Source organism: Thermosipho atlanticus DSM 15807, assembly GCF_900129985.1.
Taxonomy (GTDB): Bacteria; Thermotogota; Thermotogae; order Thermotogales; family Fervidobacteriaceae; genus Thermosipho_A; species Thermosipho_A atlanticus.
In genome coordinates this window covers 115344-346029 of the sequence record NZ_FQXN01000001.1, presented here as the reverse complement: position 1 = coordinate 346029, position 230686 = coordinate 115344, and the positions used below count along the sequence as shown (strand labels likewise).

240 protein-coding genes, 6 tRNA genes and 1 other RNA gene (2 of these 247 only partly in view) are annotated in these 230686 nt (G+C 30.8%); 92 read left to right on the top strand and 155 right to left on the bottom strand.

Annotated elements, in window-relative coordinates; genetic code table 11:
• From aglB to rsxC, 10 genes are all read right to left on the bottom strand, one after another.
• Positions 1–1434, bottom strand: the 5' portion of a protein-coding gene (gene aglB, locus BUB65_RS01840) for a cyclomaltodextrinase (protein ID WP_073071521.1). 3 nt of this gene lie to the left of the window's left edge; 1434 of the gene's 1437 nt are visible here — the first part of the coding sequence; the start codon lies at positions 1432–1434; its stop codon lies beyond the left edge, outside the window.
• A 14-nt stretch (positions 1435–1448) separates the two neighbouring features.
• Positions 1449–2900 carry an IMP dehydrogenase gene (guaB, locus tag BUB65_RS01835; RefSeq protein ID WP_073071518.1) on the bottom strand — a complete coding sequence of 484 codons (1452 nt, stop codon included), beginning with the start codon at positions 2898–2900 and terminating at the stop codon, positions 1449–1451.
• 12 nt (positions 2901–2912) lie between these two features.
• Complete coding sequence (locus tag BUB65_RS01830; RefSeq protein WP_084727994.1) at positions 2913–3860, bottom strand: calcium/sodium antiporter; 948 nt, start codon at positions 3858–3860, stop codon at positions 2913–2915.
• Positions 3861–3915: 55 nt separating this feature from the next.
• A complete protein-coding gene (locus BUB65_RS01825; RefSeq protein WP_073071516.1) occupies positions 3916–5184 on the bottom strand; it encodes an ArsB/NhaD family transporter in 1269 nt (422 codons plus the stop codon).
• Between the two features lie 43 nt (positions 5185–5227).
• Positions 5228–5303, bottom strand: a tRNA-Gly gene (locus tag BUB65_RS01820).
• Between the two features lie 55 nt (positions 5304–5358).
• Positions 5359–5934 (bottom strand): electron transport complex subunit RsxA, encoded by a 576-nt coding sequence (gene rsxA / locus BUB65_RS01815; RefSeq protein WP_073071513.1) that lies wholly within the window; start codon positions 5932–5934, stop codon positions 5359–5361.
• Positions 5931–6545 carry an electron transport complex subunit RsxE gene (gene rsxE, locus BUB65_RS01810; RefSeq protein ID WP_073071511.1) on the bottom strand — a complete coding sequence of 205 codons (615 nt, stop codon included), beginning with the start codon at positions 6543–6545 and terminating at the stop codon, positions 5931–5933. The genes rsxA and rsxE overlap by 4 nt, the downstream gene beginning before the upstream one ends.
• Complete coding sequence (locus tag BUB65_RS01805) at positions 6535–7215, bottom strand: RnfABCDGE type electron transport complex subunit G (protein ID WP_073071509.1); 681 nt, start codon at positions 7213–7215, stop codon at positions 6535–6537. Before BUB65_RS01805 ends, rsxE begins: the two co-directional genes overlap by 11 nt.
• Positions 7212–8177: an RnfABCDGE type electron transport complex subunit D gene (locus BUB65_RS01800; RefSeq protein WP_073071506.1), complete on the bottom strand. Its 966-nt coding sequence runs from the start codon at positions 8175–8177 to the stop codon at positions 7212–7214. Before BUB65_RS01800 ends, BUB65_RS01805 begins: the two co-directional genes overlap by 4 nt.
• On the bottom strand, positions 8177–9493 hold the full coding sequence (gene rsxC, locus BUB65_RS01795; protein WP_073071503.1) for an electron transport complex subunit RsxC: 1317 nt from the start codon (positions 9491–9493) through the stop codon (positions 8177–8179). Before rsxC ends, BUB65_RS01800 begins: the two co-directional genes overlap by 1 nt.
• 202 nt (positions 9494–9695) lie before the next feature.
• Between rsxC and BUB65_RS01790 the strand changes: the two genes are divergently transcribed.
• The 15 genes from BUB65_RS01790 to BUB65_RS01720 all read left to right on the top strand — a co-directional run bounded on the left by BUB65_RS01790 (position 9696) and on the right by BUB65_RS01720 (position 23500).
• Positions 9696–12290 (top strand): valine--tRNA ligase, encoded by a 2595-nt coding sequence (locus BUB65_RS01790; RefSeq protein ID WP_073071501.1) that lies wholly within the window; start codon positions 9696–9698, stop codon positions 12288–12290.
• A gap of 11 nt (positions 12291–12301) precedes the next feature.
• Positions 12302–13606, top strand: a complete 1305-nt coding sequence (locus BUB65_RS01785) for a bifunctional folylpolyglutamate synthase/dihydrofolate synthase (RefSeq protein ID WP_073071499.1) — start codon at positions 12302–12304, stop codon at positions 13604–13606.
• Positions 13607–13612: 6 nt separating this feature from the next.
• Complete coding sequence (rsfS, locus tag BUB65_RS01780; RefSeq protein ID WP_073071496.1) at positions 13613–13948, top strand: ribosome silencing factor; 336 nt, start codon at positions 13613–13615, stop codon at positions 13946–13948.
• On the top strand, positions 13948–15183 hold the full coding sequence (locus BUB65_RS01775; protein WP_073071494.1) for an amidohydrolase: 1236 nt from the start codon (positions 13948–13950) through the stop codon (positions 15181–15183). Before rsfS ends, BUB65_RS01775 begins: the two co-directional genes overlap by 1 nt.
• The gene (locus BUB65_RS01770; RefSeq protein ID WP_073071492.1) at positions 15141–16091 is read left to right on the top strand and encodes a tRNA modification radical SAM protein MnmL/YtqA; all 951 of its coding nucleotides are present in this window, start codon (positions 15141–15143) and stop codon (positions 16089–16091) included. Before BUB65_RS01775 ends, BUB65_RS01770 begins: the two co-directional genes overlap by 43 nt.
• A gap of 7 nt (positions 16092–16098) precedes the next feature.
• Positions 16099–16812 carry a DUF72 domain-containing protein gene (locus tag BUB65_RS01765; protein ID WP_073071489.1) on the top strand — a complete coding sequence of 238 codons (714 nt, stop codon included), beginning with the start codon at positions 16099–16101 and terminating at the stop codon, positions 16810–16812.
• A 661-nt stretch (positions 16813–17473) separates the two neighbouring features.
• Positions 17474–17779 (top strand): DUF3795 domain-containing protein, encoded by a 306-nt coding sequence (locus BUB65_RS01760; protein ID WP_200773523.1) that lies wholly within the window; start codon positions 17474–17476, stop codon positions 17777–17779.
• Between the two features lie 37 nt (positions 17780–17816).
• Positions 17817–18416, top strand: coding sequence for a PHP-associated domain-containing protein (locus BUB65_RS01755; RefSeq protein ID WP_073071487.1), 600 nt, complete (start codon positions 17817–17819; stop codon positions 18414–18416).
• Positions 18417–18463: 47 nt separating this feature from the next.
• On the top strand, positions 18464–18901 hold the full coding sequence (locus BUB65_RS01750; RefSeq protein ID WP_073071485.1) for a hypothetical protein: 438 nt from the start codon (positions 18464–18466) through the stop codon (positions 18899–18901).
• A 31-nt stretch (positions 18902–18932) separates the two neighbouring features.
• Positions 18933–19685: an NUDIX domain-containing protein gene (locus BUB65_RS01745; protein ID WP_073071483.1), complete on the top strand. Its 753-nt coding sequence runs from the start codon at positions 18933–18935 to the stop codon at positions 19683–19685.
• Between the two features lie 111 nt (positions 19686–19796).
• Entirely contained in the window at positions 19797–20549 is a 753-nt protein-coding gene (locus BUB65_RS01740) for an alpha/beta fold hydrolase (protein ID WP_073071481.1), read from the top strand.
• Positions 20550–20615: 66 nt separating this feature from the next.
• Positions 20616–21554: an amidohydrolase family protein gene (locus tag BUB65_RS01735; RefSeq protein ID WP_073071479.1), complete on the top strand. Its 939-nt coding sequence runs from the start codon at positions 20616–20618 to the stop codon at positions 21552–21554.
• 216 nt (positions 21555–21770) lie between these two features.
• A complete protein-coding gene (locus BUB65_RS01730) occupies positions 21771–22634 on the top strand; it encodes a DUF2268 domain-containing putative Zn-dependent protease (RefSeq protein WP_073071476.1) in 864 nt (287 codons plus the stop codon).
• A gap of 10 nt (positions 22635–22644) precedes the next feature.
• Positions 22645–23184 carry an HD domain-containing protein gene (locus tag BUB65_RS01725; RefSeq protein WP_200773522.1) on the top strand — a complete coding sequence of 180 codons (540 nt, stop codon included), beginning with the start codon at positions 22645–22647 and terminating at the stop codon, positions 23182–23184.
• A gap of 22 nt (positions 23185–23206) precedes the next feature.
• Positions 23207–23500, top strand: coding sequence for a YciI family protein (locus tag BUB65_RS01720; RefSeq protein WP_073071474.1), 294 nt, complete (start codon positions 23207–23209; stop codon positions 23498–23500).
• Between the two features lie 8 nt (positions 23501–23508).
• Here BUB65_RS01720 and BUB65_RS01715 read toward each other — a convergent pair whose 3' ends face one another.
• The 3 genes from BUB65_RS01715 to BUB65_RS01705 all read right to left on the bottom strand — a co-directional run bounded on the left by BUB65_RS01715 (position 23509) and on the right by BUB65_RS01705 (position 26904).
• Positions 23509–24894: a S41 family peptidase gene (locus tag BUB65_RS01715; RefSeq protein WP_073071472.1), complete on the bottom strand. Its 1386-nt coding sequence runs from the start codon at positions 24892–24894 to the stop codon at positions 23509–23511.
• A gap of 305 nt (positions 24895–25199) precedes the next feature.
• On the bottom strand, positions 25200–25796 hold the full coding sequence (locus tag BUB65_RS01710; protein WP_073071470.1) for a DUF996 domain-containing protein: 597 nt from the start codon (positions 25794–25796) through the stop codon (positions 25200–25202).
• Positions 25797–26259: 463 nt separating this feature from the next.
• Entirely contained in the window at positions 26260–26904 is a 645-nt protein-coding gene (locus tag BUB65_RS01705; RefSeq protein WP_073071467.1) for a metallophosphoesterase family protein, read from the bottom strand.
• A gap of 640 nt (positions 26905–27544) precedes the next feature.
• Between BUB65_RS01705 and nfi the strand changes: the two genes are divergently transcribed.
• Positions 27545–28219 carry an endonuclease V gene (gene nfi / locus BUB65_RS01700; RefSeq protein ID WP_073071465.1) on the top strand — a complete coding sequence of 225 codons (675 nt, stop codon included), beginning with the start codon at positions 27545–27547 and terminating at the stop codon, positions 28217–28219.
• Here the strand turns inward: nfi and BUB65_RS01695 are convergent.
• From BUB65_RS01695 to ruvB, 22 genes are all read right to left on the bottom strand, one after another.
• Positions 28208–29236 carry an LCP family protein gene (locus tag BUB65_RS01695; RefSeq protein WP_234946704.1) on the bottom strand — a complete coding sequence of 343 codons (1029 nt, stop codon included), beginning with the start codon at positions 29234–29236 and terminating at the stop codon, positions 28208–28210. The two genes, nfi and BUB65_RS01695, sit on opposite strands and share 12 nt — an antisense overlap.
• A 128-nt stretch (positions 29237–29364) precedes the next feature.
• Positions 29365–29877, bottom strand: a complete 513-nt coding sequence (gene hpt, locus BUB65_RS01690; protein WP_073071460.1) for a hypoxanthine phosphoribosyltransferase — start codon at positions 29875–29877, stop codon at positions 29365–29367.
• Positions 29867–30919: a tRNA 2-thiouridine(34) synthase MnmA gene (gene mnmA / locus BUB65_RS01685; RefSeq protein ID WP_327192009.1), complete on the bottom strand. Its 1053-nt coding sequence runs from the start codon at positions 30917–30919 to the stop codon at positions 29867–29869. The genes hpt and mnmA overlap by 11 nt, the downstream gene beginning before the upstream one ends.
• 8 nt (positions 30920–30927) lie before the next feature.
• Positions 30928–31371, bottom strand: coding sequence for an RrF2 family transcriptional regulator (locus tag BUB65_RS01680; RefSeq protein ID WP_073071456.1), 444 nt, complete (start codon positions 31369–31371; stop codon positions 30928–30930).
• Between the two features lie 2 nt (positions 31372–31373).
• Entirely contained in the window at positions 31374–32978 is a 1605-nt protein-coding gene (locus BUB65_RS01675; protein WP_234946702.1) for a 3D domain-containing protein, read from the bottom strand.
• Between the two features lies 1 nt (position 32979).
• Entirely contained in the window at positions 32980–33867 is an 888-nt protein-coding gene (gene ftsY / locus BUB65_RS01670) for a signal recognition particle-docking protein FtsY (RefSeq protein ID WP_073071453.1), read from the bottom strand.
• A gap of 14 nt (positions 33868–33881) precedes the next feature.
• Complete coding sequence (locus BUB65_RS01665) at positions 33882–34655, bottom strand: class I SAM-dependent methyltransferase (RefSeq protein WP_073071451.1); 774 nt, start codon at positions 34653–34655, stop codon at positions 33882–33884.
• Positions 34655–34888 (bottom strand): hypothetical protein, encoded by a 234-nt coding sequence (locus tag BUB65_RS01660; protein WP_073071448.1) that lies wholly within the window; start codon positions 34886–34888, stop codon positions 34655–34657. Before BUB65_RS01660 ends, BUB65_RS01665 begins: the two co-directional genes overlap by 1 nt.
• A 4-nt stretch (positions 34889–34892) precedes the next feature.
• Positions 34893–35609 carry a hypothetical protein gene (locus BUB65_RS01655; protein WP_073071446.1) on the bottom strand — a complete coding sequence of 239 codons (717 nt, stop codon included), beginning with the start codon at positions 35607–35609 and terminating at the stop codon, positions 34893–34895.
• On the bottom strand, positions 35555–35824 hold the full coding sequence (locus BUB65_RS01650) for a trigger factor (RefSeq protein ID WP_073071443.1): 270 nt from the start codon (positions 35822–35824) through the stop codon (positions 35555–35557). The genes BUB65_RS01655 and BUB65_RS01650 overlap by 55 nt, the downstream gene beginning before the upstream one ends.
• 5 nt (positions 35825–35829) lie before the next feature.
• On the bottom strand, positions 35830–36636 hold the full coding sequence (gene minD, locus BUB65_RS01645; RefSeq protein WP_073071441.1) for a septum site-determining protein MinD: 807 nt from the start codon (positions 36634–36636) through the stop codon (positions 35830–35832).
• Positions 36637–36647: 11 nt separating this feature from the next.
• Positions 36648–37757 carry a peptide chain release factor 2 gene (gene prfB / locus BUB65_RS01640; protein WP_073071438.1) on the bottom strand — a complete coding sequence of 370 codons (1110 nt, stop codon included), beginning with the start codon at positions 37755–37757 and terminating at the stop codon, positions 36648–36650.
• 16 nt (positions 37758–37773) lie between these two features.
• The gene (locus BUB65_RS01635) at positions 37774–38679 is read right to left on the bottom strand and encodes a PEGA domain-containing protein (protein WP_073071436.1); all 906 of its coding nucleotides are present in this window, start codon (positions 38677–38679) and stop codon (positions 37774–37776) included.
• A 15-nt stretch (positions 38680–38694) separates the two neighbouring features.
• Positions 38695–39303: an IMP cyclohydrolase gene (locus BUB65_RS01630; protein ID WP_073071433.1), complete on the bottom strand. Its 609-nt coding sequence runs from the start codon at positions 39301–39303 to the stop codon at positions 38695–38697.
• A 25-nt stretch (positions 39304–39328) separates the two neighbouring features.
• Positions 39329–40147: a VIT1/CCC1 transporter family protein gene (locus BUB65_RS01625; protein WP_073071431.1), complete on the bottom strand. Its 819-nt coding sequence runs from the start codon at positions 40145–40147 to the stop codon at positions 39329–39331.
• Position 40148: 1 nt separating this feature from the next.
• Positions 40149–41480 carry a 23S rRNA (uracil(1939)-C(5))-methyltransferase RlmD gene (gene rlmD / locus BUB65_RS01620; protein ID WP_073071429.1) on the bottom strand — a complete coding sequence of 444 codons (1332 nt, stop codon included), beginning with the start codon at positions 41478–41480 and terminating at the stop codon, positions 40149–40151.
• Between the two features lie 94 nt (positions 41481–41574).
• Positions 41575–44925: an LptF/LptG family permease gene (locus tag BUB65_RS01615; protein WP_073071426.1), complete on the bottom strand. Its 3351-nt coding sequence runs from the start codon at positions 44923–44925 to the stop codon at positions 41575–41577.
• Complete coding sequence (locus BUB65_RS01610; protein ID WP_073071423.1) at positions 44922–45626, bottom strand: phosphate signaling complex PhoU family protein; 705 nt, start codon at positions 45624–45626, stop codon at positions 44922–44924. Before BUB65_RS01610 ends, BUB65_RS01615 begins: the two co-directional genes overlap by 4 nt.
• Positions 45627–45635: 9 nt before the next feature.
• Positions 45636–46406 carry an NAD(+) kinase gene (locus BUB65_RS01605; RefSeq protein ID WP_073071421.1) on the bottom strand — a complete coding sequence of 257 codons (771 nt, stop codon included), beginning with the start codon at positions 46404–46406 and terminating at the stop codon, positions 45636–45638.
• Positions 46403–46693 carry a YggT family protein gene (locus tag BUB65_RS01600; protein WP_073071419.1) on the bottom strand — a complete coding sequence of 97 codons (291 nt, stop codon included), beginning with the start codon at positions 46691–46693 and terminating at the stop codon, positions 46403–46405. The genes BUB65_RS01605 and BUB65_RS01600 overlap by 4 nt, the downstream gene beginning before the upstream one ends.
• A gap of 10 nt (positions 46694–46703) precedes the next feature.
• Entirely contained in the window at positions 46704–47393 is a 690-nt protein-coding gene (locus BUB65_RS01595; RefSeq protein ID WP_073071416.1) for a YggS family pyridoxal phosphate-dependent enzyme, read from the bottom strand.
• Positions 47386–48378, bottom strand: a complete 993-nt coding sequence (gene ruvB / locus BUB65_RS01590; RefSeq protein WP_268807468.1) for a Holliday junction branch migration DNA helicase RuvB — start codon at positions 48376–48378, stop codon at positions 47386–47388. Before ruvB ends, BUB65_RS01595 begins: the two co-directional genes overlap by 8 nt.
• A 195-nt stretch (positions 48379–48573) precedes the next feature.
• On the opposite strand from ruvB, the gene BUB65_RS01585 reads away from it, so the two are divergent.
• A complete protein-coding gene (locus BUB65_RS01585; RefSeq protein WP_073071412.1) occupies positions 48574–48831 on the top strand; it encodes an acyl carrier protein in 258 nt (85 codons plus the stop codon).
• A gap of 1 nt (position 48832) precedes the next feature.
• A complete protein-coding gene (locus BUB65_RS01580; protein ID WP_073071410.1) occupies positions 48833–49714 on the top strand; it encodes a damage-control phosphatase ARMT1 family protein in 882 nt (293 codons plus the stop codon).
• On the opposite strand, the gene BUB65_RS01575 is transcribed toward BUB65_RS01580, so the two are convergent.
• The 8 genes from BUB65_RS01575 to BUB65_RS01540 are packed head-to-tail and all read right to left on the bottom strand — an operon-like array spanning position 49683 to position 60303.
• Positions 49683–50468 carry a type I phosphomannose isomerase catalytic subunit gene (locus tag BUB65_RS01575; RefSeq protein ID WP_073071408.1) on the bottom strand — a complete coding sequence of 262 codons (786 nt, stop codon included), beginning with the start codon at positions 50466–50468 and terminating at the stop codon, positions 49683–49685. The genes BUB65_RS01580 and BUB65_RS01575 overlap by 32 nt on opposite strands.
• Positions 50469–50480: 12 nt before the next feature.
• Positions 50481–51788, bottom strand: coding sequence for an S-layer homology domain-containing protein (locus BUB65_RS01570; RefSeq protein WP_073071406.1), 1308 nt, complete (start codon positions 51786–51788; stop codon positions 50481–50483).
• 18 nt (positions 51789–51806) lie between these two features.
• Positions 51807–52235 carry a MarR family winged helix-turn-helix transcriptional regulator gene (locus BUB65_RS01565; RefSeq protein ID WP_073071403.1) on the bottom strand — a complete coding sequence of 143 codons (429 nt, stop codon included), beginning with the start codon at positions 52233–52235 and terminating at the stop codon, positions 51807–51809.
• A 4-nt stretch (positions 52236–52239) separates the two neighbouring features.
• Entirely contained in the window at positions 52240–53577 is a 1338-nt protein-coding gene (locus tag BUB65_RS01560) for an aminopeptidase (protein WP_073071400.1), read from the bottom strand.
• A gap of 12 nt (positions 53578–53589) precedes the next feature.
• Positions 53590–54480, bottom strand: a complete 891-nt coding sequence (gene murB / locus BUB65_RS01555) for a UDP-N-acetylmuramate dehydrogenase (RefSeq protein WP_073071398.1) — start codon at positions 54478–54480, stop codon at positions 53590–53592.
• The gene (locus tag BUB65_RS01550; RefSeq protein ID WP_073071395.1) at positions 54464–58507 is read right to left on the bottom strand and encodes a diguanylate cyclase; all 4044 of its coding nucleotides are present in this window, start codon (positions 58505–58507) and stop codon (positions 54464–54466) included. Before BUB65_RS01550 ends, murB begins: the two co-directional genes overlap by 17 nt.
• A 12-nt stretch (positions 58508–58519) precedes the next feature.
• Complete coding sequence (locus tag BUB65_RS01545; RefSeq protein WP_073071393.1) at positions 58520–59503, bottom strand: DHH family phosphoesterase; 984 nt, start codon at positions 59501–59503, stop codon at positions 58520–58522.
• Positions 59503–60303, bottom strand: coding sequence for a purine-nucleoside phosphorylase (locus BUB65_RS01540; protein ID WP_073071391.1), 801 nt, complete (start codon positions 60301–60303; stop codon positions 59503–59505). Before BUB65_RS01540 ends, BUB65_RS01545 begins: the two co-directional genes overlap by 1 nt.
• Positions 60304–60378: 75 nt before the next feature.
• On the opposite strand from BUB65_RS01540, the gene rpe reads away from it, so the two are divergent.
• From rpe to BUB65_RS01520, 4 genes are read left to right on the top strand one after another with little or no spacing between them, the layout of a single operon-like run.
• A complete protein-coding gene (rpe, locus tag BUB65_RS01535) occupies positions 60379–61020 on the top strand; it encodes a ribulose-phosphate 3-epimerase (RefSeq protein ID WP_073071389.1) in 642 nt (213 codons plus the stop codon).
• Entirely contained in the window at positions 61017–63485 is a 2469-nt protein-coding gene (locus BUB65_RS01530; protein ID WP_073071387.1) for a helix-hairpin-helix domain-containing protein, read from the top strand. Before rpe ends, BUB65_RS01530 begins: the two co-directional genes overlap by 4 nt.
• Entirely contained in the window at positions 63486–63926 is a 441-nt protein-coding gene (locus BUB65_RS01525) for a hypothetical protein (protein ID WP_073071385.1), read from the top strand. It abuts the gene before it with no gap.
• 11 nt (positions 63927–63937) lie between these two features.
• The gene (locus tag BUB65_RS01520) at positions 63938–65968 is read left to right on the top strand and encodes an efflux RND transporter permease subunit (protein WP_073071383.1); all 2031 of its coding nucleotides are present in this window, start codon (positions 63938–63940) and stop codon (positions 65966–65968) included.
• Between the two features lie 275 nt (positions 65969–66243).
• Here the strand turns inward: BUB65_RS01520 and BUB65_RS01515 are convergent, their stop codons facing one another.
• The gene (locus tag BUB65_RS01515) at positions 66244–66750 is read right to left on the bottom strand and encodes an NUDIX domain-containing protein (RefSeq protein WP_073071381.1); all 507 of its coding nucleotides are present in this window, start codon (positions 66748–66750) and stop codon (positions 66244–66246) included.
• A gap of 13 nt (positions 66751–66763) precedes the next feature.
• The gene (locus BUB65_RS01510) at positions 66764–67939 is read right to left on the bottom strand and encodes a hypothetical protein (protein ID WP_073071378.1); all 1176 of its coding nucleotides are present in this window, start codon (positions 67937–67939) and stop codon (positions 66764–66766) included.
• Positions 67940–68036: 97 nt separating this feature from the next.
• On the opposite strand from BUB65_RS01510, the gene BUB65_RS01505 reads away from it, so the two are divergent.
• From BUB65_RS01505 to rnr, 8 genes are read left to right on the top strand one after another with little or no spacing between them, the layout of a single operon-like run.
• Positions 68037–69278: a hypothetical protein gene (locus tag BUB65_RS01505; RefSeq protein ID WP_084727992.1), complete on the top strand. Its 1242-nt coding sequence runs from the start codon at positions 68037–68039 to the stop codon at positions 69276–69278.
• 16 nt (positions 69279–69294) lie between these two features.
• The gene (locus tag BUB65_RS01500; protein ID WP_073071373.1) at positions 69295–70269 is read left to right on the top strand and encodes an AI-2E family transporter; all 975 of its coding nucleotides are present in this window, start codon (positions 69295–69297) and stop codon (positions 70267–70269) included.
• Complete coding sequence (mazG, locus tag BUB65_RS01495; protein WP_073071371.1) at positions 70256–71008, top strand: nucleoside triphosphate pyrophosphohydrolase; 753 nt, start codon at positions 70256–70258, stop codon at positions 71006–71008. Before BUB65_RS01500 ends, mazG begins: the two co-directional genes overlap by 14 nt.
• Positions 71005–71721, top strand: coding sequence for a 23S rRNA (guanosine(2251)-2'-O)-methyltransferase RlmB (rlmB, locus tag BUB65_RS01490; RefSeq protein WP_073071368.1), 717 nt, complete (start codon positions 71005–71007; stop codon positions 71719–71721). Before mazG ends, rlmB begins: the two co-directional genes overlap by 4 nt.
• Positions 71702–72361: a response regulator transcription factor gene (locus tag BUB65_RS01485; RefSeq protein ID WP_073071366.1), complete on the top strand. Its 660-nt coding sequence runs from the start codon at positions 71702–71704 to the stop codon at positions 72359–72361. The genes rlmB and BUB65_RS01485 overlap by 20 nt, the downstream gene beginning before the upstream one ends.
• A gap of 17 nt (positions 72362–72378) precedes the next feature.
• A complete protein-coding gene (locus tag BUB65_RS01480) occupies positions 72379–73071 on the top strand; it encodes a zinc metallopeptidase (RefSeq protein ID WP_073071363.1) in 693 nt (230 codons plus the stop codon).
• Positions 73068–74318 carry a 16S rRNA (cytosine(967)-C(5))-methyltransferase gene (locus tag BUB65_RS01475; RefSeq protein WP_073071361.1) on the top strand — a complete coding sequence of 417 codons (1251 nt, stop codon included), beginning with the start codon at positions 73068–73070 and terminating at the stop codon, positions 74316–74318. Before BUB65_RS01480 ends, BUB65_RS01475 begins: the two co-directional genes overlap by 4 nt.
• On the top strand, positions 74318–76462 hold the full coding sequence (gene rnr / locus BUB65_RS01470) for a ribonuclease R (RefSeq protein ID WP_073071751.1): 2145 nt from the start codon (positions 74318–74320) through the stop codon (positions 76460–76462). The genes BUB65_RS01475 and rnr overlap by 1 nt, the downstream gene beginning before the upstream one ends.
• Here rnr and BUB65_RS01465 read toward each other — a convergent pair.
• Positions 76459–76677, bottom strand: coding sequence for a hypothetical protein (locus tag BUB65_RS01465; protein WP_073071358.1), 219 nt, complete (start codon positions 76675–76677; stop codon positions 76459–76461). The genes rnr and BUB65_RS01465 overlap by 4 nt on opposite strands.
• 94 nt (positions 76678–76771) lie before the next feature.
• Here BUB65_RS01465 and ligA point away from each other — a divergent pair, with 94 nt between their 5' ends.
• Positions 76772–78766 (top strand): NAD-dependent DNA ligase LigA, encoded by a 1995-nt coding sequence (gene ligA / locus BUB65_RS01460; RefSeq protein WP_073071356.1) that lies wholly within the window; start codon positions 76772–76774, stop codon positions 78764–78766.
• Here the strand turns inward: ligA and BUB65_RS01455 are convergent.
• The 8 genes from BUB65_RS01455 to rlmN are packed head-to-tail and all read right to left on the bottom strand — an operon-like array spanning position 78763 to position 87044.
• A complete protein-coding gene (locus tag BUB65_RS01455; protein ID WP_073071354.1) occupies positions 78763–79734 on the bottom strand; it encodes a phospholipase C/P1 nuclease family protein in 972 nt (323 codons plus the stop codon). The two genes, ligA and BUB65_RS01455, sit on opposite strands and share 4 nt — an antisense overlap.
• A gap of 14 nt (positions 79735–79748) precedes the next feature.
• Complete coding sequence (locus BUB65_RS01450; protein WP_073071352.1) at positions 79749–81278, bottom strand: AAA family ATPase; 1530 nt, start codon at positions 81276–81278, stop codon at positions 79749–79751.
• Positions 81275–81676 carry a cytidine deaminase gene (locus BUB65_RS01445; RefSeq protein ID WP_073071350.1) on the bottom strand — a complete coding sequence of 134 codons (402 nt, stop codon included), beginning with the start codon at positions 81674–81676 and terminating at the stop codon, positions 81275–81277. The genes BUB65_RS01450 and BUB65_RS01445 overlap by 4 nt, the downstream gene beginning before the upstream one ends.
• Positions 81645–82961, bottom strand: coding sequence for a hemolysin family protein (locus tag BUB65_RS01440; RefSeq protein WP_073071348.1), 1317 nt, complete (start codon positions 82959–82961; stop codon positions 81645–81647). Before BUB65_RS01440 ends, BUB65_RS01445 begins: the two co-directional genes overlap by 32 nt.
• Before the next feature lie 35 nt (positions 82962–82996).
• Positions 82997–84670, bottom strand: a complete 1674-nt coding sequence (locus BUB65_RS01435) for a YgiQ family radical SAM protein (RefSeq protein ID WP_073071346.1) — start codon at positions 84668–84670, stop codon at positions 82997–82999.
• Positions 84671–85537 carry a ribosome small subunit-dependent GTPase A gene (gene rsgA, locus BUB65_RS01430; RefSeq protein WP_073071344.1) on the bottom strand — a complete coding sequence of 289 codons (867 nt, stop codon included), beginning with the start codon at positions 85535–85537 and terminating at the stop codon, positions 84671–84673.
• Positions 85534–85962, bottom strand: a complete 429-nt coding sequence (locus tag BUB65_RS01425) for a PASTA domain-containing protein (protein WP_159429129.1) — start codon at positions 85960–85962, stop codon at positions 85534–85536. The genes rsgA and BUB65_RS01425 overlap by 4 nt, the downstream gene beginning before the upstream one ends.
• 53 nt (positions 85963–86015) lie before the next feature.
• Positions 86016–87044 (bottom strand): dual-specificity RNA methyltransferase RlmN, encoded by a 1029-nt coding sequence (gene rlmN, locus BUB65_RS01420; protein ID WP_073071749.1) that lies wholly within the window; start codon positions 87042–87044, stop codon positions 86016–86018.
• Positions 87045–88158: 1114 nt separating this feature from the next.
• Between rlmN and BUB65_RS01415 the strand changes: the two genes are divergently transcribed.
• Together BUB65_RS01415 and BUB65_RS01410 are read left to right on the top strand one after the other, a co-directional pair.
• Positions 88159–89133 carry a M42 family metallopeptidase gene (locus BUB65_RS01415; RefSeq protein ID WP_073071340.1) on the top strand — a complete coding sequence of 325 codons (975 nt, stop codon included), beginning with the start codon at positions 88159–88161 and terminating at the stop codon, positions 89131–89133.
• Entirely contained in the window at positions 89133–89873 is a 741-nt protein-coding gene (locus BUB65_RS01410) for a sulfite exporter TauE/SafE family protein (protein WP_073071338.1), read from the top strand. Before BUB65_RS01415 ends, BUB65_RS01410 begins: the two co-directional genes overlap by 1 nt.
• A 2-nt stretch (positions 89874–89875) precedes the next feature.
• Here the strand turns inward: BUB65_RS01410 and rbfA are convergent, their stop codons facing one another.
• From rbfA to BUB65_RS01375, 7 genes are read right to left on the bottom strand one after another with little or no spacing between them, the layout of a single operon-like run.
• Complete coding sequence (gene rbfA / locus BUB65_RS01405; RefSeq protein ID WP_073071336.1) at positions 89876–90259, bottom strand: 30S ribosome-binding factor RbfA; 384 nt, start codon at positions 90257–90259, stop codon at positions 89876–89878.
• Positions 90260–90284: 25 nt separating this feature from the next.
• The gene (argS, locus tag BUB65_RS01400) at positions 90285–91916 is read right to left on the bottom strand and encodes an arginine--tRNA ligase (RefSeq protein ID WP_073071333.1); all 1632 of its coding nucleotides are present in this window, start codon (positions 91914–91916) and stop codon (positions 90285–90287) included.
• Positions 91917–92501, bottom strand: a complete 585-nt coding sequence (yihA, locus tag BUB65_RS01395; protein ID WP_073071331.1) for a ribosome biogenesis GTP-binding protein YihA/YsxC — start codon at positions 92499–92501, stop codon at positions 91917–91919.
• Complete coding sequence (gene lon, locus BUB65_RS01390) at positions 92488–94866, bottom strand: endopeptidase La (protein WP_073071328.1); 2379 nt, start codon at positions 94864–94866, stop codon at positions 92488–92490. Before lon ends, yihA begins: the two co-directional genes overlap by 14 nt.
• A complete protein-coding gene (gene tsaE, locus BUB65_RS01385; RefSeq protein WP_073071326.1) occupies positions 94838–95332 on the bottom strand; it encodes a tRNA (adenosine(37)-N6)-threonylcarbamoyltransferase complex ATPase subunit type 1 TsaE in 495 nt (164 codons plus the stop codon). Before tsaE ends, lon begins: the two co-directional genes overlap by 29 nt.
• 3 nt (positions 95333–95335) lie before the next feature.
• On the bottom strand, positions 95336–95476 hold the full coding sequence (locus tag BUB65_RS01380; RefSeq protein ID WP_234946701.1) for a DUF2905 domain-containing protein: 141 nt from the start codon (positions 95474–95476) through the stop codon (positions 95336–95338).
• A complete protein-coding gene (locus BUB65_RS01375; protein WP_073071322.1) occupies positions 95463–96347 on the bottom strand; it encodes a PSP1 domain-containing protein in 885 nt (294 codons plus the stop codon). The genes BUB65_RS01380 and BUB65_RS01375 overlap by 14 nt, the downstream gene beginning before the upstream one ends.
• A 375-nt stretch (positions 96348–96722) precedes the next feature.
• Here BUB65_RS01375 and BUB65_RS01370 point away from each other — a divergent pair, with 375 nt between their 5' ends.
• On the top strand, positions 96723–97799 hold the full coding sequence (locus BUB65_RS01370) for a hypothetical protein (protein WP_073071320.1): 1077 nt from the start codon (positions 96723–96725) through the stop codon (positions 97797–97799).
• A gap of 100 nt (positions 97800–97899) precedes the next feature.
• Here BUB65_RS01370 and BUB65_RS01365 read toward each other — a convergent pair.
• The 3 genes from BUB65_RS01365 to BUB65_RS01355 form a co-directional block, all read right to left on the bottom strand.
• A tRNA-Phe gene (locus BUB65_RS01365) sits at positions 97900–97975 on the bottom strand.
• Positions 97976–97988: 13 nt separating this feature from the next.
• Positions 97989–98063 (bottom strand) — tRNA-Val (locus BUB65_RS01360).
• Between the two features lie 9 nt (positions 98064–98072).
• A tRNA-Glu gene (locus BUB65_RS01355) sits at positions 98073–98148 on the bottom strand.
• A gap of 177 nt (positions 98149–98325) precedes the next feature.
• Here BUB65_RS01355 and BUB65_RS01350 point away from each other — a divergent pair.
• Positions 98326–99249, top strand: a complete 924-nt coding sequence (locus BUB65_RS01350; RefSeq protein ID WP_073071318.1) for a hypothetical protein — start codon at positions 98326–98328, stop codon at positions 99247–99249.
• 4 nt (positions 99250–99253) lie between these two features.
• Here BUB65_RS01350 and BUB65_RS01345 read toward each other — a convergent pair whose 3' ends face one another.
• The 14 genes from BUB65_RS01345 to BUB65_RS01280 are packed head-to-tail and all read right to left on the bottom strand — an operon-like array spanning position 99254 to position 112007.
• Positions 99254–100453 carry a TolB family protein gene (locus tag BUB65_RS01345; protein ID WP_073071316.1) on the bottom strand — a complete coding sequence of 400 codons (1200 nt, stop codon included), beginning with the start codon at positions 100451–100453 and terminating at the stop codon, positions 99254–99256.
• On the bottom strand, positions 100453–103044 hold the full coding sequence (locus BUB65_RS01340) for a CBS domain-containing protein (protein WP_073071313.1): 2592 nt from the start codon (positions 103042–103044) through the stop codon (positions 100453–100455). Before BUB65_RS01340 ends, BUB65_RS01345 begins: the two co-directional genes overlap by 1 nt.
• Positions 103041–104222 (bottom strand): UDP-2,3-diacylglucosamine diphosphatase, encoded by a 1182-nt coding sequence (locus tag BUB65_RS01335; protein ID WP_084727989.1) that lies wholly within the window; start codon positions 104220–104222, stop codon positions 103041–103043. Before BUB65_RS01335 ends, BUB65_RS01340 begins: the two co-directional genes overlap by 4 nt.
• 8 nt (positions 104223–104230) lie before the next feature.
• The gene (locus tag BUB65_RS01330; RefSeq protein ID WP_073071311.1) at positions 104231–105073 is read right to left on the bottom strand and encodes an MBL fold metallo-hydrolase; all 843 of its coding nucleotides are present in this window, start codon (positions 105071–105073) and stop codon (positions 104231–104233) included.
• The gene (gene rplI / locus BUB65_RS01325) at positions 105070–105525 is read right to left on the bottom strand and encodes a 50S ribosomal protein L9 (protein ID WP_073071308.1); all 456 of its coding nucleotides are present in this window, start codon (positions 105523–105525) and stop codon (positions 105070–105072) included. Before rplI ends, BUB65_RS01330 begins: the two co-directional genes overlap by 4 nt.
• Before the next feature lie 4 nt (positions 105526–105529).
• Positions 105530–106315, bottom strand: a complete 786-nt coding sequence (locus tag BUB65_RS01320) for a HemK/PrmC family methyltransferase (protein WP_073071306.1) — start codon at positions 106313–106315, stop codon at positions 105530–105532.
• Positions 106312–106617, bottom strand: coding sequence for a metal-sulfur cluster assembly factor (locus tag BUB65_RS01315; RefSeq protein ID WP_073071303.1), 306 nt, complete (start codon positions 106615–106617; stop codon positions 106312–106314). The genes BUB65_RS01320 and BUB65_RS01315 overlap by 4 nt, the downstream gene beginning before the upstream one ends.
• A 13-nt stretch (positions 106618–106630) precedes the next feature.
• Positions 106631–107911, bottom strand: coding sequence for a phosphoglucosamine mutase (gene glmM, locus BUB65_RS01310; RefSeq protein ID WP_073071301.1), 1281 nt, complete (start codon positions 107909–107911; stop codon positions 106631–106633).
• A gap of 3 nt (positions 107912–107914) precedes the next feature.
• The gene (gene pyrR / locus BUB65_RS01305; RefSeq protein WP_073071298.1) at positions 107915–108448 is read right to left on the bottom strand and encodes a bifunctional pyr operon transcriptional regulator/uracil phosphoribosyltransferase PyrR; all 534 of its coding nucleotides are present in this window, start codon (positions 108446–108448) and stop codon (positions 107915–107917) included.
• On the bottom strand, positions 108445–109236 hold the full coding sequence (locus BUB65_RS01300) for a hypothetical protein (protein WP_073071296.1): 792 nt from the start codon (positions 109234–109236) through the stop codon (positions 108445–108447). Before BUB65_RS01300 ends, pyrR begins: the two co-directional genes overlap by 4 nt.
• Positions 109229–110332, bottom strand: a complete 1104-nt coding sequence (tgt, locus tag BUB65_RS01295) for a tRNA guanosine(34) transglycosylase Tgt (RefSeq protein ID WP_073071294.1) — start codon at positions 110330–110332, stop codon at positions 109229–109231. Before tgt ends, BUB65_RS01300 begins: the two co-directional genes overlap by 8 nt.
• Positions 110316–110939 (bottom strand): cyclodeaminase/cyclohydrolase family protein, encoded by a 624-nt coding sequence (locus tag BUB65_RS01290; protein ID WP_073071291.1) that lies wholly within the window; start codon positions 110937–110939, stop codon positions 110316–110318. Before BUB65_RS01290 ends, tgt begins: the two co-directional genes overlap by 17 nt.
• A gap of 13 nt (positions 110940–110952) precedes the next feature.
• Positions 110953–111222, bottom strand: a complete 270-nt coding sequence (locus BUB65_RS01285) for a cupin domain-containing protein (protein ID WP_073071289.1) — start codon at positions 111220–111222, stop codon at positions 110953–110955.
• A 20-nt stretch (positions 111223–111242) separates the two neighbouring features.
• Positions 111243–112007 (bottom strand): DUF368 domain-containing protein, encoded by a 765-nt coding sequence (locus tag BUB65_RS01280; protein WP_234946700.1) that lies wholly within the window; start codon positions 112005–112007, stop codon positions 111243–111245.
• A 123-nt stretch (positions 112008–112130) separates the two neighbouring features.
• On the opposite strand from BUB65_RS01280, the gene BUB65_RS01275 reads away from it, so the two are divergent.
• The 4 genes from BUB65_RS01275 to BUB65_RS01260 all read left to right on the top strand — a co-directional run bounded on the left by BUB65_RS01275 (position 112131) and on the right by BUB65_RS01260 (position 114236).
• Positions 112131–112221 (top strand) — tRNA-Ser (locus tag BUB65_RS01275).
• A 52-nt stretch (positions 112222–112273) separates the two neighbouring features.
• On the top strand, positions 112274–112726 hold the full coding sequence (locus BUB65_RS01270; protein ID WP_073071285.1) for a ribosome maturation factor RimP: 453 nt from the start codon (positions 112274–112276) through the stop codon (positions 112724–112726).
• 11 nt (positions 112727–112737) lie between these two features.
• Positions 112738–113772, top strand: a complete 1035-nt coding sequence (gene nusA, locus BUB65_RS01265; protein ID WP_073071282.1) for a transcription termination factor NusA — start codon at positions 112738–112740, stop codon at positions 113770–113772.
• Positions 113773–113783: 11 nt separating this feature from the next.
• Entirely contained in the window at positions 113784–114236 is a 453-nt protein-coding gene (locus BUB65_RS01260; RefSeq protein WP_073071280.1) for a Fur family transcriptional regulator, read from the top strand.
• Here the strand turns inward: BUB65_RS01260 and BUB65_RS01255 are convergent.
• The 5 genes from BUB65_RS01255 to BUB65_RS01235 are packed head-to-tail and all read right to left on the bottom strand — an operon-like array spanning position 114140 to position 118728.
• Positions 114140–115384: a ComEC/Rec2 family competence protein gene (locus BUB65_RS01255; protein ID WP_073071277.1), complete on the bottom strand. Its 1245-nt coding sequence runs from the start codon at positions 115382–115384 to the stop codon at positions 114140–114142. The two genes, BUB65_RS01260 and BUB65_RS01255, sit on opposite strands and share 97 nt — an antisense overlap.
• Positions 115384–116592, bottom strand: coding sequence for a 2,3-bisphosphoglycerate-independent phosphoglycerate mutase (locus tag BUB65_RS01250; protein WP_073071275.1), 1209 nt, complete (start codon positions 116590–116592; stop codon positions 115384–115386). The genes BUB65_RS01255 and BUB65_RS01250 overlap by 1 nt, the downstream gene beginning before the upstream one ends.
• A gap of 2 nt (positions 116593–116594) precedes the next feature.
• Entirely contained in the window at positions 116595–117467 is an 873-nt protein-coding gene (gene lgt, locus BUB65_RS01245) for a prolipoprotein diacylglyceryl transferase (RefSeq protein ID WP_073071273.1), read from the bottom strand.
• A gap of 17 nt (positions 117468–117484) precedes the next feature.
• Positions 117485–118114 (bottom strand): MnhB domain-containing protein, encoded by a 630-nt coding sequence (locus BUB65_RS01240; protein ID WP_073071270.1) that lies wholly within the window; start codon positions 118112–118114, stop codon positions 117485–117487.
• On the bottom strand, positions 118102–118728 hold the full coding sequence (locus BUB65_RS01235) for a winged helix-turn-helix transcriptional regulator (protein WP_073071268.1): 627 nt from the start codon (positions 118726–118728) through the stop codon (positions 118102–118104). The genes BUB65_RS01240 and BUB65_RS01235 overlap by 13 nt, the downstream gene beginning before the upstream one ends.
• A 70-nt stretch (positions 118729–118798) precedes the next feature.
• Here BUB65_RS01235 and BUB65_RS01230 point away from each other — a divergent pair, with 70 nt between their 5' ends.
• The 15 genes from BUB65_RS01230 (at position 118799) to BUB65_RS01160 (ending at position 132185) form a co-directional block, all read left to right on the top strand.
• The gene (locus BUB65_RS01230) at positions 118799–120526 is read left to right on the top strand and encodes an NAD+ synthase (protein ID WP_073071266.1); all 1728 of its coding nucleotides are present in this window, start codon (positions 118799–118801) and stop codon (positions 120524–120526) included.
• Positions 120527–120545: 19 nt separating this feature from the next.
• On the top strand, positions 120546–121394 hold the full coding sequence (locus BUB65_RS01225; RefSeq protein WP_073071263.1) for a deoxyribonuclease IV: 849 nt from the start codon (positions 120546–120548) through the stop codon (positions 121392–121394).
• On the top strand, positions 121394–122191 hold the full coding sequence (locus tag BUB65_RS01220) for a patatin-like phospholipase family protein (RefSeq protein WP_073071261.1): 798 nt from the start codon (positions 121394–121396) through the stop codon (positions 122189–122191). Before BUB65_RS01225 ends, BUB65_RS01220 begins: the two co-directional genes overlap by 1 nt.
• A complete protein-coding gene (locus tag BUB65_RS01215; RefSeq protein WP_073071259.1) occupies positions 122169–122903 on the top strand; it encodes a patatin-like phospholipase domain-containing protein in 735 nt (244 codons plus the stop codon). Before BUB65_RS01220 ends, BUB65_RS01215 begins: the two co-directional genes overlap by 23 nt.
• Positions 122900–123523, top strand: coding sequence for a hypothetical protein (locus BUB65_RS01210; protein ID WP_073071257.1), 624 nt, complete (start codon positions 122900–122902; stop codon positions 123521–123523). The genes BUB65_RS01215 and BUB65_RS01210 overlap by 4 nt, the downstream gene beginning before the upstream one ends.
• 1 nt (position 123524) lies before the next feature.
• Positions 123525–124457 carry a tRNA (adenosine(37)-N6)-dimethylallyltransferase MiaA gene (gene miaA / locus BUB65_RS01205; protein WP_073071255.1) on the top strand — a complete coding sequence of 311 codons (933 nt, stop codon included), beginning with the start codon at positions 123525–123527 and terminating at the stop codon, positions 124455–124457.
• On the top strand, positions 124441–125907 hold the full coding sequence (gene dnaX / locus BUB65_RS01200; RefSeq protein WP_073071252.1) for a DNA polymerase III subunit gamma/tau: 1467 nt from the start codon (positions 124441–124443) through the stop codon (positions 125905–125907). Before miaA ends, dnaX begins: the two co-directional genes overlap by 17 nt.
• Complete coding sequence (locus BUB65_RS01195) at positions 125907–126968, top strand: type IV pilus twitching motility protein PilT (protein ID WP_073071250.1); 1062 nt, start codon at positions 125907–125909, stop codon at positions 126966–126968. The genes dnaX and BUB65_RS01195 overlap by 1 nt, the downstream gene beginning before the upstream one ends.
• Positions 126956–128041: a peptide chain release factor 1 gene (gene prfA / locus BUB65_RS01190; protein ID WP_073071247.1), complete on the top strand. Its 1086-nt coding sequence runs from the start codon at positions 126956–126958 to the stop codon at positions 128039–128041. The genes BUB65_RS01195 and prfA overlap by 13 nt, the downstream gene beginning before the upstream one ends.
• On the top strand, positions 128022–128648 hold the full coding sequence (gene upp / locus BUB65_RS01185; RefSeq protein WP_073071245.1) for a uracil phosphoribosyltransferase: 627 nt from the start codon (positions 128022–128024) through the stop codon (positions 128646–128648). The genes prfA and upp overlap by 20 nt, the downstream gene beginning before the upstream one ends.
• A 12-nt stretch (positions 128649–128660) precedes the next feature.
• The gene (gene rho / locus BUB65_RS01180; protein ID WP_268807467.1) at positions 128661–129932 is read left to right on the top strand and encodes a transcription termination factor Rho; all 1272 of its coding nucleotides are present in this window, start codon (positions 128661–128663) and stop codon (positions 129930–129932) included.
• A gap of 112 nt (positions 129933–130044) precedes the next feature.
• Complete coding sequence (locus tag BUB65_RS08490) at positions 130045–130179, top strand: hypothetical protein (protein ID WP_268807466.1); 135 nt, start codon at positions 130045–130047, stop codon at positions 130177–130179.
• An 829-nt stretch (positions 130180–131008) separates the two neighbouring features.
• On the top strand, positions 131009–131608 hold the full coding sequence (locus BUB65_RS01170) for a hypothetical protein (RefSeq protein WP_234946699.1): 600 nt from the start codon (positions 131009–131011) through the stop codon (positions 131606–131608).
• Between the two features lie 13 nt (positions 131609–131621).
• On the top strand, positions 131622–132086 hold the full coding sequence (locus BUB65_RS01165; protein ID WP_073071240.1) for a YqeG family HAD IIIA-type phosphatase: 465 nt from the start codon (positions 131622–131624) through the stop codon (positions 132084–132086).
• Positions 132087–132094: 8 nt separating this feature from the next.
• Positions 132095–132185 (top strand) — tRNA-Ser (locus BUB65_RS01160).
• 103 nt (positions 132186–132288) lie between these two features.
• Here BUB65_RS01160 and BUB65_RS01155 read toward each other — a convergent pair.
• From BUB65_RS01155 to BUB65_RS01130, 6 genes are all read right to left on the bottom strand, one after another.
• A complete protein-coding gene (locus BUB65_RS01155; protein ID WP_073071237.1) occupies positions 132289–133923 on the bottom strand; it encodes an ABC transporter permease in 1635 nt (544 codons plus the stop codon).
• A gap of 13 nt (positions 133924–133936) precedes the next feature.
• Positions 133937–134902: an ABC transporter permease gene (locus tag BUB65_RS01150; protein WP_073071235.1), complete on the bottom strand. Its 966-nt coding sequence runs from the start codon at positions 134900–134902 to the stop codon at positions 133937–133939.
• Positions 134903–134976: 74 nt separating this feature from the next.
• Positions 134977–136716: an ABC transporter substrate-binding protein gene (locus BUB65_RS01145; RefSeq protein ID WP_073071233.1), complete on the bottom strand. Its 1740-nt coding sequence runs from the start codon at positions 136714–136716 to the stop codon at positions 134977–134979.
• A 4-nt stretch (positions 136717–136720) separates the two neighbouring features.
• Entirely contained in the window at positions 136721–137713 is a 993-nt protein-coding gene (locus tag BUB65_RS01140) for an ABC transporter ATP-binding protein (protein ID WP_073071231.1), read from the bottom strand.
• Entirely contained in the window at positions 137706–138716 is a 1011-nt protein-coding gene (locus BUB65_RS01135) for an ABC transporter ATP-binding protein (protein WP_073071228.1), read from the bottom strand. Before BUB65_RS01135 ends, BUB65_RS01140 begins: the two co-directional genes overlap by 8 nt.
• Before the next feature lie 15 nt (positions 138717–138731).
• Positions 138732–139331: a hypothetical protein gene (locus BUB65_RS01130; protein WP_073071226.1), complete on the bottom strand. Its 600-nt coding sequence runs from the start codon at positions 139329–139331 to the stop codon at positions 138732–138734.
• A 90-nt stretch (positions 139332–139421) separates the two neighbouring features.
• Here BUB65_RS01130 and ffs point away from each other — a divergent pair.
• An RNA gene (gene ffs, locus BUB65_RS01125) (signal recognition particle sRNA large type) lies at positions 139422–139684 on the top strand.
• Between the two features lie 7 nt (positions 139685–139691).
• Here the strand turns inward: ffs and BUB65_RS01120 are convergent.
• The 23 genes from BUB65_RS01120 to BUB65_RS01010 form a co-directional block, all read right to left on the bottom strand.
• Positions 139692–141428 carry an ABC transporter ATP-binding protein gene (locus BUB65_RS01120; RefSeq protein ID WP_073071224.1) on the bottom strand — a complete coding sequence of 579 codons (1737 nt, stop codon included), beginning with the start codon at positions 141426–141428 and terminating at the stop codon, positions 139692–139694.
• Positions 141425–142840 carry a GGDEF domain-containing protein gene (locus BUB65_RS01115; RefSeq protein WP_073071222.1) on the bottom strand — a complete coding sequence of 472 codons (1416 nt, stop codon included), beginning with the start codon at positions 142838–142840 and terminating at the stop codon, positions 141425–141427. The genes BUB65_RS01120 and BUB65_RS01115 overlap by 4 nt, the downstream gene beginning before the upstream one ends.
• On the bottom strand, positions 142813–143757 hold the full coding sequence (locus BUB65_RS01110; protein ID WP_073071219.1) for a GAF domain-containing protein: 945 nt from the start codon (positions 143755–143757) through the stop codon (positions 142813–142815). Before BUB65_RS01110 ends, BUB65_RS01115 begins: the two co-directional genes overlap by 28 nt.
• The gene (locus BUB65_RS01105) at positions 143741–143992 is read right to left on the bottom strand and encodes a S4 domain-containing protein (RefSeq protein WP_073071216.1); all 252 of its coding nucleotides are present in this window, start codon (positions 143990–143992) and stop codon (positions 143741–143743) included. Before BUB65_RS01105 ends, BUB65_RS01110 begins: the two co-directional genes overlap by 17 nt.
• A 97-nt stretch (positions 143993–144089) precedes the next feature.
• Positions 144090–145727 (bottom strand): peptidyl-prolyl cis-trans isomerase, encoded by a 1638-nt coding sequence (locus tag BUB65_RS01100; RefSeq protein WP_073071214.1) that lies wholly within the window; start codon positions 145725–145727, stop codon positions 144090–144092.
• Entirely contained in the window at positions 145724–147235 is a 1512-nt protein-coding gene (gene lysS, locus BUB65_RS01095; protein WP_073071212.1) for a lysine--tRNA ligase, read from the bottom strand. The genes BUB65_RS01100 and lysS overlap by 4 nt, the downstream gene beginning before the upstream one ends.
• A gap of 14 nt (positions 147236–147249) precedes the next feature.
• Complete coding sequence (gene greA / locus BUB65_RS01090; protein ID WP_073071210.1) at positions 147250–147720, bottom strand: transcription elongation factor GreA; 471 nt, start codon at positions 147718–147720, stop codon at positions 147250–147252.
• A gap of 20 nt (positions 147721–147740) precedes the next feature.
• Positions 147741–148196 (bottom strand): transcriptional regulator NrdR, encoded by a 456-nt coding sequence (gene nrdR / locus BUB65_RS01085; protein ID WP_073071208.1) that lies wholly within the window; start codon positions 148194–148196, stop codon positions 147741–147743.
• The gene (gene whiA, locus BUB65_RS01080) at positions 148193–149116 is read right to left on the bottom strand and encodes a DNA-binding protein WhiA (protein WP_073071206.1); all 924 of its coding nucleotides are present in this window, start codon (positions 149114–149116) and stop codon (positions 148193–148195) included. Before whiA ends, nrdR begins: the two co-directional genes overlap by 4 nt.
• Positions 149117–149120: 4 nt before the next feature.
• The gene (locus BUB65_RS01075; protein ID WP_073071204.1) at positions 149121–150062 is read right to left on the bottom strand and encodes a gluconeogenesis factor YvcK family protein; all 942 of its coding nucleotides are present in this window, start codon (positions 150060–150062) and stop codon (positions 149121–149123) included.
• A 1-nt stretch (position 150063) separates the two neighbouring features.
• The gene (rapZ, locus tag BUB65_RS01070; RefSeq protein WP_073071202.1) at positions 150064–150903 is read right to left on the bottom strand and encodes an RNase adapter RapZ; all 840 of its coding nucleotides are present in this window, start codon (positions 150901–150903) and stop codon (positions 150064–150066) included.
• The gene (gene murI, locus BUB65_RS01065; RefSeq protein ID WP_073071200.1) at positions 150860–151657 is read right to left on the bottom strand and encodes a glutamate racemase; all 798 of its coding nucleotides are present in this window, start codon (positions 151655–151657) and stop codon (positions 150860–150862) included. Before murI ends, rapZ begins: the two co-directional genes overlap by 44 nt.
• Entirely contained in the window at positions 151638–151904 is a 267-nt protein-coding gene (locus tag BUB65_RS01060) for a cell division protein ZapA (RefSeq protein WP_073071197.1), read from the bottom strand. The genes murI and BUB65_RS01060 overlap by 20 nt, the downstream gene beginning before the upstream one ends.
• Positions 151885–152139 (bottom strand): MreC domain-containing protein, encoded by a 255-nt coding sequence (locus BUB65_RS01055; RefSeq protein WP_073071195.1) that lies wholly within the window; start codon positions 152137–152139, stop codon positions 151885–151887. Before BUB65_RS01055 ends, BUB65_RS01060 begins: the two co-directional genes overlap by 20 nt.
• A 1-nt stretch (position 152140) precedes the next feature.
• Positions 152141–152764 carry a site-2 protease family protein gene (locus BUB65_RS01050; protein WP_327192007.1) on the bottom strand — a complete coding sequence of 208 codons (624 nt, stop codon included), beginning with the start codon at positions 152762–152764 and terminating at the stop codon, positions 152141–152143.
• Positions 152727–154097 (bottom strand): B12-binding domain-containing radical SAM protein, encoded by a 1371-nt coding sequence (locus tag BUB65_RS01045; RefSeq protein ID WP_073071193.1) that lies wholly within the window; start codon positions 154095–154097, stop codon positions 152727–152729. Before BUB65_RS01045 ends, BUB65_RS01050 begins: the two co-directional genes overlap by 38 nt.
• Entirely contained in the window at positions 154078–154830 is a 753-nt protein-coding gene (locus BUB65_RS01040; RefSeq protein ID WP_073071191.1) for a type III pantothenate kinase, read from the bottom strand. Before BUB65_RS01040 ends, BUB65_RS01045 begins: the two co-directional genes overlap by 20 nt.
• A 1-nt stretch (position 154831) precedes the next feature.
• Positions 154832–156340, bottom strand: coding sequence for an HD domain-containing protein (locus tag BUB65_RS01035; RefSeq protein WP_073071189.1), 1509 nt, complete (start codon positions 156338–156340; stop codon positions 154832–154834).
• 20 nt (positions 156341–156360) lie between these two features.
• Positions 156361–156975, bottom strand: coding sequence for a uridine kinase (gene udk, locus BUB65_RS01030; protein WP_073071184.1), 615 nt, complete (start codon positions 156973–156975; stop codon positions 156361–156363).
• A complete protein-coding gene (locus BUB65_RS01025) occupies positions 156917–157540 on the bottom strand; it encodes a metal-dependent hydrolase (RefSeq protein WP_073071179.1) in 624 nt (207 codons plus the stop codon). The genes udk and BUB65_RS01025 overlap by 59 nt, the downstream gene beginning before the upstream one ends.
• Before the next feature lies 1 nt (position 157541).
• Complete coding sequence (locus BUB65_RS01020; protein WP_073071177.1) at positions 157542–158573, bottom strand: polyprenyl synthetase family protein; 1032 nt, start codon at positions 158571–158573, stop codon at positions 157542–157544.
• Between the two features lie 4 nt (positions 158574–158577).
• Positions 158578–159189, bottom strand: a complete 612-nt coding sequence (locus BUB65_RS01015) for a HEAT repeat domain-containing protein (protein ID WP_073071175.1) — start codon at positions 159187–159189, stop codon at positions 158578–158580.
• A gap of 356 nt (positions 159190–159545) precedes the next feature.
• On the bottom strand, positions 159546–161393 hold the full coding sequence (locus tag BUB65_RS01010) for an LVIVD repeat-containing protein (protein ID WP_159429128.1): 1848 nt from the start codon (positions 161391–161393) through the stop codon (positions 159546–159548).
• Between the two features lie 259 nt (positions 161394–161652).
• On the opposite strand from BUB65_RS01010, the gene hydF reads away from it, so the two are divergent.
• The 4 genes from hydF to BUB65_RS00990 are packed head-to-tail and all read left to right on the top strand — an operon-like array spanning position 161653 to position 165206.
• On the top strand, positions 161653–162861 hold the full coding sequence (gene hydF, locus BUB65_RS01005) for a [FeFe] hydrogenase H-cluster maturation GTPase HydF (RefSeq protein WP_073071170.1): 1209 nt from the start codon (positions 161653–161655) through the stop codon (positions 162859–162861).
• Positions 162858–164222 carry an aspartate ammonia-lyase gene (locus BUB65_RS01000; RefSeq protein WP_073071167.1) on the top strand — a complete coding sequence of 455 codons (1365 nt, stop codon included), beginning with the start codon at positions 162858–162860 and terminating at the stop codon, positions 164220–164222. The genes hydF and BUB65_RS01000 overlap by 4 nt, the downstream gene beginning before the upstream one ends.
• A gap of 10 nt (positions 164223–164232) precedes the next feature.
• Entirely contained in the window at positions 164233–164520 is a 288-nt protein-coding gene (locus BUB65_RS00995) for a hypothetical protein (RefSeq protein ID WP_073071165.1), read from the top strand.
• Complete coding sequence (locus BUB65_RS00990; RefSeq protein ID WP_073071163.1) at positions 164520–165206, top strand: HesA/MoeB/ThiF family protein; 687 nt, start codon at positions 164520–164522, stop codon at positions 165204–165206. The genes BUB65_RS00995 and BUB65_RS00990 overlap by 1 nt, the downstream gene beginning before the upstream one ends.
• Here the strand turns inward: BUB65_RS00990 and BUB65_RS00985 are convergent.
• Positions 165197–166039, bottom strand: a complete 843-nt coding sequence (locus BUB65_RS00985) for a DUF4438 domain-containing protein (RefSeq protein ID WP_073071161.1) — start codon at positions 166037–166039, stop codon at positions 165197–165199. The two genes, BUB65_RS00990 and BUB65_RS00985, sit on opposite strands and share 10 nt — an antisense overlap.
• A 288-nt stretch (positions 166040–166327) precedes the next feature.
• Here BUB65_RS00985 and BUB65_RS00980 point away from each other — a divergent pair, with 288 nt between their 5' ends.
• From BUB65_RS00980 to BUB65_RS00960, 5 genes are all read left to right on the top strand, one after another.
• Positions 166328–166870: a lysophospholipid acyltransferase family protein gene (locus tag BUB65_RS00980; protein WP_234946697.1), complete on the top strand. Its 543-nt coding sequence runs from the start codon at positions 166328–166330 to the stop codon at positions 166868–166870.
• Positions 166871–167092: 222 nt separating this feature from the next.
• Positions 167093–167392 carry a hypothetical protein gene (locus BUB65_RS08415; RefSeq protein WP_234946696.1) on the top strand — a complete coding sequence of 100 codons (300 nt, stop codon included), beginning with the start codon at positions 167093–167095 and terminating at the stop codon, positions 167390–167392.
• On the top strand, positions 167373–168713 hold the full coding sequence (locus BUB65_RS00970) for a sodium/glutamate symporter family protein (protein WP_073071159.1): 1341 nt from the start codon (positions 167373–167375) through the stop codon (positions 168711–168713). Before BUB65_RS08415 ends, BUB65_RS00970 begins: the two co-directional genes overlap by 20 nt.
• A gap of 145 nt (positions 168714–168858) precedes the next feature.
• Positions 168859–169890: an L-threonine 3-dehydrogenase gene (gene tdh, locus BUB65_RS00965; RefSeq protein WP_073071157.1), complete on the top strand. Its 1032-nt coding sequence runs from the start codon at positions 168859–168861 to the stop codon at positions 169888–169890.
• 11 nt (positions 169891–169901) lie between these two features.
• Positions 169902–171083 (top strand): glycine C-acetyltransferase, encoded by a 1182-nt coding sequence (locus tag BUB65_RS00960; RefSeq protein ID WP_073071155.1) that lies wholly within the window; start codon positions 169902–169904, stop codon positions 171081–171083.
• A gap of 46 nt (positions 171084–171129) precedes the next feature.
• Here the strand turns inward: BUB65_RS00960 and BUB65_RS00955 are convergent, their stop codons facing one another.
• The 3 genes from BUB65_RS00955 to BUB65_RS00945 are packed head-to-tail and all read right to left on the bottom strand — an operon-like array spanning position 171130 to position 173843.
• Entirely contained in the window at positions 171130–171972 is an 843-nt protein-coding gene (locus BUB65_RS00955; RefSeq protein ID WP_234946695.1) for a glycerophosphodiester phosphodiesterase family protein, read from the bottom strand.
• 43 nt (positions 171973–172015) lie between these two features.
• A complete protein-coding gene (locus tag BUB65_RS00950; protein ID WP_073071152.1) occupies positions 172016–173014 on the bottom strand; it encodes an alpha/beta fold hydrolase in 999 nt (332 codons plus the stop codon).
• Positions 173001–173843: an alpha/beta hydrolase gene (locus tag BUB65_RS00945; protein ID WP_234946711.1), complete on the bottom strand. Its 843-nt coding sequence runs from the start codon at positions 173841–173843 to the stop codon at positions 173001–173003. Before BUB65_RS00945 ends, BUB65_RS00950 begins: the two co-directional genes overlap by 14 nt.
• A gap of 174 nt (positions 173844–174017) precedes the next feature.
• On the opposite strand from BUB65_RS00945, the gene BUB65_RS00940 reads away from it, so the two are divergent.
• A complete protein-coding gene (locus BUB65_RS00940; RefSeq protein WP_073071147.1) occupies positions 174018–174449 on the top strand; it encodes a methylated-DNA--[protein]-cysteine S-methyltransferase in 432 nt (143 codons plus the stop codon).
• A complete protein-coding gene (locus BUB65_RS00935; RefSeq protein WP_073071144.1) occupies positions 174410–175012 on the top strand; it encodes a nucleotidyltransferase family protein in 603 nt (200 codons plus the stop codon). Before BUB65_RS00940 ends, BUB65_RS00935 begins: the two co-directional genes overlap by 40 nt.
• Here the strand turns inward: BUB65_RS00935 and BUB65_RS00930 are convergent.
• The 3 genes from BUB65_RS00930 to BUB65_RS00920 all read right to left on the bottom strand — a co-directional run bounded on the left by BUB65_RS00930 (position 175000) and on the right by BUB65_RS00920 (position 178421).
• The gene (locus tag BUB65_RS00930; protein ID WP_073071142.1) at positions 175000–176154 is read right to left on the bottom strand and encodes an MFS transporter; all 1155 of its coding nucleotides are present in this window, start codon (positions 176152–176154) and stop codon (positions 175000–175002) included. The genes BUB65_RS00935 and BUB65_RS00930 overlap by 13 nt on opposite strands.
• Before the next feature lie 116 nt (positions 176155–176270).
• Positions 176271–176582 (bottom strand): ferritin family protein, encoded by a 312-nt coding sequence (locus BUB65_RS00925; RefSeq protein WP_073071139.1) that lies wholly within the window; start codon positions 176580–176582, stop codon positions 176271–176273.
• 12 nt (positions 176583–176594) lie between these two features.
• A complete protein-coding gene (locus BUB65_RS00920; protein WP_084727988.1) occupies positions 176595–178421 on the bottom strand; it encodes a beta-N-acetylhexosaminidase in 1827 nt (608 codons plus the stop codon).
• A gap of 107 nt (positions 178422–178528) precedes the next feature.
• Between BUB65_RS00920 and BUB65_RS00915 the strand changes: the two genes are divergently transcribed.
• The 8 genes from BUB65_RS00915 (at position 178529) to BUB65_RS08410 (ending at position 182619) form a co-directional block, all read left to right on the top strand.
• The gene (locus tag BUB65_RS00915) at positions 178529–179146 is read left to right on the top strand and encodes a glycerol-3-phosphate acyltransferase (RefSeq protein WP_073071136.1); all 618 of its coding nucleotides are present in this window, start codon (positions 178529–178531) and stop codon (positions 179144–179146) included.
• 63 nt (positions 179147–179209) lie between these two features.
• Positions 179210–179554 carry a PadR family transcriptional regulator gene (locus BUB65_RS00910; protein ID WP_073071134.1) on the top strand — a complete coding sequence of 115 codons (345 nt, stop codon included), beginning with the start codon at positions 179210–179212 and terminating at the stop codon, positions 179552–179554.
• A 159-nt stretch (positions 179555–179713) separates the two neighbouring features.
• Positions 179714–180562, top strand: a complete 849-nt coding sequence (locus BUB65_RS00905) for an ATP-binding protein (RefSeq protein ID WP_073071132.1) — start codon at positions 179714–179716, stop codon at positions 180560–180562.
• Positions 180559–181440, top strand: coding sequence for an ATP-binding protein (locus BUB65_RS00900; RefSeq protein ID WP_073071130.1), 882 nt, complete (start codon positions 180559–180561; stop codon positions 181438–181440). The genes BUB65_RS00905 and BUB65_RS00900 overlap by 4 nt, the downstream gene beginning before the upstream one ends.
• A complete protein-coding gene (locus tag BUB65_RS00895; protein ID WP_073071127.1) occupies positions 181437–181781 on the top strand; it encodes a NifB/NifX family molybdenum-iron cluster-binding protein in 345 nt (114 codons plus the stop codon). Before BUB65_RS00900 ends, BUB65_RS00895 begins: the two co-directional genes overlap by 4 nt.
• Before the next feature lie 9 nt (positions 181782–181790).
• Positions 181791–182114: a NifB/NifX family molybdenum-iron cluster-binding protein gene (locus tag BUB65_RS00890; protein WP_084727987.1), complete on the top strand. Its 324-nt coding sequence runs from the start codon at positions 181791–181793 to the stop codon at positions 182112–182114.
• Between the two features lie 4 nt (positions 182115–182118).
• Positions 182119–182385, top strand: coding sequence for a 4Fe-4S binding protein (locus BUB65_RS00885; RefSeq protein ID WP_073071122.1), 267 nt, complete (start codon positions 182119–182121; stop codon positions 182383–182385).
• Between the two features lie 63 nt (positions 182386–182448).
• On the top strand, positions 182449–182619 hold the full coding sequence (locus BUB65_RS08410; RefSeq protein WP_234946694.1) for an NTP transferase domain-containing protein: 171 nt from the start codon (positions 182449–182451) through the stop codon (positions 182617–182619).
• 326 nt (positions 182620–182945) lie between these two features.
• On the opposite strand, the gene BUB65_RS00875 is transcribed toward BUB65_RS08410, so the two are convergent.
• The 15 genes from BUB65_RS00875 to BUB65_RS00805 form a co-directional block, all read right to left on the bottom strand.
• Positions 182946–183257, bottom strand: coding sequence for a ferritin family protein (locus tag BUB65_RS00875; protein WP_073071120.1), 312 nt, complete (start codon positions 183255–183257; stop codon positions 182946–182948).
• Positions 183258–183351: 94 nt separating this feature from the next.
• On the bottom strand, positions 183352–183855 hold the full coding sequence (locus BUB65_RS00870; RefSeq protein WP_073071118.1) for a ferritin family protein: 504 nt from the start codon (positions 183853–183855) through the stop codon (positions 183352–183354).
• Entirely contained in the window at positions 183855–185705 is a 1851-nt protein-coding gene (locus BUB65_RS00865) for an FAD-dependent oxidoreductase (protein ID WP_073071115.1), read from the bottom strand. The genes BUB65_RS00870 and BUB65_RS00865 overlap by 1 nt, the downstream gene beginning before the upstream one ends.
• Before the next feature lie 16 nt (positions 185706–185721).
• Positions 185722–186825 carry an NADH-quinone oxidoreductase subunit D gene (locus BUB65_RS00860; protein ID WP_073071113.1) on the bottom strand — a complete coding sequence of 368 codons (1104 nt, stop codon included), beginning with the start codon at positions 186823–186825 and terminating at the stop codon, positions 185722–185724.
• Positions 186818–187348, bottom strand: coding sequence for an NADH-quinone oxidoreductase subunit C (locus BUB65_RS00855; RefSeq protein ID WP_073071110.1), 531 nt, complete (start codon positions 187346–187348; stop codon positions 186818–186820). Before BUB65_RS00855 ends, BUB65_RS00860 begins: the two co-directional genes overlap by 8 nt.
• The gene (locus tag BUB65_RS00850) at positions 187329–187871 is read right to left on the bottom strand and encodes a NuoB/complex I 20 kDa subunit family protein (protein WP_200773521.1); all 543 of its coding nucleotides are present in this window, start codon (positions 187869–187871) and stop codon (positions 187329–187331) included. The genes BUB65_RS00855 and BUB65_RS00850 overlap by 20 nt, the downstream gene beginning before the upstream one ends.
• 12 nt (positions 187872–187883) lie before the next feature.
• Positions 187884–188765: a respiratory chain complex I subunit 1 family protein gene (locus tag BUB65_RS00845; protein ID WP_073071107.1), complete on the bottom strand. Its 882-nt coding sequence runs from the start codon at positions 188763–188765 to the stop codon at positions 187884–187886.
• A 3-nt stretch (positions 188766–188768) separates the two neighbouring features.
• On the bottom strand, positions 188769–190610 hold the full coding sequence (locus BUB65_RS00840; protein ID WP_084727986.1) for a proton-conducting transporter transmembrane domain-containing protein: 1842 nt from the start codon (positions 190608–190610) through the stop codon (positions 188769–188771).
• Positions 190611–191960, bottom strand: a complete 1350-nt coding sequence (locus BUB65_RS00835) for a complex I subunit 5 family protein (RefSeq protein ID WP_073071105.1) — start codon at positions 191958–191960, stop codon at positions 190611–190613. It abuts the gene before it with no gap.
• On the bottom strand, positions 191957–192298 hold the full coding sequence (locus BUB65_RS00830; RefSeq protein WP_084727985.1) for a sodium:proton antiporter: 342 nt from the start codon (positions 192296–192298) through the stop codon (positions 191957–191959). Before BUB65_RS00830 ends, BUB65_RS00835 begins: the two co-directional genes overlap by 4 nt.
• Before the next feature lie 2 nt (positions 192299–192300).
• Positions 192301–193020, bottom strand: a complete 720-nt coding sequence (locus BUB65_RS00825; RefSeq protein ID WP_073071100.1) for a Na(+)/H(+) antiporter subunit B — start codon at positions 193018–193020, stop codon at positions 192301–192303.
• Positions 193017–193256: a Na(+)/H(+) antiporter subunit B gene (locus tag BUB65_RS00820; protein ID WP_073071097.1), complete on the bottom strand. Its 240-nt coding sequence runs from the start codon at positions 193254–193256 to the stop codon at positions 193017–193019. Before BUB65_RS00820 ends, BUB65_RS00825 begins: the two co-directional genes overlap by 4 nt.
• Positions 193253–193573, bottom strand: coding sequence for a monovalent cation/H(+) antiporter subunit G (mnhG, locus tag BUB65_RS00815; RefSeq protein ID WP_073071095.1), 321 nt, complete (start codon positions 193571–193573; stop codon positions 193253–193255). The genes BUB65_RS00820 and mnhG overlap by 4 nt, the downstream gene beginning before the upstream one ends.
• Positions 193570–193827, bottom strand: coding sequence for a cation:proton antiporter (locus BUB65_RS00810; protein WP_073071092.1), 258 nt, complete (start codon positions 193825–193827; stop codon positions 193570–193572). The genes mnhG and BUB65_RS00810 overlap by 4 nt, the downstream gene beginning before the upstream one ends.
• Positions 193824–194306 (bottom strand): Na+/H+ antiporter subunit E, encoded by a 483-nt coding sequence (locus BUB65_RS00805; RefSeq protein WP_084727984.1) that lies wholly within the window; start codon positions 194304–194306, stop codon positions 193824–193826. The genes BUB65_RS00810 and BUB65_RS00805 overlap by 4 nt, the downstream gene beginning before the upstream one ends.
• A 333-nt stretch (positions 194307–194639) precedes the next feature.
• On the opposite strand from BUB65_RS00805, the gene BUB65_RS00800 reads away from it, so the two are divergent.
• Positions 194640–195278, top strand: coding sequence for a redox-sensing transcriptional repressor Rex (locus BUB65_RS00800; RefSeq protein ID WP_073071087.1), 639 nt, complete (start codon positions 194640–194642; stop codon positions 195276–195278).
• Complete coding sequence (locus BUB65_RS00795) at positions 195274–195924, top strand: lactate utilization protein (RefSeq protein WP_073071728.1); 651 nt, start codon at positions 195274–195276, stop codon at positions 195922–195924. Before BUB65_RS00800 ends, BUB65_RS00795 begins: the two co-directional genes overlap by 5 nt.
• A gap of 50 nt (positions 195925–195974) precedes the next feature.
• Here BUB65_RS00795 and BUB65_RS00790 read toward each other — a convergent pair whose 3' ends face one another.
• The 21 genes from BUB65_RS00790 to BUB65_RS00690 all read right to left on the bottom strand — a co-directional run bounded on the left by BUB65_RS00790 (position 195975) and on the right by BUB65_RS00690 (position 215007).
• On the bottom strand, positions 195975–197783 hold the full coding sequence (locus tag BUB65_RS00790; protein WP_073071085.1) for a 5'-nucleotidase C-terminal domain-containing protein: 1809 nt from the start codon (positions 197781–197783) through the stop codon (positions 195975–195977).
• A 12-nt stretch (positions 197784–197795) separates the two neighbouring features.
• Positions 197796–198347 carry a thymidine kinase gene (locus tag BUB65_RS00785; RefSeq protein ID WP_073071082.1) on the bottom strand — a complete coding sequence of 184 codons (552 nt, stop codon included), beginning with the start codon at positions 198345–198347 and terminating at the stop codon, positions 197796–197798.
• Between the two features lie 25 nt (positions 198348–198372).
• On the bottom strand, positions 198373–198741 hold the full coding sequence (locus BUB65_RS00780) for a PadR family transcriptional regulator (RefSeq protein WP_073071079.1): 369 nt from the start codon (positions 198739–198741) through the stop codon (positions 198373–198375).
• A 141-nt stretch (positions 198742–198882) separates the two neighbouring features.
• A complete protein-coding gene (locus BUB65_RS00775) occupies positions 198883–199485 on the bottom strand; it encodes a class I SAM-dependent methyltransferase (RefSeq protein WP_073071077.1) in 603 nt (200 codons plus the stop codon).
• Between the two features lie 263 nt (positions 199486–199748).
• A complete protein-coding gene (locus BUB65_RS00770) occupies positions 199749–199949 on the bottom strand; it encodes an SHOCT domain-containing protein (RefSeq protein WP_073071074.1) in 201 nt (66 codons plus the stop codon).
• Between the two features lie 15 nt (positions 199950–199964).
• Positions 199965–200225, bottom strand: coding sequence for an SHOCT domain-containing protein (locus tag BUB65_RS00765; RefSeq protein ID WP_143606615.1), 261 nt, complete (start codon positions 200223–200225; stop codon positions 199965–199967).
• Between the two features lie 19 nt (positions 200226–200244).
• Positions 200245–200628 (bottom strand): DUF302 domain-containing protein, encoded by a 384-nt coding sequence (locus tag BUB65_RS00760; protein WP_073071072.1) that lies wholly within the window; start codon positions 200626–200628, stop codon positions 200245–200247.
• Between the two features lie 81 nt (positions 200629–200709).
• Entirely contained in the window at positions 200710–200940 is a 231-nt protein-coding gene (locus BUB65_RS00755; protein ID WP_073071070.1) for a hypothetical protein, read from the bottom strand.
• 285 nt (positions 200941–201225) lie between these two features.
• A complete protein-coding gene (locus BUB65_RS00750) occupies positions 201226–201519 on the bottom strand; it encodes a heavy-metal-associated domain-containing protein (RefSeq protein WP_073071067.1) in 294 nt (97 codons plus the stop codon).
• Positions 201520–201535: 16 nt separating this feature from the next.
• Entirely contained in the window at positions 201536–203995 is a 2460-nt protein-coding gene (locus BUB65_RS00745) for a heavy metal translocating P-type ATPase (protein WP_073071064.1), read from the bottom strand.
• Between the two features lie 221 nt (positions 203996–204216).
• Positions 204217–204600 (bottom strand): desulfoferrodoxin, encoded by a 384-nt coding sequence (locus tag BUB65_RS00740; RefSeq protein ID WP_073071061.1) that lies wholly within the window; start codon positions 204598–204600, stop codon positions 204217–204219.
• A 452-nt stretch (positions 204601–205052) separates the two neighbouring features.
• Positions 205053–205691, bottom strand: a complete 639-nt coding sequence (locus tag BUB65_RS00735) for a peroxiredoxin (protein ID WP_073071058.1) — start codon at positions 205689–205691, stop codon at positions 205053–205055.
• Between the two features lies 1 nt (position 205692).
• Complete coding sequence (locus BUB65_RS00730; protein ID WP_073071056.1) at positions 205693–206100, bottom strand: Fur family transcriptional regulator; 408 nt, start codon at positions 206098–206100, stop codon at positions 205693–205695.
• 88 nt (positions 206101–206188) lie between these two features.
• Entirely contained in the window at positions 206189–207172 is a 984-nt protein-coding gene (locus BUB65_RS00725) for an ABC transporter ATP-binding protein (RefSeq protein WP_073071054.1), read from the bottom strand.
• On the bottom strand, positions 207166–208128 hold the full coding sequence (locus BUB65_RS00720; RefSeq protein ID WP_073071051.1) for an ABC transporter ATP-binding protein: 963 nt from the start codon (positions 208126–208128) through the stop codon (positions 207166–207168). Before BUB65_RS00720 ends, BUB65_RS00725 begins: the two co-directional genes overlap by 7 nt.
• A 4-nt stretch (positions 208129–208132) precedes the next feature.
• Entirely contained in the window at positions 208133–209005 is an 873-nt protein-coding gene (locus BUB65_RS00715; protein ID WP_073071049.1) for an ABC transporter permease, read from the bottom strand.
• An 11-nt stretch (positions 209006–209016) separates the two neighbouring features.
• Positions 209017–210024 carry an ABC transporter permease gene (locus BUB65_RS00710; RefSeq protein ID WP_073071047.1) on the bottom strand — a complete coding sequence of 336 codons (1008 nt, stop codon included), beginning with the start codon at positions 210022–210024 and terminating at the stop codon, positions 209017–209019.
• A 57-nt stretch (positions 210025–210081) separates the two neighbouring features.
• Positions 210082–211584, bottom strand: coding sequence for an ABC transporter substrate-binding protein (locus BUB65_RS00705; RefSeq protein ID WP_073071044.1), 1503 nt, complete (start codon positions 211582–211584; stop codon positions 210082–210084).
• Positions 211585–211742: 158 nt separating this feature from the next.
• Positions 211743–212795: a galactokinase gene (locus BUB65_RS00700; protein WP_234946693.1), complete on the bottom strand. Its 1053-nt coding sequence runs from the start codon at positions 212793–212795 to the stop codon at positions 211743–211745.
• Entirely contained in the window at positions 212792–213748 is a 957-nt protein-coding gene (gene galT / locus BUB65_RS00695; protein WP_073071040.1) for a galactose-1-phosphate uridylyltransferase, read from the bottom strand. Before galT ends, BUB65_RS00700 begins: the two co-directional genes overlap by 4 nt.
• The gene (locus tag BUB65_RS00690; protein ID WP_073071037.1) at positions 213745–215007 is read right to left on the bottom strand and encodes a hypothetical protein; all 1263 of its coding nucleotides are present in this window, start codon (positions 215005–215007) and stop codon (positions 213745–213747) included. Before BUB65_RS00690 ends, galT begins: the two co-directional genes overlap by 4 nt.
• Positions 215008–215289: 282 nt before the next feature.
• On the opposite strand from BUB65_RS00690, the gene metG reads away from it, so the two are divergent.
• The 16 genes from metG to nuoF form a co-directional block, all read left to right on the top strand.
• A complete protein-coding gene (gene metG, locus BUB65_RS00685) occupies positions 215290–217206 on the top strand; it encodes a methionine--tRNA ligase (protein ID WP_073071034.1) in 1917 nt (638 codons plus the stop codon).
• Positions 217207–217221: 15 nt separating this feature from the next.
• Positions 217222–219636: a DNA gyrase subunit A gene (gene gyrA, locus BUB65_RS00680; protein WP_073071032.1), complete on the top strand. Its 2415-nt coding sequence runs from the start codon at positions 217222–217224 to the stop codon at positions 219634–219636.
• Complete coding sequence (locus tag BUB65_RS00675; RefSeq protein WP_073071030.1) at positions 219636–220016, top strand: archease; 381 nt, start codon at positions 219636–219638, stop codon at positions 220014–220016. Before gyrA ends, BUB65_RS00675 begins: the two co-directional genes overlap by 1 nt.
• Positions 220013–220615 (top strand): transcriptional repressor LexA, encoded by a 603-nt coding sequence (gene lexA, locus BUB65_RS00670; RefSeq protein ID WP_073071028.1) that lies wholly within the window; start codon positions 220013–220015, stop codon positions 220613–220615. Before BUB65_RS00675 ends, lexA begins: the two co-directional genes overlap by 4 nt.
• A 22-nt stretch (positions 220616–220637) precedes the next feature.
• Positions 220638–221081, top strand: coding sequence for a ribose 5-phosphate isomerase B (rpiB, locus tag BUB65_RS00665; RefSeq protein WP_073071026.1), 444 nt, complete (start codon positions 220638–220640; stop codon positions 221079–221081).
• On the top strand, positions 221078–222052 hold the full coding sequence (locus BUB65_RS00660; RefSeq protein ID WP_073071024.1) for a histone deacetylase family protein: 975 nt from the start codon (positions 221078–221080) through the stop codon (positions 222050–222052). Before rpiB ends, BUB65_RS00660 begins: the two co-directional genes overlap by 4 nt.
• Positions 222045–222482 carry a GatB/YqeY domain-containing protein gene (locus BUB65_RS00655; protein ID WP_073071022.1) on the top strand — a complete coding sequence of 146 codons (438 nt, stop codon included), beginning with the start codon at positions 222045–222047 and terminating at the stop codon, positions 222480–222482. The genes BUB65_RS00660 and BUB65_RS00655 overlap by 8 nt, the downstream gene beginning before the upstream one ends.
• A complete protein-coding gene (locus BUB65_RS00650; protein ID WP_073071020.1) occupies positions 222479–223459 on the top strand; it encodes a radical SAM protein in 981 nt (326 codons plus the stop codon). Before BUB65_RS00655 ends, BUB65_RS00650 begins: the two co-directional genes overlap by 4 nt.
• On the top strand, positions 223434–224111 hold the full coding sequence (locus BUB65_RS08295; protein ID WP_234946692.1) for an IF-2B domain-containing protein: 678 nt from the start codon (positions 223434–223436) through the stop codon (positions 224109–224111). The genes BUB65_RS00650 and BUB65_RS08295 overlap by 26 nt, the downstream gene beginning before the upstream one ends.
• A gap of 21 nt (positions 224112–224132) precedes the next feature.
• Positions 224133–225527, top strand: a complete 1395-nt coding sequence (gene gltX, locus BUB65_RS00640; protein WP_073071017.1) for a glutamate--tRNA ligase — start codon at positions 224133–224135, stop codon at positions 225525–225527.
• The gene (locus BUB65_RS00635) at positions 225517–227133 is read left to right on the top strand and encodes a penicillin-binding transpeptidase domain-containing protein (protein ID WP_073071015.1); all 1617 of its coding nucleotides are present in this window, start codon (positions 225517–225519) and stop codon (positions 227131–227133) included. The genes gltX and BUB65_RS00635 overlap by 11 nt, the downstream gene beginning before the upstream one ends.
• A complete protein-coding gene (locus BUB65_RS00630) occupies positions 227126–227890 on the top strand; it encodes an inositol monophosphatase family protein (RefSeq protein ID WP_073071013.1) in 765 nt (254 codons plus the stop codon). Before BUB65_RS00635 ends, BUB65_RS00630 begins: the two co-directional genes overlap by 8 nt.
• Positions 227887–228792, top strand: a complete 906-nt coding sequence (ftcD, locus tag BUB65_RS00625; protein WP_073071010.1) for a glutamate formimidoyltransferase — start codon at positions 227887–227889, stop codon at positions 228790–228792. The genes BUB65_RS00630 and ftcD overlap by 4 nt, the downstream gene beginning before the upstream one ends.
• Before the next feature lie 217 nt (positions 228793–229009).
• Positions 229010–229498, top strand: a complete 489-nt coding sequence (locus BUB65_RS00620; protein ID WP_073071008.1) for an NADH-quinone oxidoreductase subunit NuoE family protein — start codon at positions 229010–229012, stop codon at positions 229496–229498.
• The gene (locus BUB65_RS00615) at positions 229498–229875 is read left to right on the top strand and encodes a (2Fe-2S) ferredoxin domain-containing protein (protein ID WP_073071006.1); all 378 of its coding nucleotides are present in this window, start codon (positions 229498–229500) and stop codon (positions 229873–229875) included. Before BUB65_RS00620 ends, BUB65_RS00615 begins: the two co-directional genes overlap by 1 nt.
• Before the next feature lie 15 nt (positions 229876–229890).
• On the top strand, positions 229891–230686 hold the 5' portion of the coding sequence (gene nuoF / locus BUB65_RS00610; protein WP_073071004.1) for an NADH-quinone oxidoreductase subunit NuoF. The gene runs 1013 nt beyond the window's last position; 796 of the gene's 1809 nt are visible here — the first part of the coding sequence; the start codon lies at positions 229891–229893; its stop codon lies off the right edge, out of view.

The window sequence follows — 230686 nt, the reverse complement described above, 5'->3', positions numbered from 1 at the left end:
ACTTATTCTTTTATATTGATCATATCCCCTAACAACCTTATTCTCTACCTTGAAAATTCCAAAAGAATTTTCTGGAAGTTTTAACCTTAACGTACCACCTCGTATATATGCTTCATTGTTAGATAATAAATCGACAAATCTAGTGCCACTTAAAAGTCTATTATCAGGTACCGTAACTGAGATTTCTGTTTCTTGTCCCTTGTTGACAAAAACAATAACCTGATCCAAGACCATTGGTGATTTTCGTAAAAATACTAATGGCTCGTTAGAAAGAAGTTCAAAAGCACCGTACCTCAAGGCAGGTTCTGTTTTTCTCAACTTTATCATCATCTTATAAAAATCGCGTAACTCTTCATCCCATTTTTTCTTATCCCATTCCATTGTTTTTCTACATTCTGGATCTGAACCTCCATCAATCCCTATCTCGGTGCCATAATAGACCACTGGAACTCCCGGATAAGTAAATTGTAGAAGGATAGCTGCTTTACGTAAAAACTTATCTTTTATTACACTTGCAAGTCGCTCGGTATCATGACTATCAAGCATGTTCCAACAACCAAAAATATTTGAAGTTTCTTTAAATGCTTTCTCAAGATAGTATCCTGCGTTTGGGTTTTTACCCAAAAGATAGTCTATTACAGTTGTACCAAAGTGATAATTCATAATTCCATCAACCATATCCCAACCTGCAGGGTATGTCCATAATTCACTTACAAGATATTTTTCAGCAGAAAATTCCTTAACCTTTGCAGTCAAAAACCGGTTCATTTCGGGACCTAAATCTTGCCCACAATCAAGGCGCCAACCATCAATCCCTAAATTTAAATATTTTTTTATAACTTCAACTATATATTCTTTAACTTTGATTTCTTCCAAATGAAGTTCTGGTAAAGAGGAAGTCCCCCACCAGCCTCTGTAATGATTTTCGTAAAATATGAACATATTCTTGTATTTTTTATTCCCTTTCATAGCCCTTTTAAATAATACATGTTCTTTCCCAACATGGTTGAATACACCATCGAGAATAATTTTAATTCCGTTTTCATGAGCCACTTTTATTAATCTTTTCAAAGCAGGTAATCCGCCAAACTGAGGATCAACTCTAAAATAGTCAATTGTATCGTATTTATGATTTGATGAGGCTAAAAAAATAGGAGTTAAATAAATAGCATTCACTCCTAAATCTTTTAAATAATCGATCTTTTCGACAATTCCCCATAAATCTCCTCCATAAAAAACATTAACATGATCATGGTTCTCTGTTCTTTTTGGAGGAACATTCCATTCTTCTATTCTTCCACCACGCTTTTCATACAAATTTCTTTTATCTTTCACCGTCTTTCCACGACCAATATAAAATCTATCAGGGAAAATTTCATAAATAACAGTATCATAAACCCAACTGGGAAGCGGAAAGTTACTCACCTTGTTCATATTTACCTCCTTTGTCATACTTCATTTGACCAATAATTAGGCGGCTCTTTCGTAATAATAATATCATGTGGATGGCTTTCTTTTATTGATGCTGATGTAACTTTCACAAATTGAGCTTTTTCCCTCAATTCCTTTAAATTGGAAGCTCCCAAATATCCCATTCCAGATTTTAATCCTCCAACTAATTGGTACACAACATCTTTTACATTCCCTTTAAATGGAACCATGCCCTCCACACCTTCTGGTATAAACTTTTGCTTTTTATTCTGAAAATACCTATCTGAACTACCTTTGTTCATGGCACCAAGAGAACCCATCCCTCTATATGACTTATATTTTCTCCCCTGATATAATATCGCTTCACCTGGTGCTTCTTCTGTACCTGCGAATATACTTCCTATCATTACGCTTTCAGCCCCAGCAGCTAACGCTTTTACAATGTCTCCTGAAAATCTAATACCACCATCAGCAATGATCGGAACATTATATTTTTTTGCAACTTCTGCACAATCAAAAATCGCAGTTAATTGTGGCACACCAACACCAGCCACAATTCTTGTTGTACAAATTGAGCCTGGCCCTATCCCTACCTTAACTGCATCTGCTCCTGCTTTAATTAATGTTTCCGTCGCTTCAGCAGTAGCCACATTACCAGCTATTATAGGAATATTGGGAAATATGTTCTTTATTTTTTTCACTATTTCTATTACTTTTCTTGAATGCCCATGTGCCGTGTCAACAGCTATCACATCAACACCTGCTTTAATTAGAAAGTCAACCCTTTCAAGAGTATCATCACCTGTTCCAACAGCGGCTCCAACAAGCAATCGCCCTTTTTCATCTCTTGAAGCATATGGATGTTCAATTACACTCCTAATATCTTTAATTGTAATTAATCCACTTAAAGTTCCATCACTTTTTATAATCGGTAATTTTTCAATTTTGTTTTTATGCAGAATATCTCGTGCTTCTTCTAAAGAAATTCCTTCTTTCGCAACTATCAATTTTTTAAATGGCGTCATCAATTCCTTTATAGGTTTCTTCAAATCCCTCTCAAAACGAATATCCCTGTTTGTAATCAAGCCAAGCAATTTTCCATCTTTGTCAACAACTGGCAACCCTCCTATTTTGTATTCAGCCATTAATTCTTCTGCTTTTTCAACTGTAACATCTGGAAAAATTGTTATAGGATCATCTATTACGCCATTTTCAGTTCTTTTTACAATTTTCACTTGGTGAGCTTGCTCCTCAATAGACATATTTTTGTGTATTATACCAATTCCTCCCTCTCTTGCAATAGCTTTCGCAAGCTCGGCTTCTGTAACCGTGTCCATCGCAGCACTAATTAATGGAATTTTTAATTTTATTTGTTTTGTTAAACGTGTACTTACATCAACTTCCGTTGGCAACACCTCACTATATTTAGGAACTAACAACACATCATCAAATGTCAATGCTTCTTTCATTTTCACACCTCACTAACCTCTGAAGGCAATAAATAAAATATAAAGAATATATATTGAAAGGAAAATGAATCCATCAATCCTCGTAAGTTTTTTCTTTAAAATTGAAATTAATAATAACAAAATAGAAACTAAGTTAACAACCATTAAATCAATAAAATAATTAGAAACATCAACTGTCAAATTACCAATTAATGAACTTATACCTATAATCAGTAAAATATTAAAAATATTGCTTCCAACGATATTACCTACTAAAATATCCCCTTCGCCCTTGATTACTGAAGTAATACTGACTACAAGTTCAGGAAGAGAAGTACCAATTGCTACAATTGTTAAACCAACTAAAGTCTCACTTAAATTGAACATTCTTGCAAGTTCAACTACATTTCTGATTGTAAGCTCGCCTCCTATTGAAATTCCAGCGATACCAATTATAACTAATAAAATTGAAATTGAAGTTTTATGAATACCTTTTACTTCAGCTGTTAATTCTTCTTCGATAACATCTCTCGCATTAGAAACTAAATAATAAATAAAAATTATCATAAATGAAAGAAAAACTATTCCATCATTCCATTTTAAAATATATGAATTGTCCCTTAATAGTAATGAAGAAAAGACTAGTGTAGAAAGGAGCATAAAAGGCATCTCAACTGTTACTGTTTTTTTCTTAATATTTATAGTTGAGATTAATGCTGCAAGAGCAAGACATAAAGCAATATTTGCCATATTACTCCCAACAACATTTGAAATTGATACACTAGAATGACCTTTTATAACAGAAATTACAGATGCAACTAGTTCAGGAACGGATGTTCCGAACGCTACAATGGAAAGACCTACAATTAACTTCGAAATTCCCATGTTTAAAGCAATTGAAACTGCGCCATCAACTAACCAGTCAGCACCTTTTATCAATAAAGACATCCCAATAACTAAACCAAATAATATCCAAAACACGCTCTCACTCCACTATTTTCCCTTTTTGTTACTTACATTTTCCATAATGTTTTTTTTATAAATACCTATATTCAATATATAGGATAGCTACAGCAAGTGAAATAAGCGAAGGAACTAGTGAAAATTTCATAAAATCTTTAAAAGATACCTTCGTATTGGAATATTTCAACAGCATAGTTAAAGCAACTATATTTGCTGATGCACCTATAGGGGTCAAATTACCTCCGTAACAAACACCTAAAGATAACGCCCACCAAAAAGGTGTTAAATTACTAAAAGCAACGTTAATACCAGGAAGCATTTTTATTATAGGAATCATTGTCGCAGTAAATGGAATGTTATCAAAAAATCCACTAATTATAAACGACATAACTATCAACAGCATACCAAACAATTTTGGTGATTCTCCAAACTTTTCACTGAAAAATATTGCAATTTGTTTTAAAATTCCTGTATCTTCTAATGCACCAGTAATAATGAAAAGTCCTATAAAAAAGAATATTGTCCCCCATTCAATTTCAGTAAATTGTTTCTCTATATTTTTTGGATTCATCACAAGTACGGAAACAAAACCCATACCAAATGCAATCACTGAATTGTTAATGCCAAGTTGCTCTTGAAACACAAAAAGTATTAATACTGTAATCAATAAAACTAAAGATTTTATAAGGTTAATTTTCGAAATTGAAACGGATTCCAAATTAAAGTCAAGTTTTCTCGTAAAAGTTTTTTTATGAGTAAAAAATAAAAACGCTAAAATCAGAAACAATGAAAGAAAAGAAGGAAATGCAGTATTTAATATAAAATCATTAAAATTCAAACCGGCAGCGTTACCAATCAAAATATTAGGAGGATCACCGATAAGTGTAGCAGTTCCACCAATGTTTGAACTTAAAACTTCTGAAAAAACCAAAGGAATAGGTGAAATTTCAGCTGCGTCAGCTATTGCAAGCGTAATTGGAATAAAAATCATAATTGTAGTTACATTGTCAACAAAAGCAGATAAAAAAGCCACAAAAATATTCATCATTAAAAAAATTCTAACTAACGAGTTTTTTGACAATTTAATTATTTTGAAAGCAACAAACTCAAAAAAACCAACATCTTTAATAGTTGACACTAAAAGCATCATACCAATCAAAAGAAAAATAGTATCAAAATCTACATAGTTTTTAAATAAATAATCAGGATCTTCAAAAATACCAAAAAATGTTAAAGTAAAAGCTCCCAAAACCACAGCAATCGATCTGTGAACTTTTTCAGAAATGATTAAATAATAAACTACTACAAAAACTATCAATGCAATAATCGCATCAACTGTCAAATAAATTCCCCCTATTAAAAAAAATGGGCTTATAGCCCTCACCTGGAGCGGGCGACGGGACTCGAACCCGCGGCCCTCAGCTTGGGAAGCTGATGCTCTACCAACTGAGCTACGCCCGCTTAAAGTCATTTAAAACCAATATTATTATATCAAATACAGAAACATTATTCAAGATTATAACTTAATCATTCCTTGAAATCCCATAAATGCTAATGATAATAGAGATGCTGTTATAAGTGCTATTGGTAAACCTTCGAATGGTTTTGGAAGATCGTATAATTCCATTTTTTCGCGTATAGCACTAAATATAACAAGAGCGAGTAAGAATCCTAAACCTGCTCCTAAAGCATTGAAGATGGATTCTAAAAGAGTGTAAGTAGTCATACTGTTAATTATCGCTACACCCAAAATAATACAGTTTGTTGTGATTAACGGTAAAAAAATCCCAAGTGATTCATAAAGATTTGGATTATTTTTCTTCAGAAACATTTCAACAAATTGGACAAAAGAAGCTATTACAAGAATAAAAGCAATTGTTCTTAAAAACTCAAGCCCTAAAGAAATTAACAACTGATCTATTAACCATGAAATTGTGGAGGACATAACAAGTACAAAAGTAACTGCCAAACCCATTCCAACCGCTGTATCTGTTTTCTTGGAAACACCCAAAAATGGACATATTCCAAGAAATCTATTAAAAACATAGTTATTAACAAGCATTGCAGAAAGTAAAATTAAAAATATCTTCATCTACTGCTCCTCCTTTCTTTTTTCTTCATACCTATAAAAGTAAAAAGAGCAGCTAAAAGTCCCAAAGTTAAATATGCTCCAGGTGGAAGAATCATTATAAATACATTAAATGCTTTTCCCCAAATAGTAATATCAAATAAAGTGCCACTCCCTAATAATTCCCTTATCGCCCCTAATAACGTCAAACTCGCTGTAAAACCTAATCCCATTCCTAGACCATCCAAAGTCGAATACCATAAATTATTCTTGGATGCAAACGCCTCAGCACGTCCCATAATAAGACAATTGACAACAATTAATGGTATAAACAATCCCAATGTTTTCCATAAATCATATGCAAAAGCATGCATTACAAGATCTACTATTGTAACAAAAGAAGCAATAACAGTGATGAAAATTGGAATTCTTATTTTTTCAGGTACAGCTTTTCTCAAAAGAGAAATGACCATATTTGACATAACAAGAACTACCATCGTTGCAAGTCCCATTCCTAAACCATTCTTAGCACTAGTCGTAGTCGCAAGTGTTGGACACATTCCCAACGCTTGAACAAAAGTCGGATTTTCAGCTATAAACCCCTTAGAAAATTCTTTCCAGGATCTATTGGGCATTATTTTTCACCTCCGTTTTCAAATATTCAAACATTGCTTGGATAGAATTTGCAACCGCTCTTGGAGTAATTGTTGCTCCTGTCATAACGTCACTAATCTTTACTACTCCTATTTTCTTTGCTTCTTCTGGTTTCAAATTTGTTTTTCCCGCATCTTTATCTACCTTAACTCCATTCTTTAAACCCTCATATGGGATGGGATAAAATCTTTCCTGAGCTTCTTCTTCAGCAATTTTCGCCCCCAAGCCCGGTGTTTCTTGAGAATATTCAATAACTTTAATTGCGTGAAGATCTATTCTACAATTGTTAACAATAAAGGAGGCAATTGTAATTACTTTACCACCATAGCCAATTCCATAGGCCTTTAAAACATATATTAAACCTTTTTCAGTATTAAATTTTAATACAGGAGTTAAAACCGTAGCTTTATCGGTTTTATACACTTCTTTTACTTTTTCTTTTAATGTTTTATTTATTCTTTCTTCTATTAAGTCCTTGCTAACCATCAACTTTCCATTCTCAGAAAGCACAAACTTCACAGCTTTAAGTGTATTCTGAAGTTCTGCATTGTCTATAGATCCTTTTGTCACCTGATAGATTAACCCTAAAGCTAAACCAGCAATTAAAGTAAAAACCATTAGTGTAAATCCCGTCTTTAAAATCTCTTTCATGATTTCACCTCACCAAATATTTGAGGTTGTGTATAACGATCAATTAGTGGTACAAAAGCGTTCATTAATAAAATTGAAAGTGATACCCCTTCTGGATATCCCGCAAAGTATCGAATGAGTAGTGTCATTAATCCACATCCAAAACCAAATATTGCTTGACCTTTTGGAGTCATTGGACTTGTTACCATATCAGTCGCCATGAAAAGTGCACCTAGCATTAAACCACCACTGAGAATGTGAAAAAGCGGCGTTCCAAACTTCTCAGGATTTGCAATGTAAAAGATACTAGACAAAAGAAAAACTGTTCCTACATATGAAATTGGAATCACCAACTTTATTCTTTTTCTTATCACTAGATAAGCAAAACCTATTAATAAAAGCAAAACACTTGTTTCACCTATTGAACCTGCCCTGTTACCAAAAAATAGATCTAAATAGCTCACATTTATAGATGAAAAACCTTTCTCTTTTAAAATCGCAAGGGGACTCGCTGTAGTTTGAACATCAATCCATTTGGAAAAATTTAATACCGGTTTATACCAAGTTGTCATATAAACTGGAAAAGAAATCAATAAAAATGCTCTTCCTGCAAGTGCCGGATTAAAAATATTCATACCAAGACCACCAAAAGCATGTTTAGCAACACCTAGTGCAAAAATCAATCCAATTAGCATCACCCACCATGGAGTAGCCGGACTTACATTCATTGCTAACAAAATTCCTGTTACTGCTGCACTTCCATTAGGAACAAAGTTTTTATCTTTTCTCAAAACTTTCATTATAAAATATTCGAATCCTTCACCAATTATAGCTCCCAATATTGCTAAGAAAAATGCATAAAACCCAAAGAAATACCATGCGCCAATTAATGCAGGAATTAAAGCAATAATAACATCTATCATTATTTTTGAAGTTGTGTCTTTATTTCTTAAGTGTGGAGCATTTCCTGTGATCAATTTCATTATCTTTTCCCCCCTCTCAGGGCTTTATAAACCTTCTTAGCCAATTTTATAGTTTTTACATGTTCAATTTTCGCAGGACAAATATAGGAACATGAACCACACTCAATACAATCTAACAAACCAATTTGAACAGCATCATCATATCTCCTTTTTTTACCAAGTAAATCTAATAGATAAGGTTGAAGACCCATTGGACATACACTTACACAATATGAACATCTTATACAAAAAGTTCCATTTTGTTTTTCAGGAATCAAAGAAGTTATCCCATTGTTTCCCTTAACTATAGGTGTTTCAATATTATTGATAGGAATTCCCATCATTGGTCCACCCATGAGAACTTTAATTTCCTCTAACCCTTCTTTAAATCCCCCACCTAAGTTGTTTATAATCCAAGAAATAGGTGTTCCTATTCTGACCCACCAATTTCCAGGTTTATTCACTGCCTCACCAGTAATTGTTAGCCCTCTTTCTACTAAAGGTTTTCCATCTACTACAGCTTCTTTGATAGCATACATAGTACTAACATTCTGTACTACCACTCCTACATCCATTGGTAAGCCACCTCTTGGAACTTTTCGTTTTGTAATAGCATAAATTAATTGTTTTTCCGCACCTTGAGGATATTTGGTTTCAAGTGGTACTACAATCACTTGCCCTCTCCAAGCATTCTTAAGATGCTCAATTGCATCTTTTTTATTTTCTTCAATACCTATATAAACATTTTTTACTCCCAATATTTTTTTAACAATTTTTATCCCTATTAAAATTTCCTCACTTTTTTCAAGCATCATTCTATGATCAATGGTTAAATATGGTTCACATTCAGCACCATTGATAATTAAAGTATCAATTTTTTTATCTTTTGGTGGATTGAGCTTTACATGTGTTGGGAACATTGCGCCTCCAAGTCCTACTATTCCAGCCTTTTTTACAATTTCTAACAATTCCTCTCTACTAAATTTGTTATAATCTCCGTGTGGTAACAATTCCCATTCGTCTTCCGAATCCCTTTCAATTGTTATAGCTTCAACTGCTACTCCAAAAATCACATTTGAAACTTTTTTTATTTCTGTTATCGTACCAGTTACTGGAGAATGTATATATGAAGATATAAAACCTCCAGGTTCAGCAATTATCTGACCAGTTTTAACTTTTTCTCCAATTTTAACAATTGGTTTCGCAGGTGCTCCAGCATGTTGTTGCATAAAAACTACGACTTTGTCAGGCAAAGGAGCTTTTTGAATAGCAATATCTTGAGATAGCTCTTTTCTATAAGGGGGATGAACTCCTCCCTTAAAAGTAGCAAGTCTCAACTACCACACCTCCTTATTTATTTTTAAAACCACAAAAAATCTCCGCTAAGATTATATCATAAATTTATTGTTCCCTTTAAACTCTTTTTAGCCCTTTATTTTTATGATATAATTTTTATAAATCCAAAAAGTAACTGAAATGAAAAATTTTAAAAGAATATAAAAAAATAGATAATATAAACAATTCAGGAGGTGCTAATTAATGAACAATGAAATTGGTACAAGATATGACCCACAAAATATAGAAACAAAATGGTACAAATATTGGCTCGAAAATGATTATTTTACTCCAAGAAATGATGGTCCTAAATATTCAATTGTAATTCCACCACCAAATATTACAGGTAAAATTCACATGGGACACGCATTAAATATTACATTACAAGATATCTTAGTAAGATTTAAAAGAATGCAAGGATATAAAACGCTTTGGATACCTGGAGAAGATCATGCAGGTATAGCTACGCAAACAGCAGTTGAGAAATTTTTAGAAACTAAGGGAAAAAAAAGAGAAGAATTAGGAAGAGAAAAATTTTTAGAGATAGTTTGGGATTGGGCCAATACATACAGAAACACAATAAAAAAACAAATAATGGCAATTGGTGCTTCCGTTGATTGGTCAAGAGAAAGGTTTACTTTAGACGACGGTCTTTCAAAAGCTGTAAGGAAGGTCTTTGTTTCTTTATATAAAAAAGGGTTAATATACAAGGGAAAATATATAGTCAATTGGTGTCCAAGATGTAAAACAGTATTATCTGATGAAGAAGTTGAATACCATGAACATGATGGAAAACTCTATTTTATAAAATATCCATTTGTTGATGGTAATGGAGAAATAATTATAGCAACTACAAGACCTGAAACTATGTTAGGCGACACTGCTGTAGCAGTACATCCTTCAGATGAAAGGTATAAACATTTAATTGGTAAAGAAGTAATATTGCCCTTAGTTGGAAGAAAAATAAAAATAATTGGCGATGTCCACGCAGATCCAAAATTTGGAACAGGAGCGCTTAAAGTAACTCCTGCACATGATCCAAATGACTACCAAATAGGAAGAAGACATAACCTAGAATTCATCAATATCTTTACAGAGGATATGATAGTAAATGAAAATGGTGGAAAATACCAAGGTTTAGATAGATATGAAGCAAGAAAAGCTGTTGTAGAAGATCTTGAAAAAGAAGGATATCTTATGAAAATCGAAGATATTAAACATTCAGTTGGTCATTGTTATAGATGTGACACTGTTATTGAACCAATGTTGATGGATCAATGGTTCGTAAGCATGAAACCTCTTGCCAAAAGAGCCATAAAAGCTGTTGAAGAAGGAGAAGTAAAGTTTTATCCAACAAGATGGAAAAAAGTATATTTAAATTGGATGTATGAAATAAGAGATTGGTGTATAAGTAGACAATTATGGTGGGGACACAGAATACCGATTTGGTATTGTCAAGATTGTGGACATATAAACGTTTCAGAAACTGAAATCGAAAAATGTGAAAAATGTGGAAGTAAGCATCTCAAACAAGACGAAGATGTATTAGACACATGGTTCTCTTCTGCTCTTTGGCCTTTCAGCACTCTAGGGTGGCCTGAGAAAACTGAAGATTTAAAAATTTTCTATCCAACTGATGTTTTGGTAACAGGATTTGATATTATTTTCTTCTGGGTTGCTAGAATGATTATGATGGGATACGAATTCATGGATGAAAAACCATTTAAAGATGTATATATTCATCAACTAGTAAGAGACAAATATGGAAGGAAAATGAGTAAATCACTTGGAAATGGTATTGATCCAATTGAAATTATAGACAAATATGGAGCCGATCCAATGAGATTCACACTTGCTCTGATGGCAGCCCAGGGAAGAGACATTAATCTCGATATAAACTATATTGATAATAATAAAAAATTTGCGAACAAAATTTGGAACGCTACAAGATTTGTAATTTTAAACCTCGATGATTATAAAGAAGTTCCACTAGACAATTTAAAACTGGCCGACAGGTGGATCCTCTCTAGAACGCAAAAAACAATTAAAAACGTCACAAAGGCCATTGAAAATTATGAATTTAATATAGCAGCAAAAGCAATTTACAATTTCTTTTGGGATGAACTTTGTGATTGGTATATCGAATCTGTAAAACCTAGACTTAAAACTGAAGAAAGACACCTTGTTCAAAATGTACTCGTAAAAGTACTAGATACTAGTTTAAAACTTCTTCATCCATTTATGCCATTTATTACAGAAGAACTATGGCAGAAACTTCCAGTAGCAAGTGAATCAATTACCATTTCTAAATGGCCTGAGTATGAAGAAACTTTAATCGATAACAACGCTGAAAATCATTTCAATCTACTAATAGCAATTATTAGGGGAATAAGAAATGTAAAAGCAGAAATTAATATTCCTCAAAGTAAAAAGGTTAATATTACAATCAACAATGAAATTTCAGATGAAGATAAACTCTATATCAAATTTTTAGCTAACGTAGATAACATTAGTATTTCAGACTCAAAACCAGAAAAAAGTGCAAACGCATACATTGATAGTGATATAGAAGTTTACGTTGAATTGGGAGACTTAATTGACATCAACTCTGAAATTGAAAGGTTAACAAAGAAAATCGAAAAACTTGAACGAGATGCAGAAAAGTTTAGAAAAAAACTATCCAACAAAAAGTTTTTAGAAGGTGCCCCTGAAGAAATAGTAAATGAAACAAAAGAAAAACTAAAAAACATTGAAGAAAAAATCAACAAAATCAAACTTTTAGTTGATTCTCTTAAATAAGAGGGGTAAAAATGGATTTTATTGAAGCATTAAAATATTTATATTTTCAAAGACCATATGGAAAAATAAAATTAGGTTTGTATAGAATTAAAGAATTACTAAACAGGCTTGGTAATCCCGAAAAAACTTTTAAAAGCATACACATAACCGGTTCTAACGGAAAAGGTAGTGTCACTACTTTTTCCCATTATTTGATGGTAGAACATGGTTACAAAACTGGTGGTTATATTTCTCCACATCTATCCACAATACTGGAAAGATTTCCTATTAATGGAAAATTCACTACAAAAGAAAGATTCTTAGAAAGCTTTAAAAAAGTCAAATTAGAAGCGGAAAAAATGGATTTAAAAGGTCAAGATTATTCGCCAAGTTTTTTTGAATTTGCTACTGCTCTTGCTTTTCAAATAGACAAAGACGAAAAAGTTGATTCTGCTTCAGTAGAAGTTGGACTCGGCGGAAGATACGATGCTACAAATGTTATAAACCCTGAAGTATCTTCTATAGTTACTGTATCCCTTGAACATACAAAGATATTGGGAGATACAATAGAGAAAATAGCATTTGAAAAAGCAGGAATAATAAAAGAAAATACTCCACTTGTAATTGGAAATGTTCCTAAAAAAGCAAAAGAAGTTATTTATCAAGTTGCAAAAGAAAAAAACGCTAAGGTATATGAATTATATCGTGATTTTGATTTTGAAGTTGTAAGTTATAACTTTAACCGAAACATTATAAACTATTATGGAGAAAATACTTTTAAAAATATCGAAATCACCCTTAACGGTACTCATCAACCGGTTAACGCTGCTATAGCTATTAAGATCTTTGAATTGTTTCATAAAAATTTAGAAGAAAGTAAAGTAAAACTCGCCTTCAAAAATGCTTTTATACCTGGTAGGTTTGAGCTATTTAAAGGATTTCTACTAGATGGTTCACATAATCCTCAAGCAACTGAAAAATTTATTGAAAATATAAATCTTTACTTTAAAGACAGAAATAAAATTGGAATCGTAGGTTTATTAGACGATAAAGATAAAGAACAAATTTTATCAAAGATTTGTCCACTTTTTGAAAAAATCATTATTACAACTCCTCCTTCACACAGAGCGACAAATTCGTTTGAAACATATGAGATAGCTAAAAAATACTCGAAAGAGGTTTCTTTCATTAGCGATCCAATTGAAGCTTTAGAAAATGTTAAAAGTATTGATGCCGACCTAAAAATTGTAGTTGGTTCATTTTACCTTGTTGGATATGTGAGAAATTATCTGGAAAAAGGAAAAATAAGTGAAGAATGGGATATCATGCGGAGGTGAAAAAGATTGGACATTATTGAAAAAATTTGGGAAAAGTTACTAGAAAAAGAAGCTGTTGAACCAGTTATATTAGATATGTCCTCAACAAACGTTCCAACTGATTATTTCGTTATCTTAACTGCCAATAGTACTCCACATATGAAAAGTTTAAGAGAAACTTTTTTGGAACTGTTAAACGAAATAGGAAAACAAATTATTTATTATGATAAAGGTGACAATTACGATTGGTTAATTATCGATGCTGGAGATATTGTTATCCACATTTTTACAAAAGAGGGAAGAGAATTTTATGATCTTGAAGGATTATGGATCGATGCTAAAAAAATTAAGGAGTCAAAATAATGATTTTAAAAAATGCTTTAGTGTTAAAAGATTATTCAGCCAAACCTGAAAGACTGGATATCAAAATTTCCAATGGAAAAATTAAAGAAATTGGAGTAAATATATTTGATGATATTGAAATTGTCGATTTAACTGATAAATTGGTCATTCCAGGACTTATTAATACACACACACATGTAGCAATGTCAATTTTCAGAGGAATCGCAGAAGATTTACCATTTAATGATTGGTTATTTAAAACAATTGAGCCTCTTGAAAAGAAATTAAATGATGAAATTGTTTATTGGGCTACACTTATTTCTTTGATGGAAATGGCATCACATGGCATAACTGCATTCTGTGATATGTACATGTTTGAAAATTCAGTTGCAAAAGCTGTAGCAGATTTTGGAATAAAAGCTGTCTTAACTAGAGGTCTTGTTGACATTAATGGTGAAGATAATGGCAGACTTTTTGAAAATTTAAAATTATATGAAAAATGGAATAACTTTGACAGTAGAATTTTTGTAGGGCTTGGTCCTCATGCTCCATATAGCTGCTCAACAAAATATTTAAAAGAAATCGCTAAGATTTCAAAAGATAATAATTTGCTTGTTACTATGCATTTGTTTGAAAATTCCTGGGAAAAAGAAAAATTTAATTTAAAAGAAATTCTCGATACAGGAATAGCTGACAATCATCTATTAGCTGTCCATTGTGTTTACGTTGATGATAAGGACATTGAGTTATTGAAGTCACATAATGTTTATATTTCTCACAACCCATCAAGCAATTTAAAACTTGGAAACGGTATTGCTCCAATCACGAAAATGCTGAAAAATAACCTAAACATTTCTTTTGGAACTGATGGAGCGGCAAGTAATAACTCTTTGGATGTATTATTTGAAGCACGTTTATCAACTTTACTTCAAAAAAAGAACAATCCCGAAAACATGAAAGTCGATGAAGTAATTAAAATGCTTACTTTAAATGGATATAAAGCATTAAAACTAGAAGGTGGAGAAATAAAAGAAGGAGCATATGCAGATTTAACCATTTTTGATTTAGATAATCCTTCTTTTATGCCCATTGAAAATATTAAAAACCATATTATACATTCTTCACCAAAAATATATGCAACTATGGTAAATGGAAAATTTATCTATTTTGATGGAAAATTTCCTACAATTGACAAAAAGGAGGTTTACAAGAAATTTTTGATTTCCTACAAAAAGGTTATAGGTATAGAAAATTAAGCGTTGAATTAAAGAAAAAATATGGAGTTAAGGTATATAGATTACCTATAAATGCAGGGTTTACTTGTCCCAATCGTGAAAACGGAAAACCTGGATGCCTGTTTTGTGATGAAACAGGAAGTGGGTTTACTACTATAAGTGATATGGATATAAAATCTCAAATAAAAGAAATGAAAAAAAGATACGTAAATAAAGGAGCAAAAAAATTTATAGCTTACTTTCAAAATTTTTCTAACACCTATGGGCCAGTAGAAAAATTGAAAGAACTCTACTTTCAGGCTATAGACGATGATATAGTCCAAATTTCTATTTCAACAAGACCAGATTGTATTTCAGATGAAATACTTGATATTTTGGAAGAACTCAGAAACACAATTGATGTATCAATAGAGATGGGTTTACAAACAGCAAATTATCATACTTTAACAAAGATGAATAGAGGACATACACTTGCTGAATATATAAATGCAGCAATTAAGATCAAAAATAGAGGTTTTGAACTTGTATCTCATGTAATTTTAAACTTTCCACAAGATAACATGTTGGATGTTATTGAAACAGCAAAAATATTATCAGTACTTGGAGTTGATGGAGTAAAAATTCACTCCCTTTATATAGTAGATAACACACTTTTAGGTAAGATGTACAAAAAAGGAGAAGTATTTATAGGGACACTTGAAAATTATATAGAAAGAGTTATAAGATTTCTTGAATATTTATCCCCCAAAATTGTTATTCACAGATTAGTTGCAGATCCGCCAAAAGATGGAACAATATTTGGGAATTGGAATATACCAAAAATACAGATTATAAACATGATTGAAAAAAGGCTCATTGAAAAAGATACCTACCAAGGAGAAAAGTTTTTAAGTTGGTATACTCCAAAAACTGAAAAATTTAAAAAGTAGTGATAAAATGTTTTACATAGGAACTTCCGGATGGAGTTATGATCATTGGCAAAAAATTTTTTATCCAGAAGGCCTTGAAAGAAGTAAATGGTTGAATTTTTACAGTGTACAATTCAACACAGTTGAAATCAATTCAACTTTTTACAGATTGCCTTTTGAAAGCATCGTTAAAAGCTGGTACAAAAAAACTCCTGAGAATTTCGTCTTTTCCTTAAAAGGCCCAAGAATTATTACACATAAACAAAGATTAAAAGATGTCAATGAATATTTTAGAAAATTCATAGATAGAATAAAACTATTAAATGAAAAATTAAAAGTTATTCTTTGGCAATTGCCTCCTTCTTTGAAAGAAGATAAAGTACTTCTATCAGAATTTATCGACATTCTTCCGAAAAATATAAAACATACACTTGAATTGAGACATCCATCCTGGTTTAATGATAACATTTTCAGCTTATTACAGAAGAATAATATAGCATTTTGTATCAGTGATTCTTCAAGATACAAAAGTATGTGGTTAAAAACTGCCAATTTTGTTTATATTAGATTCCACGGCCCTAAAAAATTGTACGCGTCAGAATATGGTGAAAAACTTTTAAAAAACTTTGTGACAAAAATTTTGGAATTTAATTGTGAAACTTACGTTTATTTTAATAACGATTTTAATGGTTTTGCTTTGAAAGATGCAAAGCTTTTGAAAAATATCATTAATTCAGTATAAAGTAGGATAATACAGGTAATACTAATATAATTTTATTGGTAAAATATAACACAATATTGTTTCCTCTATTTTACAATAACTATATTTAGAAATATTTGTTTCACCAATTTTTCTTTCCTTTTTTAGAACTATTACTCTATGCATCTTTTTAGTTCTTCTATTTCATTGATTGCAAAAAACTATTTTACGTTAGGTGTAAAGCAATCATTGATTTATTCAGATTTTTGTACAGGATATGGAATTGCTATATAAAATGCACAAAATTTCTCAAATCGTTCTGTTTTTTCTATTTGTCATATGAAATATTCATTGAACATCGACAAAAATTAATCAAAAAATTAAAATAACATTCATATTATCAAGGTAATTGTTTGTGATATAATGCGCTTATATTACTTTTTTTTATTATACTATTGATATTTGATTATTATGTTAGCTTTATTTTATAAATATAACTACAAATAGATTTAAAATTCCTTACTTTTTAAAAAAGTAAATAGAACAGTTTTAATGTGTAAAAATATTAGGTGATGATTTTAAATTTAGGAGTTAAATAAGTTTAAATTATTACTGAGATTTTGTTGTGCTTATTGTTTAAGAAAGTATACAGTAAATTAAAAGGTTGACATTTGGTTTTTAATAAACAAAAGGGGGAATTTTTATGGAAAAAATGGAAAAAAAAGTAGTAGGAGTATGTGGATGTATTTGTAGTGATTGCAGGCTTTTCGGTAAAAGCTGTGGAGGATGTTTCGCAATAAAAGGGAAGCCGTGCTGGTTGCATGAGGTAAACCTTGAGATTTGCGATTTTTATGAATGCAGTGTGATCAACAAGGGATTGAAACATTGTGGACAATGTGAAGAGATTCCGTGTGAAAAGTTCTGGAAAAATAAAAATCCTAAATGGACGGAAGAAGAACATAGAAAGATTGTGGAAGAAAGGGTTATTTTATTAAAGCAATTAGCCTAAAATTAGTATTATTATCGTTAGAATGGGAGAGACTTAAATGATAATTGACTTACATAATCATTGTGAATTGTCAAAAAATACTAATTTGAAATTGGATGATTATGTGAAAAAAGCTAAAGTTTTAGGCATTTCTCTGGCAATCACCGAGCACAATTGTTTATACAATATAAGTGGGAAGATTAATGGAGTATCTATATTTTCTGGGATAGAGGTGCTTAATGATTACGGTGATTTTATAGTGTTTGGTGCACCTGAAAGTTGTGTTGAGTTGAGAAATGATTTCCTCGAATTTGTAAGTTATGTCCATAAATCTGGGGGAATTATTATAGCTGCACATCCGTTTTCAGGGTATGGGGTCTGTAGAGTTAACGATAAAAAACTTGCAAGTGAGATTATTAGTCTGGTGGATGCAATAGAAGTATACAACGGAAAAGTAGCATATAAATGTTGGTTACAAGCAAAAGAATTAGCAAAAGCATATAAAAAAACGCAAACGGGTGGCAGTGACGCTCATAATATTGATGATTTGTTCAAGGTAGGGACTCGTTTTTTTGATGATATTGATAGTATTAATGATTTAGTTAGTGCTATAAAAGAGGGGCGATGCGAACCAGTAATAATAAATAATAAACAATAGATGTGATTTGTATTGGAGGAAAAGATTTTGAGCGCAATTTTAAGTAATTGTTTTTTACTATTAGTTCCAATATTTCTCTGGAATTTGTTTTTTCGCATAAATTAGAAAAAGTTGGTTATATAATTTCCAAAGTAAAGTTTGCAAAGTTAGATTGGTTGGAAAATATTTTAAGAGCAATTGTTTTCATTGTTCCAGTATTTATGAATTTTGATGTATCTGCGTTAAACCTCACAAAATATATCATTTTATATGTTATAGGAGTTACAATTTATTTTATTTCATGGCTGATGGTTATATATTTTTCAAACAGCTATTGGAGTAAGAGTGCATTAGGACTTTTGGCGCCGGCATATACATCTATTGCTTGGTTAATTGCTATAGGAATGTTAGGAAATTTAAAAATTTACAATTATTTGGCTGTGTTGTTTGTTATTGTTCATACTTTTAGCACATATTTTAAACTGAAAATAGCTAAACTGAAATAGTTGAAAGCAAATAACGTGGGATGGTGAAATTATGAAAAAGTTCTTAGGTAAAAAAGTAAAAGTGAAAATTGACAGACCTATAGGTTCTAAGCATCCTGACTATGGATTTTATTATCCAGTAAATTATGGATATATACCAGATTCTATAACAAGTGATGGAGAAGCAATAGATGCTTATATATTGGGGGTTTATGAGCCAATAGATGAGTATATAGGTAAGGTAATAGGAGTAATTCACCGAAAAAATGATCAGGAAGATAAGCTTGTGGTGGCAAGTGAAGAAAGTTTGTACAGCAAAGAGGAAATTCGAGTACTAACAGAATTTCAGGAAAGGTTTTTTGATATAGAGATTTTTGCATATGATTATTTAAAGCAATCTATAAGAAATACAGTAAGAGGCATTATTAGATATAAAGAGAAAATTCTTGTAATTGAAGAAAATGATTTAAAAATTGGTAAATATTATTATTTACCAGGGGGAGGTATTGAGTTTCTGGAAAAAAGTGACGATGCTATAAGAAGGGAAATAAAAGAAGAGTTAAATTGTGAAATTTATGAGGTAGAATATAAGGTTACAATTGAAAATTTCTTTGAACTTGAAGGTTATAAATGTCATGAAATGTGCAGAATTTATGAATTAAAAGTAGAAGACAAAATATATAAAAAAGAAGAAATAAAAATTACAGCAGATATTTTCCCGAATGTGGCAAAATGGGTCAGTATAAAGGAATTCAAAGAAGGGAAGGAAATACTTTATCCAAGGAAACTAATCGATATGTTGTGATCACATAAATTTAAATGTAATCTGTAAAAGAGGTATAGCCAAGCGTCAAAATAAAGGCATTAGAATAGCGTAGTATTACTTTAACAAGTTAAAAATAGATAGGGGGATTCAATGGGATATATTAATTATAATAGATACAGCTTATATTATGAAACAATGGGCAACGGGGAACCATTGTTAATGATTCATGGTAATACGGCTTCATCTATAATGTTAAAAGAAGAAGCTTTGTATTATTCAAAATATTATAAAGTAATATTGATTGATATGATAGGACATGGAAAATCGAAAAGATTAAAAGTGTTTCCTGAGGATTATTGGTATGAGAACGTAAAAATCCTATCAAAGCTATGTGATAAGTTAAATCTAAATAAAATAAATATTTTAGGGGTTAGTGGAGGAGCCATTTTGGGGCTCAACTTTGCGATTTATAACTCTCAAATTGTCAACAAAGTTATCGCAGATAGTTTTATTGGAGAAAAATTGACGTTGCAAGAAGCTTACAAAATAAAGGATGAAAGAGAGATTGCAAAAAGAAATGGCGTAGATCAATTCTGGAAATCAATGCATGGAGAAGAGTGGGAAACGGTAGTAGATGCTGATAGTAAAATGTTGATCAATTATGCTAAAAAGTATGGTGACAATTTCAAAAATAATTTAGATAAAATCACATGCCCTGTACTTATTACTGGAAGTTTAAAAGATAATTTAATAAATGATATTGATAAAAAATTACTTGAAGTTGCAAAGAAAATAAAAACATCATTGACAATATTTACATCTGATGGAAATCACCCGCTTATGATAAGTAAAAAGAAGTTTTTCAGAAATATAGCCATAAGATTTTTAAATGGGAATTTGTAATTTAAATTAAGTAAGTTTTTAATGTGTTATATAATTGTTGACAAAATTGATATGGGGAGGAGAACAATGTATACAAGACAGTTTATCAAAGCACTTGAGGATAAAGATATAAAAAAATTAAGAAAAATTCCAAAAAGTGATCTTCATAATCATGCAATCCTGGGAGGTAATCTTGACTATATAGAAAAGTGGCTTGGAAGAAAAATTCCAAGGTTAACTAAAAGAATCACCAGCATTGAGGAAATGGAAGACTGGGTCAGCAAAAATTATCTTCCATATGTACAAGGAACATCTGGCTTTGAAAAAGCAATAGAGGCGGCTTTTGTACAGGCAAAAATGGATGGGGTAATTAAGTTAGAAATGAGCATAGATGTTTATTTCAGGCATTTTTATAATGGATCAGCTAAGCAATTGATTAAGACATTGAAGAAACTCCACCAAAAATACGCACCAGAAGTAAACTTTATACCTGAATTGGGATTCAATAGAAGTGTTTCCGAAGACCTTCTGATTGAATGGTTTGAACCTTATCTTGACTTCGACTATTTTAAGTCTGTTGATTTATATGGAGATGAACTTGCACAGCCAGCAAAAAATTTTAAACGGTTATATCAAATGGCAAAATCCAAAGGTTTAAAATTAAAAGCACACGTTGGAGAGTTTGGGAATGCTGATAGCATCCAGGAAACGGTAGAAATTCTTGAATTAAACGAGGTACAACACGGAATAACAGCGGTTAAATCAAAATCTGTTATGAGTTTTTTGCAAAAAAATAACATTCAGCTAAACATTTGTCCGACAAGCAATTATATGTTGAACAGAGTAGATAGTATAAAAAAACACCCAATAAGAAAATTATTTGATAGTGGTATAAAGGTAACTGTGAATACAGATGATGTTATAGTATTCCAAAATGGTGTATCAGAAGAGTTTTTGTTGTTGTATGAGCATGGAGTTTTTTCAGCAGAAGAGTTAAATATAATTAGAATGAATGGATTAATCTGAAATATATTTCAACATTTTTCCTTTTTTGCCATTCTGAGGTGCAAAGCGACAAAGAATGTCGAACCGATAAGTATAAAAAGGATAAAATAGATATTTACAAGTTACAATATCCTGAGTGCCGTTTAAAAAAACGCTTGGTTTCGCATAAAGGTGTTTGTTTTTTTGTTTAGTTTTTCGGAGAGTATTATAAAAAAAAAGTTATTAGGGGGAATTTAAGTGATGAAAATTATTGATACATTTCAAGAATTTAGAAAAGTTTTTTGTAATAAATTAGATTTATCTGTGAATGAAAAAGTTGAACTATGGGACAAAAAGTATATATCCAAATATCCTGAACTTGAGAGAAAAATAAAAGAAGATTACGAGTTAAATGGGTATAACTGGCAAGAAATAGCAAAAAAACATGTTTTTAACAATATTGAGAAAAATTACAAAAAAATGATTCAAGCATATCAAAATATAGTGCAAATAATTAACAAAACAAGTAAGAAAATTTTTGAGGTGTTTAATTTAAATTTAGAATTGAATGTGGTACTATATTGCGGACTTGGTAATAGTGCTGGCTGGGTAGATAAATATGAAGGAAAAAGGGCAATATTGTTTGGAATTGAAAAAATTGCTGAACTTAAATGGCATACGTTGGAAAAATTAGAACCACTTGTAGCCCATGAATTATGTCATGTGATACATTTTGAGTTGAGAGGAGAAGATGATTTACCAAAAAAGATTAAAAAAACTAAATACAATTTGGGAGTTTGGAGAATATATGAAGAAGGATTTGCACAATTTTATCAAAACAAGTTATTAGGAAAAAACATAGATTCTCGGGGGAAAAAGTGGATAGAACAATGTAATGAAAAAAGGAGGGCTTTAAAAAAATTATACAGAGAGGCCTTGGAAGTAGGAGACACAAAAAACTTTTTTGGAGATTGGTTTGAAGTTTTAGGTATCAGTGATGCTGGTTATTTTTTAGGAGCAGAGTTAATAAAGAAATTAGATCAAAAATACTGTTTTGAAGACTTAGCTCGATTAAATTTTGAGATAATAAAAAAAGAAGTATTAGCTTATTTATCTGAGTGAGGTGATTATTTTGAAAAATTTAACGGTTGAAGAGTTGGAAAATTTTGTTAGACCTTTTTATACCTATAAAGATGTGATGCATGATTTATCACATATAAAAAGAATTCTTAAAATGGCAAAGATGTTAGCAACACATTATGAAGACAAAATAGACATGGATTTAATTATATATGGCGCTTATTTTCATGGAATCGTTTATGAAAAAGAAAAACAGATATTGAAATTTCTTAAAACTAAAGGATTGTCAAAGGAAAAAATTAGTAAGATAATTCAGGTTTCCTGGGAATCCCAAAAGGAAAAAACTCCTATAACATTAGAAGGCAAAATCCTTCATGATGCTCACTTAATTGAAGGAGGTAAGACTTTTTTAATTGTGAAATCCTTAATTACTGGTACTTTAAGAGGTCAAGTATTAGAAGAAACAATAGAGTATATTGAAAAAAACATACTTGGAAAATTCAAGCCTCACCTTCCAGAAACACAGAATCTCTATAGCGATAAAGAAGAATTTGCAAGGGAGTTTTTAAAAGAGTTAAAAGAAAATTTATGATTGCTGAAAAGGGGGAATTTGTATGAAAAAAGGTGATAGATTGTTCGTTAGAATAGATTATAGAATTAAAGATAGTAAATTTGGACCAACAGATTTTGAAGATCATTTAAAATATTTAAACGATGTTGCAGCTAAGAGGTATTTTATTGGCGGAGGTTTCTTAAATGAAGATGGTGGAATGATTATTTTTGAAGCAAAAGATTTAGATGAAGCTATGGAAATTGCAAACAATGATCCTATAATAAAAAGAAAATTGTATACTTATAAACTGTTCGAGTGGGAGTTAGTTGTTCTTTCTAATAAAAACGGTTATTGATACTTTTTTCATGGTTTTTTATCTATAATTTTTATAAGTCTCTCTATTTGTGGATCTTTTTTATTCAGTATATCTTCTATCGTTGTATAAACTTCGATATCAGGATGCAGGCAGTCCTCCGGATCATTACTAATGTTAGGCCTCACCCATTTTTTGTGGGATACATAAAATTTAAATCCTGAAATTGGTAGTTGAAACCTTAAAATGTCTCCATAGCTGGATGGTTGGTTTCCTGTTGGCTCGCCTATTATCGTTCCTAATTTATTATCTTTTATAACTACTGCAAACCAGTTCCCAGAACTGAAAGTATAAAAAGAAGTTAGAACATATATTTTACCGTTGTATATTAAATCGTGATCTTGAATTTTTTTGTTAATAATAACTCTTTTTGGATATGATTTATATCCTTTTTTCCTTATATAACCTCTTTGCTTGCTGGCTTGTCTTGAAAACCTTATATCACCTGTGTAGAATAAATATTTATCTATATCAATATATTTCATGAATTCGTCTATAACTCGAGAGTCACCTCCTGTGTTTTTTCTTACATCTATTGCTATATTCTTTATGTTATATTTTGAAACTTCTTTGAAAAAGTTTTCTAATGTTGATTTGTATACTTCGTTGTAAATGCACTTGTCAAGCCGGAAAATTCCAAGCGATTTTTCTGGGTATATTTTATAGCTTACCCACATTTTATAGTTGTTGTTGTTTGGATATGTTGGTTGTTTTGTCAAAGGAAGTTTTGTTTTTATTTTCTGGCCATTTCTTTGAACTACTATATCTACATAACCATTATTTATCAGCCTAAGATAATTTAAAAAAGGTTCTTTAACAAGATTAATTTTACCCATTACTTTAACCCACTGTTGATTCTCAGCAGGTATTATCTTTTGGAGTTTTATTAGTAATTCATTTTCCGTTTTTCCTCCAATGGAGATAATTTTGTCACCTTTTTTTAGGTTGTTTACGTCTTCTTTTATATACATTCCATCCTCTAACCATATCATTGGTAAATTTATGATTCTATCTTCTTTTGTGGTATTAATCCATATCATACTATGAGCATCTTTTAATGAAGATATTACTTCGTTAAGTATGAAATAAAATTCTCCAACACTCATTGGATTTTGAATTTTTTCGTATGCTTTTTTTATTATATGAATTTGTTCTTTATTAAAACCATTAACTGTTTTTGGGTGAACATCTCTCAAAGTATTTACCAAGTAATTTAAATCGATTTCCATTTCTTCTTTTGTCATTATAGTATTAACGGATAGTTGTTCTTTGAAGTCATAAGGTGACTTCTGAAGAGAAAAGTGATATATTGTTGCTGATAAAATTAAAATAACAGGAATTGTAATAAGTAAAAAGTATAATATAAATTTTTCCATAATATGCTCCTCTTTGCTCTTATGTTTATTAGATTACGTGAAAATATTTTATATGTAATTTAATATTATATCAAAAAATGTTGTATTTGTGTCTCTATCAAGAAAAATGATATTACTATCATCGTTCTGATTCTTTTCGTCATTCTAAGGTGTGGAATACCAAAGAATGAGAACCTTCATCTCTACGTCTTTCAGGATGATATCCCCTTTCTTCAAGTTACACTTCCCTTACCTCTTCTCTTTTCGATCTTTTTATTTTACATACACATATTGATTTTAAAATATTTTTCGCATTTTTAAAGAGTTCAATTTAAATTCTCGGGAATTGAGAAGAAACCAACTGCAGCAAGAATATCTCCTATCAAAATTAATACAATCCCTATCATAACTACAACTAAAATAGCTCCCCATTTGTAAAATGAAGCTGCCATATCAAAAATATTTAAAGATAGATACTTTGATAGCAGCCTATATGCCTTTATTTTGTATATTACAGCCACTATCATTAATCCCGCAAAAGTAATAAAACTTATAATAAAATTACTTGTCATCGAAGATAAGGGCATTTCAAAATGCACTTCCTCAAAATCGTAGTCTGTAGTTTCATAATTATAGGACATTGTTTGTCCAAAAGGCACTACGACATGTTCGGAAAGCATATTCATCATACCTGCAAATATTACTATTGCAAAAATCACTATGGAAACAAATCCAAAAACTATGGAAATCAAAAAATATTTAAATATCTTCGAGTTTTTCAAAATATTAGAAATGTTATATATACCTATTAAAAAGAGAATCACACCAATCAAACCAAAAAACCAACCTACATGAGGAATATAACCAAAAATTCCAAAAATCACACCAAGTCCTGCCAATACCTTTGCCACATTTAAACTCATTTAAACCCCTCCTTATTAATTAATTTTTAATTTTTTAATTTTTATTAGATTATAAATTTTAGAAAAATAGATTTTTGTTTATTAGTCTGAAATGAAAAGTTCTATAATTCATGTGTTTGAATTTTGAAATTGGTTGCGTTTTTCTGGAATACATTATATTTCTCTATCAAGATATCATATTATCCAGAATTCGTCATTAACTTCCGCAAAAATGGGAAACTTCGTCTAAATATTAATCTTGACTTGCATAAACCACTCAATAAGCTTTTTAAAAATCACACCTTAATCTTTCCGGAGAAAAATATGGGTGCTCAAACACAAGATGCATTTCATCGAACGTCCTATAATCCATTGTTAAAAGGCACTCCTTCTGTCGTTCAAATAAATTCGTATCAGGATACGGTTTAAGTATTGAAGGAGTTTGATATTAGTATAACAATGGTTTGTTGTACTCATAACTTGCTCAAAGTTCAAAAACCTTCACGTGACTGTTGCCATTGATAGAGACAACATAAAACCTTTGCTCTTCTTCAAATGCAGCATTTACAAAAACTGTATGTTCGTTTTGAATATCCCCGAACGACTCGTGAATATGTCCAAAACAGTGAAGAATTGGTTTTTTCCAGAAAACAAAGTTTTTGAGTGATACGCTTCCAAAATTTCTTCCACGTGCACTATCGAGTATTCCATGAGGGGGAGCATGTGTTATAAACACAAATGGTTTTTCCACATTGACATCTCTCAGATCTGCCCATATTACCTCATCTGACACTTCCCTGTACGTTCCAAAACTGGTTGGAGGCACCTTATCATAAGCGAGGATATTTAATCCTTTCAGTTTCATATTTCCACTCAGCATTCTTTCACTTTTGTAATCAAAAAGATCGTCGTTTCCCAAAATAAAATATCCATCTATTTCGTCCATGAGTGGCAAAAAGACATTTTCAAACCATTCTTTTTGAACTTTCCTTAGATCTTCACCATATTCAACTATCTTTGGCGTTATGTCGCCGCAAACTATTGTAAGATCGAAACACTTTCCGATCATTCTAAGTTTTTCCACAGCTATATATGAACCATGTATGTCTGCCGTAAGGAGTATATTCATGGCATCACCTCTTTGCTATCTAGTAGCATTGTAACAAAAATCATGCTACTTTTTCAAGAATGTTTGTTAAAAAAAGTACTATCGTCGTTGTATACAAATGATTTTCAAAAAAAGAGCTAAAAGTTTTCCGTATCATTTTCTTATTTTTTCTTTCTCCAGAGAAATACACTCATGTTTCACGTCGAATTTCTTTAGAAATAAGCTCTTTATTTTCACTTTCTTTCCAAAGTCTGAAACCCAAAGAATACAAAAGCTTCCACCAATAATGTAAGTAGTTTACCCATCCGTAATTAGTAAATAAACAACATTTACGTTTTCACAGCAACGTCTTGTTAAGAAATAGGAATTAAGTTATTTATTGAACTGAATTTGCTATGTGAAAAATGGTATTCAATGTATGAAGTTCACCGTTAAGATACATAACAAATGTACTATTTCTTATATAAAAAAGGAGACTTCAGAATTGAAAGTTTTAAAAAAGATTTTTTTCTTTGCAAGTGATGTAATATATATAATGTATGTATTTTGAAAACAAATTATTGTAAAATATTTGTGTGGGACAAATTGATGAATTTTTTATAACCTTTTCTGTTTAATTAAAGACGTATAAAAATTATTCATCATTAAAAAAGGGGGAATTATGTTATACAAAAAATTACATGACTGGAATATATCTCCCAAAAAAGCAATAGATATTCAAAGTACTCTGAAAAAACTATTGAAATTTGAAAAGATCGAAAAAGAAATTTCGTTAGTCGCTGGTGTAGATCTCTCTTTTTTTAAAGAATACGGACTGGCAGTAATAGTAGTTTTAGATTATGACTTTAACATTAGAGAAATAGTGCATCACGTTGAAAAAGTCAGTTATCCTTATATTCCTGGTTTACTAGCTTTTAGAGAAGGGCCTATATTTATAAAAGCTTGGGAAAAACTTAAAACAGATGTTGATATTGTATTTTTCGACGGACATGGAATTGCGCATCCAAGAAAGCTTGGAATTGCTAGTCATATGGGATTATGGATAGAAAAAGCTACGATAGGGATTGCTAAAAGTAAATTAATTGGAAATTATAAAGAACCAGGAAAAAAACGTGGAAATTTTTCATATCTAGAATATGATGGTGAAAAAATAGGAATTGTCTATAGAAGTAGAAATAACGTTAAACCTATTTTTATTTCCCCAGGTTATTTAATTGATCTTGAAAGTAGTCTTAAAATAACAAAATCTTTTATTACAAAATATCGATTACCTGAGCCAACTAGACTTGCGCATCTTTATACTCAAAAAATAAAAAAAGAACATCTATCCAGTTAAAATAACAATAAAATCAACGGGAAATTCTAAATAATTTCTTTCACGAGTTAATGTGTCTATTAACAAATAATACTTGTCTAACTCATCTTTTGCATACTTAATTACAAATTTTCTTTTTGGATGCACTACTCTAACTATATCCTTTATAATTTTTACATCAATTTTATCATTTAAAATGTACACTGTATCTTCTTCAAAATTTACCTTTGATAAATCGTAAATATCCTTAGGAATAAAGCCAGCAGCTTTCCACATATAATATAAATTTACGTTATAAGTTCTAGTTTGTGTTTTGGTATTGTTAAGCACATAAAATCTAAAGTTATTTTCTTCTTCCTCTTTTTCTTTAAAACTATTTCTGTAACTTTCCAGGTCACCTGGGTAAATATTCCCATCTGACGTATAATTTATTGGAAAATTAACACTTCTTATTTGAATTGACTTTCGAAATTTTGTAGCCAAAAATACCAACTCAGAAGTTTTTATATTTGTATCTATCATTTCATATACCTTCTTGTAAATATTAGCAAGCGAAAATAGGTCTTTTTTTAATGCAGCTTGAACTAATTTTTCAATTATATATTTTTCTCTTTCAATTCTTCCTATATCCCCTCGAAAATCTTTTCTAAATCTCAAATATGCAAGTAACTGCTTGCCATTGAGCTTGTGCAATCCTGGTTCAAAATTTATAAATAAATTTTGTGAATAATCAGTATATTTCATGGGCTCACTGATATATATTTCGATAGGCCCAAGACTATCGCCAATAAACTTTATAACATCATAATCAACTATTGCATATTTTTCAATCTTCAATCCTGTAAAATCTTCAACTAAACTTTTTAACCTTTCAAAACCTTCTGTTTGATAATATGAATTGATCTTTTTTCCTTCAACTATTAAATCTCTCGGAATGTTACTTATTTTTATTACATTGTTTTTTAAATCAACATTTACAAATAAAATAACATCTGTTCTTCTTGTTCCTTGTATATCTTTATCGAGTCCCAAAACCAAAAAATTAGTTTCCTCCGGGAGAGGAGTATAAAACAAAGAATATAAAATGGAAAACCAGGGTATAAAAAATATTGAAACAAAAAACAAGCCAATTAAAATTGAAATGATTAAGAGAATTAACGTTAGTTTCATTCTAGATACCCTATAAATGGAATATTTCTATATTTTTCATCAAAATCAAGTCCATAACCAATCACAAATTTATCTTCTATATCAAAACCTATAAAGTCTGCACTTACCGCTGGATTTCTACCCTGTTTTCTTAATAAAGTTGCCACTTTTAAATCTGCAGGATTATATCTTTTTAAATAACCTAAAATGTACGAAAGAGTCAACCCAGTATCAAGAATATCATCAATCACAAGAACATATTTTCCCTCAATTGGTTCGTCAATCCAACTTTTTACCCTTATCTTACCCGTTGATTCTGTACCAGAATAACTTGAAACATGAATAAATGAATATTCCACATTTAAGTCTATGTGCTCTACTAAATCCGTGAAAAAATGTATTGCACCTTTTAAAACACAAACCGCATGTATTGTGTCAGTTCTTTTTTTATAGTACTCTGTTAATTCCTTGGCTAGTCCTTTTATTCTATTCTGTAACTGTTCTTCATTAATCAAAGTCTTAATTTTCATTCCATCCCTCCTTTTCAATTACTCCTGAGACTATCACTGCTCCATCTTCATCATATACGACTGCTATTTGACCAGGTGTTATTGCAAAAATGGGGTCTAAAGTTTCAATATACATTACTTCATTTTTAATGTACACTTTACATGGCACTTCTTTAAATTTCTTTCTGACTTTAACATACCCTGTAAAATCATTACCTTTATCTTGCAAAAAATTCAAATTAGTTACAATAAATTGTTTGGAATAAAGTTCGTCTTTTCCGCCAACAATTAAAAGATTTTTTTTCGGATCTTTTGCCTTAACATAAACTCTTCTACCTGTAGCAATCCTCAATTTTCGCTGACCAATCGTATAATTCTGTAGACCAACATGTGTTCCTATTACATTTCCTAAAGTATCTATTATCAATCCTTTTTTTATTTTTACTCCGTTTTCACTCAAAAATCCCGGAATATCGCTATCAGGAACGAAGCAGAGATCCTGAGAATCTTTTTTATCATGCACATGAAGTCCAATATTTTTGGCAATTTCTCTTATTTCTTCTTTTGTATACTCTCCATTGGGAAGTACCATCTTTGAAAGTTTCTCTTTTTTAATAGAAGCAAGAAAGTATGATTGGTCTTTATCAACACTTTTTGCTTTAAATAACTTTCCGTCAATTATTCTTGCATAATGACCTGATGATATATATTCCATCCCGTCTCTAATCATAATGTCGTATAAAACTCCAAATTTTATCCAATCATTACAAAAGAAACATGGATTAGGTGTTCTCGCTTTACTATATTCTTCTAAAAAATATTTTATAACAGTATCCCTAAATTCTTTTTCAAGATGAACTATATTAATTTTTACCCCAAAAAAACTTGCTATTTTTTTTGCATCAAATGTATCTGAAGGACTACAGCAAACCTTATGAGTAATTTTTTTAGTCAAAAAAATAGAATCAGGCACTGTTTTTATATGATATGCTGTTACATCATACCCTTGTTCTAAAAGCAAATATAATGCAACAGCACTATCAACTCCTCCACTTAAACCAATTCCTACTTTTATTTTTTCTTCCTCCTTTCATATTCCTCAATCTTTTTCAAATAAGAGTTCTTTAAATCTTCTAAAGTAACAGATTTCAAAGACTCTTTAAACCTGTTCATAACTATTTCCCAAATTTCATTAATCGAACAAATCTCAGGAAACTCAATTTTGGAAGGTTCTACAAAACAAGTTATTGTTGTGCTCATGTCATCTACAGAACTAACTACATCATATATAGTTATATCTTTCGGATCTTTTGATAATTTATAGCCTCCAAACTTGCCTCTGTAAGATTCCAAAATACCTGCAGTAACTAATTGAGAAAGAATCTTTTGAGCGAATTCATATGGAATTTGTGTCTTACATTTATTTACAAGTTCTGTTGTACTTAGTCTTTTCCCTTCAATAGAAAGTAGCAACAACAATCTTAAGGCATAATCACTCTTCATGGTCACTGCCATTTTCAATTACCTCCATTCTGAAAAACGTAAACTTTATAATCTTTTATTCCCATTTTCCTAGCCTTATAAACATCTTCTATGTATATGTCTATTCTATTCCCCTTTATAGAACTCCCTGTATCCTCCGCAACAAATACTTTTTTTAATGAAGGAATATAAATAAAAGAACCTAATGGTATTACTGAAGGATCAACAGCTGCAGTCACCCACTCTTTTGCAACATTTCCCGTCCTGGTTATCTTAAATGTAGGATGTTCCGGAACTTTTCCATCATCCCAAGGAGTATAAAATGATACTTTAAAAATGCCTTTATACGAAAAAAACAGTCTGAAGGGATCTCTTGGTTCACCATCAATCCAGAGTTCAAAATGAAAAACATTTACTACCTTCCCAAGAGTTTTATCCGTAGTAACCCAGTCTCCTTCCTTATAGTCATTCTCTACACCCTTATAAATTCCCAAAATTCCACTTCCATGATCAACGTAAATTACATTATTACCCTTAACTGTAACCCTTCCGGGTAAAATTGGATAGACTTTTTTTCCAGGCGCACTTATATCAATTCCAAGATTAGTTACTCCATTAATAGTATCACCAAAATAACTCAATATATCTTCAGGAGCTACAAGCAAAGGTATTTTCACAAAACTTTCTGGATTTTCAACAGGAATTTTTATAACTTGTCCCGACATTATTTTTTTTGGATCAGTAATTCCATTAAAACTTATAAGTTTCTGAACACCATCACTTCCTAAAGAATATTTTTTACTAATCTCATATAAGGTATCTCCTGGTCTTACAATATAATTAATATATCCAACTCTGAGTTTTAAAAGTTCGATTATATCCTCTTCGCTAAACCTTTGTTTTAAAAAGTTTAACTCCTCACTAATTTGCCTAATTAATGCTAAGTCTCTCTGTAAAGTATTTTGATTTGTTAAATTTTCTATCTTCTGATTTAAGATACTTATATTTTTCTCCAAAGATTCTAACTTTTCAAAATTTCCTGAAATTTGCGTGGTTGAAATAACATAATTTGTATTTGTAGCAGCTTTTACAGTTTGAATTTCTTGTACCGTTGATCTCAACGCAGAAAGTGCCAACTCTAAATCATTAAGCTTTTCCTCAATTTTAACTATTTCGTTATACCCGTTCTCAAACTTAGTAACTGCTTCATCAACTATTTTCTTTACATCTTCAAGATCTAAACTTCTCGACAAACTTTCAACTTCGTTTAATCTATAAATAATAGTCTTTAAACTATATGCAGTTAATTCGGCAGTAACTTTATTTAATTGATTTTGCAAATTTGAAACTTCTAAAGCAATTTGTTTCACATAATCTTCCAAATATGAAAAATCACTATCTTTTTCAAGATTCGATATTTTTTGTTCAATAGCATTAAATCTATTTGTAAGAGAAATGTTTAAAGAAGAAAGTTCACTTTCTAAATTCCTCAACCTCGCACCATGATCTTTAACTGTTGCTTCCAAAGAATCAACTCGTAACTTCAATTGATTAAAATCATCATATGTTACATAATTACATGAAAATAAAAACAATATTACTAGTGATAAAAAAAACATTTTTTTTATAATGTTTTTCATTTTAACCCTCCAATAACGCATTAACAAAATCTTCAGCATTAAATGGTTTTAAATCATCAATTTTCTCGCCTAATCCCACAAATTTTATTGGTATACCAAGTTCCTTAACTATGGCTATTGCAATTCCACCCTTTGCAGTACCATCTAATTTTGTTAATACAATACCGGTTACGTCCACAAACTCTTTAAACATTTTTGCTTGTTGCAAACCATTTTGCCCTGTCACTGCATCAATTACCAATAAGACCTCGTGTGGCGCTTCAGGTACTATTTTCTTAATTACTCTGTTTATTTTTCTTAATTCTTCCATTAAATTAGTTTTCGTATGTAATCTACCTGCTGTGTCTAGTATAACCACATCTTTCTCTTTAGCAACTGCGTGATTAACCGCATCAAATGCTACAGCTGCAGGATCAGAACCTTTTTGATGGGAAATAAAAGTTGCTCCTGTTCTCTCTGCCCAAACCTTTAATTGATCAATTGCCGCCGCTCTAAAGGTATCGCACGCAGCCAAAACAACAGATTTATTCTCCTTTTTGAAATATTCAGCTAATTTTCCTGCTGTAGTCGTTTTGCCAGACCCATTCACTCCCACCATATTAATAACAAATGGTTTATTATTAGACACATTTAAGATATTATTATTCCCCAAAATCTCCTTTAACACTTTTTTTAATGCTTCATATGCATCATCTTCATCTAATGTTTCCAGTTTTTCTAAAATATACTCCGTAGCTTCAAAGCCCACATCTGATAAAATTAAAAGTTCTTCTATTTCTTCCTTGGTTTCATTATCCAACTTTCGGCCTTTTAATATTTTCTTTATCTTACCAAAAAAAGTTTCTCTCGTTTTTTTTAGACCCTCTTTGAATTTACCAAATAGTCCCACAAAAAGCACCTCCACTATTTAACAATAACTCCGTATACTACTCCACTTTTTTTAGATAAGTATTCTTCATTAAACAGATGTTTTATATTTTTGTACAAGGAATCTTTCTTATGAGTTTTTATTACTACTCTCTTTGTGGAAATTCTTAACATTTCTTCAATATCATCAATATTCAAAGGCTCGTACACCGCAAAACCTCTTAACGGATTGATACTATTACTTTCAAATATAGGATTTTCAAACATTGGATCACAATACACACTGTCAAATGTATTATCCTTCACCATTCTAATATACTCTTTGTAATTTGAATGGATTAATTCAATCTTTTTAGCAGCATTGTTAATCCATTCAACATTAGATTTATATCTTTCAAGTCCCCATTTGACAATCCTATATATATGAATTGATCCTTCAGTTGCTACAACTTTTTCTGCAAAATGAGCAAGAAGTAAAGCTTCAGAAGCAAGTCCACATGTTGCATCGTAAATTACAGAATTATTTGTTGGTTTAACAGACTCTATCAAATAATCTTTTTCACCATGAAAAATATTTTCCATCCTTATTTTGGCTATACCCTGATGGAAGAAAAATTTTTCATTCCCCCACTTTATTGAAATCATCAAATTTTTGTCTATAACATAATAAAAATCTATTTTTTCTAATTGAAGCGTTTTTGCTAAATGTCTTCTGTTTACATACTTAACACCATATTTTGAAGCAAGATTTTTAGCTAACTCTACCATTTCCTTAGTAGGACGATAAGAAGTTGTGACTACATATTTCATTATTCTTTATCACTACCTTTGTCTATATTCTTCAATGTATTGTACAATTCTAGTTTTTTATCATACTCAAATTTCAATGTATTATATTCTTTTTCCAGTCTATTTACTTCCTTTAAATTTACATTATATCTTATAATTGAACTAATTAACGTCACAAATAAAAATAACGAAAGAACAACTATTATTAATGAATATAAAAATGCGGAAATTTTTTTCTTTTTGTAAGTTTTCATATAATCACTCCTGATATTTAAAGTATAAAATATCTTTTCCCCACGATGTGGGATAATAAATCACTGGAGTGGAATCATCAACTTTCAAAGTCGAATAGTAAATTCCGTTATTTGTAACATAATATATATTGTTCTCAGTTTCCGCTATCTCTATCACAGAACAATCATCTTCTTTTAATACATCATAAACCAAATTTCCTGATTCATCAAGTCCCAAAATGAAAGTCAATCTATTTACATTCAAAGTGTCAGTTGATATTGATAAAGTTAAATCAAAAGATAACTGCGTTGAATCTCCCGTTTCAACGTTAATATAAGAAACCTCAACGCCCAAATTAACAGCTAAATTAACATTCGCTTGTTGTTCAACTATTAAATTTAAAGGTTTAATCTCGCTATTAAAAAAACCAGAATCTTTTGAATAAACCAAAAGAGGAGCTTCACCTTGGGTAAAACTGTAAGTTGTCCCATTATACACCAAACTACTTGTTGAATCTATACTTACTTCTTGCAAGTCTTTAAAAGTAAAGTTAGGAACAGGCCCATAGAAAAATCCCTGATAAATTATTTTTAACTCTACGGTTTTTGAAGTTCTAGTTTCTCCAATGATATCATTAATTATTACTCCACAACTCGATAAAAACAAAATAATAATTAAAAACAGGATTATTTGAAATTTATATTTGTAACTATTATTACGTAACCATCTTGTTCTTGACAATCAACTTTCACCCTCTCTAATGGAACATGAAATTTCTCAGAAACAACTTTAACAAGCTCTTTTTTAATCTCTTCAGAATTCTTTGAAAAATTCTCAATAGGAACCTTGTGAGTTATCTCTCTTCGCCTACTAATCATGTTTTCTAACCTTTTTAACGCTTCGTCTTTAGAGTGATGCTTCCTTGAATTCTTTTTAAATATATCGAGAAGCCACATATCAATCACCTCTTTTTAAACAAAGAAACAAATTTTCCAAATAAGTTTTTATTTGCAAAAGAAATATCATTTTCAATTGGAACTTCTTCACCTTTCATTCGCTTTGCTATATTTTCGAAACTCTTAACAATTCCATTTTCAGTTTCAAGCACAAGTGGTAAACCCTTGTTAGTGGAAATTATTACTTCATCTGATTCTGGAATTACTCCTAATAATCTCACAGCTAATGCTTTTTTTACATCTTCTGCAGTTAACATTTCTCCTTTCTTGGCCATATGTGGTTTAAATTTATTTAAAATTAATAAGATATTTTCCTCAGAAAAACCAAAATTCTCAAGTAAACCAATTACTCTGTCTGCATCAGAAATAGCTGGAAGTTCAGGGGTAGTCACTATTAATGCATATTCTGAAGGAGCAACTGCATTTCTAAATCCTCTTTCAATTCCCGCAGGAGAATCTATTATGATATAATCAAAATTTGGTTTCAATTCATTCACTATATTTATCATATCTTCAGGAGAAACCATTTCTTTAGTTGCAATCTGCGAGGCTGGTAACAAATATAAGCTTTTTATTAATTTATGTCTCACAAGAGCCTCCCTGGGAGTGACATTGCCCTTAATCACATCAATTAATGTATAAATAATTCTATTCTCCAAACCAAGCACTACATCTAGATTTTTTAATCCTACATCGGCATCTATCACACATACTTTTTCGCCTTCTTTTGCCAAAATACAACCTAAATTTGCTGAAACAGTAGTCTTCCCTACCCCACCTTTTCCAGATGTAACAACAAAAACTTTACTCATATTTATCACCTCTAAGAATTATTTTTACCTCCAGCAAAATGTATTAATTCCGCTTCAATAAACATATCTATATCACCGTCCATAACCGCATCAATGTTTCCAGTCTCTACATTCGTCCTATGATCTTTTACCATAGTATACGGTTGAAAAACATAAGATCTAATTTGGTTTCCCCAAGAAATATCTTTCAATTCACCCTGAATTGCCTTGATTTCTTTTTGACGTTTTTCAAGTTCAAGTTGATATAATCTTGCCTTTAACACTTTCATAGCGGTTTCCTTATTTTGTAGCTGCGATCTTTCAGTCTGACATGTTACAACTATTCCTGTTGGTATGTGAGTAATCCTTACTGCAGATTCAGTTTTATTAACGTATTGACCACCAGCCCCAGAAGCTCTATACGTATCTATTCTTAAATCATCAGGATTAATTTCAATATCTATTTCATCTTCAATTTCTGGCATAACATTCACAGATGCAAAAGAAGTATGCCTTCTTTTATTTGCATCAAATGGTGAAATTCTAACCAACCTATGTACTCCCTTTTCATATTTCAAATAACCATATGCAAACTCACCTTTAATATACAAAGTTGCACTTTTAATTCCAGCCTCATCTCCAGGCTGATAGTCAACTAATTCCACCGAAAAACCCTTCCTTTCAGCCCAACGAGTATACATTCTTAAAAGCATGGATGCCCAATCTTGGGATTCAGTGCCTCCTGCTCCAGGATGAATTGTAAGGTACGCATTATTTGCATCAAACTTACCATTTAAAATAAGTTCAAGTTCGAAATTTCTGACTCTCTTTTCTATGTCTACAATTAAGTCATTTACCATCTCCATCATAGATGGATCTTCTTCGGAAAGCTCAATACCAACTTCTAAATCTCCAAACTTTTTTTCAATTTCTTTCATATCCTCTATTACCTTTCTAATTCTTTGAGCTTTCTGTGAAACTTCCTTTGCCCTCTTCTGATCATTCCAAAAATCAGCTTGTCCCATTATTTGCTCCAACTCTTTTAATTCTATTTCTTTTTTTTCAGGATGAAAAACTTGAATAATATCATCATATTTCTTTTTAATTTCATCTATTCTTTGTTTTAATTCATATGCAAGCACTCAAACTCCTCCTTTTTTACAATCCTATCAAAGATAACATTAACAATGAAATAATTGAGATAAAAAATATCTGTTTAATATAAAAGTATTTAGTCCTGTCTATAATCACAGTTAGATTTCTTTCTACTTTTTCTTTTCCATTACTCGCAACAACTCTTACTAAATAAACTCCATCATCTGCATTTTCACCTTTCCAGGTAAAAATGTTGTAATTTGGCTTTCCATTTAAAGTTTTTTCATAGACTACTTCACCCGTACTCTTTTTGATTATTTCTATCCTTATTGTTGCATAAGTTGATAAATAAATTTTAAGATTCCATGTATCTCTGTACCAATCATTATTTGGAGAAAATTCGGTGTAATCAGTCAAAATGTTCATTTCAAGTTTTTTGGGTTTAAAATTTATATGCAATACCTCTACTTCTTTAAAATCCAAAAATAACTTCTTTTCTATGTATTCGTATCCTGGAGTGGTAAGAATTAACTTATGTTCACCTGACGGTAATTTCAAAACATCAGTTTCATCACTTATTGTGCCATAAAAACTTCCATTTAAATAGACATTCACAGGATATATGTTTGAAAATACCATCAATTTCCCAGCTTTTTCTAAATTTACGTACATTCTTAATCCACTCTTCTCAATATATACGGTTTTGGTAAATGGCACATAATTTTCCGCATCAATTTTTATATTCAAATATTCTTCTTCTTCAAACACTAGTATAATATATCCAAAAGCATTAGTCTGACCCACAAAGTAACCATTAATATATACATTTGCATACGGAACATTTGTTTCAATCCATAATCCATATTCTGGTATTTCCGGTGGATAACCTATAAAAATCGTAAAACTAATTTTACCAGCAAAAATTATTAACGATAGAATAATCAAAATAAAAACTAATAATTTTCTCATAATTTCACCTTCTTTTTACAGTTTTCTAAAATCCAAAGAAGCAAACAACTCAGATAAAACACTGTGAATCTCTGCATCGTACTTCATAGTTCTATAAAATGCCTTAAGTGCAAAAATTCTTCTCATATGAAGTGTAACATCACCACAATCATCAAGACTTTTAATAACCTTTTCATAATCATCAGGGTCTGACAAAACTACTACATCCCTATAATTTTTTGCAGCAGCTCTTAATAAAGCAACTCCACCAATATCAATACACTCAATTAGTTTTTCCTCATTTCGTGTTTTTTTTGCCTTTTCCTCAAAAGGTGATAAATTAACAACAACCATATCTATAAATTTTATGTTATTATCCTCTAAATCTTTCATATGTTGTTTGTTCCCAAATTTAGCCAGTATTGCACCAAAAATTTTTGGATGTAAAGTTTTAACTCTTCCATCTAGAATTTCCGGAAAACCCGTTAATTCAGAAACTTTCATCACTTTTATTCCATTTTTTTCAAGAAAATTAGCAGTACCACCGGTACTAATTATTTCTACTCCTCTTTCTTGAAGTTTTTTAGCAAATTCTATAATTCCTCTTTTATCTGAAACACTAATTAACGCTCTTTTTATATTCATTCTCTTCCCTCCTAATTCTATCATACTACACAACTATTCCAAAAATTGTGCGTAATACATATCCTATCAGAAATGCAACCGTTGCCGAAAGCCCTCCAACCAGAAGCATTTCTAAACCTCCTAAATACCATTTTACATCAGTAATAAATTGTCTTAAGGCTCCTACAAGAAATAAAGTAAAACTTGTAATTATACTAGCTGAAAGAAAGCTATGTTTAACAAAAAATGGCACAAAACTAGCGAATACGTAAGCAATTAATGGCATAAATCCTGCTATAACGAACGATAAAAATGTAACAACAGCGCTTTTCAAAGGAGAAGTATCTTCATCGGACATTAACCCTAATTCTTCTTTCATCATAGTATCGACCCACAAGTTTTTATCAGATGTAATAATATCTACTAATATATTTAACTTTTCACCTTTAATACCCTTTCTTTTGTAAATTTCTTCAATTTCTTTACGCTCAGCATCTGGAAAATGTTCCACTTCCCATAATTCACGTTGTCTTTCGCTTTCAATGTAATCCCTTTCTGATTTTTCAGATAAATAATCACCTATAGCCATAGAAAAACCATCAGCAAACAAATTTGCAAATCCCAAAATCAAAACTATTTTTGGATCAAGTTGAGCCCCTACAACCCCTGCTACGACAGCAAAAGTAGTCACAATTCCATCACTTGCTCCATATACTGCAGAACCAATATATTTACCTTGTTCAGTTTTATGAGGCTCTTCTTTTATATATTTTTCTTCATGAGCTTTTTTATGTAATTCCAAATTTCCATCTTTAAAGGCTTCTCTAGCAATATCTACTCTTGATTTTTTCCTTCTAAAAAACAAATTATAACCCCCTTTTTCTAAGTATTGTGATTGTTTCTATATGATATGTTTGTGGAAACATGTCAAAGGGCTTTATAATTTCAATTTTATATTTTCCTGAATCTAAGAATTTTTTTAAGTCTCTTGCAAGAGTAGCCGGATTGCATGAAACATACCCAATTTTTTCAGGTGATATCTCTAAAATTTTGTCTATAACCTCTTTTTCAAGACCACTTCTTGGAGGGTCGACTACTACAACATCGTATCTTTCTTCATGACTGTTGAGATATTCTTTTACATCTGCTTCAATAAAACGCAAATTTCTTACATTGTTTATATTAGCATTTGCTTTTCCAGCTTTTATGGCAACCCTATTACTTTCAACCGCTGTTGTATGCTTCGATAATGCCGCAAGCCTAATTGAAAATGTCCCTAATCCACTATACAATTCTAGGATCGTTTCAGAACCGTTCAGATTTAAACTTTTCGTTAAAAATTCTATCATCTTTCCAGTTATATGATAATTATTTTGGAAAAAGGCAGTGGGAGGTACTTGAAATTTTTCCCAATCAAACTCATAGGATAAAACACCTTCTCCTCTTAAAATCTTATACGGGCCTCTTAATACTATTTTGTCATTACTATTCATTACATGTACCACCGAAGAAACGTTAGGAATATTTTTTACTAATTGATTTGCAATTTGCCTGCCATTTGAAAATTTTTCAGTTTTTGTTACAAAGATAACCATGACGTTTTTTTCGGTTGGTGAATATCTCAATACCAAATGCTTCAAAACACCTTTTCTGTTTTTGTATATAGGAACCTTATGCAAATCGATAATTTCAGGAGTTAATTCTACTATTTTGTTGAAATACTTTGGAGCAATATAACATTTTTTTATATCAATTATTTTCCGTGAATTTTTCATTTTAAATCCTAGAGTTGTTTTCATATTATAATCAAATGCAAATTCCATTTTTAATCTGTATTCATATTCATCATTACTTTTTTGTATTTGGGTAACTTTGTCGACAGAGATCCTTGCAATCCTAGAAAGTTGCTCTTTCACTATTTCTTCTTTAAATTGTAATTGTTTACTATACCTTAAATCCAAAAAATTGCATCCGCCACATTTTCTAAAATACGGGCATACCGGATGTCTTCTTTCAGGTATGCTTTCTATTACTTCTTCTAACCTTCCTATAGCATAATCTCTTTTATCCGAGATTATATCTACTTTTACAAGTTCCCCAGGATACGCTCCAGAAACAAAAATTATTTTTCCACCTGGAAGCTTACCAAGACCACTTCCACCATACGCTAATTTTTCTATGTATACCATTTCGGACATATTAAGACCTCCGTTTTCTTTTTAAAAAATTTTAACACGTATTTTTGAAATATTTTTGATTTAAAGGAAACATTTTTTGACAAGATTTTCAAGATTAGAAAAGTCCAATACTCGGTTGATTCTTTTTGAAATCCCATCCGAAAAATTTCTCACTAAATTCTATGACATAAAACTGAACAGAAAGTTCCGTTATATCGTTAAAATCAAGCCTTCCATCTCCATTAAAATTAAAATTACTGTTAAAATTTAAAACCCAATGATGTAATTTTTTTGAAAATGAAAAACCAATAGAAGAAAATTTCTTAGAAACTAAATCAAACGTGGTTTCAAACTTTATGGAAGGATCGAACGAAACCAAATCTAACCCAAATTTTAACTTTTCATCTCTACTGTATAAGAAACTGTATGAATTTTTTTCAACTTTCAGTTTATAATTAAAACTAAAATTAGCTTGTTCATATTTTGAACTTTTATAATAATTTAAACTTAGAAAATTACTAAATCCACCAAAAATAAACGAACCATTAAAATAAGCTCTTTTTATATAGTCCTCTTCTATAGATTGCGTAATTGAACCTTTGAATTTTTGAAATCTAAAATTATGATTGATTTCTTTGACGAAATAAATATCTCCTGGAGAGTAAATAAAGCTAGATTTGTATTCCAAAGCTAATTTTGAATTTGAAATGCTAAAAGATATATTAGAAGGTTGTAGTAATTTATTTACGTTATCATACTCAGAATACATGTTCAAATTAAATTCATAACCGCTCAACGAAAAATGAAGATTGAATTTTAATTTATCATTCAACGGGGCATTTAAAAGAAAATCCCAACCTTTTGCAACACTTATATTCATATAATTTGTGTCTAAAAATAAGGTAAAATTTAATTTTGAAGTATTGGTAGACGTTGATTCATCTTGAAAATTTTTCCTATAAATATATTCAGTTTTGAAAGTTAAAGGACTCAATTCAAACTTTCCAGACAAAGTATATTTATCATACATACCTATTTGAAAGTAGTATTTATCCGTTAAAGCATTATATATTTTTAAACCAAATTCATAACCTGTTCCAAACTGGAAAAAACCATATTTATACGTATATGGTAAAACAAATTTATGATTTATTTTACTTATATATTGATTATTCAAATATGAAACATCTACTAATGTATTGAAAAATTTCTCATTATACAAACTAAATTTATAATTTATATTTTCATTTACTAACCAAGTCGAATCATCCAAGAAAAAACCTTCTTTTGTTATATAAACCTTTGAATCTAAATTTATCAACTTAAACTTTATGAAATTATTAATTCCAACACTAAAATTTTTCATATTAAAAGAGTTATATATCAACGATCTACTTCCATTATAGTCAATATAAAAATTAAAATTACTTTTTATTGGTTTATTAAACATATATTTAAAACCTATTCTTTTATTCCAATTACTTTCAGAATAATAACTTTCCTCAAAATAAAATGGTTCGTATAAAACTTTCAAAAATGAAGTTGCACTATCCCAATTAGTTTTGTAAATAAAATTTTTAGTATTCAATTCAAGTAAATTTTTCCGAAAATCAAGAACAAATTTATCACCAGTCTTGTTGTTATTCATTAACAAACTAAATACTGAACCATATTTTGATGTCTCAATCGAGGTATTTAAAGTAAAGTCTCCAACATTTGAAATATAATTTTGTTGTGTCATAAAACCGTCAAACGGTGACCACGAAAATGAAAATGAAAATGGTGATTTCTCTTTTTCATTAACACTAGTAAAATAAATTGGATATGGGAAAAATGGGAAGTCTAGTATAAAAAGTAGGGTATTTTCAGCAATGATATATTTTCCTTCGTACACATAAACATTCAAAGATTCAAGTTTGTAATGAGGATGCTCAAGGTCACATGTTGTAATATAAGCTTCGTTAAGTAAAGAACTTGCGGAATAGGTAGTTACCTTCTCCGCACCAAAATATAAATTCACATCATTTTTTCCATATTTATAATTCATAACTCCCTTAACGTTTACAACATATGCTTTATCTTCATCAAAAAAATATTTTAAATAACGTGCATAGTAAACATTCCCTTGGTATTCATATTTCACATTTCCTTCAGATTCCAACGACTTCACTTGTGAATTTTCAAGAGTAAACGTTGCATAATCTGAAATAATTATATTGTCATCCCATTGTATATAGACATTGCCACTGGCAAATATCGTTTCTCCAAAATACTCCACTTGAGAAGCATCTAAAGTTATTTCATTTGCGTAAACATGAGTATTAATTAATATAACAGTTGAAAAAAGTAAAAATATAAAAAATCTAGATAGAACCTCTCTAACTTTATATGCAAAAGGGGTATCAAGTAGAATAAACAAAATTGTTCCAAATATCCCAAACGCAATATTCGGTAACCAAGATGCAAGATACGGATTAAGTAAATTTTCTTTCCCCATAGCTGCAAGCCAAGCACCTGCACCTTGATATAAGACAACTATACCAAAAGTCAAAATTACACTCCATGATTTGCTCTTTAAACCAAATAAAAGTGAAAGAGGCACACCAAGTAAAGCAATTATAAATGGTCCTACAGAATTTGCATATCTGGATTGTAATTCCACAATCCAAGGTGAGGGATCTATACCTAATTTTACAAATGTATTTATTTTTTGTTTTAACTCTCCACCTGTCATATCTCTCGGAGACTTTCCGAACCTCATTAAACTTTCTAAATCTTCTTTTAAGTCAAGTTTAATTTTTGAAAATTTCATATCAAGTTTTAAAAATCCAGAATCACCAGTTACATACATTCGACCGTTTATCAAGTACCAAGATGAACCTTCTTTAATTACTTTTTCTGATGTAATTATTCTCTCTTCATTACTTATGTTTTGAAACAAAACAACATCATACAATATCCCACTTTCTTGATCATACTTTTTTACAAAAAAATATTGTTTATCGTCAATCTTAGTTAAAATATTTTCTCGTATGTTAAGCTCAGGCTTTTTGTATACATACTTTGAAATTATTTTCACAGCTTTCTGATTAAAATTTGGAACAATTTGATCATTTAAATAAAAAACAAAAAAGCCAAATACAAGTGATAACACGAAAAATGGTATAACTAACCTTTTGGAAGGTATTCCATGGACAAGAAGTGCTGTTATCTCTTTTGAATTATATAATTGAGATAACACCCAAAAAATTGCAAACAAAACACCAACAGGAATACCTAGTGAAACAAAATAAGGAAGATTATAATAAATCAGCTCAAATAATTTTAAAATACTAACTCTATGTCTTACAATTATATCCGATAATTGATACAAAAGCTCAACACTTGCAAAAACTACAAAACCAAAAATGCCCATTAAAAAAGGGCCTATAGAAAGTTTTAAGATATATCTTGTTAAAACTTTCAAGAATTTTCCTCCTTATTATTTTCCAAAGTATCAATAGTATAAAGTTTATCTTCAAAACATCTATATTGTTTACCTGTAATAATATAGGAAGTCACTTCAACTATTCTAGTAGCTTGATCAGCTATTTCTTCAATATTTTGGGCAATTTCAAGTAAGAGTATGGCTCTTTTTACATATTTGGAATTTTCCATCATATATACCATTAACTCATTCCTTACATCTTCTAAGTAATTGTCTATCTCATTATCTCTTTCACAAACACTTTCTGCTCCATAGATATTTTGATCAGCAAACATTCTCATACTTTCCCTTAACATAATTAAAACGTATTTAGCCATTTCTGGGATAGTAATTAAAGGCTTTAATTGAGGCTCTTTGATCAATTCAAGTGTTTTTTCTGCAATTTCCAAAGATTTCTCAGAAATCATTTCAAAATAACTTGAAATTACAAAACTTCCAGTTACTATCCTCAGATCTATAGACATAGGCATCATGGTAGCCAAAATTATTAATGCTTTTTCTCTTACTTTCATATCAAGAATTTTTATCTCATTCTTTCTTTCGAGTACTACACGGGCGGACCTTTCATCCCTTTCTTTTAAAGCATTTAAAGCTTGATTAAATAAAGCCTCTGCAAGCCACCCCTCTTTTAAAACCATTCTCTTTAACTCTTCAATACTTTCTTTTAAAATCCAATCCATATAATCACCCTACTTAAAGTAATTTTTCCCATATCCCATTTTTTCTTTTATTGATTTCGAAAAATCATAATCAAGAGGTCTAAGAATAGTAATACTTTTCTCAGATTTTCTAACCGAAAATTTGTTAAATTTACCAAAATCATGCCCATCAACAATAAGATGCGAAGGAAAACTTGTTTCAACGCTTATCTTTTCATCATCTGGTAAAATAACACTCCGTGAAGCAAGAAATTGTGGGGCTATAGGCGTTAAGACATACGCTTTAACATTTGGTAAGAGAATCGGACCACCAAGAGATAGAGAATATGCTGTAGAACCTGTTGGTGTACTGATAATTATTCCGTCCGCATGAAAATAAAATGAACCATCTTTAAATTTCACATTGATATCTAACATTTTTTGATGTGGTTCTCTTATAGCAACTATATCATTCAAATAAAGACTATTTAATTCTAAAACTTCAAAAAATTGCCTTTTATCTTCATAAAAACTGTTACTTTCTAAATGTTCCAGGAATTTATCAAATTCATCTATTGTATAACTTGAAAGAAACCCTAATCTTCCACCCTTAAAACCTATTATTGGTGAAGAAACATATTTTGCAGCTTTTAGTACTGTTCCATCTCCACCAATAACTAAAGTTAGATCTGTATGATCTTCAATTTCTTTTTCATTAGATGTCAAAAAAACAATATGTGCATTTTTCTTTTTTAATTTTTGCACAAATTCATCTACGATACTTTTTAATCCAGGTTTATAAAAAATGCCAAATACTTTCATTTTAGATAATACCCCAGATCTATTATACTTTGAATTAAAAACCTATCTAAAAATACCAACAAAACTATTGCAATAATCGGTGAGACATCTACGGGACCAATTCTTGGAATAATACGTCTTATAGGTCTTTCTACAATATCGGCAAGAGATTGTAAATAATAATACAAAGTCCTAGCTTCAGGGATCCAACTTAAAATGGCCGAAATAACAATTATTGCTGTTTCAATATTAAACAAAATTCTAAATGCAACACCCAAACCTATTAAAAAATTCCCAATAATAAACATATGACACCCCCTAGGAATATTTTCTTTCACCGAAAATTGCGCTTCCAATTCTCAATATTGTTGCCCCTTCTTCAACAGCTATCAAATAATCGTTACTCATACCCATTGAAAGATGCTTTATATCAGGATAATTTTTTTCAAGCCTATCTCTCAAATTTCTCAAAGTCGAAAAAACATTCTTTATTATCTTTTCATCTTTTGTGAAAGGAGCCATTGTCATCAATCCAATTATTTTTGTATTTTTATACTCTTTCGATCTTCCAACAAATTCTTCTACTTCTTCCACTTTTAATCCGGATTTTGTCGGCTCACCCGAAACATTTACCTGAACCAGGATTTTTTGTACTTTATTAAACCTTTCTGCCAACTTATCAATTTCCTTCATTTCTTCAAATCTTGACACTGAATGAATCAGATCAACTACTGGAACAATATACTTCAGTTTATTTAACTGAATCCGGCCAATAAAATGCCAACTTATATCATAACTTTCAAAAAACTTAACCTTCTTTCTTAACTCTTGAGCATAATTTTCACCAAAAATTCTAATTCCACAATCATATGCTTCTTTTATTACTTCAACTGGAAAAGTTTTACTTACCGCTACTATAGTTATATCTGAAACGTTTCTTCCTGTTTTCTCACAAATTTCATTTATATTTTTTATAACATTTTGGTAATTTTCAAAGATATTACTCATCAAACAACCCTCCTACATTCCCATAACCTAATTGTTTGTACGCCTTTGTAGTTGCAACTCTACCTCTTGGTGTTCTTGCAAGAAATCCACTTTGAAGTAAATAAGGTTCATACACTTCTGAGATACTGTCTTCTGCTATACCTACTGATGCTGCCAAAGATTTTAATCCAACAGGTCCACCATTATATACTTCAATAATTGTTTTTAAAATTTTCCTATCCATTTCATCAAGACCATTTTCATCTATACCAAGAAGCTTCATTATTTCTTCAACCATATTTATGTCAATCAATTTTTGTTCGCTAACTGTACTCATGTCTCTTACCCTTCTCAATAATCTCAACGCTATTCTAGGAGTACCCCTCGATCGTCTAGCTAATAAATATGCTGCATCTTCGTTGATTTCAACATTTAAAATACTAGCAGCTCTTTCCAAAATTATCTTTAACTCTTTTTCACTATAAAAATCCAATTCCATAATTAACCCAAATCTGTTACGCAAAGGCGAACTTAAAAGCCCACTTCTTGTTGTTGCACCAACCAGTGTAAATGGCTGCAAATCGATCCTAATTGATCTTGCTGACGGCCCCTTCCCTATCATAATATCAATTTGAAAATCTTCCATTGCAGTATATAAAATTTCCTCAACAGATTTGTTCATTCTATGAATCTCATCTATAAATAAAATGTCACCAAATTCAAGATTAGTAAGTATCGCAGCAACATCTCCTTGTTTTTCAAGGATAGGACCACTCGTAACATGGATGTTTGTTCCCATTTCATTAGAAATAATGTGTGCTAGTGTTGTTTTACCAAGTCCCGGAGGTCCTACAAGCAAAACATGATCTAAAGCTTCATTTCTTAACTTTGCAGCATTAATTGCAAGTGATAATCTTTTCTTGATCATTTCTTGACCTATATACTCACTTAAATACTGTGGCCTGATGGTTAAATTGTCAACTGGTGATCTTTCTGGATCAAATATTCTGTCAGAAATAATCACACCTCCTTAGCTATTTAAATAATACCATAAAAAATACTTAAAACCAATATGAAAAAAGTCATTAAACTCTTTTTAATATTTTCAATTTTATGATATAATTCATAAAAATCAAGCTTGACAATAAACAAAATTTGTGTTTAATCTTAATTGTAAAAAGAAAAAATAAGGAGGGTTAAAATGGACAGAAACGAACTTTTCAGACAATTAAGTAAAGTCCTTGCAGAAAAACTTGATATCCCAATAGAAGACATTGACGAATCTTCACATATTATCGACGATTTAGGTGCTGATTCTTTAGATGTTGTTGATCTCATTATGATTTTGGAAGACGAATATGGAATCAGAATTGAAGATGACGAACTAGAAAGTATAGCAACCGTAGGTGACATCTTAAATATTTTAGAAAGAAAGCTTAAAACAAAAGAGGAGGAATAAATTGAAGTCAGTTAGCAAGTGCCTTACTTGTCATGTTGAACAAGCTCAAAGAATTTTAGAAAAATTTGTCCACAATGAAGAAGAAAAATGGGTTATTTTAGAAAAAGTCTTAGAAGATTTGTCTAAAGTAAGATATGGGCTTAAACCTATTGATATTGCAGAGTATATTTATGAAAAATTGGAAAAATACCTTAAAACAGATGATATCTATTTTTTTGAAAAAATGAGATCAAATGAAATTGCACTAAAGTTATATGATACCTTTAAACTTAAAATTAATGATGCATTAGATCCTTTGTATGAAGCATCAAAGTTAGCTGTTGCAGGTAATCTAGTAGATTTCGGAGCCTTACCAGGCTCCATTGACTCCTTAATCTCAAAAGTTACTGAATATTGGAATGAACCTTTTTCAATCAATGATTTTGAAGATTTCAAAACATCGCTCTCACAAGCAAATAATTTACTATACCTGGTCGACAATGCTGGTGAAATAGTTTTTGATAAACTTTTTATTGATATTATTAAAAGCATCTACCCTAATTTGCATGTTGCTGTTGCTGTAAAAGGGAAACCAATAATTAATGATGCAACATTTAGGGACGCATTACAAATTGGTTTGGACAAACTTGCACAAATAATAGACACTGGATTAAAAACTGCGGGGATTTCCATCACAAAAGCTACTGATGAATTCAGAAAAGCCTTTTACGAATATGATTTAGTTATTGCAAAGGGACAAGGAAATTTCGAAGGCTTATCTGAAGAAAATCGTGATAACCTCTTCTTCGCCTTAGTTTCTAAATGTGACGTGTTGTCAAAATTCATTGGTGTAGAAAAAGGTTCCAAAATCTTTATGAATTCAAAAAGAATTCGCCAAGTTTAATTAATATCGAATTTTCAATTTCTTCCTTCTCACCTATTGAAATTATTCTCGCGCCAAAATCTTTGTTTATTTCTTTTGGAACAATTATAGAAAAACCATCCACTATTTCTCTTGTAACTTCTCTCATTTCAAAATATTTCGTGTTTATTTTATTAACAATCAAATCCTCGAATTTGACACTTTTGGAAACTTCCAATGCCTTTTTTATATGTGTCTCCCTAGGCCTTCCCCAATCATATATTCTATACGTTAAATCAGATGATTGCTGAACTTCAATAACAGTTGAATTTGGACCTAATGCATGAATTGTTCCTGCAGGAATATTTACAAACGTTCCTGCACTTACTTTTTCAATTTTTAAAACTTCATTCCAATTTCCCTCTTTCATAGCAGTAGAAATCAAAGAAGGATCTTCACATATTGCTATAACACCATCTGTTAGAAAATACCAAGCTTCATTTTTTCCCCATGGTTCATTTTCAACAGTCCTTGCATACTCATCATCAGGATGTACTTGAACTGATAACCACGATGCTGAAGAAATCAATTTTACCAACAAAGGAAACCTATTAAACTTTTTCCCGCAAAGTGTATCTGAAACTTCATTAATTTTTTTCCCTGCTATTTCTGTAGTGTATAATGGATGACCTGAAACAAGCCAAATTTCACCAATTGGCTCACCATCAAGTTGAAAAATTTCATTTAATTTTGGATTTCCCCAGACCATTCTTCTAAAAAATGGTTTAACAATCATGTTTATCCTCCTCTAAAACATTAGTGCAGTTATAAACGAAATTACTGCAAGTAAAATTGAACTAAATGTAACAATTGACAAAAACTGGTTATTAGCTTCTAGTTTTTTTAGCTTTTCATTTAAACTATCAATATTAGCAGTTGTATTTTCTATATAACTTGTAAATGTTTCAATGTTTTCCGAAATTTTATTTAATTTAGAAGCGTATATTCCTAATTTTTCAAGTTCCGTCATTTTATTTTCTATTTCGGAAATTTTAGCTTTTAAATCGTTTATTTCAGAAACTTTACTATCAAGTTCTGCTACTAAAGCACTTAATTTTATTTGATTGCTATCAATCTTTTCGATGTTCGTTTTTAATGTCTCCAAGCTTGTCATATTAATCTCAACTTTTTTCTTAAACTCCTCGTAATCGTTCAAAACATTTTTTATCTTATTCAATGAGTCTTCAATATTTATAACTTTTCCTTCTAAAGTCGAAAACTTCTCCAAGTTTTTCAATTTAGAAACATCTATATCTTCAAATAGACTATTCAAATAATTTATTTTATCCTCAAATTCAGTTATCTGCCCTGAAATATGTAATATTTCATTTTTCAAATTCTCAACTTGAACATTAGTCTGTTTACTTTGACTATCAACACTGCTCTTTAAATCTTGGTAATTTTTTTCTATCTCAGAAACTTTCCCTTTTAACTTTTCATAATTATCTGAAACTTCAGTATAAATCTTCTCTAAACTTGAAATTCTCTCTTCAAAATTAATCAATTCACCTTTTTTTACAATCTCCTTTTCCAAATTAGAAAGTCTTTCAGCCAAATTCAATAAATTTTGATTTTCAAATTGCTTTTCTAAAGCTGTATTTGAAGCCATTAATGTTAAAACATACTTTTCAAGTTGAGGAATTTTAGAAAAAGTTGTATTAATATTAGTAAGATTTTCAGTAATTTTTTCAACTTGTTCATTTAATTTAACTTGTTTATTCTCTAAAATACTTAACTTTTCATCAATTCCAGAAAAAAGGTTTTTCACCAATTTATTATCATTTCCAATTTCAGTTAATTTTTTACTCATTTCATTTATTATTTCTAAGTTATATTGCCTAATCACATTGTAAATTATCCGTGCAATATCAATTCTTGTTACTAAGAGTGCAGGTTTGAATTTTCCAGTTTCGTCCAATTTCATGATCCCATTTTCAACTAGATATTTAACAATATTATAATCCGTTGAAAATGGAGAAACATCAGTTATAACCATTTCAACAGAAAATACAAAGACAGAAATTAAAATGAAAACTATTAAAAATTTTTTTCTCATAAAATCACCTCAGCAAAACTATTGCTTTTTTTCATTTATAATAGCTTCATTAAATTTCATAAGTAAGTACGTTATTTCTTTTTCAAAACTTTCGGGTAAAATTTTCAAAACACTCTTTATAAACTCTACTCTTTCAATTATAACTTCATCAATCACTTTTTTACCCTTTTTTGTCAATGAAACTCTTATCACTCTTTTATCTCTTAAAGACTTAACTCTTTCAAGAAAACCATCTTTTTCCAATCTTGAAACAAGACCAGTTGTCGTACTTTTGGCTATTCCTAAATTTTGACTCAACTCGCTCATAGTTTTGGGACCGGTAAAATATATTTTTTGCATCAAATCGAACTGTGCAGGAGTAATAGGGTATTTTTTTAATACTTCTCTACCTTTAACTTTAATTCGAAAGCAAATTTCTCTCAATATTCTTTCTAACTTTTCAGCCATGTAATCACCTCTTTGCTAAAAGCTCTTTAAACGCTAAATATGTTTCATAAAGATCAACTTTTGAAACAAGTTCATATGGTGAATGCATGCTTATTAAACCTGGGCCCATATCAATTACATTAAACCCTTCTTGAGCCAAAAATTTTGCAACGGTTCCTCCACCACCAACTCCAACCTTTCCAAGAGTTGCTACTTGCCACTTTATTCCGGCTCTATTTAATATCTTCCTAACATGTGCAACTATTTCAGCATGAGCTTCACTAGAACCTGATTTCCCTCTTGCTCCTGTGTATTTCACTAATGCAACACCTTCACCTGTTTTTGCAGCATTGTATTTATCATGTACATCCTTAAATGTCGGATTAACTAATGCTGCTACATCGGCTGAAATAACCAATGAATTTTCTGTAAGAATATCCAAAGCATATTCTGAATCTGTTTCACCATGAATTTTCAAAAGTTTTCTAAAAAATTTCTTGTAAAATCTAGCTTTTGCCCCTGAGTCGCCTTCACTTCCAATTTCTTCCCTATCAAACAAAATGACCGCTGCAGATTTCTCAAGGTTTTCAGCGTCAATCAACGCTCTAATTGCTTGATACGAACAGATCCTATCATCTTGACCATACGCTCCTATGAAACTTTTATCAAAACCCACTTCTCTTGCTTTAATCGCTGGGACTAATTCTAAATCTGCGCTTACAAAGTCTTCTTCGCTAATTCCATATTTTTCCTCTAAAATCTTTAAAACATATTTTTTCACCGGCTCTTTATTCTCACCTTCTAAAGGTATTGATCCTACGATTAAGTTTAATTTTTCTCCTTGAAATTTTTCACTCATTTTTTCATCTTTCTTATCAAGATGAGGCAAAACATCTGGTAAAACAAACACAGGATCATTTTCCTCAATACCTATTTTTATATCTAACTTTGTACCATCTTCTTTAATCACAACTCCAACTAAAGCCAGTGGTATGTTGTACCATTGATAGAGTTTCAAGCCACCATAGTAATGGGTTTTCATTAAAGCTATATTTTCATCTTCATACAAAGGGTTAGGTTTCAAATCGATCCTAGGAGCATCTATATGTGCGGCAATAATATTAAAACCATATTTTGGATGATCAACTATTCTTGCTGCAACCAATGACTTATGTCTATTTATATAATAAACTTTCTCTTCTTTTCCAGTATATTCATTAAGAGAAATAAAACCATTTTTTTCAAGTAAATCTTTATAAAACATTACAGATAATCTTTCGGTTAAAGCACTATTGATAAATTTCAAATATTCTCTACTAAAATTTTCTACTTTTTCTCTGTTTCTTTTATACCACAAACTCATGTTACCACTCCTTCACCAAATTTCTATTTCTGTTTCAAGATTAACATTATAAACATTCTTAATTTTATTTTTAATGTACTCTATTAGTTTCTTTACTTCCTCAGCCTTTGCATTCCCCCTGTTTATAATAAAACCAGCATGCTTTTCTGATACCTGGGCATCACCAATAGCATATCCCTTTAATCCTAAGTTTTCAATTGCTGTCCCAACATAAAAGTCTTCCCTAGGGCGTTTAAAAACACTTCCAGCACTTGGAAACTCAAGCGGTTGTTTTGTATACCTCCTTTTCAATATTTCATTCATCTTTATTTTTATTTTCTCTTTATCTCCATTAATAACTTTGAAAGCAACCCTTAAAATTACCAATTCTTTCTTTTTTCTAAAAATACTATTTCTATAGGAAAATTCCATCTCACTTGGAAACAATTTTATTATCTTTTCACCATCAAAAGCTTCTACATAAATTATATTCTCCGCTGTCACCCAACCATACGCTCCTGCATTCATATATACTGCTCCACCGACACTTCCTGGAATCCCATACGCTTTTTCAAAACCTGACAAACTATTTTCCATACTTTCCAAACATAATTTTTTTAAAGGAACACCACTTTCACACAACACAATATCATTTTTAAATTCTATCCTGTCAATTCTTTCAGTTGAAAGAATAGCAATATTCATTTTTTCATCGCTTGGTAATATATTTGTACATTTTCCTACAACCTTTATCTCCATTATTTTCTTCAAAAAATTGTACGTACTAACAAACGACTCAAGTGTATTCGGGATTATAAAATATTTCACAGGTCCCCCTATCCTAAAACTTGTATGATATTCCATTTTTTCATCCAATTTCACGTCATTTCCTAATTCTAAAAGTTTTTCAAAGATTTTCTCCAAAGACAATCACCCTATTTCTTCCAAGTTCTTTGGCTTTATAAAGAGCATCATCTGCATATCCAATAAGCTCAGTTGGTGTCTCTACCATTGTTTGGGGATACGATGCTACACCAAAACTCAACGTAATTTTTTGTGGAAATTCATTTAACTCTTCTATCTTACGTCTTAATCTTTCTGAAATTTCACGGGCAACTTCAGAAGTTGTGTTTGGCAAAAGAATTATAAACTCTTCTCCACCAAATCTTCCTAATACATCGCTTTTTCTGAGATTTTCTTTCAAAACATTCGCTACCTGTTTTAAAACTTCATCCCCCATTAAATGTCCGTATTTATCATTTATTAACTTAAAGTGATCAACATCACACATAACAACTGAAAAGTTCATATTGAATCTTTTACTTTGAACAAAAATTTGCTCCAATTTTTCATTGACAAAATACCTGGTATATAACTTTGTTAAGGGATCAATTAGACTCCTAAGTCTAGCTATAATACTTTTAATTACTGTTACAAAAGAATATTCTAATACTTCAAACTTTTTTAAAATACCCATCAAAGCTTTTTTATCAATGTACAATGATTTGTTAGATAAAATTATACTATATTCAAGAAATTTATCTATTTTATCTGAAATTTTCACTAAAAATGGAGAACTTTGCAAAACATCCTCTTTTTCCATTAGTTTTAACTCATTATCTAAACTAGAAAAAGTAAAATCTTGTTGAATTCTTTTATCGGAAATACGAATTGAAAGTTCCGTCACTGGAAATTCCTTATATATTTTTCCCGCAAAATAATTCAAAATATTTTGAGGATCTTCAACTACCTCAATTGCCCTCAATTCTTCAAGTAAGCTTAAAGCAAAATCACATCTTTCAAGTGCTTTAGAAAAGTTCTTAGAACCCAAAAAGCCTTTATTCATTTCTCTAAGAAGTTCTATTTCTTCTACTTCTTTTAATAAATCTTTATGAAATTCTCTTAACATTCTTGAATAATTTTCAAAGCCAAGTTCTTTATACAAATTATATGATTTAGTTAAATAACTTCGAAATTTGTATTCTTTATTAATAGTTTTATAGTATTTTGCTAATCCTTCATATAACATAGCAAGAGATAATCTCAAATTCTGAGTAGCATAATCACTTTCTAACCTTTTTAATATCTCAAAGAAATTTTCGGCATCTACCTTGGCAATTTTATCTCCAACTAATGCATACATTTCTTCTTGCCATAAAAATGTTGACGAATTTTTAAATGCATTCCAATTCTTTCTAAAATCTTCTTCATTTGATAATACAACATCAACAAATAAATTAAAGTTCATGATCTTCATGAAATGCTTATCTTTGTTCCGAACATAAATATCTCTCGCTTCTTCATATTTGCCACAGAATAAGTTCAACAATATAAGTGTTCTTAAATATGATTTCTCCACTTCCAAAGTTTCTTGAATTTCTTTTGCTTTAAGAACCGACTTAAGACCTTTTTCACAATCCCTATTATAAATATGAAAAAATGTTTCCAAAATATACGTGTTAGCCAATTCCAGCCTTAATCCTTTTAATTCTAATTCTTCACGAATTTCATATAAGTGTTTGAAGAATTTAGTTGTTTCTCCAGTATACAAAAGAAGATTTATCTTATTTAATTCTGCAATAATTGCTCTATTGGGGAGAGCAGCTTCATGCGCTGTTTTTATTGATTTATCATAATACGAAGTTGCTATCACTAAATTATTAATAAGGCCAGCTATATTATTGTAAATCACCGGAAGTAAATGCAATAACTTATACTTTTTAGCTAACTTTTCAGCTAAACTTAAATAATCTTTTGCCAATTTGCTATCTCTATTATCTACAACATTAGCTAAAAGGATTATTGTTCTTACTTTTACATCATTTACAAAATGCGAATTAGAATTTATACTTTTATATATTTTTTCAAGCTCACCTAACTTAATTTTGTTTATCTTTCCTAAATTATAAAGAGCTACATAATATAATAACTTTCTTCTATAGCTACCGACAATACCAAATCCGTCTAAACGTGATTTATCCTCTTCAAAATATTCTACTATTTCCTTATTCTTCAATTCGATTATTTTTGCTGCAACTTTCCAATATTCAAACAACTCTTTGTTTGGAATTTCAAAATCAACCGCCTTGTTCAGCCTGTAATAAATTTCAACTTTAAATCTTATTAAAGAATAAGAAAATCTTCCATCTGGTAGAAGAGTTTCCGCATCATTTACTAATTTCAAAAGGTAACTAGGAGAATAAAAATTCTCCAATCCAAATTTGATAGCTTTTAAGTACATTACAAAAGCCTTGATGGTATCACCAATCATATTATAGTGCCAAGCATTTTTTAATAATTCCTCATCTTTACGCAAACCAGCAGAAGGTTCATTTATTATCTTCAAATGAATACTTTTTCTTTCAAACTCATCAAACGAATAATACAACTTTTCCCAATATTGATGTAAAGTAAATCTATAATGGCGATATTCTTTATAAATTATCCCTTTGTTTTGAGCAATTTCGATAACCTCACGATAATTTATCCCAAGTATTTTCTCTAAAACTCTAATATCTTTATATGTGAATTTCTGTCCTAAAACTGATAAATATTTTATCTTTTCAAACTCTTCGCGAGTCAAAAAATTAAATACATCTAGTACTTCATCAACATCTAATTCAGAAAGCCTATCCACATCATACATCCATTTTCTTACAGCGAAATCTTTGTACAAAATTCCTTTTTCAATTAACATTCTCAGTATTTCAACTACCAAACCTGGATAACCCTTAGAGATGTTAAAAATAAACTTTGTGAGTGTATCTATATTATCAACATTTTCCAAAGTTTTCTTAATCAATTCTTTAATTGTTTTATAATCAAAAGGTGATAAATTGATAGTCTTTTCAAACTCTTCAAATTCATTTGTTGATGCAGCAATAATTATAAAACGATTTTTAAAATTCATTGATTTCAAACCCAACAGTAAAGTTTTAAAATTTTCTGGAGCTTCATAATAATCATCAACAAGAATCACAACATTTTTTAAAGAATCTATAACTTTAGCAATCAATGAAATAATTGTATCTATTTTACATCTTTCTTTCTTGGTACAATTAAAAATTTCATGAATAACCTCTTTATCAACCAATTCATTAGAAATTTTCAAAATTTGAAGTATCAAATCATCCCCATCAATCGGCCTTAAAACGTACTTTCCTTCTTTTATTAACTCCATTTGAATTTCGTTTATAAAAGTAGTTTTACCAATTCTTTGTTTTCCAACTATTCCTAACATTTTAACAGTTGTGTTATTAACATAATTTTTTACCAATTCTAGCTCTTCTCTTTGAATTACTGGAACAATAAATTTCGTTTTTATAAAAGCTTCCTTTGAAAAAGGAAGATTGAAATACATTTTTCTGTTTTTTGGATGAAATTCAGTCAATTTTTCTGCAAACTTCTTTACTTCTTCTGAAGGTTTCAAAGCAAGAATTGCTTTTCCAATTACATATAAAATTGACTCTTCAAAAGTGACTCTTGCATTTTTAAATTCTGGAGCTATAAACAATCTTTCATTTTCTTGCGGCAAAATATTAGAAGTTATCCAAAGCTGAGGTAGAATTTTAAAATCGTTTTCTCTAGTGATTAAAACATCGTCAAAAGAAAAAATGGGTATATTAAAATTAGGAGTTTGATATATATTCTTCGCATATTCTAATAATTTATACGCCAAATAATCTCTTTCCAGTGTTTTAAGAGAAAGCAAATCTACACTTTTTTCCTCATTATAAGGAAAGACAAGTTCTAACTTTTCGTTAAAGTGATACTCATCAGGAATCAAAACATCATCAAGATGTTCAAACATCTTCAAATGCAAAACCAATGCATCTATATTTTCATATATTTTTTTATCTACTTCTAACAATCTTTTTAACTGTTTTTTCTCATTCTCAACAAGATATTCTCGACCAATATAAGTATTTCTTAAAAACTTAATAACTTTCATATAAATATCCCCCTACTTTCTTTCCCCTTCCAACACAGACTTAGTCACTCTAACAACTTCCTCAACTATTTCTTCAATGTTACCTTTGATCGTCGCTCCTGCAGCTCTAGGATGGCCCCCACCACCTAATATAACGGCAACTTTACTTACATCAAACCATTCTTTTGACCTAAAACTTACATGTATTTCTCCTTTCTCAAATTCAGATAAAAATATAGCTACTTCTACACCCTTTATTGACCTTATTTCACTAACAAACCCTCCACTATCTTCCTCACTACAGTTAAACTCTTTATAATCTTCCTGAGATAAATAAGAATATGCTAAAGTACCTTCACAATCCAACTTCAATTTTTCTATCATCCGCGAAAGAAGTAAAAACTGCTCAAGTTTTTTGTTCTCCAAAATCATACGTGCAATTAAATCAGGCCTTGCACCAAGACTAATTAATTCGGCGGCATCTCTAAATACTCTTTCATCTGCATTTGAATATTTAAAAAAACCTGTATCAGTTTCAATTCCCATTAAATTTATATGTGCCAATCTTTCATCATATTTTACGCCAAGTTCTTTATTAAGCCTTAAGATCATTTGGGCAGCTGCCCCAAAAGAACTATCAACCCAATTGTAATTTCCAAAAAATACATTCGTACCATGATGATCTATCACTACAACTTTGAACTTCGATAATATCTCAGAAAATCTTCCCACCCTATCAGGACTTGAAGCATCAACTATTATGATTAAATCAGGATTAAAATCTTTAGCTTCTTCAAAAGTTTTTATACTACTAACCTCTTGTATTTCATTGAAATAACTTGGTATTTTCCAATCAATTGCTGAAACAACTTCCTTTCCAATCTTTTGAAGACCCATACTTAACGAAAGTACTGAACTTATATCATCTCCATCTGGCATTATATGTCCAACAACCAAAATTTTATTTGATTCGTTTATTAAACCTACAATATTTAGAAATTCATTTGCTGCTGCCATTAAAGCACCTCCAAAGATTTTAAAATTAAAGTTGAAAATTCTTGCTTAACCTTATTTGCTACTTCCATTACTTCTAAATGCGATAATGGTTGATCTAAAACACCAGCTGCCATATTTGTTGCACAGGAAAAAACAAGACAGCTTATTCCACAATGTTGTGCTGCTATTATTTCTGGTACTGTAGACATTCCAACTAAATCTGCCCCGAATTTTCTAAATGCTCTTATTTCTGCAGGTGTCTCATAACTTGGGCCGATAACAGCAAGATATACTCCTTCTTTTAGTTCTGGAAATTCTTTCTTTATCTTTTCTACCCATTCTTCATCATATATTTTTGACATATCAGGAAATCTTGGCCCAAATTCGTCTTCATTCGGACCCCTTAATGGATTTCTAAATTGAAAATTAATTATATCCTTAACAAGTATAATATCTCCCGGTTTATATGTTTTATTAATCGCCCCCGCAGCATTAGTAATTAGCAACTTTTCAATTCCCAATTTTTTAAGTGTGTAAATAACAAATTTGATTGTTTCAGATGACCATCCTTCGTATAAATGAAACCTACCTTTTAATACCACCACATCTTTACCAGAAAGTCTTCCAAAAACCAGTTTTCCTTCGTGGCCTGGAGCAGTAGAATATGGAAAATTTGGAATCTCATCGTATGAAATCTCTATTTTATCTTCAACACTATCTGCAAGAAAACCTAATCCTGACCCAAGAATTAAACCAATTTTTGGTGTCTTGTTGATTTTACTATTAATATACTCTAAAGTTTCATATAACTTTTCCTTCACTTTTTCTACCTCCTTTGTTATAATGATTATAGCACATATCATATTATTGTAACATATCGAATAGGGGGAATTAATATGGTAAAATTTAGCGCTTCAATTTTAGGTGCAAATCTTACAAATTTAGAAGCTGAAATAAAAAGAGTACAACCTTACATTGATGAAATCCATCTTGATATCATGGACGGACATTTTGTCCCAAATTTAACATTTGCATATCCCGTACTTGACGCTGTAAAAAGATGTACTAATCTACCAATAGATGCACATTTAATGGTTACAAATCCTGAATTTCATATTCCAAAACTACTAACCATAGGTGTGGACAGAATTACTATTCATATTGAATCAACAGTACATATTAATAAATTAATCTCACAAGTAAAAGAAACAGATACAGAAATTTTTGTTACACTTAATCCTGGAACACCTTTGTCTGCTATAGAAGAAGTTCTAAGTGACGTAGACGGAATCCTTGTTATGAGTGTAAATCCTGGTTTTTCAGGCCAAAAATTCATTGCTAAATCACTTGAAAAAATCAAAAAACTTAAAGAATGGAAATTAAAATACGGAATGGACTATTACATTGCTGTAGATGGTGGAATCAACAATGAAAATATACAAACAGTAATTAATGCAGGAGCAAACATTTTAATTATGGGCTATGGAATATTTAAAAACGATAATCTTGAAAATTTAAGTAGAACTTACAGAAAATGATAACTGCGATTGTGTCACCTTATTCTTTCAAGGGCTCCATCTTAAAACTTGAAAGTCTTATAAATTTTGCCAAGAATTCTGGGGCAAAATGTTTGTTGTTGTGTGATGAAAATTTTCATGCAACTGTAAAGTTTATAGATTTATGTAAAAAAAATGACATAAAACCAATAATAGGATTCAAGTATAGAAACAAGGTTTTTTATGCCAGAAACACTCACGAATTGTATGAGCTTATCGAAGCATATAATACAGAAAAATTTGAACATTTAAATTTAAATTTCATCCCAGAAAATCAGGTATACTTTGCATATTACTTTCCTAAACAAAAACATCTATATAAAATATTTTGCAACTATTTAGGTGTTGAACCTGTCGAAAACGGTGAATTAAAAAACCTCAACGTATGTTTAGAAGTTGAAGAATATAAACTATACTCGACTCAAGTTCTTCCAAAAGCTCCAGACAACTTTTTAAAAATAAAAGCAACACCTCAAGAAGAAGAAAGATTAAAAAAAGAAATTGATCTTATAAAAGAAAAAAATTTTGTGGATTATTTCTATACAATATATAACATAGTAAATATTGCAGAAAAGCATGGAATAAAAGTAGGACCCGGTAGAGGTAGTGCAGTAGGTTCTTTATTGTCATACAAACTTGGAATTACAAAAATAAATCCTATAAAATTCAATCTAATGTTTGAAAGATTTCTGAATAAAGGAAGAATGGAACTTCCCGATATTGACCTCGATATTGAAGATATAAAACGAAAAGAACTAATTGAAAAATTAAGGGAAAAATATAAATATGTATATCACATCTCAACCTTTTCAAATATAGGTCTCAAAACTCTCAAAAAAATAGCTTTTGAAAATAACGTTTCTCTTCAAGAATTAAAACCTATTTTAAATCTTCCAACTCATAAGAGTGTACATGCAGCAGGAATCATCATTTCAACTAAAAAAATCTTAGCTCCTATTAAAGAACAAGTAATAGAGTGGGATATGAATTCTCTTCAAAAAATCGGATATATAAAATTTGATATTTTGGGTCTCCGTACTCTTTCTATATTAGCTGAACTAGAAAAGAAGCTTGGAACAGCAAAATTTGAAGATAAAAAGTCATACAATTTTATACTTAAAGGACAAACAACTGGTATATTTCAATTGGATAGTCCTCTCGGAAAAAGAATATCGAGACTTATCAAACCCGAAAATTTAGAAGAACTTTCAATTTTGTTGTCTCTAAATAGGCCTGGCCCATTGAAAGCGGGGATTGTAGATCAGTATGCAAATGCAAAATGGAAAAAAGAAAAAAATTTGAATTTAGATGTTTTAAATGAAACAAATGGAGTATTAATTTTCCAAGAACAAATCATGAAAATTGCTATGAAATACGCAGGGTTTACGGCAGAAGAAGCTGATGTTTTAAGAAAAGCAGTTGCCAAAAAAGATAAGAATTTAATGAAAGATATTTTAAAAAAATTTAAAACAAACCTTTCAAAAAGATTGTCTAAAGATTTAGTACAACAAATTGTTGATATAATATATGAATTTTCTGAATATGCTTTTAATAAATCTCATGCTGTAGCTTACGCTCATATAACATATTATTTATCATTTTTTAAATCGCATTTTCCAAAAGTTTTCTTCAAAGTTCTTTTAAAACATGATTCTTCTAAAAAAGAATTTTCAATTTTTGAACTTCAAACGTTGGGGTTTAAAGTTAAACTTCCCAACGTGAATCAAAAATATGAACAAGAAGATGAATTTATTATTCCCTTAACTCTTATCAACGGAATTAACGAAAAAATCGAACAACAGATTTTAAGAAATAGCCCATATATTTCTCTGGAAGATTTTGTAGAAAAAAACTCCAACTTAAACTTCTCGGTTGTAGAATCTTTAATTAAAGCTGGAGCATTCGATGTCTTTAATGATAGTAGAAGAAAGTTACTTTCCAAATTAAAAGAAATCAGAAGTGGGGTAAATAGCCAGTTGATCGAACTTTCAAGTAAATTATTTGGCAAAAAAATTGAGAATTCATATAAAACTGAACAATCTTGGGAAAGGTGTGACATGGAGTATTCGGTTTTGGGTTTTTCAGTATCTAAACCAGTCGAAAACTTCAAAAATTATCTTGCCCCGTATGCTTTGTGTGTAATAAGAAATCAAAAACTTGCAGTTAATGTAATATCCAAAGGTGGTTATGCAACTGATGGTATTTCAACTTTTAAACTCAACGTCCCGGACGACACATATACTTTAATATTTGACAAAAAACCGGAAATTCAAAGAGGAATTAAAAAAGTTGTTTATGAACTTAAACACATAAACTCGTATAAAGACATCGAAAGAGGAAATATGAATGAAAGTGTTATTTTGGAAAAAAATAATAAAAAAATTAAGATATTGAAATCAAGGCCTGTTCTTGATAACTACAATATTAAGCTTATAGAGGTAGATTAAATGTATTTAAACCAGAAAATATGTACAAAGTGCGGTGGAAAGTGCTGTAAATATTTTCCTGGAATAGCACTTCCAAAAGATTTTGGAAACTCAAAGGAAGAAATATTTAAAAATTTGAGTATTGCACTAAAAAGCGGGAAATGGTGTATTGATTGGATTGATAGGAACAAAAATCTTTATTACGTGAGGCCTTCGATAAAAGGCAAAGAAGGGATATTATTTGACAATTCTATAAGTGGTAAGTGTACTTTTTTAACAGACAAAGGTTGTAATTTAATTCCGAATAATAGACCCACCGGTTGTCTACTACTCGAACCAATTGAATTTGGTAATTGTATTCCTCACCTTGATAGATTTGAAGCTGCAAAACAATGGAAACAATATCTAGAAATTTTGTTTAATGCGGCCATAGAAGCAGAGAAAGTAGATATAGAATTTTAGGGGGGAAAATAATGAAAAAATACATTCCCTTTTTTATTGTTTCATTGATTGTTTTTTTATCAATTATAATAATTTTTACAAAAGGCTCTGTATATACTGGCCCTGAAGTTTTTCTACCAGGTTATAAGTACGGAAAACCCTTAGATAAAGTAGAAAATGAAAATGTAAAAAACTTTGTGAAAATTTCGAAAGATTTTGGTGATGGTTCAAATGTCTTATTAATTGTTTATGATAAAAATAGCTTTTTTAATAACTCTTCAACAAAAAAGCTAATGCTACTTCAAAATGAATTACAAAGCAAAGATTATATAATTAACATCTTAAGTCCTTTAAATCTAGTCAAAGTTATCGGATTTAACAAAGCTTTTTATGTAAAAAACGGTGTGTTGGAAAAAGAAATCTTAAAAGATGATAACGCCAAAACTCTTATAAGTAGAGACGGAAAATATGCAGTTTTGAATCTTATTTTTTCTCCCCAAACAAACGCTCGAAAACATATAAATGAAGTCGAAAATATAGCAAAAAAGTATTTTGAACAATTTTATCTTTTTGGTGAGCCAGTAATAGATAATGAACTATTTAAAGAATTATTAAAACAAACTTATGTTTACCCAATTATCATGTTTATATTGATTGTTATTTTTTTCTACTTTCAGGTTCGCTACTTTAAAATATCACTATTTATTGTTTTTACTCCCATAACTGCGGCAATTATTACTATTGGACTATTTTTCTTGACTGGAAGACCTTTAAATACTTTAACAGTAATGAATGTATCATTTTTACTTATAATAGGATCTGGTTATGGATTGCATTATTATAACGCATTTCATAGATTTAACAGTCTTGAAGAAACAAAAAAACACATTTCAAGACCTATATTATTCTCTATGCTTACAACAGTAGCTGGATTTATGTCATTTCTTTTCGTGGAAATTGAAGCTTTTAAAGAACTAGGAATTTTAGTTTCAATTGGATTGGTTATAACGGTTATTTTGATATTTACACTCGGGCATAGTTTTTTACGACATAACAAAACATTTAAAAAACCCTCTTCTCTTGGTATAAGATTCTTGGGAAACAAAGTTGCAACTATCTCATTGATTGTTTTTTTAATACTTGGTATTTTTTCACCATTTTTAATTAAAAACATATCAGTAAAATCTGATATGGTTTCTTATTTTTCAAAAAATTCAAAGATAAGACAAGCCTACAAAATTATGGAAGGAGTCTTTAACTTCAGAGAACCTATTTATCTTGTTATTGAAAAAGAAACACCACTTTTGGCAACAGATAATGAAAAAATAAAAAAAATTAAGGAAAACTTGGAAAAATATAACCTCATTGCTAGTGTTGATTTTCCAGTTGACGTTCCCATACCTATTTTATATAACTTTGCAAAATCAACACCAAGCTTGAAGTACTATATTTCATCAAGAAATAAAATAAGGCTTGTAATAAATCTTACAGCTGATGGGTATTACAATGTAGATCAAGTGAAAAATTATATTGATTCAAATATTCCAAAAGATGTATATAAATATTATATCTCTGGAAGCGCACTTATATGGAATGATATAAATAATAACGTTAGAAAAGCCCAAATAGAAAGTTTGAGCTTTGCGGCAATTCTAATTTTTGCGATGGTCTTTATAATATTTAGGAAGATTCAAACCACATTAAGTGTTATGGTTCCAATACTTTTCACAACGATCATGAACTTTGCGGTTATGTCTATATTTAATATCAAACTCGATATTTCAACTGCCATTACTTCAAGTATCCTAATGGGACTTGTAATTGATTATTCTATTCATCTTGCAAGCGAAGAGTACAGAACAAAAAGCCCAAAAGATGCTATTTTAAATGTTGGCCCTCCAATTTTAGCAAACGGTTTGGGATTAATTTTGGGTTTTTCAGTTTTACTTTTTTCAAGCTTAAAATTATTCCAATCAATTGCTATTTTATTAATTTTAGGTATAAGTGTAGGATTATATTTTACCCTAATTATTCAGCCTCTGCTTCTTAAAAAGAAAAAATAATTATTTTTTGATGCCCTTTTATCTGAAAGTTCCAAATTTTATTGCTCCTCCAAAGGTAACAATGAGATAATCGTAAAACAAACATCTAAAAATATTGTCCAATTTCCTTAAAAGTATTTCCCTTTACCAGTTACTTACTCTTTTTCAAGATCTTTACTTATCTAAAACACGTTTTTTATTGAAGTACATCGACAGAACTGAAAAATATCAAAATAACGAACATTGGTAAAAAAAGATAATAAAAAACTCCAGAGATTTTTGTAACTTTTTATATTCTATTTAAAAACTGAAGATAACTTTCTAATACTTATTATCTCAGCATTTTTCAATTCATCATAATTAATTTTCATCAAATAAAGACCTTTTTTGTAAAAAATATAGGGTAAAATTTTTTTGTCTATATCCGAAATATTGTGAAATTTTAATTCACTTTTTCTTATCCAATATAGTTTTCCTTCTGAACACTTAATCGTTGGTTGTTTTTTTATAAACGCTTTGTATATAAATAATATCCAATTGTAATGTTCTGGGCCTAATTCCGTAGTTATAACTTTTAAAACGTAATTTTTTAAGATTATGCCAGTTTCTTCAAAAAATTCCCTCTTTAACGCTTCGGATATTTTTTCACCATCTTTAACTTTCCCACCAGGCGGGACTAGCTTATTTTTAAAAGGTTCATTTGACCTTTCGAGCATCAAAACTTCATCATATTCATTTTCTGCATAACACATAACAGCTACTTTTTGAATTTTGCTTCTTCTAATTTTTTCAACAAAATCCATAACTATATTCCACCTAAAATTCAACACTTGAGCCAACAAAGATACTTTTTGCCCATTTAGTTTCTTCCCAAGTATATCTTACTCCTGCAACAAAATTCATTCCAATTATGGGATAGCTAATCTCAAGCCAAGAATCCGAACTACTATCAAAGAATTTATTTTCCATAAATGGCGTTTCATCGTAATAATATGCTCTTAATAGCAAACCATTAAAACTTCCTATGGAAGGAAGATTCAATCGAAGTCTTCCTTCCATTATTGGTAAACTACCATCCAACGTTCCAAGAAGATATAACATCCCGTTTCCATAAGGTTCTAGATAAATATTAAAACCAACTAAATATCCTTTTTCATTACCTTCATCTAAGGAAGGAAGACTGTTATTTAATTTTAACGAAGCATAATTTCTATCAAACAATTTTGGTATAAAACCATCTATAGTATAAAAAACTCCTGCCGTATATTCCATTGCACTTCCAAATTTTCCATAAAGTCCAGCAAATATACCTTTACCAATTTTCGTAAAATCAGGATTCGCTTGGAAAGCCGTTTCAATACCAATCTTGAATATCATAACAGGTGCAACCAACGCTATACTTCCAGCATACTGAACTGGTGTACCATTACCCATAACAAACGTATTCGAAGCTTCCAAATCAACAGCACCTGAAACTTCTAAATCAAACATCCCAAACTTCGATACAAATTCCCCCATATATACACTATCTGATTGTACAAATGAAAAAGGTATAAAAGATTGAAGTTCATATGGCACATGAACTTTTAGGCCAAACTTATCAAATTTTAGCGAAACATCTAACGCACGTGTGTTGGGATTAACATAATTTCTCACGTTAAAACCCAAACCAAACGTTAATGGTCTAGCTTTACCGTATCTAAATTTAAAAGTATCCAAATTTAATTCCAATGAATTAATTATAAAACCATTGATAATATTTGTACTTGGATGTGTTGAAGGTAATCCATAATAGAAAGTTCCGTAAACCACATCAGTCGCATATGTGGTAAAACCAATACCCAATGTAACAGGTCCAAAAGAAAATTCTGGAGAAATCTCGTATACAAAATATTTTTCACCATTTTTTTCCATAGTACCTATAAATAAAGGAATATTAGCAAAAATAATGAAAGCTATAAATATATAAATTATGCTCATAAATCTTTTCATTTGCTTCACCTCCTATTCTTTGTATATATTATAACAAATTTCTACTTGATATATGCTATAATTTAAGAGATTTACAGCAAAAATGGGGGGGAGAAAATTGATTGAACTAACTTATAATGAAAAAATATTTCTGAACTTCCTGCTTTTTTTTATTAAATCCTTCAATTATTCCATTGAAATCGATAACAATAATAATTTAATTTTAAAGTCTTTTTCCGTAAAAGTAGGTGATCTAAAAAAAATACCCATTGATACTCTCAATTTAAAATATGAAATTTACTATAATGATCTACCCGTAAAACTAAACGAGACAAACTTGCAAACCCTAGAAACTTCTACCCTAATTTTCAGAAACCTCCCTGAAAACTATATAGAAAAAGTAAAATTCTTCTTCAAAAAACTTTCAAATGAAAAAGTAATTGAAGAAAATGAACACGGAGAGGTTTTACTGAAAAATAATATATCCAAAATTTACGTACATGGATTTTTAGTAGCTACAGAACCAAATTTTTTATTTAGTTACAATATAAAAAATCCTTCAAAATCCATTTTTCAAAAACTAAATAATTTTGAAATACCTTTTAAAAGGACAGCTTATGTTAATAAAATAAAAAATATTCTCCTCTACTGCGAAAATGCAGAAATTGCTATTTATTTAGCCGATGATTTAAAAAAACTTATTAGTGGAGAATCACATGATGAAATTAATTGGAAAAATATACAAATACATGCAATAAAACTTCTTAACGGTTTAAACAAGGTTTTATTTTTTACTGAAAATGAAGAAAGAGAATACCATGATATTATAAAGATCGCTCAGTCAAAGGGATATAAATTAATAATGATTTCAGAGGCACTCAGAAAATCACTAGATAATGAAAGAGATATATTTGGAAATAAAATAAACAGCGTTGAACGATTCTATAAAGAATATTCTAAAGATTTTCAGTTTGATTTTGTTGAAATAGATACATTAGACAAAGAAGAAAAAGAAGGTTTAGAAATAATTAAAAGATTACTTGATATCCTAAAAATTAAGATAACTATCAAAATATCAAATAATATGCTGCAAACACTTGATTCTAACGGAACTACTGAATCATGTTTAATTGAAAATCAAATTATATTCAAAAGAGAGATCTTAAAACAACCAGAAAAATTATTAAAACAGTTTTTGAAAAACATAAGCAAACTCTTATACCCTAAAGAAACTAGTTTTAATGCTCTTTTAAATACCTCAGCTGGATTGATTTTGAAAACATTACAAACAAGGAGTTATAAATCAAGTATCAAAAGTAAAGAATCAATTTTTAGAAAATTTCTCAAAAAATTCAAATGATGATATAATTAAAAGTATGAAGATAGATGCTATTATACTACTAATATATCTTATCCTATTTTTACTTTTAATCAAATTTTCTCCTTTCATATTAGGAGCTATTATTATTGGCTTTTATTTTTCTATTATCATCGATGTTCCAGCCGATTTTTTATCAAAGAAAATAAACAAAAAAATCTCAAAAATAATCTCCTACTCTATTATTCTTGGACTACTTGTTTATTCCATAACAAAGTTTTTTCCAATTGTAATTACTCAAGGAAAGAATATCTTCAACAATTTATCCCAACTTTCAATAACTAACAATGATAAAATTCCAAATTGGGTATCCGAATTTCTAAATAATTCAAATAAGCAATTGTCGAATTTTGCTCTCGATATTATAAACAAAATTCTTTCGTATACCCCTTCATTTATCACTATGGCAATTTTGATTATAATTACTACAATAGCTGTTGGAAATTTAAAATGGTATGTTGCTAAAAACGCAGAAAGTTTATTTATAGATGATCCAAAAAAAGGTAAAAATTTTCTTAAAAGTTTTTATACTGACTTCGAAAAATTTGTAAAAGGTCAGGTACTTGTTGCGGCTTTTGTTGGTTTGATAGTTGGATTCTTATCTTTTGCTTTTAAAATAGAAGGTGCTTTCTTTCTAGGAAGTTTATCTTTTATTACAGATTTTATTCCATTTCTCGGTGTAATAATAGTAACTATACCAATGCTTATGCTTGGATGGACTTCGAAAGGACTTACAGGTCTTATTATTGGTCTTGTTATCCTGATAATAGCTAATCAACTTGAGAGTTGGGTGTTGGCTCCGAAAATTCAAAGTTCTAATTTAAAAATTCATTGGTTTATTTTAATAGTGAGTATATTGATCTTTGCTGATTTATTCGGATTCATAGGTATTTTAATTGCAATTCCCACATTACTTTTTGTGAAGCGATACTGGAAAGAATATATTTTAGGAGGAAAATATGACAGTAGGTGAAAAATTTGAAAAATTACTGAAAATAATGGAAATATTAAGAGGGCCGAATGGATGTGATTGGGATAAATCTCAAACTCATGAAACCTTGATCCCATATTTAATTGAAGAATCATATGAGTTTATTGATGAAATAAGAAATAAAAATTACGACAATATGAAAGAAGAATTAGGAGACATCCTGCTACAGATTGTTTTTCATTCACAAATTGCTAAAGAAAATAATAAATTTACAATAGACGATGTATTAGATATATTAATCGAAAAATTAATTAGACGTCATCCACATGTTTTTGGAAATGCAAAGGGTTATTCATATGCAAGATGGGAAGAAATAAAGGCAAAAGAAAAAGGAACAGAAAAATATTCGAGAATCGGGAAAATTAATTATGCTTTACCTTCACTTTCACTTGCTAGAAGAGTTCAAGAAAATGCTGCGGATGTTGGATTTGACTGGGATAATTTAGATGATGTGCTTTCAAAGATAAAAGAAGAAATAGATGAATTTAAAGAAGCAAAAAATACGAAAGAAAAAGAAGAAGAGTTCGGTGATCTGCTTTTTGCTCTAGTAAATCTTTCACGCTTTTTAAAAATCGACCCTGAAATTTCCTTAAGAAAAGCAACAGAAAAATTCATAAAGAGATTTCAAAAAATGGAAAAACTCATTGAAAGAGATAACAAAACATTTGAAAATCTTAGTTTAGACGAATTAAACACATACTGGGAGGAAGCTAAAAAGTGAAAGTATATGGAAGAAATGTCTTAAAAGAAATTTTAAATACTAATACACCTGTTAAAATGATATATTTTTCCAATTCTGGTGATAAAGAACTAAAAAAATTAATTGAGATAGCTAAAATCAAGAAACTACCACACACTATAGCAAATAAAAAAATATTAACAAAACTCTGTAACTATGAAAAACATCAAGGAGTAGTTATTGATATTGGTGAGTTTAAGTATAAAGATGAATATTATATAGAAAACTTAAATAATCCCTTTATTGTTATCCTCGATCAACTTCAGGATCCACATAATTTTGGTGCTATAATAAGAACGGCAGTTGCAGCGGGAGCTGATGCCATTGTAATACCAAAAAATAACTCGGTACAAGTAACCCCTGCGGTAATCAAAGTATCCGTTGGTACTATATTTAGAATCAATGTTATTCAAGTTGTAAACCTTGCTAGATTCATCGAACAAATTAAAAAATATGGTATTTGGATATATGGTGCTGACATGCATGGAAAAAAATATTACGAGATTGACTTAAAAAAACCAATTGCAGTTGTACTTGGGAATGAAGGAGCTGGAATAAGAAGATTAATTAAAGAAAAATGCGATGACTTTATTTCAATTCCCATGAAAAATCATGTTGAATCGTTAAATGTGTCTGTAAGTGCTGGAATTATATTATTTGAGGTGATGAGACAAAATGAAAGTATTGATAGTTGAAGATGATAGCAAATTAAGAAGGCTTCTTGAATTAGAATTTACACACGAAAAATTTGAAGTCCAAACAACAGAATATGGAGAAGATGCAATATTCATGTACGAGGAATTTAAACCTGACGTAGTTATTCTTGATATAATGTTACCTGATATTGACGGAACCGAAGTTGCAAAGAAAATAAGAAAAATTGATCCTGATGCTGGCATCATTATGCTTACTGCTCTAGGAGAAACTAAAAATAAAGTCGAAGGACTTGAAAGTGGAGCTGATGACTATGTTGTTAAACCATTTGATTTTGAAGAACTTCTTGCAAGAGTCAAGGCTCTACTGAGAAGAAAAAAAATAGAATTTGAACAGGAAATGATAATTGGCGATTTATCGATCGATTTTAATTCTAGAACAGTCAAATATAAGGGAAGAGAAGTTCAATTAAGTAAAACTGAATTTGAACTTCTTTCGTATCTTGTAAAAAATCTCGGAAGAGTTGTTTCAAAAGAAGAAATTCTTAATGCCGTTTGGGGACTTGATTATTACGGTACCCCTAATACGGTAGAAGTGTATATAAATTACTTAAGAAAAAAACTTGATCCAAATTTAATAAAAACTATACGAGGTATAGGATATACTATTTCAAAAGGATAAATTCGGAGGTGAAACATGTGTTCTTCTTTGATCCAAGTTTTATCATATTAATTCCTGGACTTATAGTTGCCCTTATTACACAAGCTTATATTCAGGAAAAATTTAACAAATATTCCAAAATAAAATCTTCTCTAAATATGAGCGGAGCTGAACTAGCTAAATTTATGCTAGAATCAGCAGGTATCTACGACGTGACAATTGAAAGAATTCCTGGAAAACTTACTGATCATTACGATCCCAGAAATAAAGTTGTGAGACTTTCAAGTGCAACATACAGTTCCGATTCTGTTGCTTCACTGGGAGTTGTTGCTCACGAAATTGGACATGCTATACAACATGCAAAAGGTTACATTCCTTTGGTAATTAGAAATGGAATAGCCCCCGTTGTTTCAATAACATCTAATCTTTCATGGATACTTTTTATAGTAGGTTTTCTATTTTTCAACATTGCACTTATTAGATTAGGAATAATTTTATTCTCCTTTGCAGTTATATTTTCTTTAATTACACTTCCAGTTGAATTTGATGCAAGTAACAAAGCTGTTAAAATATTAGCTTCGAATTTAATGATGCCGCCAAAAGAACTTGAAGGTGTCAAACAGGTCTTAACCGCAGCTGCAATGACATACGTAGCTGGAACATTAATGGCTATTTTACAATTACTAAGAATGATTTTCCTGGCTGGTCTTATAGGAGGTAACAGAGATTGAATGATCTTTTAATTGCGTATCGGTTACTTCGAAAGAAATTTAAAGCAGGTATGTTTTCAAAAGATTTTTATGAAGCTTTCTCCTATGTTGAGGAGAAAGCTTTTTTTAAAGATTTAGTATATGGAGTTCTAAGAAGACAGGAATATCTTGATTGGGTTGTAAATAAATTTTTAAGAAAGAAGGATATTCCTCCTTCAATTAGAACAATTCTAAGAATTGGTGCATATTTGATTTTATTCACTAACATTCCAAATTATGCTGTAGTAAACGAAACAGTTAATCTTGTTGAAAAGCAATCATTCAGAAAATTGGTAAATGCAATTCTAAGAAACATAACAAAGATTCCTTACCTTGAACATCCAAAAGAATTATATTTAAAATATTCCGTTCCAAAATGGTTATTAGAATATTGGAAAAAGTTTCTTCCAAATGATTACCTTTATTCAATGCTTGAATACAATCTTATTCCAATAAAAACTAGTGCACGAGTTAATAAACGAAAATTAACAAGAGAACAGTTGAATCTTGAAAATATAAAATATACTGCACATTCTCCAATTGGAATAATTTTCGAAACCTTTAATATTTCCCCTTGGGAATTAAAAGAATACATCAAAGGGGATATTACATATCAAAGTGAATCATCACAATTGATTCCTCTTTTGATAGATTTTAATAAAGACGAATTTATTCTCGACGCTTGTAGTGCACCAGGTGGAAAAGCAACAGAAATTCTGGAGCTTTCTGACGTGAAATTATACGTAAATGATATTGATGCATCAAGAATAGAATTAGTTAGAAATCAATTCAAACGTCTTAATCTCAGAGCAGAAAAATTCACTATAAAAGATGCAAGAAAATTAAACTTCGATTTCAAGTTTGATAAAATATTAGTTGATGCCCCTTGTAGTAGTCTTGGAACAGCCAGAAGAAATCCAGAAGTTTTAAGAAGGCAATCGCCAAAAAACATAAAATTTCTTTCATCCCTCCAAAAGGAAATATTAACAAATATTTGGACATTATTGAAACAAAAAGGTTTATTAGTTTACTCAACTTGTACCGTAACCTATGAAGAAAATACCATGAATGTAAAATGGTTAGTTGAGGAAAAAGGTGGAAAAATAATAGATATACGAGACAAATTGGAAAATTTTAAGGTAAAATACTTATGGGATGGATACGGAGCGCTTTTTTACCCTGACGAAAATCTTACACCGTTTTATGTCTCAATTATTTTAAAGGAGTGATTAATATGTTAAATAAAAAAATTGTCGAAAAAAAATTAACCTCTAAAACTTACACCCCAAAAGTCTTAAAAGAACTATATAAAATTTTTAATCTTAGAACAAAACAAGAAAAACAGAAATTAAGAAAGATCCTTTTAGAACTAATTTCTGAAGGTAAAATATATAAAGATAGTAAAGGAAAATATAGACCTTTAAAAGATAATCTTGCTATAGGTACCCTTGAACTTACAAGAAATGGTACTCTTGCGTTTGTATGGACAGAATCAGGAGATGAAATAGCTATACCAGCTGAAAAACTTGGAAATGCTTTGCACAAAGATAAAGTTCTAGTTGAGATCATTGGAAAATGGTATGATCTTCCAGAAGGAAAAGTTATAAAGGTCATTGAGAGAGGACTCAAAAAAATAGTTGGAACTTTTCAACCCCGTGGAAGGTTTGCATTCATAATCCCAGATGATCCAAAAATCCAATACGACTTTTACGTTCCTGTTGAATATTTTAACAATGCAAAACCAGGTGTAAAGGTTGTCGCTGAAATAGTAAAGTATCCATCACCAACAAGAAATCCCGTTGCAAAAGTGATTGAAGTTTTAGGATATTCTGACGATCCTTCAACTGATTTCCCAACTATTGTAGTAAAACATGATTTACCAGTCGAATTTCCAGAAAAAGTTTTAAAAGAAGTTGCAAAAATACCAGAAAAGGTGACTCCAAAAGACTTAAAAGGAAGAAGAGATTTTAGAAATGAAATTATAGTTACTATAGATGGGGCAGATGCAAAAGACTTTGATGATGCAGTAAATGTGAAAAAATTACAAAACGGAAATTACCTTCTTGGGGTTCATATTGCCGATGTTTCGTATTATGTAAAAGAAGGTACAGAACTTGACAAAGAAGCTTTTAAAAGAGGTACTAGCGTATACCTTGTTGATAGAGTGATACCAATGCTTCCATTTAAACTTTCACATGGAATTTGCAGTCTTGTCCAGGGTGAAGATCGTCTTGTAATGTCTCTTTTAATGGAATTAAATAAAGAAGGAGAAGTAGTCGATTTTGAAGTAACTCCAGGAGTTATTAGAAGTTATAGAAGACTTATATATGATGATGTTAATGCTTTATTTTCGGGGGATAAAGAAGCATACAGAAAAATTGGTGATTTAAAAGAACAATTGTTTTTGATGAAGGAATTGAAAGACATTTTAAGGAATGCAAGAAGAAAAAGAGGTGCTATCTTAGATATAGAAGGCGGCGAAGTCAAAATAATACTTGATGAAAAAGGACATACTATAGATATAATTCCAAGATACAGAGGGGAAGCCGAAGTTATAATTGAAGAATTTATGATAAAAGCAAATGAAACTATTGCGGAAATTTTCAACAATTTCGATTTACCGTTTGTATACAGAGTTCATGAACAGCCAGATCCCGATACTATATTACAACTCAAAAATTATCTCTCTGCACTTGGAATAAACTTTAAGTTACCTAAAAAAATACAACCAAAATTACTACAAGAACTGTTGGAAAAGACAGAAGGACATCCTCTAAGAAGTAGTATCGAAAGATTATTAGTTAGATCCATGAAAAGAGCGGTTTATTCTTCAACTAATATAGGGCATTTTGGGCTTGCATCATACGCCTATACACACTTTACTTCACCAATTAGAAGGTATCCTGATCTTGTTGTTCACAGACTGATAAGAAACTTTCTTAAGACTAATGGAAAGTTAACCAAAAAGAAAATAAAAGAATTAAACAAAAAACTAACTAAGATAGCTGTACATAGTAGTAAAAGAGAAAGAACAGCCGATGAAGCAGAATGGGATTATACAGCCCTGAAAAAAATAGACTATATTTCAAGGCATATTGGGGATGTTTTCGACGTAGTGGTAACCTCGGTAACAAAATTTGGGTTATTCGTAGAAATTATCGACAAATATATTTCAGGATTAATCCATGTCTCTACAATGAATGATTACTACATATATAACGAAGAAAAAAGTATTTTAATTGGCGAAAGAAAAGGAAAAATATATAAAATAGGCGATAAATTAAAGGCAAAAGTAATTAAAGCCGATAAAACAAGAATGCAAATTGATTTTGAAATATATAATGAAGAAGAAAATAAAAGCAATATTAATTAATGTTTATTTCTTAAATATTCAACTCCTTTAGCAATTAGTGAGATAATAAGAAGAACAATTACAACTGGAAGCACTATTGTTACTAATCCAACAAAAATTAAGACCACAAGCAAAACACCCAATATTACAGCAAGAATAGGTGAGAGAAACGGAAAAAATAGAATACCCAATATCACTAAAAATATTACTCCTAACGTTGCAAGAAAATAAAGCACGTTTACACCTCCATTTTTAAATATTTTTCCAAAAATATTTTAACATATAACCAAAATCTTTGCAAGTTATATTTATTTTTTTAGAGGTGGTAATATGGATAAAGAAAAAATAAAAAAAGAAATTGAAGAACTACGTAGAAAAATTGAATATCACAATTATAGATACTATGTACTTGCAGATCCTGTAATCAGCGATGAAGAATATGATAAATTAATGAAACGGTTAACTGAACTTGAAAAGAAGTACCCTGAATTTATGTCACCAAATTCTCCCACACAAAAAGTGGGAGGAGGTTTAATTTCTGGTTTCAGAACACTCCCTCATTCCATCCCTATGCTCAGTCTTGATAATACATATAATGAGGAAGAAATAAAAGAATTTGACAGAAGAGTCAAAAAACTTTTAAATGTTCCTGAAGTTGAATATGTATGTGAATTAAAAATCGACGGTGTTTCTGTTGCAATAAGATATGAAGAAGGTAAATTTGCATTAGCTTTAAGTAGAGGTAACGGAATTGAAGGAGATGATATCTCCGAAAATGTGAAAAAAATAAAATCTATTCCTCTAAGATTATTTAAACCATTGACTATAGAGGTCAGGGGAGAAATTTTCATGCCAGTTGATGAATTTAAACGTTACAACATTCAAAGAGAAGAAGAAGGGCTCCAACCATTTGCTAATCCAAGAAATGCCACAGCTGGAACTTTAAGGCAGCTCGATTCATCAATAGTTGCAAAAAGAAAGTTAGATTCATTCATTTATTACATTGTTGAACCTGAAAAATACGGTTTAAAAACTCAGTGGGAAGCATTAAAATTCCTAAAAGAACTAGGATTAAAGGTTAACCCACTTTCAAAATTATGTAATAACATTGAATGTGTAATTGAATATTGGAAAGAAATGATTCAGCAACGTACTAAACTTGGTTATTGGGCTGATGGCGTTGTCGTAAAAGTAAACAATTTTGATTACTATAAAGTATTAGGTGAAACTGCAAAAGCTCCAAGATGGGCAATTGCGTTTAAATTTCCAGCTATCAAAGCAAAAACAAAACTACTTAATGTGGAATTTAACGTTGGAAGAACTGGAACAATAACTCCTGTTGCTATTCTTGAACCAGTTACTCTTGAAGGTACCATTGTTAAAAGGGCATCATTACACAATTTTGATTATATTAAGGAAAAAGATATAAAAATTGGGGATTTTGTATATATCGAAAAGGCTGGAGGAATAATTCCTCAAGTAATAAGTGTTATAAAAGAATTAAGAACTGGAAATGAAAAAGAGGTACAACCTCCTAAGAAATGTCCAGTTTGCGGAGGCCCTGTTGGAAAATTATCAGAAATGGAAGTAGCACTTCGCTGTTTAAACCCCCACTGTCCACAAAAACTAAAACGACACCTTGAAATTTTTGTTTCAAGGTCAGCATTTGATATTTCTGGAATTGGAGAAAAACTCGTTGATAAATTTGTTGATGCAAAAATCATAAATGATATTGCTGATATTTTTTATCTTACTCCGTTTGATCTTGCACAAATAAGTGGTGTAGGGCAAAAAACAATTGCAAATATTTTAAAACAAATTGAGAAAGCTAAAAAAACTCCTTTACATAAGGTAATTGTAGGTCTTGGTATACCAATGGTAGGTGAAAAAACAGCAAAAATATTAACGGAGCATTTTAAAAATATTGATGATCTTGCAAATGCTACTTATGAAAAATTAACTTCAATTGATGGAATAGGTCCCGAAGTTGCAAAAAGTATAATAGATTACTTTCAAAACGAAAAAACAAAAGAAATTATCAAAAAACTCAAAAAAGCAGGTATAAATCTTGAATCAAAAGTAGTAAAAAAAGGTAATAAATTGAAAAATCTTACATTTGTAATTACAGGGACCTTGAAAAAATATACCAGGGAAGAAGCAAAGGAACTAATCGAACAACTAGGAGGAAAAGTTACTAATTCCGTAACATCAAAGACTGATTATTTAATCGTTGGAGAAAAGCCTGGCTCTAAGCTTGATAAAGCCAGGCAATTAGGTATTAAAATTTTAAATGAAGAAGAATTTGAAAAACTTATAAACAGCTAATCAATTTCGCCTACATCTTTTAAAAAATCCAAAAGGAAACCTTTTATCACAGATGATGAATATGAAAGAATACTTAATATCTCTGATTTTAACACTGCAAATTCTCCATCTTTATCTCTTTCTTTCATATCATCTATCTTTATCCTTTGTAATAACGTATCTTCACCAAAAATTCTTTTAACCTCTCTGTGCACAATTGGAAATTTAGCTAAAGTATAATCCATTACACTTTGAACATATTCTTCGTAAGTGTCAAAAAATAAAGGTTTTGCTCCAAGAATAGTTTCTCTTGCAGCATTATCTGAATAATATAAGAGATAAACAAGATAATCGTCAAGAAAATAATGAGCATTACCCAATATAGTACTCATGTTTTTATTCATTGCAGCCCAAATCATCTCTCCTAATTCTCCAGGAGCATTATGATATGGTTGAGATAAATCTTCTATATAATGCAAAGCTCTAGCTAAAAACCTGTATCCCCAATATCTATCTCCATTTTCAAATGCGATTTTTGACATGTTTACAAAATACAAAAATGATTTATCCCCTTGAAAAGCACTCAAAATCCCTATTCTATATCTCATATGTCTTACACCTTGACTGTTACCTATTAAAACTTGTAAAGGATCTAAATTGAGGCCCTCATCCATTCCGTTGTCAGGTTCTGGAGAATATATTGTCAAAATCTGCCATACTGGTAATTTATTATTCATCGGTGTTGGATCTGGAGGAAATACTCCGTCACCAAGTGGTTCAAAAAATTTTCTTTGACCAGCTACATCCTCAAGAACGAGAAAATCTTGATTATATACCCTGTCTTCCACATAATTGTATGGAGTAATTTCAACTAAAGTACTCGCATTTGGTAAATCTTGGATCAAATAATAAGTCAAAGCTTCATGTCCACTCCAGGAAAATGAAACTAAAGAAACTAAAACAAATAAACTTAAAAGTAACTTTTTCATTTTTTCACCCCCAATTATTCAACTTTGTCAATAAATGACAAAACATCTTCAGAACCCACCATTCTTTTCAATTCTTTTATTTTCTCTTTTTCACTTAACTCTTTTACAATACCAACTTCTTCTTCTCTTGTAACAACAAAATGTTTGTCTGCTCTAACAGCAATTTGAGGTAAATGTGTTACAACAATAACTTGATACTTCTTTGATACCTCTTTTAACTTTTCAGCTAATTTATTACCAGTTTCTCCACTTATACCGGCATCAATTTCATCAAAAATCAACACTCCACCAGAAGCTATAGATAATTCGAGTGCTAGCATTAACCTCGAAAGTTCTCCACCAGAAGCTATATTGCGAATAGGTTTTAAAGGTTCATTTTTTATCATTCTCCCTACAATTTCAACTTTGTCAAAGCCTCTTGAAGTCATCTGTGAATTTTCAAAAACTATGTCAAGGTCTGCATTTAAATTTAAATCTCTAGCATGTTTTATAAAAGTGTTCAAAATAATACTTGCTGTTTCTTTTCTTCTTTTTGTAAGCATTGCTCCCAAATCTTCAAGTCTCCTTTTAAATTTTTGCACCTTTTCGTTTGAATTTTCCAAAAGTTCTATTTTAGATGTTATTTCATTAAATTGTTTTTTGAATTGTTCGTAATTTCGAAGTACATCTTCAATTGTTGGACCATATTTTCTTTTGAGAGAATTGTAGTCCCAAATTTTTTCTTCAATTTCACTTACATCATATTCTTCAATATTCGATAATTCACGTTGAATATCAAGTTTCATAGTCTCAATTATATCAAAAGCAGCATCAATTTGGGCCATAAATTTATCTGGAGAAACTTTTTTCATGGCCCATATTTCCGAACTTACATTTTCGCACATATTTAATAACTCATTGTAATTTTGAATATTTTGCTGTAAATTTAATGCTACTTTATATTTTTCTTCCAGTTCTTGCTCTTCAACAGGATTAGGATTTACCTTCTCGATTTCTTCAATATATATCTCAAGTTCACTTTTTCTTCTTTTTAACTCTTCCAAATTCTCTGATTTTAACAAAAGAAGTAATGATTTATATTGCGAATACAATTTTGAAAATTTTGACAATAAATTATAATTTTGTGCGACCTCATCAAGAACAGAAATTAAGAAATTTGATTCCAAAAATTTCAAATGAGAATTCTGTCTATGCATAGAAATGATGTTATTCAAAATTTCGGAAACAATATTTTTAGGAAACACTCTTCCATTCACTTTAAAAATTGTTCTACCATTTTTTTTTGTAATTGAAAAAATATTTTCTCCAGAATTTATTTCATAATCCGGATAATCCTGTGGAAGCTCCACTACTACATCTGCATTGTAGTTATCAACTCGACCACTTGTTAAACCAAGTAATATTCCAAGGACATCTAAAAGTAAACTTTTACCTGCACCTGTTTCACCTGTAAAAACATTCAAACCTTTATCAAAATAAACATCAACATTTTTAAAATATAAATAGTCATTAAGATGAATGGAAATAATCATTCCATTCGTCATTCTTTAAGATTCTCCTTTTCAAAAGAATATGGTAACAAATCCTTAACAGTCATCTTTTTAATTTTCTTATCCTTACTCACAAGTATTACATTAAAATCCCCAAACTCAGCCATTACTTGCCTGCAAGCACCACAAGGTGAAATAGGGTCTTTAGTCCCTCCAACAATTACAATAGTATCAAAATTCTTTTCTCCATCTGAAATTGCCTTAAAAATTGCTACCCTTTCAGCACAACACGTAAGACCATATGATGCATTTTCTATATTACTACCTGTATATATTTTTCCGCTTTTTGTTAGCAAAGCCGCTCCAACTTTAAAATTGGAGTATGGAGCATATGCATTTTCTCTAGCCTGAAACGCTTTTTCAATTAATTCTTCCGTTTTCTTCTTTTCCATCTTTAGTCACCACCTTTATCAAAACTTTTTCTATTCTATTTTTTGATGCTGCAACAATTTTAAATATAAATCCATCGATTTTAATTTTTTCTCCTACTTTTGGAATTCTTTGTAAATTTTCAAGTATATAACCTGCAAGTGTTTCATAATCACTTTCAGGAAATTCAATGTTTAATTCTCTCTCAAGATCATTTATTGGAATAGTAGCATCCACAATGTATGCACCATCCTCAAGTCTCTTAATTCCTACATTTTCATTTTGATCATATTCATCCATAATCTCCCCGAAAATTTCCTCCAAAATATCTTCCATAGTCACAAGTCCAGCAGTTCCGCCATATTCATCCACTACTATAGCAATATGTACTTTCTGTTCTTTGAATATTTTCAATAATTCAGAAACTTTCATTGTCTCTGGTATAAAAAGAGGTTCTCTCATTAATTCTTTAACTTTCACTTTGTCTTTTATTTCTGTACCTCTCTCACTTATAAATACAAGAACATCCTTTGCATAACATATACCAACAATGTTATCAATTGTGTCTTTGTACACAGGAATTCTTGAATATTCTTCTTCTTTAATTATTTCCATAATTTCTTTAAGCGTTTCACTCTCATCTATTGCAACTATATCAACCCGTGGAATCATGATTTCTTTTACTAAAGAAACTTCCATTTCAAGCGTCCTTTTTAACATAAAACTTTCTTCGTGTTTGATTATTCCTTCCTCTCTTCCAGCTTCTACATACATTAAAATATCCTCTGTAGTAATAAATGGTGCTTCGTTGACTAATTTACCTCCTATGAGTCTGATAATAAAGTTAGAAATTGATACCAATATCTTTATAAATGGTGATAAAATTTTAGAAAGAAAAATTAAAATTCCTATCATTTTATTAAAAACCTTTTCATTGTTTTGCCTGGCATAGATTTTTGGTGTGATTTCACCAAAAATTAAAATGAAAAAGGTTAAAATCAGGGTGGTAATTAGTGCAGATACACTTTCAGGGATAAATTCACGGAACAACCCAACTACAATTAAAGTTGCGACAGAAGAAGCTAAGATATTTACAAGATTATTCATAATCAAAATAACCGTCAATAATTTATTAAATAAGTGTAATTCGTTTTCTTCTTCCTCTTTGTTTCCTTTTTTTAATGCTTCCTTCAATTTTACTCTACTTACAGAAGTTAAAGCAGTTTCAGATGATGAAAAAACAGCTGATAAATAAAGCAGAAATATTAAAAAAATAAATGCCCAAAAATAACTTAAAGGGTCTTCCATCTTAACTCTCACCTCCAAAAAGAATTATACCATATTTACTTTTTTTTCATCATTACGTTCTTTTTCATTAGATTCCTGTTTCTTAATGACCTTTCCACAAACACTTTTTCATTCGTATAAGGATCAATTCCTGTATAATAAATCGTAGTACTTAGTGTTCCAGGAGTAGGAGTAAATATTTGAATTTGTTGGGGTTTATAACCTAATTTTGTTTCTATAAACTTTTTGAGATGATCATTCTCACTTTTTCCTTCTCCAGGATGTCCAACTATAAAATATGCTATTACGTATTTTCTTCTTGAATATTTCTCAAACTTACTCTTGAATTCAAGAAATAAATCAATATTAGGTTTCCTCATAATTCTTAATACACTTTCATGAGAATGTTCCGGAGCTAATTTTAACTGTCCCGGAGTAAACTCAGGCAATCTTTTTATGAATTCATTTCCATACCTTTTATCTTTTAAAACTAGATCATGTCTTATTCCTGAAGAAATAAAAACATTCTTTATATTCGGAAGTGATTTAATTGCATACAACAAATCTAGAAAATCTTCATGATCCGATTCATTGTTAGCACATATTCTTGGATACATGCAAAATTTTGTACACTGTCCACGTGTGCTTCTGATATCACACTTAGAATTGTACATATTTGCTGTCGGACCACCAACATCCATAATTGTTCCTTTAAAATCCTTTAGTCTTGAGAGAATTTTAACTTCTTCAAGGATTGATTCTTTGCTTCTAGAAACTAAGTGTGTTGTTTGGTGTTGGGTCAAAGCACAAAATGCACAAGAACCGTAGCACCCCCTAACAGCAGTTATTGAAAATTTTACCGTTTTAATTGCTTTTACTTCACCTTTTCTTAAATAAAATGGATGAACCTTCCTTTCAAAAGGTAATAAATAAATTTCATCCAACATTTTTTGGGATAAAGGATATTGTGGCGGATTTTGAACAACATATCTATTATCCTGTTTTTGTACCAGCTTAAACTTTTTAAAAGGATCAGTAAACATAGTCTGTTTTAAAAACATCTCAGAATATTTTTCTGGATCTCTTGCAACTTCTTCATGTGAAGGCAAATAAATACCTTTAACACTAGATGAAGTCCACCACATTATTCCCCTGATATTTTTGCACTTATCTACATTACCATACTTTTCAAGACATTTAGCAATTTCGAAAGTTGCAAGCTCACCCATTCCGTATACAAGAAGATCAGCCTTTGAATCTAATAATATGGATTTTCTAACTTTATTAGCCCACCAATCATAATGGGAAAATCTTCTTAAGCTTGCTTCAATTCCTCCAAGAACTATTGGAACATTTTTAAAATACTTTCTTATCAAATTAGAATAAACTATTGTAGCCCTGTCAGGCCTTTTTCCACCATATCCTCCAGGTGTATAATCATCCCTTTTTCTCTTTTTACGAGACGCAGTATAATTTGAAACCATAGAATCAACATTTCCTGCTGTAACACCAAAAAATAAACGAGGTCTTCCCAACCTCGTTATTTCATCAGTCTTCCAATCAGGCTGTGCAATAATACCAACCTTATAACCTTTTGATACTAAAAAATGCCCAATTAAAGAAACTCCTATCGAAGGATGATCAATATATGCATCACCCGTTACTAAGATAACGTCTAAATATTTCCAACCCAGCTTATCCATTTCCTCACGTGTAGTTGGTAAAAACAATCACTTTCCCTCCGTAAGCTCTTTGTACATATCTATGTAACTATTATATCTACTTGATTTTATTTTACCATCCTCTACAGCCTCTTTTACACCACAATTTGGCTCATGGATGTGGTTACAGTCTAGGAACAAACAAGAAAATCTACGAAATTCTGGAAATAATTTTTTTAAATTTTCCGGTTTTATTGATGAAATATCTAAATTTGCAAAACCTGGAGTATCTGCAATCCAACCTCCAAAATCAAAATACAATAATTCGATCACCGTTGTAGTATGCCTTCCACGATCCAATTTTTGGGAAATTTCATTAACCTTTAATGAAAGACCTGGATTTATAGCGTTTAACAAACTACTTTTTCCAACCCCTGACATTCCTGCCATAGTAGCTATTTTCCCTTTTAATATCTTCTTTAACTCTTCTATTCCATAACCAGTTTTTGCACTGGTAATTATAACATCATAAATATCACCATAGATATCAACAAAATTTTTTATTTCATCATCGGTAAGCAGATCAACTTTATTCAAAACAATTACAGCAGGAAGATTAGCATTTTCTACAAGCACAAGATATCTATCTAATATTCCTAAAGGTGTTTCCGGAGATTTTAAAGTTGTTACTACAATTACTTGATCAACATTTGCAATTCTTGGTCTCAAAAGTTCATTTTTTCTATTATATATGTTCTCAATTACCCCTTCTTTTTTAACAATAATCCTGTATTCGACTATATCCCCGACTATAGGTCTAATTTTTTGCTCTTTAAACTTACCTCTTAACTTACAAAGAAACTTCTCTCCAGTTTCATAATCCTGAACAATGGCCATATTTGATAAAAATTTTACTACGACTCCTTTTCTTCTCATTGACCTCCTCCTATTTCACCATCATCTACCAATATTTTTATATAATCTCCAGTTTTGATTCTTTTACCGGCACCAGGATATGTTGCTAAAACCCTTCCATCAGGTCCCGGATATCTTATCTTCACTACTTCCACCTTCAAACCCCAATTTTCTAATATTTTAATTACAGTTTTATAATTTACACCAAAAAAATTCGGGATCGTATACTCGTTAGTTTCCATCGATTTCCCAAAAATTCTAACAATTCTTCCCTTTTTTACAACTAATCCAACTTGCGGAATTGTGTTAATTACCTTACCATTTCCAAATCTTAAAACTTTCAAATCGTTTTTTTCTAATATTTTTTGAGCTTCATTAATATCATAACCAATAACATCTGGTATATACGTGATGTTTATTTTCTCTTGGTAATATACCCAACCCAAGAAGGAAAGAACTCCGAAAAATATTCCTAATATAAATATCAAAAAATATTTGACTATTTTGATTTTAACTTCCTCCTTCTTAATTGTCCGCATGCCGCCTCAATATCAGTTCCTTTTTCAACTCTAATTTCACTTTCAATTCCATGTCTCTCAAGAATCTGTTTAAATCTTTCCATAGCCCATCTACTGGGCCTATAAAAATTGGGATTAACAGGATTCACCGGGATTAGATTAACAAAAACACTCAATCCTTTTAATAAGCCTGCCAATCTCTCTGCATCTTCTGGATAGTCATTAAATTCTCTTATCAAAAGATACTCAATTGTAACCCTATTACCAGTTATTTCTTGGTATTTTTTTATTGCATAAATTAATTCATCGACACTGTATTTTTTATTCAACGGTATTAACTCATCACGTTTCGAGTTTGTCGCAGCGTGTAAAGATAATGCCAATCTTACATCAACGTTTCTCTCAGCAAGTTCTATTATTTTTTCAGGAATTCCAACCGTTGAAATTGTAATCCGTCTTTTTCCAATGTTTAACATCTTTTTGTGATTTAACATTTCTACACTCTTTAAAGTTTCATCAAAATTAAGGAGTGGTTCACCCATACCCATGTATACTACATTACCAACTTTAACATTTCTATAAAACTCTATTCCAAGAATTTGAGATACAATCTCCCCGGCTTTTAAGTTCCTAACAAAACCACTTTGTCCTGTTGCACAAAAACTACATTTCACAGGACAACCTACTTGTGTAGAAATGCATGCTGTAACTCTTCCAGTATGAAATAAAACAACTGATTCAATAGTATTCCCATCCGATAATTCCCATAAAAACTTCGTTGTTCTATCAATTTTTGAAATCTGCATATCTAAAAGTTTAGGTATTCCTACGTAGAATTTTTCGACTAGAACTTTCCTTTGTTCTTTGGAAAGATTCGTCATATCTTCAAAATTAAATACCCTTTTTTTATATATCCAATCTAGTACTTGATCCACTCTATACTTTTCAAACCCTAATTTTTCAAATTCTTTGTGAAGTTGATCATAATTAAAATTCAAAATATTCTTCATCATTTTTTTCCTCCCCAATATACTCCTAATATATTTTATCACAAAGTATTTAAAAATCATTGCAAATACTATACGGTATGATTAGAAAAAATGTAAAATCGAAATACAAAAATCAACCTTTATTTTAATTCTCTCAGATGTTAATATGTAAATTATTCTCCATTATTCATGTTTTCATTTGAAAAGTATTTAGTATTAAAATTCCAATGTGTAAGAGATTATTTTCACTTTGTAAATCAAAATGAGAAAGGATTAAGTTGAAAGTTATTACTATTGCAAAGCTGAAAAATTAATTAGAAGATGAAATTATAAACTAATGAAACAATTAACTATCATTGCAAATGATACACTGTTGATATATAGTTTCAAAAAATGCTGATATTATACTATCATGTAGCATAGAAAATATCCCTACTTCTTCTTATTTATTACCTTCAAAAGCAAGAAATGGACTGAAGTGATATAAACTTATTGAAGTATTTACAACATACATATGGGATTAACAATAGAATACTTAGCAGAGAAATATAACTTAACAAGAAAAAAAATAAGACGAATTTGCATGCAACAATCAAATGAAGCAAAAAAAGTAATATAAAAAGTAATCTTCAAAAAAGATGGGACAATAACTGCAGGAATTACCATGGGAATAAATGGTGAAGAAAGTATTATAGTACTTGCAACGAGAAAGCTCTGAAAAAAGCAAAAGTAAGATAGAAGACTTAGAATTAATAGAGCTTAACAAAGCATTTGCAGCACGAAATTTTGTGGTAATAAAGCTGTGGCGTAAGAAATTTGGAGTAAGCAAAGACTAGATACTTGAAAGAACGAATGTAAATGGAGGAACAATAGCCCTTCTTGGGCATCCAATGGGTACTAAATGGAAAGCATCATTCTTTAAACAATTGTATTACTCACAACAAATTATATGACATTCAAATAAAAGGAGAAAAAAAGAGGTTAATTTTTTATTTATTAATTTAAAAATTAGGATTTATTTAACTTGTAATAAATGCAAATTTTTGTTATAACTATAACAAGTAAAGTTAAACATCAAGAAAATCACACAATAAATTTTTAGTTAAAATAAGAAAAAGAAATGGAGGGAGAAGAAATGAATATTGATAGGCTTAAAGAACTTTGCTTAATTCCAGGTATTTCTTCAAGAGAAGAAAAAATAAGAGAAAAAATTATTCAAAACTTAAATCCAAGAAAATATTATGTTGACAAAATAGGAAATCTAGTTATTAGAAAAGGAACAGGAAATAAAAAGATACTTTTAATGGCACATATGGATGAAATAGGCTTTTTGATAACAAGTATTAAAGAAAATGGTAATTTAATTTTGAGAAAGGTTGGAGGTATTCCCGACGAAATCATACAAAGTAGATATATCGAAATAGTCACTAACGAGAAGATAATCCAAGGAGTAATTGGTGCAGTCCCACCTCATTTAAAAAAGGATAATGTAAGTTTCGAACTTGTAGGAAACGTTGGGCTAAATACCAAAGAAGATGTTTTGAATATAGGAATTAATATTATGGATTACGCTGTATTTAAAAAGAATTTTATAAATATAGGTAATTATATTTCTTGTAGAGCATTGGATGATAGATTTGGATGTTTTGTTTTAGAAGAAGTATATAAAAATTCATCACCTAAAAATGAAGTAATTTTTGCATGGACCGTACAAGAAGAAATCGGATTAAAAGGAGCTAAGGCTTTATCAAACGAGCTCTCTGAAATTGATTTAGCTATTGCTATTGATTCTTTTGCCTGTTGTTCAAGGCAAAATCAGCATATAAAGCCTGGTGATGGACCTGTGATAAGGTTTGCTGACAACTCCGGTATAAGCTCATTTTATTATTCAAAAAAGATAGTTGAATTAGCAAAAAAGAATAATATTCCCATTCAATTAGGTACAACAGGTGGAGGAACAGATGGTAGTATATTTGTTGATAAAGGAACTCCATTTGTTGCCTTGAGTGTTGCTGTAAAATTTTTACATTCTACAGTTGAAATGATCCATATTAATGATCTCGAAAATCTTATAAAATTATTAAAAATTATTTCTGAGGAGGAGTTATAGTGGCTTTTTTACTTTATATATTACTATTTGTTTCAGGAATTGGTGCAGGATTCGTAAATGTACTCGCTGGTGGAGGTTCAATGCTCACTCTACCTGTTTTAACTTTGCTCGGTCTTGATATATCTGTAGCTAATGGGACAAACCGAGTTGGCATTTTACTTCAAAATATAATTGCTACAAGGAATTTCAAAAAAGGAAAAGTTCTATCTATTAAAGAAGGAATATTACTCGCCATGCCAGCAACTATTGGTGCGATTTTTGGGACATTTACCGTTTTAAGTATTGATAAAAATCTACTTGAAAAAATTATCGGATTAATATTCCTTTTCATGAGCTTCTTTATATTGTACAAACCTAAAGTTTGGGAAGAAGGTAAAAAGGTTAAAAAAAATTACCTCTTAAGTTTTTTAATTTTCTTTTTTATAGGTTTTTATGGTGGATTCATCCAAGCAGGAGTCGGTTTTTTTCTTATAGCTAGTTTGGTATTTATTGAAGGTAACAATATCATAAAAACTAATGCCTTGAAAGTATTCATTGTCTTATGTTATACGTCATTTTCATTTACAATTTTCCTTTTAAATGGAAAAGTCGATATTTTAAAAGGACTTGTTCTTGCTCTAGGAACAATGATAGGAGCTAAAATTGGAACAACTACCGCATTAAAAAGCGGTGCTAAATTTGTAAGATTTATAGTCTTCATTATGATTGTAATCTCAGCTATAAAGTATCTAATGTCATAAAATTATTTTTCATTATCACTTTTATTTTTTTCATTTTGTGAGATTTCATCCAAAAGCTTATTAATCTTTACACTTGCTTCAATACCCTTATCTTCTATAAATCTTAATTCAGGGGCTACATATAGCCTCGTATTTTTCGCTACATATGTTCTAAAATATCCTTTATACTCTTTCATCATATCCACAGCTTTTTTTCGCATTTCATCATTGCCAATATAACTAATGTATACGTCTGCATATCTCTTATCTTTTGAAATTTCGACTCTTGATACAATAATAAAATCTTTTATTTCGTCAAAATCGGGTTCTTTAATTTTTTGCAAAGCTTCAGCAATTAAATTTCTGATATGAGCTTCGATCTTCTTATTTCTATACTCTGGTCTCATAATTTCGCCTCCAAATTTTTACAAATTACATATATTTTGGTGCAGATATTCCAAGAAGTTTGAATACAATTTCGTATACTATTTTCATTGCACTCAACAAATTCAACCTTGCATTTGTTAAAGAAAGGTTGTTTATATCCAAAATTTTTTCTTTAGCGTAAAAACTATGAAATTTCTCTGATAAGTTATATATATAGTTCGTTAAAATATGAGGAGATAATTTTTCTGTAATATCCTCAAGCGTAAAAGACAGTTCATCAAGTAATTTTATCAAAGTCATTTCATTGTCTTTTACCAACTCTTCTATATTTTCTCTTACACTAAATCTTATTCCCTTTTCTTTTGCCTTTTCAAAAATATTATTTATTCGTGCATAAGCATATTGAACATAAAATACTGGATTATCTACAGTATTTGATTTCGCAAGATCCAAATCAAAATTCAAATGGGTATTAATATCATTCATAACAAAGAAATATCTTGTTGCATCTTTTCCAACTTCATCAATTAATTCATCCAACGTAACAAATTGTCCGAATCTCGTACTCATTTTAATTACTTTGTTCTTCCTTTTTAAAGTAACAAATTGGTGTACAATAAAGTCTAAGAATTTATCGGGTATTTCAAGAGCTTTCATAGAAGCTTTCATTCTTGGAATATGACCATGGTGATCACTTCCAAAAATATCATACACTTTATCATATTTTCGAAGGAATTTATCATAATGATAAGCTATATCTGTTAAAAAATAAGTATATGTTCCATCACTTCTTACCAAAACTTTATCTTCTTCATCAATAAGTGCTGAAACTTTGAACCATATTGCCCCGTCCTTTTCATAAATTAATCCTTTACTTTCAAATTTTGTTAAAATCTCATTTACTAAACCTTTTTCGATTATTGAACTTTCCCTTACAACCGAATCGAAATGATTGTCAAGTTTTGATAAAGTACCATACATTGAATCCAAAATATTATCAACCGCGTATTTCATAAAAATCTTTTCTATTTGCTCATCCCACTTACCAACGTATTTATCACCAATCTCAACACTTAACTTTTTCGCAATATCAATTAAATATGTTCCTTTGTATCCATCTTCCGGAATTTCAAAATGTTTTCCATATAACTCGTTATATCTAACCCAAAGAGATTTTCCAAGAAGTTTTATTTGTCTTCCAGCATCATTTAGGTACATTTCACGGGTTACATCATGTCCTAAGAATTCAAACACATTAGAAAGTACATCACCGATTATTAGTTGTCTTCCATGTCCAACTGTAAACGGTCCAGTTGGATTTGCACTACCATATTCAAATTGTACTTTTTTCCCATTTTTTTTAGCCTTCCAATATTCTTCCCCTTTAGTAAGCATATCATTCAAAATATCAATATAAAAAGTCTTTGAAATTCTAAAATTAATAAAACCAGGCCCTGCAACATTTATTTCAGAAAATAATGGATCATCATTTAATTTTTCAAGGAAAAAATTGGCTACTTCAATTGGAGGCTTCTTAAAATATTTTGAACCAATAAGTGCTATATTTGAAGAATAATCTCCGAATCTTTCATCAGGAATTTCAATATTAAATTCATAATCAAATCCCATTTCAGATTGTATACTTCTCAATCTTTCATATATCAAATTCCTTAACATTTACTCACCTCCAAGTTGTTCAATCAATCTAAGAATATTAGGTACACCCTCTTTCGTGATTGCAGAATAGGGGATTAGTATATATTTGTCCCCTAAAAGTTTTTTATAATATCTTGTCATTCTAACTTTTTCCGACATTTTTAACTTATCAATTTTAGTAAGAATAACAGAAAAAGGTAACTCCAACTCCTTTAACCAATCAAGAATCAATTGATCATTTTTTTGTAATTCATGTCTACCATCAATCAATACAAAAACTAGTTTTATATTCCAACTCCTAACCTCAAAGTAATTTTCAATAATTCTTCTCCATCTCTCTTTTTCAATTGCAGAAGCTTTTGCATAACCATAACCTGGTAAATCCACAAAGTAAAATTTGTTATTTATCAAATAAAAGTTTATTGATCTCGTTTTTCCAGGTTTTTTACTCACACGTGCAATGTTTTGATTTGTTATAATATTGAGTAAAGTCGATTTTCCAACATTTGATCGACCCACAAAGACAAATTCTCCTGCTCGCGGTTCTGGAAATATATCTTTAGGAGTGTATATGGTTTTAAACAATTTAACACTATTTATTTTCACTCACTAATGCCTCCTTTAACACTTCATCTATGTCTTCAACAAAAACAAAATCCATTTCATCTAACACTTCTTTTGGCACCTTTTCAATATCGTATTCATTTAATTTGGGCAAAATTATTTTCCTAATACCTTTTCTGTAAGCGGCTAATACTTTTTCTTTTATACCTCCAACTGGTAGCACTCTACCTCTAAGTGTAATTTCACCTGTCATTGCAATATTGTTTTTTATTGGCACCTTCTTTATTGCTGAAACTAGAGAAGTAACTATAGTAACTCCTGCACTCGGCCCATCTTTTGGAACAGCACCTTCTGGAACATGAATATGTATATCACTCTTTTCAAAAACTTGCGAAAATTTTTCTCCACAAATTCTTTTTGTCAAGCTTAAAGCAATTTTAGCGGATTCTTTCATTACCTCACCTAATTGTCCTGTAATAATTAATGAACCTTTACCAGGAAATAATATACTTTCAATAAATAAGGTCGTTCCACCATATGGAGTCCATGCAAGACCCGTAGCTACTCCTATTGTTGGTTTTTCAAGTATACCTTCTTCTTTTATTCTTGGGGCTCCTAGAAATTCTTTTACACGCTTCTCAGTGATATAGACTCTATTTTTGCCATTCACTATTTCAAGTGCAGCTTTTCGTATAATAGCCCTTATCTTTCTTTCTAGTTCTCTTACTCCAGGTTCAATAGTGTATTCAGAAATAATCCTTTCTATTGCTTTCTCTCTAAATAAAATTTTATTTTTTTCAGTCTTCAACTCATCAAGTGCCCTTGGAACAATATAATCTCTTGCTATATAAAATTTTTCAACATTTGTGTAACTTGGAATTTCTATAATTTCCATTCTATCTTTCAAAGCTTCAGGAATATTGTATAACGTATTTGCTGTAGTAATAAACAATACTTCTGATAAATCGAAAGGAAGTTCAATATACAAATCTACAAATTCTTTATTCTGTTCTGGATCCAAAACTTCTAGTAATGCAGATGCTGGGTCTCCTTGAAAACTAATACCCATTTTATCAATCTCATCGAGTAATATAACAGGATTTTTTACCTTAGCTTTCCTTATTAATTGCATAATTCGTCCAGGTAAAGCACCCACATACGTTCTTCTATGCCCCCTAATTTCAGCTTCATCTCTAAGGCCACCTAACGACATTCTCATAAATTGTCTATTCATTGCTTTAGATATCGACTTACCTAAAGAAGTTTTTCCCACTCCAGGAGGACCTACAAAACAAATAATCGGTGCTTTCATTGTTTTCGACAAATTCCGCATTGCTAAAAATTCTAAAATCCTCTGTTTTGGTTCTTCAAGGCCATAATGATCTTTTTCCAAAAGTTCTTTCGCATGGTTTATATTTAAATTATCTTTAGATTTTTCATTCCAAGGTAAATTTAAAATCCAATCCAAATAATTTCGTATAACATTAGCTTCTGGAGAATAAGGTGACATCTTTTCTAACCTGTTAAGTTCAAATCTCGCTTTTTCCTTTACGAATTCGGGGTAATCGCCTTCTTCTATTCGTTTCTCTAATTCTTTAATTTCTGCATCCTCTTCTCCTCCTAGTTCTTCACGTATAACTCTCAACTTTTCACGTAAAAAATACTCCTTTTGAGATTTTTCAATCCTTTGTTTTACCTTTTGATCTAATTGGTGTTCAATTTCTAAGAGCTCAGTTTCTTTAGTTATTAAAGTTAAAATTTTTTCAAGTCTTTCATACGGATGCAATGTCTCAAGTAAGGACTGTTTTTCTTCCAATGTACCTGGACTTATCGATGCTGCAAGATCAGCAAATACATCAGGATCCTCCATGTCTTCCAAAAACATCAAAGCCTCTGTTGGAAGTTTTCTTGAAAATTGAATATATTTTTGCATCTCATCTCTTACTATTCTCATTAGAGCTATCAATTTTTTCGTTTTTTGATATCGTTTCTTTAATATCTCAATATTAAACTTAAAATATTTTTTATCAAGAGATTTTTTACTTCTTTTTGCTCTAACCAAACCTTCTACAAGAACTTTAAAAGTTCCATCTGGTAATTTCCCTAACTGCATTACTCTAACAACAGTTCCCACTTCGAACAAATCTTTTTCTGTAGGTTCTTCAATAGAAGGATCTTTTTGATTAACAACGAATAACAGTTGATCATAATTTTCCATTGATTCTTCCAAAGCATACAAAGATTTTTCTCTGCCCACATAAAATGGCATCACAGTATTTGGAAAAACAACAACATTACTTCTCATAGCTATTGCCGGTAATATATCTGGAATATTAATTTCTTTTTCATTAAATCTTGAAGCTTTTTTTTCTAGTTTTTCAAATTTTGCTTTCGAATTTTTTGGCATTATTCCACCTCCTTAGCTTGTCAATGATTTCAGCGTTTTCTCCAAAAATTCTTATAATCAAATCTCTTTTATTCCCTTCTTTATGTTTCAATTCAATTTCAACTCTCTCATCAGAAAAATACTCGGGAAATAAGTTAGCCCATTCGATTAAAAAAATTCCTTCTTCGTTTTCTATTTGATCTTCTAAAATATAAAAAAGTTCATTGACATCCGTCAATCTATATATATCAACATGATAAATTAACCTGATCCCTTCATAAATATTTACAATAGCAAAAGTTGGACTACTCACGTCCTCAGGATTTATCCCAAAATTTTCACAAAAAAATCTTACAAATGTAGTTTTTCCAACTCCTAAATCTCCATTTAAAAAAACAAATCTATAACCATCAATATTCTCGGCAATTATTCCTGCTATTTCTTTTAATTCCAAAAGTGTGACATTTTCAATTTTTATATTCTTCATTTTTCACCTTCTAAAAATCAAATTCAAAATTATTGTTAAAATTACACTTAACAGAATCATCGAAGTAATTGGTATAAAAATAACAAAACCTTTCTTTTTTATCACTATATCTCCAGGTAAAGGAAATAACTTAATTTTCTCCATCAGAAACATCAATATTCCGATCGTTAGAAATATCAGTCCCACTATTATCAGTAACTTCCACATTATCTCCACCCCTAAAATACTCAAACGGTAATGATACAGTATCACCATCTTCAGTATAAATGGTCACTCTCGACAGAAACACGTTTACTGTAATTACCTTTGCATCTTTGCCTTTATATTTTATAGTACTTCCTTCATCAGGTATATTTTTTAAAGCATCGATGTAAAAGTCGTACTCGTATCTCAAACAACACAATAACCTTCCACATGGACCAGTAATTTTCGCCGTATTTATCATCATCTGTTGACGTTTTGCGTGTTTCAAAGTAATACTATCAAAATCCCTTAACCAATAAGAACAACAAGATTTTAATCCACATAACCCAAGCCCCTTTATAAACTTCATTTCGTCCCTTGCACCAACTTGTCTTAACTCGATCCTCGTTTTGAATTCCTTAGCTATATCTTTGACTAATTCTCTAAAATCAACTCTATTCTTTGAACTAAAGTATATAACAAGTCTTGATCTTTCCATCAACATCTTTGCATAAAGTATTTTCATATTAAGGCCATGCTTTTTCACTAACTTTTTTGTTATTTCAATTGCTCTTTGAGCTTCTTTCTCATTCTCACTAATAGCTTTCAAATCTTCTTCGGTTGCTTTTCTAATAATCGGTTTCAATTCATATCCGATGTCTTCTATACTCATTTCTCTTTTACCAATCAAAACTTTTCCATAATCTAATCCAAACTCACTCATTACAATTACCGTATCTTTAACATTAATTTTCTCACCATTATCAGTATAATAAATTATTGGCCCTAACGGAGTTAATTCAACTCCATACACTTCAGCAGTCAGAAACATTATAATTAACCTCCTGTATCCGAATTTTTCAATACTTTACATTTTATTATATCACGAAAAGTTTTTAACTACTTGCTCAACAACAAATAAATTCTTCAAAAATGCAAATTAAAAGACGGGGGAACCCGTCTTTTGTGCTCGAATCCATCCATTATATATTATACATTAGAAATAATCATTGTTCAAATCAAATAATTTTTAAGTGTTTTTTAAAATAATATTCCAAAAGTTAGATAAAATTAAATTATAAAGTCTATATAAGTTACATAATATTAATGTATAAATAATATATTTCCTATTCTTTGTTGATATAATATTTATGTAATAATTTAAAAATAGATATTTCGAGTTTCATTCGAAAAAGGAGGGGATAAAATGAAAAAAGTTTTTCTCATTATCATTTCCATGTTTATTCTTCTAATTATCATTCAAGGCTGTTTTAATTTACTTCCTGTTTTAACCGGATCTACTATAAAAGGAACTGCCAAATTTTTTGATAAAAACCTGGGACAACATGGAGGAATCGAAATTTCTTTGTATTCTAATGTTTCAACTGTAACCACAAATACTGATGCAAATGGAAATTACTCTTTCTCAGGATTGGCATTGGGAGATTATATAATTGTTGCTAAAGATCCTTCCAACATTTATTTTCCTGCAAGTTTATCAATTACAATTTCTGCTACTGGTTTATTAAATGTTCAAGACCTCGTTCTTACAAAAGTTGTCAACCATGTAGTTATCTTTCGCGAAGATGAATCTGGTTGGGCAAATGCAGGAGTTCCAACAACTGTTATAGGAGATATACTAAGCAATAACATTGGTATGACTGAAGGAGCGGGTGTCAACCAATTTGAATACAGAAGCTTAAGAGGAGGAACCCCTAATCTTCAATTTAATTTTGGTGATCTTTTAATCATCGAAGGAGATCAACCACAAGATTTTTATGACATTTATACAGCACATAAAAGCACTTTTGATAACTTCATAAACAATGGAGGAATTATGTTATGGGTAGCTGCTGATAATGGATGGGCATATGGTGATTTTACTTCTACGCTTCCAGGAAGTGTAACTTGGAGAGATAGTTATGAAAGCACAAACGATGTCGCAACTTTCAATCATCCAATTACTATAAACTTTCCATCCCAAATGGTAGGAAATTTTGCCAGTCATGGAGGTTTTCAAATAACAAACAATAACCTTATAAATAATGTGGTAATTTATATGCAAGAAACTACTGGACTACTACCAACATTTATAGAATATAGATACGGATACGGAAGAGTAATTGCTACCACAGTTCCTTTAGAATGGTACGTTGAAAATGGTCCTACGGAAGTTCCCCCAAATTACAACTATAACATTAGTTATAAAGATTTATTTGTCCTTATGCTTACTAGAACCATCCGCTACATTATGGGACTTCCAGTATCACCTAATATTCAATAACTTGAATTAGATAATAACAAAACTGAAAAATCCCTAAAAGTTCACAATTTCAAAAAAACAAAAAGCCCCTTAAAAACGGGGCTTTTTGCTTCAATAACGCTGGTGGCGAGGGACGGAATCGAACCGTCGACACGTGGATTTTCAGTCCACTGCTCTACCAACTGAGCTACCTCGCCACCTGTATTCTTTTGGTGGGCGCGGCAGGACTTGAACCTACGACCTCCTGCTTGTAAGGCAGGCGCTCTCCCACTGAGCTACGCGCCCTTCCTGCCCTGGCGCCCCCAACGGGATTCGAACCCGTGCCTCTGGCTTGAAAGGCCAGTGTCCTAGACCGCTAGACGATGGGGGCTCAATGAAGTAAGAAACCAATTAATATGATATCAGAAATCCTACTTTTGTCAAGCATTTGAATTGTTACTTTTAACTGACAACTGAAAAAATAAGAAGTTAATAATTATCTTTTACACATTTTCCATATGTTATAATAACTTTTGATTTATAAAAATCTGTTGTGGAGGTTATTAAATTGATATACGATCCAGAATTTTTAGATAGATACCATGAATTACAAAGAAAAAGAAGCGTAATAATTAGTATTCTAAAAAATATTAATTCAATAAATCTGAATAATTACAAAATCTTAATCAAAAATCTCGAAGGAAGACTAAAAGATAAACTTAAAAAACTAGACATTAGTTATTTTTCTTTATACACCGCAAATCTTTTATACGGTAAAGGTGCTTTAAAAGCTAGATTAAATCTATTCGAAGAAATTGGTATTATGCCAAATGAAATTGCTGAGATTTTATTCTGGGCTAATCCTCAAAAATATCCTTTTCCAAATTTTCAGAAAAAATACTCAAAACACTTTATAGAAAGTGAGCGAAATCGGTTAAAAAAAAGCAACCTTGATGATTTTTTACAATTATATGCCTTAGATACATACAAAAACGCAAAAAATGATTTTTTAATTGAGATTATAACAGAAATAAACTCCTTAAAAATTTACGAATTTGAAAAAATCACATGGCTTAGAGAATTAATATTTGAATTGAACCCCATCTCGAGACAAAAAATCAAAGATTCCATTAATATCAATGAATATATTGAAAAAGCTCTATTTTCTAAACCTGTTTGTGAAGTAATCCTCGACGGAAATAATATTATTTATTGGACCATTCCCCCATCTCTAAACAATATCGAAAAGGTTATCTGGCAATTATCTCAAATCAAAAAACTTTATTTTCCCTTTTATATAGTTTTTGATAAAAACGTAAGGTATATGTATAAAAGCCATATTTTCAATTTTCCGAATGTTTATTTTCATTCACCTGCTGATGAACTAATAATTAATCTTGCAATTTCAAAAAAGGCAAAAATTATTTCAAGAGATAAATTTAGAGATTGGGATGTAAATCTCAAAAAATATTTACTAAATATTGATATCTAAAAAATTACATATCATCCAAATTTAACTTCAACGCATAAATATCAGGTTCCTGCCCCTCTTCATAAACTGAAAAGAACAAGATACCATCACCATACGCTGGATAAAAAACATCATAGTTTAAATCCGGAGTTAAACAAGTAACCGAACCAGTTTCAAGATTTTTCATCCAAATTCTGTAAAGTCCATCTCTATTAGATGTGAAGATCATGTGAGTTGCATCTATAATTACAGGATCATGTTCGTTATAAAAAGTATCTTCAACCTTATAATTCTCACCATCTACATTCTTATATATTCCAAAATTGGCTCCTTGAAGAGAGGTATAATATATTTCAGTATTAAACACCTTTGGAGTAAACACCATTGCACCAACTGTATTTACCTTCTGAATCTGACCAGTTTTTATGTTCTTTTTTATCATAACATTTCCAGTTTCAGTATCTTGAATATACAATACCGTATTTTCATCGTACCATTCAGGGGAGTAAGCAGGAAAGTTCCCCTTTGAAATTCTCTTGATTTTTCTTGAATAATTTGGATCGCCAAAAGGCATAACATAAATATTCCAAAAACCATGAAGAGAACCTTGAAAAAGAATACTTTCACTATTTGGTGAAAATTTTGGATAATACTCACTACTGCCAAAAACTGGTAATAATTTTATTTTGTTTGAAAAAATATCTATGTATGCTATATTTCTATTTCCAGCTAATCTGTCAGTAATAAATAAAAACAATCCATTTGAATAATCGCCGTATTCATCTACTCCAGGATAATACGTAAGTCTCAAATATCCCGAAAAATCCTTTGTTTTCAACCTATGTATAGCCAACTTCTCAAGAGGATAGTAAATAATTTCCATCAAAAAAGTTTTATAACTTTTATAACCTTCAGGAGAATATATCGAACTTACAAGATAATCTCCATCCTCATAAGTTGCTTTGTAAACATTATCAGTTGCATTATAACTGAGATAAAGATTTACATATTCATCACATGTAGCTTCTGTAGCAGCATTAATAAACAATACATTTCCATACTCTAAGTTTTCTTCCAAAACTTTTTTTGCATCCTCAAAAACTGCTTGTGTTTCTGTACTTAGAAATGTAATCACACCAATCGTATATGTATGTTCATTCGCATCTATTGAAAATGCCGTTAGAAATAAAAGAAAAGAAAGAAATAATATAGTTACCTTTTTCACTATTTCACACCTCCAAAATACTTAGCGACCAATTTATCAAGTTCCTCTATTTCATCAATTTCAGGGTTATCAAGCTTTTTACAAAACAGCTCATTCATGATTTTTCCTATTAAAGGACTAGCTTTTAAATTGTATTTTTTGATCACCATATTTCCTGAAACTTTTTCAAGTTTAGTGTTGAAAACTCTTCTCAAATAATCAAACAAGTATTTTCGGTCTTCTCGATCCAAATATGCGACAATATGTGCAGCAGTTTCCGAAACAGGTTTCCCTAATATTTTATATAACTCAGAAAATTTTACCCTTTTTTCAACCATTTCTTTTACAAATCCAACCTTCTTCTCGGTAACCTTTAAATCATCTGCAAATTTCTTGGGAATACCATATTTTTTCACAACTTCTTTTAGTGTCTGTTCATCATAAAATTCTAGCAAAATTCTCAACACACAATAAAACTTATTAATCTGGCCATATATTTTTTCTAATTCCTGAAACCCTGCAAATAATCTCTTTAATTTTTCTTCCATAACCTTAGTATAATATGTTTTTGCAAAGATATGATTTAAAATTTTTAAGTTTGCAAGCCTTTTAATTGCATCCAACGGCTTTTTCTCTTCTAAAATCTTTTCTAGTTCTTGCCTCACTCTTTGCCCAGTCACCTTTTCTAGGTATCCTTCCTCAAGTGTTCTTTCAAGCAATTCCAAAGTACTTTTTTCGATATTAAAACCAAACCTTTGCTCAAACCTTACCGCCCTTATTATTCTCGTGGGATCTTCTATAAAACTCAATTTATGTAATACGCGTATTATTCCTTTATTCAGGTCATCTCTAGAACCAAAAAAGTCATATAAAACCCCAAAATTCCCTAAATTTAACTTTATTGCCATTGCGTTAATCGTGAAATCTCTTCTATACAAATCTTTTTTTATCGTACTTATATCCACCAAAGGCAATTCTGCTGGCCTTTCATAATACTCTGTTCTTGCAGTTGCAATATCTATCCTATAACCATCTTTAAAAAAAATAGAGGCTGTAAGAAATTTTTCATAAGAAACCATTGTAGCTTCTAGTTGTTTTGCCACATATTTAGCATATTCCAAACCGTCACCTTCAACAACAATATCCACATCAAAATTTTCGATTCCTAGTAATAGATCTCTAACAAATCCCCCAACAACATACACTGGCATATTTAATTCCTCTCCATATTCTCCAAGAAGCCTAAGAAGGTTTATTAATCTTTTAGGTAATCTTTCAAACATTAAATCTTTTACATCCTCTGTATCCTCTTTTTTTAGAACAAATCTTGCTCTTCTTTCAGAATTTGTGGCTCTCAACAAATCGGAACGTGTAATGATTCCTACTAATATGTTGTTTTTATCTAATACTGGGACTCTCCCTATATCGTTTTCTAACATTATCTCTCTTATTTTTTGAACCGAAGTGTCAATTTCTACAGTAATTAATTTTGTATTCATTATAGATTTTACAGGTCTGTCTTCCAAGTTGTGATTCATTGCTTTGTCAACTGCCTTTCGTGTCACAATACCAATGAGTTTATTTTTCTCAACTACAGGCAATCCTCCATGACCTGTTATTTGCATAATTTCATATGCTCTTTTTATTGATTCATTTGCAAGAATAGTTCTAACTGGATACGACATAATATCCTTAGCTCTCAATGAAGGAGTTACACATTCAGGAAATTTTTCTTTAATTTTATATATTACTTCATCAACTGAAACATTAACAAGTGTTGCAGAAGCAGCTCTTTCATGTCCGGTACCATCAAAAAACTCCATTAACTTTTTAATTCTCACATCTGGATTTTTAGTTCTTCCAACTATATAAGTTTTTTTGCCCATTCTAACCACAACAATTAAAGTATCATCATTTGTAAAATCCCATAATTTGGTAGTTATGACATTCAAACCACCAATAAACTTTTCTATTTCAGCTTTAGAAATTGTTAATTCATAATCCTGAATTACAAATGATTCCAAATTTTCTTGTAAAATCCTCAACAAATTTTTCTGTTCAGCGTTCAATTCTAATGTAGTAAACTCGTGGATTATATCAATGTTTGCTCCATTTTCAATCAAAAATTTTGCTACTTCAAAATCTAATGGTGAAGTTGTATTATATAAAAAATTACCTGTATCTTCGTATATTGCTATAGCAAAAAGTGTCGCTTCTCTTTCGTTTAGGACTATATTTCTTTTCATTATCTTTTTGACAAAATAGGTAGTTATAGCTCCTACGTTAAAACTATTAATTTCCAACCTATTATCAACATTTTTGATATCAGGGTGATGATCATAAACTAAAATTTCTGCATCTTTAGACATTTCCAAAATTGTTTTTCCAACTCTACTTAAAAGAGAATTGTCAACAATTACCAATTTTTCTATTTTATTTTTCCATTCACTTTCATTTAAGTATTTAAACTCAAATAATCTGAGAAATTCTTCAAGATTTTGTTGAATTTTTCCACTTATAACAATTTCAAAGTCAGGATTCAACTTTTTGTAAGCATAAGCAGCTGCAAATCCATCAAAATCGGGATTTTTGTGGGTAGTTACTACCTTCAAGTTACCACTTCCCGTCTTTTTAGCTGATTAATTGTTGCAGTTGTAATTTCAACATCTTTGTCCAAAGTTAAGAGGGCATAAAATAATTCGTTTTTTTTGTGAAAAAAATTCTTTTTTAATTTTTCTACAATTGGTTTCCACGAACCACAATTTATATAATATTTTGGTTTATTATCCACATCAATTATTTTAAAATTATTGTGATGTATATGCCCCATAATGACCCCATTAACATCACCTATTTCTTTCCCATCTTCGTATCCAACTAAATATTCTTCCAACTGCATTTTTCCCGAAAGAATCTTTTTGGCTTTTTTTAACAAATAATCAGTTTTCTTAACTTTCCTTATGTTCATAATTAAACGAACCAATAACTCTCCAAATTTTATACCTCCAAACCTATTTAAAAATACTTTAGAAAAAATACTCAAAAAAGGATAATTGTTCTTCATCCATTCCTTGGCTTCTAAACTCCTCATCATTTTTAAAAATTCAGTTATCCACATTTCAAATAAATCTATGCTCAAATCATACGTTTCCATTATTACTTCAAACCAATTAAATAAATCAAGAGTAGGTCTTACGTTATCATATTCTTTTATTACATATTGTGGAACAAAATTTTCAATTTTTTTATCAAAATTACTCATCATATACCTAACAATAAAATCACCCAAAGGCGGGACAATCTCACCATTTTTTTTGTTTATGGCAAATTTATTTACAGGATCAAATTGATTTCCATGAATAACCAACAATTTCACATGTTCATCATAAAAATATGGTTCAACTTCCAAATTTGGGATTAATTCCTTCAACTTTTCTTGAAGTTTCAAATTTTTTAATAGATAATAATCATGGTTTCCAACTATATAATGTATTTTATTATTTTTTGCAAAATTTCTTAATGCATCAAATACTTTGCGATGCTTTTTTTCAATATCTATAATAATATCCGGTTCCAGTTTATTTATTAATTCTTCAAATTCAATTAAACCAAACTTAGAAACCTTTGATGTTTCCAATAATTCAAAACCATCTCCAACTATAAACAATTCCACTTCGCTTAAAGATGAAAAATCCTCCAAAGTTTTTTCAAAAACTTTATCAAATTCAAAATCATCTTTTGCACTTCCATCTCCTATATGTAAGTCACTTATAAACAAATACCTTTTCATACAACCTCCTATAGCTTAAACAATTTATCAGGTTTTATATAATATAACTCTATATTTTCCAATTCATATCTATATCTTGAGATTATACTTTCTACTTTTCTCAAATATCTTCCAGAAATATGATAGAGAATTAATTTCTTTATTTTTGTATCTTTTACTAATTCTACAATATCTTCGATAGTTGCATGATTATTGTATTTCCTATCGTTTTTGTTTAAAAACGTACATTCGTGGAATAGTATTTCGGTATCTTCTATATCCTTCTTTTTCAATAAATATGTATCACCAGAAAAAGTCAAAATTTTACTGTTATACTTTTCAGTTATATAATCACTTCCATATAATTTAGCTAATTCTGCAATCTCATTTTGAGATAAATTTTGAAATTCTTTTTTTAATTTTTTTCTTTCTTCAAAGACATGATAACCAAAACTTTTTTCATTTTGTGTATGCTTTACTTTGAATGCTCTTATAAACTTTTTATTTTGTTTCGAATCACGCAAAATGATTTCACTACCATCTTCAATAGGATAAATATTCAAATTGAACCTTAAATCTGAATTAACTTTTCGAATAAAAGTTAAATATTCCTCTATCCCTTTGTTCCCCTTCGGATAGTATATACTTAAATCTTTTCCTCTATCTCCCATTGCATTATTTCTTGTGTTAATTAACGACCATAAACCAGAAATATGGTCTACATGACCATGTGTTAAAAATATATGTTTTATTGCATAAATTTTATTATTCATCATAGTAGATACACCTTCTCCTGCATCAAACAAAATTCTTTCAGGAGAATAATAAACCCACGTTGTATATAAAGCTTTTGAATAGCCTATTATATTCAACTTTTAACCTCCTGTACAACTTCTACTTTTATAATTCCTGAAACTCCACCAGGCAATTTGACAGTAACATCATAGAGCCCCAATTTTTTTATAGGTTTATCTAAAACTATCCACTTTTTATCCACATATTTTCCTGTCTTTTTAAAGACTGCATTTGCAATATCAGCACTAGTTAGTGCACCAAATAATTTTCCACTACCTCCAGCTTTTACTTCTATCTTGTACAATTGTTTTTGAAATTGTTTTAACAACTCCTGGCTTTCCTTCTTCAACTCTTTCTCCTTTTCAAGTTGTCTTTGTTTTTCAAGTTCTAATTTCTTTAAAATTTCTGGTGTTGCCTCAACAGCTAATTTTTTGGGAATTAAATAATTTCTTGCATATCCATCAGAAACATTCTTAACTTCTCCCTTTTTTCCAATTTTATGAACATCCTTTAACAAAACAACTTTCACTTTTTCACCTCCTTGAATTGTATACCGCAACTCTATCATTACCTGAATAGTCCTTCAACACTTTCCAACCCATTTTCCTAAAGAAATCCCCCTGATCATGACCTATCTCCAATATTACAATTTTACCAGATAAGTTATACATATTTAAGAATTCTTTGTAAAAATCTAAACCATCTTCACCTGCAAATAAAGCTTCTCTTGGTTCCCAAAATAATTCTTTTTGAAGATTACTATAAATTTTTACATAGGGCGGGTTGGAAACAATCAACTCTAAATCATTATAAATTTTTTTAAAAGGCTCTAAAAATGAACCCTTTTTCAATACTAATCTATCTTTCACTCCTAACCTTTCGGCATTTATACTTGTAACTTTTATCGCTTTTCGAGAAATATCTGTACCATATCCAAAAGTAGCTGTTTCACTCAAAATACTGATTATTATTGCTCCACTACCAACCCCAATTTCACAAAATTTTTTTATGTTATATTTTTTTATATAAGTTATCGCTACTTCCACTAAGAATTCCGTTTCATACCGTGGAATAAAGACACCTTCCTCAATATAAAACCATCTTTTAAAAAATTCTTTTCCTTTTGTTATATATTGTAAAGGATAACCTTCTTTTCTCATTTCTATCAACTTGATAAAACTTTCTTCGTATAATTCATACTCAGGATGTGCTATAATAAACTCCTTATTTTTATTAATAATACTGCAAATAATAAGATGGGCTTCCAACTCAGGAAGCCCATTTTCTTTTGCGATTTTCAAAGCTTCTTTGATTTTCATATTCCTAATTGACCTCTCACCTCTGGATCGATTCTATCGGGTGTCCAAGGAGGATCAAAAGTAAGTTCAACTTTTACTTCGTTCACTCCCTCTATTTCCCTTAATTTTGTCTCCGCATCTTGCATTATCATACCCGCTAAGGGACACATAGGAGTAGTCATAGTCATTAAAACATATACATTGTTTTTCTCGTCAACTTGTACATCATATATCAATCCTAAGGAAACTACATCCAATCCTATTTCAAAATCAATAACCTCTTTTAACTTGTTCCAAACGGCTTCTTTTGTTACTTTATCCATCAACTCACTCCTCTCAAAGCAATGATTCAATTAAACTATAAAATTCCTCAGCAATTTCGTTCGATTTTTCTAAATTTGGCCCTTCAACTAAAATTCGAATAACAGGTTCTGTCCCAGACGGTCGAATAATTATCCTATAATCTTTATACTCCTTAATTTTTTCAAATACAAGTTTATTTTTGTAAATTTCTTTATTCTCTACTTTTAAATTTAACATTACCTGTGGATAATCTGGTATCACACTTGCAAGCTCAAATAAAGATTTACCCGTCTTTGTAATGACACTTAATACTTCTAATGCCGTAATTAAACCATCTCCTGTTGTAGTTCGATCCAAATAAATTATGTGTCCACTTCTTTCTCCACCTAAAACAAAACCATTGTTTAGCATTTCTTGTAAAATATACCTATCGCCAACTCTAGTTCTAATCACTCTAATACCATTATCTGTTAAATATTTTTCTAATCCCATATTTGAAAGAATTGTTAACACAACTGTATTTTTTGAAAGTCTGTTTTCGTTTTTCATCTGACAAGCAGTAATACCTAAAATTTTATCTCCATGAACTTCTTCTCCTGACTCATCAAGAAAAATACACCTATCGCCATCTCCATCATGAAGAATTGCAATATCTCCATCTTTTAAAAATTTCCTTGCGTGTTCAGGATGAGTAGAGCCACAATTATCATTAATGTTAAATCCATCTGGTTTATTATTAATTACTTTTATTTTTGCACCAAAACTTTCTAATATCATCGGATTTAAATTGAAAGTCGCTCCATTTGCTGTATCTATTAATATCTTTATACCATTCAAATTCAAATTTGGATAAAGTTTATGAATATAATTTACATACTCTTCTATTGCAAATTGGTAATCAATCACCTTTCCTACTTCGCTATAATTCACATATTTTATATTTTTCATTTCATTTTCAATTCTTTCTTCAATTTCATCAGGTAGCTTATAACCTTTAAATATGATTTTTAAGCCATTGTACTCAGGGGGATTATGAGAAGCAGATATCATTATACCAGCTGAGTCTTCTAACTTAGTTATTAAAGCCAAGGCAGGAGTAGGCATTATACCACATCTATAAACATCTACTCCTGAAGAAACTAAACCTGCAATTAAAGCAGATTCAAGTAAATCTCCTGTATTTCTCGTATCTTTTGCTACAAAAACCCTACCATCAATAATTCTACCAACAGCGTTCCCCATTCTAAATGCTAAATCTGGAGTCAGAAATTCGTTAACAACTCCCCTTATTCCATCTGTTCCAAAAAGCTTCACTTTCTATTCCTCCTTAACAAGTTTTTCGATATATACTGCATCTTCTCCATCTACTTCCTCAACTCTTACTTTAACAATTTCTTTATGCTTCGAACTCGGAATATTTTTTCCAACATAATCTGGTCTTATAGGAAACTCACGATGACCTCGATCTACTAATACAGCAAGTTGAATTAAACTTGGCCTACCTCGACTTGTTATAGCATCCATTGCAGCTCTTACAGTTCTACCTGTAAATAAAACATCATCAACAAGAACAACCTTTTTATTAGTTAAACTAAAACTTATTTCACTTTTATCTTCTTTTTTTCTTTTCTCATCATCTCTAAAAGGGCCCACGTCTAAACTACCTAGAGGCACTTTGATACCTTCAAAAATTTCTATATTTTCAACTATTCTCTTTGCTAAATAATAACCTCGAGTTAAAATTCCAATAATTACCAAATTTTCTATCCCTTTATTTTTTTCAAGAATTTCGTGGGAAATCCGAACTAGAGAACGTCTAATATCATCTTTCTCTAGAATTTTCTTCTTCAAAACCTCACCTCTATTGTTACATTATACCCATAAGAATGATTTTCATAATTCATAGGTAAATCAACCGTAGCAGAACTAACATTTGAAAATGAATAGAAAGCATCTATTTTTGCCGATAAATTACCTATTTTAAATGCAAAGTATCCTTTCATTTTGTTATAAAATGCTCCAACTTTGTTATAATATTCAGGTGACCAGTATCCTCCCAATGCAATAAAGTCGAAATCTACTCCCCCACCAATATTAAATTGGAAATATTCTTGTTTTATATAATTCATGTTTGCATAAAGAACAAAGTTTCCTAAATCATAAACTAAATCTATTCCAACGTTTCCCTTGAAAGCCTCTCCAGGATATTGAGAATAAATAGAAAAATCATCAAGAAATGCTCCTAAAAATACATTATCAAAAATTTCTCCCGCAAAGCCTATACCAATATTCATTAAAAAAGCACTTGTTGATTCATCCGTATAATTAACTATTTTAATGTCTCCTCCCCACTTTATCGTGTCATTTTCTCCGCTAATACTGTAACCCACTTCATTTATACTTTGAGAACTATCTTTTGACGCAAATAAATAAAAATTACCTATCATATTTTCTTCAAATTCATTATAATACAACCCAAAATTTGTTGTCCAACCATGAATTCCCCCAAAATATGTACCGTACTCAAAACCTAAAGCAGTATTTTGGTTTAAAGAAAACGCTGGATTCTCAACATATCTTACACCAAACAAAAAAACTGAAATAACTAAAATTAAAAATACAAAAACTTTTTTAATCATAATGTTTTAATACCTCCCCTCTTAACTTTTCAAAAGTACCCTCCTCAATTGAATCCCTTATTTTTTTACTCAAATCCATCATAAAATGCAAATTATGAATCGTTAGTAGGATTTGACCTAAAACTTCTCTTCGATCAAATAAATGCCTTATATAAGACCTAGAAAAGTTTTTACACGTATAACAAGTACAAGTTTCCTCAATTGGAGATTTATCAAATTTGAATTTTGCTGCTCTAATGTTTAACTTTCCTATCCAAGTCAATGCTTGACCATGCCTCGCCACTCTTGTAGGAAGAACACTATCAAAAATATCCACTCCATTATAAACCAGGTCAACAATAAGCTTTGGGGAACCAGCCCCCATGAAATATCTTGGCTTATTCTCCGGGAGAAATGGAACAGTAAATTCTGTCATCTTTAATGTAATATCATATTCTTCTCCCACGCTCAAACCACCAATTGCAAATCCATCAAACTCCATACTTGTAATTTCTCTTGCACTTCTTTCTCTTAAATCATGAAAAAATGCTCCTTGAACTATTCCAAAAATAGCTTGATCAGACAATTCTCTGATCCTTTTTAAACTTCTTTCAGCCCATTTCGTAGTCAACTCTAAAGCTCTTACTGCTTTATCATACTCAATACCCGGTTCAGCACAATAATCAAAGGCCATGACTATATCTGAATTGATAGCATTCTGAATTTCCATTGAAAGCTCAGGGGTTATCATGTGTTTACTCCCATCTAAAGGAGATTTAATTAATACTCCTTCATCAGTAACTTTTCTTCCTTCTCTTAAACTAAAAACTTGAAATCCTCCACTATCTGTTAAAACAGGTTTATGCCATCCAATAAAATTATTTATTCCACCGTGAAATTTTAACACTTCCATTCCGGGCTTTAAATACAAATGAAAAGCATTCCCTAAAATAATCTGTGCCCCTACTTCTTCAAGTTCCTTAGGAGTCATTAATTTAACATTTGCATTTGTCCCAACAGGCATAAAAGTAGGTGTTTCAACAATTCCATGAGGTAGATATATTCTACCTCTCCTAGCTTTCCCTAAAACTTTTATTAATTCAAATTTCAAAGCCATTTTCTTTAACCAACTCCCTAATATCAGTGTAGAAACCTCTTACTTCATTTTTTAACTCTTCAAGTTCTGTTATGTATTTTTCTACGAATTCTTTATCTTTAATAGACTTTAAATTTATTAAAACGTTATACATCGCTATCCTATAAGCAGCTTTTGCTAATTCTGCAGCAGAATAAGCATCAGAAATAGCATTTTTATTTCCCCATCTACATGTATTTTGACAATACCTTAGAATATTTCGGGCTTCTCTTGCAAGTTCAAAAGGAATATCTGCAGCTTTTTTTAATGCTTCTTGTAATATTCTCTCTCTACTTGGATCATCTTTAGGCATTTTTATAGCCTTCATAACTTCATTAAATGCTTCAATATCTTTCATAGCAATTTCTTGTAATTTATTTCTAGAATACTCCATAGCTTCTAAAACTTCTTCCATAATTTCCTGATAATCAACATACTTTTTCTTGCCTATAGTTAAATTTGCAACCATTTGATTCAGCGATGCAGCAAGAGCAGCCACAACTGCACCTACCGCTCCTCCACCAGGAACCGGAGATTTTTCAGCAACTTTATCACAAAACTCTTTAAGAGGCATATTTTTGATATCCACACTATCACCCCTACTAACCAATTTTATAATGCTTTCTGACAGGTGATTTGATCTTCCAAATACATTTTAACCCTTTTGGAAATTCAACAAAATCACCTTTTTTTATAGTATATGTTTTCCCATCTTGTGTTTCAACTTCTACTTCACCTTCTAAAAAATAACATTTTTCCTTTTCATCATAATACCAATCAAAAACTGATACTTCTTTCGTCCAAATTGGCCAATTTTTTATTCCCAGTTCCTCTATTTCTTTATCAGAAAGCTTTTTAATTCTTATTTCCATAAATTACACCTCCCAATTTATTATAGCATATTATTATCAATTTTTTCTATTAATAATGCCAAAAAGTAACCTACAATTGCCACAAAAAGTCCTAAAAAAATACTACCTTTTCCATGCATTGTTGGAAAAATAGGATATAATGATCCAATGACCAAACCAAAAACGAAATTATTAACAAATACTTCATTCTTTTCTAAAGCCCACCTTATCAAATGAGAAATAGCGTAAATTCCTACTAAAACTCCTAAACCAAGAATTATTAATACGCCAAGTTTCATATTACTAATTGCTGAAATTCCCGTATCATATATCCCTAAAATCAGCAGCATCAAAGAGCCACTTAATCCTGGGATTATCATTGCAGCTCCACCTAAAAATCCACCAAAAAAAAGTTTTAAATTTGAAACTGATGAACTATAAGGAAGAAAATTCGGTACTAATACTAAAATTATACCAACAATTGTCGGCAAAATCCTAAATTTAATTTTCCTTTTCAAGTAAAAAATAGAAGCCAGAATCAAACCAAAAAAGAATGAATACATATAAAACGGATAATTTTCAAGTCCAAATTCGAAAACTTTTGCTCCGGAAAAAAGAGAAACAAAAATTCCTACTCCAATAACAAACAATATTTTAAAACTATTTTTTTTAAATTTAAATAAATCTGAAATAGATACCACTAAATCATTATAAATACCTGCTATCACTGCCATAGTTCCTCCGCTAATACCAGGAACTAAATTTGCAAGTCCCATTAGTATTCCTCCAAAAAAATATCTGAACAATTCGATCACCTCACATACATATTCAATCCATAAATATAGTATATCTTAATCACAAATAAAATCAAATAATAAGTTAAGTATTGCAAAATTCAATTTTTATGGTAAAATCATTTACAGATTCATGGAGAGGTGGCCGAGCGGTCGAAGGCGCACGCCTGGAGAGCGTGTGACGCCCGCAAGGCGTCCGTGGGTTCAAATCCCACCCTCTCCGCCAGAAATTACCGGGACTAAAGTCCCGGTTTAATATTTATATGTGAGGTGATTTCATGAAAAACAATGAATTAATTAAAAAAGTCAAAGAACTTGCAAAAAGTGCAACCGAAAAATATGGTTTAGAATTATTTGATGTGAAGTATTATAATCAATCCGGAAAATGGATCTTAGAAATCATTATAGACAACCCTTTTGATTATGTTAGCACAACAGATTGCGAAAAGGTCTCTAGAGAAATTGAAGCTACTTTAGATATGCTAGATATCATCCCAAAAAGATATTTTCTTACTGTTTCTTCACCTGGACTTGATAGACCTTTAAGAAATATAAATGATTTTATTAGATTTCAAAATAAAAAAGCAAAAATAATCACAAAAACAAAAACAATTATTGGTCAAATTTTAAATGTTGAGAATAATGTTATCTACATTCTCTTAGAAAATGGAAATACCGAAAGGATTAATTATTCAGAAATTGAAAAAGCAAATTTAGAAATTGAATTTTAGGAGGGATTTAAATGAATTTAGATTTTTTAAGGGCTTTAGAACAGTTAGAAGAAGAAAAAGGAATTAAACCAGATGAAATAATACCAGTGATTGAAAAAGCACTTGTTAGCGCATACAGGAAAGACCATGGAGGCGAAAAAAACGTTGAGATAATAATCAACAGACAAACAGGAGAGATTGAAGTATATCAATTACTTGAAGTAGTTGATGAAGTCGAAGATGACAAAAAACAGATATCTTTGGAGGACGCTTTAAAAATTAAATCAGATGCTTCAGTCGGAGATATCGTAAAAAAAAGATTGAATATAAAAAAATTTGGCAGGATTGCAGCTCAAACTGCCAAGCAGGTTCTTATTCAAAAAATTAGAGAAATAGAAAAAGAAAAACAGTTTGAAAAATATTCAGAATTAATCGGAAAAATCACTACAGCCGAAGTAATAAGAGTAACACCAGATTGGGCAGATATAAGAATAGGAAAACTTGAAACAAGACTTCCAAAAAAAGAATGGATACCAGGTGAAGAGATAGAAGCATCATCATTAATCAAAGTCCATATTAAAGACGTTAAAAAAGATAAAAAAGGACCAAGAATAATGGTTACAAGAATTAATGAAGATTTCATAAAAGGTTTATTAGAACTTGAAGTCCCTGAAATAGAAAACAAAGTTGTTGAAATAGTCAAAATTGTAAGAGAACCAGGAATCAGGACAAAAGTAGCAGTCAAATCAAATAATCCAAAAGTTGATCCCGTTGGGGCATGTATTGGCGAAGAAGGTATAAGGATTGCAGCAATATTGAAAGAATTAAAAGGTGAAAAATTAGACATTATAAAATGGTCGGAAGATCCGAAAGAATTTATTGCAGCAGCTCTTCAGCCAGCAAGTGTAATTGAAGTTGAAATTTTAGATTTTGAAAATAAAGCTTCTCGTGTTATTGTTCCACCAAACCAACTTTCTCTAGCAATTGGCAAGGGTGGCCAAAATGCACGCCTTGCAGCAAAATTAACAGGTTGGAAAATTGATATCAAACCTATAATGAATATCTGAGGAGGAAGAATATGTATCTCGACGCGTTGAAAAAAACATTAAAAGATAAAAAATACAGAATGACACCTCAAAGAGAACTTGTTTTGAAAGTATTTATGGATAATGAAGATGAACACCTTGGAGCAGAAGATGTTTATAGGATTCTGTTTTCTAACAAACATTCAGTTAGTAAGGCAACAGTTTATCGCACAATAGAACTTTTGGTAGAATTTGGATTCTTAAGAAAATTAGATTTCGGAGAAGGAATTTATAGATATGAATTAGCAAAAAAGAATAAGCAACATCATCATTTCATATGTAAAAATTGCGGGAAAATATATGAAATTGAAGAAAAACATCTCAAAACATTGAAAAGAGAGCTAAAAAATCAGGGATTTGTTTTCGAAAACTTTGATTTTAAAATATATGGAATTTGTCCGAACTGTAATAAAAAAACAAAAAAAAGAAAAGAAAAGAAAAAATAAGAATAAATACTACCTGGAATGTACGGTAGTTTAGAAAATATATAAGAAACCGCTTCAATAATTTTTGTAAAAGGAAGTGCTATATATAAAAATGCATGAGTTAAAACATGAAAATTTAACAAATAAAATAAAAACGAAAGTGAGAGAAGAATAAGCACAGCTTGTACAGGAAGCAAAATAATAATACTTCCTACAATTGAAAAAATATTAATAGATGAAAACAGCGACAGATATGGTGCACTTCCCAAAAACGCAGCAATTGGTTTTAAATATTTGTTTTCAACACTTAATATACCAAATGTACTGAAAAAACTCATGTAAAATGATAGAGAGTATGAAAGTGAAGGTTCCAACAAAAGAAAAGTAATTCCTACAACACACAATACATTGAGTTTAGAAAATTTTAATTCCAATAATTCTAGTATCACCAATGCTAAAAGATAAATAAAGGCTCTCAGAGATGGTAAGTTTAAACCTGTACCGACAATAAATACAAACGGAATTACTAAAGAAATCGTATTTCTAATTTTTCTCTTAATACCAAAAATCGAAAAAAACAGCAAAGAAAAACTAAATAACAATGAAACATGCATACCAGAAACACTGAAAAAATGATACAAACCACTATTATAATAATCATTATTTTTAATTTTTCCACCAAATAATCCATAAAAAACTTCGCTATATTTTAGAAGTTCTTCTCTAAAACTTTCAGTAACTAGATAAACTTTTCTAATAATACTCAAAGAATAGGGTGATGACATCACCCTATTTTTGTTTAATATCACTTTTGGATAATTCAATTTCCTACTTGTCATATCGCCATAATAATAAACAATATCACCAAGTGGAATTTCTTTATAAACTCCTACACTTAAATTTAGATTACGCCATTCCTCCTCGTAATAAATTTTTCCCCGAACAATTGAAAAGTTATCATTTGTTTGTACAACACGACCAACAAATTCAAAATTACCCTGAACATTTATTCCCCCCATATAATTAACAATTAAAATAATTGATAAACCTAAAAAGAACATAGGCCGTTTGTAAAAAAGTATAGGTAAAAATAATAAAAGCCTCGGAACAGAAAAAATAGGGGCTATTAAAGCCCCTAAAATAGCTAAAAGAAACAAAATAACGACCATTATGCTCCGTATTTTTTTAGTCTTCCTGAATATGCTAGTGCAAGAGGCATAATATCAACTGCATAAATAGTTCCTAAAGTTCCTCTTACACATTCAAACTCATCAAATGTTTTTGATAAACCTCTCCTAGTATATTTAGCACTAATCATTAAAGGAACAGGATGAAAAGAATGTCCTTTCATAAGACAAGGTGTGGAATGATCACCAGTAATTATTAAAACATCTGGTTTTAATTCAAGTAAAATAGGTAAAGCTCTATCAACTTCCTCAATAACTTTTACTTTGTTTTCAAAGTTTCCATCTTCACCATATGAATCAGTCTTTTTAACATGTATATAGAAAAAGTCAAATTCATTCCATATCTCTTTAACAGTATTAAATTCATCTTCAACTGTCTGACCTGTTGTTACAACATTCATGCCAACCAATTTGGCAAGCCCTCTATACATTGGATACACAGCAATTGCAGCAGCTTTCAATTTAAAAACATTTCCAAATTGAGGTAAATCTGGATATTTTGAAAAACCCCTTAAGAGTGCGAAATTCATCTTGGGGTTATCCTTTAAAACCTCTTTTATTTTATCTAATAGTTTATTTACAATAATTGCTGTTTTTTCAGAACCTGGTTCTAAAGCCGTTGTATACTTTATAGGCTTGCCTTCTTTTTGCGGATCTGCATCTTCTAATTTATCACCTAAACCTTCACCTGTAAGTTTTACTACAAAACGATGCTCTTTACCAGGATAAAATGTTATCTTCACATCATCTATTTGTTTTATCTTTTCGTTTAATAATTCAACTACTTTCGCACTTTCTTCAGTCGCCGGCCTACCTGCCCTTCTATCTAAAATTATATTACCATCTATTGTTGCAAAATTTCCTCTTGCAACAACATCTTTTTCACCAACTTCTACATCGCTTCCCAATGCTTCTAATATTCCTCTACCTATCTGATATTTTAAAGGATCATACCCAAAAATTCCCAAATGACCGGGACCACTTCCAGGGGTTATTCCAGGTAAAACAGGAATGGTTTGTCCCAAATCACTCTTGGTTGCGAGAAAATCAAGATTAGGAGTATTTGCTTTTTGTAATGGAGTTACACCTTGTTCATTGGGAATATCACCTATACCATCCATTACCAACATTACGATTTTTGAGTTATTAGAGGATATCAAATCTTTAATAACGTTTTGCCTGTCTAACATTTTCACACCTCCTTCGCTTTTTTTATCCTTAAATAAATAAACATACTGATTCCAAATACCATCAAAACTGCACTTATTAATTGTGCAACCCTAATTTTTCCCCAATAAAGACTATCTGTTCTCAAAGCTTCAATCCAATATCTATTCAATGAGTACAATATAAAATAAAGTGCCGTTGTTTCTCCATGACTTTTCTTTTTTAAATCATATCTATAAAGAAACAAGAATATTAAAAAGTCAATTACACTTTCGTATAAAAAAGTTGGATGAAATTTACTGAAATCTTCATACCCGGGCATTCTGTTTGATAGAGGAACATACATACCCCAAGGTAAATTGGTGGGCCTGCCATACGCTTCGTAATTAAAAAAATTACCCCATCTCCCAAGAGCTTGCCCTAAAGGCAAAACACTTGTAAACAAATCCAAACCCTGCAAAAATGTAAACGAACAATTTTTTTTCAATTTTGTATATAAGTATGTTGCTAATATTGCACCAATAATGGCACCATGTATTGCAAGCCCTCCATGCCAGATCTTAAAAATCTCAGAAGGATATTTAGAATAAAAATCTTTCCACATAAAAATTACATAATAAATTCTCGCACCTATTATCCCAAAAATAATTCCCCAAAATAAAGCTTCATCAAGTTCTTCAGGATTAATTTTATAAATTTCTAAACGTCTTCTAACAAGAATATATGATAATATGATACCAAACACAATCATTACACTGTACCATCTTAATTCAAATCTGCCTATCCGAAAAATATATCTTTTGACAATAATTTCTCCACTAAAAACTTTTGATAAAAAAATACCGATCAAAATTATGATAAATATTGAAATTAGGATATAAAAAAACTTTTTTTTCAAAATATCACCCCAACTTTCTAAATTATTCCACGATGTTTAATAAAACTGTACAATATTATCCATGTTCCAAACATCACTTTGAGATAAATCAATATATTCAAAAGAATAATATTATTAATTTGCCAAAAGCTAGTACCTTCAAAAAAAGTAACCACAGAAAAAATATAAATAAAAAATAAGAAAATTTTTTCAAACAATTTTACTTTAAAACCGTGAAAAAAATGTTCAAATTCACTTATAGTAGTACTTAAGGCATATAGAAGAAGTGCTGTCCCACCTGCAACTCCAGCTGAAAAACCTCCACCTGGAGTAATATGGCCATAATATGCCAAATAAAAAGAACTCAACATTACAAAAAAACTTAAAAATCTTAATAAAATCCTTATATGCTCTTCATGCAAAAATATTCTATTCAATTCAATAGAAAAATTAAATAATAAAACACCTAAAGCAGCCAAAGAAAATACTAAAACCTCAAAAATTGTATCATATAATCTGTTTTTTAAATAAATTTCAGTCACAAAATTATTTACTTCTCCAAGAGAAGAGAAATTTATAGAATAACTAGATTTTTCAAATAACATCGAAAGTAGAACAAGAAATATCAAAAAGATCGAAATATACTTTAATATTTTTAACCATACCATATTAGTTTTATACCCTCCGTTTTGAAAATGTATACATCCCTAAACCCAATACTTAAAGCTTTATTTGCCATTTTTCGAGCGTTCTTAAAAGAGGCAACTACTAATGCATCAAACTTCGCTGGAGAATTAATACTAATAACAGGAATCCCTCGAATACGTGTACCAATTTTACTTTCATCATCATCGAAAAAAACTACAACATTAAAATTTCTATTAACCAATAACTCACACAATGTCTTTCCCACTATTCCTGCCCCGTAAACAGCAATATGTCTTTTACCTTTTAATTTCAAAAATATACTCTCAAGGTGTACATTTATTTGATTTGAAAGGTTAACTATGTCATTAAAAAAAGCTAATCTCATCAAATTAAGTTCTGATAAGCCATTTTTGGTAAGATTGTATTTCGCACGTTTTCCTGTTTTTGTAACAGTTATAAATCCATCTTTTTTTAATTCAGACAAGTATTTATTAATCAATGAAGGTACTATTCCTACCTTTATTGACAACTGCTTTTGTGTTATAGTTTCATCTTCGTATATAGATTCTAGAATTAACATTTTTCTAAAATAAGGAGAAGGTTCAAAAAATTTTAAATTACTAATCTTTACCACTATTTCACTCCTTTCGCCAAAATTATAACACATTTTCGTGTTATAATTTTTTATAAAGGAGGCGAAATTTATGTTTATAAGAGTAACTTTGGCCCAATTAAATTCTACACTTGGAGATTTTGAAACAAATTATAAAAAAATAATTGAAGCTATAAATTTTTCCGAAGAAAAAAATTCTGATTTCGTTATATTTCCTGAATTATTTCTAACCGGTTATCCTCCAGAAGACTTAGTTCTTAGAACTTCGTTTTTATCGAAAAACATAGAATACTTAAACAAAATAATAGATTATTCTAAAGGTAAAAATCCGGTTATTTTGCTTGGTTTTATTGATGTTAAAAATGATGCATATAATGCAGCTGCAATTATTCAAAATGGTCAACTAATTGGTAAATATCACAAACAACTCTTACCAAATTACAGTGTTTTTGATGAAAGAAGATATTTCAAGCCTGGTGAAGAAATTGTAATAATAAATTATGGAAACATAAAAATTGGTATTAACATTTGTGAAGACATTTGGAGTCCCTTAGGTCCAATGCATTATCAAGTAACTAATGGCGCACAACTTATTCTAAATCTTTCCGCGTCTCCATATTTTTATGGCAAACGAGAATTAAGGAAAAACTATTTGGCTCAAAAATCTTATGATTATCATTGCCCAATAGTATATTGTAATCTTGTAGGTGGGCAAGATGAAATTGTTTTTGACGGTGGAAGTATTGTAACAAATTCAGAAGGAAATATAATATTCGAAGGGAAACCTTTTGAAGAAGAATTAATAATAATCGACATACCAATCGAAGAAAATCTTCGGACAAATTTACATGATCCAAGAAGAAGATATATTGAAAAAATCAAAAACTCTGAAGTTATTACAGTAAAGGCTCAACTTAACCCTACACCAAAAAAATTCGAATTTGTTAATAAAAAAGAATATAAACTTGAAAAAGAAGAAGAAATATTTAAAGCATTAACTTTAGGACTTAAAGATTATGTAATTAAAAATGGTTTTTCGAAAGTTGTTCTAGGATTAAGTGGTGGTATAGATTCTTCATTAGTCGCTGTTATCGCTGCTGAAGCTCTTAAACCAGAAAATGTTATAGGAGTTTTGATGCCTTCTATGTATACCTCTCAACACAGTATTGATGATGCAATTACCCTTGCCCAAAATTTAAATATTAAATACCATATTATTTCTATAGAAGATATTTTTGAAAAATACAAAGAAGGTTTTTCAGAGATTTTCAAAGGCTTAAAGGAAGATACAACTGAAGAAAACTTACAAGCAAGAATCAGAGGAAATATTTTAATGGCACTTTCAAACAAATTTGGATACCTAGTTTTGGCTACTGGTAATAAAAGTGAAGCAGCTACTGGATATGCCACATTATATGGGGATATGGTTGGAGGTTTATCACCTATAAAAGACGTTTACAAAACTGAAGTATACAAAATTGCCAGGTGGTATAATAAATATAAAAGAAAAGAAATTATCCCCGAAAATGTTTTTATTAAACCACCTAGTGCTGAATTAAAACCAAACCAAAAGGATGAAGATTCATTGCCCCCATACGAAATACTTGATGGGATTTTAAAAGAATACATTGAAAAAGAAAAATCTGTAGAAGAAATTTCTGAAAAAGGTTATAACCTTGAAACTGTTAAGTATGTTGCTAAACTGGTTGACAAAAATGAATATAAGAGAAAACAAAGCGCCCCGGGAATAAAAATAACGGAAAGATCATTTGGAAAAGATAGGAGAATGCCAATCACAAATAAATATAGAGAGTGGTAGAAAGAAGGCGGTGAACATAGTGGTAAAAATAGGAGCACATATGCCTATCGGGGGAGGTTTTAAGAGGGTACCCAAAGAAACTGTTGGAATTGGTGGAAATACGTTTCAAATTTTTCCACACAATCCCCGGCAATGGAAAGCTAACTTACCAAAAAAAGATGATGTAAAAAAATTCAACGATGGGATAAAGAAATATGGAATTTCACAAGATTCAATGTTATGCCATAGTGGTTATCTCATTAACCTAGCAAGCCCTAAACACGAAACTTGGGAAAAATCATTAAAATTGTTAATTTCTGAAATGCAAATATGTACAACGTTAGGAATCAAATATTTAAATATTCATCCTGGCAGCCATCTGGGTGAAGGTCTAGAAATTGGTGTAGGAAATATTGTAAAAGCCTTGGATATTGCAATGGAACAAGAAAAGTCTACATTCATCTTACTAGAAAATGTAACAAAAAAAGGCGGAAATATAGGGTATGAATTAGAACATTTAAAAAATATTATCGATAAAGCAAGATATCCAGAAAGAATTGGAATAACCATCGATACTTGCCATGCGTGGGATGCAGGATACAATATTACAGACCCAATTGAACTCGATAAATTTTTAAATAAAATTGACAAGCTTTTTTCATTAAAAAAGTTGTTATTTGTTCATCTCAATGATTCAAAAAATGAACTTGGTTCTAATAAAGATAGACACGAAAACATAGGAAAAGGAAGAATTGGAATAAATGGGTTTAAAGTTTTCTTAAACCATGAAATTATCAAAAAAATACCTTGGATATTAGAAACCCCCGGTGATAATGACGTACACGCTCAAGATATCAAAGAAGTATTGAAAATTTTAGAGGTGGAATGATGAAAATAGGTCTTGCACTAGCTGCTGGCGGAGTTAAAGGAATCTCTCATATTGCTACACTTAAATTGTTAGAAGAATACAACGTAAAACCTGAAATAATTACAGGTTCCTCCGCTGGTTCTATAATAGCCGGTTTATATGGTTTGTATGGAAATAGTGAAAAAGTATACGAAAAATTTTCCTCTGCTATTGATAAGTTCCTACCACTGTTTAAAAAATATTATAATAAACTCAATAAATCTTCAGGTACTTGGGGAATCTTACAACGTTCATTAATTCCAATAGAAGAATATTATCCATTTTTTAGATATTTATTTGGTAGAAAAAAATTTAGTGATTGCAAAATTCAAATAGGTGTAGTAACATTTGATAATGAAAACGCAAACTCACTTTTGATCACAGAAGGTTATCTAGTTGACGCAATTATGGCAAGTTCATCCGTTCCTGGAGTGTTTTCGCCTCTATGGTTGGCAGGTGTACAAAACACAGATGGGGGGGTATTATCTCCTGTGCCAGTAAGTGAAGCTATAAAAATGGGAGCAGATTTCGTTATTGCAAGCACTTTCTCAAGAACACCAATTGACTATCCTAAAGATCAATTAGAATTAATGTTTTACATAGATACGTGGAAAGAAATAGAAATTGAATATATTGATTTAGATAATGCAAATGTGGTAATATATTATAGGATTCCTTACGAGTGGTTCGAGTTTCCCAAATACGAACAGATTTATCAGTCCGCTCTTTCCTATGCATACGAAAGGAGAGAAGATTTTGATCCTCGCAATTGGAGGTAATTCAGTCCTCTATTTTTCTTTACCAGCTTTTTTCAAAGCGTGCGAAAAATTCGGATTAGAATTTGATGAAATACACTGTACGGGATTTTCTTGTATACCTGCTTATTTTTATTTAAAAACCAATTCATCAAACCGAAGTTATGCTTATACTCGTACAATATATGATGAAACTTTAAAAACCTTTCATTTCGCATATGGTTTCAACTTTACGAATATTATTGAACAAATTCTTGCTCTTTATAAAGCTTCAAAAACTCTTAATGGCTTCAAAAATCAAAGAACACTAATAAAATATGTAACAAAATATTTTCCTGATGAGAAAATAACAAAAAAATTAAAAATTCACGCTTTTAATTTAAATACATTTAATGACGAAATACTTGAAGATGATAATCTTCAAGATGCAATGATTAAAACTTTATCTTTTCCTATAGAATATTCTCCTTATAATGGCTTCGTTTCTGGTTCATGGGTCTATGGTGTTCCTGAAGGTGATTTTGTAATTCTCATTAACAAAAAATTTGATGTTAATTTAAAAAATGCAATTGATTATATGGTATATTCTACTTATGCAAGAACCAATGAAATCATGAGAAAACGATTTAACAATGCAAAATATAAACTTAAAATAACTACAAGTAGTCTAAATCCTTTTAATTTATCAACAAAATTATACGAAATTTCCGAAAAATACATTGGAGGTATATTATGAAAAAAATTGTTTTATCCTTTTTGATATTTGTTGTACTAATTTCTTTTTCAAAAACTATTCATATTTCTTCCGACTATGTCGAACCAACTGATAGCGTTATAAGTTACAGTGGTAATATTGTAGTTTTGATCGAACCTGACAATCTATCTCTTAAAACTGAAAGAATGGAAATTGAAAAAATTCAAAATAAATGGATACTTTTATCGGCAACAGGAACTGTTCAAATTTCTTTTGATAAAGGAGAATTAGAAGGTGAAAATCTAAGTTACAATATAGAAACCCAATATGGGACAATTGAAGACTCATCTTTAACTATTATAGATTCTAAAAGTTCAGAAACTATCTTTATAAATTGTGAAAAACTAAATTTTGATTTATTAAACAACGTTTTTGAAGGAAATTCAAAAAATCAAAAGATTGAAATCATTAAGGGGAGCATCACCGCTTATTCAAATAAATTTTTCTATAACAAAGAAAAAGGTGAACTAATTCTAGAAGATAATGTGGAACTAATTGACAAAGAAAAGAACATTAAAATAAAAGCCGTGAAAATTATTTTAAATACTGAAAATAACAATCTAAAAGGTGAAAAAGTACAAGTTGAAATAGTGGTGGAGTAGTATGAAATACATAATTATTAGTGGCCCAACAGCTGTTGGAAAGACTGATATTATCTTGGAACTTGGTCAAAAATTAAACTTCCATGTTATTTCTGTTGACTCAAGACAAGTTTACAAACATATGGATATTGGCACAGCAAAACCCACAGTTGAAGAACAAAAATTAGTTAGGCATCATTTAATCGACTTCATCAAACCTGATGAATACTACAATGCATTTCAATATAGACAAGATGCCTTAAAAATTCAGCAAAAATTATTGAAACAAGGTATTTATCCTGTTTTTGTAGGTGGTACAGGGTTATATATCGATGCTTTAACCAAAGGAATGTTTGAAGGAGTCCCTAGAGATGAAAACCTAAGAAAAGAATTAAGTAATCTTGAAAAACAAGAGCCTGGGATTCTTAGAAGTATGCTTGAAAAGTACGATCCAGCTTCAGCTACAAGAATTCACCCGGCTGATATAAAAAGAACAATAAGAGCTTTGGAAGTTTATATGAAAACTGGAAAAAAAATTTCAGAATTGCAGCACCATCATTCTATTTCTGATGATTATATTATAATTGTCTTAAATAGGAACAGAGATGAATTACATGAAAGAATTAATACAAGAGTCGATGCAATGATAAAAAATGGACTTGTAGACGAAGTTAAAAAACTAATTATGAAGTATCCTGTAAATTTAAATGCTTTTCAAACAATTGGATATAAAGAACTAATTCTTCATTTTGAAAGAAAATATGATTTCAAAACTGCAATACATTTAATAAAAAGAAATACACGAAGATTTGCAAGAAGACAAATTATATGGTTGCGAAGATATAAAAATGCCAGGTGGTTTAATTTATCTGAACTTTCAAGAAAAGAAATTCTCACTTTATTAGAAAATATTATAACAAAAGCTAGAGGAGGAGGAAATGGAAACCCTTTATAGAAAATATAGGCCTAAAACGTTTTCAGAAGTCATAGGTCAAGAACATGTCAAAAGATTATTCATTAACTCTCTTAAAAATAATATGGTTTCACATGCATATATCTTTGCAGGCCCTCGAGGTACGGGTAAAACCACTGTTGCAAGAATTCTTGCAAAGTCTTTAAATTGTGAAAATCGTATTGATATTGAACCATGTAATAAATGCTCTTCTTGTATTTCAATAGATAACGGTAATTTTATGGATGTATATGAAATAGATGCTGCTTCAAATAGAGGGATTGATGAAATTAGAAAAATACGAGATACCGTTGGATATCATACTGCACAAGGAAAATATAAAATTTATATTATTGATGAAGCCCATATGTTAACAAAAGAAGCATTTAATGCTTTGCTAAAAACTCTTGAAGAACCTCCGCAAAATGTTATTTTCATTCTAGCTACAACCAACCCAGAAAAAATACCTACAACGATAATCTCAAGATGTCAAGTAATAGATTTTAAAAATATTGAACTTAATAAAATTGTCGAAAGATTAAAATATATATCAGAGAAAGAAGGTTTTGACATCACAAACGAAGCATTACATGAAATTGCAATAAGAGCAAATGGTGGATTAAGAGATGCACTTACCATTTTGGAACAGGTAGTAAGATTTGCAAGCGAAAAAGTAACAGTTGATACAGTCAAAGAAACGCTTGGAATGATTTCTGAAGAAATTATCAAAAAATTACTCGAAGCTATTAGAACAGGTAACATAAAACAAGTACTCAATTTAGTAGAAGAAATTTATTTTTCAGGAAAAGACATTGAACTATTTTTAAATCAAATACTTGAACACATTATTCTTAAGGTTCAAAATGGAGATTTAAGCGAAATCGATCTTTTAAAACCTATTTCATTGATTCTTAAAGATATAAAATATTCAGATGAGAAGTTCTTATTAGTTAAACTTGGATTAATAGAATTATCAAAAAATTATATTAGTAAACCTCTCGAAAATAATCTAGACCAAAAAAACAATCTAAAAGAAGTACAACCAACAAATAGTCCGAGTAATGGAAATACTCCTGAAATTAAAGATATCATTAATAAATCATCAATATCAAACAGTGCTAATAATGATTTAAAAGTTTTGGAAAATGAAGGCAGCATTATTAATGAAATTATCGAAGAATTAAAGATAAAAGGTGATTTATCTTTGTATGTTGGATTATCTTTTGCAAAAATTGAAGAAACTAATAATGAAATTATAATTTCTTTCCCCCCTGATAAAAAAATACAGCTTGAAATTGTTAAATCCAAAATTGATGTTCTAGAAAAATTTTACTTAACAAAAGCAGGTATCAGAAAAACATTTATTGTAAAAACAGAAGATAACAATGAAACGGATCAAGTACTAAAAAAATTAAAAGCCATATTTGGTAACAACTATACAATAGAGGAGTGATGAATTTGCTAATTCTAAAAGATATTATTCTAAAAGCAAAGCAAATGAGAGCTTCGGATATACATTTGTCCACAGGATTAGAACCAATCATCAGAGTTGATGGGAAATTAGTTAAACTTTCCGACTTTCCCCCAATTAATGCAAATGAATTGAAACAGGCAGTAGAAGAAATCCTTTCAGAATATAGTATTGAAAGCCAAAAAAAAGAAGTTGACTTTTCTTTCTCATTGGAAGATTTGAGAGTTAGAGCAAACTATTATTATGAAAGAAGAAATCCTGCACTAGCATTACGACTAATTACTAGAAAAATCCGAACAGTTGATGAATTGGGCCTTCCTCAAATTCTAAAAACATTTGCAGAACGACCATATGGTCTTGTATTAGTTGCCGGACCAACTGGTAGTGGAAAATCAACCACTCTTGCCGCAATGATCGAACATATTAATAGTGAATACGCTAAACACATTATTACCATTGAAGACCCTATAGAATATGTCTTTGAAAATAATAAATCACTAATTCATCAACGTGAAGTCGGAACAGATACACTAAGTTTTTCAGATGGTTTAAAATATGCTTTAAGGCAAGATCCAGATGTTATACTAGTTGGGGAAATGAGAGACTTAGAAACAATTTCTATGGCATTAACATCAGCCGAAACGGGGCATCTTGTTTTTGCCACCGTTCATACAAACTCCGCAGCTTCTGCTCCTGAAAGAATTGTGGATGTTTTCCCGGCACATCAACAAAAACAAATATCCCTACAACTTGCAAATACCTTGGTCGCCGTAATCTTTCAACGATTGGTCCCCAAAAAAGACTCTGGAGTAATTCCTATTACAGAAATAATGGTTGCAACACCGGCGATAAGAAACTTGATTCGTGAAGGAAAATTACACCAAATAGAAGGTGTTATGCAAGCAAGCAAATCGCAAGGAAATACATTATTTGATGATGTTTTAATTGAAGCTTACTTGAAGGAAATAATCACCAAAGAAACGTTATTAGAAAATGTTAGGAACTTACAGGAGGTGCAAAAAAGACTAGGATGGAGAATTTAGATATTGTAATTCAAATAAAAAATTGGAGTAATGAAGCTATCAAAAACTTAGAAAAAAAGTTAATGGTTCCGTTATCTCCAGAAGAAATAAAGAAGTATTCGGAAGAATATTCAAAAATGAAAGAAATAAACACTCTTGCAAACAAATACTTAGAATTAGAAGATGAAATCCAACTTTGGAAAGAAGAAATGCCAGAAAATTTTGAAATAGAAGTTGAGAAATTAGAAAAAGAAAAAGAAAATGTGATGCAAGAATTGATTTCTATTGTCATTCCTGAAAATGAATATAGTGGAAAAAATGTATATTTGGAAATTAGAGCCGGAACTGGTGGAGAAGAAGCAGCATTATTTGCAGCTGATTTACTGCGGATGTATCTACGCTATGTAGAAAAGAAGGGATTCAAAGCAGAAATTATCGATGAAAACAAGACGGATCTAGGAGGATACAAAGAGGTCATTGTCAGAATAAAAGGAAAAAATGTCGGAAATTATTTAAAATATGAAAGCGGCGTACACAGAGTTCAACGTGTCCCCACAACTGAATCTGGTGGAAGAGTTCACACTTCCACTGCTACAGTTGCTGTTTTACCGGAAGTCTCTAGTGTTGACATCGAAATTAATCCCTCGGAAATAAGAATTGATACTTATAGAGCATCTGGGGCGGGTGGACAATACGTTAATAAAACTGAATCAGCTGTCAGAATTACACATATTCCTACTGGTATAGTTGTCACCTGTCAAACTGAAAGATCACAACTCCAAAATAAAGAACAAGCTATGAACGTTCTCAGAGCAAGATTATTCAAATTGAAACTTGAAGAACAAGCAAGAAAAATTAGTGCTAATAGAAAATCGCAAATAGGAACTGGAGAAAGAAGCGAAAAAATAAGAACATATAACTTTCCACAAAACCGAGTCACAGATCATAGAATTAACTACACATCATACAACCTTCAAGCTGTGCTAGATGGAGAATTGGATGAATTTATAACAAGACTAATGAGAATTGACATGCTTGAACAATTAGAAAATATCATAAAAGGGGGCGTAAAAAATGAACATAAAAATAGTTGATCACCCTTTGATCAAGCATAAATTAACAATAATGCGAAGAGTTGATACGGGGCCAAAAGAATTTAGAGAATTACTAAAAGAAATTACCTTGCTTATCGGATACGAAGCTACAAGACATATAAAACTATTTGAAACTGAGATTGAAACCCCTCTTGAGAAAACAAAAGGATATTTTTTTAATGATAAAGATGTTGTAATAGTCCCTATTCTAAGAGCTGGTCTTGGAATGTCTGATGGTATATTACAATTACTTCCTAATGCTTCAGTTGGGCATATTGGCATTTATAGAGATCCCGAAAGCTTGCAACCAGTAGAATATTATGCAAAATTACCAAAATTAAATGATTCTTCACTTATATTCGTTCTTGACCCTATGCTCGCAACTGGTGTTTCTTCAGCAAAAGCAATTGAAATTTTAAAAGAAAATAATGGAAAAAACATAATATTAGTAACTTTAATATCCTCACCGGAAGGCGTAGAATTTATTAACAAGCAACATCCCGAAGTAATCATTTATACTGCCTCACTTGATCGGAAACTCAATAAAAAAGGTTATATTTTACCTGGATTAGGTGACGCCGGTGATAGATTATTTAGAACTAAATAAGGAGGAGTTAGTTTGAAATCAGATGCATTAAATATCAATGACTTGGAAAAAATGACAATCAAAGAATTATATAAGCTCGCAAAACAATATGATATCCCACGCTATACATCTTTAAGAAAACAAGATCTAATTTTTGCAATTCTAGAAGCAAAGGCTGAATCTGAAGGTTACTTTTTTGGCGAGGGAGTGCTTGAAGTTCACCCCGACGGGTTCGGCTTTCTAAGAAGCTTAGAAAGCATGTTGCCAAGCTCAAAAGATATCTACCTTTCCAATTCACAAATTCGTAAATTTAATTTAAATACTGGAGATATTATTTCTGGGGTAATTCGCCCACCAAAAGAAGGAGAAAGATTTTTTGCCATGATAAAAATTGAAGCAGTTAATTATAAATCGCCTGAACTTGCGAATGAAAGAGTCAATTTTGAAAATTTAACCCCAACATACCCTGATTCAAAATATGTTTTAGAAACAGAAAAGAACGTAATGTCAACACGTTTAATTGACTTATTTTCACCTATTGGAAAAGGCCAAAGAGGAATGATTGTAGCTCCTCCTAAAGCTGGAAAAACAACTATTTTAAAAGAGATTGCAAATGGCATCGCCAAAAACCACCCTGAAACCATTCGAATTGTTTTGTTAATTGATGAAAGACCAGAAGAAGTAACAGATATAAAGGAATCAGTTAATGCTCAAGTAATAGCTGCTCCTTTTGACATGCCACCTGAAAAACAAATTAAAAAAGCGGAATTAACTTTAGAAATGGCAAAAAGACTAGTTGAATATGGTCACGATGTTGTTATTTTACTCGACAGTTTGACAAGACTTGCAAGAGTTTATAACATTAATGTACCACCAAGTGGAAAATTATTATCTGGCGGAGTTGATCCTGCTGCTTTATATAAACCCAAACACTTTTTCGGAGCTGCACGAAATACAAAAGAGGGTGGAAGTTTAACTATCATCGCTACTTCGTTAATAGATACTGGTTCTAAAATGGATGAAGTAATATTTGAAGAATTTAAAGGAACAGGAAATATGGAACTCGTTCTTTCAAGACAACTTGCTAACAAAAGAATATTCCCTGCAATTAATCTTATTCTTTCAGGAACAAGGCGAGAAGAACTTTTATTAGATGAAGCTACCCTGAAGAAAATATGGCTATTAAGAAAAATGCTTTCATCAATGACTGAAGAAGAAGGGCTAAAATTGATCCTTTCAAAACTTCGTGATACTAAATCTAATGATGATTTTCTAGCATTAATCGATCTTCAAAAAGGAAATTAAATATTCAAGAACGTTTCAAAATTACTTGAAATTATGACAATTGTTTTCCTTACACTTGCCTACTATTTCGTTATTTTTAAAAAAGAAAAAAGAAAATTTTTTGATAGGTTTAATGGTTGGTCTTTTGAAAATAGGTAGTACAAAAATTGAAAAAGCTTCTGAATTTATTGACTTTAATACAATGTTTTTTCTTATTGAAATAATGATTATTCCAATTTTAAAATCTATAGGCTTTTTCAATATGTAGCGATAAACACTGCGAAATTTATTAAATCTAATATTCATAGATTACTCTTTTTCGTAAATTTTTATTGTTTCAGTCATTTTAGATAATGTGGCAGCAATTATTTTTTGTTCCTATTATTTTGCTCATTTCAAATTCTGCTTATATCAACTCAAAACCTGTTATGTTTTTCTCTATAATTTCTTACCTTATTGATAATCTTTCAACAATTATTGGTATTCAACCTAATATTTTAATCGTAATTGTAGTAAAAATGTTCTTAAAATTTATTACTAAAATATTCCCACTATCAATAGTATTTATATGATTATCTCCTTTGTTGCAAAAAAATTAAAATTTGTAGGTGATATAAATTAAAAGCGCAAAATCCTATCAAAATAAATCCTGAATTTTCGATAATTAACAAAAAACTTTTAGTGAAAACCTTTCTAATTTTTTTAATGTTCATTTCCATCTTTGACATTCATAAATATATAGACTATGAACTTTCTTTAATAATCCTAACTAGAGTTGCTTTTTTCCTTTGCTTTCAAATAAAAATACGCAAAGATATAAATTGTATCGAGGGCCACTTCTTAAAAGTATTATATATTACTTTTTGTTACTTCATTTTTACTATTAGGAAATCGTCAATGTGCCCTTTCGACCATGGACTATGATATATGATCTTAATACCTGTTGTTCAAAAATTTATTTTCCTCTTCTTGGCCATTTGTATTTTACCATTTACAACTTGAAAATATGGAAGTCATTTTTCATCTTTTTCTTTTTCTTTTTCCTTCATTATTGTTATAATATATTTAGTATTAATAGAATCATCTTAAAAGGAGTGATGAACATTAAAAAACTTCCATATCTTCTAACACTAATATTTATTCTTATATCTTCTATTTCATTCTCAGAACCTTTAATTTTTAATTTTATAAAAAGTTTTTCCGGTAAGCGAGACTTTTTTATAAGTACTGAGATAATTTTTGATGTAATGGATGAACAAAAAAGCGAATTTCACACAAATATATCTCTAGAAGCAACAATAATCAATCTTGAAAAATTTACTGTAAAATTTCTTGCACCTGAATTTTTAAAAGATATAGAAATTGAATTCAATGCACTTAACAATATTTCTGTATTTAAATATCAAAATAATACGAATTCTGAGGTAAGTAATTATACGATAGATTCAATTTATGAAATTTTCAAAACTGCTTCAGATTTTTTATCTTCGTCCGTTTTCAGAGTATCAGAAACTAAAAATGGTCTAATTTTCTCACCTACTGGCTATCCGTTTCTTAAAAGATTAGGACTAGAACCTACAAAAATAAATATTACATTAACTGAAGATGGGTTCGACGAAATAGTATTTTCTACAGATGATAGTACTGAAACTGTGACAATAAAATTTAAACAATTTAAAATTCTAGATATCAACTAAAAGGAGTAAAAATATGGAATTAAAAAACAACATTTTTGAGATCGATTATAATAGTTTAATAGAACAAGGGTACAAAATTTTTTTGTTCGACTTTGACAACACATTAAATAAATGGAGAAATTCTAGTATAAGTAACGAAACTATTCAACTTTTTGAAAATCTTAAAAGCAAAAATGTTCATGTTTTTATAGTATCAAACGGAAAACCAAGAAAATTAAATTATAACGTTGAAGCCCTCTGGTTAGCTAGAAAACCTTTGATTTTTAAAGTTAAACGTTTTTTAAAATTTAAAAAACTAGATAAAGAAAAAAAAGTAGTTATTGGTGATCAAATTTTTACAGACATTATTTTCGGAAAATTGCTTGGAGCTTATACAATAAAGGTACAGCCAATTGACACATCAAAAGAATTTATAATTACAAAATTACTTAGATTTTTTGAAAAAATTCTCTTGAAAATCTTAAAAAATGTGATATAATCTTTATCGGAGGCGTGTTCCGAATTGGCTAAGGGGCCGGTCTTGAAAACCGGTGGGGGTTACACCCCCGTGTGGGTTCGAGTCCCACCGCCTCCGCCATTTCTTTAAAAATAAAAAAAGGGCAACTTGCCCTTTTTTTTATGCAAGATTTTTATTATAAGTCAAATAAAAAGCCTGGCAATCAACCAGGCTTTTATACTTTTTATCCTAACGCTCTTGGGTCAAATGCATCACGTAAACCATCGCCAACAAAGTTAAAAGCAAGAACGGTTACAAATATAAATATACCTGGTATGAGTAACCATGGCGCACTTTGTAGTACATAAATATCTTGCGCCCTTGCCATCATAAGCCCCCACGAGGCTGATGGTTCACGAATTCCGAGCCCTAAGAACGATAACCCAGCCTCACCTAAAATATATCCTGGAATTGCTAATGTTGAGGTTACAATCATATATGTCATTGTATTCGGAATAACATGCTTCCACAATATCTTCCTATCAGGATAGCCCAAAGCAACTGCTGCTTCAACAAATTCGTTTCTTTTGATAGAAAGAACCATACCTCTTATAATTCTCGCTCTTCCGGCCCAACCAATGAATGATAATATAAAAACAAGAAGTATATATATTTGAGATGACGGCATATCAAGAGGTAATAATGACCTCAGCAATATAAGAAGATAAAAACCCGGTATGGACATTATAATTTCTGTAAATCTCATTAACAATTCGTCGGCCATACCTCCATAATAACCTGCTATTCCTCCAAAGAACAAAGATAATGTCAAAGTAATCGCTAAACCAATGAACCCTATAGATAACGAAATCCTTGATGCAAAAATTATTCTACTCCATACATCTCGACCAAATTGATCTGAACCAAGAATATATAATTTCACAAATGGATTGTTATCATAATTATCCACACCAAACAAATGATGTTTTAAAGGAATGACCCATAAAATGTAACCTACTCTTCCATAATCTTTCTCTTTTGGACCCCAGGATTTTACAAACCACTTAATAGGATAATACTTATAATCAAAATCTAAGACCTTTAAATCCTTACCCATTAAAATCTTTGTTTTTCCATTTTCATCTGTATATTTTATATAGTTAATGTAATACTTTAAACCTACTTTTTCTATTTCATCTTCTGAATTTACTCTGAGTTTGAATGAATATTTCCCAAAAATTACATTTTTGGCTGTCCTAGTATCATTTTCAACAAAGGCTTCTCCATCAGTTAAAATAGAATCGTTAATTCCAAAAACTAAATAATCCGTTTTTTCACTTGATGAAGAAAGTTTTATCCATTTTCCACCTACAAATGCATATTCTTCCTTTTTCAAACTAAATTGAATTTTATCAGTATTAATTACTTCACCAGGAAATTCATTTCTTGGAAAATATTTTGCATTATTAACAACTAATGTAATAACTTTTCCTTTATACTCTAAAGTTAAACGACTAGGAAAAAGTAATTGTCTAGTTTTTCTTGTATAATCTAACTTATCAACATAACTTGTACAAGGCAAAACATGCAATCCCACTTTTTGTTCAAAATCTTTTACCTTATACACTGATGAAACTTTAGTTGGAGGAGCATAAGAATGTTTTAGACTCTGATCAAAAGGATTATATGGAGCTAAGAAATCAGCAGCGAACATCACGATATACATGATTATTAAAATCCATAAACCAAACATTGCTAATTTATTCTTTTTAAAAGCACGCCACATCAATTGTCCACGAGATAAATAAACTTCTTCAAAATCTATATTTTCATTATTCACATTATTTTTATTTTTTAATTCATCCTTCTTTTTTGCCATCCAATACTACCTCCTATTCCAACCTAATTCTTGGATCAACTGCAGCTAGAAGAATATCACCAACTAAATTTCCAGCTATCAACATAATGACGCTAATCACTGTACTTGCCATAACTACATAAATATCTTGTTGAACTAATGCTTGATAGACAAGCCTTCCTAATCCTGGCCATGAAAAGATCGTTTCAGTAATAACTGCACCACCTAATAATGCTGACAAACTAAAACCAAACATCGTAATTAATGGATTTATCGCATTTCTCATTGCATGCTTAAATATTACAACTCTTTCAGGCATGCCCTTTGCACGAGCAAATTCAACATAATCTTCATTAAGCACGTCCAATAAACTTCCTCTCATATACCTCATCAAACCTGCAAAACCACCAAAAGTTAAAGTAAACGCAGGAAGTTGCAAATGCCAAAAAATATCCTTAAACCCCTGCCAAACATTCATCTGGCCATGCGTTACACTATACATTCCAGCAACAGGAAATGTACCAGTTTTTGCTGCAAAATATAGTAATAACAAAGCTAAGAAAAATCCAGGAATAGCAATTCCAGTAAATGCAATAACTGTTAAGAATTTATCCCAAAATGAATATTTTTTTAGTGCTGAAACTACACCCAAGATAACTCCTAAAATCCAAGAAATCACAAAAGAATATAATGATAAAATCAAAGTTGCAAGTACTCTTTCGCCAATTAAATCAGTGACGGGTCTTCTATAATAAAAAGAATAACCAAGATCTCCTGTTAAAAGCCCTTTCAACCATTTGAAATATTGGACCATGATAGGTTGATCAAGACCATATTGTTTTTGTAAAGACTCCAAAAATTCCTTTGAAACAGAAGGATCAAGCCTATATTGATCCAAAAAATCTCCAGGTGCTGCTTGCATTATTAAAAATACTATCAACGTTATTATGAAGAGCTCAGGAATTAATATTATCAATCTACGTGCTATATATCTTAGCAATTCATTCACCTCTCTTCAAATATTTGAAAAATGCGGGCGGGAGCACGCCCGCAAAAGAAAATCTTTACAAATTATTATTCTTCTTTCCACTCTTCATAAATATTCCAGGTTGTTCCACCAAGAAGTCCTATCTTTACATTTCTAAGTGTTGCTTTATATGCATAAAGTCTCAAAGAGTTAACTGTGTAAATTAAAGGTAGATGTTCAGAAACAAGTTGTTGGAACCTTGAGAAGTAGTCATATACAACTTTTTCGTCAAGTATTTTTACATTTTCTCTGAATATCTTATCAATTTCAAGTTCCCAATCTGGTAAATAATAATCATTTTTATCAACATATTCTGCCACTTCAGGTGAATAATTCCAGAAATGTAAACCTGCATCTACTTTCCATACATTTGCACCACCTTGTGGTTCATCTCCACCAGTTAAACCAATAATAACTGCTTCCCAATCACCTGTATTGAGAAGTTTTTGAACTAATGTATTAAAGTCAATTGGAGTAAATGTTACATCCATACCAAGTTGCTTTAATGCGTCTTGAATAATATTTGCTACTCCTTCTCTTACTCTATTTCCAGCATTAGTTGTTAACAAGAATTTAACAGGATTTCCATCTTCATCAACAAGTTGCCCATTTTCATTCCAGGTAAATCCACCAAGTTCAAGCTCTGCTCTTGCAAGATCAAGATCAAACTCGTATTTTACTACAACATCTTCATTATAGAATGGTGAACTCATTGAAACAGGTGACCATTGTGCAATACCCAAACCATTATAAAGTGTATCAATTATAGAGTCTTTATCAATTGCATGTGCAATTGCTTTTCTAAAGTGTTCGTTTCTGAACCATTTTCTCTTAACTGGATCTGGTGTATTCCAGTTAAATGTAATAAATGTCGTACCATATGCTGGTCCAGCTGTAGTAACTACAATATTAAGTTCTTTTTCTTTTTCTTTAAGTTCAGCAAACTCTGTTCCTCTTGGAGCGTATACATCAATTTCACCATTTTCAAATGCAAGTCTCATTGCATCTTGGTTGGAGATAATTTTAAATACTACTTCATCAAAGTATGGTAATTGTTCACCATTTGCATCTTTTTTCCAATAGTAAGGATTTTTTACAAATCTAACATATTGATCTGGAACATATTCTACTGGAATATATGGACCTAGTCCAACTATTTTTCCATCGTTAATTGCATCAACTGTCCAAAATTCTTGGAAGTTTCCATTCTTTACATATTCTTCGGCTATATGTTTTGGGAAAATGTACATTCCGCCCAAATATCTAAATGCTAACCTGAATGGTTCAGGATAATACATTCTTACTGTGTAATCATCAATTTTTTCTGCTTTTGGTAAATATCCGTTTGTGCTCATTAAAACATCTTGCATTGAACTTGGAATATCTGGATTTGTGTAAATTTCGTTAAGAGTAAAGACTATATCATCCGCTGTAAGAGGATGACCATCACTAAATTTAACTCCCTTTCTGATGTGCCAAATAATTTCCATACCACCATCTGAAGTCAACCTTGGACCTTCCCAACTTTCAGCAATCGCGGGATAAAACTTCATATCAACACCATGTCTTTCAATCAACGTTCCACCATATCCCATAAACAAATCAATAACATCTGTGGAACTTGTTTCTTTTGCAACAACATCATTCAAAGTTTTTGGTCCAGACAAAGTTCCTATAACAAACTGTCCACCATGTTTACCAGTTGCATCTGCTCCAATATATGGAAGCTGAGCAGCAAAAGCAAATACCACTGCTAAAACTATCAAAAGTACTGAGAGTTTCTTCATAAACTCACACCCCCTCTTTTTCTACCAGGTAACATGATACCTGGTGATTTTCAGAAACATTATACATCATTGGATACTCTTTTTCACACTTTTCCATTTTGTACGGACATCTCGGATGAAAGAAACATCCATTAGGCCTTGCAATTGGACTAGGTACTCCGCCTGTTAAAATTATTCTCTTTCTTTTCTTTTCAACTTTTGGATCTGGAATTGGCGATGCTGATAACAATGCTTTCGTATACGGATGAATCGGATTATCGAAAATTTCGTCAACATCGCCCATTTCAACAATTCTACCTAAATACATTACAGCGACTTTATCACTTATAAATCTTACTAAGGACAAATCGTGAGATATAAATACATAAGTTAATCCCAATTCTTCCTGAAATTTCATAAAAAGATTAATAATTTGAGCTTGAACTGAAACATCTAAAGCCGAAGTTGGCTCATCAAGAAAAACTATTTCAGGATCAACAGATAAAGCTCTTGCAATAGCTATCCTCTGTTTTTGCCCACCACTAAACTGATGAGGATATCTGTCCATATGATATGCTTTAAGACCAACCATCTTTAACAATTCAACAGCTTTATCATATGCTTCTTGCTTGGAATTAACAATTTTATGAAATAATAGAGGTTCAGTCAAAATTTGTCCAATTGTCATTCTTGGATTTAACGAACCAATAGGATTCTGAAAAACAATTTGCATTTTTCTCCTAAATGGAAGCAATTCTCTTCGATTTAAATGTGATATATCCGTTCCCAAAATTTCTATTTTTCCATCTGTGGGATCAATTAACCTTAACATTGTCCTTGCCGTTGTGGTTTTCCCACATCCAGACTCGCCAACTAAAGCAAAAGTTTCTTTTCTTCTTACTTCAAAAGAAACATTGTCTACTGCTTTAACATCTCCCACACGTTTTTTTATCATAAAGCCTTTGGTAATTGGAAAATATTTTTTTAGATTTTGAACTCTAATTATTACATCATTCATTGGCAATCGCCTCCGATTTCTTTGTCTCTATAACCGGATTAAAACATCTCACATAATGTCCTGGTTCAATCTCAGTAAATTCTGGGAGTTCTTTTGTACATTTATCCAATCTCCTTGGACACCTTGGCGCAAATGGACAAATATTAGGCACATCAATCATTCTCGGAGGTTGCCCAGGAATAGCTTCCAACTTATCTTGCTTTTTATCAAGTCTAGGAATCGCTCTCAATAACATATGGGTATATGGATGCATAGGTTTATAAAAAATATCTTCAGCACTAGCAAATTCCATTTGCCTTCCACCATACATTACAATTATCCTATCAGCCATTGAAGCAATAACTCCTAAATCGTGAGTTATAAACAACAATCCTGTCTTAAATTCTTTTTGTAATTCTCTCATTAAGTCCAAAATTTGTGCTTGAATAGTTACATCTAAGGCTGTCGTAGGTTCGTCCGCAATTAAAACTTTAGGATTACATGATAATGCAATTGCAATTACTGCACGTTGCCTCATCCCTCCACTGAATTCAAACGGATAAGCCATCATCCTTTTTTCAGCCTCGGGAATTTGAACTTTCTTTAACATCTCTATACCAATTTCCCATGCCGTTTTCCTATCAACATCCTGATGTTGAATGATCGTTTCAACAAGCTGATCTCCAATTGTGTACAATGGATTTAATGAAGTAAGTGGATCTTGAAAAACCATACTTATTTCTTCTCCGCGAATTTTTGTCATTTCATCTTCAGGTAATTTCAAAATATCCTCTTCTTTACCTCTTCCTCTATAAATAACCTGACCATCAACTATCTTACCAGGTTTATGAATCAACCTCATTATAGAACGCACTGTTACACTCTTCCCAGATCCAGTTTCACCAACTATACCTACAACTTCATTTTCATGGAGGTCGAAATTTACTTCGTTCACTGCTTTTACAATGCCTTCCTCCATGTAGAACCAAGTACTAAGGTTTCTAACAGAAAGTATAGGTTCCAAAAGCTTTCACCTCTCTTACTGTATATTTTTTTCAATCACTACATTTAAAACATCCAATTTTGGATCGTAAATTCCTATTAAATCTAATTTATCATTTAAAACATAAACATACATATCTGTTACAAGAAAGCCATTTTCGAAATCACTATAATCACCTTTTATTATTTTCAGAAAAGTTTGATATACGAAGTTTTCGAGACCCTCAATAGCACTCGGACTAACTATAATATTTATACCACAACTAAGAAAAAATGTAAAGTGTTCGTAAAAATACACATTAGATAAGTTAAGTTCGTTATTTTTTCTTAAAATTTTACAACCATTAAATTCTTCAAATTTTTCGAGACATTTCTTTAAATCTTCATCTTTCCAATTAACTTGAAAATCCAACCCATTAAAAAGAGAAACTTTTAAATTGTTAAAATCAATCACATATCTTGCATTTTTTTCATCAACCAATTTAAAATTAATTCCATTTTTGTTTAAGTAGTCAATAAACTTTGAAACAATATAACTATTACCTTTTAAATAGATTTTTTTTGGCAAATTAAGATTTATAAAAAATCCTACAATTACTAAAACAGTTATGATGAATATTATTAGCCAGCCTTTCAATCTTTCACCCCTCGTATATTATAACAAATTTTAATTGAATTAAAAAATTTTTTTGACTTTTTGAAAATTGATGGTAGAATAATTTTGGTGCCGTGCTAAGCGGGGGGTTGGTGGTCCCCTGAACCCGAAATCCACCTAGCGGGGCTGAAATCCTCTGCCGAGGTCGTCAAGGTCTGAAAACGACCTTTGGTGGGGTGTTGAAGGCTGGGTCCTACGCAACAACTACCTGCGAACCGGGTCAGGTCCGGAAGGAAGCAGCCCTAAGCAGGCAAGTGTGTGCCGTAGGGGTGCCCAGCTGGAGCCTTTACCAAAGGAACGCTCAGGTCTTGATTGATCGAAGCAGGGGTGCACGGCACCATTTTATTTTGCAAACTGTATTTCATACAGTTTATAATATATTCCCTTTTTTCTCATAAGAGAAAAATGTGTGCCTTCTTCTACAATTTGTCCATTGTGTACAACAATTATCCTATCGGCATTAACTACTGTAGCTAATCTATGCGCAATCATAATAACAGTCTTATTTCTAGAAAGTTCCCTTACTGCTTTTTGAATCCTTTCTTCAGTCTGCACATCAATATTGCTAGTTGCTTCATCTAATATAAATACTTTTGCATCAAATAAAATTGATCTAGCTAACGCTATTAATTGCCTTTCGCCAGCTGAAATTCCTTTCCCTCTTTCAATAATCTTCGTATAAAGTCCATTTGGTAATCTTTCTATAAGATCCCACACATAAACCTTTTTCAAAGCTTCTTTTACTGCTTCTTCATCAATTTCTTCGTGGAATAATCTCACATTATCCAGTAAAGTCCCTGTAAATAAAACCACATCTTGAGGTACCGCAGAAACCTGTTTTCTAAGTTCATGTATATTGTACTTTTCTAGCTCTACATTATCAATCAATATCTTTCCCCTTTCAGGACGATACATTCCATTAATCAAATTCATAATAGAAGTTTTTCCTGCTCCCGTTTCACCAACTATTGCTATTAATTCTCCGGGTTTAAAGTGCAAATTTATATCTTTTAAAATCCATCTTTCCTCAGTATATCTAAACCAGACATTTCTAAATTCGATTTCTCCTTTTTCTATCTTAGACTTTCCTTCTTCGTCTCCAAAATGTTCTTCTGACTCATCCATTAAAGTAAAGATCTTTTCAGCACTTGCAATAGTATTTTGAATAACGTCATATTTTTCGGATAAATCTTCAAGTGGTCTCATGAATAACTCTAAATATGCAACAAAAGCATACAAATCACCGAAGTTTAAGGTTTTGTTGGCAATATAATTTGCCCCCATCCACACAATAGCTGCAATAGCAAGTCTATAAAGTGTACTAACAGTCGGCCTAAAAATAGCAAAAACATACATTTGCTGAATTCTTGATTTATACAAGTCTTTATTGACTCTATCAAATCCTTTACTTTCATATTCTTCAGCATTAAAAAGTTTTACAACAGGCATTCCAGCAATGTGTTCAGCAAGGTAAGCATTTACTCTAGAGATATTCGATCTTACAGCCTTATAAGCTTTTAAATCAAAATATCTAAACAACAGCATTGCAATAATTAAAACTGGAAATACAAATGAAATATTGACAAATAAACTTGAACTGACCCTTAACATCATTATTATTACACCTGATAACAAAAAAACATCATTAACAATACTAGTAATTACTGATGTGAAAAAATCCATCACATTCTGAGTATCATTTGCAATTCTAGTAGTTATTTGCCCACTAGGATGTCTATCAAAAAACGACATGGGTAACCTCAAAACATGCTTAAATAAATCATTCCTAATATCGTATACAATTTTTCCTCCAATATATGTTGTCAAAAAAATCGAAAAATATTCCAAAACAAAAATAGCACTTGTGGAAAGCAAATAATAAATTGCCATTTTAAAAATACCTTTAAATCTTTGATCAAGTGGTAGACTGTTATTAGTAATATAATTGTTAATGGTTGTTCTAACAATCTGTGGCGGAAGTAAAGTAACAAAAGTAAGCGACAGAACTATTGCTATTGCTAAAATAAACAACACTATATAAGGTTTGGCATACTTCAACAATCTAGACAATAATTTCATTCAATCTCCCCTTCATAAAACTCAAAACTTCCACTTTTTTTGGAATTATATACCAAATTGTCAGCCACTTTAATTGCCTTCTCCAAATTACTGCTTAAAACAACTCCAGCCGAAAAAGATAGTCCTAAATTGTGATAAGCTTCTTTTTTAATTCTTTCCAATACTTTTAAAGCCACTTTAAAATCCTTGGAATCTAAAATTATTACAAACTCGTCCCCTCCATACCTAAATGCTTTATCACATTCTCTAATATTACTTTTAATTATTTCTCCAAATCTTTTTAATACCTGATCTCCAAAATTATGACCTTTTGTATCATTTATAGATTTAAATTTATCTAAATCAATAAAAATTACCACACTTTTTCTACTATTAGTTTGTAAATACTGATCTAACGATCTTCTATTTTCAAGCCCTGTTAAAGCATCAGTAAAGGCTTTTTGACTTAATTCAATCAAAAACTCTGTATTTTCAAGAAAAGTTGATAATTGCTTTCCAAAAAAATCAAATGCTAGCATTTGGTACTTATCAATCGGCTTTTTATCAAACTTATTATCAGCAATTAAAAATCCATTTATTTTACCTTTAATCTTTAAAGGGATTATTGCTATATCTGTAGTGATTTTCAATTTATCTTTTATTTCTTTTGGTATTACTTCAAATTTAATTTTTCGAGATTCAATATCTTTTGAATAATCCAAGAAACTCTTCAAAGTCTTTTCTCTAATTTTTACATCCTTGAACTCTTTTTCCAAACTCGTAGTAAAATCGTCCGAAATATTTCTTAAAAAATCTTCTATTGAATATTCAATAGTTTCAATTGCTTCCCAAATTTCATGTGCTTCTTTTTCATCATTAGGACCCAATCCTTTATAAAAAACATAGTAATCATTCTTTTTCAAAAACATAAAACACCTATTAAATGCCCCAGAATAACCTGCAGTTATTCCGGTTAAAATAGCATAAATCATTGTTTCTAAATTAAAGTTTGTGCTTAAAGCATAATTTAAAACTATGGAGGCATTTTTTAAAAGATATGCAACTTTTAACCCATCATAAAAATGTTTAAACAAAAATTTTTGAATTTTTTGAGGTAAAGTATTATACAATTCGAAAATAAAACCTTTTAGATTTTTCGTTAAGATTTTATATGTAAATTCATAAGTTTCACCATCAATATTTAACAACAACTTTTGTTGATTTATATCATCAACAAAAACAATATCCTCTTTTTTCAAGTAATATCTGGAGATTTTCCAAGCCCTATATAAATTCTCTGGAACCTCTGAATGATTTCTGGATACAAATAGTTTGAAACTAATTTTAGAGGAATCTTTAATTTGCTGTAATATATATAATAAAAAACTATCTAAATAAGCTATTTTTACTCTTCGTTCAAATTCATTTTCCATATTTTGGAAACCTCTTCACAGATTTTTTTCAAAAATTTTTCATCTCTTTCATCAAATGGAGCAATATAATGACTATCAATATCTATTTCACCTATAATTTCTTTTCCAAGAAAAATGGGAACTACAATCTCACTTTTCACTTTGGGACTACATGCTAAATAATTTGTTTCCTTTGAAACATCTTGAACTATAAAAGTAGCCATTTTCTCAACAGCTTGACCACAAATACCTTTTCCTACAGGAATTTTTACATGCTCCGTAGGTTCTCCGGTAAATTCTTCTAATTCTAACAAATTTTCATCATTAAGCATGTAAAATCCTACCCAATCATAATAGGGAATTTTATTATACAAAAGATCACATACGTTTTTCATAAATACCTTCGGTTCATTTTTTGAAATTGATTTTAATTTAACCAATACAGCTTCAAAGATTTTTTCCTTATTGTAATAAATACCTTTCTTCTCACTATGCCTATAATGAACTACTGATTGATAAATCACATCTTCTAAGTTATCTAGCTCTCCTCTTTTCCATATAGAAAACACATTTAAAAATATTACATTTTCCTTTTTCCCTTTTACAACAATCCAGTCAAAGTCAAACTCTGTTGGAGCAAACCCAAGAAAAATAATAAAATCTTCTTTATAAAGTTCAAATTCACGAGAATTTTTTCGTATTCGTTCCGCAAGCTTTTCTTTTCTTACCTTAATAAACTCATTGAAATTTTGGATGAACCTATCCAACTCTCTTCTTTCTATATCACTAAATTTAACTTCACCAATGCTTTTTTCTAATTCATCAAGAATTGGAGAAAATCTTTTTTTTAATTGTTTCCATACTTTAGGCCACAATAATTTATCATATCTCAAAATCTCAGCAAACTCTTCAATATGGTTTTCAATCAAATTTCTCATTGTTATCCCCCCAAAATTTTTTGTCTTCTAAAATCTCATATCTTTTTTCATCAACAACTCGTATTTTTAAATATCTCGAACCATAAAAAATTTCTAATTCATCTCCTGGCCTTATCTCAGTAGATGGTTTCAATGAATAACCATTTCGAAAAATTCTGTTGTTTTTGGCCAATTGTTGCGCAATTGTTCTTCTTTTTATTAGCCGTGTTGTCTTCAAATATTTATCAAGTCTCATATCTATCACCTCAAAAATTATATCACATTTTGTTTGTTATGCTAATAAAAAGGTGACCTTTAACGGTCACCTTAAAAAACACAGATTAATTATATGCTTACTGATTTGTATTACTTGTAGTAGATTCATTTGTCAACATAAATTTGAGTTCAGAAAATGCTGAGTCATAATCCATATAATCTGGTGTGGCCTCTTTTAATCTTTCGAGATATTCACTTGCGGTAGTTGCATCTTTTAAAATTTTATTTATTTCATACAAATCATACAGAACTTCTGCCTTCATATCTAAACTAATATCAGTAGCATCAGCAAGTGTACTTAGACCACTATATAAATCAATAAAATCATTCATAACACTTTGCATCATTCCATACTCAAGATACGGCTTTATCTTTGAATAAAGTCTTGAGTAATATTTAAAGCTTACATCTATCCTATCTGGATGAAGGTTTTTCATTTTCTCTACGGCCACAAACGAATCAGGATACTCCTCGTAAATATTTTCAACAACCATATTTGCTTCCTTCTCTGCATCTTTTAAAACCTTGTTCAAATTAGGATCTTGAGTAACTTCTGTAGCATGTTTCATTTTCTCTACAAGTGTTACAAAAGCCGATTTAATCTCAACAGGAACTCCTACTTTCAAACTTGTATCATCAAAAATTTGCTCCTGAATTTCTTTGTAAACTTGTATTAAATCTTTACCTGAATTATGGAGTACGTTATACCATACTTTATAAATTGGATCAATAATTTCAAATGAAATATTATTATTTTCTTTAAATTCTTGAATTGCCGAATTAAATTTCTTGTCTTTTAATGTAGAAAGTACTTCTTGATAACCCTTTGAGAGTACGAATTTTTCGTAAGTATCAACCGTTTTCACGTCTTTCACATTAAAAACAAAAAGACTGTTACCAATTGGCACGGGACCTACCATTGTATTCGAACTTTCAAAAATGGTTTCTTCAATGTTCTTATCTAATATTCCTCTCTTAAACTCTGCCACATTTTGAACATTTAAACTTGCATCTGTAGCTGCCTGATAAAATCCTTTCTCCATAGCACTACTAATAAATTCATTAGCGCTAGCAGGAGAACTAAAATATACATAATCCACATTAGCACTATCATATTTTGCTTTCAAATCTTCTTTATTTTCGTTGTAATATTTTTTTATTTCTTCATCACTAACAACACCTAACAAATTTTTTACTTTTGAAATAGTCAAATATTTTTCAACATCAGGTTTTATAGAATCCAAATATTTTTGTACACTACCATACTTTTGATTTATGTAATTCTTCAATTTTTCATTCGCATTTATTTGTTCTAACTGCTTATCAAGTTCAGATTTTATCTCTTCATCAGTTGGTGAAATATCATTAATTTCTGCATAGTAAAGAATCACTTTAGTATTAATTAGATCTGAAAGTAATGATGCTTTTATCAATGGTTCTTCAAAAATAGGATCAACCTCTGTAATCTGATAATATGATAAAGCTTGACCATATGAATTTTCTATATCCCACGGGAAAATCCAATATTCAGAACTCAAAGCAGTTCCATCTTTCGTTAAATATGCCACAGAATCACTCAAACTATATTTATATTCCTCAGAATTTCTTCTGGTAGAAAAATATGACATAAGTGACCAAATAACAATTCCCGCTACAAAAGCAAAAGCAATTGTCCAAATAATTGCACCATGTGCTTTTTCAAACCATTTTCTCATCTTTCATCAACTCCCCTTTCGTTTTCCTTTTCTTCCTCTTCAAATGATATGGGTCTAACTAGAGGAAATGCAATAACATCACGTATACTTGGTGAATTTGTTAACAACATTACCAATCTATCTATACCTATGCCTAAGCCTCCCGTCGGAGGCATTCCATATTCTAAAGCCCTTATAAAATCCAAATCCATCATTTGTGCTTCTTCATCTCCAGCTTCTCTTAATTCAACTTGTTTCAAAAATCTTTCATATTGGTCAATTGGATCATTTAACTCACTAAAAGCATTAGCCATCTCCCTACCAAAAATAATAAGTTCAAATCTTTCCGTAACTCTTGGGTCTTCTCTATGCCTCTTAGCAAGAGGTGAGATCTCAACTGGATGTTCAAGTAAAAATGTTGGCTGCAATACTTTATCTTCAACAAGATCCCACAATTTTTCAATTAAATGTCCTCTGTCTTTAATTTCAACTTCTACTTCATGTTCTTTTAAAACTTCTATCATTTTTTCGTTTGTGTCTTCTAAAATATCAACCCCAAGATTTTCATGTATAAAATCTCTCATTTTCACCCTACGCCACGGCCTTGTAAAGTCAATCTCTACACCTTGATAATTTATTTTAGTAGTTCCAAACAATTTCTCAACTACAAAAGTTATTAACTCTTCTGTCAGATTCATCATATCTTCATAATCTGCATATGCCTGATAAATTTCAATTGATGTAAATTCAGGGTGATGCTTATAAGATAAACCTTCATTTCTAAAATTTTTACCAAGTTCATATACTTTCTCAAATCCACCTACTACAAACCTTTTAAGATATAATTCAGTGGCTATTCTAAGATACATGTCAATATCAAAGACATTTAAATGTGTCTCGAATGGTCTTGCAGATGCTCCACCAGTTACATATTCTAAGACAGGTGTTTCAACTTCAATAAAACCTTTTGAGTTTAAAAACTCTCTAATAAGTTTTATAATTTCAAATCTAGTTTTAAATCTTTTTAAAGTATCATCATTGGCAATCATGTCAACATACCTTTGCCTATAAAGTACTTCCTTATCTTTTATTCCATGCCATTTTTCTGGCATCGGTCTCAAAGGCTTATTTAGGAGCTCAATTTCCTTAACTAAAACAGTAACTTCACCCGTTCTACTTTTAAAAATATTTCCTCTAACGCCAACAATATCTCCAATTGAAATAAATTCTTTAAAAAATTTATATCTTTCATCTCCTACCATATCTTTTCTTATATATGCTTGTATTCTACCTTCAAAATCTTTAATATGGAAAAATGCACTTTTTCCATGCTCCCTCAAAGACATTATTCTTCCTGCAACCGAAACAAAAGAATCCTCAGCAATTTCTCCAGGATTTAAAGCCGAAAATTTTTCTTTGATATCCATACTACTATGCGTTTTGTCAAAACTATATGGATAAGGATTCACTCCCAATTCTCTGAGTTTCTTTATCATCTGTATCCTCTGTTCCCTAAATTCTTTAAGCAATTCTATCCCTCCTGTTAAATCTGAATACCTAAAATTTCATATTTAAAAGCACCATTTGGCGCTTTAATCTTTACAATTTCACCAACTTTTTTCCCAACCAAAGCTCTACCTAGCGGAGATTCAATACTGATTTTATTTTGAAAAACATCTGCTTCATGTGGGGTAACTATTTGAATCTTCTTTTCTTCATTCGTATCTAAATTTTTAATAATTACCCAATTTCCTATATTAACTGAATTTGTACCCAAACTTTCTATCACTTCCGCTTTCGAAAGCATATTCTCTAATTCATTAACTCTAGCCGCAATTCTCCCTTGCTCATTTTTTGCTTCTTGATACTCAGAATTTTCAGAAAGATCTCCTAACTCTCTAGCTTCTTTTATTCTTTCTGCAATTTCAAACATGAGTTTCTGTTTTAAAGTATCCAACTCTTTTTTTAATTTTTCATACCCTTCCTTTGTAAGATATATCGTCTCTTTTGCCATTTCAGCACCTCCAATGTATATTATTTTTCATTTTTTAACTCTTTAACAACTTCAAGAAATTGATCAATCTCTCTAAAATCTTTGTATACTGACGCAAATCTCACATAAGCAACCTCATTCAATCCTTTTAGTTGTTCCATAACTAATTTTCCTATCTCAGTACTTGAAACTTCCAAATTACCTGACTTTTGAAGAATATTAACAATTGTATCAACAGCTTTTTCCATGTCTTCCAAAGAAACTGGTGTCTTTTCGCAAGCTTTCATAATACCTTTTAATATTTTTTCCCTATCAAATTTTTCCCTTCTTCCATCCTTCTTTATAACAAAAATTGGACCAAATTCATATCTCTCGTAAGTTGTAAATCTTCCTTTACATTTTAAACATTCTCTCCTTCTTCTAACAGTAAAGCCTGAGGAATCAACTCTTGAATCAAGAACTCTTGTTTCTTCAAAACCGCAATACGGACATTTCATGATTTATCACTCCAATTTTTCTGTTCAAGATTTTTATATATTTTATATATTTTTCTCAAACGATTATAAACCATCGTCTTTGAAAGTGGAGGATCAAATAATTTTCCTAAGTCTGATAAACTAAGGTCCTCATTTTCTAACCTTGCTATTGCTATATTCCGCAATTCTTCAGGCAACGTTTCCAAACCGTACTTGTCTATTATTTCTTTTATCAATTTTATCTGCCTTGCATTACTTTCCCCAACCTTCCGTGCATTAGCAGTTAAAAAATTCATCGATCTATTAAAATCTCCTTTAATTTCTCTAGAACTTACTATTTTTTCCATCTTGTCTGCTGCACGCTGAGCACCTACAAAATAAAGAATTTCTATGATATCTCTCGATTTTTTTAAATAATATCTGTAATTATAATTTAACTTAATTATCTTACCTTTCACTCCTAATATTTCGAAAAGTTGTTCATCAATCGTATACAACAACTCCTCGCTATGAGAAACTATTTCCAAATGATAACTTTTTACTGGATCTGTCAAAGAACCGCTAGCTACAAATACTCCTCTTAAAAAACCTGCAAAAAAACTAATATCTTCAAATATATAACGTGGAATTTCTAAAGGTGAAATAGAAAGCTTTTCTAAAATAGATATTGGTATAAAAATCTGGACTCTTTTCCTTTTCAATTTGTTCTTTATCATTGTAAGCTTTTTTTTATCGACCCCTATTGTACTTAAAAGGTTCATTATTCTTCTAGCTGCAGGTATAAATCCAACCTCAAGGTTAATGAAAACATCACTCGATGTTTTCGTGATTATCCCTCTTGCTTTCAAATAACCCGAAATTTCCGATTTGGCTTCTTCTATTGAACTTATATCTAATTGACATAATTCACCTTTTACATCTTCAGAATAAGTAAACAACATTTTCTCACCTAATTAAGTCCATAATAATACTAGCTAATCTGATTGGATTATGTCGTACCTTTTTCCTTCCATCTTTATCAATTAATACTTCAACCAAATCTTCTTTTACTATTCTACTATCTTCAATATCAATTATTACAGGTTCTGATAATTCTTTTCGGTAACTTTCTAATATCTCCTCAGAAAAGTCCGAATCATTTGCTATTATAAAGTCAAATCTCCTTTTCAAATAACTTTCTATTACATTTATATGATCCGATAACAAAAACATATATGACTCGCTTGCTTGAGTCATAATATTCGAAACATAAACAAGTTTAACATTTTCATTTTTATGGATTGCATCGACAAAGCCTCTAACTATAATATTTGATATAATACTTGTATATAAACTCCCAGGCCCGAAAATAATGATATCTGCATTTAATAAAGCTTTTTCTGTATCTTTAGATATTATAACATCATTTTTATCCAAATAGAAGTTTTTTACTTGCTTACCCCTAATCTTCTGAATTTGTTTTTCACCATACGCGATGCTACCATCTTCATATTCAGCTACCACTCTAATTAATTCTTCTGAAACAGGTATTACTTTACCCTTTATTGCAAGAACCTTTGAAGCTAATTCAACAGCTTTTGTAAAATTTCCAGTGATTTTGGTTAGAGCAGTTAAAATAATATTCCCTACTGTGTGCCCCGAAAGAAACCCATCTGAAAATCTAAAATTAAAAAGTTCTCCAAGAATTTCTTCGTCTTTTGCAAGTGCAACTAAATTATTCCTGATATCTCCTGGAGGAGGAATTAGATATTCTGCTCTCAATATCCCTGAACTTCCACCTTCATCAGTTACTGTAATAATAGCTTTTAAATCTATATCATCAAAATATTTTAAACCTCTTAAAAGTGTGGAAATTCCTGTTCCGCCCCCCACTGCAACAACATTCACTCTAAATCACATCCCGGTGTTCAACATTAACTTTATATTTACCTGAAAATCTTTTTCCAAGCTCCTCAGCAAAAAACACAGATCGATGTTGGCCACCTGTACACCCAATTCCGATATTTATTTCCATTCTACCCTCATTTTCGTATCGATTTATCGCAAACTCTACAATTTTTTCCAAAAGCTTTAAAAATTCTTCTACACCATCAGTATTGTACAAAAATTCTTTCACTTCAGGATCTTTCCCACTTTTTTCTTCTAATCCATTTACATAAAAAGGATTTGGAAAAAATCTTACATCAAAAACAAAATCGACATCTAAAGGTATTCCATATTTAAATCCGAAACTAAGTATTCTCACATTAAACTGGTATGATAAATCCTCCAAAATAACTTTCAATTTTTCTCTTAACTGATGAGGATTTAAATTGGAAGTATCAATAATAATATCTGATTTTTCTAAGATAGGCGATAAATATCTTTTCTCTTTTTCTATAGCTTGTTCTAGAGATAACCCTTCTTTATGGAGAGGATGATTTCTTCTGGTAAGAGCATATCTATTGATCAATACATTTCTTTTAGCAGTGAGAAAAATTATCTTCAAATTATTTGAATATTTTTGTTTGAGAAAATCCACAACTTCTTTCAATTTTTTCAATTCACCACTTCTTGCATCAATCACAAGAGCAAGTTTCTCAATATTAATAGACAAAACCGGCAATAATTTATCGATTAATGCCGGCGGGAAATTATCTATACAATAGAAACCTAAATCTTCTAGTAAACCTAATGCTGTTGACTTACCCGCTCCTGACATCCCAGTTAATAATATTAGGTTTTTCACTATCAATCACCTTTAGCTTCCTGATTTCCAATCTGTGTACAACGTGTGGTACTCTAAAATTAATTCTTTTTAGCTTTCTCTCAAACGCTTTTATATCCCCAGTGACATAAAACTCAACAAAAGGTTTTTTACTTCTGTCAATCGAAATTTCTTTAGATAATTCCTCAGCTGGATCAATTATTTTAACTTTGGGCAGAACCCTGGAAATAATGCCTTTTAAAAATGGAAAGTGAGTGCAACCTAAAATTAATTCTTCTATACCAGTTTTCCTAAATGAATTTAAATAAAAATTCGCAATAGCTTCAACCATTCGGCCATAAAAGATCCCTTCTTCAACTAATGAAACAAATAACTGAGCTGATTTCTGAAAAACTTCTTTTTCTAGCCGTTCCAATTGTTTTTTATAAGTCTCATTTTTAATAGTTACATTTGTACCAATAACACCTACCTTCCAAGACTTACTCGCATTGACCCCTGCTTTTACAATGCTATGATACTTAATATTAAATTTTAATTCCTTTTCTATAATAATTGAATCAGTAGTGTTACATGCAGCAAATACCTCATCAACATTTTTTCTTTCAAAAAAGTCAATAAACTGATAAACAAAACTTTCCAGCGTTTCTGGAGTTTTTATACCATACGGAGCTCTTTCTGTGTCAGCAATATAAATGTAATGAGCTCCATTTAAATATGTAAGTTTTTTTAATACGGAGATTCCACCAATTCCTGAGTCAAATAGACCTATCTTCAAGTGAACTTCCTCCAGTAGTAATATTCCGTAATTTTTTTAAAAGTTGTTCAATTGTTAATTTCGTCCCATATTCTTTCTCCAAAATTTCACAGATAATAGCAAGAAACCTTTCATCAATTGATGAAAGATAACTATATTTATTATTCAACTGTGCTAGTCTATTCTCTATATAATCTAAAACTTCATTACTGCTGTCACTTTCAACAACAAATTTACGCAGCCCTAGATTAAATATTTTCTTCGCCATTTATCTCAGATACGGTACCTAAAAGATTTTTTACTTTACCCAGCAAGTTCTCAATTGTTCCTTCATTTTGTCTTAAAAGCTCTTCTAATTCCCTCTTTTCCTGTTCTAGATGATTAGCCCTTTCAATAGTCGCGTTTAGCTCCTTCCAAAGCTCTTTGTTTTCCTTTTTTAATTCTTCGTACTTCTTCAATACCTCCTCAATAACATTTTCTAATTCCCTAATTTTCTCTTCCATGTTATCCCCCTCCATTTATAATAAAATTGGTTAAATTCTCAATAAAAGCTACGAATGGACTCATAACCAATGGTAAAATCCAAATAAATAACAATGCCAACATAAAAAGTATACCATAAACTTCATATTTCACATACCACTCGATATATTCGCCTGGCAAAAACGCACTCAAAAACCTTGAACCATCTAACGGTGGTATCGGCAACATAGAAAAAATCGCATATGTTAAACTCCATTTAGTTGCCTTATAAAATATCAGAAATAAATATCTATTATCAATATTTCTTGTAATTATACCATATATTACAAACAATATTATACCAAAAACTGGGCCGATAATAGAAGTTATTAATAAACTTTTTTTTAATTTACTCGATTTCAAAGGTATTGTTGGTACAGGTCTAGACCAACCAAAATTAAAAAGTATAAATGATATTGTTCCAATAGGATCAAGATGAACAAAAGGATTCAGCGAAAGCCTCCCAAGTTTTTTGGGAGTTTGATCCCCCAATTTTGTTATTGTATAAGCCTTTACATATTCTCTAGGTAAGATCACTAAAATGACCGCTAAGAAACCTGTTGTTAAATTAACTAATATTTCCCTTAAATTTGTCAACAAGTTCACCGTCCTTGATTTTTCGTGCCAAATCTTTCAAACGTTGCACCATATTCTCATTCATTCCATATTTCCACCAAAACGGTAATACAGTATTATTCAACAACAAAGGATCTTCCAAACCAGTTAATTTACCCTCATTTATTAAATTAATCCAATCATCTGTCCCCACAATCGGTGTAAATTCATTTAGAGAAAAACCAATTCCTTCGTTTTTGCAAATTTTCATTGCATTTATAACGTCATCCGGGTTTTGATTTGGAATGTTAACCATTATGTAAGCGGAAACTTCTTTTTCAGTAAAACCATACTTTCTAAATATCCTTGCTGCTCTGATTAAATCTTCATCTTTAACTTTCCCACCAGTTTTCAATTGGAGCTCACCTGCAGTCTCATATCCAAGCTTTATTGTTTTAAAGTTCGCTTGTGCCATAAGTTCAACTGTTTCCTCTGATACCATCTTTGCATGTATTCCATTGGGAAGATGAAAATTTAACTTCAAATTTCTTTTTATAATTTCTTTTAAAATTTGGTTGAAATGTTTTTTAGAATTAACAAGTATGGCATCATCAAAAAAAACAACATCACTAACTTTAAATTTTTCAACGTATTTTTCAATCGCATTTACAACCTTATGGGGATTTCTGAATTTCATTCCATTCCAAATTTTATGAGCAATACAATAAGAACATTTAAATGGACAACCAACAGTTGTTGTAAACACAAGATAGCCCAAATTGTCATATAATTCATAAGCAGGGTCTAAATCTTCAAACCAATCAATAAAGTTCTTTCTAAAATTTTTTGAAAATAATTTTTCTAACAAACTAGATAATCTATTTAAATCATTTCCACTATAAATAATTGTGTTTGTTCTTTGGGCATGTGAGGGCAAATTTCTAACATAAAAACCTCCAAAAATAATTGGAATTTTATTACCATAGTATTTTCTTAAAAAATTTATTGTTTCCCAATAACCTGGATACCAATATGTTAAAGTTGATGTTACTAGAATGATATCTATTTTACCTATTTCATTCAACTTGTCCAAAAAATACTTTTCCGGAGCACCATATCGCTTATATTTTCGTGGAACAAATGATAAAATTTCAGGTTTCTTTACTTCTGTATATGGGAATTTCCCTGTTTTATAAAACTTATCCTTTGGAACTTTTACATATTTTTCTAAATTTTTATCATGTCTATTCATTAAATCTATCAAGAAAACGTCAAATCCCAACTTTTTTAAATACGCACCAACATACAACAATCCCAATGGTTTTAGCCAGAAATCATACGCTGCAAAATCTTCAATCCAAGGATTAATTAGTAAGGCTTTCATAAAAGTAGAAGATCCCCCTTAATCCAAGGTTGTAATCAATTATTGCTTCACTAAAAATCTTTTGATTCTGAATTAACCTTGCTTGTCCTCCGGTAAATATTAATGGTACATCTTTGAATTTTTGCTCTTTTTTAATATTATCTATCAAATATCTTATTCCACCCATAATAGCATTGATTGTACCTATTCTTATATTACTTTCTGTATCTTTTCCCACAAACCTATCAGCTGCTTTTATTTCTACCATAGGAAGTTTCGCAGTTCCTTCAAATAAAGCATTAATTAACATAGAAAAACCAGGAATAATTACTCCGCCTTCATAAATACCATTTTTAAGGACCTCAATTGTGATTGCTGTACCAAAATCAACCACAATCGCATCTTTTCCATAATCATAATATGCTGCTATTACATCTGCTACTCTATCAGCTCCTATTTCTTCAGGAATCTTAACGTTCCATTTAATCCTTGAAAATTTTATTGCTTCAACAAAAACTGCTTCACAGCCAACGTACTTTTGAGCAAAAAAGCTTAAAACGTGATTGATATTTGGAACTACCGAAGAAACAACCACCTGTTTTACTTTTACATCATAAAATCCCCTTAAAAACACAAAAAGCTCATCTTCAGTTTGAAGTAACTTTGTAGAAATTCTTCTTATATCAAAATTTTTACCATCATCAGTTATAGCCACTGTCGTATGAGTGTTGCCAACATCAAATAACAAAAACAAACTACCACCTCGTAGTTAATAACGTTTGAACTTTTGGGATTATATTGTACTTATCTAATATCTCTCTAATATCTTCTGTCACATAAACTCTTACTATTTGAATTAGGTTATTGCTCATCAAATTGTAAGCTGGATAATTTTTGACATATTCATCAAACGAGAGAATCTGATCTTTCCAAGTATCGTAAATATAAATATTGCTTTTTAAAAATTCCTCAGGATGCACTAAAGAAAGTTTATAAGGAGTATCAACTTTGAATATTTCATCAAAATTTGACAAAATCATTGAAAGTTTTTCTTTATCTGTTTCCTCACAAGTTTCAATTGCTCGTTCAAGTCTAAATCTTATTTTTTGCAAAATATCCATTGCAAATCCTTGACTTGCAACAGAAGGATCTATACCTTCTACAAAAAATGGTGTCTCAATTATTGTTTTCCAAAGGTTTCTATTTTTTAATCGCTCAATTATTTCATAAGCCATAACTACATCTAATTCCACAGGTTGAAGATCAATTTTATACTCTAAAATATCCCTTTTTGTAAATTCAAAAGAATCTAAGGAATATTCATTAACTATTTGATTAAACATTATTTCTATTTCATTTATAATTTTTTGGTCTGTAAGTTCCATAAATGCTTCTAAATTCTTTACTCTTTCTTTTAATTTTAATGGTCTATATGCAAGTTCCAATAATTCTTGAATCATAAGGTCGGCTGCTCTAGAAGTTTTATGAAAATATACATTTTTATACATCATAAATCTACCAAATAAAATAGTGTATATTTCATCAATAACTTTAATATTATAAGCTAGATAATCTCTTTCATCCTTATTAATTATTAAAGAATTTCTTATTAATCTATCAAGAGAACCTGTTCCAAATCCTCTAGTACCAGCAAAATATGAATCCCTCAAAACAAAATCTAACCTGTCTGCACCTAATGGACCTTGGATGATTGCAAAATCGATAGTCCCCTCACTTTCACCTTTAAAAATTTCTACAACCCTCTTCAAAACTTCTCTAAAATCATCAACCAAATTTTCAGAATATCCACCAAGCACAATCTCCAAATCTTCACAAACAGCTTTCTTTAAACTACTTGGCGCTCTTTCATAAACTTCATACATTTTCAAAGGCATGTACTCCAAAAGAATTTTCTCTCTATATTCATCATGGCCATCCTCAAGACCCATTTTTTTATAAACTATCTCATCAAATTGGTGACTAAATGGACCATGACCTATATCATGCAACAAACCTGCAAGCCTCAAAATTCTTATTCTTTCGGGAGAATCAAAAAGATGCTCAGCATACATTCCTGCAATATGCATTACTCCCAGAGAGTGAGCAAATCTTGTATGAGTAGCTCCCGGATAAACATATTCTGCTCCTACTAACTGAGACAAATATCTTAATCTCTGCATTGCTTTCGTATCTGAAGCAATTATCTCCAAAGGATACATAAACACTTCTGAATGAATAGGATCTCTTGAAACTTTATAATACATTTTTCCACTCCCTTTAGCCTTTAACTTTCGGCCAATTTCTTAAAAATAAACTCAACAACTACATCTATGGCTTTTTCATTAAATCCTCCTTTAGGAATAATTAAATCAGCATACTTCTTTGTGGGTTCTACATACGCATCATGCATTGGTTTAACCAAATTTAAATATTGATTTATAACACTTTCAATTGTCCGGCCTCTCTCTTTAATGTCACGTTCAAGTCTTCTAATAAACCGCACATCGCTTTCAGCATCAACAAAAATAGAAAGATTATAAAATTTTCTTAGATCATCATAATACAACGCAAAAATTCCTTCTACAATAATTACAGATTTTGGTTCTAATTTAACAAAATTTCCCGTCCTAGTATATTGAGTAAAATCATACTCAGGCAAGTCTATACTTTTGCCACTAATTAATTGCTCTAGATGGCCTATCATTAATGTGTATTCAATCATATCAGGATGATCGTAATTATACTTTTTTCTTTCTTCTAAAGGAATGTGACTCATATCTCGATAATAATTATCCATAGGTAAAATAATACAATTTTCTTTACCTATTATTTCATTTATTTTATTTGCTACCGTAGTTTTTCCAGAACCTGTTCCTCCACCAATACCAATTATAAACATTTTTTCCCTTCCTTTTCAATTTTAATCTTCCATTTACTTCTCGAAAATTTTTATCTAAGAATATATGGATTAAATAACCTATTGTAGATATTATACCAAGAAAAATCGCATTTTTCATAACTGAAAATAAATAATAATATCCATAAAAAATACTCAAACCATACACAAAAGCACTCCATATCCTATGTAAAGGCCCTCGATGTTTTGGGATTATAAAATCAAATAATTTTCCTATGAAAGAAGCAACCAAAATTGCTACCAGAACTTGCAAAGAATAAGGGATATGTAGATAATTTAATCCCAAAAAACGTATAAAATAACCACGCGTAAACTCAAAATAAAAAACTGTAAAAATAACAAACAATTTCACAATCTTTCGCAATACAGCAGAAGCATGATCAATATCCGGTAAATCTCCAGAAATTACAAACAATATAAAACCCCAACCAACTATTTGTCTTGGGGGCAAAGGATAATCAAATATTTTCACAAATAAGCTATAGATTGCTATAACCAGTGGATAACTAAAAATATTTATATTTATATGATTATTAAAATTTGGCACATTAAATACTCCTTAAGGTATTTATTATTTCCCTTAAGAGTTGTTTATATTCTTCATCAATTTTTAAATCCTCAATTTTTTCAAGTGATTCATCAAATAACTTATTCATTTTTTCTAATGCTCTATCATACGCCTTACTTTTTTTTATTGACTCAATTAAAAATTGAATCTCTTCACTAGTTTTTTCACTTTTAATAAATATACTGAAAAAACTTTTATCATAGTCACCCAAATCAATTAAAGAAGTATATTTTCCTTCCATAATATCAGCAGTATTTGTTTTTCCCGAACTTTTATCAAAAACGCTTATTATATCATCTCTTATTTGAAAAGCTATTCCGGCTGGAATAATCGCCTTTTTAATTGTTTCTATTTCTTCCAAGTTACTTGCCGAATTAGTTGCTAGATATCCAAGATAAAATGGATAATAAAAAGAATAATAAGCGGTTTTTAACTTAGCAATTTCAAAAGACATACCCTTAATCCTTTGTTTTTTTCTTAAAGAATACAATGAATCCAGCAGCTGGCCATAAGCTGTACTTATATAACACTCTGAAAATGCTTCTAAAAAATCACGAAAGTTCGGAATGTTAATTTTTGAAATTACATTTAATACATAAAAAAACAAAAGATCACCTAAAACTATTGATAGATCTTCTCCAATTTTTTTATTATTTACAATATTCATATACTTAGCATTTAACGAAAGATGCAAAGTTGGAGCTCCACGCCTCATCGTAGCACGATCCATAATATCATCATGTATTAGCAAAAAAGCATGCATAATCTCCAAAGATGCTGCAATGGAATACAGTTGTTCTTCCGTTAATTCCTCGTTTTCTTTGTATGCTTCATATCCTAATATAAATAAAAGTGGCCTTATCCTCTTACCGGGTCGTAAAGAAAAATTCTTTACCTCTTCTATTAATTCACTTAATTCCTTATTCAAAGTCAACTTTTTTTCTTCAAATATTTTATTTAAGTAAAAATCAATTTTCTCCAAATGCAGCTTTTTAAACTCCACGAAATCCATCACATCACCCTAGATATTCATCGATTCTATCCCCGACGAGTTTCATTAAAATTTCATGATACATAGGATTTTTCATTACAATTTGCGAAAGAGATTTTTTAATAATTTCAAGGTCCTCTCCTTTAAACTCATTACTATCAATTGCCATAACTAGATCTTTTATAACTTCAGGCTTATCTATATACGAAAGAGCCATAGCTGCGTGAGGGCCCAGCTTTTTTCTTTCTAAATCTTCTAATAAAAAATATCTTAAAATATCATAAATTTTTTCTCCTTCACCGAGTTTTGAAAGGGCCTCATATATTATTAATTCCGCTTCCTCCCAACTATATAATGACAAAATATTGTACAAAGACTTTACAATACTTTTCTCTCCAAAATCTGCCAATAAATCAACTATATAAAGTAACGTAATATCATTTTTATTTCTCCTTTCCACTCTTCTCTCAAATTCTTTCAACAAAGCTTTCTTCGCTTCATCGCCTAGCTTAAAAAGAGTTTCAGAAACAATTTCTCTTACTTCTGCATCTTCATCCTCTAAAAGCTTGATTAAATCTGATATAGCTTTTGAACCTTTTTCTTCTACTATTCGTTTTATCAACTCTTCTCTGTTCATACCTATCCTCCTCAAATATAAGTCACAACAAAATTCCAATACAAACAGTTAAAACAACTTAGTTCAAATTCAGTTGGTATATATAATAAAAAATATATTTTCAATTTTATTTTACCATTTTTTACCTCTCTTTTCCATCAAAAGCGAAAAAATGTTTTTGTTTTATCTTTTTTTACTATTTTTCTACCTTTAAAAAACTACAACAATGAATATTAACTTTTTGATTTTTTTTATAACTACTCCAAAAACATAAAACAAAATTCCATATTTACAAATATTAAACATTTCAATTTTATATTTAACATACAAATAATCCTTCACCCCAGTTTTAGAATCTTACACAATTAATTAGTTAATCATTGAGCGCAAACATCTAAAATTTTAATCCATTCCATATCCGATATTAAATCTGGTTCAGATGGAGTGCTTACATCAAAAATCAACAATCCGTTGTTACCATCAGCAACATAAGCATAGTTCCCTTCCACATATATGCCTGATGAGTAACCTTCTGTGTCATAATTACTTACCAAGCTTGTATTCGTTGGATCACTTATATCTAAAATAACTAAACCGTTGTTACCATCAGCAATATACGCATAATTTCCTACTACTTTAATATCTCTAACATTCCCAGGGGTATCAAAAGTCTTTACTAATGTTGGATTAGTTGGAACAGCTATATTTATTATTTTTAAACCATAATAATCATACGCTAAATAGGCATACTCCCCAACTACATCTATATTAACACCATATCCTATTGGTTCACTATAATTTCCTACAATTGTAGGATTGGTAGGTATACTAATATCTATTATAGTTAATCCGTTATTTCCATCAGCAATATACGCATAATTTCCTACTACTTTAACATTCCTGGCACTTCCACCTGTATTACAATTACCTAAAAGAGCTACATTGCTTAAATCGCCAATATCAATAATATTTAATACACTATAGTTATTAATTACATATGCGTAGCTCCCAACAACATCCAGACTATTCGGATAACCTGTTACATCATAGCTAGCAACTACAATTAGACTAGCAGGATCACTAACATTTACTATTACTAAATCATTTTCGTTATTTACCACATATGCGTAATTTCCAATAATTTTTACATCCAATGTATTTCCTGACATCCAAACACCACTCATTACAAAAGGTTTAAAAGGCTCAGAAATATCTATTAACTTTAATCCGTCATAATCATCAGCTACATATGCATAATTCCCTTCTACAATCACTTTATTAGCTTTACCAAACCCTTTAACAACTTCTAAAAAAGGATTTGTGGGATCGCTAACATTCACTATTACAAGCCCTTCTACTTCATCAGCTAAGTATACATAATTTCCAATAACATCTATTCCAAATGAATAACCCCTCACATCATAGTTACCAACTATCATTGGACTAGTAGGGTTACTAACATCCACTATTACTAAACCACTTTCATCATTTGCTATGTACGCGTAATCTCCAATAATCTCAATTTCATAACCTTCGCTTTCCATGTTGAGAATACTAGCGGTTGAAGGATTAGTAGGATCACTCACATCGATTATCATCAAACCATCAAAACTACCAACATATGCATAATCATCTTTAACAACAACCTTATGAGCACCTTTTAATTTAAAATGACCAGATAGAACAGGATTAGTTAAATTACTAATATTTACTATTACTAATCCATTGTTACCATCTGCAACATATGCATAATCACCAACAATGTCTATACCTGATGAATAACCATCTGTATCATAGCCACCAACTATTGTTGGATTTGTCAAATCACTAATGTCTACGATCTCAAAACCTTTATTATTTTCTGCTACGAACGCATAATTTTCTACAACTTTTACATCCTTAGCATAACCAATTGTATCAATAGCCCCTACAAAATTTGGATTTGTAGGAACTGTTATATCTATAATTAATAATCCATTGTTACCATCTGCAACATATGCATAATCTTCAATAACATCTACTGCACATAAGTAACCCTCAGTGTTATAGCTTCCAACAATAATTGGATTATTAGAATTTGTAACATCAAAAATTATCAAACCTTCAAGCCCACCTGCGGCATAAACGTATGTTGGTTGTTTGTGGTAAGTTTTTACAGAAAAACAACCCACAAGTATAAAACCTAAAAAAATTACATTTAAAACTATCAAATATACTTTCCTCATTTCTCCACCTCCCCAAACAAAATTCTTTTTCATATACCTCTCTACCAGTAATTAGAAACGAAAATTGCATATTTGAATTGTTTAATCCTTCAACTGAGAATAAAATTGTTAAATCAATTTTCTATTTATTTGATTATAACATAATTGTCTTAAAATTATATTTTTTCACTCAGCAACTTTTTGAGATTACTCAAATCTAATTTACTTATTTTAAACTATTTGGTATAATTGAAATGAAAGCAATTACAGAGGTGATTATATGAAAACAAGTTCGGGATTTAGAAAATATATAGTAATAGCTGGAAAAAGAAACGTAGGAAAATCCTCATTTCTTAATGCTTTAATTGGCCAAAATATCTCAATTGTAAGCAATGTTGCAGGTACAACTACCGATCCTGTATTTAAAACTATGGAACTTTATCCCGTTGGACCAATCACTTTTATTGACACACCAGGACTAGATGATGTAGGAGAACTAGGTTTAAAAAGAATCGAAAAGGCAAAAAAGATATTATATAGAGCAGACGCAGGAATACTGATAGTTGATTCTCTACTCACAACTTTTGAGGAAAATATAATCAAACTTTTCGAAAATCTTGAAATTCCTTTTATCATAGTAATAAATAAGATAGATATATTAAAAAATGTCGAAAAAATAAAAGAAAGTTATTCAAAATACAATGTGCCCATTATTACTGTATCTTCACTTAAAAAAGAAGGATTTGAAAATTTGGGCAAAATCCTTCACGAAATTATCCCTGAAGATGAAGAAATTCCATTTTTATCAGATTTAATTGATGGTGGAGAGCTAGTTATACTAGTTGTACCTATTGATCTTGGAGCTCCTAAAGGAAGATTAATAATGCCGCAAGTTCACGCAATAAGGGAAGGATTAGACCGTGAGGCTTTAGTTCTTGTCGTAAAAGAAAGAGAATTAAGATACGCTATTGAAAACATTGGTATACAACCAAAATTAGTTGTTACAGACTCCCAAAGTGTAATGAAAGTTGTTTCAGATATTCCTGACAATGTACCTTTAACAACTTTCTCAATCTTGGAATCAAGATATAGGGGAGATTTAGAATACTTTATTGAAAGCGTTAAAGAAATTGAAAAACTAAAAGATGGTGACAAAGTAATAATAATGGAAGGATGTACTCATAGACCTCTAACCGAAGATATTGGAAGGATAAAAATTCCAAGATGGTTGACCAATCACACAGGTGTTTCTTTAGAATTCAAAGTTTGGGCTGGTGTAGATATGCCTGAACTTTCAGAAATTGAAGATGCAAAACTTATAATCCACTGCGGCGGATGTGTTATGAACAGAGCTTCAATGATGAGAAGAGTAAGAATGTTTAAGAGGCTTGGAATTCCTATGACAAATTATGGCGTAGTTATTTCTTATCTTCATGGAGTACTAGACAGAACTATTAAACCACTGATATCAAGGGAAGTGGAATTTTGAGAAAAGAACGTGATTATTTAGGTGAAAGAGAAATTCCAGATAATGCTTTGTATGGTATCAGTTCATTAAGAGCAACAGAAATATTTCCTATAACTGGAGAACAATTTGATGAAAAGTTTTTATGGGCATATTTTATGATAAAAAAGTCTGCAGCAATCTTAAATAAAGAATTGAACTATCTTGATGAAAATATTGCCAACGCAATTATTAAGGCAACCGATGAATGGAAAATGTTAATAAAACATATAATTGTTGATCCTTTATCTGGCGGAGCTGGAACTTCCGTCAATATGAACATAAACGAAGTAATTGCCAATAGAGCTTCTCAACTTATAGGGAAAGAAATTGGTTACATAAAACCTATTGAACATGTAAACATGCATCAATCAACAAATGACACATTTACAACCGCAGGCAAAGTAGCTGTAATTTCAAGACTAAGAGAATTAATAGAACAAGTAATTATTTTACAAGATACCATTCAAAAAAAAGAACATGAATACTATAAAATAAGAAAAGTTGGAAGGACACAATTGATGGATGGGCCACCAATTATGTTAGGTCAGGAATTTGGAGCATGGGCTGATGCTCTTGCTAGGGATCGATGGAGATTGAATAAAGTTGAAGAAAGAATTAGAAATGTTAATCTCGGTGGTACAGCCATTGGAACAGGTATCGGAGCGCCCAAAGATTATATACTCAAAATAGTAGAAATTCTTAGACAAGTTACTAAAATAAAAGTTGCTAAAGCTGATAATTTAATTGATGCAACTCAAAACATGGACGTGTTCGCAGAAGTTCATGGGCTTTTAAAATCTTTAGCAGTAAACTTATTCAAAATTTCTAACGATATAAGGTTACTTGCAAGTGGCCCTAATACTGCAATTGGCGAGTTGATTCTTCCCCCAATACAAATAGGTAGCTCAATAATGCCAGGAAAAATTAATCCTATAATCCCAGAATATGTTATACAACTATCTTTAGCAGTTTTTTCACATGATAGTCTAATAAATCATGCGTGTTCTCAAGGAAATCTTGAATTAAATCAATTTGCTCCTATTATCGTACATTACACACTAAAATCAATTAAATTCTTAAAAAATTCTTGTTTTTCTCTTGCCGAATATATAAATAAAATAAAAGTAAACGAAGAAAAATGTGAAGAAAATCTAAGAAAATCTGTTTCTAATCTTACTCCATTAATTAACCTATTTGGATATGAAAAGGTATCAAAGGCAATTAAAGAAGCAAATTATGACCTTTTTAAAGCTATTGAATTGCTCTCTAAAACCGAAAATATTTCTAAAGACGAAATTATTAAAAAAATTAAGCCAGAAAAACTGACAAAATTAGGATTTTGAGGTGATGAAAATGAAGGTGAATTTTATTGGAGGTATAAGATATTTAATTGGAATAAAGGAGTTAGAAGTTAATTTTGGCAATTTAGATGATATTTTCAAAGAAATAAGTAAAAAAATTGGTAAAACTCTTAATTTTATAATCGACAAAGAAAACAATAAAACTTTTGTTGTCTTAAAAGAAAATGGTAAGGAATTAAGATTTTCCGTTGTGATTCACAACAACGGCGAAAATATTTTAAAAAAGGAACAATTGGAAGACGGCGATTTATCTATAATCATGCCGGTAGGTGGTGGATAATGTTAGATGTATCAAGGCATATAAAACTATATCAAAAATTATCACATAAAATAAAAAACAGCAACATTCTTGTTGCAGGTGCTGGAGGACTTGGTTCAACAGTTCTGCAAAATCTAGTAAGAATTGGATTCAAAAACATAACAATTTATGATCCAAAAGAAATAGATCCCCCAGACTTAAATAGACAAATATTATTTGATAGCACTGATATTGGAAAAAGCAAAGTACAAGTTGCTAAAGAAAAATTGTTGAAAATTAATCCCGAGTGTAATATAGATATATTTCCTGAAAAAATTACCAAACACACAAAATTAAACAAACATTTTGACATAATCTTTGATTGCCTTGATAATACTGAAAGCAGATTCGATCTCGATGAACTTTCATTAAAGTACAAAGTGCCTTTGATTCATGGTTCTGTAGAAGAGTATAGAGGTGAAATAACAGTAATATACCCAGGAATAACTAAATCTCTAAAAGAGATTTTCTTAGGATATTATTCTACCCAATGTTGGCAAGTAATCCCTCCTACAGTATTAATTGCAGCTTCTTTTCAAGTATCCGAAGGTCTAAAAATTCTTGAAGGAAATTTCGAGGACGCATTATTAAATAAGATATTATTTTTTGACATTCTTCATAATGATTTTGAAATAATAAACGTGAAAGGAATCAAAGATCACAAATAATCTTTTATATTCATTTTATCCACTTTTTCAGTAATTATACTATCATTAGGAGAGGTCATTATAACGACTATTCCCGGGCCATGGCCAGTCTTTATACAATTTGAATGAACAACAACCCCAATAGATACAGCCCCTTTTCTAAAACCACCAATTCCGTATCCATTATAGTGATCTTTGATAGCTACAATATCTCCTATTCTTATTTTATCAATTTGGTATTTTCTAATCTCTTCCATATCATGAGTATTTATATCATAGTCCATACTTATCGGATTAGAAGCTCCTATCCCTGATCCTGTTAAATGAGCAGGAATTTCTGCAACAACAGGAACAATGATTTTTCCAAACCTTTCTTCTATTGGCAATCTTTCAAATAACTCAGGATCAATGTTAAAAACTTTAACATCAGGATAATCCAGAAGCTCTAATCCTTGCCCCCAAGCTTTTATTAAAATTTTGTCACCAATCATTAATTTTTCTTTATTTTCAAAATAAATCAAAATATGCTGTATTCCTCCATGTTTCCCTATTACGTAACCTTTCATTCCTTTCGCATCACCTGAAACAACTTCTGCACTGTTACCAATACATGCAAGAGACATACAAGTATCATTAAAATTTTTGTCATTATTCTTTGCCGATACATCAGGTTCTATGTGATCACCATGCATCTTGAACGCATTATCTCCTAGACCAAAATTGTAAGTTATTCCACCAACTCCGGGGAAATAATAAACATTTCCATCTTTGTCCAGAACAGGAACTCTTGTTACAGGATGAGCAACTCCTACCATTATAGAAAGTTTCACAACACTTTCTTTATTTGTTCGCATTTTTTCTCCCCTTTCTAGCTTTTAAATTTCCATCAACATTGTTTAAAAAATACATATACAAAAAATAACATATGTATTTTAAAAAAATTTTATCAAACTAAAAAATTCAAATATATCCCAAGTACATTTTAACTTTATCGCATCTGTTAAATCTTTTGCTACTATAATCATTTTACACCAGAAATATCAAAGTTTACTAATAATTTTGTTGCACTTTATTATAACATATTATTATTATAGCAAGGTATGATATAATTTCTTATGCGAACAAAATGTAGGAGGGATTTTATGCAGCCAATATGGCTTCTGAGACCTGTTTTAGCTCCTTTTTTCAAAAAACATTACAATTTAATTCTTAAAGGAAATTTCCCATCTCCCCCCTTCCTTTTAATTGCAAATCACACACATACATTTGATCCTCTGTTTATTAGTACATTTTTTAAAATGCCAATTTGTTGGGTAGTTGCTAAAGGTAATTTTAATAGAATCATAATAGGTCCTTTATTTAAGTCTTTAAAATTTATTTCTAAACAAAAAGGTGAGCCAGATATAGGAACAATTAGAGGTATCTTAAGAAATTTAAAAGACGGAAATGTAGTAGGTATTTTTCCGGAAGGCTCGGTTACCTGGGATGGAAATTTTCAAGAACTACCATCGGGAACAGATAAATTGTTAGAAATGGTCAAAGTACCAATTGTATCTATAAGAATTAAGGGAGGATATCTATCAAATCCTAGATGGGCAAATTATGGTAGAAAAGGAAAAATAATTTTAGAAGTAAAACAATTTCATGGAAAAGAAGCATTAGATTTTATAAAACACAATGAATAGGAATGGCAACAAAAAGAAAAAATCAAATTTTGGGGGAATAATCGAACAAGTGGAATAGAAAGAATTCTATGGTATTGCCCAAACTGTGGTAGTTTTAGAAGTATACATAATAAAGGAAACTATGCCCTGTGTGAAAAGTGCAATCAAAGCTTTACAATTGATGAATATGGATATTTGAACGGCCAAAGAATTGATTATTTTTTAAATAACCAAGTTAGAATATTGAACAAACAATTTGATAAAATCACGCAACTCAGCAAAGCAAAACTATTTATAGAAGAAAAGAATAACTACAAACACAAAAAAGTAATAAACGGAATTATAAAAATTCGGAATAATGGAATAAAAATTGGAAATGTTTTCCTCGAATACAAAAATATAAAAGGACTTTCCACATTTCTGAAGAGATATACCGAGTTTATATATGAAAACAAATATATAATCAGAATTAAAACAGAAAATGAAAGTTTATTATTATACTACCTACTGAGGAGGTATAAAGATGTTTACAGCAACAATTGAAACATTTTTTATTATTTCTGGATTATTCACTATAGCTATCTTGTTGAAACGTTTTATACCTTTATTAAGGAAAGTCCTTATTCCAAATTCTATCTTAGCAGGTTTTATTGGCTTTATTATTGGACCAAATTTGCTTAACCTTGTACAAATAGATGTGGAATTTCTTGGCAAAATAATTTATCATCTCATGGCAATAGGATTTATCGCCTTATCCTTGCGAAAAATTGAACAAAATGGCAATAAAAGTTACTTCGGTGCTGGTCTCATAATAGTCGGAACATATCTTTTTCAAGGTATCATTGGTGTTTCCTTTGGATTTATAATTCATCTATTTGATAAAAACTTTTCACCAGCAATAGGATATATAATTCCTCTTGGTTTTGGTCAGGGACCAGGCCAAGCATTTTCAATAGACCATCAATGGGAACTATTAGGTCTTCACAGTGGAAGCTCTGTTGGTCTAGCAATTGCCGCTGCTGGATTTGGTTGGGCAACAATAGGTGGAATCATTATTCTAAATTGGCTTTTAATCAAGTGGAAAAAAGCAAAAAATAATGTGTTAGTTGAAAAGAAAGCAATTGAAGTAAAAGATTATGAGTTTCCTGATATGGATGGCATGACGATTCAATTAGTAATTATTGGAATGATTTATCTTTTAACTTACACATTCTTAATTTTTTTAGAAAAACTTTTATCACCTCTCGGAAACTTTGGGCAAACATTTTCGACAGTCCTTTGGGGCTTTCATTTTGTTATAGGTGCAATATTTGGTATGATGTTTAGAGATTTTTATAATAAACTAAAAGAGAAAAATTTTGCAAGAGAAAATTATCTTAACAATTTTCTGTTAATAAGAATTGCCGGTGGTGTCTTCGACTTTATGGTAACTGCTTCAATAAGTGCAGTGGTTCTTGCAAAAATCCAACAAGAATTTTGGGGAATATTTACTCTAACATTTATAGCCGGAATTCTTACGTATCTCTTTATTATGTCTATCACAAAAAAGACATTCACAAAACACGAAGTCGAAAATAGAATAGCATTTTATGGTATGCTTACAGGAACAATTTCCACAGGCATGGCTTTACTAAGAGAAGTTGATCCCGCACTTGAATCAGGAGCAGCTGAAAATTTAGTGTTGGGCAGTGGAATTTCAATGGCTATCGGTATACCCTTGATCGCTATTTTAGATTTACCTTCTCTTTCAATCTCCACTGGTAATAATATTTATAACTTAATCGGATTAGGTTTAATGTTGTTATATGGCTTACTATTATTCATAGCTGGCAAACTTTTTTTAAGAAAATCGAGAAATTCATAATCAATGCTCTTTTTTAATCTTTTTTACATTAAACAAATTTAAAAAACCGTAATTTCATTTATTTATATTAAACTTTGATTTACTAATGTCTGTTTAAGATATATAATTATGTTTGGTAATCTATTAAATTGGGAGGAGGCTTAGAATGAAAGCCATTTTAAAAGAAAAACCGGGGCCAGGTTTTGTTTTAAAAGACGTAAAAAAACCAGAAAAATTGGGACCTCGAGAAGTTTTAGTAAAAATTAGAAGAACCTCTATATGTGGAACCGACGTCCACATATATAAATGGGATGAATGGTCACAAACGAGAATAAAACCTCCTATGATAATTGGCCATGAAATGGCTGGTGAAGTTGTAGCAGTTGGAGAAGCAGTTACACAAGTTAAAATTGGAGATCTTGTTTCTGCAGAAACACATATCCCATGCGAGCATTGTTTACAATGCAAGACTGGTAGAATGCATGTATGTCAAAATTTGGAAATATTAGGCGTAGATAGAAATGGAGTTTTTACAGAATATGCTATAATTCCCGAAACTGTGTTATGGAAATTCTCTGCGGAAATTCCTCTTGATTTTGCATCAGTTATGGAACCTTTTGGAAATGCAATACACACTTCTTTAGTAACTGATTTAACGGGAAAAGTTGTCTTGATCACAGGAGCTGGACCAATAGGACTAATGGCCATACAAGTTGCAAAAGCTGCAGGAGCAAGTTTAGTAATTACAAGTGAAGTAGATTCGACAAGGATTCAAATGGCTAAAGAAAATGGAGCTGATATAATAATAAATCCGTTAAAAGAAGATCTAATAAAAAAAGTTTACACAATCACTAAAGATGGTGTAGACATACTTCTAGAAATGAGTGGTAATAAAAAAGCACTTGAAGATGGTTTAAAATGTGTAACTATGGGTGGAGAAGCATCTTTACTGGGAATATTTGGTGGAAGTATAGATATCAATCTGGACTCTCTCGTTATAATGAAAGGAATTACAATATATGGTATAACTGGGCGCAGAATGTTTGACACATGGAAAATCGCTGATGAACTCCTTAGAAATAAAAAAGTAGATTTATCAAAAGTTGTAACTCACATCTTGCCATTTGAACAATGGGAAAAAGGATTTGAACTTATGTTAAATAAAAAATGTGGTAAAGTTGTATTAAATCTTGATTAGGGGGTGAATTTATGTTCGATTATAGTATTTTTGCACAAGAACTTGAAAATTTAAAAGAACAAGGACTTTATACATATATAAGAACTCTTGAATCTCCACAAGGAGCGTGGCTAGTTATAAATGGGAAAAAAGTTTTAAATCTTTGTTCTAACAACTATCTTGGATTTGCAAATGAAGAAAGATTAAAAAACGCAGCAATTAAAGCAATTGAAAAATGGGGTGTAGGGCCTGGAGCCGTTAGAACCATCGCCGGTACTTTTTCTTTACACGAAGAATTGGAAAAAACTTTGGCAGAATTTAAAAAAGTTGAAGCAACAATTTTTCTCCAGTCTGGTTTTGTCGCTAATCAAGCTGTTATACCCGCAATTACTAACGAAAAAGATGCGATCCTATCTGATGAACTCAATCATGCAAGTATAATTGATGGTGTACGCCTTTCTAAAGCTATGAGATTTGTTTGGAAACACAGAGATGTTAAAGATCTTGAAAAAAAATTAAAAGAAGCAAACGAACAAGGAGCCAGGAGAAAATTAATAATAACTGATGGAGTTTTCAGTATGGATGGAGATTTAGCACCACTTCCAGAAATTGTAGAACTCGCTGAAAAATACGATGCTATGGTCATGGTTGACGATGCTCACGGAGAAGGAGTCCTTGGAAGCCATGGCAGGGGAATAGTTGATCACTTTGGTTTACATGGTAGAGTTGACATTGAAATTGGTACACTCTCAAAGGCTTTCGGAGTACTTGGAGGATACATTGCTGGAAAAAAAGAATTGATTGAATATCTTAAACAAAAAGCTAGACCATTCCTGTTTAGTAGCCCTCTTTCTCCAGCAGATACCGCTGCTGCTCTTGAAGCCACTAAAATTCTCCAGGAATCAGATGAAAGAGTTAATAGACTTTGGGAAAATGCAAAATACTTCAAAAATGAAATGAGAAAATTAGGATTTGATACCGGAGAAAGTGAAACCCCAATTACTCCTGTAATGCTTTATGACGCCAAACTTTCAACACAATTTAGTAAGGAATTATTCAATGAAGGAATATTTGCACAATCGATTGGCTATCCTACAGTTCCTAAAGGAAAAGCAAGAATTAGGGTAATGATCAGTGCAACCCATTCAAAGGAAGATCTAGATTTTGCTCTAGAAAAATTTGAAAAAGTTGGAAAAAAACTCAATGTGATTTAATTTAAAATAGTATTCTAAAAAGGAGCTAGGTTAACCTAGCTCCTTTTTATTTGAAAATGTTTACCAATTTTTCAACCTCGTCCGTGATAATATAATCAGGTTTAAATTCTTTGATTATACTTCCATCATTAACTGTCCACAAAACAATTTTTTTATCTAAATATCTCAAAAGTTCAATCAACTTCAAAAACATTTCTCTATCATGAACTAATAGTTGAATTGGAATATGTGCACTATAAATATTTTTCGGTTCAAACAATTTTTTTAAATCATTCAAAGTTAAATAAGTGTGACGTTCATCGAACAAATAGCCGAATTTCTCATTATCATATTTTTTTGAAAGTTCAGTAATAATCTCATGATCAAAAGAACTAAAAATTACGTACTCAGATAAATCGTGTTCTTTTACAAGTTCAACAGCTGCATCACCAGCTTCTTTATCTTTAATTTCAATGTTTATTATCTTTCCTTTCGGAATAATATTAAACACTTCTTCAAGTGTTGGAACAGGAGCCTTATTTTTTATTTCACTCGCAGTTGAACTTTTAATTGATAAATCTACCCTAAATACCCTTTCCAAACTATTATCATGGGACACCATAATTATTCCGTCTTTACTTTTCCATATATCAAGTTCTACACCATCAGCACCTGCCTCAATAGCACCTTTAAAGGACTCTAAGGTATTTTCAACATATTTTTTAGGATAACCTCTATGACCTAAAATATACACATTTTTCACCTCGCTTTTTTTGTTATGTTCGTTTTTTAAGATTTTTAACTCTTGCTCATATTCTTCCAAAATAATTAATCTTTTATATTTATCAGGTAACAATAAGTTAGATAGAATTATACCCACTAAAAATAAAATTAAAAAATAATTTTTCATTATTTATTCCCTTTCTAAAGATATAATAATATTAATGATATTATTATTTTTTATCCTCATACTTGACTTTTTCAAGTAACCTTAATTGCCTTCTAAATTCTTTAGCATTCATTTTTTTTAGTATAAACTTTGCTAAAAAATACTGAAAAGGAAGCCAAGTCACATGACCTGAAAAAATGTAATGATGTTCTGGTTTACCTAATGTCTTCCAAAGTAATTTTCTAGTTTTCTTTGGAAGAGCCTTATCGAATAATGCTTCAATAAAGATAATTTTATCTGGATTTACAAACTTTGCACAAGCAATAGGATCAACCTTTAAAAAAGGATGAATATCACTCTTTTGCATTTCTTCAACAGTTTTAAATTGCTTTAATTTCTCAATATCGTCTTTAAAAATTTTTAAAAACTTTTCTTGTGAATTTATGTAAAACTCTTTCCCCAAACCTTTTTTAAATTCTTTTCTCATAAAAGAAAGAGTTGGAGAATACCAAATTAGTGTAGCAATATCTCCACCTGTAGCCATTAAAATTGTTCGTTTAAAATCATCACTAATAGCATTCAATATAACTCCGATCATTCCTCCAAGGCAAAATCCAAATAAACAATTATTTTCGTGCCATAAATTGTTATTTTTCAAAAATTCAACAACACTTAGCATATCAACAATTGCATGTTCCCAAAACTTAGTTGCTTTTTCAATATTAACCGAAAAGTAATCCTTTCCACTCATGGAACCATTAGGTACTCTGGTAAAATTACCAGGTAATATTGGAATTACAGTTCTGATCCCTGCATTAGCCAGATGAGTTCCCATCCACAATAAAAATGGGACATTATTAGTACCTAATCCATGCAAGATTACTAAAGTACCGGCAATATTACTTTTCGGTTCAAATAGATAAATCTCAACCATTTCTGTTCCTCTTTCTGCTTTTTTATACATACTTTTAAACTTTATATAAGATACTCTAAAATTTTTAGATTTTAAGATATATCCTGATGTATATTCTGGCGGAACGTATTTATAATCAAAACTTATCATTAAACTCACCTCTTAAAAACTTTATAGTTTCTCTTAATATTTCTTTCGTCCTCTCGTCTTTTAAAACGAACTCAAATCCATGATCACCATTAGGATGAAGTAATAACTTTGCTGAATTTTTATATTCTCTCAGTTTCTTGTACATTTTAACAGAAGAAATACATGGAACAACATTGTCTTTTAATCCATGAACTAGTAAAATTGGCATTAAACCCTTTTTCACATGATTAATCGGAGAATATTTTTCATATATTTCCTTGGATTTTTTCGGAAATCTTTTCAAAGTAACAGAAACGGCAAATCTGGCAAATAATGAATCAGTCTTCCATATATCTTTTAAATCCGAAGGGGAATAAAATGCAACTACATTTTTTACATCAGGTTTCTTTGTTAAGGCATAATATAAAGACAAATGCCCACCTGCCGATAAACCCATTAGACTAATATTGTTAACATCTATTTCTAAATGTTTATTATTTTTAACAATAAAATTTAAGGCACTTTCATAATTATCCAATAATATCTCTATGTCATTAAAGTAAGCATATCTATAATCAATAGTTGCTACAGCAAAATTATTATTTACAAGAAATCTATACCAAGATAAATTATTAGGTTGTTTTCTATATCCGCTTATCCAACCACCACCATGAGCAAAAAAGACTAAAGAATAAGGGCCTTTTGATTTTGGGTAATAAATATCAAGCCATAAATTTTCTTTGTATTTTAATGTTTTCACTCTGCTCCATGGTTTTTTTTCTATATCTAAAGGCAATTTCCCAAGTAAAGATTTTCTGATTAATGGTAACTCTATCAGAAACAAAATCATCACTGTTAAACCTAAATTGAGTAACGAGAGTAAAAGGAGAAAAATTGAAAAAACAACTTTAAAGAACACTTTATAATTTTTATTCTTCATATCTTTATTATAACAAATTTACTATTTTAAAATGAATTTTAAGATGATATAATAATTGTAAACACATTTAGGGGGAATATATCTATGAAAATTGGGCTAGTTCCGCTAAAAATTGGAACAGTTGTTATATATGTAGAAAATGACAATTTAGTAAAAATTGAACTTTCTGATGAATTTTTGGAAGAAAAAGATTGTGGGATATTTACCAAACAAATTAAAGAATATTTCGAGGGAAAAAGAAAAAAATTTGATTTTACTGTAAAAATAAGTGGAGGTCCTATTTTTAAAAAAATTTGGAATTACGTCTATAACATTCCTTATGGTACTACCGAAACATACGGAAAAATTGCAAAGGAACTAAACATTAACCCAAGAGTTATCGGCTTTGCTATGGCTGCTAATCCCTTACCTATATATATTCCATGTCATAGGGTTGTATCAAAAAATGATCTTGGAGGTTTCACAGGAGGGTTAAAATGGAAAAAATATTTAATAAATCTAGAAAAAAATCGATAGATTCAATTATATTAGCTGCTGGTGAAGGGAAGAGATATAGTAAAGGAAACAAATTACTACATTTAGTTAGTGAAAAACCTATGCTTCAAGTGGTTATAAATTTAGTAAAAAGTTGTAATTTCAGAAGAAATTATCTAGTAGTTAATCCTAACTGGCAAAATTTAAAAAACAAATTTAAAGTGCCTAACGATTTTGTTATTTTAGAAAATCATAACTATAAAAAAGGAATTTCTTCGTCAATAAAATTAGCAATTAGTGAAATAATAACTTCTATAGACATTCCAGAATATATTGCCATTTTTTTAGCTGATATGCCATTCATAAAAATAGAAGATGTAAAAAAAATCTTGAAATATTGTGATGGAAAAAATAAGATTATTGCTCCATTTTATAAAGGAAAAAAGGGATTTCCAACATTTATCCATCACTCACTTTTCGAAAAACTTTTCACTATCAATGGAGACACTGGAATCAAACAAATAATTATAGAAAATCCTGAACTTGTCTTCAAAATAAACTTTAACACGGATAGAATACTAAAAGATATTGATCAATGTTCATAAAATTCCTTATCCTTACCTTTTAGATTTTTATAAAAAATGAATGTAACAACTGCGTTGATAAAGTAAAATGCTGCACTTATTATAAAAATATAAAAATAACCTTCGTTTCCAGTGGCTAAATTTGCAAATACCATTGCGGCTATTGCTCGCATTCCATTATTTGCAAAATTTCTTATCCCTGCACTAGACGCTAGTATATTTGAGGGTAAAAATGATAAAACCAATGTATTAAAAATTGGATTTACCATATTCATTATGGTAAATCTACTAACATAGATTGTAGTAAAAATTATTGGTTCTCTTACAATTGCTAACATAAAAATCAATATAGGCACTATAAAATGCGAAATAAGAAGTAAACGTCCTGCACCAAATTTTTTCCCAAGTTTATGTGAGAAAGCAGAACCTATACTTGTTCCAAGTTGGGCAAATGCAAGAATAAATCCAATTAAAGTTGCACTCAGAGAAAATAAATCGTAAAAGATCACATTTCCAAAATGAATAAACAAGCCTGCACCAAATCCTACACTTGCTGTTGAAAAAATATAAAAGCTAAAAACTTTCTTTTGGAAATCATTTAAAAGAAATTTACCTTTTTTTATTCTTTTTTCTTCTAAATTTAACATAGGAACAATAGCAAATAATCTCAATATCATTGCTGAAATCATTACATTTTTAAAACCAAAAAGATCCCCTAAAATTCCTCCTGTTGCGTTTCCAAGCACACCAGTTAACATATTAGCTCCAAAATTCAATCCAAAAAACTTTGCCCTATTTTTATTGTGTGTATTTTCAACAATAAATACATCTGAAAGTATACGAGTTGAGGCGTTTAAGCCTCCATATAAAAACGATGATATATATAAATAATTAGCTGATAAAGGGAACAATCTCATTATAGCAAAAACAACAATAAAAGGTTGGATCAAAAAAAGTACCTTTTTTCTTCCAACTTTATCTGAAAAATAACCAATCAGGAGAGCAAGTAGAGCTCCGCCCCAAAGATTGTATGACATAATTGTACCAATTATTTCATTATCATATCCCAACGATTTAAGGTAAAGATTGAACAAAACTTGGTAAATGTTTCTAGAAATACCGTTAAAAAAAGTAAAAAGAATTATTTTAACGGGAGCGCTCATACAACTTCTCCTTTTAATTCGTTTTACGAATTAATTATACCAGAACTTGCCTTTTTCTACAAGAAAAATAAAAGGGAGGCAAATGCCTCCCTAAAAAGTTTTTTAACTTTCAAAAATTACTTTTTACTTCTTAATTTTTCAATCTCTTCTTCAACTTCCTTTGCACCTTCTTTGTAAAACGTTTCCTCTTCAGGATCAAGCTCTTTCAACAATCTTAGAAATTCACCTGCATGAACTTTCTCTTCGTTTGCAATGTCAATTAATACGTTTTTAGCAAGTTCATCATCAATCGACTCAGCTAGCTGCATATAAAGTTGAACAGCTTCATATTCAGCTGAAATCATGAAACGAATTGCTCTAATCAGCTCTTCTTTGGTTAATTTTCTATCAAGTTTTAGAACTGAAAACGGATTGGAAAATTCTGGCATTCTGTTCACCTCCTATTCTAAATAACTACAAATCTTAGTTAATTTTTTCAAACTTTCATTCAACCCTCCTTCTCTATTTCTTTTCTTCCAGATAGCTTTATAGTCATCAACAATCTTTTCAAAACGATATTTAAATTCTTGTTTTACAACTTTAGGTAATCCCGTAATTGAATTTGATCCTGTTTTTAAAAGTGAAATCAGTAAATCTACAGAAAATAAAGCAATTTCTATAGAATTCTTTATTTCTTCTTTTATCAAATCATTTGAATTTTCTGCATTGGATTGCCTCAGTAGCGAAAAATTCCCTTCCAAAATTTCTTTTGTTTTGTTCAAATTTTCCAGTTTTAACATTTTTACCATTTTATCAGTTAAAAGAACTTTTTCAGGAAATAATAGCGGTAAAGCAAACAATGTAGAATTAGGGACTTCAATTCCAGTTAATTTATAAGCATTGCCAATATTACATAGTATTCCTCCTAATTCTTCTCCATTAAATCCAATCTTATTCAATGCTTCCTCTAAATTTAAATCACTATTTTCATTAAATCCCCAGCTAAGCGCAGCCCCATATAAAAAACCTACAAACGAAATTGGAAGATGTTGCCAATGACCATTATCTCCCCAATCAGTTAGTAGAAAACCTTTTGCCTTATATTTTAACCCATTTTTAACAGCATTTTTTATATTCAAAATAGCATTTTCTACCCTTCCTAAAATAGAATTCCAACTTGAAGTTCCAGGACATACATAAAAATCAAAATCTTTAAATATAGAACATTCTTTCTCAAAAGGATGATCTTTTTCATAACCCCATATTAAAACAACAATATCTTTAGGTACGTTTTTCAATAATTCTGAATATTCTTTCAAAACATCTCCCCACATCATCATTCTTTTTCCATGACTAATTACTATATTGTAAATTTTCATTACAAATTCAAGATATACCTTTCCCTTGCCATATTTTTTGCAAAGACTCTTTGACTTTCCCATACAAAGATCAAAAGTTTCATCACAATTAACATTAAATAATTTACTTCTAAAATGCGGCAGTAATTCATTATACAATGAAGCTAAAAATTTAATGCTATCTTCAACGGCTGGAGATAATGTAAACGGTCTATCAAAATGCCTTCCCCACAAAGTATCAAACTCAGATGTTTCTGCCATATAACTATAATCATCATGCACTAACCATTTTTCCATATGTCCAAAGGAAGCTTGGTTAGGTACAAGTTCTATAAATCTTTCCCTACAATACTTATCAAGTTCTATAATATCCTCACTGGTAAATGGAGAATAACCCTTCCAAACTTTTTCATGTTCACGATATGCAAAGGTATGTTCAGTATAAAGCTGAAGTTGGTTATATTTTAATTCTGAAAATAAATCCACCAATTGAAATAAAGTTTCTAGTTTTGGAACTTTATCTCTGCTTACATCAATTAACACACCCCTGTTTTCAATTTCAGGCCAATCATGTATCTCCAAAACAGGAATTACAGTACCATAATTTTTGATTATCTGGATAAGAGTCATAAGTCCATAATGAAGACCTTGATTGTTATTTCCATAAATTTTAATTCCATCTGAAGTTACAATTAATTTATAACCTGACTTTTCTTTTACTCTTCCTCTGTTAACTTCAGCAACTATTGACGTTTTACTTCCTTTATAATACGAAATCAAAACATTAACTCCATACCTTTTCAAATAATTTTTTAATTTTTTGACACTTTTGAATAAATTTTTCGTTGATAAATAAACATAGCTACCGGATTTTAACTCAAATATACCATTTTTAATTTTAATTTTTTTTGGCATAGGAATTAGTATCACATTATCACCTCATTCTCATTATATAACATTTTTCAAAAAATATACAAAAAATTTAACATTTAGAGTATAATAATACTAGAAATGCAAAACCATAAGCGGAGGACAAAATGATTTTAATAATGTCTTTAATAGGCTTTTTTTCGGGAGCTATCATGTTTTCTTATTGGCTTGCACGTCTAAAAGGAATAAATTTAAAGGAAATTCGTGAAGGAAATCCAGGAGCTTTTAATCTTGGATATGCTGCTGGTTTAACCTATGGAATTTTAGGGGCATCTTTAGATTTTTTAAAAGGTTATCTTCCTGCTTATTATTTTGCCAAAGTTATTGGTCTTGATGATTCAAGAATTATATTTCTTGCACTTTCACCAATACTTGGGCATGCATTTTCACCATTTTTAAAGTTTAAAGGTGGTAAAGCACTTGCAACTACGTTTGGCGTATGGAGTGCTTTAACCAAATTTCAAATTTCATTTTTTTATGCTGTTATTCTCGGAATTCTCAAATACATCGAACGAAAAATAAACAAAAACAAACCTTCTCTTCCAGAAATTGATGCTTTACTTGATTTAACAGGTTTTGGAATAATTGGAATCATCTTGTTTGTATTACAATATAGTTTCATACTACAACAATTTTGGTTTTATAACCTTGTGTTGCTCATTTTTAAAAGAATAAGAGATATTCATACTTTGCTAAGCTTAGTGTTTAAAAGTGAACAAAGCTAAAAACATTAAATTTTGAAAAATATTGTTTTATTCAAAATCGAATAAATAAAAATGGAGGTAAATATGAAAAAAGGTGCTGGAAGGTACAGAAAAACATTTATCGAACCATTCATTTTATTAATTATTGCTGAAACACCAATTCATGGTTATGAAATTGCTAACAGACTTTCAGAATTCGGAATTCAACTTATAGGCCTAGGTCAAATGGGAAATCTATATAGAATTTTGACAAAATTAGAAAACGAAAAATTAATTTATTCAAAATGGGATACAAATCGCCAAGGACCTTCAAAAAAAATTTATTATATAACCCCAAAAGGTATAGAATACTTAAAAAAAAGCAAAGAGGAATTACTAAAAGTTAAAAAAGTCATAGATAAATTCATTATGAAAGTTTCGAAAATTTGAATAATATATTTTTGAACTTCTTTTTCTAATCCTCCCAAATGAGTAACCATCCTTTTAACAAGAAAAATTTTTCCAGTATGTACCCATAAATTGACATATGTAATAAGATATTATATAATCTAAGTATATATATGTAATTAACATATAGGAGGGGCTTACGTGAAGATTGCTATTCTAAGTGGAAAAGGCGGAACAGGTAAAACAACTATCTCAACAAACCTTGCATGGACATTATCCAAATTAAAAATTGTGCAATTACTTGATGCAGACGTTGAAGAGCCGAATGATCACATTTTTTTCGATATTTCATTTACCCATGAAGAAAACGTTGAACTTTTACTTCCTGTTGTCGATAATAACACATGTATTAGATGTGGTGAATGTTCAAGAAACTGTCAATTTGGTGCCATATCAGTTTTTGAATCTGGAGCTATGATTTTTAGAAGCTTGTGTCATGGTTGTGGAGTATGTAAAATGGTATGTCCTGTAAATGCCATAACTGAAAGTCCAAAAAGCATAGGCAAAATAATGCTAGGAAAAGTAAATGAAAATCTAAAGTTTGGAATGGGATTATTAAACATAGGCGAACCCTCTGGTGTCAAAATCATTAGACAATTGAAAAAACATATTGATAATAACGCAGAAATTGTAATAATTGATTCGCAACCTGGAAGTTCATGTCCAGTTGTTGAAACGCTAAGAAATATCGATTTTGCAATTCTTGTTACAGAACCCACAATCTTTGGATTACATGATTTAAAACTAGCTTTGGAACTTGTTAATGAAATGAACATTCCTTCAGGCATCATAATCAATCGTGATAACCCCAAAACAAAAATAATTGACAATTATGCTGCTGAAAAAAGCATACCAATTTTAATGAGAATTCCTTTTGAAAAACAAATTGCAAAAATTTACTCCGAAGGAAAGTTATTTACAGAATATCTCCCAGATTACCAAGAAAAATTCATTGCAGTTTATGAAACAATAAAGGAGCTGGTAAAATGAAACAAATAGCAATAGTTAGTGGTAAAGGTGGAACTGGTAAAACAACATTAAGTTCTTCACTTGGAATTTTATTTGACAATGCAATTCTAGCAGATTGTGATGTGGATGCGGCAAACCTAAACCTAATGTTTAATTCAAAGGTATTAGAAGAACATGAATACTACGGTGGAAAAAAAGCAATAATTGATCACGAAAAATGCAATAATTGCGGGATATGTAAAAAAGTATGCAGATTTGAAGCAATTGTGTTTGACGGTTCATATAAAGTTGATCCATATGCCTGTGAAGGTTGTAATGCGTGTGTAATTTCATGTCCGCAAAACGCCATTAAACTGGAAGAATCATTATCTGGTAAATTTTATTATTCTACCTCCGAAACAAAAAATATAGTCCATGGAAACTTAACTCCAGGTGAAGAAACTTCAGGAGGATTGGTTGCAGAGGTTAGAAAATTAGCAATAGAAAAGTCTAAAAATCTAAACAAAGAAATAGTTTTAATCGATGGTGCACCTGGTATCGGTTGTCCAGCAACTTCATCAATTGCTGCCACATATTTTGTAATAATTGTCACGGAACCAACTTTAAGTGGTATACATGATTTAAAGAGGATCATAGATACCGTTAGACATTTTAAAAGAGATTTTGCAATTGTAATTAACAAATACGACATTAATGAAGAAATTTCAAAAGAAATAGAAAGTTTTTGTCGAAAAGAAAACATATCAATACTGGGAAAAATTCCATTTGACGAGACTGTAGAAAATGCAATCCTTGAAAGTAAACCTATAGTTACATTTAAAGATAGTAAAGCGGCAAAGGCAATAATGGAAATATACAAAAAATTAATTAAAATCATAAAAAAGGAGGAAAAAGCATGAAAATAGCAATTCCATCTGAAGACAGAACTCTTGATTCAATGATCAACGACAGATACGCAAGGGCAGAGTACATTATCATTTACGATACTGACAAAGATGAAATAGTAGAAGTTATAGAAAATGACTCATCAGAAGCACATGGTAAAGGCCCAAAAGTTTCTCAAACACTTGCAAACAAAGGTGTTAAAGCATTAATTTCTCAAAGTGTAGGAAAAAACGCTTTTGATGTTCTTAAAGCTGCAAAAATAGATGTTTATATAACACAAAAAGACACAATAAAAAATATAATTGAAAACTTCAAGAATGGAAAACTAGAAAAAACCGAAAACGCAACAAATTAAGGTGATATTATGTTAGTTGCAATAGGAACAGTAGATGGAAAAACAATAAATCCAAAACATTTTGGTCACTCTAATACCTATTTGATTTACGAATTTGATGGAACAAATTTTGTAAAAAAAGAAGAAAGGCAAAATCCATATACAGAAACTCACTTACATGCAAAAGTGGATGAAATTCTTGAATTTTTAGGAGACTGCAAAGTATGGGTAGGAATGTCTATGGGAAGAAGTTCTAAAAAAAGGCTTGAAGAACTTGGATACATATCCATTACAGTGGACACACCCGAAGTAAGTAAAGCATTGGAGTTAGTTAAAACGCAACTACAGGGGTGATATTATGCCATGGGTAAAGAAAGAAGATTGTGTAAAATGTAAAATTTGTGTTAATGTGTGTCCCGTGGAAAATGCTATCTTCATCCAAGACGATGGTTATCCTTTTATAAACAATAACATTTGTACAAGATGCGGTTTATGTATGGAAAAATGTCCCAAAAACGCAATTCGACCAAACTATGAGAATCCCTCACTTAGAGGTATGGGGAAAGGAATGGGCCATCGCGGATTTGGAAGAGGTTTAGGCTACGGAAGGGGAAGAGGATATTAAAAAAAATCTCTCTGCATCTGCAGAGAGATTTTTTATATGGTACAATATTTAAAGGGGATAAAAATGCAAAAAAATATATATTCAATTATTTTAGCCACAGGTGAAGGAAAAAGGTATAAAAATGGAATAAAATTACTACATACTATTGGCGATAAATTTATGCTTCAAATGGTAATAGATTTAGTAAAAAGTTGCAATTTCGATAAAAATTACATAGTTGTTAATCCTTTATGAAATTTTGTAATTCCAGACAATTTTTTTATTCTTAAAAACAAAAATTATAAAGAGGGCATCAGTACATCAATTAAATTAGCAATAAAAGAAATAAAAAGCACAGATATTCTTCCCGAATATGTTGCCATTTTCCTAACAGATATGCCATTTATAAAAAAAGAAGATATAAAAACCCTCCAAAAATACTGTAACGGAAAACACTTAATTATTGCTCCATTTTTTAACAACAAAAATGACATAGACATCAAGCAAATAATAAACAAAAATCCTTCTTTATTAACAAAAGTAAACTTTAATACAAATAGAATTTTAAAAGACATAGACGATTAAAGTTCGCCTTTTAACTTTTTTATTTCTTCTTCAACTTCCATAGCTCCTTCGTTGTAATATTTCTCTTCATCTGGTTCAAGTTCTTTTAATAACCTCAAAAATTCGCCAGTATGTACTCTTTCTTCATTTGCTATATCTATTAATACTTCCCTTGCAAGTTCATTATCCGTAGATTCTGCCAATTGCATGTAAAGTTGTATAGCTTCATACTCAGCTGAAATCATATAACGAATAGCTCTAACTAATTCATCATGAGTTAATTTTCTATCAGATTTTAACCCTGAAAATGGATTAGAAAATTCTGGCATGTTATCCACTCCATTAAAAGTAAGTTATGGTGTATTTTTATTATACCGCATTTAAATTTATTAAAAAAGACACCCATTTGGGTGCCTTTTTTAATTAAAATGGATAAAATCCCAAATCCAACCTGTTTTTCTCAAATATCCGTGAAATAAGCTCTTTAACTAATTTTACATGTCCCTTTTCCCATTCTCTCAAGTTTATTAATATACTTTCTAGTGTCTTATCTTCCATTACCTTTGCTCTCTCTGCAGCTTTATCGTAATAAATTACAAAATCTTTTTCTATTAACAATGCCATTCTTAAAATTGACAAATCCTTTATATCATCTTCAGATGGTGTCTCTTCTATCTTTTGGTCCTTAAGTCTCTCATTAAAAAAGTCTTTTGTCGTATCTAAAGGTGCAACTGGTATTTCCCCTTCTTCTTCTAAGGCTTTCCTTATCTTTCTAATATACTCCGTATGCTCTCTTTCCATTTCTTGTAAAAATTCCAACACTTCTTTTGCCAATTTATTTTTTACCTCTTCTTTTTTCTCTTTGTAAAACTTAAATCCCTCGATCTCAAAATTTTCCGCAACCTTTAAAATATCTTCAATAGACATTATTTCGCCCCCTTTGTAAGGAATTCATCAATTCCCCTTGCTGCCCAATATCCATCTGCCACACCGTGTATTATATCTGGACCATTTACAATATCTCCGCCTGCAAACAACCATTTAACAGGTGTCTGCCTATATTCATTTGTCAAAATTCTCCCTCTGACAAACTCCAATTTTTCTTTTAGATCTTCAGGAAGATAACTATAATCCGGTGCTTGACCAATAGCTTCAACAACCATTTCAGCTTTTAGTGTCTGTCTTTCATTTTCATCGAATTTAGGATTAAATCTTCTATTTTCATCAAAAACCTGCAAACATTTTTTTAATTCCACTCCCCTAACCTTATCGTTTTCAATAACGATCCTTACGGGACCCCAACCCGGGTAGAATTTTACACCTTCTTCTGCCCCTTCTTCTATTTCCTCCATATCAGCAGGCATTTCCTCATATGTTCTTTCCAAACTTGTTACCTTTACATCAACCTTACCGTATTCCATTATCTGGAGTCTTGCCATAGATCTTGCAACATCCATTGCCACATTACCTCCACCTATTACTACTAAACTCTTTGGGATCTTGGGCTTTGGTCCTTCTCCTCTAAGATAATCTCTAATTTCCCTTAAAAGAGGTAATGCCTGAATTACATCTTCATGTTCTGTTCCTGGAATTCCCGTTGAACGTCCCAAAGTAAACCCTGTTGATACAAATACCGCATCAAATTCGTCTTTTAATTTTTGTAGAGGTATATCCTTTCCAACAGAAACACCAACGTGTATCTTTACACCCAAAGCTTGAATAAAAGCTATATCTTTGTCAAGGGCTTCATCTGGTAACCTGTAGGATGGTATTCCGTATCTCATCACCCCACCGGGTTTTGATAAAGATTCGAAAACTTCTACATCATATCCCATAGTTGCTAAAAAGTACGCAGCTGAAAGCCCTGCAGGCCCAGAACCAACAATTGCAACTTTTTTATTTTTCCTTTCCGGTTTAACTTCCAAAACTTTATCATACTCTGATACGTTATCAACGATATACCTCTTTAACCACCTTATAGCTATAGCCTCTCCTCTATTTCCCAAAGAACAAGCTTCTTCACATTTGTGCGTACAAACTCTTCCACAAACTGCAGAAAATGGATTTGCACCTAACATATTATTTTCCTCGTTTCCCTTTAAAAGCCACTTTAGTGCATCTGTTAAATCATCTCTCCATATTGCCTTTATGTATTCTGGAATTTGCATATGTTGAGGGCATCTATCCGTACACAAAGCACATTCGACACAACGTGCAGCCTCATGCATGGCTTGTTCCTTACTGTATCCTTTTACGTATTCAATAAAAGATTTTGAACGCTCTTCACCTTCAATCATTTCCATTTCTACTCTTTCAAGTTCAAGCAAATCAGAATCATCATCTCTAACCCATCCCACAGGAACATCCTCGATTCCATGAATTCCCTTTTCGGTAGGTGCAAATATAAAGTCTTCCGGTTCTGGAGAAACATGGACATATTCTCTAGTCATCTTTAGTGAACCTGTAGTACAAACATCCACACACATTGCACAGAATGAACATCTTCCATAATCTATGACAGGACGTGGTGGCTTTTTACCGTATTCGTGCGGTAAATCATCAACTTCAACCATTCTAATGGCATCTGTCGGACAGATCTTTGCACATGTCCCACAACCAATACACTCATTCCAATCATTTATGTGAAATCCCCTATATCTTTCTGCTGCTTCTCTTTTAACATAAGGAACTTTTATGGTAACGGGTTTTTTAAATATATATTTCCACGCTTTTATAGGAGCAAAAAATTCTTTTTTAGGAATTAATTTATTTGCCATCATGTCCCCTCCTTATCTATCTATCTACCTCTGGAGCACAAACATCCATTGTTGAAAGCCAAATTGGAACATCTTCTATTCTTGTTCCAGGTAAATACTCCTCTATACCTATAAACGTTTGAGGATATGATGCACCACGTACTGCTACTCTATACGGTTTTTCTCCTCCATCTGAAACCATATAATAACCATATTCTCCCCTTGTCGATTCTATATGCACATATGCTTGACCTTTTGGTACTCTGTATCTAAGGGCGTTCCCTTCACTAATTGGAACATTGACCTTTCCTTCTGGCATCTTTTCAAGACATTGCCTAATAATCTTTATACTTTGATATATCTCAAGGTATTTAAGGTATACTCTCGCGTATGCATCTCCTTCAGTAGCTGTAGGAACTTTAAAATCAACTTTATCGTAAAACAAATAAGGATCAACTTTTCTAATATCATATGGCACTCCTGTTGCCCTAAGACCAACTCCTGTAACACCAAGTTTTAATGCTGTTTCCTTATCTAATATAGCTATACCTTTTAATCTTGTATGAACTATCCTATTTTTAAAGATTAAAGTTTCATACTCACCCAATCTCTCCTCAATGTAATTTAAAGTATTGAAAATTAAATCTTGTATCCTTGGAGTTAAATCTTTTCTAACTCCACCAGGTACTATGTACATATGATAAACTCTTGCTCCAGTTAAACTTTCAAAAATATCTAAAATACGATCCCTGTCTGCTACTCCCCAAAATGAACTTGTATAAAGTCCAATAGTACCTCCAATACCCGGAAAACTCATTAAATGACTTGCAATTCTTGCCAATTCTAAAACAATCATCCTTATCCATTGTGCCCTTTCAGGAACATCTATCTTTGCAATCTTTTCAACAGCCATTGCATAACATACTTCATTAATATCCGGTTCAGGCACACAGATCCTTGGAATAAGAGCAAGATTCTGGTACCAAAGTCTTCTTTCCATTAGTTTTTCAAAACCTCTATGTAAAAAGCCAGGCAACGGTCTTGCTTTTTCAACAGTGTCACCTTCAACATACATATGAACACTAAAATTCCCATGCATTCCCGGATGGTTAGGACCAAAAAAGAGCTTTACTTCACCCATCTATATCACCTCTTATTATCTTAGCTTCATGAATAACATCTTTTTGATATTCCCTATCAGGAAATTTCTTTTTCGAATATTCAAACGGATCAAAGTCCTTCCTAAGCGGAGGAATATCATCCCACATTTCCAAGAAAAGTGGTTTCATATCGTTATTTCCTTCAAATTTTATTCCAAAAAACTCGTGGAGTTCTCTTTCATAATACCTTGCAATGGGCCACATGTGTTTTACAGTAACAAACTTTGGATCATTTCTACTTATTTTTGTTGTAATCAAAAATTTTCCACCATCGTTCCAAGAATAGAGAATATACACAAGCTCAAACTTTCCCTCATCTATCCAATCAACAGCTGTTATCAAAGATAAATGAGAATACCCCTCTTCTTTTAAAGCTAAAAGCACGGGCAACACTTGTTCATTGGACAACTCAAGCTTTACTTCTCTTTCATCTATCTCTGTTATTTTAAAATCATTAGCTATTTTTTTTAGATTTTCTATCATATTACTCATGGAATTCATCATGCACAAACACCTCCCCAAGGGATCTGAGCTGATTCTGTTTATACCATTCGTAATCTTCTTTGTATTTTTTCCAGCCATTTGCTTCTCCTTTTCTTATCATTCTCATAAGTTCATTAAATGCTTCAAGCAATGCTTCAGGCCTTGGCATACAACCTGCAATGTATAAATCCACAGGAATGTAATAATCCAATCTGTTTATTGTAGCATACGAATCGTAATATATACCTCCGTTTAACGTGCACGATCCAAATCCAATAACATATCTAGGTTCTGCCATTTTTTCATAAGTATAAATAACCCTTCTAAGTGTCTTAGCGCTTAGATATCCTGTAATAAACAAAATATCCGCCTGTCTTGGAGTAGCCATTGGACCCATACCAAATCTTTCCATATCAAACCTTGAAGTCATTGTTGGAGGAAGTTCAATAGCTCCACAACCTGTACAATAATGTAGCATCCACAAGGATCTACTTCTAAGTTGATCTGCTATTTTTTCCCATAAACTTCTTTCATTAATGGCCATTTCTTCCACCTCCTAAAATACCCAACCAAGTAATACAAATAAAACTTGGACAAATGCTAGACTTAACGGTACTTTCCAATAAAATTTAACAACTTGTTCTATTCTAAATCTTGGCAAAACCGATGAAATTAATGTTGCAATTATCCAAACTATAGTAAATTTCAAAAGAAATGTAAAATAATTACTTACTCCAAGGAATATATCCACAAACAATCCTATTTCGACAAATATCGAAAAAGTATGCATTAACATTAAAAGTCCCATATATTTAGCAGATAGTTCTACCATTGGACCAGACGCAATTTCAGCAGGTGCAATAGGTGTATCAAAAGGTTTTTTCCCCAACATTCCAAGCAATGAAACAAAAGCAACAATTCCACCTATTGGCATTTTAAATAAAGTCCAAGTATCCTGCTGAGCCATCATCAATCCAGATACAGAACTGGTTTTATAATAATACAAAACACCTGCTATAGAAATTAAATAAGGAAGTTCATACCCTAGCATTTGAGTCAAAGCTCTTGCAACACCTATACTAGCATTCGGATTCCCAGAACCAACCATCCCCATTGCCATTCCAAGTGCTCCAACTGCAAACAAATAAACTATTATAAAAATATTGTCAAGTCCAGGAAATGCAACCAAATTCCCCAATGGTACAAAAGACAAAGTTGCAATAACTCCACCCAATGCCATCAAGATTCCAAAATCAAAAATCCAACCGTGAGAAATCCCCCTCTTTGAAAGAGCCTTGAAAACATCTATAAAATTTTGATACCAAGGAGGACCATACCTTCTTTGTACTCTAGCCATTACTTTCCTTGCTATACCTTCTAGAGTTAATCCCACAAAAAATCCCGTTAATAAAACTGCAATTACCTTTAATATTGTCATCTCTTACCACCTCACCCAATATATTATGAGGATTACAACTGAGATCCAAAAAACATATCCACTTGGACTTAGTTTGTAAATCAAACCAGTTACAATATCACCAATGGATCTAAAGAACGCAGCTAACATACCATACAACCTTTCAAAAGATGGATGTCTATCGTATAATCGTTCAATAAATCTATAAAATCCTGTCGCATAGTGATACAAGTCGTAATTGTATAAGTAATCTCCACCAGTATATTGATCAGTTAGTTCGACTCTTTTCCCCTTTGGGAATATCAAATACAAAACTATCGCAATTATAAAACCTACTGAAAACATTGTAAAAACTGTTAAAGTATTCCACTTACCAAGAGGAGTTATTATCTCAAATCCATTGTATGAAATAGGCTTTATTCCAAGAACTTTTTCTATTGAACTTATATAATCTAAAACTGGCTTTGGATAAACTCCAATATAAAGCACCAGAACAACAAACAACAACATAGGTATTAACATAATACCAGGAACTTCTTTTACATCGGCATGTTTTCTTTTTAACTGCCCCAAAAATACACCTGCTAATGGTCTAAAAACGTAAAGAAAAGATCCCACACTTCCAATAAATGTAATTGCCAATGTGATAAACATACCCTTGTTGACAAGCGCACTAAAAATCATCCACTTTGATATAAATCCACTTGTAGGTGGTATACCCGCAAGTGAAATTATTCCAACAAGATATGTAACAAATGTCCATGGCATTCTCCAAATCAATCCACCCATTTCATCAATCTTCGTGGTTCCCGTCCTATACACAACTGCTGCAAAAGATAAGAAAATCATAGCAGCAGCTATTGCATGGTTGAATACATGGAACAACCCACCTGAATAACCTATCGAATTCATAGTCCCCAATCCCACGAGGATGTAACCACCATTTGCAATAGACGAAAATGCAATTAGTTGTTTCATATCATTTTGCCTAATCGCCATAAACGTACCAATTAATATTGAAATATTGCCAAGCCAAATCAAAAGGTAATTCAGCAGTGGGATTCCATGATAAAACGAAGAAAACATTTGAACAGTTGGAAAAACCGATATTGCAATTGCCAAAACATAAGATCCCATTTTTACCAATTGCCCAGATAAGATTGCACTAAACGCATCTGGAGCGTTACCATGGGTAATTCTAAGCCAAGTATGAAGTGGAAAAATTCCACTTTTTGCCATACCAGCACTTGCAATAAATAAAATTACAAACCATTTAAATAATGACGAATCATTAACTAATTGCTGAGATACTTGTTCAAATGAAAGCACACCATATCTTTTAAAAATTACAAAAATTGCATAAAGATACATGTAACTTCCAATAGCACTTGTCACTGCATAAATTACAGCTGCCTTTTTTGAATCTTCTTTTCCCATAGGAACTATCAAAAATGAACCTAAAACAGCTAATTCCCAAAAAATGTAAAGAGTTAACAAGTCATTTGCAAAAAATACACCCAAAACTCCAGAAATCATAATTAACATAAAAGCATTAAAAGCCGCAGGCTTAATACCTTTTTTCTTAATCCACTCAATTATAAAAAATGTTACAAAAGAAATTACAATCATACTTACTAAAGCAAAATATTTTCCTAAATATGTAACTTTAAGTGTACTTTCTAAATTCTTAAAAAGCACAAAAAGTTTCTCACTATGGTTTATATTTAAATTCCAAACTTCATAAAGTGCATATGCGGTAAGTAAAAAGTTAAATATTGAACCCAAAACTCTGTTAGCTTTTGTCAACAGATAACTTACAATTGAACCAAAAATAAAAACCAAAATTAAATTAGTTAAGGATATCATTTACATCCCTCCTAAAACGTTATTAATATACGTCTGAGAGCTTATTATACCTTGCGATATATTCTCAGAGATCTTTAAATACATTTCAGGATGTATACCTATGTAGATTAAAAGTAGAGATAACACCAAAGTAATCAATAAAATATTCCATGAAATATTAGAATGTTCCTTAGCCTCACCATACCAAAGCTTTATATTCCACTTCAACAAATATGCAGCCTCTATTATAGTTGAAAATAACAAAAGTGCAGGTAATAAATAATCCCCTTTCTCAAATGCACTTTGCAAAATTAACAATTTACTTCTAAATCCTGCAAAAAGTGGAAAACCAATTAATGAAAACGATGCAATACTAAAGGAAATACCTGCAGTTTTGTTATTCATAAAACTTCCTATTAAGGTTGCACCAATAACAAATAAAATTATTTTTGAAGTTGCATCATTTAACAAATGAAAATAAGCAGCAGTCAATGCGTTAGATGTATTGAGAGAAAGCACACTTAATATTAGACCCGCTTGTGCTATAGAGGAAAATGCAAGCGCTTTTAAAAGATTTTCTTGTCTAAATGCAGCAATTTCAGCTAACACCAAAGTAATCAATCCAAAAACATACAAAATATCCAAAAAATAGCCACTAAAAACTGTAATAAATATCCTGCTCAAAAGATAAAACATTGAGAAAGTTACACTTGTTGCCAAAATAGTTGGTGCTATTGCTGAACCAGAAGCATAAACATCTGGAACCCAACCTGCTAATGGTAAAATCTTACTCTCAACAGCCAAACCTATAAATAACATGAGGGCAACATAAGGTAAAAATGAACTATTCATGTTAAGTAAAATATCTGCAAAATTCAAAGAACCTGTTCCTATATATGCATATATAGCACCTAAAAGATAAAATCCACCTGCAACACTTCCGACAATAAGATATTTATAGGCACCATAATAATTTTTCTTTGAAGATGCAATAATGTAAGCTGCAGCCGCTGTTATCTCTAAGAAAACAAACGAGTTGAAAATATCACCGGTTAAAATTATTCCATTCAAAGAGGAAAGTAAAATCAATAATACTATCGATAAGCCATCGGCAATTTGAGGTATCAACGAAACAATTAAAAATATTATGTTAACAACCAAAAGCGTGTAAAAACTTGCAGAATCTAAAACTAAAACAATTCCAAATGGTGCCTTCCATCCTCCCATCTGCACCGTCGAATTAACGGGAAGATTCATCAATAAAAAAAGGTTAATAATAACTATAATTGGAAGGATATATTTTGCCTTTTCCTTAAAAGGTACAAATAAAAACGCAGAAAGTAAAGGTACAACAACAAGTAATGCCGTCATTCTTTCGCCTCCTTTGCGGCGATTTCTTCAACTTCTAAAGTTTCGTATTTTTCGTAAACTTTTATCAACAAAGACGCACCAAGAGCAAGTGTCCCAACACCAATTACAATCGCTGTAAGTACCAATGCTTGTGGTAATGGATCTACAAAATTGGCAACAGTGGTATATTGAGAATATATCGGTACATCTTTTCCTTCAATATATCCAAGAGAAATTATAAATATATTTATTGCGGTATCTATAATTGTTAAAGATACTAAAAATTTAAACAAATTTTTCTGAGTTAAAATTCCATATATACCTATTCCTATCAAAATAAAAGCAATATAGTAGATCATTATCATCCCTCCCTGTACATATCGGCAATGACTCCTGATAACTCTGCACCAACCTTAAATCCAATTAAAATGTACACAATTGGTACAATACCCGCACTAAACAAAGTACCTATTACTCCCGTCGGGAGGAAATTGACAAGAAATATTCCTCCTACAGCCAGTCCAACTAATCCCAAAATTATGTACAAACTTCCCGCAAAGCCTTCAACAAATTTTGATGTTTTTGAAAGATTAAACTCTTCGCTTGATAAGTACAATAAAAGTATTCCCGCAGCTATTATTGTTCCACCTGGAAATCCTCCACCAGGTGTAAGATGCCCATGAATAAATACATAGGCTCCAAATAAAAATATTAATGGTAACAAAATTTCAACAGATACTCTCAAAACAAAATTAGGCATTCTCCCATACTTTTTTCTTCTAATTCCATGTAAAACGAAACCTACACCTAAAGCAGAAGTAAAAAGTACCGTAACTTCACCTAAAGTATCAAAAGATCTGTAATCAACCACTATTGAAGTTACAACGTTTGCAGCTCCATCTTCTAAATTCTTTGATTCACCAAATTCAACTTCCTTATTTTCTACATTAACATTCTTATTTATATATGCTTTAGAAACTTTGGAAAGCTCAACCTTACCATACTCTGGAAGAATAGAAAGTGAATTAATTAACAAAGTAAGTATGCCTATAACAATTAAAATTGAAAAAACTCTTCTCATTTTTTCTCACCACCTATTCTCCGTAAAGCTAATACCAAAACAGCAGTGGTAAGTCCTGCACCTACTGAAGCTTCAGTAATGGCGACATCAGGTGCTTTCATTATTACAAACAAAAAAACAGATAATAAACTTAAAAGGGAAAGAGCAATAAATGAATCAAGTAATCTTTTGGTTTCAATAGCAAAAATTGCAGAAATTATCATCAACGCACCAACAAAGATAGTAACCATTGTCATTCCTTTTCACCACCTTTGTATTCATCTACTTTTGTCTTTTTAGTTGGTTTAATACCATTTAAATAAGATGCTCTTGCTAACACTGAACTTCCAACAGGATTTGTTAAAGCAATAAACGCAATTATTACCAAAGCTTTTGGTAAAAAATCAAAATTTACTAAACCAACACCTAATATCACTGAAAAAGATCCTAAAGTTGTTGCTTTAGTTCCTGCCTGAAGTCTGTTATAAACATCAGGCATTCTGAATATCCCAAGACCACCCAAAAAATAGAAAAATGCTCCAATCCCTATTAAAATATATCCGAAAGTTATCATTTTTTCCCCTCCAAATATCTAGAAATGACAACTGTCTCTACAAATGCAAGAAGTCCATAAACTAACGCTATATCAAGATACAACCCATTATTAAACACCAATGCCAAAAATACAATAGTCCCGGTTAAAACAACATTCAATGTATCCAACGCAGCAACTCTATCTGCACTGGTAGGTCCTAATAATATTCTCAAAAAAGAAAAAAACACACCGAGAGCTACAAAGATAAAATAAATATAATTCAACAAATTCATTCAAACACCCCCTTTAAAATCTTTTCAAACTTACCGGCTATAATCCTTTTCTTTTCCTTATCTTCTAACGTTTTAACATCTATCCAATGTATAAATAGCACATCATCTCTAACATCTAACGTAAGAGTACCAGGAGTAAGAGTTATTGAATTTGCTAAAACAAGCTTTGATGAATCTTTCTTAAGTTCGGTGCTAATTTTCACAAAACCAGGGTTAATAGGAAGAGAAGGATTCAAAACACGGACAGCAACATCAAAATTCGCTTTAATTATCTCCCAGATAAATACAGGCAAATAGAGAAAAATAAATTTTACTATTCGAAGAGGAAATTTAATATCAAATTTAATTACATAATATTTTCTCAAAACTATTGAGATAACTAAAGAAACAAATAAGCCAACAATTAGTTCTTTAACATCTGTGAAACTTGTTAAAATCATCCATGTGAAATAGGTCACAAGGAAAACAGAAAAATTCATAAACATCCCTCCTGTAAGGAATTTGTATTTTTAAAACAATTTGTGGATATTTTTAGTCGGCATTAAACGTTTCTTATTATAACACAAAAAAAATTTTTTTCAAATACTTTTATTTTGCAAAATACGAGAATGATACGAGAAAAATCACAAATACACCCGTTTAAAACAATTAAAGATAATATCTCAAATTTTATAGAAATTTCTCTTTTTATAAAAACTTTCACGTAATTTGGACCATTATTATCTGTTTTGCAATTTTTCATTTAGAAATTTTGTAGTATAATAATTGTGATGTAATTCACATCCGAAAAATTAAAGGGGGAGATACAATTTATGAGAAACAATAACAAAATTCCAAAGCCAGTTATCAGAAGGTTAGGATTATATTATAGGTGTCTAAATAGACTTAATGAAGAAGGTATTGAATTTGTTGCTTCTAAAGATCTTGCTGCTAGATTGGGAATTAAATCCAGTCAAGTAAGAAAAGATCTTTCTTATTTTGGTGAATTCGGAAAAAGAGGCGTAGGTTATAATGTAGAAGAGTTAATGAAAAAACTAGAAGGCATTATAGGTGTAGATAAGTACTGGAATGTTATTATACTTGGTGCGGGAAATATTGGTGCAGCTATTGCCAATTATGCTGGTTTAAAAAAAGATAAATTTAATATAATTGGCATTTTTGATGCCGATCGTTCTAAAGTAGGGAAAAAGATTGGAAAATTAACAGTTCAACATGTCTCCGAACTCAAAAGCTTTGTACAAAAAAACATAATTGAAATCGCCGTAATTGCTGTTCCTGAAACGGCAGCTCAGATGGTAGTTGAAGAATTAGAAACTCTCAACATAAAAGGAATTGTCAATTTTGCACCTGTAAAACTCCGTACTAAAATTCCTATTGAAGATGTTGATATTACTTTGTCTTTCAAATCCCTTGTATTTAGAATTGAAAGATCGAAAAAGGAGGGAAATTAAGTTGAGAAAAGAGCTCCTTAATTGGAAAAATTTTACTTTGGCAAGTAAACTTGCAGATAATCTAGAAAAAAAAGGTCATAAGGTGTTTATAGTAAAAAACGGTAAAGAAGCATTAGAAAAACTTAAAGAACTTCTCCCAGAAAACTCGATTGTAGCAACTGGTGGTTCTTTAACCCTTTCAGAAATTGGTGGTTTAGAACTTTTGAGAAGTGGAAAATACAATTTTCTTGATAGATATTCTGCAAAAACGAAAGAAGAAAAAGAAGAAATAGAAAGAAAAGCCTTTCTTGCCGACTACTACATTTGCAGCGCAAACGCGATTACTGAAGATGGCAAAATTGTTTTCTTAGATGGAAATGGAAATAGGGTAGCTGCAGTTATCTATGGCCCTAAAAATGTAATATTAATTTCAAGTATAAACAAAATAGTCAAAGATGTTCCTGAGGCTAGGGAAAGAATCAAATTCATTTCTCCTATGAATTCAAAAAGACTTAATCTCAATACCCCGTGTACTCAGACTGCTATATGTGTAAATTGCTCGTCTCACCAGAGAATTTGTAATTATTTTGTCGTTATTGAATCTGGACATAGACACCCTGGAAGATTTAAAATTATCCTTATTACTGAAGAAGAATTAGGATTATAAAAAATAATTAAAGAAAAAATAATTAAGGGGCCTTTAAAAGGCCCCTATTTTCAAAATCCCACTACTTCTTTTATTGGTGGCAAAGTGTCAATATAATTTTTGTAATATACTAATTTCATGCCTGGCCAAATCAAATCAGGATTTTCAATATTATTCCATTTAACCAAATCATCAACCGAAACACCTAAAAGTTTCGAAATAGACCATAAATTGTCACCTTTTTCAACCTCATATTCATACTGCACAACAGCTTCCCAGTTATGATCTACAGTTGCTTCAATGGTTTTATGTTCAAGAATATAATCTGCCATTAATTCAGAAACTTCCATCATTACTTCTCTAACAACAGGCTTACCTTTAAACATACTATATCCTCCACCACCGCCAGCACGATAATTATTAAGAACAATTTCATATTCTGCGTCCATGTCAATTGGTTTTCCATTAAACATAAGATCAATTATTCTATCTCCAGAAGGTCTATTCAAAACTATTTTGTACGATATACCTTCCCACATATCATAATTGTAATGTCTTGGTTTTGGTTCTACCCATGATTTATTTACATCAGCTTTATAATTTTCATAAACAAAGTAGTCTGCACTTTTTTCTAAAGCATCTTTAATGTCTTTACCTTTTACTCTTAACACTTTTAGAGTATTTGGATAAATGTAAACTCCATAAATATCTCTTAAAGTTACCGGCCCTTCTTTCCAACCTTTTATGTCATTATTGAATAATGCTGTAGAAGAAATCTTTGCTCCACTATAATACATTTGTACTTTATTAACAAATTCTATTAAAGGATTATCTTCCAACCTTGCAAAAAGAGGATCACTTATCCAGAAATCACCTTTAGCAACACCAATTGGTTGATCCAACCATTTTTGAACTTTATCTTCATAATCCTTTGCAAGCATCAAAACTTCCTTATCTGGTTCAATTCCTTTAACTGAAATTTCTTCAACTGAACTATCAACTATTTTCCATTTTCCGCTATCGTTTTCTAATTTCAATGTTACTTTTCCAAGATACTTTCCCCATTTTGATGGCATAGATACTGGCACACCGTTAATTTTTACTGCAATGTTCCTATGTTGATGTCCTAATAACAATACGTCAATTCCAGGAACTTCCTGTAATAATTGATACGCCTGATTTTCACCTGTTAGTTCTTCCGTGGGTTCTCCTGTTTTGGGATCTCTTTCTAAACCACCATGATATGCTACGATTAAAACATCAACCTTTTCCTTATTCTTTAATATATCTACATATTTTTTCGCTACCTCTACCGGATCTAAGAAATCAAGTCCTTTAATATTATTTGGTTCTTCCCAGTTAGGAATGAATTTTGTAACAAGACCCAAAATACCAACTTTAATCCCATCAATTATTACCACATGATAAGGTTTAAAAACAGGTTCATCAGTTCCTTTTTTAACTATGTTTGCACTCAAAGCCGGAAACTGTGCTTCTGAAATTGCCTTATTTAACACTCCTAAACCATAGTTAAATTCGTGATTTCCCAATGCCCACGCTGAGTATCCTAATTTATTCATAACCAAAATCATAGGATCAATAGGTTTGTTATCAATTTTTGAATGATAATACTCTAAAGGTGTTCCTTGAATCAGATCCCCTGTATCAACTATAAGAATATTTTTGTATTCATTTCTGATCTGTTTTACCAATGTTGCAATTTTTCCTAATCCAACATCTGAAGGTTTATTCGTTGCATAATTTATGGGAAAAATATTACCATGTAAATCACTCGTATGCAAGATTACAAGTTCTGCTGTTGCAGCAAAAACAAACACAAACAAACTTAACGCTAAAAGTAATGTAACAAATTTTCTCATAACCCCACCTCCTTAAAGATTTTTTAACTCCCTCAAGCACTCTCTACAAACTGCTATATATTTGTCTTTCCCTCCAATATCTATCTCTCCGCCATTTGGGACAATCTTGTATGAATAAGTTGCCCTATGTTCTCCACATTTTTCACATACTGCCTTCTTTTTGATTACCTCATCAGCTATTGCTAAAAGTTTGGCTGTTGTTTCAAAAGGATTTTCCAAATATGAAATATCCAAACCTGCGCAAAACACGTCAATACCTTTGAAAACCAACTTTTTAACTATATCAATTAATTGAACGTCAAGAAACTGAACTTCATCAATAAAGACTGCATCAACATCTTCATTAATATAATCAAAAATTTCATCTGACTTTGAAATCCTGTGAGCTTTTACTTGAAATCCTGTATGAGTAGCAACTGTATCTATTCCATATCTATCATCAAGAGAGGGTTTAAACACAATTGTTTTCTTTTTTCCAATGTTATAAATTTCTACAAATGATAAAAGTTCAGTAGTTTTTCCAGAATACATTGGTCCAGTAATTACAGTAATTTTTCCAACCATTATTATTCCCCCTCAATTCAAAATTCTATTTATTAGAATTTTTATATTCTACAAGAAAAGCTTTCAATTGCTTATACAACGCCTCAATTTCTTTAGAAATAATTTCCAAATATCTTTCTCCCTCAGGAGTAATTTTATAAACTTTTCTAAAAGGCCCCCCACCTGCTTCTAATTCATACATAATTAGTCCACTTATCTCCATTTTCCTTAACAAATTGTAAACAACAGCAGGATCATGCTCGAAATCGTAAAAATTCGTTTCAAGTAACCTTTGAACTAATTCATATCCATGTGACGGTTTCTTTTTTATTAACAAAAGCAAGGCAGCCGACAAAAAATCTCCATGTACAAAACCTTTTCGACCGCGGCCTCTTCTCCCAAATCCTCTAGGCATAAATTACCTCCTATCTTGTTTGAAAAAAAAACAAGATGATTCTATATTTAAACTACAACGTTTTACTCAGCAAGAATATTATAACATTATACGGGGGTTTTTGTTCATTTTTGTTTTAACATACCAATATACTTTTTCAAACTATTTCCTAGCAATTATTAGTCTAACAATATCTTTATGCAAATAATACGTTTTTACAATTTTAAATCCTGCTTTTTCAATGTTCTTATCGGTCTCTCTAATCATAGATGTTCCAAGAAATAGCTTTGTAAAGGGATTCATTAAATAGAGAAAGATATTGTTAATAAAGTTACTACTCTTCATATGTTCTAAAAAAACAGCTTTTCCATCTTTTTTTAAAACTCTTCTTGCCTCTTGTAATCCCTTTATAGGATTAGGTACTGTACAAAATACAAAAGAAGAGAAAACAGTATCAAATGTTTCATCCTCAAATTCGAGATTTTCAATATCCATTTGTAGAATTTCTATATTTTTCAACCCAAGTTCCTCTTTTCTTTTCTTGGCAACTTCAAGCATTTTTTCACTAAAATCCACAGCATAACCTTTTAAATTTTTACTATAATATGGAAAGTTCTTACCAGTTCCTACTCCTAATTCAAGAATCTTTCCTTCAATGTGTTTAAATAATTCTTTTCGAAAATTTGAAAAAACTTTTTTTTCAATATATCCTTCAAGTAGATCATACAACTTTGCTATTCTATTATATTTTTCTCTTGCACTCATATTATTTCACCTCATTGCTTATCTTTAATTGATCAAAAACACAAAAATACTCCTATTGCTAAAATTACTGAACTTTATTAAAATATCTAATATAACAAACACAAAATTGCAAGATATTCTTGTGAACAAGGTAATTTTAACATAAAAAAATCGTTTTCTAAAAAAAACCCCTTCTATCATAGAAGGGGAGGGTGTGTATTTTATTTTTAGAAAATCTTAAATGCCAATTTCGCTATTACAAGTTCTAATCGTAACAACATTTTTTATTCAATTAGTTTTTTCTTTCTAAGATATTCTTCCTCTGTTATTTCACCATTAATGAACTTCTCATTCAATATCTTTAATGCCTCTTTTTTTGCTTCTTCCTCACTGCTTTGAGAACTTCCTAACTTTTTAAAAACATCAGGATTTTTTGTAAAATACCATATTCCTAAAATTATCAACAAAAACCAAAAAATCATCATTCTATCACCTCGCTTTTATTTTTTCAAAATAAATTCCTTTTTTCTAAGATATTCTTCCTCTGATATCTCGCCTTTTGCTAGCTTCTCGTTTAAAATCCTTATCATTTCGTATTCATCACCTTTAGAATGATTCTTATTCGAATTAGGGTTGAATATATTCTTAAACAAAAAATATATTATTACACCAAAAACAATCATAAATATTAGGCCGAACATAAAGCTTATGATTCCAAATCCAAATGGCCATATACCGTACCAACCCCAACCATGCATCATAATTATCCCTCCTTTCAAATTATACTCTGTGAATAACTCGAGACAATTTTTCTTCAATTTCTTTGGCTATCTTAGCAACATTATCATTCTGTGTTACTTTCATAGCCATAGTTGGCCTTATAGCAGCAACAATTGTCTTTTCATCTTTTTCATATACAATTATATTACAAGGTAAAAGAAGACCTATATTTTCTTCAGCTAGAATAGCTTCATATGCTTTTTCAGGATTACAAGCTCCTAATATTGTATATTTTTTAAGATCAACCCCAAGTTTAGCTTTTATTTTTTCATCAATATCAATTCTCATCAAAATTCCAAAACCTTCTTTTTTTAACTCTTCATTAAGTCTCAAAATTGCTTTTTCGAAATTATAATTTGTTTCTTTTAATATTGCATATTTCATAATAAACATCTCCTTTTCATTTTCTCCTCATCCGGAGGGTATTTAAAGTATAACACTTTAACCTTAAAAATTCCTTAAAAATTACTCATTTTCTGCAATTATTTTTTCTATATAATTAATTTCTTCAACAATTTCATTCAATCTATTCAAAACTTCCTGAACATTCAAGCCTTTATCTAAACAACTATCTTTCAAAGTCTTCATTTTAGCACAACATATATCAAAACCCAACTTTGAAATCTCTTGAAATAATTTATCATCCATATCCATAATTTCTTTTAAAGTCATATTTTCATTAATCTTTGATAACATTTTATCCCTCCTCTCTCAAAAAGTCCCTTTATTACTCATACTTAAAACATATTAGAAAAAACAGCCATTCAATGATTTTTTATCAAATGTGTCTATTATTTTCCAAATCGAATATCTTTCTCTTCTCAAGACTATTTTACAACTTAATAAACTGTTTATTCACATCCATATCTTAATTTCATTTCACCTTCATTACCGTTCCAATTAACTTTATTATTTGTGTGTTATTGACTTTTCTATTATTCAATCTTTACTTCCAACCAGGAGAGCAAAGCTCTCCTGGGTTCAATGACAACAACCCTTGTTATGTTTAGAGTGCCCTCCATGATGCTTTTCGTGATGATGTTCTTTACTATGAGGAACCTCATTTGAACCATCATCTATTATTTCGACAACTTCATAACCTGCTTCATTTACTGCTTTTCTTATCAAATCTTCATCTAAATTCTTTCCTTCCAAAACAGCTTTTCCAATTTCGACACTCAAGAAATCTACTCCAGACAATTTTTCAAGTTCTTTCTTTACGTGCATCACACAATGTTCACAAGTCATCCCTTTAATAATTACTACCTTTTTCATACCATCTACCTCCTTTTTAATTTTTTGGTTTAAACGTTTTCAGTCTTAACGCATTTGTTAAAACTGACACAGAACTAAATGCCATTGCTGCTGCTGCAATCATAGGATTCAATAATGGCCCACCAAAAATATGTAACACTCCTGCAGCAATTGGAATTCCAGCTGAATTATATGCAAAAGCCCAGAAAAGGTTTTGCTTAATGTTTCTAATTGTTGCTTTACTTAATTGAATAGCAGTAACAACATCTTCAAGATCACTTTTCATAAGGACAATATCGGCAGATTCTATAGCTACATCCGTACCTGAACCTATTGCAATACCAACATCAGCCTGAGCTAAAGCAGGTGCATCATTTATTCCATCTCCAACCATTGCAACGATTTCACCATTCTGTTGAAGTTTTTTTACTTCGTTGGCTTTATCTTGGGGAAGAACTTCAGCAAGAACAATATCTATACCCACTTGTTTTGCAATTGCCGCTGCTGTTTTTTTGTTATCACCAGTTATCATTGCTACTTTTATTCCCATTTTGTGTAACTTATTAATAGCACTTGCACTTGATGGTTTTACTGTATCAGCAACTGCAATTATACCTTCTAGTTTCCCATCTATTGCGATAAACATTGGAGTCTTTCCTTCATTAGCTAACTTATTAGATTCATCAGACAATGTAATCTCAATGTTTTTACTCCTCATCAATTTTAAATTACCAAGATAAACCTTTTTTCCATCAACAATCACCTCAATCCCGTGCCCCGGAATAGCTAAAAATTTGTCAACTTTTTTCAAATCTAGTTTTCTTTCTTCAGCAGCTTTTACAATTGCTTCACCAAGTGGGTGTTCAGAACCTTTTTCCGCAGAAGCAGCAATACTTAACAATTCATTTTCAGAATAGTCCCCACGCGATATGATGTCAGTAACTTTGGGTTTGCCTTCAGTTATAGTTCCAGTTTTATCAAATACTATTGTTTTTATCTTATGTGCAGTTTCCAAAGCTTCACCACCTTTTATTAGCACTCCGTACTCTGCACCTTTACCAGTTCCAACCATAATTGCCGTTGGTGTTGCTAGACCTAAAGCACATGGACATGCAATCACTAAAACTGAAATAAAAACTGTCAAGGCAAAAATACCTCCAAATCCTGCAAAATACCAAACTAAAGCAGATAAAATTGCTATTGCAATTACAATTGGTACAAAATAGCCGGAAATAACGTCAGCTAATCTTGCAATTGGCGCTTTAGAACCTTGTGCTTCTTCAACCAATTTTATTATTTGAGAAAGAGTAGTATCTTTACCAACTTTTGTAGCTCTAAATTTTATGTTTCCGTTTTTATTTATTGAACCGCCAATAACTTTATCACCAACATTTTTCTCAACCGGTATACTTTCACCCGTGAGCATAGATTCATCAACAGAAGTATGACCTTCAACAATAACACCATCAACTGGTATCTTTTCACCTGGTTTTACAATTACTATGTCACCAACTTCAACTTCATCAACAGGTATTTCTATTTCTTGACCGTTTTGAAAAATCAACGCCGTCTTGGGCTGTAATCCCATCAATTTTTTTATTGCTTCTGACGTTTTACCTTTCGTAACACTTTCGAGATATTTTCCCAGGAGAATTAAAGCAATTATAACACCAGCAGTTTCAAAGTATAAATTATTAGCATATTCAACCTTTCCAAGATAAATTTCTATGGTCCCATATAAACCATATATGATTGCAGCAGAAGTACCTATTGCAATTAATGAATCCATATTTGGACTCAACTTAAATAAATTTCTAAAACCTATTGTATAAAATTTGTAACCTGCAATCGCAATGGGAATTACTAACAATAATTGAACAAGTGCAAAATTAAACGGATTAATTTCTGGATTGACAAAATCAGGTAAATTCAGACCAATTAAGTGCCCCATAGAAATATATAATAACGGTACAGAAAATATTGCAGCTACTAGAAATTTTCTCCACAATATTTTTATTTCTTTTTGTCTTCTTTCTTTTTCATAATCAAGTTGATCTTTAGAATCCACTTCCAGAGGAGTATAACCCGCATTTTTAATCGCTTGTTTGATATTGGAAATACGAACTTTAGTTGGTTCATACAAAATCGTAGCTTTTTCCGTTGCAAAATTAACATTAACAGAGGTAATTCCATCAAGTTTTTTAATCTCCTTTTCGACAGCTTTAGCACAAGAAGAGCATGTCATTCCCTCAATGGGGATAATAACAGTTCTAAAATCATCCATCCGTTCTAATTCGTAACCAACATCTTTTACAGTTCTACTAATCACATTTTCGTCAATTTTGTCGGAATCGAAAACTATAGACAATTTTTCAGTAGCAAAGTTAACATTTACCTTTTCTACACCGTCAAGTTTTTCTAATTTTTTTTCAATAGTTCGCGCACAAGATGTACATGTCATCCCTTTTACTGAAAATGTTTGCTCGCTTTTTGCCATACTTTCACCTCCGTATCCTACCCTGGTCGGGGGGGTCATTTTCATTATACCCCCTTCTGTTGAATCTGTCAACCCATTTTTCAAAAAATTTATATTATCCCCAGGTTATAAACACATAACCAACTAATTTCTGAACAAAATTATTAAAATAAATACTATCCAAACAAAAACTCCCACCTTTACCATGGTGGGAGTTCTCATGAAAACATACCAACAAAATTTTATTTACTTCGCCATAATCCATGTACATTGCAGTATTCTCTTGCGTAAACCTCTTTCCCTTTGTCAACTTTGAACAACACTTCCGGTTTATCACCTGGATTTAAATATTTTTTAAATACCATTCCATCAACAACTAATTCAATCCATTCAATATAATGTTTTTCCTCCATTGGGTGGAAAATATTTTCTCCTACCTTTACTAGATAACCTTCAGTTACTTCCTGAATAAACGGCACATGTTTTTCCTGTGAACTTTCAGCTGTTTTTTCTTCTAATAAGGTCATAGATTGACCACAACATACCAATATTCCTTCTCCAGCATGAATTACTTCAACTATGTTCCCACAAATCTCACACTTATATACCTGTCCGCTTTTTGTCATACTTCCCCCTCCTTTTTAATAGTGTATTAACTCTTTATCTAAGTTCTTTGTTTAACATATATTGTTTTTCTTGTTTCTTCAATCCATTCTAACTTGTTTATTTTTCTCGAACATTTTCTTTCTTTTATATTTGTTTATTAATATACACGTTGCTCTATTTTTCAATTCTTTAGTAAATTGCTTTTGCATTTAGTGATATATTTTTTGTATTTCAAAATTCGTTTAAAAATTTTAAGTAGATCTTCCCATTCTTTTGGTGGTCTTTTGTAATAAATAACTCAATTTTAGAACTATTCAATCCAACAGTTTTAAAATACAAAACTATTTACAAATATACTAAATACAATTCCTTACTAAATTGCGGTCTCAAAGTTCCTACTATCTTTTCCTTTAACGTCTTCTCAATTCCTGAAGTAATGTCAAATAAATCTCTACTACAAGTATTTCTTCAATTATTTGATTTTTTTATGACAGAACCACCAATCAAAACATTTATATTCCTTTAATCTTTTCTCTGCATCTTCAGTAGTTGATGCCGGTGGAACAATTGCTTCATCATTAACTAACTCGTTATTGGGCCAGTTTGCCGGTAAAGCTACTCCATGCTCATCAACAATCTGCAACCCTTTAATTATTCTTAAAATTTCATCTATATTTCTTCCAAGTTCTTGTGGATAATAAAGAACAGTTCTTAATATCCCTTCAGGATCAATCACAAAAACTGCTCTCACAGTATTTGTTCCTTTTGCAGGATGGATCATCCCGAGCATTTCAGCTATTTGACCTCTATCATCTGCTATAACAGGAAATTGAATCTCAATTTCTAACTTTTCCTTTATCCATTCAACCCATTTGATATGTGAGAAAACCTGATCAATACTTAACCCAATAAGTTCTGTGTTCAATTTCTTAAATTCGTCATATCTTTTTTGGAACGCTACAAATTCCGTAGTACAAACAGGTGTAAAATCGGCTGGATGGCTAAATAAAACCACCCATTTCCCTTTAAAATCTTCTGGAAATCTTATGAGCCCTTTAGTAGTAACTGCTTTAAATTCTGGTAATTTTTCACCTATAAGTGGTAATGCCATACTACTCACCTCCATTTAAACAATTTTTACATATTCCTACTAAATAATACTGAACCTTTTTAACTAAATGACCATCAACCTTGTTAATATTCGAAATTGGTAATTCTTCTTCAATATCATAGATCCTTTTACATTTTTCACAATAAAAATGATTATGAGGTTTTTCAATATAGTCGTATCTCACGGATTCTGGTGTTACAATTTCTTTCAATAACCCTTTTTTTGAAAAAAGATTTAAAGTATTATAAATAGTAGCTCTAGAAATAGTAAGATGTTCTTCTTGAACTAATTTAAATACTTCATCCGCATTTAGATGGTTTCTATACTTCAAAATAATTTTTAAAATATGTATCCTTTGTAAAGTTGGCTTTATACCAAATCGTGACAAGATTTCTATAATTTCTTTCATTTTTTCACCTCATTAGATTTAATCTAAATTTATATTACATCAAAAAAATGATTTTGTCAAGTTTTTTTTGAAAACAAAAAAAGCCAGCTTATCGCTGGCTTTGATATAAATAACATGCTACCAATCTTCCTTCAATTTCTTTCAAAACTGGTTCTTTTTCTTTACAAATGTCCATTGCATATGGACACCTTGGATGAAATTTACATCCTGGTGGTGGATTAATTGGATTTGGAACTTCTCCCTCAGGCATAAGTTTCTTTTTTTTCTTTTTAGGGTCAGGTTCAGGAACTGCTGAAATTAAGGCCTTAGTATATGGGTGTAATGGATCCTTATAAATTTCTTTAAAATTCCCTATTTCTACAATTTTTCCCAAATACATAACGCCAATTCTGTCACAAATATATTTCGTGGTAGCCAAATCATGTGTAATAAATAAAAATGTCAAATCAAACTCAGTCTTTAAATCAATTAGCAATTGCAACAACTGGGATCTCACAGAAACATCTAACATTGCTATAGCTTCATCTGCAACGATAAACTTTGGTTTCAAAATTAAAGCACGAGCTATAACAATTCTTTGTCTTTGACCCCCTGAAAGTTCATGAGGATATCTATAATAAAAATCTTCCGGTGGAGATAAGTTCACCCTTTCAAGCATTTTCATTACAAGTAACTTTCTTTCTTGAGTATTTTTACCTATATTGTGTATTTCAAGACCATGTTTTATTGCTTCACCAACTTTCATATAAGGATTAAGCGCTGCCATAGGATCTTGAAATATTATTTGCATATTTTTCCTAAATTTTCGTAATTCTTCCTTTGAAAGTTTAGTAACATTAATATCTTCGAAATAAACATTCCCTGCTGTAGGTTCTATTAACCTTAATATCAATCTACCCGTGGTAGTTTTTCCACTCCCCGACTCCCCAACTAAACCAAATGTTTCACCTTTTGAAATCGTGAAACTTATATTATCCACTGCTTTTACAAAACGCTGAGGGACTCTCAATAACACTTCTCCAATTGTTCGTTTCACTGGAAAAAATTTTTTTAAATTTTCCACTCTTACCATTCTTTCACCCCACCATACAGCCAACATTTCACTTTTGTTCCGTCTACATTAAATATTGGAGGTTCTTTTACCTCACAAATTTTCTTTTTGTATGGGCATCTTGGTGCAAATCTACAACCAACTGGTGGGCGTAAAAGATCAGGAGGAGAACCAGGTATATATTTTAAATCTAGATCGTCAATATTAGTATTTGGAATACTTTTTAAAAGTAATTCAGTATATGGATGTTTTGGACTATAATAAAGTTTTTCGCTAACTGCTTCTTCAACAATATGACCAGCATACATAACACAAATTTTATCTGCCATTTCAGCAACTACTCCTAAATCATGTGTAATTAAAATCAAGGACATATCATATTCTCTTCTCAATTCATTTAACAAGTTCATTATCTGTGCCTGAACAATTACATCAAGAGATGTCGTAGGTTCATCAGCAATAACTAATATTGGATTTAAAACTAATGCAAGAGCTATCATAACTCTTTGACGCATTCCTCCACTAAATTGAAAAGAATATTCTTTCATCCTTTCGGGTTCAATCCCTACCTTTTCCAGAACTCTTGCCGTTCTTTCTCTTGAAGCTTCTTCCGTGATTTCCGGTTCATGAGTCTTTAAAGTTTCAAAAAACAATTTTTCAACTTTCATGACTGGATTAAGTGATGTCATAGGATCTTGGAATATCATTCCTATCTTTTTCCCTCTGATTTTTCTCATTTCATTTTCATTTAATCCAATCAGCTCAGTATTTTCTATCTTCAAGCTTCCACCATAAAAAGTTGCAGGAGGCAATATTTTCAGAATAGCTTGTCCAAACGTTGATTTTCCACAACCAGATTCCCCAACCAAGCCAACTGTCTCGCCTTTTTCAATAGATAGATTTATTCCGTCAACAGCCCTTACAAAACCTTTTTTCGTCTTATAATACACTTTCAAATCCTTTGCTTCAAATATCACATGATCACCTTCTTTCCCTTATAGTCGGATTTATCAACTCATTTAAGCCTTCACTAAACATTGAAAATCCAAGAACAACTGTTATAATCGCAAGTCCAGGAAAGAGAAGTCCCCACCATGCTTTGCTTAAAACAAACCTCTGTCCATTGCTTAAATCGAAACCCCAATCTGGCGTAGGGGGAGCTATTCCAAGCCCTAAAAACGATAATCCTGCTTCTGTCATTATCGCATCAGCTAAATTCATTGATATAACCACAACTATTGAAGGTAGTACATTCGGAAAAATGTATTTCATAAGAATTTCCCAATTTTTTGCACCTAAAGCTCTTGCACCTTCCACATAAAGTTCATTTTTCACAGATGACACTTGATTCCTAATAACTCTAAAATATGTTGGTGTGTATACAACGGCTATAGATATTGCAATATTTATAACCCCGGGACCTAACACCGCTGCAATCGCTATAGCTAAAATTAGACCTGGAAAGGAGTATATTGCATCCATAATTAATGTTAAAATCCTATCTAATGGTCCACCTAAAAATCCTGAGATTAATCCCAAAGGCACACCTACACCTGCAGCTATTGCAACGGCTATAAAAGCTATCAATAAGGCAATTCTCGCACCATAAATTACTCTACTTAGCACATCTCTTCCTAAATTATCAGTTCCAAATATAAATTCTTTATTAGGTGCTGTTAAAGACCTTCCTACTCTTTCAGTAGGATTATAAGGTGCTAATTGCGGAGAAAAAATCGCTAAACTAATGTAAAAAATCAAAATCATTGCTCCAACAAAAGTTAGCCAACCCGTACCAGTACCAAATAAATCGCTAATAAATTCTCCAAGTCTTTCGCTTACAAATTTTTTCCTCACAACATCACCCCTTAATACCTAACTCTAGGATCAACTAATGCATTAACTATATCAATTAAAATACTTATTACTACAACAAACATAGCAAAGAAAATTATCGTACCCTGAATGGCTGGAAAATCTCTATATTTTATTTTTAAAACAAGATAGCTCCCTATACCTGGCCAAGAAAAAGTTGTTTCGGTCAAAACTGCACCAGCAAGTAAAAGAGCAAACTGCATTCCCATTATTGTAAAAATTGGCACAAAAGCATTTCTAACAGCATGTCCATATAAAATCACTCTTGGTTTCAATCCACGAGCTTTTGCAGCTTTCACAAAATCTTTTGAAAGCATTAAAACAGTATTATTACGCACCATTCTTAAAAAAATACTTGAAATAACAAGACCCAACGTAAATCCAGGTAATAATAGATGTTTTAAAACATCCCAAAATGCTTCCCAATTCCACGTTATTAAACTATCTAATAATAAAAGCCCAGTTTTTATATCTACACTTACCCTCGGAGAAAGTCTTCCACCAACAGGCAACCATCTCAAATAAATCCCAAATAACAATTGCAACATGAGTCCAAGCCAAAACACAGGAACTGCATAAATGAATATTGAATATACCCTTGCCGATATATCAATAGGTTTGTCTTTTCTCCATGCTGCTTCAGACCCCCAGAAAACTCCTATCAAAAGAGCTATAATAAACGAAAAAATAGTTAATTCAAGAGTTGCTGGAAATCTATCTTTTAATTCACTCCATACTGGCCTATTGGTCAGAGTAGAAACTCCCAGATCTCCTTTAGCCACATCAGCTAAATAATCAAAAAATTGTATAATTATTGGTTTATCCAACCCCAATTCATGCCGTTTGGCTTCAATTACTTCTATAGGAGCTTTACCACCTAAAATCGCTAATACAGGATCACCGGGTATTATTCTCAAAATGAAAAATATCATTATCAAAAGTATAAGGATCATAGGAAGTGCCAAAATTATTCTGGTTATTATATAGCTTTTCAGGGACACATTATCTCCTCCTTTAAAAAAACCGCCCGCAAGGGGCGGGTTTAAATTCAAGAAAAATTACTTTCTCTCAAGAATATAATATCTGAAAATTTGTGTTGGTTCCAAAACAATTCCTGTAATATCGTCGTGAGCCACACAATCAGCTGATCCTTGCCATAAAGGAATATATGGAATTTCTGCGGCGTGGAAATTTTGAACAAGTTTATATATCATTTCACGTGAAATTTGATCAGTTGCAGCTCTTGCAGCAATCATAAGATCTTCAACATTTTTATTTTCGTAGAAACTACCTAGCGATTTTGCACCATTAACACTCAAGAATGGCCATAAATAATCGTCAGGATCTAGATAATCTGGGTACCACCCTAATAAGAATAATCCCATCGTACCGTTTAAGAAATATTCAACATAGGTTGACCATTCGGCATATTTAATATTTACTTTAATCATTCCAGTTTGTTCCAGCGATTCCTTTAAAACTTGAGCAACATCAGCTTCAGTTGTCCCATAATGTGAAGGAGTATACCATAGATCAATTTCAAGTGGGTTCTTTTCACTGTATCCGGCTACTTTTAATATTTCCTTTGCTGCAGATAAATCTCTCTTGGGGAACACCTCTTCATGGCTCCACATTCCAGCAGGTATCATTGAATATAATGGCTTTGCAAGACCTACAAATATGTCATTAACAATTGTTTCTCTGTCAACTGCCAAAGCAATAGCCTGTCTAACTAATGGATTATCGAATGGTTTTTGTTTCACATTAACAACCAAATACCTTATTTGTGGACTAGCACCTAAATAAACTTTTATACCGGGAACATTTTGCAAGTCTAATACATCCCTTGGATCTAAATGTCTATATGCAACATCAATTTCACCAGTTTCGAGGGCAAGTCTTAACTGTTGAGCATTTTCATAAAATTGGATAATAATTTTTGGTGTTTTCGGTTTTGGACCAAAATATTTTGGATTTTCTTCCAACACTATTCTCACATCTCTAATCCACTCAGTAATCTTATATGGACCAGACGCTGATGGCTCGAATTCATAAAACGCATCTTTAGGATAAACTTTCGGATTTACAGGAAATGCAACAGTATATCCGAGAACCGAAACAAAAGCTGAGAATTTGCTTTTTAGGGTAACTCTAAATGTAAATTTGTCAACCACCTCTGTTTTTTTAACAACATCTGTTAACAAAAATGCAGGATCACCATTTAACTTCATAACCCTATCAAAAGAAAATTTAAAAACATTTGCATCAATTTGCGTTCCATCCTCGAAAAATGCATCTTTTCTAATGTGGAAAGTATAAACTAACCCATCCTCGGAAACATCCCAACTTTCGAAAAGCCACGGTTTAATATTTGCCGTTCCTATTTCATAATCTACTGGCCCTGCAAGAACATTTTGAAGAATGTTACTTGAAAAATAATCATAACAATTCGCTGGGTCCAATGTCCTAATCTTATCAGTAGTTCCGATGACAATAACGTCCTTTGCGGCGAAAGAAAGAACAATAAGCAGCAGACCCAAAATAACCAGCAATTTTTTCATATAATTCCCTCCTCTCGATTTTGGTAACAATATTTTACCATATTTTAACTTTTGAATGCAATAGTTAATATTATAATACTAAATTTAAAATTGACAGTCGGATAGTAAAATAAAAGCGGAGGAATTTAACCTCCGCTTAACAAAACACACATTACTTTTTAGACTAATTCCACACCATTCGAACTATGTAATTTGTAAAAATCTAGTTTCCTACCAAATCTATTAAAATATTTCTCAAAAAGTTCCTTACCAATTTTTTCAAAGGAATCTTTCCTAACTAAAACCATTACCCCTCCACCAAAACCTCCACCAACCATTCTTGCTCCAAGTATGTTTTCTTTATTTTTTAAAAAATCTACTATGAAATCCGTTTCATTACATGAAACTTCGTATAAACTTTTTAAACTTTCATGTGATTCAAATAATAGTTGACCAACTTTAAATAAATCTTTAGTTTGAAATGCTTCTATTATCTTTAATACTCTTTCATTTTCCTCTAAAACATGTTGTGCTCTTTTTTTCAAAACACCATCTAATAAAAATAGATCATTATTTGTTACTTCCCTAAAACTTCTTTTGTTTAATTTTCTCAAAATTTCTTCACATTCTTGTCTTCTTTCGTTATATTTAGAAGTTGCTAATTCGTGTTTTACATTAGAATCAATTAAATAAAATTCATAATCTTTTAAATTTATAGGAATATACCTATAATCTAAAGTCATTGTATCAAGAAAAATTGCATAATTCTTTTTAGAAAATACTGAAGCAAATTGATCCATAATCCCACATTTTACTCCCACAAAATTTGTTTCAGCTTCCCTTGCAATATTCACAATTTCCAATTTTGATAAATTTAAATCAAAAAATTCTGATATTGCAAAAGTAGTTGCTACTTCCAAAGCTGCTGAACTCGAAAGGCCTGAGCCTATTGGAATACTAGATTCAACTTCAATTTTAATTGGAGGAATTTTATAACCTCTTTTTGTTAATGTACTAATTACACCTATAACATAATCAGCCCATTTACCAGTTTTAACTATTTCATCTAATATAACTTTGCTATCTAGATTTTTTGAATAAAAAACAAAATTATTTGAAGTTTCAATTGTTAAATTCACATATCTATCGATGGCGAATGGTAAAACGTACCCATCGTTATAATCTGTATGTTCTCCTATTATGTTAATCCTACCTGGGGCTCTCACTCTCATAATGTTACCTCCGTATCTCGCAATTTTTTCGCAGCTTCTTCTGGAAGCACTGGGTTAATAAATGTCCAAGTTCCAGTTTCGACACTTGCCATCCATTTTAACTTATTCTTATCCCTTTTTGGTGGGTTAAATTCAACATGAAAATGAAAAAAAGGTGAAACATCTTCCGTGTTAAAAGGTGCTTGAAAAAACATCATCATATATGGAAAATCTTGTTCAAACAACTTATCATATTTCATAGTTACTACTTTCAAAATTTCAGAAAATTCTTTCTTTTCACGATTGGAAAAATCAAGGATAGTCGAATAATGCTTTTTAGGATAAATGTGGACTTCATATGGAAATCTCGCATAAAATGGTACAATAGCTATAAAACTCTCAGTTTCATATACTTTCCTTTCTTCACTTTCATATTTCATTATTGAACAAATAGGACATTCGTTTTTCTCTTCGTACCATTTCGACATAGCTTCGATTTTTACCTCAATCCTTTTTGGAATAAATGGAAATGCATATAGTTGACCATGCGGATGAGAGAGAGAAGCCCCTACTTCTTTCCCACGGTTCTCAAATATATAGATATAACGTATTTGTTTAATTTTGGACAAGTATAAAGTCCTATCCACCCACACTTCAACTAGCTTCTCAACTTGACTCAATGACATTTTTGGTAATGCAGAATTATGTTCGGAAGTGTAAACAATAACCTCACAGATGCCAAACGATTTATTTTTCCTAAAAGGTCCTTTCTCATACCAGTCAATCTCAGGAGGAGGCATTTTCAATGATGGAAATCTATTTTCAAAAGCTACTAAATCATATTCTTCCGGTAATTCTAATCCTCCCGGACAAAGAGGACACTCCGTCTTCGAAGGTTGAACTGGCCTTCTTTGTGTTGCAGCAGAAACGATTATCCATTCATCAGTTAAAGGATTATATCTAAGTTCCATCATATATCATCGCCTCCAAAAAAATAAAATTTCCTTCCATCTCTTCTTATTTCAATTTTTTTTCTTAGATTTGTCTTTTCTTCTTTGATAAATTTCTCACTTTTCATACTTTGATCAATTTGTAAGTTTATTAATCCCCTAGTTTCACTATAACTTCGAATTTCAAATTTATCTTCTCCCACCGATACAATCTTGAAATATTCCTGTTCTAACAATACATTTTCTAAATCTTTGATTAATTTTGTTTCGCAAATTTTTTCATTATAGTTAAGAATCAAGGTTTTATTCAAGACTCCATATAAAGTGTTTTTTGAAAAAGTATCATCAATAAGGTAATTATCAGCTACATACCAAATTTTCTTGTGTTCTAAAAAACTAAACAAATAATTTTCATCAAATCTTTTTTCAACTATATCTACAACACCAACCGAATGAAGAAATGGAGAATTTTCAGAAAGTAAAATTAAATCCTTGAAATCTTTTTTTATTTCCTTTAATAGCTTAAATACTTTAATATTCCTCTCTTCACCAATATCAACTAATTTTACACCTTTTTTCGAAAAATATGTAAATAATTTTTTTAATGCGGCTTTACTAACATTTTTGGAATCAAATGAAATTTTTATCCCAGGATTTATTTCTTCTTCTCGTAACCTTTTCATTTTAGAAGTCTTTATTAAATCTTCTTTATAAATTTCTTCAAGATCATATTTTGAATATTCATCATATACAAAAAATATATTAAAACCTTTCTTTTTCAAATAATGCAATAATTTGCTCATACTTAAAAAATCTATACCTTTCAAAATTATTGGTTTTATCTTTTTTAAATGTATATTATTTTCTTCCATTACTAACTCAACATACTTTTTATACAAATCAATTTTATTCGCAATTTTCAAAATAACAAATGATCCTACTGGAACGTAATCATCAAACTCTTTATGAGCATAGTTTACTTTAAAAATTAGAGAATCGTCTTCGACTAATATCTTAAGATTTCCATTTAAAGTTGTTAAAAAACCATAAAGTATGTTGTCAATTATAATAAAACCATTTCTCTTAAAACTAACTAAATCGCCTTTCATAACTATATCTTTTTTTAAATTTAATCTCAAAAGCTCAAATTCTTTAGGTTCACCTTTAACATAACTCTTTATTTTCCATCCAAAACGTATTTTCTCAACCTGCCATCTTAAAGAGAAATTATTAAATTTCTCCTCTAAAATACCATCATTAAATACTCCACTAACATTCAGCAATCAAGACCACCTCACATAAATTCTTAAATTTTAATTATTATTTCAATTTTTAAATCCTAGTATAAACGTTAACGTAAACGTTCAAATAAGTCAAATAATATAAAATAGAAAAAGAACTACATATTCACAAATAAAAACTGGAAATCATAAATAATCTATGATTTTCTATTATTTCTATTTATTTTATCCATTTTATAACTATACATTTGTAACTTTTAAATTAACAAATGCAATTATATGGTATAATTTTAAAGAAGTTAAAAAATATCTGGAGGTGATGCGGTGAAAAAATTTTACATCACTACCCCTATTTATTATGTCAATTCAGACCCTCACATAGGAAGCGCTTATACTACCATTATTGGCGATATTATTGCTAGGTACAAAAGACTAATAGGATATGAAGTATTTTATTTAACTGGAACAGATGAACATGGCCAGAAAATTTTACAAGCTGCTAAAGAAAAAGGGATAGAACCTCAAAAACTCTGTGATGAACTCTCAGAAAAATTTAAAAAACTCTGGAAAGACTTAAATATCACAAATGATTATTTTATAAGAACAACTGATCCTGAACATATGAATACTGTTCAATTTTTTGTGAAAAAAATGCTTGAAAATGGCGATATTTATAAAGGTACTTATAAAGGATGGTATTGCGTCCCCTGTGAAACATACTGGAATGAAGAAGAAATACTAAAAAGCGATTCTGGAGATCCTCTCTGTCCCTCTTGTAAAAGACCTTTAAATTTTGTTGAAGAAGAAAACTACTTCTTTAAACTTTCGAAATATACTGAACCACTGTTAAAACATTTTAAAGAAAATCCAGATTTTGTCGAACCAGAATTTAGAAAAAATGAAATGCTCAAGATCTTAGAAAGCGGATTAAAAGATCTTTCTATAACAAGAACGACCTTTAATTGGGGAATTACCATGCCAAATGATCCAAAACATGTTATATATGTTTGGGTTGATGCTTTAATAAATTATGTTTCAGCAATTGGATATGGAAGAGATGAAGAAAACTTTAATAAATGGTGGCCTGCAGATGTTCATTTAATAGGTAAAGAGATAAATAGATTCCATAGTTTAATCTGGCCTGCTATGTTAATGTCAGTTGGATTACCACTTCCCAAAAAAATATTTGCTCATGGTTGGTTAACCGTTAACGGACAAAAAATTAGTAAATCTCTTGGTAATGCCATTGATCCCAGGGAATTTGTAAAAAAATACGGTAACGACGTAATAAGATATTATCTAACTCGTGATATTGTGTTTGGAAAAGACGGTGATTTTTCAGAAGAAAACTTGGTTCAAAGGTTAAACTCGGATCTTGCAAATGACTATGGAAATTTACTGCATAGAACTTTGGCAATGGTCAAAAAAAATTTCAACAGTATTATTCCTGAACCCGGAAAATTTGAGGAAAGTGATCTAGAATTAATTAAAAATTTTAGTAAGCTATTGAAGAAGTATTATGAATATATGGATGCCTATAAACTTACAAACGCACTAGAAATAATTTGGCAATATATTGGTGAAGTTAACAAATATTTTGACGAAAATAAACCTTGGATTTTAGCAAAAGAAGGAAAAACTGAAAGATTAGCAACTGTTTTATACAACACACTCGAAGCAATTTTAAGAATAGCAACTTTATTGCTCCCCTTCATGCCTGATTCATCAAAAGAAGTGTATAAAAGACTTTCACAAGAAAACAACCCAATAAAAATTTTCGAAAGTGAATGGAATGCTTTGAAACCTGGACAAAAAATCATACATGGAAAACCATTATTCACTAAAATCAATTTAAATAAATTTGAAAAAATAGCTATAAAGAAGGAAAACAAAGAGGAAGAAAAAGAAGGAGTAATGTATATTACATTTGATACTTTCAAAAAAATAGATTTAAGGGTTGCAGAAATTTTAGAAGCAGAAAAAGTCCCAAAATCAGAAAAATTAATTAAATTAATCATAGATTTAGGTGAATTAGGCAAAAGACAAATTATCGCTGGAATAGCAAAACATTATAATCCAGATGAATTAGTCGGTAAAAAAATTATTGTAGTTGCAAATCTAAAACCTGCAAAATTGATGGGAATAGAGTCTCAAGGAATGCTTCTTGCAGCAAAACATGAAGATAAATTGACTCTTTTAACTGTCGAAACAAATATCAATCCTGGATCAAAGATTTCATAATTTGGAGGGAAATAGATGGAAATTTACAGATCTTTAGAAGAAGAGTTAAAAGAATCATATCTCAGTTACTCAATGAGCGTTATTATTGGAAGGGCAATTCCCGATGTTAGAGACGGTCTCAAACCTGTCCAAAGAAGAATTTTATACAGTATGTATGAACTTGGAGTTAATCATAATAAACCTTTTAAAAAATCTGCACGTATTGTCGGAGAAGTAATGGGTAAATACCACCCACATGGTGATGCAGCAATATATGATACTTTGGTTAGAATGGCTCAAGATTGGTCCATGAGGTACAAGCTTGTTGAAGGACAGGGAAACTTCGGTTCTATTGATAGAGATCCACCTGCAGCTATGAGGTATACTGAAGCACGACTTCATCGTATTGCAGAAGAACTACTCGAAGATATAGATAAAGACACTGTAAATATGATGGACAATTTTGATGGAAGTTTGAAAGAACCAGAAGTTTTACCCGCTAAATTCCCAAATTTACTTGCAAACGGTTCTTCAGGTATAGCAGTTGGAATGACAACCAACATCCCACCTCACAATATAAAGGAACTTGTAGACGGTTTAATTGCTTTAATTAAAAATCCAGACATTTCTATTGAAGAATTAATAACATACATTCCAGGTCCTGATTTTCCAACAGGAGGAGAGATAATTGGAAAATCAGGTATACGAGAAATGTATGCCACTGGAAAAGGTAGTTTTATTGTAAGAGGAAAAGTAAATGTAGAAGAAAAGAAAAGAAAGAAAAGTATAGTTATAACAGAAATTCCTTATTCTGTCAGCAAAGCAGATCTTATTAAAAAAATTGTTGAATATGCGGAAAGGTCCAACCTTCCCATAAAAGATATTCGTGACGAATCAGATAAAGAAGGATTAAGAATCGTAATTGAAATTCCTTCAGATACAAACGAAGAAATAATAATTAACAACTTATACAAACACACTCAATTACAAACATCGTTTCATGCTCAACTTTTAGTTATTGACAAAGATAAAAGACCTACTTTAATGAGCTTGAAAGAGTTAATGTGGGCATTTATACAACACAGATTTGAAGTCGTAAGAAGAAGAGCACAATTTTATTATAAGCAATATTCAAAAAGGGCTCATATTTTAGAGGGACTAATAAAAGCTTCCAGATCAATAGATACAATTATATCAGTAATTAGAAGTAGTGAAGATCAAAATAGTGCTATCAAAGAACTAATCGAAATGTTTCAATTTACTAAAGAACAAGCAAAAGCAATCGTAGATTTAAGATTAGGAAAATTAACAAAGCTAGAATTGTCTAATCTAATAAAAGAATATGAAGATATGATTCAAAAAATGAAAATAGAAAAAGAACTCATAGAATACGATCAAAAAGTATATGAAAAAATTATCGAAGAATTGACAGAAATAAAGAATAAGTTTGGAGATGATAGAAAAACTGTCATTCTTTCTAAAGAAGAGGCAACTACGGAGTTTAATCAATTAGAATTAATACCTGATAAAGAAGTTGTTATAAGTCTTACCAAAAAAGGATATCTTAAGATGATGGATTTAAGTGAATTTAGAACTCAAAAAAGAGGAGGAAAAGGAGTAACAGGTGGTTCTCTAATGAACGATGACGTAATAATGGAAGTAATTTATACCCATCTTCATGGAAAAACTCTCTTTTTTACCTCTTTAGGAAAAGTATACATACTTAACAACTATGAAATTGAAAAAAATTCTAGAACAAGTAAAGGAAAACAAATTGCAAGATATATAAATATTGATGAAAAAGAAAAAATCTTAACTATGCTTTCTGTCGATAATTTCGAAGGTGAATTATTTTTTGTAACGAAATTTGGTAAAGTGAAAAGAACAAAACTTTCAGAATTTAAAAATATAAATTCAAGGGGAATGCGTGCAATAACTTTTGATAAAAATGATTCACTGGTATCAGTATTAAAAATTGAAAACGAACAACAAACAATATTCATAGCTACCAAAAATGGTATGAGTATTAGATTTCCAATCAAAGAAGTAAGAACAATGGGAAGAACAGCCATGGGGGTCACTGGTATAAAACTTCATAAAAATGATTATGTAGTAAGTTCATCCCTGCTTACCGGAAACGATAAGTATATTTTAACGGTAACAAATCTTGGTTTTGGTAAAAGAACAGAAGTATCTCAATATAGAATTCAAAAAAGAGCAGGAAGTGGAATTAAAAATATATCAGATATTGGCAAAGCAGGGACAATTGTTGGTGTATCATATGTAAACGGTAATGAAGATATGATGATATTTACTAAACACGGCATGACTTTAAAAATAAACGTATCTGGAATTAGCATTTTGGGAAGAGTCACAAAGGGAGTTAAACTTGTTAACTTATCTGAGGGAGATGAAATAGCTGATTTTGCGGTAATAAAGGGTGATGAATAATGTACAAAGAAATTGATCACACAGCAGATGTAGCTTATGAAATCAAATCAGAAAGCTTTGAAGGAATACTGAAAGAAATATTAAACATAATTAAAGAAAATTATAAACCGAAAAATATCAATTGTTCTATCAAACACACTCAAAAATATAAAATTGCTGAGAACGAAGATGGACTCTTTGATGTTGTAAATGATTGGATTGCAGCTATAGATCTTGGATTTTTTCCCATTGATATAAGAAAACATTCAGATGTCTATATTTCCGAGTTTTGTTCGTATAAAGGATTAGAAGGAGAAAAATTTAAGGCATTAACTTATTACAACCTAAATATCGAAAAAACAAATACATATTTTTACACAAAGGTGGTGTTTGATGTATGAATCAAAAACTCACTAGAAAACAACAAAGAGTTTTAGATTTTATCACATCATTTATTCAACAAAATGGATACTCACCTTCCATAAGAGATATTGCAAAACATTTTAAACTTACACCAAGAGGTGCACATATACACGTTATTGCGCTAGAAAAAAAAGGATATATTAAGAAAAATTCTAATAAATCTCGTTCGATCTCATTGGTAAAGAGACCGGAAAGTATTAGCGTCCCAGTAAAAGGAAAAATATCTGCAGGTCAAGGGATAGAAATGTTTGAAATAATTGATGAAGAAATAGAAATCCCAGTAAGAATGCTTAAAGGATTTGGTGATTACTTTGCATTAAAAGTAGAAGGGGATAGCATGATCGATGCTCACATACTTGATGGAGATTTTGTAATCCTAAGAAGACAATACAAAGTTTCAAATGGACAAATAGCTGCTGTGGTATATAAAGATAAAATTACTTTAAAAAGGTTTTATTTAAAAGACAATAAAGTAGTATTAAAACCTGAAAATAGTAATATGGAACCAATTATCTGTTCTGCTAATGAAGTACGAGTAATAGGAAAAATTATAGGAGTCATAAGAATTTTTGATTGAACCTTAATTTGGAGGTGTTACAATGAAATTTGCTATTGGCTCGGATCATGCAGGTTACGAACTCAAAGAACAATTGAAAAAATATTTAATCTCAAAAAACATTGAAGTTCTCGATGTAGGTACTAACACACCCGTAAGTGTTGATTATCCCGATTATGCCGAAAAACTTGGAAAACTTATTCAGGAAAACAAAGTAGACTTCGGTATTCTAATCTGTGGTACAGGAATTGGTATGTCAATAGCTGCAAATAAAATGAAAGGAATTCGAGCCGCACTTTGTTTAATACCTGAAATGGCAGCGCTTTCACGAAAACATAACAATGCAAATGTCTTAGTTTTACCAGGTAGACTGGTAGGCTATGAACTTGCAACTTGGATATTAGATGCCTTCTTAAATTCATCATTTGAAGGTGGACGACACGAAAGGCGTATTAATAAAATAAAATCTCTGGAGGAAAGGAAATGAAATTTGTCTCACAATTAAATGAAGATTATATTCCTACTTTGGAAATTGACAAGGGAAAAATTGTAAAAAATCCAGAAACTCCAGAAAGATTAAAGAAAGTACTAAAATATTTCGAAACTTTTCATGAACGACTCGAAGTAAAAAATTATCCATTGAATCTTTTATTTCATGTACATCCTAAATGGTACGTTCAACATATAAAAGAACTTTCAGAAAAATCTAAAGATAATGAATATTTACCAGAAGTTTTTTTAAAAGATAGAATTTTCGATTCAGGAACACCTGTAACTTTTCAAACATATAATGCAGCTCTAAGTGCTGTAAATGCTACTTTAACAGGGGCAGAAGAAATTGTAAAAACTAAGGAAAATGTATACGTAATTACTAGACCTCCTGGGCATCATGCGACAACTGATTTTGCAGGAGGATATTGTTTTTTCAATAATGCAGCAATCGCTTCAACCTTTCTTTATTCACAAATAAAGGAGAAAATTTGTATCCTTGATATTGATTTTCATCATGGAAATGGTACTCAAAGTATTTTTTACGAAAACCCTGAAATAGTTTATATTTCAATACATGGAACACCAGAACATTACTTCCCTTGGATTAGCGGATATAAAGATGAGATAGGAGAAGGGAAGGGAAAAGGAACTAATTTTAATTTCCCATTAAGTGGCAAAAGTTCTTGGAATGAATATAGCATTGCATTCGAAAAAGCTTTAGACATTATTACAAAAATCTCCCCCGCTATTCTAGTAGTTTCACTTGGCTATGACACTCATATTGACGATCCTATTGGAGATTTTAAACTTGAAAGCAGAGATTTTTTTCAAATTGGTTATGAAATAAAAAATTTAAAAATTCCAACTCTATTTATTCAAGAGGGCGGATATAACAAAGAAAGTAACTTCGAGGCTGCGAGTAATTTGTTTAAAAATTTTGAAAAGGAGGTAAATTTATATGCTTAAAGAAACAATTATGAAAGATTTAAAAAACGCTATGAAAGAACGAAATGAAATAAAGATAAGGACTTTGAGACTTTTAAATTCGGCAATAAAAAATTTTGAAGTTGAAAAAATGAACAGTGCTACTGACGAAGAAATTGGAAGATTAGTACTCAAAGAGATTAAAAAACGCCAAGAATCAATTCAAGCATACAAAGCTGCTGGAAGAGAAGATTTAGCAGCTGAGGAAGAAAAAGAACTTGAAATTCTAAAAAAATATGCGCCAAAAATGCTTTCTGAAGACGAAATTAAGAATATAGTTAAAGAAATCATAAAGGAACTCAACGCAACTCAAAAAGATTTTGGTAAAGTAATGAAAGAAGCAATGGCGAAATTAAAAGGAAAAGCCGAAGGTTCGGTTGTAAGCAAGGTGGTGAAGGATATTCTCTCGTGATTTTAACAATATTTTTACCAAACGCAGGTTGCAAATATAGATGTAAATTCTGTAATCAATATTCAATGACTGGAGAAAAAATGCCTTCTCTTAACTATTTGAAAGATTATTTTAATCGTTTTAACAATCAATCGCCGAAAGAAATAGCTTTTTATGGGGGGACCTTTACAGGGTTAAAACTTGAAACCCAACTAACATATTTGAAACTTGTACAAAGTTTTTTTCCAAATACCCCTATTAGAATTTCTACAAGACCTGATGAAATCAATGATGAAAATTTGAAAATCCTTAAACAATATAATGTAAAAATTGTTGAATTAGGAATTCAAAGTATGTATAATGATGTCTTAAAAGCTTCAGGTCGAGGACACAGTGTAGAAGATAATGTTAATGCTATAAAAAAGCTATTAGAAAACAACTTCATTGTTTCTGCTCATTTGATGGTTGGGTTACCAAAAGATTCTTTTTCGAAAGATTTAAACTCTTTTAAGGAATTAATCGAATTAAACGTAAAATTATTTAGAATTCATCCTACTATAGTTTTCAAAAATACTCTACTCGAAAACGAATACTATTCCGGGACATATGTACCACTTGATATTAATGAGGCTTTAGATATTTGTTCCGAACAGATTCTCATTTCATTTGCATATAACGTGAAAATTATTCGTTTAGGTTATTTTGTTCCTGAAGAGCAAAAAAAGCAAATAATAGCAGGACCTTACCATCCAAGTTTTGGTGATATTGCAAAAGCAAAAGCCATCAAAAAAATTATACAAAGACTAAAAATAAAAAATGTGTATTTTCCAAAAAAATATGAAAGTTGGTTTTATGCCTATGGAAATAAAAATTTAGATATTAAAAGAAATATTTGGGATGGGAATCTTAAGTTCGAAGAATTTTCATTGCAAGAAGCCTCTAAATTAGCTTTAAAAGAAAGGAAGAAAAAGTGTGGAACGATTAAAAATAATCAATGATTTTGTTAATTTAGTTAAAGAAGGTTCTATAGAAGTGGCCAACTGGATATTAGATAAATTTGAATCTATAGATTACGATACTACAAAAATTCTTATAAAAGATTTCATATTTCTAAAACCCGATATGAGCGTAATAAGATGGATAGAAAAGAAATTAAATGAAAATCTTTCAATTGCTCAAATAAAGAAAGAGTTGAACAATTCGTTAAATGAGACTTTGGAAAATGCCACAAAATTTTTCAATTTTGAAGCTTCAGTAGTTACTATAAGCAATAGTCAAACTTTATTTGAATTTTTTAAAAAAATAAATCATAAGTTGAACATTTACATTCCTGAATCAAGACCAGGTGGGGAAGGTTTTACCTTATTTGAAAAGTTATCAAACTTACATCACAATATTAAACTTATTAATGATATGGAAATTCACAAATTTGTTCAAATATCTGATTACGCTATCTCCAGCGCTGATGGAATATTAGAAAACGGTGATATTGTAAACAAAATAGGCACAAAACTCCTTGCAATTACTGCGACATACTACAATAAACCTTTTTTCGTGATTGCAGACAAAACAAAATATTTTGGACAAATCCCAAAGGATTCCATTTTTGAAATTGTTCCAAAGTCTCTTATTACGGCTATAATAACATGAGAATTCAGGAGGCTGATTGAATTGATAAGGTTAAGATTTGCACCAAGTCCTACAGGGTATCTTCATGTTGGTGGTGCTAGAACTGCACTATTTAATTGGCTTTACGCAAAAAAGAACAATGGAAAGTTTATTATTCGTATTGAAGATACTGATACACAAAGATCAAGTAAAATTTTTGAAAAAATGATTTTAGATTCATTAAAATGGCTCGGTCTAGATTGGGATGAAGGTCCAGATATTGGAGGAGAATACGGACCATATAGACAGAGTGAACGACTAGCGATTTATAAAGAATATGCAGAAAAATTAATTTCAGAAAAAAAAGCATATTATGCTGTATATGATGCAAATAACAATGAAATTGAGAAAAGCTATGTGTTTCCTAAAGAATACTTAAAAAAAGAGTATTCAATAGTAATTAAATTTTTAGTTCAAAAAAAAGGTAAAACCTCTTTCCGTGATTTGTTGAAAGGAAGAATGGAATTTGATAATCAATACTTTGACGATTTTATTATAATAAAATCAAATGGATTTCCTACATACAATTTTGCTGTTGTAATTGACGATCATCTTATGAATATAACACATGTTTTCAGAGGAGAAGATCATCTATCAAATACACCGAAACAAATAATGATTTATAATTCTTTTAACTGGGAACTTCCTGTTTTTATGCATATTCCTTTAATATTGGGAAATGATAGAACTCCTTTAAGCAAAAGACATGGAGGGACTTCAATAAATTATTTTAAAGAAAATGGTTATTTAAGTGAGGCACTATTAAATTATTTAGCTATACTTGGTTGGTCAGTAGACGAAGAAGTTTTTAATGTCTTTGAGAAAATCAACGATTTCGATCCTTCAAAAATAACCAATAAATCAGTAATTTTCGATTACAAGAAGTTAACTTGGATTAATGGACAACATTTAAGAAAAAAACCAATAAAAAAACTCTCAGAAGAATTTAAAAATTTTTTAAATATAAACAATATTTTACTCCCACAACTAAATTCGGATTATTTTGAAAATGTTATTCAAATTTGTCGGGAAAAAGTTAATACTTTAAAACAACTTCTTGAGTTTTCTCAACCATTTTTTTGGGATAATTACGAATATGAAGAAGAATACATTAAAAAATTCCTTTTAAAACCCGGAGCTGAAAAAATATTAAAACTTGCTATCGACAATTTTTCTAAAGCAAATAATTTTTCGATTCAAAATATCGAAAAAATTCTTCGTTCAATAGCTTCAGATTTAAATATTGGAACAAAAAAGGTATTCCAAACCATTCGAGGAGCTGTTCTTGGAAAACTCGTAACTCCAGGATTATTTGAATCAATTCATATACTTGGAAAAGATAAAACTCTAAAAAGGTTACAAAAAACTTTATTTCTAAGGGAGAAATATGAGGTATAAAATCACTGTAACCATATTTGCGTTAATGTTTGCTATTTTATTTTTGTTTCTTTTTAAAATGCAAGTATTAGAATACTCAAATTACAGAGCTTTTATCGACTCACTTATGCAAAAAACGAGACTTGTTCAAGGAACAAGAGGTACTATTTATGATAGAAATGGTTTAAAACTCGCCTGGAGTATAAAAGTCCCTTACATAACTTATAATAGGAACTTCGATATTTCTGAATTAGAAAGATATCTAGATTCAAATCAACTAAACACACTTATTAGTTCAGGAAAAGTTGAAATTTCAAAAGTACAGTTACGTGAAATAGAAAAACTTGGATACGACATTCAGTTTAAAGAAATCAGAAATTATGTTCCATATGTTTTCCATATAGTAGGTTATGTAAATTCAAATAATGTTGGAAGTTATGGTATTGAAAAAACTTACGATCAACTTTTAAGAGGAAAATTAGGTAGTGAATTGATCCTTATTTCTCCCTCAGGGAAAATAAGACAAAAGATTTTAAAGGTTCCTCCCGAAAACGGGAATGATATAAATCTAACTATTGATTATCCATTACAAAAATACATTTCTGAAGAAATTAAGAAAATTGATAATCCAGGTGCCGTAATAGTTGAAGATGTAAAAACAGGGGAAATTTTAGCTTTAGTTTCTTATCCAGACATTGAAAAACCAATAAATTTAATTGACACATATGAATGGAGGAAAATAATTAATAACCCTGAAAATCCCCTACTTAATAGGGCAACTATGGGACTTTATTCCCCAGGTTCAGCTATTAAACCTTTAATCGCAATATCCGGCTTACTGAATAATGAAAGTACCACCACAACTATAAATTGTAATGGTCAATTTACATATACAAGCAGTTCAGGAAAAATCCTCGCAACTTACAACGATTGGCTTTTATCTGGGCATGGTAAAACCGATCTTATAAAAGCTCTGCGCGTTTCTTGTAATGTATACTTCTATAATCTTGCTTTAAAACTTGGTATTGATAAAATAAAAAGTGTAGCAACTTTATTTAAAATCGACAAAAAAACAGGTATTGATATTCCAGAAACTGAAGGATTATTTCCGGATAAACACTGGAAAGAAACTAAATTTAATGAGCCTTGGTATCCCGGGGACACGATAATTACAGGAATTGGTCAAGGTTATATACTTTTAACTCCTTTAGAACTACTAAATTTTTACGTAACAATTGCTAATGACGGAAAAGTTCCAGTCCCTCATCTTCTTAAAAAAGATAAAATTGAGATTTTTAACAATGTCAAATTCAAAAAGGAAATTTGGGATACAGTAAAGCAAGGATTAATAGAAGTTACAACTGTTGGTGGAAACATACAAAATAGAGGAACAGCTTATCAGGTTTTCAAGGATTTCAAAGTTACAGTTGCAGGTAAAACGGGCACAGCTGAAGTAGGAAAAGGAAAGTTACCTCATTCTTGGTTTGTAGGATTTGCACCTGCACATAATCCTAAATATGCAGTCATTGTCATGTTTGAAAATGCTGGTAGTGGCTCTGAAAAAGCTGCACCATTTGCAAGAAAAATCTTTGAATTTCTTTTCCAAAGGAGAGAAAAAAATGAATAAACTTGATTTAGCAATTAAAATATCCAGAAAAGTAGGTTACTATCTCTTACAATATTGGGGTGACAGTGGTGAAGTTGAACAAAAGTCAAGCTTTTCAGATCTTGTTACACAACATGATAAAAATGTTCAGAATATCATTATAAGTGAAATTAAAAACTATTTTCCAAATGATGGTATTTTAGCCGAAGAAGGCGTGGATGAGAGAGGAAAAAATTTATGGATTATAGATCCTATTGATGGTACTATAAACTTCATTCATGGATTGCCTTCTTTTGCAGTTTCAATTGCCTATTTTGAAGATTATAAACCCGTTTTTGGGATAGTTCATTCTCCAGTTAATAATGAAACTTTTGTAGGAATCAAAAATCAAGGTTCCTACTTAAATGGTTTAAAATTAAAAATTACAAGCAAATATTCTTTAAACGAAACAGTTGGAAGTGTAGGATTTTCCAAAGATTTCACAGGATTGTTCATTTCAAAATTGGAAGATAAAGTAAGGAGAATTAGAATTTTGGGAAGTGCTGCTATTTCAGCAAGTTATGTCGCAGCAGGAAAATTCGACTTTTTTGTTGCAAAAAAGGCAAATTCATGGGATATAGCTGCAGCGTATTTAATTGTGAAAGAATCAGGTGGAGAAATTGTCGATTTTAAAGGAAAAAAGCCGAATCTGTTGGATAAAGGAAGCTTCATATTTTCAAATCCTGGTATTTCAAATGAAATTTTAAAAATTGTCAAAGAAATAGGAGGGATAAAATGAAACTAGTCGAAAGCGTTCCTAATTTTAGTGAAGGTAGAAGAGAAAATATTGTTAGAGAAATTTTATCTGAAGCTGAAAAATATTCAAAGGTAAAAATACTTGACTGGTCAATGGATTTCGATCATAACAGATCAGTAGTTACATTGGTTGGTGAGCCTGAAGATATTGAACACGCAGTTTTCGACATGACTAAAAAAGCTGTTGAATTAATTGATCTGCGAGACCATAAAGGGGAACACCCAAGAATGGGAGCAGTCGACGTTATTCCATTTATTCCCGTAATGAATACTGAGATGAAAGAATGTATCGAAATGTCAAAAAGGATTGGCAAGAGAATCGGAAGTGAATTAAATATACCCGTTTATTTATACGAAAAATCTGCTACTTCCCCTGAACGCGAAAATTTAGCAAATATAAGGAAAGGAGAATTTGAAGGTTTTTTTGATAAAATTAAAGATCCCAAATGGGCCCCTGATTATGGCCCAAATGAAGTTCATCCAACAGCCGGAGTTGTAGCTGTAGGCGCTAGAGAATATTTAATTGCTTTTAACGTTAATCTGGGAACTACAAACATTGAAATTGCTAACAAAATTGCTAGAGCTGTCAGACATATTAGTGGGGGATTTAGATATGTAAAAGCCATAGGTGTAGAACTTAAAGAAAAAGGAATGGTTCAAGTCTCAATGAATTTAACAAACTACAAAAAAAGCCCTATTTTCAGAGTGTTTGAAACAATTAAGCGTGAAGCTCAAAGGTATGGTGTCCCTGTAATAAATTCAGAAATCATTGGAATGATTCCTTTAAAAGCTGCTATAAACACTATGATGTGGTATTTACAACTAGACGATTTTGATGAAAATAGGATTATAGAAAATAAAATTTTAAATACTTTTTTTGAATAAAAATTTATTTTCCAAAAAATTCACTTACGAAAATTCTTTGTGAAATAAAATCGCAAAGATAAATTCCTTAATTTTTGTAAATTCAGCTATTTTAAAGCTATAATTACTAATTATGTCAAAAATTGTTTTCTAAAAAATAACATATGATATGTGAATTTTTTTACTTTTAGTGATATAATAAATTTTGTAGTGGAGATCAAACTGGGAGGTGACCGTGTTGGAAACTTGTGAAAAACACGCAGAGCTCTATAAGGAGCTTGATGATTATATTGAAAGTATAAAAGAAAAAAAAGGAATACTAATAAATGTCTTACACAAGGCCCAAGAACTTTTCGGCTGGCTTCCTAAGGAAGTTCAAGATTATATAGCTGAAAAGCTAAATATTCCAACCTCGACAGTCTATGGTGTTGTTACTTTTTACAACTTTTTTTCAACAAAACCAAAAGGTAAAGTCCAAATAAAAATTTGTTTAGGTACTGCATGTTATGTAAAAGGTGCAGATAGAATCTTAGATAGATTCTTAAGTGAACTTGATGTAAAAGAAAGTGAAGTTTCTAAGGATGGACTCTTCTCAGTTCATGGTGTAAGATGTCTTGGAGCATGTAGTATGGCTCCTGTTGTTCTTATTGGGGAAAAAGATTTTTATGGAAAAGTAACTCCAGATATGGTTCCAAGTATTATTAAAAAATACAAGGAGGGGGAATAATGGCTAAAATAAAAAGTTTAGAAGATCTTATGAAAATAAAAGAAGAAACCTTAAAAAACGTTAAAATGAGGGAATCTGGAAAGAGAGGAAGAATTGTTGTTGCAATGGGAACCTGTGGAATAGCGGCAGGCGCTAAAGAAACGTTGAATGCCATTGTTGAAGCACTAAATGAATTTAACGTTGATGACATTTCAGTCGTACAATCTGGATGTATGGGACTGTGTGAAGTTGAACCAACTGTAAAAATCGAAATCGAAGGTGAAACACCTGTTGTTTATGGTCATGTTACTCCCGATAATGCAAAAAGGATTGTAAAACAACACATTATTGCTGGAGAACTTGTCGGAGATTTAATTGTAAAACAAGGAGAAGAATAAGGAGGTTTGAAAAGAATGCCCCTAACTACAAATACAATCTTAATTTGTGCAGGTGGAGCTTGTATTTCTTCGGGTGAAGAAAGTGTAAAAGAAGCTCTTGAAAGAAAATTAAAAGAATATAATTTGCAAGATGCAATTAAAATTATCGAAACAGGTTGTATGGGTGCTTGTAGTCTAGGCCCAATAATGGTTATTTATCCAGAAGGTGTTTACTATCAAAAATTAACACCTGAAGCTGCTGAAACAATTGTTGAAGAACATCTTCTTAAAGGAAGGATTGTCCAAGAATATCTTTACCAGGGAGATAAAGGAAAAATTGTGCCTCAACCTCAGAAAGAAATTCCGTTTTTTTCAAAACAAGTTAAAATTGCTACAAGGAATTTGGGGGTAATTGACCCACTTAATATTGACGAATATATTGCAAGAGATGGATATTTTGCTTTACATAAAGCTTTAAAACAAATGACTCCTGAAGAAGTAATCAAAGTAATCAAAGATAGTGGCCTTAGAGGAAGAGGAGGAGCTGGATTCCCAACAGGTTTGAAATGGGAATTTGCTAGAAAATCACCAGGCGACGAAAAATATATGATTTGTAATGCCGATGAAGGCGATCCCGGAGCTTTTATGGATAGATCTATATTGGAAGGAGATCCTCACACAATTATCGAAGCAATGACTATAGCAGGTTATGCTATCGGAGCAACTAAAGGATTTGTATATGTTAGAGCAGAATATCCAATTGCGATAGAAAGGTTAACCGAAGCATTAAAACAAGCCCGAGAATATGGTTTTTTAGGTGAAAATATTCTTG

Bases quoted from the DNA above. Each gene is read 5' to 3' on its own strand.
- upp (WP_073071245.1), top strand. From the start codon at position 128,022: ATGAACATAAAAATAGTTGATCACCCTTTGATCAAGCATAAATTAACA.
- BUB65_RS01020 (WP_073071177.1), bottom strand. From the start codon at position 158,573: ATGGATTTCGTGGAGTTTAAAAAGCTGCATTTGGAGAAAATTGATTTT.
- BUB65_RS00850 (WP_200773521.1), bottom strand. From the start codon at position 187,871: ATGGCCATTAATGAAAGAAGTTTATGGGAAAAAATAGCAGATCAACTT.
- BUB65_RS01195 (WP_073071250.1), top strand. From the start codon at position 125,907: ATGAATTTGCTAATTCTAAAAGATATTATTCTAAAAGCAAAGCAAATG.
- BUB65_RS01375 (WP_073071322.1), bottom strand. From the start codon at position 96,347: ATGTTTCTGACTGCTGAAGTGTATGGAGTTGAATTAACTCCGTTAGGG.
- BUB65_RS00915 (WP_073071136.1), top strand. From the start codon at position 178,529: ATGATTTTAATAATGTCTTTAATAGGCTTTTTTTCGGGAGCTATCATG.
- rpiB (WP_073071026.1), top strand. From the start codon at position 220,638: ATGAAATTTGCTATTGGCTCGGATCATGCAGGTTACGAACTCAAAGAA.
- BUB65_RS00655 (WP_073071022.1), top strand. From the start codon at position 222,045: ATGCTTAAAGAAACAATTATGAAAGATTTAAAAAACGCTATGAAAGAA.
- BUB65_RS00995 (WP_073071165.1), top strand. From the start codon at position 164,233: ATGAAGGTGAATTTTATTGGAGGTATAAGATATTTAATTGGAATAAAG.
- BUB65_RS01285 (WP_073071289.1), bottom strand. From the start codon at position 111,222: ATGGAAATAAGAATTAAAAAGCTTTCTGATAAAGAAATAGAGGAACTG.
- galT (WP_073071040.1), bottom strand. From the start codon at position 213,748: ATGATGGAACTTAGATATAATCCTTTAACTGATGAATGGATAATCGTT.
- BUB65_RS00860 (WP_073071113.1), bottom strand. From the start codon at position 186,825: ATGGGTGAAGTAAAGCTCTTTTTTGGTCCTAACCATCCGGGAATGCAT.
- argS (WP_073071333.1), bottom strand. From the start codon at position 91,916: ATGTTAAGGAATTTGATATATGAAAGATTGAGAAGTATACAATCTGAA.
- BUB65_RS01715 (WP_073071472.1), bottom strand. From the start codon at position 24,894: ATGGAAAAATTTATATTATACTTTTTACTTATTACAATTCCTGTTATT.
- BUB65_RS01675 (WP_234946702.1), bottom strand. From the start codon at position 32,978: ATGAAAAACATTATAAAAAAAATGTTTTTTTTATCACTAGTAATATTG.
- BUB65_RS00750 (WP_073071067.1), bottom strand. From the start codon at position 201,519: ATGAAAAAGGTAGTAATTATTAAAGGGATGACTTGTGAACATTGTGTG.
- BUB65_RS00930 (WP_073071142.1), bottom strand. From the start codon at position 176,154: ATGAGCGCTCCCGTTAAAATAATTCTTTTTACTTTTTTTAACGGTATT.
- BUB65_RS00955 (WP_234946695.1), bottom strand. From the start codon at position 171,972: ATGAAAAATTATTTTTTAATTTTATTTTTAGTGGGTATAATTCTATCT.
- BUB65_RS01635 (WP_073071436.1), bottom strand. From the start codon at position 38,679: ATGAGAAAATTATTAGTTTTTATTTTGATTATTCTATCGTTAATAATT.
- rsxA (WP_073071513.1), bottom strand. From the start codon at position 5,934: ATGAAGATATTTTTAATTTTACTTTCTGCAATGCTTGTTAATAACTAT.
- ligA (WP_073071356.1), top strand. From the start codon at position 76,772: ATGGATAAAGAAAAAATAAAAAAAGAAATTGAAGAACTACGTAGAAAA.
- BUB65_RS01650 (WP_073071443.1), bottom strand. From the start codon at position 35,824: ATGTGGCTTCTCGATATATTTAAAAAGAATTCAAGGAAGCATCACTCT.
- rlmD (WP_073071429.1), bottom strand. From the start codon at position 41,480: ATGTCCGAAATGGTATACATAGAAAAATTAGCGTATGGTGGAAGTGGT.
- BUB65_RS00895 (WP_073071127.1), top strand. From the start codon at position 181,437: ATGAAAATAGCAATTCCATCTGAAGACAGAACTCTTGATTCAATGATC.
- BUB65_RS00890 (WP_084727987.1), top strand. From the start codon at position 181,791: ATGTTAGTTGCAATAGGAACAGTAGATGGAAAAACAATAAATCCAAAA.
- BUB65_RS01255 (WP_073071277.1), bottom strand. From the start codon at position 115,384: ATGGTCGTTATTTTGTTTCTTTTAGCTATTTTAGGGGCTTTAATAGCC.
- tdh (WP_073071157.1), top strand. From the start codon at position 168,859: ATGAAAGCCATTTTAAAAGAAAAACCGGGGCCAGGTTTTGTTTTAAAA.
- tsaE (WP_073071326.1), bottom strand. From the start codon at position 95,332: ATGAAGAATATAAAAATTGAAAATGTCACACTTTTGGAATTAAAAGAA.
- BUB65_RS01680 (WP_073071456.1), bottom strand. From the start codon at position 31,371: ATGGCAGTGACCATGAAGAGTGATTATGCCTTAAGATTGTTGTTGCTA.
- BUB65_RS01045 (WP_073071193.1), bottom strand. From the start codon at position 154,097: ATGAAAGCCTTACTAATTAATCCTTGGATTGAAGATTTTGCAGCGTAT.
- BUB65_RS01415 (WP_073071340.1), top strand. From the start codon at position 88,159: ATGAATATTGATAGGCTTAAAGAACTTTGCTTAATTCCAGGTATTTCT.
- tgt (WP_073071294.1), bottom strand. From the start codon at position 110,332: ATGGCTTTGAAATTTGAATTAATAAAAGTTTTAGGGAAAGCTAGGAGA.
- rpe (WP_073071389.1), top strand. From the start codon at position 60,379: ATGGTAAAATTTAGCGCTTCAATTTTAGGTGCAAATCTTACAAATTTA.
- greA (WP_073071210.1), bottom strand. From the start codon at position 147,720: ATGGCAAAAGAGACGATATATCTTACAAAGGAAGGGTATGAAAAATTA.
- BUB65_RS00835 (WP_073071105.1), bottom strand. From the start codon at position 191,960: ATGACGGCATTACTTGTTGTTGTACCTTTACTTTCTGCGTTTTTATTT.
- BUB65_RS01745 (WP_073071483.1), top strand. From the start codon at position 18,933: ATGAAAAAGTTCTTAGGTAAAAAAGTAAAAGTGAAAATTGACAGACCT.
- BUB65_RS00935 (WP_073071144.1), top strand. From the start codon at position 174,410: ATGGAAAAAATATTTAATAAATCTAGAAAAAAATCGATAGATTCAATT.
- BUB65_RS01155 (WP_073071237.1), bottom strand. From the start codon at position 133,923: ATGGCAAAAAAGAAGGATGAATTAAAAAATAAAAATAATGTGAATAAT.
- BUB65_RS00985 (WP_073071161.1), bottom strand. From the start codon at position 166,039: ATGCGAACAAATAAAGAAAGTGTTGTGAAACTTTCTATAATGGTAGGA.
- BUB65_RS00825 (WP_073071100.1), bottom strand. From the start codon at position 193,020: ATGAGAAGAGTTTTTTCAATTTTAATTGTTATAGGCATACTTACTTTG.
- BUB65_RS01550 (WP_073071395.1), bottom strand. From the start codon at position 58,507: ATGAAAGTTATTAAGTTTTTAAGAAATACTTATATTGGTCGAGAATAT.
- BUB65_RS00910 (WP_073071134.1), top strand. From the start codon at position 179,210: ATGAAAAAAGGTGCTGGAAGGTACAGAAAAACATTTATCGAACCATTC.
- BUB65_RS00760 (WP_073071072.1), bottom strand. From the start codon at position 200,628: ATGAAATATGCAATATTAAAAGAAACAAATTATAATTTCGAAAAAGCA.
- BUB65_RS01575 (WP_073071408.1), bottom strand. From the start codon at position 50,468: ATGATTGTTAAACCATTTTTTAGAAGAATGGTCTGGGGAAATCCAAAA.
- BUB65_RS01230 (WP_073071266.1), top strand. From the start codon at position 118,799: ATGTTTATAAGAGTAACTTTGGCCCAATTAAATTCTACACTTGGAGAT.
- BUB65_RS01790 (WP_073071501.1), top strand. From the start codon at position 9,696: ATGAACAATGAAATTGGTACAAGATATGACCCACAAAATATAGAAACA.
- miaA (WP_073071255.1), top strand. From the start codon at position 123,525: ATGAAATACATAATTATTAGTGGCCCAACAGCTGTTGGAAAGACTGAT.
- BUB65_RS01545 (WP_073071393.1), bottom strand. From the start codon at position 59,503: ATGGCAGCAGCAAATGAATTTCTAAATATTGTAGGTTTAATAAACGAA.
- BUB65_RS01010 (WP_159429128.1), bottom strand. From the start codon at position 161,393: ATGAGGAAAGTATATTTGATAGTTTTAAATGTAATTTTTTTAGGTTTT.
- lon (WP_073071328.1), bottom strand. From the start codon at position 94,866: ATGCCAAAAAATTCGAAAGCAAAATTTGAAAAACTAGAAAAAAAAGCT.
- BUB65_RS01610 (WP_073071423.1), bottom strand. From the start codon at position 45,626: ATGGATTGGATTTTAAAAGAAAGTATTGAAGAGTTAAAGAGAATGGTT.
- BUB65_RS01120 (WP_073071224.1), bottom strand. From the start codon at position 141,428: ATGAAATTATTGTCTAGATTGTTGAAGTATGCCAAACCTTATATAGTG.
- BUB65_RS01380 (WP_234946701.1), bottom strand. From the start codon at position 95,476: ATGGAGAAAATTAAGTTATTTCCTTTACCTGGAGATATAGTGATAAAA.
- BUB65_RS00810 (WP_073071092.1), bottom strand. From the start codon at position 193,827: ATGAATTTGTTGAATTATATTTATTTTATCTTTGTAGCTCTCGGTGTG.
- BUB65_RS00660 (WP_073071024.1), top strand. From the start codon at position 221,078: ATGAAATTTGTCTCACAATTAAATGAAGATTATATTCCTACTTTGGAA.
- BUB65_RS01525 (WP_073071385.1), top strand. From the start codon at position 63,486: ATGTATTTAAACCAGAAAATATGTACAAAGTGCGGTGGAAAGTGCTGT.
- rbfA (WP_073071336.1), bottom strand. From the start codon at position 90,259: ATGAGACCAGAGTATAGAAATAAGAAGATCGAAGCTCATATCAGAAAT.
- BUB65_RS01775 (WP_073071494.1), top strand. From the start codon at position 13,948: ATGATTTTAAAAAATGCTTTAGTGTTAAAAGATTATTCAGCCAAACCT.
- BUB65_RS00950 (WP_073071152.1), bottom strand. From the start codon at position 173,014: ATGATAAGTTTTGATTATAAATACGTTCCGCCAGAATATACATCAGGA.
- BUB65_RS00900 (WP_073071130.1), top strand. From the start codon at position 180,559: ATGAAACAAATAGCAATAGTTAGTGGTAAAGGTGGAACTGGTAAAACA.
- rlmN (WP_073071749.1), bottom strand. From the start codon at position 87,044: ATGAAGAATATTTTGAATTTTAATTATGATCAACTTCACAAAGAATTT.
- BUB65_RS00945 (WP_234946711.1), bottom strand. From the start codon at position 173,843: ATGATTTTGTTTCTGATAGAGTTACCATTAATCAGAAAATCTTTACTT.
- BUB65_RS00770 (WP_073071074.1), bottom strand. From the start codon at position 199,949: ATGATGATTTTTTGGTTTTTGTTGATAATTTTAGGAATATGGTATTTT.
- BUB65_RS01520 (WP_073071383.1), top strand. From the start codon at position 63,938: ATGAAAAAATACATTCCCTTTTTTATTGTTTCATTGATTGTTTTTTTA.
- nrdR (WP_073071208.1), bottom strand. From the start codon at position 148,196: ATGAAATGTCCGTATTGCGGTTTTGAAGAAACAAGAGTTCTTGATTCA.
- BUB65_RS01445 (WP_073071350.1), bottom strand. From the start codon at position 81,676: ATGGAAAAGAAGAAAACGGAAGAATTAATTGAAAAAGCGTTTCAGGCT.
- BUB65_RS00740 (WP_073071061.1), bottom strand. From the start codon at position 204,600: ATGACAAAAAGCGGACAGGTATATAAGTGTGAGATTTGTGGGAACATA.
- prfA (WP_073071247.1), top strand. From the start codon at position 126,956: ATGGAGAATTTAGATATTGTAATTCAAATAAAAAATTGGAGTAATGAA.
- BUB65_RS00675 (WP_073071030.1), top strand. From the start codon at position 219,636: ATGTACAAAGAAATTGATCACACAGCAGATGTAGCTTATGAAATCAAA.
- BUB65_RS01760 (WP_200773523.1), top strand. From the start codon at position 17,474: ATGGAAAAAATGGAAAAAAAAGTAGTAGGAGTATGTGGATGTATTTGT.
- BUB65_RS01605 (WP_073071421.1), bottom strand. From the start codon at position 46,406: ATGAAAGTATTTGGCATTTTTTATAAACCTGGATTAAAAAGTATCGTA.
- BUB65_RS01250 (WP_073071275.1), bottom strand. From the start codon at position 116,592: ATGTTAGACAGGCAAAACGTTATTAAAGATTTGATATCCTCTAATAAC.
- BUB65_RS01510 (WP_073071378.1), bottom strand. From the start codon at position 67,939: ATGAAAAGATTTATGAGCATAATTTATATATTTATAGCTTTCATTATT.
- BUB65_RS00635 (WP_073071015.1), top strand. From the start codon at position 225,517: ATGAGGTATAAAATCACTGTAACCATATTTGCGTTAATGTTTGCTATT.
- BUB65_RS01110 (WP_073071219.1), bottom strand. From the start codon at position 143,757: ATGAGAAATTTGATTGAAAACCATATTGAAGAGTTTGCTGAGATTTTG.
- BUB65_RS00990 (WP_073071163.1), top strand. From the start codon at position 164,520: ATGTTAGATGTATCAAGGCATATAAAACTATATCAAAAATTATCACAT.
- BUB65_RS00785 (WP_073071082.1), bottom strand. From the start codon at position 198,347: ATGGTTGGAAAAATTACTGTAATTACTGGACCAATGTATTCTGGAAAA.
- BUB65_RS00865 (WP_073071115.1), bottom strand. From the start codon at position 185,705: ATGGCAAATAAATTAATTCCTAAAAAAGAATTTTTTGCTCCTATAAAA.
- BUB65_RS00775 (WP_073071077.1), bottom strand. From the start codon at position 199,485: ATGAGTGCAAGAGAAAAATATAATAGAATAGCAAAGTTGTATGATCTA.
- BUB65_RS01165 (WP_073071240.1), top strand. From the start codon at position 131,622: ATGGAATTAAAAAACAACATTTTTGAGATCGATTATAATAGTTTAATA.
- BUB65_RS01585 (WP_073071412.1), top strand. From the start codon at position 48,574: ATGGACAGAAACGAACTTTTCAGACAATTAAGTAAAGTCCTTGCAGAA.
- BUB65_RS00940 (WP_073071147.1), top strand. From the start codon at position 174,018: ATGAAAATTGGGCTAGTTCCGCTAAAAATTGGAACAGTTGTTATATAT.
- BUB65_RS01660 (WP_073071448.1), bottom strand. From the start codon at position 34,888: ATGAAAACTTACAAAAAGAAAAAAATTTCCGCATTTTTATATTCATTA.
- BUB65_RS01100 (WP_073071214.1), bottom strand. From the start codon at position 145,727: ATGAGAAAATGGTTTGAAAAAGCACATGGTGCAATTATTTGGACAATT.
- BUB65_RS01060 (WP_073071197.1), bottom strand. From the start codon at position 151,904: ATGGCGAAGAAAATATTTAATCTAGGGCTGCGTAAATTTGTTGTTGAA.
- BUB65_RS00800 (WP_073071087.1), top strand. From the start codon at position 194,640: ATGAGAAACAATAACAAAATTCCAAAGCCAGTTATCAGAAGGTTAGGA.
- BUB65_RS00755 (WP_073071070.1), bottom strand. From the start codon at position 200,940: ATGTTATCAAAGATTAATGAAAATATGACTTTAAAAGAAATTATGGAT.
- BUB65_RS01800 (WP_073071506.1), bottom strand. From the start codon at position 8,177: ATGAAATTGATCACAGGAAATGCTCCACACTTAAGAAATAAAGACACA.
- BUB65_RS01440 (WP_073071348.1), bottom strand. From the start codon at position 82,961: ATGGAAGACCCTTTAAGTTATTTTTGGGCATTTATTTTTTTAATATTT.
- BUB65_RS01115 (WP_073071222.1), bottom strand. From the start codon at position 142,840: ATGGAAAATGAATTTGAACGAAGAGTAAAAATAGCTTATTTAGATAGT.
- BUB65_RS00615 (WP_073071006.1), top strand. From the start codon at position 229,498: ATGGCTAAAATAAAAAGTTTAGAAGATCTTATGAAAATAAAAGAAGAA.
- udk (WP_073071184.1), bottom strand. From the start codon at position 156,975: ATGTTTATAATTGGTATTGGTGGAGGAACAGGTTCTGGAAAAACTACG.
- BUB65_RS00840 (WP_084727986.1), bottom strand. From the start codon at position 190,610: ATGATATCCTTAACTAATTTAATTTTGGTTTTTATTTTTGGTTCAATT.
- BUB65_RS01240 (WP_073071270.1), bottom strand. From the start codon at position 118,114: ATGGTATGGTTAAAAATATTAAAGTATATTTCGATCTTTTTGATATTT.
- BUB65_RS01595 (WP_073071416.1), bottom strand. From the start codon at position 47,393: ATGAGTAATATCTTTGAAAATTACCAAAATGTTATAAAAAATATAAAT.
- BUB65_RS01210 (WP_073071257.1), top strand. From the start codon at position 122,900: ATGAAAAAAATTGTTTTATCCTTTTTGATATTTGTTGTACTAATTTCT.
- BUB65_RS01565 (WP_073071403.1), bottom strand. From the start codon at position 52,235: ATGGCTGAAAAGTTAGAAAGAATATTGAGAGAAATTTGCTTTCGAATT.
- BUB65_RS00845 (WP_073071107.1), bottom strand. From the start codon at position 188,765: ATGACAATATTAAAGGTAATTGCAGTTTTATTAACGGGATTTTTTGTG.
- BUB65_RS00700 (WP_234946693.1), bottom strand. From the start codon at position 212,795: ATGAGAGTGAGAGCCCCAGGTAGGATTAACATAATAGGAGAACATACA.
- BUB65_RS01035 (WP_073071189.1), bottom strand. From the start codon at position 156,340: ATGTATTATAAAGTTTCAAGAGATCCTATTCATTCAGAAGTGTTTATG.
- BUB65_RS08410 (WP_234946694.1), top strand. From the start codon at position 182,449: ATGCAAAAAAATATATATTCAATTATTTTAGCCACAGGTGAAGGAAAA.
- BUB65_RS01015 (WP_073071175.1), bottom strand. From the start codon at position 159,189: ATGAACAGAGAAGAGTTGATAAAACGAATAGTAGAAGAAAAAGGTTCA.
- guaB (WP_073071518.1), bottom strand. From the start codon at position 2,900: ATGAAAGAAGCATTGACATTTGATGATGTGTTGTTAGTTCCTAAATAT.
- BUB65_RS00630 (WP_073071013.1), top strand. From the start codon at position 227,126: ATGAATAAACTTGATTTAGCAATTAAAATATCCAGAAAAGTAGGTTAC.
- nfi (WP_073071465.1), top strand. From the start codon at position 27,545: ATGTTATACAAAAAATTACATGACTGGAATATATCTCCCAAAAAAGCA.
- BUB65_RS01455 (WP_073071354.1), bottom strand. From the start codon at position 79,734: ATGAAAAAGTTACTTTTAAGTTTATTTGTTTTAGTTTCTTTAGTTTCA.
- hydF (WP_073071170.1), top strand. From the start codon at position 161,653: ATGAAAACAAGTTCGGGATTTAGAAAATATATAGTAATAGCTGGAAAA.
- BUB65_RS01220 (WP_073071261.1), top strand. From the start codon at position 121,394: ATGAAAATAGGTCTTGCACTAGCTGCTGGCGGAGTTAAAGGAATCTCT.
- BUB65_RS01530 (WP_073071387.1), top strand. From the start codon at position 61,017: ATGATAACTGCGATTGTGTCACCTTATTCTTTCAAGGGCTCCATCTTA.
- BUB65_RS00960 (WP_073071155.1), top strand. From the start codon at position 169,902: ATGTTCGATTATAGTATTTTTGCACAAGAACTTGAAAATTTAAAAGAA.
- BUB65_RS00855 (WP_073071110.1), bottom strand. From the start codon at position 187,348: ATGATGAATTCCATGAGTAATATGATAGAAAATCTAAAAAAAATAGCT.
- BUB65_RS00830 (WP_084727985.1), bottom strand. From the start codon at position 192,298: ATGATCTACTATATTGCTTTTATTTTGATAGGAATAGGTATATATGGA.
- BUB65_RS00875 (WP_073071120.1), bottom strand. From the start codon at position 183,257: ATGCCAGAATTTTCTAATCCATTTTCAGGGTTAAAATCTGATAGAAAA.
- BUB65_RS00725 (WP_073071054.1), bottom strand. From the start codon at position 207,172: ATGGTAAGAGTGGAAAATTTAAAAAAATTTTTTCCAGTGAAACGAACA.
- BUB65_RS01740 (WP_073071481.1), top strand. From the start codon at position 19,797: ATGGGATATATTAATTATAATAGATACAGCTTATATTATGAAACAATG.
- gyrA (WP_073071032.1), top strand. From the start codon at position 217,222: ATGGAAATTTACAGATCTTTAGAAGAAGAGTTAAAAGAATCATATCTC.
- BUB65_RS01485 (WP_073071366.1), top strand. From the start codon at position 71,702: ATGAAAGTATTGATAGTTGAAGATGATAGCAAATTAAGAAGGCTTCTT.
- hpt (WP_073071460.1), bottom strand. From the start codon at position 29,877: ATGAAAATTAAGACTTTGATTAATGAAGAACAGTTACAGAATAGAATA.
- BUB65_RS01720 (WP_073071474.1), top strand. From the start codon at position 23,207: ATGAAAAAAGGTGATAGATTGTTCGTTAGAATAGATTATAGAATTAAA.
- BUB65_RS01260 (WP_073071280.1), top strand. From the start codon at position 113,784: ATGTATCTCGACGCGTTGAAAAAAACATTAAAAGATAAAAAATACAGA.
- BUB65_RS01335 (WP_084727989.1), bottom strand. From the start codon at position 104,222: ATGAAAAGGTATTTGTTTATAAGTGACTTACATATAGGAGATGGAAGT.
- mnhG (WP_073071095.1), bottom strand. From the start codon at position 193,573: ATGATAACTTTCGGATATATTTTAATAGGGATTGGAGCATTTTTCTAT.
- BUB65_RS01710 (WP_073071470.1), bottom strand. From the start codon at position 25,796: ATGAGTTTAAATGTGGCAAAGGTATTGGCAGGACTTGGTGTGATTTTT.
- BUB65_RS00765 (WP_143606615.1), bottom strand. From the start codon at position 200,225: ATGATGCATGGTTGGGGTTGGTACGGTATATGGCCATTTGGATTTGGA.
- BUB65_RS01145 (WP_073071233.1), bottom strand. From the start codon at position 136,716: ATGAAGAAACTCTCAGTACTTTTGATAGTTTTAGCAGTGGTATTTGCT.
- BUB65_RS00970 (WP_073071159.1), top strand. From the start codon at position 167,373: ATGTTTACAGCAACAATTGAAACATTTTTTATTATTTCTGGATTATTC.
- BUB65_RS00980 (WP_234946697.1), top strand. From the start codon at position 166,328: ATGCAGCCAATATGGCTTCTGAGACCTGTTTTAGCTCCTTTTTTCAAA.
- BUB65_RS01055 (WP_073071195.1), bottom strand. From the start codon at position 152,139: ATGGAAGAGAAAATTAGGGAATTAGAAAATGTTATTGAGGAGGTATTG.
- BUB65_RS01735 (WP_073071479.1), top strand. From the start codon at position 20,616: ATGTATACAAGACAGTTTATCAAAGCACTTGAGGATAAAGATATAAAA.
- BUB65_RS08490 (WP_268807466.1), top strand. From the start codon at position 130,045: ATGGTTGGTCTTTTGAAAATAGGTAGTACAAAAATTGAAAAAGCTTCT.
- BUB65_RS00730 (WP_073071056.1), bottom strand. From the start codon at position 206,100: ATGAAAGAAATTATAGAAATCTTGTCACGATTTGGTATAAAGCCAACT.
- BUB65_RS01630 (WP_073071433.1), bottom strand. From the start codon at position 39,303: ATGAATATAAAAAGAGCGTTAATTAGTGTTTCAGATAAAAGAGGAATT.
- BUB65_RS01315 (WP_073071303.1), bottom strand. From the start codon at position 106,617: ATGGATAAAGTAACAAAAGAAGCCGTTTGGAACAAGTTAAAAGAGGTT.
- BUB65_RS01500 (WP_073071373.1), top strand. From the start codon at position 69,295: ATGAAGATAGATGCTATTATACTACTAATATATCTTATCCTATTTTTA.
- BUB65_RS01140 (WP_073071231.1), bottom strand. From the start codon at position 137,713: ATGAATGATGTAATAATTAGAGTTCAAAATCTAAAAAAATATTTTCCA.
- BUB65_RS01450 (WP_073071352.1), bottom strand. From the start codon at position 81,278: ATGACGAATGGAATGATTATTTCCATTCATCTTAATGACTATTTATAT.
- dnaX (WP_073071252.1), top strand. From the start codon at position 124,441: ATGGAAACCCTTTATAGAAAATATAGGCCTAAAACGTTTTCAGAAGTC.
- rsxE (WP_073071511.1), bottom strand. From the start codon at position 6,545: ATGCCCAATAGATCCTGGAAAGAATTTTCTAAGGGGTTTATAGCTGAA.
- BUB65_RS00745 (WP_073071064.1), bottom strand. From the start codon at position 203,995: ATGGCAAAAAGCGAGCAAACATTTTCAGTAAAAGGGATGACATGTACA.
- BUB65_RS01570 (WP_073071406.1), bottom strand. From the start codon at position 51,788: ATGAGAAAAAAATTTTTAATAGTTTTCATTTTAATTTCTGTCTTTGTA.
- BUB65_RS00735 (WP_073071058.1), bottom strand. From the start codon at position 205,691: ATGGCATTACCACTTATAGGTGAAAAATTACCAGAATTTAAAGCAGTT.
- BUB65_RS01785 (WP_073071499.1), top strand. From the start codon at position 12,302: ATGGATTTTATTGAAGCATTAAAATATTTATATTTTCAAAGACCATAT.
- BUB65_RS01755 (WP_073071487.1), top strand. From the start codon at position 17,817: ATGATAATTGACTTACATAATCATTGTGAATTGTCAAAAAATACTAAT.
- nusA (WP_073071282.1), top strand. From the start codon at position 112,738: ATGAATTTAGATTTTTTAAGGGCTTTAGAACAGTTAGAAGAAGAAAAA.
- BUB65_RS01270 (WP_073071285.1), top strand. From the start codon at position 112,274: ATGAAAAACAATGAATTAATTAAAAAAGTCAAAGAACTTGCAAAAAGT.
- BUB65_RS00820 (WP_073071097.1), bottom strand. From the start codon at position 193,256: ATGACAATGGTTACTATCTTTGTTGGTGCGTTGATGATAATTTCTGCA.
- rsgA (WP_073071344.1), bottom strand. From the start codon at position 85,537: ATGAGAAGAAAAGGAGTCGTAGTAAAATTTTTATCAAATATGGCCATT.
- BUB65_RS00780 (WP_073071079.1), bottom strand. From the start codon at position 198,741: ATGCCTAGAGGATTTGGGAGAAGAGGCCGCGGTCGAAAAGGTTTTGTA.
- ftcD (WP_073071010.1), top strand. From the start codon at position 227,887: ATGAAACTAGTCGAAAGCGTTCCTAATTTTAGTGAAGGTAGAAGAGAA.
- BUB65_RS00885 (WP_073071122.1), top strand. From the start codon at position 182,119: ATGCCATGGGTAAAGAAAGAAGATTGTGTAAAATGTAAAATTTGTGTT.
- BUB65_RS01600 (WP_073071419.1), bottom strand. From the start codon at position 46,693: ATGTTTATTATTGGGAATTTTTTAATAGGTTTGGGTGTTGCATTTAGA.
- BUB65_RS01105 (WP_073071216.1), bottom strand. From the start codon at position 143,992: ATGAGACTTGATAAATATTTGAAGACAACACGGCTAATAAAAAGAAGA.
- BUB65_RS01370 (WP_073071320.1), top strand. From the start codon at position 96,723: ATGAAAAAAGTTTTTCTCATTATCATTTCCATGTTTATTCTTCTAATT.
- BUB65_RS01805 (WP_073071509.1), bottom strand. From the start codon at position 7,215: ATGAAAGAGATTTTAAAGACGGGATTTACACTAATGGTTTTTACTTTA.
- BUB65_RS00805 (WP_084727984.1), bottom strand. From the start codon at position 194,306: ATGAATTTTTCTGTTTTCCTTGTGACCTATTTCACATGGATGATTTTA.
- BUB65_RS01320 (WP_073071306.1), bottom strand. From the start codon at position 106,315: ATGAAAATCAAAGAAGCTTTGAAAATCGCAAAAGAAAATGGGCTTCCT.
- lexA (WP_073071028.1), top strand. From the start codon at position 220,013: ATGAATCAAAAACTCACTAGAAAACAACAAAGAGTTTTAGATTTTATC.
- BUB65_RS01765 (WP_073071489.1), top strand. From the start codon at position 16,099: ATGTTTTACATAGGAACTTCCGGATGGAGTTATGATCATTGGCAAAAA.
- BUB65_RS01170 (WP_234946699.1), top strand. From the start codon at position 131,009: ATGAACATTAAAAAACTTCCATATCTTCTAACACTAATATTTATTCTT.
- BUB65_RS01665 (WP_073071451.1), bottom strand. From the start codon at position 34,655: ATGAAATATGTAGTCACAACTTCTTATCGTCCTACTAAGGAAATGGTA.
- minD (WP_073071441.1), bottom strand. From the start codon at position 36,636: ATGAGTAAAGTTTTTGTTGTTACATCTGGAAAAGGTGGGGTAGGGAAG.
- BUB65_RS00925 (WP_073071139.1), bottom strand. From the start codon at position 176,582: ATGCCAGAATTTTCCAATCCGTTTTCAGTTCTAAAACTTGATAGAAAA.
- BUB65_RS01705 (WP_073071467.1), bottom strand. From the start codon at position 26,904: ATGAATATACTCCTTACGGCAGACATACATGGTTCATATATAGCTGTG.
- whiA (WP_073071206.1), bottom strand. From the start codon at position 149,116: ATGTTGTTTACTTATTCTGAAGATGTAAAAGGTGAATTATGTCAATTA.
- mazG (WP_073071371.1), top strand. From the start codon at position 70,256: ATGACAGTAGGTGAAAAATTTGAAAAATTACTGAAAATAATGGAAATA.
- BUB65_RS01300 (WP_073071296.1), bottom strand. From the start codon at position 109,236: ATGATTAAAAAAGTTTTTGTATTTTTAATTTTAGTTATTTCAGTTTTT.
- BUB65_RS01515 (WP_073071381.1), bottom strand. From the start codon at position 66,750: ATGGATTTTGTTGAAAAAATTAGAAGAAGCAAAATTCAAAAAGTAGCT.
- BUB65_RS01560 (WP_073071400.1), bottom strand. From the start codon at position 53,577: ATGAGTTTGTGGTATAAAAGAAACAGAGAAAAAGTAGAAAATTTTAGT.
- BUB65_RS00790 (WP_073071085.1), bottom strand. From the start codon at position 197,783: ATGAGAAAATTTGTTACATTACTTTTAGCGTTAAGTTTGTTTGTGTTT.
- BUB65_RS00870 (WP_073071118.1), bottom strand. From the start codon at position 183,855: ATGTCTATTGAAGATATTTTAAAGGTTGCGGAAAATTTTGAGATCGAG.
- BUB65_RS00705 (WP_073071044.1), bottom strand. From the start codon at position 211,584: ATGAAAAAATTGCTGGTTATTTTGGGTCTGCTGCTTATTGTTCTTTCT.